Here is a 227,733-nt window from a genome sequence, read left to right as displayed (position 1 = left end):
CGTCTCAGCCGCTGCTTGACCTTGCAACAGGTCAGGTGCGCCGCGCTGTCGACGGCTGGCATGCCGTGCTGCGCATCGGTGCGGTAGATCACCGTGTCTGGTCCAAAGAGCCGCCGGCGCTCGGCGCGCCATACGCAGCCGAACTGCCGTTTGACGGCGATTTCGACGCGCGTGCGTATGCAGCACGACGGCTGTGGCGCGCGATGAATGGACGCGTGCCAGGTCCGGCATTTCATCAATTATCTAAGCAGCGGCGCGAACGTCTGAGCGCCGCGATCCGCGCGCTCGATGCGCATAGCGCCGGCGGCAGTTATCGCGTTGTCGCCGAAGCGCTGTTCGGCAAAAAGCGAATCCCCGATCGTGCGTGGAAGACGCATGATCTGCGCAATCGAACGGTCCGCCTGGTGCAAGGCGGCCTCGCGTTGATGCGCGGTGGTTACCGCAAACTTCTGCGGCCTGGGCGCAGGGACGAGTAGCGCAGTCCCCAAGGGGTGCCGAAAATCGCCCCCTCCGTATTCAGCATCCCCCTCCGATATCGCGCTCCTCCATGATGACCGCACACACGCCGGCCTAGCCAAGCGTAGTGCGCTGTCCTCCTGGAGTTCTCAAATGCCCGATCCGATGGCCGGTCTTCCCCCGCGATTCCTGCGTACACCGGAGGCCGCGCGCTATCTTGGCCTGTCCGGCCGCACGCTCGAGAAGCACCGCACGTACGGTACTGGACCGACGTATCGGAAGATTGGCGGACGTGTTGTCTACGCCGTCGATGACCTGAAAGCGTGGGCCGACCGCGGCGCGAAGACGTCGACCTCCGACCCCGGGAAGGGGACCGTACTGCCGGCTAAAAAGCACCCGGTTCTGCGCCCGTATGCAGGCCAAGAACGTCGCTGATCGCCGCTTAAGAACAACCACCATGCGGCGCAAACACCATTCCGAGCGCGACCAGCTTGAACTCTTTCGCGCTTTGCCCGGGGATCTTGCACCCCGCGACGCGCAGGATCTCATGGCCTATCCCTTCTTTTCGCTCGCCAAGACGAAACGTGTCGTGCCGATCGATTTCCGTGCCGGTGCGGTCGCAATTCGTGTCGAAGCCGTGCCGGAACACGGCATGGCGACCATCTGGGATGCAGACGTTCTGATCTGGGCCGCGTCCCAGATCGTCGAAGCCCGTGACGCAGGTCTGAAGACTTCGCGTTTGATGGCTGCAACGCCTTACGAGATTTTGACGTTCGTCGGCCGCGGCACCAGCGCACGTGACTACGACCGGCTGAAGGCGGGTCTCGACAGACTTCAGTCGACGAGCGTGCTGACGTCGATCCGCCAGCCGGCAGAACGACGACGACATCGCTTCTCCTGGATCAACGAGTGGAAGGAGACAGCCGATGCAAACGGTCGCCCGTTTGGGATCGAGTTGATCCTGCCGGATTGGTTCTATGCCGGCGTCATTGACGATGCGCTCGTGCTGACGATTGATCGCGCATATTTCGAGCTGACGGGCGGGCTTGAGCGGTGGCTCTACCGGCTCGTGCGCAAGCACGGTGGACGCCAGGATGGCGGCTGGAGCTTTGACCTTGTGCACCTCCATGCCAAGTCCGGCATCCTCTCGCCGCTCAAGCACTTTGCTTACGACCTTCGCCAGATCGTCCAGCGCCAGACATTGCCCGGCTATCAGCTCGTGCTCACGCACGATCGGAACGGCATCGAGCGACTGAACTTCGCGCCTGCGCCTGTTGCTCCCTTAACGGCACGCCTGCGCCGGCGCGGTCTCATTCCAAATCCGGAGGACAACCTGTGAATCAGCTCGTGCTATCGGGGACCGCAACCCTCGTGCTATCGGGGACCCGATCCTCGTGCTATCGGGGACCGGAATCGGACTTAAGAGCTTGTTTCTCTGCGCTTTCCGGCCGCTCTAACTTTACTAACCAGAAATCCTTCGGATTTCTTCTAACGGACCAGGCCGGCAGCCGCGTTGGCGGCGCCCGGCAAGGGCGGTCCGTCAGTCTGGCTTGCCTTTGCAGGCCATACATACTCTCCACCGCGCCCCAAGCTCACGCCTGCCGGCTCCAGCGTCGGGGAGCCGCCGCATGAGCGATCTCACAGAAGTGGAAGTGCTGTGGCTCGAGAAGCGCATCGAAAACCGCATTCGGTTCGGGCGCATTGTCGAAGAACGGAAGATTGATCGTCACCGGCGCGTCCTGTCATTTGCGCCCGGAAGCATCTTTGCGTTCGTCCGTTGGACTTCCAACGACTTCGGCACGGTCATTTCGCGCATCGACATCTTGCGTGCGGTCGCAGCGGGACAGCGCTGCTCAACCGTTCCTTATGTGACACCCGGCGGTGAGATTCTGCTGCGTCTGACCGGCTGGCCGAAGGTCGAACGCGTGCTGCAGATGATCGATGCCGTTGAGGCGCTCGGCATCGATCCCGCTGATGTCGCACCTGATCACTGGCATCACGTTCATAACCGCCTGTCCGTCAACGAAAACCCGCGCCCGTATACGAAAGCGCGCCACCAGGCATGGCTTCACCGACAAACGGTGATGCGATGACGGGCCGCGTAATGATGCTGGTCGTGACGTTTGGGGTCGCTGCCGCGCTCATCGCGACAATCGTCCTGGAGCCGCTTCCGCTTTACATCTGGAACGCATCCGCGAGCGTGCCGATCGGTCTCTACCGTCTTCGACCGGCCGACCAATTCCAAGTCACTGAATTGGTCGCCGTGCAGCCGCCGGAACCGCTCGCGACCTTCCTCGACTTTAACGGCTATTTGCCCCTTGGCGTCCCCATGCTCAAGCGGATCCTGGCGCTGCCGGGGCAGACGGTCTGCAGGAGCGGGCTCACAGTTTCGGTCGACGACATTGCAATGGGCGAGGCACGCGACCGCGACGGACGCGGCCGGCCGCTGCCGAAATGGCAGGGCTGCCGCGTCGTTGGCGACGGCGAGCTGTTTCTGATGAACTGGCAGTCCGACGACTCCCTGGATGGCCGATATTTTGGATTCTTGCCTGCGTCGGCGGTGATCGGCTGTGCGCTGCCCGTGTGGACATGGGAGGAGTGATCGTGCGTGTTCCATATTCTTACCCCGCCATTCCTCTGTTCGATCGATCGCGGGGCCATTCCTCCGTCCCGACCAACGCTTGCAGGGCCGACGCGCGTCGCAGCAGTCCGGGGCGACCGCAGGACCGGCGCGAAGCGGTTTTACCCTGGACGGGCGCGAGCACGACGGCATGCCTGGCTCGATCGGGCGTGCGTGTTTCGGTTGTCGTGTCGCTGCTGCTTATTTTCGCTGCGTCGAACAGTGCTGCTCTAGCCCGGAGTGGATCGGCGTCAGCTCCGGCGGTTGCTCAGGCACGCAACCCGTTTGCAGCGTTCGTCGACGAAGCCTCGAAGCGTTTTGCAATTCCGGTAAACTGGATCGGTTCGGTCATCAGCATCGAAAGTGCTGGTGACGTGCACGCCAGATCGCCAAAAGGCGCAATAGGCCTGATGCAGATCATGCCGGCGACTTGGGCGGAACATCGCGAGCGTTACAATCTCGGGAACGACCCCTATGACCCGCACGACAACATTCTAGCGGGCACCGCTTACTTGCGCGAACTGCTCGATCGGTATGGTTCGCCTGGCGTGTTTGCCGCGTACAACGCGGGACCAGCTCGCTATGAAGGGCATCTCGCTGACGGCTCTTTGCCAGAAGAGACGCGAGGATACGTCGCAAAGCTTGCAAATCTGCTTGCCATTGACCTGCCGCCGAGGTGGACGTCCAGCGGACAGTCAATAGCAGCTGCGACGCTATTCGTCGGGCGATCCGATCTCATGAAAACGCGCGATCGGTTGCCGGCGCTCGTGCCGTCCAACGGTGTCACAACTGCAATCTCGGCGCCCGATGTTTCGCACATGGTCCCCCGACCAATTGGCGTGTTCGTCCCTCGATCGGATTCGGGAGTATCGCAATGACCAAGTGTGCGGGTTCACAAGCCGATGGCGTATGGGCGATGCCTTCGGCCCGCGCTCTACTCGTCGCTTCGCTCCTCACCGAGCCACCCTTCGGGTGTCTCGGCCCTTCGGGTGACGATCGCTATCGCAAGCGCTCGGAAGCAGTGGGGGCTTCGCAATTCAACTGCCAGGTCGCGGTGGTTCTTTCGGGATCCGCTGGGAGACCACGACGGCAGGACGGGCACATAGTTCCTCGGCCAATTTGCGTGTTCGTTCCTCGATCGGATTCGGGAGCATCGCAATGACCAAGTATGCGGGTTCGCGAGCTGACGGCGTATGGGCGATGCCTTCGGCCCGCGCTCTACTCGTCGCTTCGCTCCTCACCGAGCCACCCTTCGGGTGTCTCGGCCCTTCGGGTAACGATCGCTATCGCAAGCGCTCGGAAGCAGCGGGGGCTTCGCGCGTTGGCTGCCAGGTGGCTCTTTCAGGAACCGGCGACAGGGAGACCACGACGGCAGGACGGCGAGATAAAAGAGGGTCGCCGGTCGCACCGCAAGCCATTGGCATGGCTTGGGTTCTACCGTGCCGGTCGGTCGGGGCGCGTGCCGCGCCCTGCATTTTGAGCAATGCGATCAAGAACATTTTCGGCACTGAAAGCATCTTTGCGCTTTTCGAGGCCCGGCCATGACCGCGGGCGACAGCGATCTGCGTATTCGACCTGGACGCATCCGCAGCACCCGCGCGCCGAAGCCGAAGAGCTTCATCAACCAGGTGCTACGTGCCGCGAAGAAGGCAGGACACGCCTCGGGTCAGACCGCGGCTGGCAGGCGCTCTGCGGCCTATGGGCGCTCGACGTTTGGCCGCGGCCGGCTCGCGTTTAGCCGCAGTCGGCTATTCAGCCCGACGCGGCGCGTTGTTGTGAAGGCGCGCGTGGTTCGTCACAAAGGACGAGCCTTCCGCTCAGCGCCGCTGACGGCCCATCTCTCGTATCTGAAACGCGACGGCGTGACACGGAGCGGCGAGCGGGCCGAGATGTTTGATGCCGACAGCGACCGCGCCGATAGCGCGGCTTTTGCGGAACGGTGCAAGGACGACCGGCATCACTTCAGGTTCATCGTCTCGCCTGAGGACGCCGGCGACATGACCGACCTCAAGGCCTTCACCCGCGATCTCGCCAAGCAGATGGAGGCCGATCTAGGCACGCGGCTCGATTGGGTGGCTGTCGATCATTGGAATACCGACAACCCTCACGTCCACCTTCTCGTTCGGGGTGTCGATGAGGAAGGGGCGGACCTCGTGATCTCCCGCGACTATATCAGCCAGGGCCTGCGCTCACGTGCCGAGGAACTGGTCGCCATCGAATTGGGACCTAAACCGGAGCACGAGATCCGCAATGCGCTGGAGATGGAAGTCACGGCGGAACGATGGACACGGCTCGATCGAGAGATCCGCCTGGCAGCCGATGAGACCGGCGCTATCGATCTTCGCCCAGAGAATCCTGGCAAGTCCGATCCCGAGATCCGGCGCCTGTTGGTCGGTCGCCTTCGGCACCTTGAGAGGATGGGCCTTGCCGCATCCGCCGCGCCAGGGGAATGGATGGTAGGCCTTGAGGCCGAGCGGAGCTTGCGCGACCTTGGCATGCGCGGCGACATCATCAAGACCATGCACCGCGCCTTTACCGAGCGTGGGGAGGCGCGCGGCGTTGCCGACTTCATTATCGAAGGTGGACAGCCGTCGTCCCAGATCATCGGACGGCTGGTCGACCGTGGATTGCATGACGAATTGACCGGCGAGGCCTATGCCCTGATCGACGGAACAGACGGACGAGCGCACCACGTGCGCTTCCGAGGGCTCGAAGCTTTCGACCATGCACCGCCGGCCGGCGGCATCGTCGAAGTCCGGCGTTTCGGTCAAGCCGGCGATCCGCGACCGACAATGGTGCTGGCGATCCGCTCCGATCTCGATCTTGCCGAGCAGGTCGCCGCGAAGGGCGCGACCTGGCTCGACCACAGGCTGGTCGAACGCGACCCCATGCCGCTCGCCATGGGCGGATTTGGCCGCGAGACCCGCGACGCCATGGAAGCCCGTACCGAGCATCTGGTCCAGGAGGGCCTGGCGCGGCGGCAAGGCCAACGCATCATCTTGCAGCGCGACCTCCTGAACACGTTGCGCCAACGTGAACTGGACCAGGTGGCCGCAAAAGTCTCGGCCGACACCAGCCTCCCTTACGTGAAGTCTGACTCCGGGGATCATGTGGCGGGGACATATCGCCAGCGTCTGACGCTCGCCTCGGGACGCTTTGCCATGATCGATAGTGGGCTCGGCTTCCAGCTCGTGCCCTGGTCGCGCGAACTCGAAAAGAAGCTCGGCCAACACGTCACTGGTGTCGTGAAGGACGGCGGTGGCATCGAATGGGGCTTTGGTCGGAAGCGCGACCTCGGCCTCTAGCAATCTCTCTAATCCAGTTGCGGAAGGACGTTCGGGATGTCCGGAACCAAAATCCTGTGGGGACAGGTAATCGTTGTCGGCCTAATCGTTCTGCTCGCCATCTGGGGAGCAACCGAGTGGACGGCTTGGCGGCTCGCCTACCAGCCCGAGCTCGGGCGGCCCTGGTTCGAAATGATGGGCTTCAAGATCTATTACCCGCCCGTCTTCTTCTGGTGGTGGTTCGTCTACGACGCCTATGCGCCGCAGGTCTTTGCCGAGGGGGCGTTCATCGCGGCGTCCGGGACCTTCGTTTCGATCGCGGCGGCGATCGGCATGTCGGTGTGGCGCGCGCGCGAGGCGAAGAATGTTGAGACCTATGGCTCGGCGCGCTGGGCTGGTCTGGAGGAGGTTCGAGCGGCCGGACTTCTCGGTCCGGATGGTGTGGTGCTGGGCAAGCTTGAGCGCGACTACCTCCGCCACGATGGACCGGAGCACGTTTTGTGTTTTGCACCCACCAGGTCCGGCAAGGGTGTTGGCCTCGTCGTTCCTTCGTTGCTGGCCTGGCCCGGCTCGGCCATCGTTCACGACATCAAAGGAGAGAACTGGCAACTAACCGCGGGCTTCCGCTCGCGGCATGGCCGCGTCCTGTTGTTCGACCCCACCAATCCTAAGTCATCAGCCTACAATCCGCTCCTGGAGGTTCGGCGCGGGGAATGGGAGGTTCGCGACGTCCAGAACGTCGCCGACGTCCTGGTCGATCCCGAAGGCTCGCTCGACAAGCGGAACCATTGGGAGAAGACCAGTCATTCGATCCTGGTCGGCGCCATCCTCCATGTCCTCTATGCCGGGGCAGACAAGACCTTGGCCGGGGTCGCCGCCTTCCTGTCCGACCCGAAGCGACCCATCGAGGCGACGCTGAAGGCGATGATGACCACCGCGCATCTTGGCGAGCAGGGCGCGCATCCCGTGGTCGCATCGACGGCGCGCGAACTCCTCAACAAATCGGAAAATGAACGGTCCGGCGTCCTGTCCACTGCAATGTCGTTCCTCGGACTCTACCGCGATCCCGTCGTGGCCCAGGTGACCTGTCGCTGCGACTGGCGGATTGCCGATCTGATCGCAGATCGTCGCCCGACGACACTTTACCTTGTGGTGCCGCCGTCGGATATTTCTCGGACCAAGCCGCTGATCCGTCTGGTGCTGAACCAGATTGGCCGTCGCCTGACCGAGGATTTGCACGCCCGCGATCGCAAGCATCGAGTCTTGATGATGCTTGATGAGTTCCCAGCACTTGGGCGGCTCGATTTCTTCGAGTCTGCGCTCGCTTTCATGGCGGGGTACGGCATCAAGAGTTTCCTGATCGCGCAGTCGCTCAATCAGATCGAGAAGGCCTACGGGCCCAACAACGCCATCCTCGACAATTGTCACGTCCGGGTCAGTTTCGCGACTAATGACGAGCGGACCGCGAAGCGGGTCTCCGATGCGCTCGGCACGGCGACGGAGATGAGGGCCATGAAGAACTACGCCGGGCACAGGCTGAACCCCTGGCTGGGGCACCTGATGGTCTCGCGGCAGGAGACTGCAAGGCCGCTGCTGACGCCGGGTGAGGTCATGCAGCTTCCGCCGATGGACGAGATCGTCATGCTGGCGGGGACGGCGCCGATTCGGGCGAAGAAGGTCCGCTACTACGAGGATCGGCGATTCACCGAGCGGGTTCTGCCGCCGCCCGATCCGGCGACGGCCGGCCGATCATTGCGAACGGACGGATGGTCAGAACTCGGGACGCCGAGGCCGACGGGAAGTCCAACTGACAAAGCCGCGGAGGCCGAGGATGACACGGCGAACAGCGGCCTCCGTCGCGAACCCGAACTCCCCGATCACGTCGCGATCGCCAAGGAGACGACCGAGCCGACGCCAGCCGAAGAATTTGCCGCCGTTCTTGACGATGACGAGCATGCGGTCAGTCAGTCCCGGCTCATCCGCCAACAGATGCGCGGTGTCGCCCGTCAAGTCGCCCTGGACCCGAATGACGGTATGGAGCTCTGAGGCAATATGCGCGACCGGATGAACGTCTATTTCCCGCCAGAACTCTTGAAACAGATCTCGGAACTCGCCGACCGCAAGAAGCTTTCCCGGTCTGCGATCGTGGAAGCGGCTGTCGCTTCGTTTCTCTCACCGGATGGAGCGGACAGGCGGGAGGCGGCGTTTACCCGCCGCCTCGATCGGCTATCGCGTCAGATGCAGAGGCTGGAGCGCGACGTTGGGTTGACGGCGGAGACCTTGGCCCTCTTCATTCGTTTCTGGCTGACGATTACACCGCCGCTACCCAACGACGCGCAGGCGGCCGCGCAGGCAAAGGGTCGGGAGCGCTTTGAAGGATTTGTCGAGGCGCTCGGGCGCCGTTTGCAGAAGGGGCAAAGCTTTCTGCGCGAGATTCCGGAAGATGTCCGTCGCCAGGAACCGGCTGGCGAGACCTGACTGAGCATTGCTATCGCGCCGATCCCTCTTTTTCTACGCTAGCCTACGACAGCAGCGATTGGGCCGCACTGGCAAAAGCTGGACGCGCTATCGGCTCGAGCGAGCAGAGTGCAAAGGGGCCAGCATGCAAATCTCAACACCATGGCGTCGCGTCGCGCGCGTTTTTCTCCCTTTTGTAGCCGGGTACTATCTCTCTTATCTGTTTCGAACGATCAATGCTCTGATCGCCAACCATCTCAGCTCGGATACCGGGGTTGGGACTGCCGACCTCGGGTTGCTGACGTCGGTCTATTTTCTCGTTTTCGCGGTCGCTCAGATCCCCGTCGGTATATTGTTGGATCGCTTTGGTCCGCGTCGTGTCCAGAGTGTTCTGCTCTTGCTTGCAGCAGCAGGCGCCGGCCTCTTTGCGATATCGACTGACTTCCTGTCGCTTTTGATCGGGCGCGCGATGATCGGGTTTGGCGTGGCGGCGGCGTTGACCGCAGGACTGAAGTCGATCGTCCTCTGGTTCCCCAGGGAGCGTGTCGCCTTGCTTAACGGCTACATGGTCATGCTGGGATCGCTTGGATCGGTGACTGCTACGGTCCCCGTCGAACACCTACTCGCCTGGATGGGCTGGCGGCAACTTTTTGAGGTCCTAGCGGCCGCTACCGGTGCGACGGCCATTCTCATCTATGCCGTCGTGCCTGAGCGAGGCGTTGCCCCATCAGCAGCGCGCGCCACTCTTGGCTCCGTTCTCGGCGATCGGCGCTTCTGGCGAATGGCCCCGTTGTCGGCGACGTGCGTCGGATCAGCCTGGTCTCTGCAGGGATTGTGGGCATCACCGTGGTTTACCGACGTGGAGGGGCTTGATCGCGCAAGTCTCGTCAGACAGCTTTTTATGATGTCCATCGTATTGAGCGCTGGCGCCTGGTTATTCGGTACGACCGTCCATTCCATCAAGCGGAGAGGAATCGGGGCGGAGGCGGTGTTAGCGATGGTTGCGGTGCTGTTCATCGCGGCTGAGTTATCCCTGATCCTGCGAGCGTCTTTGCCGTCCATCCTGCCTTGGTCTATTGTCGCAATTGTCGGAACGGCGACAGTGGTCAGCTTCGCGGTGATAGCGGATTACTTCCCGCCGGAGCTTGCCGGCCGTGCCAATGGTGCCTTGAACGTTTGGCACTTCGGTTGGGCATTTCTGGCGCAATACGCGACAGGACTTATTCTGGAGCAATGGTCCGCGAATGATGGCCATAGGCCCGTCCAAGCCTATCAAGTCGCTTTTGGTCTCAACGTAGTACTGCAGATCGCGACGTTAGTCTGGTTCGCGCTGCCCTGGCGCCGATCCATCGCTTCGTGGATGAGTTCAATCCTCTTCTTCAGGCCGGCTGATGTTTCCTGCGCTGTCGAGCCAGTCGGGTTGTACGAAGACTCGGTCATCCTCCTGTCCGCGGATGACGATGCGGATTGGTGAGTATGCCACTCCCGCGAACTGACACGATTGCGCAGGCCTCAAACATCAATTCTCAGTCTTTCTTTTTCTACGCTAGGCTACGATCACTGAAGCCGCTTGTTGCGCCAAGTCCATCGGTGCCTTTTCTAATCATCCCGATATGAGGACGCTCGTTGGACGTCCTCATTCGGTGGGGGCGAACGGTGGCAATCCATTCCATTCAATCGGAAGCGAGTTCGCGCGGCGCGCGAATGCTGCGCAGCGCGCTTGGCTCTGCGATCGCCGGCTACCTCGAAGACGAAGCGATCATCGAGGTGATGCTCAATCCGGATGGGCGGTTGTGGATCGACCGGTTGTCGAGTGGCCTGATCGACACAGGCGAAACACTGTCGGCGGCGGACGGCGAGCGCATTGTTCGTCTGGTAGCGCACCACGTAGGTGCGGAGGTGCATGCCGGCTCGCCGCGGGTCTCGGCCGAATTGCCTGGGACCGGCGAGCGCTTCGAAGGTCTGTTGCCTCCGGTCGTTGCCGCACCGGCCTTTGCGATCCGCAAGCCCGCCGTCGCCGTGTTTACGCTCGACGACTACGTCGGCAGGGGGATCATGACCTCGGAGCAGGCCAAGATCCTGCAGAACGCGGTCGCCACACGGAAGAACATTCTTGTCGCCGGCGGGACATCGACCGGCAAGACAACATTGACGAATGCGCTCCTGGCCGAGGTGGCAAAGAGTTCCGATCGGGTCGTGCTGATCGAAGATACGCGCGAACTTCAATGCAAGGCGCCCAATCTCGTGGCTTTGCGGACCAAAGATGGCGTGGCCACGCTATCGGATCTCGTTCGCTCCTCGCTGCGACTGCGTCCTGACCGCATTCCGGTCGGCGAAGTTCGCGGTGCCGAAGCGCTCGATCTGCTCAAGGCTTGGGGCACAGGCCACCCCGGCGGCATTGGGACCATTCACGCGGGCAGTGCGCTTGGTGCGTTGCGGCGGCTCGAGCAACTTATCCAGGAAGCCGTCATCACGGTTCCGCGCGCCTTGATCGCCGAAACCATCAACCTCGTTGCCGTGCTTGCGGGGCGCGGCGCCGACCGTCGCCTCGCTGAGCTCGCCCTCGTCACGGGGCTTGGTGCCGCCGGCGACTACAACGTTTCATCAGCAGGAGACTGACATGCGTCTGGAATTTCACCTTCTTCGACATACCGCATCGCTAGTCGGCTCCGGCACGGTTCTTTTGGTGTCGGCGCCGGCATGGGCGGCTGGCTCGAACATGCCGTGGGAGCAGCCACTCAATCAGATCTTGCAGTCGGTGGAGGGGCCGGTCGCCAAGATCATCGCCGTCATCATCATCGTCGTGACCGGGCTCACGCTCGCGTTCGGCGATTCGTCGGGTGGCTTCCGCAGGCTGATCCAGATCGTGTTCGGTCTGTCGATCGCGTTTGCCGCCTCGAGCTTCTTCCTGTCGTTCTTCTCCTTCGGCGGCGGCGTGGTGATCTGATGGATGATCAAGTCACAGGCTTTGTCGTTCCCGTTCATCGCGCGCTCACTGAGCCAATCCTGATGGGCGGCGCGCCGCGGTCGGTCGCGATCGTCAATGGCACGCTTGCGGCAGCCCTTGGATTGGGATTGCGGCTTTGGATCGCGGGCCTTGTCCTCTGGTTCATCGGCCACATGGCCGCCGTCTGGGCCGCCAAGCGCGATCCCGCCTTTGTCGATGTGGTGCACCGGCATCTGCGCATTCCCGGTCATCTCAACACGTGAGCCCTCGGTCATGATGAATCTCGCCGAATATCGCCATTCCAGCACGCGCCTTGCCGACTTTCTGCCCTGGGCAGCACTCGTTGACGAAGGAATCATCCTGAACAAGGACGGCTCGTTCCAGCGGACCGCAAAGTTCCGCGGACCTGACCTCGACAGCGCGGTGCCGGCTGAACTTGTCGCCGTCGCCGGCCGCCTGAACAACGCCGTGCGTCGCCTGGGATCCGGCTGGGCTGTGTTCGTTGAGGCGCAGCGTCACTCTGCGGGGGCATACCCGCCCAACTCCTTTCCGGACGTCGCGTCCGCGCTGGTCGACGCGGAACGCAGGGCTCAGTTCGAAGAGGCGGGTGCCCATTACGAGTCCAGCTACTTCTTGACCTTCCTTTATCTGCCACCGGAGGAGGGAGCCGCCAGGGCAGAGCGCCTGCTCTATGAGGGCCGCGATCGGACTGTTGGCGCAGACGCGCGCGAGGTACTACGTGGCTTTGTCGATCAGACCAACCGCGTGCTGCAACTCGTTGAAGGGTTCATGCCCGAATGTGCCTGGCTCGATGATCAGGACACCCTGACCTACCTGCACTCGACGATCTCGACCAAGCGTCATCGCGTTCGGGTGCCTGAAATTCCCATGTACATCGATGCGCTGTTGGCGGACCAGCCGCTGAGCGGCGGGCTCGAGCCGATGTTGGGCTCAGCAAATATTCGGGTGCTGACGATTGTTGGTTTTCCGGGTGCCACGACCCCGGGGATCCTGGACGACTTGAATCGCCTACCATTCTCTTACCGTTGGTCGACTCGCGCGATCATGCTCGACAAGACCGACGCCACCAAGCTGCTGACCAAGATTCGGCGGCAGTGGTTCGCCAAGCGAAAATCGATTGGGGCCATTCTCAAGGAGGTCATGACGAACGAGGCGTCGACGCTACTCGATACCGACGCCCACAACAAGGCGCTTGATGCCGACGCGGCGTTGCAGGAACTGGGGTCGGACCAGATCGGACAAGCCTTTGTCACGGCGACCATTACCGTCTGGGACCGCGATCCCAACGCTGCCGATGAAAAGCTGAGGCTGGTCGAGAAGGTCATTCAGGGCCGCGATTTCACCTGCATGATCGAGACGGTGAACGCGGTTGAAGCCTGGCTCGGCACCCTGCCTGGGCATGTCTACGCCAATGTGCGGCAGCCTCCGGTTTCGACTCTTAACCTCGCTCACATGATTCCGATGTCAGCCGTGTGGGCGGGCGAGGCGAGGGACCTCCACTTCAAAGGGCCGCCTCTGTTGTTCGGCAAGACCGAGGGATCAACGCCGTTCCGCTTCTCCCTCCACGTCGGCGATGTCGGTCATACCCTCGTGGTGGGCCCGACTGGCGCCGGCAAATCCGTGTTGCTGGCTCTGATGGCGTTGCAATTCCGCCGCTATCCGAACTCTCAGGTCTTTGCGTTTGACTTCGGCGGTTCAATCCGGGCGGCCGCGCTCGCCATGAATGGCGACTGGCATGATCTCGGCGGTGCGCTGTCTGACGGAGACGAGAACCCCGTCGCCCTGCAACCGTTGGCATGGATCGACGACTCCGTCGAGCGGGGGTGGGCGACGGAATGGATCGGCGCGATCCTGGCGCGGGAAAAGGTCGAGATCACCCCGGAAGTCAAGGATCATCTGTGGTCGGCGCTGACGTCTCTCGCCTCGGCGCCGAGGGAGGAACGTACCCTCACGGGCCTGTCAGTCCTGCTCCAATCGAACTCTCTGAAACGCGCCTTGCAACCTTATTGCCTCGGCGGTCCATCCGGGCGCCTGCTCGATGCCGAATTCGAGCGCCTTGGTGAGGCCTCGGTCCAGGCGTTTGAGACCGAAGGTCTGATCGGAACGAGCGCTGCGCCGGCCGTGCTGGCGTACCTCTTCCATCGTATTGGTGATCGTCTCGATGGCCGGCCGACGCTCCTCATTGTCGATGAGGGGTGGTTGGCCCTCGACGACGAGGATTTTGCTGGCCAACTCAGGGAATGGCTGAAGACGCTACGGAAAAAGAACGCATCCGTCATCTTCGCCACCCAATCGCTCTCGGACATCGATGGCTCCGCGATCGCGCCGGCGATCATCGAGAGCTGTGCAACACGGTTGTTGCTGCCGAACGAACGGGCAATCGAACCGCAGATCACGGCCATCTACCGCCGCTTCGGCCTCAACGACCGCCAGATCGAGCTTCTGAGCCGTGCAACGCCAAAGCGCGACTACTATTGCCAGTCCCGCCGCGGCAATCGGATGTTCGAACTTGGCCTTGGTGAGGTTGCGCTCGCCTTTACCGCAGCCTCTTCCAAGACCGACCAGGCTGCCATCGCGCAACTCCTCGCCGAATACGGGCCTGACGGCTTTGTGGCGGCCTGGCTCCAGCACCGTGGCGTTGCCTGGGCTCTCGACCTGATCCCCAATCTCGTCAATCTGGAGAAATCGCAATGAAGCGTCTTGGCCTGTTCGCGGCCGCTGGCACTATTGCGCTGGTGCTTGGCGTCGTGGTGCCCGCACGGGCGCTCATCGTCTTTGATCCCAACAACTACGTCCAGAACGTTCTGACGGCCGCGCGGGAACTGCAGCAGATCAACAATCAGATCACCACGTTGCAGAACGAGGCACAGATGCTGATCAATCAGGCCAGGAATCTGGCAAGCCTGCCCTATTCGTCGCTGCAGCAACTGCAATCATCGATTCAGCGGACCCAGCAATTACTGGCCCAGGCCCAGCGCATCGCCTACGATGTCCAGCAGATCGACCGCGCCTTCTCAACCAGCTACGCGCCAGCTAGCGGCAATCAGTCGAACCAGTTGCTGATCTCCAACGCTCAGGCACGTTGGCAGAATTCCTATGCCGCAACGCAAGACGCGCTTCGGGTCCAGGCGGGCATCGTTGGCAACCTCGACACCAATCGTATCCAGACGTCCGCGCTCGTAACGTCTAGCCAAGTTGCGAGCGGCGCTCTGCAGGCAACGCAGGCTGGCAATCAGATTCTTGCGCTAAACGCGCAGCAGCTCGCCGACCTCACCGCGGTTGTAACGGCAGAGGGCAGGGCGCAAAGCCTGGAAGCGGCCCAGCGCGCCTCGGCCCAGGATCAGGGACGAGAACAGCTTCGGCGCTTCCTGACATCGGGGCAGGGCTATCAATCATCCAATGTGCAGATGTTCCACTAATGACCGACATAAGGGCATTCAAGGCGTTGTCGCTTCTTACGACAATCGGCGTGTTGGTCGTCACTGCCTGCACGATTCAGCTTCGCGGTGGTGACGAGCCGCCCGCGTTGCCGAAGGCGGAGCAGACGACAGGTGCAACTAGCTCTGACCTCGCACGCTGCCGCAGCGTCATTGCGGAGGAAACGGCTGGCTATCAGCATTGCAGGCAGGTCTGGGCCGAAAACCGGCGCCGCTTCTTGGCCAAGAAAACTGGTGCTGCGGTTCCTGGCCAAGAAGATCCCGCCGCGGGGTTGGTGCCCGTCCCAAAGGATCAGAGCCGAATCCCGCAAGGATATCCGCAACCGGCGACACCCGAGGCTAGCAAGCCATGACGGGTACGGGGATCATTGACCAGTTCCTGGAAACGTTCACGCGTTACATCGATAACGGTTTTGGGCTACTCGGCAGCGATGTCGGATATCTCGCCACGACCCTTGCCGCGATCGACATTACGCTCGCCGCGTTGTTCTGGAGTTGGGGTCCGGACGAAGACATCATCGCCCGCCTCGTCAAGAAGACGCTCTTCGTGGGGGTCTTCGCCTACCTCATCGGTAACTGGAACAGTCTGGCGCGCATTATCTTCGAGAGCTTTGCCGGTCTTGGACTGAAAGCATCGGGCGCAAGCCTGTTGGCGGCAGATTTCGTGCGACCGGGAAAGATTGCTCAAGTCGGACTCGATGCCGGCCGGCCATTGCTCGACTCGATTTCCAACTTGATGGGCTACATCAGCTTCTTCGAGAATTTCGTCCAGATCGTCGTTCTCCTGTTCGCCTGGGTTGTGGTGCTGCTCGCCTTTTTCATTCTGGCGATCCAGCTCTTTGTCACCCTGATCGAGTTCAAGCTCACAACGTTGGCCGGCTTCGTGCTCATTCCGTTTGGGTTGTTTGGCAAGACCGCCTTCGCGGCCGAGCGGGTCCTGGGCAACGTCATCTCTTCAGGAATCAAGGTCCTGGTCCTGGCCGTCATCGTCGGGATTGGATCGACCCTGTTCTCTCAGTTCACCACTGGCTCTGGTGGCAATCAACCAACCATCGAAGACGCGATGACACTGGTACTTGCGGCGCTCTCCTTGCTGGGCCTCGGTATTTTCGGTCCGGGTATCGCAAACGGCCTGGTGTCGGGCGGACCGCAGCTCGGCGCCGGCGCCGCGATTGGAACAGGCCTTGCTGCCGGAGGTATTGTTGCTGCGGGCGCAGGCCTCGCCACTGGCGGTGTCGGTCTCGCTGGCGGTGCGATTACAGGCGTCGCGCGCGGTGGTGGCGCTGTAATAAGCGGAGCGTCAGCCGCCTATCGAAGCGGCGGCCTTGCTGGCGTCGCGGAGGCGGGCAGTTCGGCTGCCATGAGCCCATTGCGTCGTGCAGCGGCTGCGCTCGGTGGAGGTGGGGAAGCCGGCGCGCAGGCCACGAGCACTTCGGCTGAAGGGCAGCCCGATTGGGCGCGCCGCATGAAGCGTGCCGAGACCATTCGGCAGGGTGCGTCGGCAGCCGGCCACGCGGTCCGCTCAGGCGATTCCGGCGGCAGCAGCTCTTCCGTCGATTTGTCTGAAGGAGAGCGCTGACACCTGACACTGAGTTTTATCGCGGTCGCTCAGCCGCATCTCAAACCCGAATTCCACACCAAGCAAAAGCCGATCACCTGATCCGAGGCAATTATCGATGTTCAAACGACCATCCGTTCATTACGGGCGCATGCCCGAGCCGGTTACGCCGTACCAGAAAGCAGCGCAGGTTTGGGACGAACGTATTGGGTCCGCGCGCGTGCAAGCCAAAAACTGGCGGCTGATGGCCTTTGGCTCCCTGATGCTATCCGCCGGTCTCGCAGGTGGCCTTGTTTGGCAATCGAGCCAAGGATCGATCACGCCCTGGGTGGTGGAGGTCGACCATCTTGGCCAGGCCCAAAGGGTCGCGCCAGCCAACATCGATTATAAACCCACTGATGCGCAGATCGCCTACCATCTGGCGCGCTTCATCGAGGATGTCAGGGGCCTGCCGGCCGACGGCATCGTCCTACGCCAGAATTGGCTGCGGGCCTATGACTTCACCACTGATCGCGGCGCCGCCGCGCTCAACGACTATGCGCGCAACAATGACCCCTTTGCCAAGCTGGGCAAGGCGCAAATCTCCGTCGACGTCTCGAGCGTCATTCGCGCGTCTTCAGAAAGCTTTCGGGTCGCGTGGACCGAGCGTGTCTACGACAACGGTTCGTTGAGTTCGACCGAGCGCTGGACGGCGATTCTCACCATCGTGATTGAAACGCCGCGCGATGCCGAACGCCTGCGCAAGAATCCTCTTGGCGTCTACGTCCGCGCCATCAACTGGTCAAAGGAGTTGAGTCAGTGACTAAGACGCTGCCTGACCTTCATTCGAAACGTTGCCCTCAGCAGAGCAGGCTCAATTCGCCTTCGTCCAAGTTCGTGGCCTCGAAGTGTGCGTTGCTGTCCACTCTGTTGGTTTGCTCGTCGGCGCTCGGTGGGTGCGCGACCTACATTCCGCCGGAGATCAGCTATGACGCTGAAGTTCCTCCATTACCGGCGACGCCAGTGGCTCTCGACGACAGATCGCGACCGCTTCACGTTCCACCCCTCTGGAAGCCCGCTCTTGGCGGCAAGTCGGGAGGGAAGGAAGACGCTGAACCCGTGAGCCGGGTTGAGACGGCAAATAGCGCAGCCCGTGTTGAACCGCGCAAGCGGGGGTATTTCAACGCGGCGCAGATCTATGCCTACAGTCCTGGAGCGCTCTATCAGATTTATGCCGCGCCCGGGCAGATCACGGATATCGCGCTCGAGGAGGGGGAGCAGTTGACGGGGGCAGGGCCCATCGCGGCTGGAGATACCGTCCGCTGGGTCGTAGGCGACACCGAGAGCGGGAGCGGCGACACGCGACGCGTCCATATCCTGGTCAAGCCGACCCGCGCATCGATCGAGACCAACCTGGTCGTAAATACAGATCGGCGCACTTACCTGATCGAGCTCCGCTCCCGCGAGCGGCCATACATGCCGTCTGTTGCCTGGTACTATCCGGAAACAGCGCGCGAACGATCCCGTTCAGTCGCTCTGAAACCCGTTCTTCCGGACCCGGCGCAGCGCATTTCCCGCTATGCCATTGAAGGGGACAACCCTCCCTGGCGGCCGCTCGCCGCTTATGACGATGGCCGCAAGGTCTATGTCGAATTCCCGCAAGGTATCGTGCAGGGCGAGATGCCTCCGCTCTTCGTTATTGGTCCAGATGGTAAGACTGAACTCGTCAACTATCGGGCTTACGGGAACGTTCTGATCGTCGATCGGCTGTTTGCTGCCGCCGAACTGCGGCTTGGGGGCGAGCACCAGCAGAAGGTCCGCATTGTCCGGACCGACGGGAGGCCGTCGTCATGAACACCGGGAATGGAAATGATCAGGAGCAAGCGGCTCCGCCTGAAACACAAGAGAACCAGTCCAGGAGCTTCCGCTTGAGAGCGGAGCACCCGCGCGTGACACGGTTGTCACGCAAAGTACTTGCGGGAGGGAGCGCGGTCGCCCTGCTTGTCATCGGCGGAGCCGTGCTGTGGTCGCTGCAGAACAATCGTCACCGAAACTCGGCGGCCGATGAGCTTTACAGTACCGACCATCACAATGTCGCCGACGGTATTTCGGCGCTGCCGAAGGACTACGCTGGTATTCCACGCCAGCCAATCCCGCAACTGGGTCCGCCGCTTCCCGGGGACCTCGGTCGGCCGATCCTTGCGGCCCAAGGCCAGTCGCCGACGATCGGCGCTGATCCAGAACAGCAGCGCCGGGATCAGGAGACCGAAGCAGCCCGCATCAGCCATCTGTTCGCTTCGACCAATGGGAGAGAAGTGCGTGAGCCCACGGCTCCAGGTGTAGGGGGCGATCGCATCTCGTCACAAAGCCCGGCGAGTGCCAATGACGACGGATTTGCGCAGAACGGTCAGGACCGCAAGCTTGCCTTCGTGAACGCCTCTATTGACCGTCGCACAGTCAGCCCTGATCGCGTCACCAAGCCAGCTTCACCATACATCGTGCAGGCTGGGACGGTTATTCCAGGTGCGCTGATCACCGGAATCCGATCGGACCTGCCAGGCCAAATTACGGCGCAAGTAACCGAGAATGTCTATGACACGCCGACTGGCCGCTTTCTGCTTGTGCCTCAGGGAGCGCGTCTGATCGGGATCTACGATAGCCAGATCACCTTTGGCCAGTCCCGTGTCCTGCTCGTCTGGACCCGGCTGATCATGCCGAATGGACGCTCTATCGTTCTAGAGCGGCAGCCTGGCGCTGACACCGCTGGATATGCGGGCCTTGAAGACCAGGTCGACAATCACTGGGGCGAGCTATTCAAGGCTGCGGCACTTTCGACATTTCTGGCTGTCGGGACCGAACTGGGTGCCGGCTCGGACACCAACAGCAACGACAGCGCGATCATCCAGGCATTGCGACACGGCGCCTCGGACTCACTGAACCAGACCGGACAGCAGGTGGTTCGACGCAGTCTCAACATCCAGCCGACGCTGACCGTGCGGCCTGGTTTCCCGGTTCGCGTCATCGTCAATCGTGATCTCGTGCTTGCGCCTTACGGAGGATAGGGGATGCCGAAGCTTAGAATAGGAGCGCTGCCCGACGACAAGCCGGTCAAGGTCACTACTGAACTTCCGGCATCAGTGCATCGGGATCTCGTCGCCTACGCAGAGGCCATTGCACGCGAAAGCGGGCAGCGGATCGATCCGGCAAAGCTGGTCGCGCCCATGCTGGCGCGCTTCATGGCCACGGACCGCGGATTTGCAAAGGCAAGGCGAACCGGTCATTCACCGGGAGCCGGCGGGGGCGAGGGATAGCGCTCTGCGAGCAGATCGAGGAAACGTTTCAGTGCCGGGTTTTCATTGTCGTCGCGCCAGTGCGCATGAAAATCGACCAGGCTTGGTCCCGATCCGTCCTGCAACTCCCGGTACACGAGACCAGGGCAGCTTGCACCAATATCCGATTCCATTGCGAGACTGAGCCCCATACCCATACTTGTCAGACTCTCGATGATGCCTCGGCTAACATTGTGGCGCTCCACCCTAGGGCGGTCGTCGGGGCGTACGAGCTTCGAGATCAGAAGATCCTCGAACTCTCGTCCGGGGTCATATTCGCTCAGGAGTATCGTTTCGTTACGCAAATCGCTCCAGTAGATGATCTCGCGTGCTGCTAGGCAATGATCCTGGGGCAGCGCGATCAGGATGCGCTCGCTCCATAGCAGTAGTGATCTGGTGTCCTTTGAAGGTAGGCGTCCGGGGCTGATGACAATATCCACGGTGCCGTTACACATTGCAGTCATCAGACGCGAGCGAGAGCGTTCCATCGTTGCCAATTCGAGTTGCGGTAGCAGCTTCTTGAGCTCACCTATCGTCGCTCGCAAATTGCCCGTCGACATGGACGTGTAGAAGCCGACGACAAGATGGCCGGTGTCGCCGCGACCACCGGATCTAGCTGTGTCCACGAGCATGTCGACCTCTTCCAGGATCAGCCTTGCAATTCGCAGAACCGCCCGCCCCGCGAGAGTAGGCTTGACTCCACCGCTTGAGCGCTCAAACAACGAGGCGCCGACCAAATGCTCGAGTTGCCTGATAGAACGGCTGAGGGCGTTATGCTTGATTGAAAGCGCTTCTGCAGCCCGTCGAAAGCTTCCGTAGTCACAAGCGACAACCGCCAGGCGAAGCTGTTGCAGGTCGATAGCTCTCGCAACGTTCCATCGATCGTTCCGGATCCTGGTTTCTCTCATTTTTGAGCTCGGTACCAAACCGCAAGATAGGAAGTCCCCGCACGAGGCGGGGATCTTGATCTCGCTCGGTCGTGTGGATCTTTCTAGGCGGCAGCAAAGAATACTGGCGTCCAGAGAACTGGCATCGAAAGACCACCGGCCTTGCGAAGGTTGGCGAGAATATCGGTCGAGATCTCCAGGTAACCCGCCACGGCCACGGTGTTGCCGATCGTGGCAGGATTGCCAATCCGTCGCAGCGGCCAGCCGGCCCGTCGAAGGATTCGTTCCATTCGGACATCGGTGACGGTAACGATATCAGTGAGCTGTCGCGAAAGCCCGAACTCGACCATTCCGGCGAACAGCTCGTATGCAGCACGAGTTATGCCGTGATCTCCTTTGGGAGCGTCGACTGGCACGTCGACCGCGAATCTGCTGCTTTCCCAAACGAGAGAGCTTGAGGGCGCGGGTTGGCCTTCGAGAAGCGCAGGAAAAGTATCGCAAAGCATGGTCGGACCCAGCGTGGGAAGCAGGCGAACGGAACCTTGTACTTGGCCATTTTCACCTATCTGGATTAGATAGTCGGGATGCAACGCATCGAAATTGTCGATCTCCATGTCGCCACTGGTCTGAACCTCCCATGCCATGCGTTGCTTGAAAACACGATGTCTTAACCGGTGCATCGCAACGAGAGTGTCGGAAAACTCTCCATACGAAGATGCCGTGATCAGCTGAATCATTATCCCTCCAAAGGCTCGCCACCGTCTTGAAGAGGGATTGTTGATCAGAATCATCACCTGTAGTTGTAGGGGACGCGTGTCCTAATTCTGCTTTCTTTTATTTGCAGCGGCAAGGCGCGTCACCGCTTGCGCGATCGTGCGAACACCTAGCTTTTCCTTCGCATTCTCTATGTAATATGCGACGGTATTGCGCGAGATGCCGAGAATGCATCCAATCTCCCAAGCGCTTTTGCCTTGTGAAGCCCATTGCAAGCATTCTAGTTCACGGCGCGACAAACGCACCACACCGATCTCATCCCCGTCGAAGAGCGTTCGGCGAACGTGGGCATGGAAATACAACGCTGTAAGCTGAAGTACTCGTGAATGAGTGTCTACGCACCGCTCAAAGGCAGCTACTCGCTGATCGGTGGCGAACGTCAATGCTGCGATCGCGCCCCGATCATCATGGATGGGGACCGTAAAGCCGAGTCGAAGTCCGTGTTGAGATGCTTCATCGAAAAGTCTTTGCTGGAGCAATGTATATGCTCTCGAATGGGCGCCGACACCCCAGCTGAACGGCTCTGGATTCCGAAGAGCGTCAAGAACGACCGGGTCAATTTCTTGATAGTTGCTTCGCAAATAGTGGGACGTCCACTCGACCGGATACGTTGAGATCAAACGCGGCGTGGCCAAACCTGAGCGCGGAAAGGCCAGATAAGCAAAGGATGAAAGATTTAATGCGTGCGCCATGTCCCCCATAGCTCTCTCGAAGTCGGCGGGGACTTCTGCAGCTGCCAACAAATCAATGAAGTTCTGGAAGACGCGATGCACCGACGTTTGCCTTCCTCTGAAGCCGCGATGAAGCTATAGTTCTAGCTCGGTTGTAGGGAGCGTGTGTTGGGATCTACGTAATCGAGGACGGAAATTCGCGCCGAGTCTCGGATGCGAGCCCCGACAGCGAAAGCAGCTCGATGCATCGGAGCAAGGGCCGATACAAGGGCGGTTACGGGGGCGCGGATCGTTGTCGTTGAAGCTCCTGCGCCAGCGCACGCAATCACCGAGGACAAGCGTGCACATCGGTCAGCTCTGCGCCTTCCTTCGGTTGCAATACACGTAGAAGATTGCAAGCGCTGTTCTAATGATGGATATCTACCGGGCCACTCTAACGACCACTTTGCCCAAGGCTCGACGACCGGCGAGCGTCTTGAATGCGTCATAGAACCTCTCGAATTCGAAAATCCTGCCCACCGCCGGCCTTAATCGCCGGTCGCCCAGCAACCGAAACAAGTCCCTCAAGGTGCGCTGGTAGACTTCCGGCTCGCGCCGCGGAACCTGGGCCAAATCAACGCCGAGCAGCGTACCGCCCTTGAGGAGCGGAAGGTTGAATGGAAGAGCCGGGATGTTGCCTGCCGCAAAGCCGATCACGAGGTGCCGCCCATTCCAGGCAATCGAGCGAAACGCTTCGAGGGAGATCGCGCCGCCAACGGGATCAACGATGACGTCGCAGCCGCGATTTTCCGTCAGATCCTTCAGCTCCTCGCGCCAATTCGGGCGGTTGTAATCGATCGCGGCATCGGCTCCAAGCCCGAGGGCAAATTCACGTTTCTCTTCGGTGGAGGCGGCGGCAATGACGCGGGCGCCGAATATCTTGCCCAGCTGTATCGCGGCCGTCCCAACTCCTCCGGCTGCGCCCAAGACGAGCATCTGTTCGCCTGATTGCAGCTTGGCACGCTCCGTCAGCGCATAATGAGCCGTCAGATAATTGACCCGAAACGAGGCGCCTGCCTCCGGCGAAATGCCGTCCGGGAGGATACGCAACGCTTCCATCGGAACTACGACGTACTCCGCGAGTGCGCCCGACCGGACCATTCCCATCACCTGCATTCCCGCGGAATACTCGCTCACCCCGTCTGCCACGCCATCGACTTCGCCTGCGAATTCCGTCCCGGGAATGAATGGCAGCGGGTCCTTCGTCTGGTAGAGGCCCTGCACCTTCAAGCCATCAACGAAACCGATGCCCACTGCTCGCACCCTGACGCGCACCGAGCCGGGTGTGAGTTCTGGCATGGGGACGTGCGCCAACTGCACATCATCGATAGCTGTATAATTTTGAACGACGACTGCCTTCATCGTACTCTCGAGATAAGGTTTCATCGTGAGAAGCTCTCCTCAGTTCGCCCTGAGGCTTCCGACCTCGCCGTCGATCGGCTCTCCAAAGGGCTGGGTCGCTAAAGGCATCCGAAGTCCGGGTACTTCAAGCTCGCCGCCTGCGACAGCCAGCGAAAACAGCCGAGCCTTCGCGGAGTTCATGTAGTCTCGCCCCCTTTACCGACCGACTTGGACAATGCGGTTTGGAACGCATCTTCATTTTCAGGAGCTGGCAAGCTCGCGCTTGAGAGACACCACCACTTCTTGTGATATTTGATCCAAGGGTGTCGATCGAGGATCGATCAGCCACATCGTGATCAGTGACCGCAAAAGTCCGAGTATCATCACTGCATGACGATGAGGATCGATGTCAGACCTGATCGCTCCTTCCGCCATAGCTCCTCTGATCGAAGCCGCGAGCCTCCGTGTCGAGCGTTTGGTTAGCTCACCAACCGCGGACTGGAGCGCTGGCTCGGTCAATGATTCTATAAATATCGTCTGGAGAGCGGCAGCGCTCTCCCATGCTTTCGATTCTCGATTCAGATAAGCGCCAACGGATTTGAGCAGAACCGTAAGATTCGCTTCCCCGTCAAGAGTGTCAGCGAGTCTGTTGGCAAATCTGTCAACGATGTGATTGGCGACAGCTTCGATGAGTCCAGTCTTGCTGCCAAAATAGTGCGCGGGGAGCCCTCTGCTATAACCTGCGGCACTGCCCACATCGGCGAGCGTCAAGCCATCTGTGCCTTGCTTGGCCAGAATCTCTGAGGCAGCGGCGAGCATCCGCCGCTCAGCTTCGATGCGCCGGGCTTCGTGCTTGGAACCGGCCTTCACTTCCGCCATGTACGTCTCCCTTCCGTTCCCATTTCGGTTTTCGGGGGGGAGCGTGAAGCCTTGCTCGACTCGGATGCAAGTTGAATAGCGAGAGACCCGTGAACGAATTTCAGGAGTTCGGTCTTCATCTTTGAAAGATTGACTTGCTCGGGTGCCAGCAACCAGTGCATCCGAACGCCCCGAATTAGGGCCAAGAGAATGGTCGACTGCAATTTCGTATCGATATCCGGGCGGACTTCGCCGTTCTTTATCGCGATTTCCAATTCGGATCGTATGCGTGCGGTCGCAACGTGGTTGTAGTGCTTGAAGATCTCGTTGATCTCGGGAGAACCGTGAAAAGCCTCCTTCTGCATGATCAACAAGGCCCGGGCCGCATCCGTGGTGGGCGCCCTGCAGGCGAGTTCGATCATTCCCTCGATGGTTGCGAGACCATGTCCGCGCCCCTTGGATGCCAGCGACTGGGCATAGCGTTCATGAATGTACTCAGTGGTGGCCCGCAGCAACCGGTCCTTCGTCCCGAAGTAGTGCGCGGTGATGCCGCTGCTGTAGCCGGCAGCTTCGCCAACCTCGGCGAGGGTGGTTTGTCTGGCTCCTTTTTTTGAAATCAGCGCAATCGCAGCGCGAAGCAGCGCGTCCTCGGCGACTTCTCGTCGTTCTGCGTGAGATTTCCGGGGCTGTCCCTTCTTTGCAGAAACCGTCATTGGAATTGTCGGGACCTCGAGGGATGCACCACCGTCATCAATATCCGACGAGGGCGCACAAAAAAAGAGGGTAAAGCAACCTACTGGCCAGCGTTCGCGATTCGTCGGAGTTTGGCGCGATACTTACCGAATAATATTATTTGTTGACGAATAAGCAAATAGATGATTTGAATGGCTCACGTCTGCTCGATCGCCGTTGATCGCGGCGTGCAGCAGTCAGCAAGCGGCCCATGAACGGAGCTGCATAAGTGGGAAGGACGCTGGTGGAATCGGACGAGCAAACGCGTATGATTGGTGAAACGGTCGCGCGCTTTGTCGACCGGGAGCTCATCCCCTTGGAACTGGAGGCGTTGAAGGGGGGAGGGAGCGCGAGGGGCGGGCTTGCGCCCGATCAATTAGCGCACTTGCGGAGCGTGTCGGACGAACTGGGTCTCTGGGGATTGGATGCCCCCTCCGAACTCGGTGGCCATGATTTGCCTGCGATAACGATGGCCGCGGTCCATGAGGAACTCGGCAGGAGCGCAATCCAATTCACACTGCCGCCGGACTCCCCCAATCTCAGGATGCTGCAGGCGGCGGCAACGCCCGCTCAAAAAGAGCAGTATCTCAAGCCTTACGTCGAGGGAAAGCTATCGTCGGCGATCGCGATCTCCGAGCCCGGAGCGGGTGGCGACCCGGCCGGCATGAAGACGCGCGCGGTTCTCGATGGCGGACAGTGGGTCATCAACGGCCGGAAAATATGGATCAGTTCGGCCAAGACGGCTGACTTCACCATCGTCCTGGCCAGGGTCGGTGACGCCAAGCGGCGGGACGGCATAACCGCTTTTATCGTTCCGCGAGAGACGCCCGGCTACATTGTCGAGCGCGAGATTCCGATGCTCGGGGGCGGTCGAACGTATGAGGTCGTGTTCGAGGACTGTCGCGTGCCGGAGAGTGCCGTTCTCGGTGAGGTCGGAAAGGGCTACGCGCCAATGCAGCTGAGGCTGCAGACGCGGAGGCTGCAGATGGGGCCAACCGCGATCGGTATCGCGCGACGAGCATTGGAGTTCTTGTGCGATCACGCTAAGCAGCGCGAGACCTTCGGCGTTCGGCTCGCAGAACGGCAGGCGATCCAGTGGTGGGTGGCCGACATCGCCTCCCGCATCCATGCGTGCCGTCTCATGGTCCAGGATGCAGCGCGAAAGCTTGACCGAGGCGAGGATGTTCGACTCGAGGCATCCATGATTAAGGTCTATGCGACAGAGCTGGCGTATGAGGCTTGCGATCATGCGATGCAGACGCTGGGCGCACTTGGTATGACGACGGAAATTCCCTTGAATGCGCTGTGGCAGCGCGCGCGTTTGATGCGGATCTACGAGGGACCCAGCGAGGTCCACCGTCAGTCGATCGCAAGACGCGTTCTTGGTATCTAGAAGTTTGCTATTCCAATAGCAAAGAAACCTGAGGTCGGTGAAAGATGGTTAATATCCTCGATGTTTCCGGAAAAGTGGCGGTGGTGACCGGAGCGGGTCAGAACGTGGGACGGCAGATTGCCATCCACCTCGCGAATTACGGCGCGAGCGTTGTCGTGAATGACTTTTTCGCCGAGCGGGCGGAAGCTGTCGCTCAGGAGATCAAAGACCTTGGCGGTAAGGCGGTCGCGATCCAAGCCGACGTGACGAAGCGCGCTTCGGTCAATGACATGGTCGCGCGAGCGACCGAGGTACTCGGCGCACCCCCCACAATTCTGGTCAACAATGCCGGCAATGCCGGTGCCGAGCCAACTGAATCAGCTCGCAAGCCGTTTTGGGAGACGGACGAACGCGATTGGGACTCGTTCATTCGCGTGAATTTCTACGGCGTGCTGAATTGTTGTGCCGCCGTTATCCCCGGGATGATCGCGAGCAACGACGGAAGGATCGTGAATGTGATCTCCGACGCCGGACGGATGGGCGAACTGCGGATGGAGATCTACTCGGGTGCCAAGGCAGGAGCGGCCGGTATCGCGCGAGGCATCGCGCGTACCTTGGCGCGCAACAATATCCGCGCAAACAATGTCGCGATCGCGGCCATGAATACGCCCGCCATTCGAGCGCGGCGACTCTCTGATCCCGAGCGCGCGAAAAAGATTCTTGAGAAATACGTCGTGAGGCGCCTGGGCGAGCCGGAGGACGTGGCGAACATGGTCCTGATGCTGTGCTCCGATGCAAGCGCATGGGTCACAGGGCAGACCATTCCGGTGAACGGGGGCTATTCGTTGGCGCTGTAGCATCTGCGGGTCTTTTCAGAAATTCCTGCGGCGAGTGTTGACCCGGAATTCGATCGCCGGCGGCGCTGACCTCTTGGAATCAGAGGTCTCGAAGCTGAAGAGAGGAGAGAGCGTTGAATTTCGAACTTCCGGAAGAGACGCGGGCGCTGAAGGATTTGGTGCGACGTCTGGTCGAGAAATATCAGATGCCCCTAGAGCAGAAGCTGTTGCGCGGAGAGAAGGTCACTCCCGAGGACCTAAAGCCAGGACGAGCGGCCGCAAAAGAAGCCGGGCTCTGGGGGCTGGAATTGCCGAAGGAATGGGGAGGTGCTGCGCTTTCGACCCTCGACAATGTCGTTGTCACCGAAGAGAACGAGCGTTGCCTTGTGCCGCTATCGTTTGGCGGCCGTGTGCCCAGATTTCTGTTGCGACTGTCTGAAGAACAGAAGCAGAAGTACCTCCACCCGATACTCAGCGAGCAAAAGCACTATGCCTTCGCACAGACCGAGCCAAGCGGTGGGTCTGACCCCGGTGGTCAGATTCGAACGACAGCCGTGCGAAAAGGTGCAGGCTGGGTCATCAACGGTTCCAAAGTCTTCATTAGCGCTGTCGAGCGCGCCGACTTCTTTGTCGTCGTAGCTGTGACCGATCCCGAAAAACGGCAGCACGGCGGCATATCGCTCTTCCTGGTTGATCGGGACATGCCTGGAGTAACAGTCGGGCGTGCGGTCCCTATGATTGGCCGCCGCGTGACACATGAACTGTACTTCAGCGAGGTCGAAGTTCCCGACGAGAACATGATTGGTAAGCAGGGAACAGGTTTTTCTTCCGCTCAAGCCCTACTCTCCGGAGCACGCATGAATATCGGAGCAAAAGCGGTGGGCATCGCTAGTCGCTGTGTCGAGATGATGATCGAGCATGCTAAGACGCGGGTTGCGTTTGGCGAGCCGCTCGCGCGCAAGCAGGCGGTGCAGGCATCTATTGTGGATTCCTGGGTTGACGTTCACCAAACCCGCCTGGTCGTCCATCACGCAGCTTGGAAGAACGATCGCGGCGAGGACACTCGCATTGAAGCCGGGCTCGTCAAATTTCTCGGTAGCGAGATGGTCGGTCGAGTGGTGGATCGCGCTATGCAGCTCCATGGTGCCTCTGGGATGGCGATGGACTCGCCCTTGGCGCACTGGCATTCCGACGTCAGGCCGATGCGCGTGTTTGAAGGGCCAACTGATGTCCAGCGCTACCGAGTGGTGGCGCGTGCCCTTCTTAATGGTGCGACCGAGCCTTCTAGGCGGCCCGGCGCCACCAAATCCTCTCTCATACAGGAGCCCGTGGCATGAGATGTGCGGACGTACAAAGGAAGTGGGTCGCCTGCCACCGCCGGTTCAGGCTAGTCAGATGAATCTCTCTCGCGCGCGGTCGTTCGCAGAACGGGCGAGCCGTTCCAGTCGACCGGGGCCACTCCTTCAAATGTGGAGCCCGACAAGGTCTCCTCAAGATTCCAGGCGGAAGTATTGATGACCCGCAGTGCAGTGATTGTAGACGCAATTCGATCGCCGATGGGCAAGGGAAAGGCCGGCGGCGGCCTCTCCGCCGTGCATCCGGTGGAACTCCTTGCCACTGTCTTGCAGGCGCTGGTGCGGCGAAACGCAATTGATCCCGCGATCATCGACGACGTCATCGTGGGCTGCGTGACCCAGGCCAGCGAACAATCGAGCGTGGGCCGGATGTCGGTCTTGTCCGCAGGTTTCCCCAATCATGTGCCGGCAACCATGATTGATCGGAAATGCGGCTCCAGCCAGCAAGCGATTCACTTTGCCGCCCAGGGGATTGCTGCGGGCGCCTACGACGTTGTGATCGCGGGTGGTGTGGAGTCGATGAGCAGGGTCCCGATGGGATCCAATCGAATGCGCATGGATGACCACGGTCCTGGTGTGCGCGCCCGGTTCTCACCCGGATTGGTATCGCAAGGCATTGCAGCCGAGCTGGTCGCCGCGCGATACGGCCTCTCCCGGGATGAATTGGATGCCTACGCTGCGCGATCGCACCAGCGAGCGGCTTCGACCCGTGCATCTGGTCGGTTCACGAGCGAGATCATTCCTGTCGAATCAAATGGAACATCTCTCAGCCAAGACGAGTCGATCCGCGCTTCGACGACAGTCGAGGGGCTCGCCGACCTGAAGCCGGCGTTCGAAGATGCGGCGCTTCTTGAGCGCTTTCCGGAGCTGCGCTGGAGTGTCACGGCTGGAAATTCCTCTCAGATAACCGACGGCGCGGCCGCGCTGCTGATCATGGAAGAAGAGATGGCAGCCACGCTCAATCTGCGCCCTCGTGCGCGTTTCGTTGCATTCGACGTGATCGCTGACGATCCTGTTATGATGCTGACTGCGCCGATCCCCGCCACGCGTCGTGTGCTGGCGAAGGCTGGCATGACCCGTAACAAGATCGACCATTTCGAAGTCAACGAAGCTTTCGCCAGCGTACCGCTCGCCTGGAATCGAGAGATTGATGTCGATCCTGTTCGCGTCAACCCGCGCGGCGGTGCCATCGCGCTAGGGCATCCACTCGGATGCTCAGGCGCACGGCTGATGACCACGATGCTCAATGCACTTGAGCAAGATAACGGACGTTTCGGTCTGCAGACGATGTGCGAGGCGGGCGGGATGGCGAACGCGACCATCATCGAGCGGCTTTAGTGACACCAAGACGCCGGCTCGATCGCGCGCGAGCTGGGCTGAGAGATGGAATTGAACGATGTTGCAGGATGTTCGGGTTCTGGAAATATCTGCGCCGGAGACAATGCTCGCCGGCCAAATACTCGGCGATCTCGGCGCGGAGGTTGTCACAATCGAGCCTCCGGCCGGGGGTGCTGGCAGACGGATTGAGCCCTTCCTGGATGGGGTACCGGGGCTTGAACGAAGCATGACGTGGCTTGGGCTCAATCGTAACAAGAAGGCCGTCACGCTTGATTTGGACTCCCACGATGGCCGTGAGATCTTTCGTTCGCTGGCCGAGCGCGCCGACATTGTCATCGAGGCGGAAGGTGGCGCATCGGTCAAGCCTCTTCTCCAGGAGAGGGTCATCTATTGCCCGATTGCCGCCTTCTCACGAGGCGGTCCTAAAGCGCACTACCGCGCGACGGACCTGGTTGTGATGGCCGCGAGTGGTGCGGCGACGCTGTCTGGGGATCCCGACCGTGCTCCACAGTTTTTTCCTGTCCCGCAAGCCATGATGGAGGCGGGCGCCGAAACTGCGGTTGCTGCGCTCGCGGCCTTAAGTGCGCGCGATCGCACCGGCGTGTCGCAATCGGCAGAAGTCACGACCAGGATAGCGGCACAGCTGGGCGCCTTAGGACAAGCGGTTGCTGGCAGCTCGGGAGATCGCGTTCCAACGCGGGGCGATCGAGCGACCCGGCGTATTCCAAGCATCTATGAATGCCGCGACGGCTTCATGTTGATTTCGGTCTCTCTCAATCCCTCGCTTTCGCATCTAGCCAAGGGGTTGGCCGATTGGGTTGCCGAACTAGGATTATTCCCTCGCGACCTTGCGGAAATCGAATGGTCGCGTCTCGACGCGTCACTCGAGTCCGGCGCGATCCCGGCCACAGTCCCAGATGATTTGGTGGCGGCCGTTGCGAAAGCTTGCGAGACCAGGACCAAAGCGGAGCTTTTGGAGATTGCTCACGCCCGTAACTTCATGGCCGCTCCCGTCAATACGATGACGGACATCGGTTCGTTCGAGCAATTCCTTGAACGTGGCCTGTTCGCTTTGACGACCATTCAGGGCGATGGACGTGAGATCCTCGTTCCGCTGCGGTTCGCCCAGTTCTCCGATTATTCGATGGATTTGCGCTATCCCGCGCCCCTGTTGTCGCAGCATACGAGCGAAATCTTCAATGAATGGATCGGGCTTTCACAAACAGAAGTACAGGCCCTTTTCGTGCATGGAGTCATTTGATGGCCGCGCCTCTCGAAGGTCTTCGCGTTCTCGATCTTGGCTGGCTGATGGTCGGACCGATCAGCGCAAGGTATCTCACGGATCTGGGGGCCGACACCATCAAGTTAGAGAGTGGTCGGCGGAAGGACCCATTGCGTTCGATGGCTCCGTTCAAGGATGGCAAGCGGGGGCCGGAACGATCTGTCGTGTACCACATGATCAATGCCGGCAAGCGAAGCCTCGCGATGGACATCCGCGGCGCTGCTGGCAAGGAAGTTGTGCACAAGCTTGTCAAATGGGCCGACGTCCTGATCGAGAGCTTCTCGCCGGGGATGATCGATCGGATGGGATATTCGTATCGGGAGCTCAGTGCGATCAACCCGCGCCTGATCATGGTATCGACGGGTATCCTTGGTCGGACCGGGCCCTACGGATTGGGAACGAGCGGGACCGGAATCACGGGCTCTGCATTTTCCGGAGCAACAGCGCTGCTAGGTTGGCCTGACCGAAAGCCGACCGGACCATCCGGACCTTGGACCGATTCCGTTGCGCCCCGTTTCGTCGTGTCTTCCATATTGGCCGCCTTGCACAGGCGAAAAACCACCGGAACGGGCTGCTATATTGACGTGGCGCAGGCCGAATGCGGCCTGCAATTTCTGTTGCCGGCGTTTGCAGCCGGCTCGGCGCATGGTCGGTCGCTGGAGAGGCGGGGGCATGCCGGCAGCACATTGCGATGCCCTTCGGGCGTTTTCCCGTGCAGGGGAACTGACCGCTGGATTGCCATCGACGCATCTGACAATACGTCCTGGCTCGCGCTCAAGAAGGCTGTCGGCGCTTCCTTGTTGAACCCGAACTTCGATTCGCTCGTCGGCCGGCTCCGGTATCGTCAAGATATCGAGACGGCCATCGGCAAGTGGACACAATCGCAGGAACCGCATCAGCTTGAGGGCCGCCTGCAGGCGCTGCAGATTCCGGCGCATGTGGTGTGTAGTGCGACCGACCTCGCTGAGGATCCCGATCTCAAGCACCATCATCACTACAATACTGTCGTTGATCCAGTCATTGGTGAGTTCATCGTGACCGGACCTCAGTTCCGGTTGACGGTGACGCCGCATATGCCGCCGAGACCAGGCCCGTGCATCGGCGATGCCGCCGACGACATTTTAACATCGATTTGCGGCCTGTCGGACGGCGACATAGCCAAGCTGAAGACTGATGGAATCCTGGGTTGATCGAGGCGAGGTGAAACGTGACTGAAGAAGTTCTCCTGGAGAAGCGGCATCAAATTGCTGTTCTGACGCTGAACCGTCCGGATCGCGCGAACACGATCAACGGCGCGCTGATTTCGAAGCTGCAGGCCGGCGCACTTTCGGCTGCGAATGATCCGGAAGTCCGGGTTCTGGTGATAACCGGCGCGGGGAAACATTTCTGCGGCGGCGCCGACCTCAGGGATCCGAGCCGCAAGCCGGGCGCGCCCCGGCCGGTCGCGTTGCCTGGACCCGCGCTTTCGCTCGATTGGGTGCCGAAACCGGTCATTGCGGCAATCAACGGCGCCTGCATGGGCGGCGGATGCGAGATCGCCTTGTCGTGCGATTTTCGCTTCCTCGCGCGATCGGCCAAGATCGGGCTCACGGAAATCAGGTTTGGCGCATTGCCTGCAGGTGGGGGCACGGCGCGGGCACCCAGGCTGATTGGTCTGTCGAATGCGAAGCGGCTGATCATGTTCGGTGAACCCGTGGAATCGGACGAGGCCAAACGTATCGGGCTTGTCGACGAGGTGTTCGACGATGCCGACCTGATGCCCAAGGTGTTCGAGCTTGCCGATGTGCTCTGCTCACGAGCGCCGTACGCCATGAGGACGGCCAAGCAAATCTTGAACCGAACGCTTCAGATCGATCTCGCGAGCGCGCTCGAGCTCGAACGGTCCCTGATCAGCCGCATGGCGACGCCTGAGGAGATGGCGGAGGCGCGTCGGGAAGCTGCCGAGCGCAGCAGCACATATGCCAACATTTTCTCGAAGCAGAACTGAAGGTCCGACTGAATGACCCAGAAATCCTCCCAGCCGCCTACGCATAAGCTTCCGCTGCTCGGAGGGCGTTGCGAATGCGGGTACGTCTTTTTCCCGATGCAGAATTATGGCTGCGAACGCTGCGGTCGCTCTGGTCCAAAATTGAAGCCGTTCGAGCTGTCCGGACGCGGAGAGGTCGTGTCCAAGGCAATTGTCTACATCCACGCGGACCCGAAGCGCCCGCCGCCGTTTGCTGTCGCGGAAGTTATACTCACCGAAGGGCCTACCGTTCGGGCTCTACTGGCCGGAGTGCCGGCGGATACGCCGGACGTGGGTGAGGCCGTTGAGGCCTGCATGTTCAAGCCCGATCCCTCGGATCCAGATGGACGCTTGGATGTCGGGTTTACCAAGGTTGGGGGAGTTTGATATGGCCAAGCGGATCTCAGAGTTGCGACCCGTGTACGTTATCGGTGTTGGTTGGCACCGCTACCAATCGCGTAGCGAGACGTCATACGTCGAACTCGGATTGAAGGCCGTTCGAGACGCTCTCAGCGATGCGAAGATCGAGTGGTCGAGCGTCGAGTCCAGCTATGTCGCCACCGCCCGGCTTGGAATGGCCGCGGGCCGTCCGATGCTGCGGCATCTCGGCGCCCTGGGCCGGCCGCTCATGCACGTCGAAAATGCCTCCGCATCCGGCTCTGCGGCCTTTCGGCAGGCCTGCATCGAAGTGGCCGCAGGGATAAGCGATGTCGTCCTGACCGTCGGCGTCGACAAGCCGCCCGCGGTCCCCGGGCCCCGACCCCAGACCGGCATCCGCGGTTTGGCGGACGATGCAATCGTGCCGTTCACGAGGTTTGCCCTCTTGACCAACGAATACGCGCATCAGAACGGCATCGCTGCCGAGGACATTGCCTTGGTCGCGGTCAAGAATCATCGCAACGGCGCGCTCAATCCAAACGCGCAGCGGCAGCAGGCGAGGACGCTTGCGGAAGTGCTGGATGGCAAGAAAGTCTCGGGAACGCTGACCTCGCTGCAGTGTACGCCGGTCGGTGAGGGCGCGGCGGCGGCGATCGTTGCGTCTGAGGACGCGATCAAGCGGCTTGGGGTCGACGCCTCACGGGTGATCCGTGTGGCGGCATCGGCTGCGGCCAGTGAACGTGCGGGCGCGGCTCGTGCGGACAAGGAATTGACGCAGGTGGTCGTGGCCTCCGTGCTCGAAGAGGCGCGGCTCGCTCCGACCGATCTCGACATCATCGAGTTGCATGATGCCTTTACGATCGAAGAGCTGCACTATGCCGAAGCGACCGGCATTTGTCCGGAAGGCCAGTTTATCCCCCGGCTCAAGGATGGAGAGTTTGACATCGGTGGGCGCTGCGCCGTCAGCCCATCGGGAGGCCTGATATCTTTTGGACATCCGATCGGACCGACCGGTGTCGGACAGATCGGAGAGATCGCCATGCAGCTTCGCGGAGAAGCAGGCGCGCGGCAGCACAAGAATGCAAAGGTTGGTCTCGCTCACATGGTTGGCGTGGGTGCCGTTTGCTACGGCCACATCCTGGCACGTCCCTGATTGGATAAGGAACATGTTGCACACATCCTTGCAGTATCGTCGTCTGGACACCCGATTGACCGACAGGTTGCGGCTGCCAATTATCTCCGCTCCCATGATGCGCGTGTCGGGTCCGGAGCTGGTATCAGCTGCATGCAGGGCCGGCATCGTCGGGGCTTTCCCAACGGCAAACGCCGGCTCTCCGGAAGCCCTCGACGAGTGGTTGAGACGCATCAAGGCAAGTTTGGGCGACAATCCGAAAGCCTTCGCCCCCTATTGTCCCAACTTGATCATTCGCCGCGCAAACTTGAAGAACGACCTCGCCGTTCTCGTCCGTCACGGCGTCGAGATGGTGATCACAAGCGTTGGATCGCCGGAGCCAGTCTTGGGACCTCTTCACGATATTGGCTGCCTCGTACTTTCCGACGTGGCATCGATCCGTCACGCCGAAAAGGCTGTTAAGGCAGGCGCGGATGGTCTTGTGCTGCTCACAGCGGGCGCGGGCGGTAACACCGGCTGGGCAAATCCGTTCGCCTTCGTGCAGGCTGTCCGACAGTTCTTCGATGGACCGATCGTCTTGGCGGGCGGCATCTCGGACGCGCGAACCTTGCATGCCGCTCGCGTCCTCGGATGCGATCTCGCCTATATGGGAACGAGGTTCATCGCCAGTGAGGAGAGCATGGCCAAGCCCGCCTACAAGGACATGGTGGTCCAATCCACGCTGGACGATGTCCTGCTGACACGCGCGCTGACCGGGCCGGGTCTGCAAGTCAGTATGCTGCGGCCCTCACTCGTGGCCGCAGGGCTCGATCCAGAGCGGCTCGATGAGCAGGTCAGTGAGGAGAAGGCCAAGGCGGAGTATGGCGGCGGCGCCGGCCTATCCGACAGTGGGCGGCCGAAGCGTTGGGTCGATCTCTGGAGTGCGGGCCATTCGGTTTCCGGCGTGGACCGCGTGATGCCGGTCGCCCAAATCGTCGAGCGGATTGCTGACGACTATGCCCGTGTCGTGAGCGAGACCAACGAATTGTTCAAGCAGCCAGTGTCACACTGAACAGGACGGTCCCGGTCATGACAACAGGTCTCGCGAGCAACCTATTACAAGGCAAACGTGTTCTGATAACGGGCGGTGGCACCGGGCTCGGCAAGAGCATGGGGCAGCGTTTCATGGAGCTCGGCGCCGATCTCGTGATCTGCGGTCGGCGAATGCGGGTGCTGGAGGATACGGCGTCTGAATTTGAGAAACAATTCGGCCGTTCGGTCCAGATTTTGTCCTGTGACGTGCGCTCGAGCGAACAAGTGGAGGAAATGTTCGACTCCATCTGGAGCCGCGGGCCGATCGACGTGCTTGTTAACAATGCGGCGGGGAATTTCGTCGCGCAAACCCATCGATTGTCTGCACGGGCGATCGACTCAATCCTTGGGATCTGTCTGCATGGGGGTGCCTACTGCACCGTCGCTGCGGGACGCCGATGGATCGAGGCCGAAAAGCCCGGTGTGGTCCTCAGCATTCTGACACTCTCGGCCCTGATGGGTGCGCCCTTCACCGTTCCGTCGGCCATGGCCAAAGCGGGTGTGGAAGCGATGACCAAGAGCCTCGCCGTGGAATGGGGCCCTAAAAACATCCGGCTGGTTGCAGTCGCTCCGGGCAGTTTCCCGACAGAAGGCGCGACGTCACGACTTCGGCCGGCGACGAGCACTGCGCCAGACCATAGCGGGATTCCACTGCGAAGGCCCGGTAAACATAGCGAGCTTGCCAACCTCTGTGCTTTCCTGGTCTCCGATCTTGCGTCCTATATCACTGGCGAGACGATCATCATCGATGGCGGTTCTCGATATCTCGGCGGATCGAGAGGCGGCGCGATGCAAATGCTACAATGGAGCGACGACGATTGGGATCGGCAGCGTGCAGCCATGCCTGATCAGAAGAAGAGCGGCTAGGTTGGGCGTCGCAAATGCCCGCTTCCCAATTTCCAGGTCGTATTGGCCGGACCAGGCCTTCGTTGCATTGAGAGCCTCCGCATGAGTACGTACGAACAGATCCTGTTTGATATTCAGGAGTCGCTCGCGATCATAAGCTTCAATCGTCCCGATCGATTGAATGCCTGGACGCCGGTGATGGAGAAGGAAGTGGCGGATGCCGTCGCGCGCGCAGAGCGGGATCCTTCCGTCAGGGCGATCGCCTTCACCGGCGTTGGGCGGGGGTTTTGCTCGGGCGCTGACTTGCAGGCACCTCGGCCAGCAGATGCTCCGCCGCGACCTGGACCGGATCGGTTTATATTCCTCTGGCGTGCAACCAAGCCATTGGTCGCCGCGATAAATGGACCCGCGGCCGGAGTAGGCCTGTCTCTCACGTTGTATTGCGATCTGCGCTACATCGCGAGCGACGGGAGCATCAGTACCGCATTTGCTCAGCGCGGCCTCATTGCGGAGCACGGCTCGGCGTGGCTGCTGCCACGGCTGATCGGCCAGCAAAACGCCGCTGATCTCCTGTATTCCGGACGCAAGGTCGCTGCGGATGAGGCTGCAGCCATGGGACTGGCGCGGATGCTGCCGGCGGACGGCTTTATTGACCAGGTGAAGCATCTAGTCGGCGAACTCGTGAAGCGCAGCTCTCCTCGCTCGCTCCGGGTGATGCGCCGTCAGCTGCATGCAGCAATGAGCAGTGACTTCGAGGAGGCCCTCAGCGATGCCCATCGGGAACAACTTGAAAGCCTGCAATGTGCCGATTTTCGCGAAGGTATCGCCGCCTTTCGCGAGCGACGCGCGGCGATCTTCACGGGTCAGTAGCGCGCGCTAAAGGCAATCGTCTGACGAAGAACGACAAAGTGGAAGAAACGGGAGCCCGAAATGGGAACGCTTACTCGAAGGAAGATGATCGCCGGCTCAGCAGGAGCGAGCCTTGCTGCCGCGTTGCCACGCTTCGCGAGAGCCGCCTCCTATGATCCCGGGGCGAGCGATAGCGAAATCCGTGTCGGACAGTTCGGGCCGCTCAGCGGGCCCGTGTCCTCGTTTGGCGTGCTGGCGACGGCGATGGCAGCCTATTTCAAGATGCTAAACGAAAGCGGCGGGATCAACGGTCGAAAAGTCACGTTTATCAACTACGACGATGCCTATAGTCCGCCTAAATCGGTCGAGGCGGCGCGAAAGCTGGTGGAAAGCGATGAAGTGCTGCTGATTGCCGGCTCGATGGGAACGCCAGGGAATCTTGCTATCCAGAAATACATGAACGCGAAGAAGGTCCCACAGCTGTTTCTGGCGGCGGGAGCGAGCAAGTTGGCCGATCCAGCGCATTATCCGTGGACGATGATTTACGCATCGACCTTTGAACGTGAGGGCGCGGTCGCCGGAAAATATCTCGCGAGCTCGATGCCGCAGGCCAAGATTGCGGTGCTCTACCAGGATGACGATGCAGGAAGAGCGACGCTCGGAACGCTCCGAGCGAGCTTGGGGGCTTCAGGTCCGAAAATCGTGTCAGAGATGACATACAACGTGACGGATCCTACCATCGACTCGCAACTCGTACAGATGAAGGTCTCGGGCGCGGACGTGGTCGTCCTGAATACGATCCCTCGGATGGCAAGCCAGGCGTTGCAGAAATTCTACGTGATGGATTGGCATCCGCAGATATTTCTCGGCGCAGGCAATGCGTCGGTGACGGCAACGTTGAAGCCGGCCGGCTTCGAGAAGGCACAGGGAGCACTGGCTTTCGCGACGTCGCAGGATCCAGGAAACCCGATCTGGGACGATCAGCCGGGGATGAAACAATATCGGGCCTTTCTCAGTCGCTATGCTCCGACTGCTGATGCTGCCAGCGGCATGTTCGCTGCCGGCTATTCCATAGCCTATACGGTAGCACATGTTCTGCGCCAATGCGGCAACGACCTGACGCGCGCGAACGTGCTCAAGGAAGCGACGAGCCTGAAGGATTTCGCGACGCCCCTTCTTATCCCCGGTATTACGATGAACACGAGCCCCACCGACTATGTGCCGATCAAGCGCTATCAACTGATGCGCTTCAAGGGAGAGCAGTACGAACGGGTGGGGGATCCGGTGGCCTCTGATTGATTGCTGCAAATTAACTTGTCTTCCAGTCAGCAAACTATATGCAGGGTGCGAAATTGAATGATGGTAGTGATGGGGGCTGTCGAGGCTACAGGATTTTTGGACCTGACGTGCGCGATCTTGGAGCCGCTATCGACGCGAATCCTGGGTGACTTCGGGGCCGATGCCATCACGGCAGAGCCTCGTGACAGGCCTCTGGAGGGGGCAGGGGCGCTCGCGCGAAGCGCGAGCGGGGTGGGTGGTCTCTCCACTCGGGCAATATACAAGACAGAGAGACCCTCACCCCACCCCAGGATCATACCCCTCGACTCGCTGCGAGCCGACCGCCGGCTTTAAGGGGAGGGTAAGGCAGCAGGGTATTGCTCACACCGTCCAGCGGCTACCGGCTGCGGTCATTGAGATGCGAAAGGACGATCGATGAAATCCCGCCTTCCTCAGGCTCTTGCCTTGCTCCTGATTGGGCTCGGCAGCGCCACTGCGCATGCGGCCGTCGACGAAAAAATAAAAGCAGCAGCCGAGCAAGAGAAGGCTCCGCTGATCGAGACGCTCCACGACATGGTGTTGATCGAGAGTGGTAGCGGCGACGTCGAGGGCCTGAAGCAAATGGCCGATTTCACGGAAGCACGATTGAGGGCGTTGGGGGCGGACACGCGGCGGCAGAAGACAACCGCCGGCGCCGGCGCCGATATCGTGGTGGGCACGTTCACAGGCATCGGCACGCGCAAGCTGATGCTGATAGCGCACTTGGACACGGTCTATCAGCGCGGCATTCTTTCGAGCCAGCCCTACCATGTCGATGGTGCCAAGATTTTCGGGCCAGGCATTGCCGACGACAAAGGCGGCATAGCCGTCATCATGCACGCGCTCAAGATCCTGAAGGACGCGGGTTGGCGCGACTACGCCACGCTGACGGTCTCATTTAATCCAGACGAGGAGGTGGGCTCGATCGGCTCGGGTGAATTCATCTCAGAGCTTGCCGGACAGCATGACGTGGTGCTCTCCTGCGAGCCGACACTATCGTCGCCGCCGGCGCAGAACGAATCACTGCTGCTGGGTGCGAGCGGCACCGCGACCGGAACGATGAAGGTGAAGGGACGCGCCGCGCATGCCGGCGCGGCGCCGGACCGCGGCCGAAACGCGCTGATCGAGCTTTCGCACCAGTTGCTGCAAACGCGCGATCTCGCGAAATCCATCCCGGGCACCCAGCTCAACTGGACGACGTCAAAGGTCGGGACCGTGCGTAACCAGATTCCGGAGGATGCCGAGGCCGGCGCCGATATCCGCATCACGGTTCCCGACGGCCTCGCCAGGCTCCAGGCTGCGCTCGATGAAACAATCAAGACCAAGCTCGTGCCAGACACCGAGACAACGGTGACGATCGTGCCGGGACGTCCGCCATTCGTTGCCGGCGAGCGTGGCCGCGCGCTCGCAAAGGAGGGGCAGACAATCTACGCGGAGCTCGGCCGCAAGCTCCACATCGCCGAGATGGCGGGCGGTGCGACAGACGCCGGCTACGCCAATCGCAGTGGTAAGGCCGTCGTTGTCGAGAGCTTCGGCCTCGCCGGCTTTGGTTATCATGCCCGTGATGAATTCATCGACACCGACTCGATCGTGCCGCGGCTCTATCTGATGACGCGTGTGCTGATTGAGGAAGGAAGAAAGCGGTAGATGCCGCAACTTCACCTATTCGCTGCTCGCAGTGGGTCTATCGCATATCGCGTGGCGCATGGGTTCGGGCTTCGCGGACCGAGACGCACCGTGAGGCGGCTGCTCCTCACCATGAGTCTCCAGGATTTTTTGCGAAGAATGGTCTCACGAAGTTAGCGAGGATATTTTGATGGGCGCTCTTAGCGGCTTCCGGGTTTTGGATCTGACAAGCGTCATAATGGGCCCGCTGTCGACGCAAATCCTGGGCGATTTTGGGGCCGATGTCATCACGATCGAACCCCCCGAAGGCGGCGGAAACCGGGGGATGGGTGCGGGCCCGCACCCGGAGCTTTCGGGAATTGCACTGAACCTTCTTCGCAACAAGCGCAGTGTTTGCCTCGACTTGAAGAAAGCGGAAGGGCGACGCGCCGCTCTCGAGATCGCCCGAACCTGCGACGCAATGGTCACCAATCTGCGGCCCTCGCCCCTACGCAGGTTGGGCTTGTCGTATGACGACGTCATCAGCGTGCGTCCTGACATCGTGTTCTGCCAGGTGCACGGTTTCCCCTCGGAAAGCCCGCGGGCCGATGATCCGGCCTACGATGATATTATTCAAACCGAGAGCGGGTTAGCAGACCTGAGCCGAAGAGCCGGTCGTGCCCCTGAACTGGCGCCGACGATATTGGCGGACAAGATATGCGGCATGGCAATCGTCAATGCCGTTCTCGCCGGGTTGCTCCACCGTGAAAAGTCTAGAGAAGGGCAGCGCCTCGAGATTGCGATGATCGATGTCATGTCCGCTTTCATGCTCGTTGAGCACGGAGCGGGTGGCATTGCCAGGCCTCCAGCGGGCCCGGTGGGTTGGGAGCGTGTGCTCAGTTCGGAGCGCGGACCGCAGCAGACAGCGGATGGCTGGATACACGTCCTGCCTTATACGGCCGAGGCCTTCGATGCGCTGTTCGTGACCGGCGGTCGAGTAGAGTTGGTCAATCCGAACCGAACGAAGCGGGAGATCGCAGCCAATGCGACGTTGCTCTACGGAGAATTGAGGAAGGTCATCCGCACACAGACAACCAGCTACTGGCTGGATTTTTGCCGGACCCGTCATATTCCCGTTGGCGAGATGACGACTCTCGACGAGATGGTGGAGCGGCTTCCAACGTTGGTTCACCCCGTGGTCGGTAGCTACAAATCCATCCCGTCGCCGATTCGCTTTTCAAAGACGCCAGCCGCGGTGAGCCGTCCGGCGCCGTGCCTCGGGCAGGACGGAGGTGCCATCTTGCTGGAAGTAGGTTATTCCGCGCCTGAGGTTGAACGCCTCACCCGTGACGGCGTTCTTGGCCGCGCTACGGCCTGACATCAATTCCGAACGGGAAAACGATTGTCACAAGGTAGGAAGATGCAATGCTCGCCGTGAACATGCTCAGGAGCTCTGCAAGCTTGATCAAGGCTAGACCATACCGCTCCGCAGCGCTCGCGCTCTCGGCAGGGGCGCTTGTCGGCTCTATCGTCTGCGTCTGGACCGAAATTGTTCAATCACCCAATCGGTTCATCTTCTTCCATCTGACGCGTGCGGACAAGCCGGTCATTTTCGGCATCGAACGGGATGAGCTTTTGAAATTCAAAGGCAAGGGCTCCGGCCGCATCCGCTCGGCGCTGGCCGAGCGGTCCCGCCTCACAGTTCAGCAATTCGGCATGAGCAAGCAAGGCGACGGGCAAATCCGGATCGCGCCCGGACAGCCGATCGAACTGACCCCTGCCGACGCGAGCACAGTCAGATATGGCGCAACGTTTATAGTCCCTTGAAAATAGCCGCCAAGGAGCGCGCTTCACTTCGAGTGTTTTGAACCCGAAGGCGCCGGCGAACTTCGATGTCGGGCATGAGATGAAGCGGGCTATTGATTGGAAGGACTGACATGATCCAGCCGCTCGACTACACCGTTGTTCCAGATATTTATGAACCTCTCCGGGCCGACGTCCGGTCTTTTCTTGACGACACGGTCAACTGCATGACGATGGAAGCCCGGGCCCATAGCTGGCAGGGCTTCGATGGCGAGTTCAGCCGCAAGCTTGCCAAGCGCGGTTGGGTTGGCCTTACTCTGCCGAAGTCGTATGGGGGCGCCGAGCTGGACGCCTTTGCTCGATTTGTCGTTGTTGAGGAGTTGCTATGTGCCGGCGCGCCAGTAGCGGCACATTGGATCGCCGACCGGCAGAGCGGGCCGCTGATACTGCGCTATGGCTCAGACGAGCAGAAGCGAGACTATCTTCCACGGATATGTCGGGCGGAGGCATTCTTTTGCATCGGGATGAGCGAGCCGGGTTCGGGTTCTGACCTGGCGAGCGTACGTACGCGGGCCGAAGCTGTCAAAGACGGCTGGGTGCTGAACGGCCAGAAAATATGGACTACCTACGCACACCGGTGTCATTACATGATTGCGCTGGTAAGGACATCGGGTGCGCCGGGCGACCGTCATCGAGGGCTCTCACAGGTCATTATCGACCTCAAGGCGCCAGGTGTTCAAGTTCGTCCCATCAAAGATCTGACTGGTGCGGAGCACTTTTCTGAGGTGTTCTTTACTGACGTAATGCTTCCGTCGGACGCCCTGATCGGCAAGGAGGGAGAGGGATGGGCACAGGTAACGGCTGAGCTTGCCTTTGAGCGATCGGGGCCCGAGCGAATTTATTCGAGTATAGCTCTCTTGGATGGATGGATCGCGTGGTTGCGGGAGAATGCCACGGCAGAAGATATGCCTCGGCTGGGAAGAATGGTGGCAGATCTATCCACCCTGCGCGCATTGTCGATTGCAGTGACGGCCAGGCTTGCGGCTGGACAAAGCCCCGTCATCGAAGCAGCTCTCGTCAAGGATCTCGGCACATCGTTTGAGCAGGCCATCCCCGTGCTTATCGCGGAGGCTCTCGGCTCGGATCGACCCGCCGCGCCGGCTGCTTTGAAGCGCACGTTGGCCTACCTCTCGCAAATGTCGCCAGCGTTCTCTTTGCGGGGCGGCACCCGAGAAATTCTTCGTGGAATGATCGCACGTGGTCTGGGGCTTCGTTAGGGGGAGGCGATGGAGATCGACACGCTTATCACTGGCACTTTTGACGATTGGCTTTCGAGCGAGTTGTCGACTGTGGCTGTCCGGACGATCGAGGCCGGAAAATCGTCGTCCTTCACGTGGAAGAAAATTGAAGAGAGCGGGTTTGCCGATGCTCTAGTTCCGGAGAGTGAGGGCGGCGCCGGGGTGAGCCTCCTAACTGCAGGCGAACTCATCTATATCTGCGGCAAGCATGCGCTACCATTTCCGTTAGGGACGACGATCTTCGCGCGCGGCGCAATGGCGGCGGGTGGGGGTGCCATTCCGTCCGGCTCGATCACGATGGCTCGTGCCACGAAGCTTGAGTCCGGGGCTCTCATATGCCGTGACGTGCCGTTCGCTCTCGTCTCTGAATGGGTACTTGCGATCCATGATGACGGGGCGATCCTGTTACCCCGCCAGCACGGCCGGACCACAGGTTCGGGGATTCACGGCAGTATGTTAGCAGACGTCGAGTGGGCGATGGTTCCGATCGAGGCCGTGCCGTTGCCGAAGTACGACTGGCTATCTGTTGGAGCAGCAATCTATGCCGCCCTGATCGCCGGCGCTGCTCGAAGAATCATGGAGTTGTCGTTGCAGTATGCCCATGATCGGACTCAATTTGCTAAGCCGATAGCGGCATTCCAGGCCGTCCAGCAACAACTCGCTGTACTTGCAGAACAGGTTTTCGCTGTAAGAATTTCCGCTCAGCAAGCATTCTCCGGCCATGCCATCGATCCGATACGCTCGGCGGTGGCCAAATCACGCGCGGGTCGCGCGGTACCCGAGATCAACGCAATTGGACACATGGTGTTCGGTGCGATCGGCATTACTGAAGAATGCGAGCTGCAGCTCCATACCCGGCGCCTCACTGAGTGGCGGATGAACTTCGACGGAGAGCGTCATTGGGATGAGAAAATCGCACGGAAGCTCCTCTCGACCGATCAAAGTGCGCTGCAGTTTCTGTTGGCCACCGTGAGGACAACTTGACGGGGAAGGGCGCTGGTTACGTTGGATCGCCCGATCAAACGGTGCAGCGGGCGATCGTCTAAAACTAGTCTCTCCCGACCAGGGCCGAGGTGAGCAAGCCGCCCGCACGAGCCAACTCTGACAGAGAACGGACGCCCTTAGATGCGCAAGGTGATTGAGGTCGAAACTGGGAAACTGGTCGGCGAGACGTCGGCCGACGCGACCAGCTTCAAGGGGATCCCCTATGCGCGGCCGCCTCTCGGAGAGTATCGCTGGCGCGCACCTCAACCTTGCGCGGCCTGGTCTGGGCAGCTCGATGCCACTCGCTTTGGACCTGCGTGCCATCAGATGGCGGTACCCAAACGCCTCGTGATCGGTCCTGATCTGGGTCCGCAAAGTGAGGATTGCCTATACCTGAATATCTGGGCGCCAGCGCATGGCGACGGCAAATCTCCGGTCATGGTTTGGATTCACGGAGGCGGCTTCGTGTGGGGCAGCGCGTCCGATCCGTTCTATGATGGAGCCGCGTTCGCTCGGCGCGGTATCGTTCTGGTAAGCATTAACTATCGTCTTGCGCGGTTTGGCTTCTTTGCGCACCCGGCAATTCTAACGACCTCACCTGACGGTCAGATCGCGAATTTTGGGTTGCTTGACCAGATTGCTGCGCTCAAATGGGTAAGACGGAATATTCACGCCTTTGGCGGGGATCCCAGCAATGTCACAATTTTCGGGGAATCCGCGGGGGGCGCGTTCGTCAATCTGTTGATGACGGCGCCCGTGGCTGCCGGCCTCTTCGAGAAAGCCATCTCGATGTCGGGCTTCGCGCGGTCTCCCCTGCGTCGGGTGGGTGGCGACGGCCAGGGCACAGCCCAAGCCGCATCGCAACGCTTTGCGGTTGCCCAAGGCATAGAAGGGGCCGATGACGAAGCTGCGGCATCGCTTCGAGCCCTGCCTGCGGCCCAAATCGTGTCAAGCTTCGGAGGTTTGAGTGATCCAGATCGGCCGGGTGTCTGCATCGATGGAATCACTGTCCGAGAGTCCCCGTTCAGCGCGTTTGCCGCGGGGAGGCAGATGAAGGTGCCCTACATTGCGGGCGGGACCGATTGGGAAGCCATCATACTTCCCGAGGTGAGAGCGAGGCCCGACGAACTGCTCAAGCTGTTTGAGAGCGACAGGAGCAAAGTCGCGCGCGCGTATGGCAACATATCGAGTTCTGACGCAGATGTTGCCGAGCGACTTGCGACCGATGTTCGCGTCACCGAGCCAAATCGGGCGTTGGCTCGCTTCCATGCGCGTACCGGAGAGGCGGTGTTCCTATACTATTTTTCGTACGTGCCCCCGTCGCTGCGTGGCTCTGTCCCTGGTGCGGCGCATGCGAGCGAACTGCCCTATCTCTTCAACACACTGCCGGGGCCGTCCGAGGAGGACCGACACCTCAGCGACGCAATGATCTCGTACTGGACATCATTCGCCAAAGAGTCCCGCCCGGGCATTGCCAATGGCGTACATTGGCCGGAATTTCTGCCGAGCGAAACCGTCATGGAATTTGGCGGGGCTGAGGCATTCGCGCACGAGCGGTTCCTGGTCGACAGGCTCGACTTGATCGAGAGTGTAGAACCGTGACGAACGTCGGCGCGTCACGAGCTTTCTGGCGGCGACCGGGTGCTCCAAGGAGGATGAGATCATGGCTCCCGGTCGTCGCTGATCTAGGCGGAGATCCCGGACGACTGCTTGACGGCGCAGGAGGTCGCGAAGCGCCTACCAGGTGGATCTGCTCTTCTTTGCGTGGACAAAGCGAAGTGCTCAAAGGAACCTTGGACAACTGAGCAGACAAAATAAAAGTTTGCTAGTCAATCAGCAAATATTGAGGTAGCGTTTGTCTGCCTGGGGCGCTCATTTCGAGCGCTTCCTCCTCCCGGATGGCCAGGTGTCAACTGCGGTCTCGCCGACAAGCGAGACCGCATTTTTGGGCGATATTTTGCCCTGGCGTCGTCGGGCAAAAATGCCAGTTAGCAAGTCGAGCATTCGCAGTGAAATCGCGTTCCTATGCTGTGAGACAAATCCGAACATCTGACCAAGGACGACACAATCGTCAACGCTGTCAGCGTAGCGGTCGCAGCAAGAGCAGCTCGAGAAACTGCCGATGAATTTGCCGATCAAACACCCAGACACTTTTCGAGTGACTTGAACGTCAGCAGGGAACCATCACATGACCACGACCAGCGATATCGCTGTTGAAATTACCGGCCTCGTTGCCACCATTGAGATCCGCCGGCCGCCGCTGAACTTCTTCGATATCCTGCTGATCCGTCAGATCGCGGACACCCTCGATGAAATCGACAACGATCCGAACCTGCGCGCGGTTGTGCTTGCTGCCCAGGGCAAGGCGTTCTGCGCTGGCGCTAACTTCAACAATTCCGCGCCTAAGGAAGGGCACGATAAGGCCAAGAGCGACCCGGCGAAGAGCCTCGGGCCGATCAATCATCTCTACCACGAGGCAGCGCGGATCTTCGGCAACAAGAAGCCGATCGTTGCCGCCGTCCATGGCGCGGCTATCGGCGGCGGGCTCGGGCTGGCGCTGTCGGCAGACTTCCGCGTTACCTGCCCCGAAGCGCGCTTCGCGGCGAATTTCACTCGGCTCGGCTTTCACCCGGGCTTCGGCCTGACCGTCACGCTCCCTGAGGCGGTCGGCAAGACCAACGCGGCGCTGATGTTCTACACGAGCCGCCGCGTCACTGGCGAGGACGCCTTCAAGATGGGGCTTGCCAGCGCGCTCGTACCGCAGGATCAGGTGCGCGCGGAAGCGCTGAAGCTCGCCACCGAAATCGCTGAATGCTCGCCGCTCGGCAATATCGCGACCCGCGCGACAATGCGCCAGGGTCTCACCGATCGCGTCAAGGCCGCGACCGATCACGAGCTTGCGGTGCAGACGCGGCTGCGCGCCACCGAGGATTTCGCCGAAGGCGTCAAGGCGACCGAAGAGCGTCGTGTGCCGAACTTCAAAGGTCGCTGAAGCCCTGGAACGGCGCCGCGGAGCTTTAGGGCGCCCTGGAACTTGTGGAGTGCTTCCTCTTCCAGGTGGCCGGGCGTCAACTGCGGTCTCGCTGGCGGGCGAGACCGCTTTTTTGACGAACTTTCACCCAGTGTCCAAGCAGAGCCGGCACATGCTCGGTCGAGCATATGCGGTGACATCAAGTCCCTCTGCCGCGAGCTTGACCCCGATGGCTGACCAGGGACATTTACGAGAAGCGCTTCAGTGGTCGCGCAGCACAAGAATTAACGCTGTCAGCGTCGCGGTCTCAGCAGTTTGTATTGGCGCGCCGCTTTTGGTCGCAGCTAAGGTTGGGCACGCAAACGCTGGATATGCGGTTGCACTGGGCGCAATGTTGGCTGACAGGGGCACTCCTCTCCTTGGTAGCTTGCGTGAACAGCTCAAGAGCAGCGCAAAGTCGTTGGCGCCGCTTCTGCTGTCGTCGATTATCGCGATCGCGATCGCCGGGCACGGGATCGCGACGGAAATCGCACTCGTCGGCTTGATAAGTCTCTCAGCTGCGATCGGCAGCGCAAGCAAGACGGCGGCTACGACAGCAGCTCGATTCAATCCGCTGTTGTTGATAATTGCGGGTCTCGTGGAAAACACCTCATCAAGGACCGGCACTCTGGTACTTGTGCTAGGCGGCGCGCTTTTGCCGACCTTCGCACAACTACTTGCGAGGCCACTGCTGCTGCGCGCGCTTCGCAGTGACCCGACACCGTTAGAGATTGATGCCGCGGCTGCTCCGATCCCTGCAACGATCCGACTATCCCAGAAACTAAGAAGCCTCTCTGCTTGGGATTATCCCATTCGCTTGGCTGCTTGCTTGAGCGCGGGCATTGTTCTCATTCGGGTATGGCCTGGCCACCGTATGGATTGGGTGCTGCTCACGGTGATCCTTACAATCCGCCGCCAGACTGAAGTATTGCCGGTCAGAGTGACGCAGCGCGCGTTGGGAACAGTAGCCGGCGTTCTTATCGCCGAACTAATAATGACCTTCGCAAGAGTCGGACTTGTTGTACTCGTGATAATCGTCGCGCTGGGGGCTTTGCGGCCGATCACCAAGAACCGGAACTACCTGCTGTATTCCGCAGTGATGACCCCCCTTATTCTATTGATAGTTGATAGAGGAGGTCATTCAGACAGCAGCGTCCTTGCGGATAGGCTGATAGCTACCTTGATCGGAGCCGCTCTGGTTATTGCAGCAAATCTTATCTCACCTAAGCTTATGCGATCCAGCGCATAGGCATGGTGGATATGGAGCTATCGCTAAGTTAGGAAGCACGCTTTGGGTCGGGCAGGATGATCCGAGAATTGGACTTGGATCAGGCCAAGGTGAACCCGAATGGATCCGGTATCTCGTTGGGGCATCCGGTCGGCGCAACGGGGGCGATAATCACCGTCAAGGCGATCCATGAACTTCACCGTATCGGGGGACGCTACGCACTGGTCACGATGTGTAAGAACGGCCGCAAGCGTGCGACGTCACGCGCAGCTATGCGATGGAACGCAGGCTGTTCGCCAAGCCCCTTGCTGAGCAGCAGAATACCCGGTCAGGTGGCCGAAAGGGATGCCGAAGTCGATCTTGCGCGGGTCTATAAGTGATGGGGCACTATGGCCGCGACGTTTTCTTCAAGCACTACAAAGCATTCCCGAATGACTGGTCGCTTGGCGCGCTCGAGAACGCGCAAGCGCCTGCATATCGGGCGAATGGAAATTACGCCGCAGCAGAGAAAATCTCGGACGCAACGCGTCCGCGTCCTCCGCGCTTAGCATCGTAGAGACGATCGTCGGCGCGTCGTTTGAGAGCGCGCACGTCGTCTCCATCAATTGCGGCAGCCATGCCGATGCTTGCACCGATCGTGACGTTTTTGCCCGCGATCGCGAACGGAACTTGCAGGGCGCCCACGATCCGCTCGGCATCCCTGGTCGCGTCTCCGGCTCCGAGCTTTGCATCGAACAGAATGGCGAATTCGTCGCCGCCGAGCCGTGCCACAACGTGCCGATGGTCAAGCTCAGTCACGATCCGGGTTGCCACGGATTTCAGCAACTCGTCCCCGGCGTCATGACCGTATGTGTCATTGACCGGCTTGAACCGGTCGAGATCGATTATCGCGATGATCGCAGGCGCGGATGCCAGGCGCTCAGCGAGGGAGTGGTCGAATGCGACGCGATTCGCGAGACCGGTTAGCCCGTCGGTGAGAGCCGCACGAGCGATATGCTCCTGCGCGAGTAGCTTGGAACGGATGCGGTCATGCCTCACCTGAACCAGGTAAAGAGCTCCGATCCAATGGCACGTCAACATGATTGCGATGGCCCAATGTTCCGACCCCTGCATCACTGCTGCAGCAACGACGAGCGGCGCGAAGAGCACGGAAACTTCCGCGATCGCGAGGATCGGAATTCCCGCAGCCTTGAAGGAGAGGGTCGACAAGTATGCTGACGCTGAAAGTACGGCGGACGCTATGGCAATAGAGTCGCCTCCTGATAATGCTCGTATCACGAGGAGCGTAAACAAGGACGCAAAGACGACGCCTTGGGCCAGCAGGACTGGCAGAAACGACGGAGACGACGCGTATAGTCGGACGTAGCCGATCCGCAATATGCTCAAGATGAAGAGGGCCGCTGCGACTGATGTCACTCCGACGTCGCCCGTGCGCAGCCAGATTGCCGCTGCCATTGCGCCGAGACCGACCGCGTATATGACGTGAGACAGCTGCTCCGCGTGCAGCATCGATTCGAGCCGCCGTGTTACGCTATCCGGCAATGTCGGATCAATGAACCTCAACTTTGGCAACATCGCATGGCCTCTCCATCCGGCCACCCTTGCACGTTTCGCTTATTGCCCGGTTTATGGGTTCGGTAAATGCGCAAGATTTCGATGCTTAAATTGTGCCCGGGTCGGTCGGGACGGTTAACCATGTCTAAAAAGGGCGCAGGGAAGCCGAATCACTTGTAAAGCAGCAAGCAAGTTTATAAACGAGGTCCGTCCGTGAATTTGCCGGAGCGCCATAGAGAAGCGCGTCGTCAGGGGGGCCCAAGATGTCAGTGCCGTTGGTGGCCGAATACGTCGGCGTGGTGTCGTACCGCCGCAACCATGACCGGCCCGACACCTTCGTTGCCACCTGGTATTCAACCCGTACCAACGAGCCGCGCCTGGGATCTGGCCTCGCGCAAGGCGACACCACCTCCAAGGGGTTCTGCGGCGTCCATGAGATCCGCTACTACGAGCCCAATGGCGAGCCTGCCGGCGTCCCGTTCGAACTTACCGTTGAGCCTAACGGGGAGATTCGCGATCTGACTTGGCGTTACCAGGGGCGGGTTATCTTCAAAGGGATTGGGATCGAGACGAGCGATCAACTGATCGCCAGCTATTGGCGGCTGACCACACCGTTGCCGGCCGGGTGACGGCCGCAGCAGAATCCTTCGTCGCTGACCGGCCTCCGAACCCCGTGACGACTCCGAACGCCGGCCAAGCCGGCGTCCTCTGGCCGACAGTCCTCTGGAGCCCATTGCATGCTGATCAAGCTGCAGCGCGCCAGAATCGGCAGGAGGGCCGGCGCGGACCGACAGATGGTCAGGCGCAATGCTCTGCGAGGCGCTGCCGCGTTGAATATTACTTGTTTACTGAATAACAAATATATTGCGCGTGTCCCGCTATTATGCAGATTAATACGAGCTGTCACGGGAGGATCCGATGAGCGAGGCGAAAGCGGCGCCACCGAAATTATTCACGGCGGAAGGGACGCCTGCAGCGCCCGATCACCCTGCCCTGCTCGGCGGCCAATGCAAATCCTGCGGGCGGAAGTTCTTCCCGATGCAGACCTATGGCTGCGAGAAGTGCGGCTCGACTGATCTAGAGCCCATCGCGCTCACCGGCCGCGGCAAGCTGATCGCCTCGGCTAAGGTGATCATGTCGGCCAATCCCAACCGGCCAGCCCCCTTCGTGGTGGGCTCGGTGGTCACCGAGGACGGTGTCTTCGTACGCTCGCTCCTGGAGGTGCCCGCCGACACTCAGCTGGCCAAGGGCACGGCCATGGTCACCACCCTGGTGCCGGAGACCCGTCCGGACCATGGCGAGACGGACCTGCGATTCAAGCTCGCGGAAGGAGCCTGACCATGGCGAAACTCATCGGCGACCTGCGCCCGGTCTATGTGGTGGGCATCGGGCTGCACCCGTACCAGTACCCGACCGAAACCCCCTATATCGAGCTGGGCCTGACGGCGATCCGCCGCGCTCTGGCCGACGCCAACATTCCCTGGGAGGCGGTGGAATCCTCCTATATAGCCCACGCCCTGCTGGGCATGGCGGCCGGCCGTCAGATGTTGAAATATTTGGGCGCCTTGGGCAAACCGCTGGCCCATGTGGAGAACGCCTCGGCGTCCGGCTCCACCGCGGTGCGCCACGCCGCCGTCGAAGTCGCCGCTGGCATCAGCGATGTCGCGCTGGCCGTTGGCCTCGACAAATTCCCCACCCGGCCGATCGGCAGACGGGCCTCCTCGGGTCTTCCGAACCTCGCTGAGGACGCGATCGTCCCGTTCACCCACTTCGCTCTGCTGGCCGATGAATATTCGCAGAAGTATGGCGTCAAGCAGGAGGACATCGCGCAGGTGGCGGTCAAGAATCACGCCAACGGCGCGTTGAACCCAAACGCCCAGCGCCAGAGAGAACGGACCTTAGAGGAGGTGCTGGCGCGCCCAATCTCTGGCTTCCTGACCGCGCTACAGTGCACGCCCCGAGGCGAAGGAGCTGCGGCGGTCATCATCGCCTCGGAGGAGGGAATCAAGCGTCTGGGCATCGACGCCACCCGCGCGGTACGCATCGCCTCCTCGGCGGCGGGCAGCGAGGAGGCCGGCAACGACCTCAACCCCGACACCGCGCTGTCAGCGGCGACAATGTCGCGCGCCATGCGCGAGGCTGGCGTGGCGCCGCGCGAGATCGACGTGATCGAGGTGCATGACGCCTTTACGGTTGAGGAACTGCTATATGCGGAGGCGACCGGGATCTGCGATCCGGGCCAGTATATCCCGCTGTTGAAAGAAGGCGCCTGGAACATTGGCGGCAAGTGCGCGATCAGCCCCTCGGGCGGCCTGATCGCCATGGGGCACCCGATCGGTCCGACGGGAGTCGGCCAGGTCGCGGAGATCGCCGCGCAGCTGCGCGGCGAGGCGGGGCCGCGCCAGCATAGGAACGCCAAGGTGGGTCTGGCCCACATGGTGGGGGTGGGCGCCGTCTGCTACGTCCACGTCCTGAAGAAGTGACGTCCGTTATCCGCGGGCCGCGTCGAGTCCGGAAACAACGCGCAGTTGCTTGGCTTTGAACAGCTTCTACACGAAAAAAGGCGCCGACTCGGTGATCTGCAGGTCTGTTGGCTTCACGCCACACGACTGCGCGCTATTGTGAACGCGGCGTCATCGTGGCACGGAGGATGAGGTTTCCTGAATCTCATGGATCGGTCACAACGGCATGGAAGCTGTAAACACACCGGCGCATAAGAAGCCAGCGCGCAAACAAGCCGATCGACGCGACGAGGCCGAGCACAAGATTCTCACCGCGGCCATCCGGCTCTTGGTCGAGAAGGGCTATGATCGCTTCTCCCTGGCCGAAGTTGGATACGCGGCCGGCTACAGCCGCGCTCTGCCGGCGCACTATTTCGGGAAGAAGGAAGACCTGCTCTCGCAGGTCGCCACCTATTTGGTCGCCACTTATCGCGAATCGATAGCTACCAGTCCGCCCCTGAAGCCGGGGTTCGAGCGGATCGCCGACCGCATCCGACGCTACAGCCAGGCCTACGGTTCGCGGCCGAATCGGGCGATGAGCGTCCTGATCGCCGAGGCGCGCTTCCGCCCGACGCTGCGGCGGACTATCACCGAACTGAACCAGCAGGCCCGCGAGGGCTGGGGCCGAGAGGTGCGCGCCGCGATCGAGGGAGGCGGCCTCCGGCCGGGGCTCAACGCCGAAGCTGTTGGCGCATCGATCTTCGGGTTCCTTAGGGGCCAGTCGAGCTTCGTCGACCTCGATCCGGGCTACGACATGAAGGCCGCTACCGAGGCCTTCATCGACAATCTCAAGCAGGGCGTGATGCTCGCGCCGGCCAGCCGCACGAGCCCCGTTAAGGCCGTCAAGGCGGCGGCCACGCCTTCGAAACCCTACAAGGCGGTAAAGGCCAAGCTGCCCCGTTAGCCGCCGGCGCGGTCGCGGACGCCCGGATCGGATGCCCAATCCGCTTCAGACCATCCGTTCGCGGCCTTCCCAATAGCGGGCGCGAAGGTCCTTCTTCAGAAGCTTGCCGGCCTCGTTGCGCGGCAGTTCGGCGACGATCTCGATCGATTTCGGCCGCTTATAAGAGGCGAGCGACTCCTTGGAGAACTCCAGCAGTTCATTCGGTGTAACCGAACGACCGGGCTTGACCTCGACGAAGGCCTTCACCTGCTCGCCGAACTCGTCGTCCGGGATGCCGATGACCGCCACGTCCTGAACCGCCGGATGCAGCAGCAGGCCCGCTTCGATCTCGGCCGGATAGAGGTTCACCCCGCCGGAGATGATCATGTCCTTGGCCCGGTCGGTGATGAAAATGTAGCCGTCCTCGTCGACATAGCCGACGTCGCCGACCCGGAAGAAACCATCGGCATCCAAGGTCTTCTCGTCGAGCGGATCGGCGTTCAGATAGTTCTTGATCACCAGCGGGGTGCGGATCCAGAGTTCGCCGGCTTTGCCGCGCGGCAATTCCTTGCCGTCGGAGTCGCGGACGCTGACGTCCACATGCTTGTAGGGCAGGCCCGACGAGCCCGGCTTCTTTCGCTGCATCGACGGCGGCATGTGCGAGATCATGCTGGTCTCAGTTGAGCCATAGGCCTCGTGCAGGCTGTCCTCGCCGAAATACTCCATGATCCAGAGCTTGAGCGAGAAGGGCACCGGGGCGGCGCCGACCGAGATGTGCTTTAGCGAGGACACGTCGTAGCTCTTGAGCACGGCCTCGGGCAGCCCTGCTACCCGCTTTATCATGGTGGGCACGCCAGTCCAGCTGGTGATCTTGTGCTCCTGGATCAGTTTCAGGGCGCCTTCCGGGTCAAACCGGCGCTGCATGACCATCGGACAGCCGCGAGCGATGCCGCCGCGGACGATGCTGGGACCCGCGCCATGGGAGAAGGGCATTGTGCAGAGAATCACCTCGTTTTCGCGCCGCCCGGCGGCCTCAGCCATGCTGGCACGGTATTCAAGAAACTTCTGCATCATGTGAGGCTCCGGGTTGCGCGGGGGCACGCCCTTGGGCAGGCCGGTAGTCCCGGAGGTGTAGATGACTAGGCCCGCCTCGGCGGCCGAAAACCGCTCCGGCGACGCCGTGGCCAGCAACTTGCCCCATTTCGGATAGCCGTCGAGTTCGGTGTCGATGCTGACCGTGAATTTCAGGTTCATCGGCTTGGCGGCCTCGAACATCGGCCGCGGATCCGGATCGTCCGCCATCAGGCCGACGGCGCCGCTATTGCCCAGCACATAGGCCACTTCGGAGGGGGTGAGGCGCCAGTTCAGGCCTAGCACCGAGCCGCCGAGCTTGGCGATCGCGCAGTTGATGATCCCCCACTCGATACGGATCTGGGTGCGCACGGCGATGATGTCGTCCCGCCCGACGCCGGCCCGAGCCATGGACTCGGCCAGGTGGTCGGAGAGGCGGTTCCACTCACTCCAGGTCAGGCTCCGCTCGCCCTCGACTAGCGCGACCTGGTCGGGCTTGGTCTGCGCCCAGAACTCCAGCGAATTCGATCGCGCGTCCTTGGTTGTCGTCTCGGTCATGCCTCGCTCCTTCCCTTCGGGCGCCCTGGCCTCATGTTTCGCGACATCTGAGCGCACCACTGGTATCAAAGTTATTTGTCTATTGATCAACAAATAATTGGTTGCGCGCAAGGCGGCACGTTCGCTTGTCACGAGAGAACAAGAAGCCGCGCATGCGCCGCGAGCATCCTGCGGGGGCGGCCGCTGTTGGCCAGCGCGCTGCGGCCGAGTTGGGCGGTGGACCCGCCATCGGGAAGGCAACGGCGCCAGGATCGCGACGGCGGCCCGGAGGGACAACTTGTGGGTCTGAGAGATCAGGATCGCCGCGGCGTTGTTAATCGGCACGTCGAGCGGTCTCTCGCCCCACCGCTGCCACCGCCGAGAAGAACTAAGAACCAGCAACTTTCGGGCGTAGATCAGGTTTCGCGCGGCTGTCCAGACAGGCCCGCAGGCGCACTTTCCACCCGGCGGGTCAGATCACTTGGATGTCGGCCTGGAGGTCGCCAAGATCGCCGCTGGCGGGCGTCTGCGGAAGGTTGCGCCGGAAGAGCGCGAAGAGCCGCTCCCATGCGCGAACGGCGGACGGCGCGTGATAGGCGTCTCGGCCGGGGATAGTGAAGCCGTGGTGCGCCTGCGAATAGACCTCGATCCGCCGCCGCACCCCAGCGGCCCCCAAGGCCTTCTCGAAGATCTGCAAGCTCTCCACGGGCACGTATTTGTCGGTGCCCGCGTGGGCGATATAGACCTCGGCCTTGATGCGGTCGGCGATCTTGTGGAGAGAGAGGGGCGTGTCGGTAACGAAGCCGCCGCCGTGGAAGGATCCCGCCGCGGCCACCCGGTCGGGGACAAAGGCCGCCGCCCAAAGCGACAGCCGCCCGCCCAGGCAATAGCCGAATGCGCCGACTGGGCCACGCAGGGTGTGCGAGTAGGCGTCCAGCCAGGCGATCACTGCACGAGTGTCGGCCTCGCAATTTTGCGGCGTGATGCTGCGGTTGAGCTGCCACATCTGGGCCCGCTGGTCGTCATAGACCGGATCGTCGGAATCGATCTCGTCCGGATTGAGGTTTACCTCCCGCGCCTTGCGGTAATACATGTTGGGTGTGGCCACGCAGTACCCGGTCGCCGCCAGGCGGCGCGGCATTTCCAGAAAATCAGGGCGGATTCCGCAGGAATCGAAGAAGCAGATCGCGACCGGAAACGGTCCCCCATGCTCCGGATGCATAACGACAGTGTTCATCACCCCATCGGGCGTCTCGATATCAACCTCGACTTCGGTCATCTTCGCACCTGCCGCTGGCACCGGGGTCCCGGGACCTGCGGCCAGGGACGGAATGGATCCGCAGAACCGGGGAGAGATCGCGCAGGGGCGCGAAGGTTCGGACGATCCGTCCAAAGATCGAGGTGGTGAGCGCGAGGCCTCGGCGCAAACCAACGTCCTCGGCCCGCGGACCCGGAAGGACCTCGCCTGAAGTACTTTCCCAAGTTCCGTTGTCGTCAGGACGGGAGGCCACCCTGACGGGATTGAGGGTGAAGATGTCATCCTGCACAAATTTGTCAATCAGACAGCAAAGATTTAGCGGTAAAGCCGGACGATTCTTGTTGAGATACCGAACGCGACCGAAATTCGGTTAAGTCCCGATTGACGATCAAGCGGTGCGATTGTCGTCATGTGATTGAACGCACAAACCCGTAGCCGTTAGCGCAGAATTTGGGAACTCCCGGCCCCCACGGCGTCGTTGCTCCAAGATTTGCTATATGATAAGCAAAACAAAAAAGTAGCGACGCGGGTGACCGAGGAAATGGCTCTGCAATCGAGGGACGATGCCGTCAGGAGGGGGTTGGGAGCTCGCGTCCGCTCTGCAGCACGTCGTTTCGCTATTGCAGGTTCAGGCGTGCTCGCGACCATGTTCGCGATCTCTATCGTGAGCTTTCTCCTCGTCGCTCTTTTACCAGGTGACCTACCAACGCTAATCCTTGGAGACGCAGCGACGCCGGGACGTGTAGCCGTGCTGCGTGAAAGTCTCGGCCTCGATCAACCGCTGATCGTCCGCTATTTTCGTTGGCTGGGCAATGTTCTGTCTGGGGATCTCGGTCGCGCGGTCCATTCTGGCGAGCCAACGCTTGACACCATTCTGTCGCGGCTGCCAGTCACCCTCGAGCTCATTGTCATGACGCAGATCGTGGCCTTGGCCATTTCAGTCCCGCTCGGAGTCCTCAGTGCCCATCGGCGCGGGTCGACCTTTGATTCCGTGACCCTGGGGTGTTGCCTCATGCTCCTCTCCATCCCGGCATTCGTTGTGGGCCTCTGTCTGATCTACGGTTTCGCGCTACATCTGCAGTGGCTGCCGGCGACCGGGTATGTCGCGCTTCATGAAGGTGTTCTGGAGAATCTGAGGAGCATGATCCTCCCAGTTCTCTCCTTGGCGCTCATCGAAGTTCCCATATACCTCCGCTTGCTCCGAACGGAGATGATTGGAACGCTGCAGCAAAACTATATTGCTCTCGCGCGAGGAATGGGTCTCCGGACGACCCGAATTCTATTCGAGAATGCATTGCGTCCTTCGTCGCTGAACCTGATCACCGCGGTCGGTATCAACATGGGGCGTCTCATGGGCGGAGCGATCATCATTGAGCAGATGTTTGCTCTGCCTGGCATCGGTCAGTTGTTGGTTCAATCGATCTATCAGCAAGAGTATCTCATGACGCAGGGAATTGTCCTATTTGTGGGCGTCATGTTCATCATGATCAACCTATTGACGGACATCGTTTACGCCATCGTCGACCCCCGCTTGTTGCACGATGGCGGATAGTGATGCGGCGCCTCGGTGTTGGATTCTTGCTTTCACTCAGTTGGCTCCTTGTCGTAGCGATTGCCACGCTCGGCGCAAGCTGGCTGCCGATCGACGATCCTGCGCGTCAGAGTCTGGTTCGTATGTTAAGTCCACCCAATGGGCAGAATTGGTTCGGCACAGATTCGCTCGGCCGGGATATTCTGTCGCGCGTGATCTACGGCTTCCGCATTACGTTCGTAGTCAGCATTGGATCGGTCATGCTGGCACTTGCGGCCGGCGGGGCGCTTGGCATGGTGGCGGGCTATTTCCGAGGATGGGCTGAGCGGATCATACTGGCGGCCTGCAACGTGGTCCTTGCCTTTCCGCCGCTGGTGCTCATCATCGCGATGGTCGCATACCCTGGCCACGCACTGATAAAGGTCATCGTCGCTCTGAGCGTTGTGTTCACGCCGGCGGTGATTCGCATTGTCAGAGCCAATACGCTTGCATACAGCGAGCGCGAGTTTGTAACTGCGGCGCGGGCTGCTGGCATGGGGAACATACGGCTGTTGGTTCGCGAAATTCTCCCGAACTTGGTCCCGACGCTACTGTCCTATGGTTTGTTGCTCATCGCCATTGGCGCGCTAGCCGAAGCGGGGCTGAGTTATCTTGGTCTGAGTGTGCCGCCGCCCGCGCCTACACTTGGGTCCATGATGGCATCCGAGCAGTCGAACGTACTGGAAGCCCCGCACGCCGTTTTTTTCCCGGCCATGGCGTTGTTTCTGACCATCTTCGCGCTCAACATGGTCGCGGAAGCGATTCAACGTCATATCGCACGTCGTGAGAGGCCTGCATGAGCGTACCGCTTCTGCGTGTCGATAATCTGAAAACCTACTTCGACCTTTCACACGGGAGGCTGTACGCTGTCGACGATGTTTCGTTCCAAGTCGGCCAAGGCGAGACGTTCGGTATTGTGGGAGAGTCAGGCTCTGGCAAGTCCATACTTGCGAGGAGCATCATCGGCTTACTCCCGATCAGTATCGCAAAACGGGCAGGTGGCAAGATCGAGTTTGACGGCCAGGACCTGATGGAGCTCAGCGAAGCTGGGATGCGAAAAGTGCGCGGTCGCGACATCGCGATAATTTTCCAGGATCCTCTAACTTCCTTGAACCCTGTGCTGCCCATTGGGCGGCAACTGGTCCAGGTGCTGCGCAACCATACCGATCTATCACGGCGAGCTGCTAAAGAGCGCGCGGTTGAGCTACTCGCTGAAGTTGGCATTCCGGGAGCGCGTCAGCGGGCGGAGGAGTACGCTCACCGCATGTCGGGCGGTATGCGGCAACGCATAGTCATTGCCATTGCTCTCGCCTGCAATCCTCGACTGCTTATCGCCGACGAACCAACGACCGCGCTGGATGTGACGGTGCAAGCGCAGATACTCGAATTGCTCCGCCGCTTGCAGGAGAGTAACGGCATGTCGCTCATCATGATCACACACAATTTCGGCGTGGTCGCCGAAATGTGTGATCGCGTGGGGGTAATGTACGCGGGACGAATGGTGGAACAAGGGAACGTCGCGGCGCTCTTGACGAAACCACGAATGCGCTACACGCGGGCCTTGTTAGACTCCATTCCAAGGAAGGAGCTGCCGCGGCATGCGCGGTTACAGGTGATCGCGGGCCACCCGCCCGACCTGACGCGGCGACTGGCGGGCTGTGCTTTTGCGCCGCGCTGCCCCGACAGACTCGATATCTGCGGCTCGGAGCTGCCGAGCATGATCTCGATGACGGATCATCAGTTTCAATGCTGGAATCCCTCGGGGGTGGAGTCGTAAAATGGCCGGCAGCGGACAAGCTCATTTGCGCAGCCAGGTGCTGCTTTCGGCCATTGGCCTCGTGAAGACGTATCGCACCCGTAGCTCCAAGCGTGTTCAAGCCCTTTCTGATGTCAGCATCGATGTCGCGCGTGGCGAGACGTTGGGCGTAGTCGGGGAATCGGGCAGCGGCAAGTCAACGCTGGCCAGAGCGATAATGGCGTTGCCGGCGCCCGACGCGGGCGTGGTATCATTCGACGGCGCGAGTGTGCTCTCGATCTCGGGGCAACGCCTGCGAGCAATCCGGCACAAGATGCAGATGGTCTTCCAAGACCCTCAATCGTCGCTTAACCCGAGCCATAGCGTACTCGATATTGTCGAGATGCCCCTGCTCGTGGCTGCACGTGGTTCCAGGACGGAGAGACACGTGCGCGTCATGGAGGCGCTACGTAGCGTTGGTCTAGACGGCGATCTGATCGGCAGTCGGCGACCGCATGAATTGTCAGGTGGTCAATGCCAGCGCGTTTCGCTCGCGCGCGCGCTGGTACTGCGTCCGAGACTTCTCATTTGCGACGAGCCGGTTTCTGCATTGGACGTATCCGTGCAGGCTCAGGTGCTCAATTTGCTGGAAGATGCAAAGGTTGAATACAACCTGACGATGCTCTTCATCTCGCACGATCTTGCTGTCGTGCGCAGCATAAGTGATCGGGTGATGGTCATGTACTTGGGCAAGATCTGCGAGATTGCTCCGACCGACGAGCTCTACTCGGCTCCAGCGCACCCCTACACCGCAGTCTTGCTCGCGTCGGTGCCGTCGCTCGATCCGACGCGGCGCCGTCGATCGGTAGCTCCGGCGGGCGAGACTCCCTCGCCCTTGGATATGCCCGTCGGTTGCCGGTTTCACAATCGTTGTCCGCGCGCGACGTCGCGCTGCCTTAACGAAGAACCGGTCGTCAAATCACTCGGAACGAAAAGGGGGCATTTTGTCGCCTGTCACAATCCGCTGGTACCCGCTGAGTCCCATTTGTGAACTCAATCCGATCCACCGTCTCGCGGGTCTCAATGTGTAATGGAGAGCATTATGGCTGGTGCGGCTGATCGCAAGTTTGCCTTCATTTCGAAGACTGCGTTGATCCTGCTCGCTTTGGCTGCCTCCCCGGTGCGCTTGAGTGCTGAGGAGCCAATTTCCGGCGGAACACTTACAGTCGGGCTCGCTCAAGAGCCACTCATCGTCGATCCGATCCGAAGCGGAACTTTCACTGAACGGCAGTACGCTGCGCCGGTCTACGAGGCGTTGTTCGACATTAACGAGGAGGGACAAACGGTTCCGTTCTTGGCTGAAAGCTATGAAGCTAGCAGCGATGCGAAGACTTATACTGTCAAGTTGCGCCGCGGGATCAAGTTTCACGACGGCACGCCGTTGGATAGCGCAGCTGTCGCGGCAAACTTTGAACGAACCCGAAATCCGGCGAACGCTTGCCGATGTCTATCGTCTTTATTGGAGCTGGAGAGTGTTGATGTGCTGGACGACTACACGGTGCAGTTCAAACTTTCGACCGGCAACTCGGCCTTCCCAACGGTTCTCGCCGACGCTCCGGGGATGATGGTGTCGCCGTCGGCCTTCAAGGCCAATCCATCGGAAATCGGCTTGAAGCCGGTCGGAACGGGTCCCTTTAAGTTTTCGGAATGGATTCGCAACAGCCGATTGGTGTTCGTGAAGAATCGCGACTATTGGCGGCTAGGGAAGCCCTATCTGGACTCGATCGTGCTTCGAGGAATTCAGAATCCGGAGACGATGCAGGCGGCGTTCCTATCCGGGCAATCGGACATGGTATTACAGGCGTCGACGCGGTTCGTGGCGCAGGCGAAGCGAGAAGGCAAATACAACGTGCTGCAGCCGGGCGGCTTTGGCTACGATGGCGTCTATATGAATCTTACGGAGCCGCCATTCGATGATGTTCGTGTTCGACGAGCTGTTGCGCACGCCATTGATCGTGAGCTGTTGCGCAAAACACTGCTGAACGGCATTCCCAGGCTTGCATTTAGCCCCTACGGACCAGGCATGTGGGCAAATCAGCCGGTCCCAAACTATCCAGTGCACGACAAAGCCAAAGCGAAGGAGCTTATTGCAGCCTACGGCAAGCCGGTCGCCTTTACATTGACACATAATAACTCGCCGCAGTCGCAGCAGTTAGCACAATCGCTTCAGGAAATGCTGGGGGACGTCGGAGCCAAGGTCGATCTCTTCCCAGTCGACCAGAACCGGATTGTGCAAAACATGAACTCCAAGCAATTCGTCGCGTCGCTCTACCGCTTTACGGGGCGAGCTGATCCCCACATAAACACGTACACCTTCTATCATTCCAGGTTTGCCGACGTGACCCCGTCTGCGAACTACTGGCATTACAAGAATCCGAAAGTCGATGAACTTCTGGAAAGAGGAATGACTTCACTCGACCAGGCAGAACGCAAAAAGATTTACGGTGATATTGCCGCGCTACTCGCCCAGGATCTGCCAGTCGCCTATCTCTTCTATCCGGCGGATTCCATCGTCACGAGCAGAAAGATCCACGGCGTTCGCGAAATCCCGGATGGTTTGGTGCGGTTTGGCGAGATCTGGAAAAACTGACTGCACAGGTGGTATTGGTCGCGCTGGTCAGCGCGCCTTGAAGCCGTCCCGCGCCGCTTGGACTTCGCATCGTTTCCGTTTGCTCTCCGCAGTTGGGAGAACGCAAGCGTGTAATTTGCGTTGGACATCCGTCGCGGAACGAATGGTGACGGGGACGGAGGCATCGCGAGACCAGCCAGCTGGCCTGTTGGGCTGGGAGCGGGTGCTTAGGCCCAAGCACAGCATTCTTGATGTCGCGCTCGAGGGCACATTCCAGCAGCGACTTGTGCTGGTTGATGGACTCGTTGCCGCGATAGCGTAGCACTCGCGGTTGCACTTAGAGGGACGGTTGCGGACAGCAGATTCTGGCACCGCAAAAGATAACACGATGTTAAGTTCGTGTAATAAATGGATAATTGTGCTGCGTCAGCTACGCGCTATCGTCGAGCAAGTCGGGCATCCGCATCTGCGTTCTCCCGAAGGGGCAACGAACCGCCGATGAGTCACAGCACCCGACCGTTTTTCCTCGGCGACGGCCGCTTCCCGACTGGCCTCATCGGCGCGCCTGTCGTGCAGTTCGGCGTCGCCCGCGTTGGATGAACGATGAAGGGCTCGTCTACATGTCATTTTTGAGATCGTCGTATCACTTACTGGCGCCGCCGATGTCGTCGTCGGGCTCGCCGCGCAGACCCGCGAGTCGCGGCCATTGAAGATGCTGGGTATGAATTAGAGGCGGCCCCAAGGCTGCCAACAGAAAACAACAAGCAAGGGGAGTGAACCGATGTTGATCACCAGAAAGAATCTTTGGGCGTTGTGGCTGCTGGCTGGGTCCTGGCTGGTCACACCAGCGTCCGCCGAGCCGATGGCTTGTGACGACGGCATCAAAGCTGCCTTCCATCCCGACGAGATCACGACCGTGATCGCGGTTCGCCAGGTCAAGAAGGGTGAGGAGCTGTTGGCGCCCGATGCGCAGAAGCCGATCGCGGCGGCAGCCGATCTTTGCCTCGTGAAGCTGCTGGTCGGTCCCGGCGTCACGGCCGAGAAAGACAAGACCGCGCCGTCCTATTCAGAAGGTATCGGCATCGAGGTCTGGCTGCCAACGCAGGCCAACTGGAACGAGCGCATCCGCAATTATGGCGGCGGCGGCTGGGTCGGCGGCGGCCATCGCTATCCCGACAAGATCGGCAGCAAGGTGCCGGCGATCGTCAATGCCAATATCGGCTATGCTTCCGGGACAACGGATGCCGGCCAGCCTTGGTATCAGGACGGCTCGTTCGCCTTCCTCTCCGACGGCAAGCTCAACGTCGAGGGCTTCCGCGACTTCTCCGTGCGGGCGATGGTCGAGCAGGCGGTCAAAACCAAAGCGCTGGTCAATCTCTACTATGGCAAGGCGCCGAAATTCGTCTATTACGACGGACACTCGCAGGGCGGCCGCCAGGGCCTGAAGATCGTGCAGGAATATCCCGAGCTCTATGACGGCTACATGATCGCGCAGCCTGCGCTAAACATCCCGAAGTTCGGCACCACCAGCCTCTATCCGCAGATCGTGATGAAGACCGAGCTCGGCTTCACGGCAATCAACAAGCCGGAGGCCGCCGCTTTCGCCGCCAAGGTCGAGGCCGCCAACAAGCGCGCTGTCGCGGCGTGCGACAAGGCCGGCCTCGGCTTCCTGCTTGATCCCTTCGCCTGCGACTACAATCCCGCTGGTGACGCGATGCTGCTCTGTGCGGGCGAAGCGGGCGATGGCGTCACGGGCAGCAATGCCGACAAGGCGGCTTGCATGAGCGCGAAGGAAGCGGGAGCGCTCAACAAGATCTGGTATGGCGCGACCCGCGATGGCAGCGTCGAGTCGGCTCAGACGGCGGAAGCCCGTAGCGGCAAGGCGCTCGGGGTGAAGCAGCTGTGGTGGACATTTACCAGGGGTACGTCGATCTCGATGCAGATCACGAGCGCGTCGACTGACAATTTTGCGCTCGGCATGCAGGACGTCAGCTACGCCGCCGATGCCAGCGCGACCTCAGGCATTCCGATCGCCAACACCTCCACCGCCAAGCGCAACCGCTGGGTCGAGCTCGACTATGTCGGCTTCGCTGATGGCGTCGACAAGAACGTCGCGCTGCAGCCCGCACTGTTCAGCAATCTGATCACCGACAAGGCGGATCTCTCCAAGCTGCGCGATCTTGGTGGCAAGGTGATCGTTTGGAGCGGACTTGCGGATGATGCGATCCCGCCGGCCGGCAACGTCAACTATCACGAGCGCGTGTTTGCTGCGATGGGCGGCGATGCCGAGGTCTCAAAATTCATGCGGATGTATCTGGTGCCGGGGGTCGCGCATTCCTCGCAGGGCCGCTCATACACCGTCACCGGCAAGAACGACGCCGTGCCACTGCCGAAACTGCCGGGCAACGCCAACCAAACGCCGACGCGCGACAAGGACCAGTTCTTCTCCGCATTGACAGATTGGGTGGAGAAGGGAGTGGCGCCCGGCGAGATCACATTGACCTCGCGCGATGGCAGTGTGACCTATCCGGTCTGCGTCTATCCCCAGCGGACGACGTGGGATGGCCACGGCCCGGCGACGCAGGCTTCGAGCTTCAGCTGCCGCTAGTCCCTGAAGCGTTGCCGGCACCGAACCTGATTGTTGCGATATCCGGCCGAGGCGACCCGGAGGGTCGCTCTCTTGGGGGCCCTTTTTACAACAGGGTTATTGTCCCCCTCGCGAATTGAACCTGACCTGGGTCGGTCATGGGGCGCTAAGCGTCATTAGTCGGGCAGCCGTTTGAAGTTTGGTGCAAATCGCGTCGTTCGAATCGGGACAACGAATTCGGTGAGCAGGTCAAAGCATTTTGCGAGCAGAAGCCGGAGTCGTTCTTCCTCTGCGCAGGCAATTTGGATTTCTGTCGAGATCATCTGGCTTCTTGCTAGCGTCTGAACAGCATTTAGATCGGTGTAGAATTGTCTCGAAACGCGATGGGCAAGTTACTGAAGAGCGAGCTACGTCCGTTTGGTCGGGGTCTGTGCGCGATCCCAGGGCGGCTCCGGCCGCCAAGCTTCGAGCAACGCATCGATGAACGTACGCACCTTCGGCGACAAGTGCCTGCTCGAAGGATAGACGGCACGTATGGGTGCACCATCGGCGTCGACATCTTCGAGGATCGGCACAAGCCGACCCGCACGCAGATCGTCGCTGACCAGGAATGTGGCAAGCCTTGCGATGCCGAAACCCGCAATCGTCGCGTCACGCAAAGCTTCTGCGTTGGTCGCAACGAAACGTCCATTGATGGCGATCACGCGGGCTTGTCCGTTCTCGTTGAATCGCCAATCGACGGAGCGCCCGCCGTGCACGAAGGCGAGACAGCTATGCTGCGCCAGCGCGTCGATGTTTCCCGGCGTACCTCGCTCTGCAAGATACGCCGGCGATGCACAGGTCACCAGGCGATGAGGCGCCAGAAACCTATTCATCAGCCGGGAATCATCGCTGCTGCCAATCCTGATGGCGAGATCGACGCCCTCGTCGATGAGATCGACGTAGCGATCGCCGAAGGAAGCGCTGACGGAGATCTCCGGCCATTTGCGAATGAACTCGTTGAGAACCGGAAGAACATGCAGCCGTCCGAACGACACGGGCAGATCGAGCCGCAGCCGACCGCGCGGCGCCTGCGAGTGACTGAGCATCGCCATCTCCGCTTCGTCGAGATCGGCGAGCAGCCTCACACACCGCTCGTGGAAGGCCGCTCCCTCTCCGGTCAGCGAGACGCTTCGCGTCGTGCGCTGGATCAACCTGACCCCGAGCCGATCTTCGAGCCGAACGATGCTCTTGCCGACCGCCGATCGCGAAAGCCCGATGCGTTCGGCCGCCGCCGTGAAGCTCTTGGCTTCGGCGACATGGACGAACACGCTGATGTCCTTCATCCGATCGATGGCCATTGCGCCCTCCCGAGCTTGTTCCAGATCGTCACCGATTCCCTAAGCCGATGCGGAGATTAGGGCCTTCCATTCCCCAGTGAAGGGAAATCACCGGATATTGTGGCTCCAACGCGTCTATTCTAACCTTTTGGAACCGGCTGCTCCAGAGTGGGGAGCAAAATTCCCCATCCTCATCAATCAATTGACGGCCGGTAATAAAATAAGGCGGGGACCATTACCTGCCTCAGAAGAGGAAGTGCACCGTGAAGGCTGTTCGTTATTACGGACGGAAGGACATCCGTGTCGAAACCGTCGATGAGCCCAACGAGTTCGGCGCCAATCAGCTTCTGGTTCGGCCGCTATGGACCGGCATTTGCGGCACCGATCTCCACGAATACATCGCAGGGCCAATCGTCACGCCCGCCTCGCCGCACGTGTTCACCGCAGCGACACTGCCGCAGATCCTCGGACATGAATTCTCGGCAGAAGTGTTGGAGGTCGGCCGCGAGGTTACCAATGTCCGACGCGGCGACCGCATCTCAGTGCAGCCGCTGGTGATGCCGATGAACGACTACTATAGCCGGCGCGGCCTCAATCATCTGAGCGAGAAAATGGGGTGCGTCGGCCTGAGCTGGGCATGGGGCGGCATGTCCGACCTTGCCGTCATCAACGACTACAACGCGATCAGAGTGCCCGAGGCCGTCAGTGACGAGGAAGCCGCGATGATCGAGCCCGCAGCCGTTGCGCTCTATGCGGTCGATCGCGGCGGCGTCCGGGCCGGCAGCACGGTGCTGATCGCGGGCGCGGGCCCGATCGGCGCGCTGACGATCCTGTGCGCGCATGCGGCCGGTGCCGCGCGAATCTACGTGTCGGAGCCCAACGCATCACGACGGCAAACGATCGAGAGCTGGGGCATCTGCGCCGGCGTCTACGATCCCAAAACCACCGACGTCGTCGCGCGCGTCAAGGAGCAGACCGAAGAGAATGTCGGCGTCGACGTCGCCATCGAGTGCGTCGGCAATGAAAGCGCATTGAACACCTGCGTCGAGGCCGTGCGCCGGCGCGGCGTCGTGGTTCAGGCCGGCCTGCATGTCGGCAAGGCTTCCACCGACCCGATGCTGTGGGCGCTGAAGGACATCACCATCGAGGCAACCTGGTGTTACCCCATCACGATGTGGCCGCGCATCATCGGGCTCGTCGAGTCCGGCAAGCTGCCGATTTCGAAGATCATCGACGGCCGTATCCGTGCCGAGGACGTCGTGTCGAAGGGCTTTGATGTCCTCACGGCTCCAAGCAACGACAAGCTGAAAATACTCGTGTCTACGCAGCTTGCGGCGCCGTCATGAGACGACGCCACTGGGGTTGATCCAGAGCGACGCTCAAGTCGCCACGGTCATTAAAATCAAAGGGGAGGAATATCAATGAGAGCTACCATCGCGAGTTGCCTGTCACTTGCCTGCCTTGCCGTGGCGACACCAAACGCCGCGCACGCGCAATATTCCGGTGCGCCGCGCACGTTCCTGTTCAACCCGGCGCTCGACGTCTGCATTCGCGACACCGCGAAGTTCAAGAAGGCGCCGCCCTACACCATCGGCTTCTCCAATGCCGGCCTCGGCGACAGTTGGCGCGTGGTTGGCCTGCACTCACTGCAAAAGGCTGCGCACGACCATTCCGACGTCGTGAAGAAGCTGCTCGTCACCGATGCCGGCCACGACGATGCCAAGCAGGTGGCCGACATCCAGGACCTGGTGTCCCGCGGCGTCGATCTCTTGATCGTCAGCGCCAATACCTCGCAGGCACTTGATCCCGCCGTCACGCAAGCGACCGAACGCGGCATCCCGGTCGTGATGGTGGACCGCCGGGTCGACTCCGACAACTTCGTCACCTTCGTCACCGCCTCCGACGCGATGATGGGCCGCCTGTTCGCACAGTGGATCGTCGAGAAGCTGAACGGCAAGGGCAACGTGATCATCCTCGGCGGGCAAGCCGGCTCCAGCCCGAACGAGAACCGCGTCAAGCCAGCGATGCAGGTGTTCTCCGCCTACCCCGGGATCAAGATCCTGGAGACAGTCTATTCCGACTGGAGCCCGGTGAAGGGCAAGCAGGTGATGCAGGCGATGATCGCCAAATACGGCCACAGCATCAACGCGGTGTTCTCGCCGCACGGATTGCAAGTGCCCGGAGCGATCGAGGCCTTCCTCGATGCCGGCTGGAAGGGCAGCGAGATTCCGCCGATCACCTCGGCCGACATGAACGGGCCGATGAAGATGGCGGTCAAGAACAAGTTTCCGCTCCTCGACATCGACTATCCGCCGGCGATGATGGGCACGGCGCTCGAGGTCGCTTTGAAAGTTCTCTCAGGCGCTTCGGTGCCCTGCACCTACACCATCAACAGCAACATCGTGCTGACCCATGGCGACGAAACGCCCTCGATCCCGAAGCCGGACATGTATGCGGAGCAGCACATCGTACCCGACGGCCCGGACGACATGCTGGTGTCCGGCGGCATGGGCCCCACCTACAATCCCAGCACGTTCAAGATCGATTATCCGCACTGAACCCGAACAATTGGCGTACCGGTCACGCCGGTACGCCAACAGGGCAAGACGGCCGCATGCTCACACTCAAAGGCATTTCCAAGAGCTTTCCCGGCGTACGCGCCCTCAGCGGCGTAAACCTCGACGTCAAGCCGGGGGAGATCCACGGCCTGCTCGGCGAGAACGGCGCCGGTAAATCCACCCTGATCAAGATCATCGCCGGCGCGCTTGCGCCCGACGAGGGCGAAATCATCTTTGCAGCCGAGCCCGTCAACTGGTCGTCGCCGCGCGAGGCGAAACTCGCCGGAGTTCACGTCGTCTATCAGGAGTTCGCCCTGTTCCCACAATTGTCCATTGCCGAGAACATCTTCCTCGGCAATGAGCGGCGCAACGCGCTCGGTCTGGTCGACCACCGGCGGACCAGGACGGAGGCGGTCGAACTGATGGGTAAGCTCGGCGTTTCCCTCGACCCGCGCGCGACGGTGGCCTCGCTTTCGGTCGCCGATCAGCAGATGGTCGAGATCGCACGCGCCATGACGCACAATGTCCGCCTGCTGATCCTCGACGAGCCCACCGCCGTCATTGCCGGGCGCGAGGTCGCGCTGCTGTTCGACCTCTTGCGCCGGCTGCGCGAAACCGGCGTTTCCGTTCTGTTCATTTCGCACCGTCTCGACGAAGTCTTCGCGCTGTGCGATCGCGCCACGATCCTGAAGGACGGCCGTCTCGTCGGCACGCAGGATACCGCCGAGGTCACACGCGAGCGGCTGATCTCGATGATGGTCGGCCGCGATCTCGGCGACCTGTTTCCGCCGCGCGCCAGCACGACAAGAGCCGATCAACCGGTGCTGCGCACGGACACCATCTCGGTCGGCGAACGGGTCCGCGACGTCTCGATCGCATTGCATGCCGGCGAGATCGTCGCGCTCGCCGGCATGGTCGGCGCAGGACGGACCGACCTGGCGCTAGCTCTGTTCGGCGCAATCCCGATCACGAACGGCGCGCTCCACATCTCGGGCGAGCGCTTCACGGCGATGTCGCCCGCCAAGGCGATCGGGCTCGGCATGGGCCTCGTCACCGAGGATCGCAAATCGCAAGGGCTCGCGATGCTGCTTGATATCGCCGCCAACATCAGCGGTCCCGCACTTAGCGAGGTCACGCAGCGCGGACTGATCGACCGCGAGCGTGAAATGGCGATCGCTGCCCGCGAAATCGAACGATACCGCATCGCCTGTCGCGGGCCTGCAACGCCGGTCGCGACGATGTCCGGCGGCAATCAGCAGAAGGTGATCATTGCACGCTGGGCGCGTCTGTGCAGATCGGTGCTGATCCTCGATGAGCCGACACGCGGCGTCGACGTCGGCGCCAAGGCCGATATCTACCGGATCATGCGCGAGCTTGCCGATTCCGGCCTCGCCATCCTGATGATCAGCTCGGAGCTGACCGAGGTCATCGGCATGGCTGACCGCGTCATCGTGATGCGGGAGGGATGGATCACCGGTGAATTGCCGGGGTGCGACGCCACGGAGGAAAGCATCATGCATCTGGCCACCAGCGAGCGCGCCGCATGAGCGCGATCGCCGCCCGTCTCACGATGCCCTGGTGGCTGCGCAGCAATGCCGGACTTGCCGGCGTGCTCGTGCTGACCTGCGCCGTATATCTCGTCGGCGCGACAGTATCCGACCGATTCCTGACGCTGGGCAATCTGCTCAATGTCTATGAGCAGACCACCGACCTTGCGCTCGTCAGTATCGGCCAAACCCTGACAATCCTCAGCGGCGGCATCGACCTCTCGGTCGGATCGCTGATCAGTCTCACCTCCTGCTTGACGTCAGGCCTCATCAACGGCGACCCGGATCGGGTCATTCCGGTCGTCATCGGCGTGCTCGCACTCGGGACATTCGTCGGCGTGCTCAATGCCGGCCTGGTCGTCACCTTGCGTGTCCATCCGCTGATTGTGACGCTCGGCATGGGCGCGGTCCTGCAAGGCGTAACCTTGCTCTACGCACTTGGACCGATTGGCCGCGTCCCGCGCAGCTTCACCGTCCTCGCCTATGGGCGCATCTGGGGCATTCCCATCGGAGCAACGCTGGCGGTGATCCTCTGCATCCTGATCGCGCTGCTGCTGCGCTATTTGCCGCTCGGCCGTCAGATCTACGCGCTCGGAGACGATGCAAATTCCGCGCGCCTCGTCGGGCTGCGGCGGACGCGCATCCTGATGCTCGTCTATGGCATTTCCGGTTTCTGCTGCGCGGCGACCGGGCTTTACCTCGCCGCACGGTTCGGCGTCGGACAACCCTATAGCGGGGTCAACTACACGTTGGCCTCGATCACGCCGGTGGTGCTCGGCGGCACATTGCTGAGCGGCGGCAAAGGCGGCGTGATCGGCACGCTGTTCGGCGCCTTCCTGATTGCGCTGCTGAACAATTTGCTCAACTTCATGGACGTGTCAAAGCACTATCAACTGGTGGCGCAGGCGGTCATCATCATTCTCGCCGTCTCCGTCTATGTCGAACGCCGCAGGATGGGGTGACCAGAGGATGTCAGGCTCCGTCGAAATCGCAGGCCCCGTCGCGCCGTCCTGGTCGGTCCGCACCGTCATCGCACGCTATGGCGTAGGGCTCGCGCTGCCGCTGCTGCTCGTGCTCGGCGGCGTGATGTCGCCGGCCTTCATCAGCCCCGGCAATCTGTCGAATCTGCTGCTGCAAGTCGCTCCGCTCGCGATCGTCGCAATGGGTCAAAGCCTGGTGATGGTCGTTCGCGGCCTCGATCTCTCGGTCGCTTCGATGATGGCGACGGCTGCGGTGATCGCGACCGGCTTCTCGGGGGCGGACCAGAATGTTCCTGCCATCATCGCGACGGCGATGCTGGTCGGTATCGCCGTCGGACTGCTCAACGGTTTCCTCGTCACCAAGCGTCAGGTATCCCCATTCCTGGCGACGCTCGCGACGATGATCCTGCTTCAGGGATTCAGGTTTGCCTATACGCAAGGTGCGCCGTCCGGAAACGTGCCGCCGTTCCTGCGTCTCCTCGGCTCCGGTAAATTCCACGGCGTGCCCTACAACGCGCTTGTCCTGCTGGTGCTGGCAGCGGTGCTCGCCGTCGTGCTGCATCGTTCCGCATTCGGACGCAGAATTTACATCGTCGGCGGCAATCCGGTGACGGGGCGCCTGTTCGGAATTCACTCCGACGCGGTCACGACGGCCTGTTACCTGATCTCGAGCTGCCTTGCGGCGCTCGCTGGGCTGATCCTGAGCGGCTACGTCGGGCTCGTCGATAATTGGGTCGGGCAGGGGTACGAGCTCGACTCGATCGTCGCCTGTGTCGTTGGGCGGGTGTCGCTGCGCGGCGGCCGTGGCTCGATCCTCGGCGCCCTCACTGGAGCCGCCATCATCGTCATTCTCGCCAATGAAGTGGTGCTGCTCGGTGTGCCGGTCCAGGCTCAATTGATCATCAAGGGCGTCGTCATTGTGCTCGCCGCTGCGATCTACACCCGAAAAGATGGACCGTAGGTTTGTCTAGTCTGGTTCATCCTTCATTTGATTGCTGCGACCGACGCACGGGCGAGCGCAGCATCATTTGATCGGGATATTTGACGGCCCCAACGATACGTGATGAGCGGGCCGTCCGAGAGGTCGTCAAGCCAGGGGCGCAAGGTGGTCGGAATCGGCAACACGGGCCGGCCGTTATTGGTGGACTCGTGTCCGTGCGGATTGAGATCGAACAGGTTCTCCTTGAGATTGATCTGCGTCTTGACGGCGTCCAAAATCGCTCCGACTCAAGCTCCCAAGTGAATGAGCAGGATCATCAGCAACAGCAAATGCCGGTCGTTGATCTCGTCGATTATCGCCGCGATCTCCTGGCAAGTCAGTAGCGGCCCCTCTTCTTCAGATTCTTCTTTTTGCTGCGTGGCTGATATTCGGGCACCTTGAGTTTCACCATGCTTCGCTTGTTCTGAAAAGCGCGTTTATTCGAAGCCTCGTGGCGAACCTCGTATGCAAAATTTGAACGGCGAGATCCTCGGCTTCGTCCCGCCGCTGGTCATGACCCGCGAGATCGACGAGATCGTCGCCATCGCCGAGAAGCCGGTGCGGCAGGTGATGGACGAACTCGCCCGCGACAAGGTCGTGCTCGCCGAGATGGTACGCTCACGCTTTCAGGCCGCCGAAAAAGAGCCCGCCGATTGGGCGGGCTCTGTGAGGCTAGGAAGTTGCCCGGCCCTTCTGCGTCAAGCGTCCGCCAGTTCCCCCTTCATCTCTTCCATGTCCTGGAAGCGATCCGCGAGGCGGGGATGGGCGCGGCTGTTGTCGGCGGCGCCGATCGCGACCAGCAACTCGTCGGCGGCCGGCGCGTCCGGGATCAGGAACTGGGCGGTGAGGAAGTGGGAGCGCTTGCCAGTCTCGGTCTTGTGAATCATCGGTAGCGAGAGCAGCGCGCCCGGGGCGTTGCGAGTATTGGTGAAGCTCAGATAGGCCGTGCCCTTCACCGCATCACGGAACGTGTTGCCGAAACGCAGCGTGTGAATCAGCGCCGAGGCGTGCTCGATCTCACCATTGGTGCCGACGGCGGCCGCCTTGCCAAAGGCCTCGACCTGCTCGGCCGGCATCACCGCGACGAGACGCTTGGTCAATTCCTTGCCGAGTTCCGGCGCGACACGCAGGATCTCGGGGCGCAAATCCTCGACGAAGCCCCGGCCCGCCCAGGGATTGCGGACCACGGCGGCCACGACGACGAAGCGCACCGGCTTGTCGGCGGCCTTGCCGCCTTCGATGAAGGTTTCCTCGACGAAGGTCGAAATCTTGCGAAGGCCGTAGTCCATGGCGCGTCCACCTATTGCGATTGTGAATGGGGAGAAACCTAGCGAGGCCGTTCCATCACCGTCTTCCGTCGGAACGCGGGAAGAAACTGATGGATCGACCTGCGATGCGGGGTAAGATCGCAGCGGTCGGTAGGGGAAAGACACATGGCGGATCAGGCGTCGCAGATGCGTTCGTTGCGCGATGTCGCAAGCCGGATCAATTCGGGCGGCGATTTCGACACGGTGCTCCGCGATCTCATCCGCGCGGCCTGCGAGCATGGCGCCTGGGCGCTGGGCTCGATCATGGCGATAGATTCACCCCATGGTGAGGCTCACGTCGTGGTCCGGCACGATCCGACGCTGCTGCGCCGACGCCTCGAGAACCGCTGGGAACTGGCGACCAGCCCGGCGCTGATCGCGCTCCAGCGCAACGAACCCGTCTATATCCGCGATGCGCGCGTCTCGGAGGAATTTCCCGGCTATCGCCAGGAAGCCTTCGAACGCGACTACCGCACCGTTCTGGTGCTGCCGATGAGCTGCTCCGACGAGCAAGGCCGGCCCATGGTGCTGAACGTCATCTCCCGCGACATCCAGGACGTCTCGGCCGACGACCTCGCCTTCATGGGCATGATCGTCCATCTCGGCGGCATCGCCGTTGAGCGCGAGCATCGCCTGCGCGCGCAACGTCAGGCGGCAGAGCAGTTGCAGAATGCGCTGCAAGCCCAGACCATGTTGCTGCACGAGGTTCTTTCGGGCGGTTCGACTGCGGCTCTCTCGGCAATGCTCGCCGAATTGCTGCCGGAGGCGATCCTGGTCGTGGATTTCGCTGGCAACGCGCTCGTGGCCAGCCGCTCGCCCACGCCGCTGCGCTTCGATGATGCCGCCTGGCAACGGGCTCTCGACGGCGCGATCGGCGCCCAGATCACAGTCGCCGCACGCGATGCCGTAGCGGCGGGCCGTGCCGAGCCCATGGGTCTGAGCCTTGATGACGGGGCACAGCGGCTTCAGATCACGGCGAGGATCGAGGCGCTCGATGTCGACGGGCAGGCGGTCGGCGCACTAGTGATCTTTCCGGAAGCCGGGAAGGGCGGAGGCGATCTCCAGCGACTGCTGCTCGACAGCGTGAAATTCGCCCTGAGCGTGCAGATGATGCGCAGCGTCATCCGGTTCCGCTTCGAGACTCGCACCCTAACCGAACTCTTCTTCGAGATCGTCGAGCGGCGCTGGCGGGATGCTGACGACGTCGTCCAGCGCGGTCGCCGGCTCGGCCTTGCGCTCGGCGCGCCGGCTCGGATGATCGTGGTGGATTTTCCTGACGGTCCGTCCTCGCCGGCCGATATGAGCATCGACTGCCATCATGCCGTGACGCGGCTCGCGCGTCAGATGAATTTGCCGATCAACGTCATCGCGGTCGGCGGCGGGCTCGTCTGCCTCGTTCCGGAGGAGAAGAGCGCGGAAACGGAGCGCGCCGGACGGTTGCCGCGGCGCATCGTTGAGGTGCTCCGCCACAGCTTCAGCCGCGAGCCGATCGTCGTGCTCGGCGACATCTGTGACGGGCTCGAGAGTTATCCCAAGGAATGGGAGCGCTGCTGGCGGATGATCCGCATCGCGCGTTCCTTCGGGCGCAGCGGAACCCTGTCGGCCTTCGATTTCGGTCCGATGCCCATGCTGATCGGTGCCGCCGAGTCGGCAGATGTGCGCAGCTTCGTCGACGGCGCGATCGGCGCGGTGGTCGCGCATGACCGCCAGCACGACACTCCCTATCTGGAGACGCTCGCCGCCTATCTCCGCGAGGGCTGCCGGACCCAGGCCTGCGCCGATGCGATGGGGCTGCATGTCACGACGCTGCGCTATAGGCTCTCTCGTATCCAGGATCTTTTCGGTATAGGTCTGGAGACGGCCGAGAAGCGCTTCGCCATCGAGCTTGCCATCCGGCTGCACGGCGTTATCGAGGGCAGCGAAGTGACGGTGGCCTGAGACGACACTATCCTCCGTTGATCCAGCGAAACATTTCCTGAATTAATCCGACTGTTCCTAGGAAGCGAAGTATATTTCCGGCGCCTAGCCTCTCACCACGATCCCGTATTGATCGAGGTGAGGCGGATGCTCGCTCCGACGGAAAAGACAGCAACAGCGATCGATCCGGTCGCCCTGCGACGCGCTTTCGGCACTTTTTTGACCGGGGTGACGGTTATCACCACGCGCGATACCGACGGCGCGCCGCGCGGCATGACCGCGAACTCCTTCACCTCGGTCTCGCTTGACCCGCCGCTGCTTTTGGTCTGCGTCGGCAAGAGCGCCCATAGCTATGACGCCTTCAACAGCTCGGATTCCTTCGCGGTCAACCTGCTGCACGAGGCGCAGACCGACGTCTCGAACCTGTTCGCCTCCAAGGCAGCGAACAAGTTCGACACGGTCAATCATGATCGCATCCATACCGGCGCGCCCGTCCTCACCGATTGCCTGACATGGTTTGACTGCAGCGTGCACAGCCGCGTCGACGCCGGCGATCACCTGGTGCTGATCGGCGAGGTCCAGGCCTTCGGTACCAGCCCCTCCGCGCCGCTCGGCTTCTGCCGCGGCCGCTACGCCAATGTGAAGGACCCGCTGCCGCCGGGCTGGCTCGAGTCGCATGGCATGATCGTCGGCTACCTGATTGAAGCGGATGGAAATCTGCTGCTGCGGTCCGACGGCAAGGGCGGCTGGGTTCTGCCGAGCGCGAAGCGCCGAATTGCCGACAAGGAGCTCAAACTCGATGGCGGCGATGCGCTGACGCTCGTACCCGACGACACCTTCCTCTATTCCGTCTTCGACGTCAGCGACCGCGACCCGGGTTACCTGATCTACCGCGCCCGCCTTGCGCAGGAAGCGGCCTCGCAGCCGCTTTCCGCCGGGCTGCGCTTCTTCCCGATCGACCAGCTTCCCTACGACCAGATTCCGACCCGGGAAATCTCCTCGATGCTGCGGCGCTACGCCCGCGAGAGCGCCAGCAAGCGCTTCGGAATCTACATGGATTCCGATGATGGCGGCCGCCTCGCCATGGTCGGCGACGCGCAGCCCTGGGCCAACCTTCCGCAAATCTGAGCCGATAGAGTGATCATGAAGACGACCGTCAAATCCCTCGAAGGTTCGCGTCAGGGCCTGTTCATTGACGGCGCGTTCGTCGCCCCCAGCAGTGGCCTCTACGTCCCGTCCTACGATCCCACCACGGCCGAACCCTGGTACGAATTCGCCCAAGGCGACGCCGCTGATGTCGACTCCGCCGTGCGCTCGGCGAAGGCCGCCTTCGTCAACCCCGCATGGCGCCGCATGACCCAGACCGAGCGCGGCAAGCTGGTGCGCCGCCTCGGCGAGCTCGTGCTCGAGAATGCCGACGAGTTGGCGATGATCGAGTGTCGCGACAACGGCAAGCTGCTCAAGGAGATGCGGGCCCAGATGCGGGCGATCCCGGATTCCTATCTCTACTTCGCCGGCATGGCGGACAAGTTGCTCGGTGAGACTATTCCCGTCAACAAGCTCGACTCGCTGAACTTCAACCTGCGCGAGCCGCTCGGTGTGATCGGCATGATCATCCCGTGGAACTCGCCGATGATGATGCTGACCGGCACGCTCGCCCCCTGCCTCGCCATCGGCAACACCATCGTCGTCAAGCCCTCCGAGCACGCCACGGCGTCGAGTCTCGCACTGGCGGAGCTCGCGATCGAGGCCGGCATTCCGCCGGGCGTGATCAATGTCGTCAGCGGCGATGGCGCCACTACCGGCGAGGCGCTGACACGCCATCCCGGCATCACGAAATACGTCTTCACCGGCTCGACCTTCACCGGGCGCAAGATCGCCGGCAATGCCGCACATAACCTTGTGCCTTGCCAGATGGAGTTGGGGGGCAAGTCGCCTCACGTCATCTTCTCCGATGTCGACATCGACCGGGCGGTGAACGGCGTCGTCTCCGGCGTCTTTGCCGCGGCCGGCCAGACCTGCGTCGCGGGCTCCCGCTGCTTCGTCGAGCAGCCGATCTACAATCGCTTTGTCGAGGCTCTGGTCGAGCGCACGCGCCGCATCAAGGTTGGCCATCCGCAGGTCGAGGTTACCGATATCGGCCCGATTGCGCTCGCTTCCCAACTTGCCAAGGTCGAGGACTATGTCGGCTCCGGCGTACGCGAGGGCGCCAAGGTCGCGATCGGCGGGCGCAAGCCGCAGAACGGCGAGCTGGCCCGCGGTTGGTATTTCGAGCCGACCGTGCTGGTCGAGGCCCGCAACGACATGCGCTTCATGCGCGAGGAGATCTTCGGGCCGGTCGTCGGCATCGTGCCGTTCAAGACCGAGGAGGAGATGATCGAGCTCGCCAACGACACCGAATACGGTCTCGCCTCCGGCATCTGGACCAAGGATATCGACCGGGCGATGCGTTTTGCCCGCAACATCGATGCCGGCACTGTCTGGATCAACACCTACCGTTCCGCCGCCTACATGTCCGCCAATGGCGGCATGAAGAACAGCGGCTATGGCCGCCGCGGCGGCTTCGAGGTCATGCGCGAGTTCTCGCGCCTGAAGAACGTTCTCATCGACTACTCGGGCGCCATGCAGGACCCGTTCGTCATTCGCCTGCGCTGAGCAGTCCACGACAGAAGCCAGATCGGAGGAACATCATGAAATTTGCTGTCTCGCTCTCCATGGAGCGGTTCTCGCCGCAGGATTCCATGCGGGACGCGGTTCGCAACTTCCGCGCCTTGGCGAAGATCGCCGACGAGGGCGGCTTCGAGACGCTGTGGACCGCCGAGCACCACACCATCGAGTGCACGATCTCGCCGAACCCCTTCCAGACCTTGACCTGGCTCGCCCAGCATACCGACCGCATCCGGCTCGGCACCGCGACCCTCGTCGCGCCCTACTGGTCGCCCATCCGGCTGGCTGGGGAGGCGGCGCTTTGCGACCACCTGACGGGCGGGCGCCTCGAATTGGGCATCGCCCGCGGCGCCTACCAGTATGAGTTCGACCGCATGGCCGGTGGCATACCGCAGCAGGAAGGCGTCGCCTTCATGAAGGAGCTGGTACCGGCGGTGCAGAAGCTCTGGGCCGGGGATTACGAGCACAACGGCCATTACTGGCAGTTTCCGCTGGCCACCTCGGTGCCCAAGCCCTTGCAGCAGCCGCATCCGGCGATCTGGGTCGCGGCGCGCGATCCCGGCACTTTCGACTGGGCGGTCGGCCTCGGCGCCAACATCCTCTCCACGCCGCTCTCGGCGCCGCCGGCCGAAGTTGGCGTGCTCGGCGACAAGTTCCGCAAGGCGGTGGCCGATCATCCGGAGCGCCCGCGTCCGCGCCTGATGATGCAGCGGCGCACCTGCGTCTATGACCGCAAAGAGGATTGGGAGCTCGCAGTGCGGCACTCGGTCGACTACGGCGGTTATTTCGAGAACCTAATGCAGAACAGCGGCACGGTGACCAACGGCTTCCCCGAGGCCATTCCCTTCGAGACCATCGCCAATCGCGACAACTACAACCCCCAGGCGGTGCGCGATAATTTGATGTTCGGCACACCGGATGAGATCATCCGCAAGCTGCAGGTCTACGAGGACGCGGGGGTCGATCAATTCGCGCTAGGCCTCTCCTTCAACCTGCCCTTCGAATTGCAGATGAAGACGCTGCGTCTCTTCATCGACGAGGTAATACCGCACTTCGCCGCTCGTGAGCGGGACAAGGCCGAGCGGCCGCGCGTGGCCGCCATGGGAGCTTGAGCCATGGCTGAGGGAACATCGGCTGCCCTGTGCACCGAGCCGGCGGAGAGGGCTCAGAGCCTGACGGTCGGTGGCGTGACGCTGAACTATCGGATCGAAGGGCAGGGCGAGCCGCTGATCTGCATCCACGGTGTCGGCTCCTATCTCGAAGCCTGGGAGGGCGTAGTCGAACGCCTCTGCGACCGCTTCCGGATTCTCACCTTCGATCTGCGTGGCCATGGCTTCTCCAGCAAGGTGCGGGGCCGCTACGAGATCGACGATTTCGTCGGCGACGTGTTGGCGCTGGCGGATCACGCAGGCTTCGGGAGCTTCAATCTCGCCGGCTTCTCCCTCGGCGGGTTGATCGCGCAGCGCCTGGCGCTGTCGCACCAGCACCGCATCCGCCGCCTCGTGCTGCTGGCGACCGTCGCCGGCCGCACCGAGGACGAACGCGAGCGCGTCGCGGCCCGGCTCGCGGCGTTGCAGGCCGGCGACCGCGGCTCGCATTACGACGCCTCGCTCTCCCGCTGGCTGACCGAGGGCTTCCAGGCAGGGAATCCGGAGCTCATCGCCAAGCTGCGGCAGCGCAACGCAGAGAACGATCCAGAGTGCTACGCTGCGGCCTATCGCGTGCTGGCGCAGACGGACTTCGGCGGGCTGCTCGACCGGATCCGCGTCCCGGTCCTGATCGCGACCGGCGAGGAGGATGCCGGTTCCAATCCGCGCATGGCGCTGTACATGCACGAGCGCATTTCGGGCTCGAAGCTGCACATCTTACCGGGCCTGCGCCACTCGATCCTGACCGAGGGGCCCGAGCTAGTTGCCGGGTTGATGCGCGATTTCCTCGGCGACGGCGGGGAAAGGCAGTCGGCATGATCGTCGAGGAGCGCATCTATCGCATCCGCAACGGCCGCATGGGCCGCTATCTCCAGCTTGTGCGCGAGGAGGGGCTGGCGATCCAGCAGCCGATCCTCGGCCAGCTGATCGGCTACTTCACCATCGAGATTGGGCCGCTCAGCCACGTGACCCATCTGTGGGCTTATGCCAATTTCGAGGACAGGATGCGCCGGCGCCAGCAGCTCGCGGACGATCCACGCTGGCAGGCCTTCTTGCCCAAGCTGTCGGAGAACATCGAGCAGGCCGAGAACAGGATCCTGCTGCCGACGGATTTTTCACCGCTGCGCTAGTGGCGGTCGCACGTATTTTCCTTCGGAGGGACGAGGCAGCAGCTCGTTCCTCCATCGATCCAATCGGGTGCCGAGAGGAGGGGTCCAGACATGACCGAGCGACTGCAGATCCAGAATCTGTACAAGATATTCTCGAAGACGCCGCGCGCGGCGCTCGAGATGCTGGCGAAGGGCGGCAACAAGAACGAGGTCTTCGAGAAACTCGGCGAGGTGGTCGGGCTCAATAACGTCTCGCTGAGCGTGCCGCAGGGCGCCATGTACATGGTTATGGGCCTGTCGGGGTCCGGCAAGTCCACGCTGGCACGCTGCATCAACCGGCTGAACGAACCGAGCGCCGGCAAGATCCTGCTTGATGGGCGCGACATCGTCCAGCTCGGCGAGGAGGAGCTGCGCGAGGTGCGCCGCACGCGCATCTCGATGGTCTTCCAGCACTTCGCGCTGCTCCCGAACAAGCGCGTCCTCGAGAATGTCGAGTTCGGCCTGAAGCTGCGCGGCATCGCTCCGGCCGAGCGCCGCCGCCGCGCCGAGGAGGTGCTCACAGCCGTCGGCCTCGGCCGCTGGGGCTACCACTTCCCGCATGAGTTGTCCGGCGGCATGCGCCAGCGTGTCGGCCTTGCCCGCGCGCTCGCCACCGATGCCGACATCCTGATTATGGACGAGGCCTTCAGCGCGCTCGATCCGCTGATCCGCACCGAGATGCAGGACGAGCTGCTGCGACTGCAGCGGACACTGAACAAGACGATCCTGTTCATCACACACGACTTCCAGGAGGCGCTGAAGCTCGGCACCCGCATCGCGATCATGTCCGAGGGCGAGCTGGTGCGCGAAGGCACGCCGCAGTCGATCGTGCTGGAGCCGGGCAGCGACTATGTCGCGGCCTTCACGCGCGAGGTCGACCGCGCGCGGCTGTTCGACGCGCGCTCGGTGATGCGGGCAGGCGAGCCGATCCTGCAGTCGGATCGCGGCACGCTGGTCGGCGAGGCCGGCGGCACCGGCTTCGTGCTCGATCGCGACGGCAAGGTGCTCGGCATGCTCGACGCCGAAGCCTGCGGGCGCGCCCGCGCAAGCGGCGAGATCGCTGCGCCGAGCAGCGACTACGTCAGCGTCCCGCCCGGCGCGAAGCTTCTCGAGGTGGCCCGCAGCTATCGCGACGGGTTCCCAATCGCGGTGGTCGACGACCATGGCAAGTTCATGGGTTCGCTCGGCGCCGACGACATTCTGGGCCGCATCTCCTCCGCCACTCCCAAGACCGTTTCCGCCGGAGAGCCTCATGTTTAAGGCCGACGATCTTGCCGTCTTCCCGATCGACGCCTGGATCCAGCAGGGCGTCAGCTGGTTCGCCCTCAACCTGCGTCCGATCTTCCTCGCCATCAAATGGCCGGTCGAGAACCTGCTCTGGCTGAACGACCAGATACTCCACGCCATTCCATTCCCGGTCTTCGTGGTCGGATTCTTCCTGCTGGCCTGGCGGTTCTCCACGCTCGGCATCGCGGCGTTCAGCGCCGTCTCGCTGATCGTCATCGCCGTGCTGGGCGTCTGGAACGAGGCGATGACGACGCTCTCGCTGATCTCGACCGCGGTCGTCTTCTGCGCCGTCATCGGCATTCCGATCGGCATCTGGTGTGCGCGCAGCGACCGGATCTGGAACGTCACGCGGCCCATGCTCGACATCATGCAGACGACGCCGAGCTTCGTTTATCTCGTTCCGGTGGTGATGCTGTTCGGCGTCGGCACGGTGCCGGGCGAGGTCGCGGTCGTGACGGCGGCCGTGCCGCCGCTGATCCGCTTCACCAATCTCGGCATCCGCATGGTCGAGCACGAGATCGTCGAGGCCGGCCTCGCCTTCGGCGCCGACAAGCGCCAGCTCCTGTTCGAGATCCAGCTGCCACTCGCGATCCCGACTATCCTCGGCGGCCTGAACCAGACCGTCCTGACGGCGATGGTGCTGTCGGTTGTCGTCGCCATGATCGGCGCGGAGGGCCTCGGTCTCGTCGTTCTGCAGGGTCTCGGCCGCCTGGATGTCGGCCGTGCGGCCGTGGGCGGCATCGCCATCGTGCTGCTCGCCATGGTGCTCGACCGGATCACCCAGAAGCTCGCCGCTCCGAAAGGTGGCCGGGCCGCTGCACGCGACTCGCTGCTTGGCACGGTCGCGCGGCTGTTCAAGGGCGGTCGGCCGGACGAGACCGCCCAGGCTGTGACACCGGCAAAACATGCGCTCTGAGCGCCTCGCGGAGCCCCACGTATCGCGGAGGTTCCGCATTCGACGACTAGCCGGAGCAGCGCAGCGATCCGGCCTTTGAAGACCCGTCGCGAGGCGGGGAAAGCAACAGCACGACCGGCACGGTCGACGACGAGGAGAAACGGCTGATGACGATGACCCGATTGAAGATGCTGGCGGCGGTGACCGCTGGCGCGCTCGCCTTCGCGGCAGCGCCCTCGCAGGGGCAGGAACTGCCCGGCAAGGGAAAGACCGTGCGCTACGCCCAGAGCGATAGCCTTGGGGCCAACTACGTCACCGCGCAGATCGTGATGAAGGCGCTGAAGGAGCTCGGTTACGACGTCAAGCTCAGCACCGTGAACACGACTCTGTTCTTCCAAGCGGCGGCGCAGGGCGATCTCGACCTCGCGACCGACGTCAACTTCCCGCAGCGCGAGCCGGGCTTCCGCGCGGTGGAGAAGGATGCGGAAATCGTCGGAGGCGGCCTGATCGTAGGCGGCGGTATCAACGGCTATCTGATCGACAAGAAGACGGCCGACGCCCACAACATCACCTCGCTGCTGCAGATGAAGGATCCCAAGATCGCGGCGCTGTTCGGCAAGGACGGCAAGGCCGACCTGATCAACTGCGATCCCGGCTGGAGCTGCGGCGATGTCGTCGACTTTCAACTGGACAAGTTCGGCTTAAAGGACAACGTGAAGTCGATCCGCGGTAAGTACGAGCCGTTGATGGTCGAGGCCGTGGCCCGCGTGAAGCGCGGCGAACCGGCCTTCTTCTACGCCTGGAGCCCGTCCTGGGTGAACAATGCGCTCGTTCCTGGCAAGGACGTCGTCTGGCTGCCCACACCGGAAGACGCGCTGCCGCCCTCCGTCCCGAACAAGGGTTCGGCGCTGGTCACTGGCGTGAAGGGCTGCGCCGGCGGCGCCGATCCCTGCCGTATGGCCATGGCCTCCTGGAATTGGGGCGCCGTCGCGAACAAGAAGTTCGTCGCCGCCAACCCTGCCCTGAAGGCGCTCGTCGAGAACGTCAAATTCCCGCTCGAGGACTGGTCGCACTGGGAGTTCAACATCAACAAGAACGGCGGCAGCAACGCCAACATCACCAAGATGGCCGATGAATGGGTCGGTGCGCACAAGACACAATTCGACAGCTGGGTCTCGGCCGGGCGCGCGGCAAAGTAAGCAGAGACGACAACCCATCGCTCTGGAAGGTGCGGTCGGTTCTGGCCTCGCCTTTTTCTTTGCGGTACGGGGCGCCGGGCGCCGTAGCGGCTGCCCGCATACACGGGCCACCACTGGCCGCGCAGTCTTTGGTTCAGTGAGCGTAAGCTCCTCTGGCCTCAAGCCTCGCGAACTGCCTATGCACAAGATAGGATCAAAATATCCTGGATTTGGCTGGTGGGGAAAAGCGGTTCGCTCCAGTGCCTCGAACCCCCGATGCTCCGAATATGTTGATCCGCCGACCACGACGAACCTTGCAGTTGGATTTCTCATTGTAAGCCATTGATATCTAATGATCGGATTTTGGCTCAGTTGGAAAAATTTTCCTGTAAAATCAGTGGTCGTATCGTGTCTCTTAATCAGCGGGTCCCAGGTTCGAGCCCTGGTGCGCCCACCAAATCAACGACTTAGCCAGAACAACCGTTTGAGCATCTGATTTTCAAACGGTCTTTTTGAACAGCGCCAAAGTAGTCGGTCAGGGATGAGAAGCGCGCGCATGAGCCGCGTCCATGCATCTCGGATTCTCCGGGGCACTTATTGGCTACAGCTCGATGCAGCTTGCTTCGGGGGACAAGGCTTGCTGCCATAGGAACAAAACACGCAGCAATCGCCCGGCTTGGGTTTCAGTTTCGCGCCACACCGTCTGCATTCGTAGAAATACTGACAGGCGTCTGTTGGCATTTGCTCAGCGGACTCAAAGCCGCAGCTCGGACAGCGAATGACCGATTCTAGAATCATTTTGGAGATCTTGATTTCCGGAGACATGGCTGACGATACTTGGTGACGAAGACAAAGCGGACTCTCGTTAGATCCTCTCGGCAGACGCGACTTGGCGAATTCGGACGGAAGCCGCGTCATAGGTGCTGACGGCGTATGGTACGAAGTAGGTCAAAGTGATCTTGAACCAGTTGACAGCCATCGTGCCGAACAGTGCGTCGCCCTGGTTGATAAGGTTCAATACCGTCCCAACAACAAGTGCAGCAAAAAACGAGCGGCGGGGTATGCCGTCCGACATGGCGCATTGCCAAGCGAACTTCAGTCTTCCGGCTTCGGACCCGTTGTGCATCCCGTTAATCCGCTCCGATCAGGCTAGGGAGGGCCGCAAGCCGTCGAGGGTCTTGAGATAGGTCCGGCAGATCGGGCAGTGCTTTCCCTGTAAGCGACGACCACTTGCCAGCCACTCGGCTGTCCTACCTCCACCATCCCTCCGCCGGCACGTGGCAGGAAAATTTTCGGTATCTCCGATCCGGCTGCGATTTTGCTCGACATAATGATGGCCTCTTCATCAGTGGCTTAGCGTCGTCGTCGATATGGTCTGATTGCCGATGGCGGGAGTTGCCTTCGGGAAGCTTCCTTTTTGGATGCGTCCCGGCGCAGCTCGTGGTTGACCGTGACGGATGGGTCTCCGAACTGTTCGACGGCGAAAGCACGAAGGTTACCTCGGGACAGGATTTGGCCGATTTTATTTCGCTGCCGATCAGCTAGCGCCCGGTAACCTTTCCCAGCGAGGAACGAACGAACAAGCAAGGCGATTGCCAGGCCGGAACGCAGGGCCCGGATCGGCTTACGGCATTTTCAGCCCCATCTTGTCGGAGCGGGAAGACCGACTATGCAACTCAAGAGCTCAGGTATCATCCGGATCACACATCGATGGAGCGGCGAACTTATCGCTGAGGGACCGCTCGGTTTCTGGGGGATCACTCCCTTCGAAGGAAACTACTACATCAGCCGGAAATGCCTGAAGACGACGGGGCTTAAGCCCAACTGGGTCCCGGGGCTCTGCGTCTACAAGTTTCTCTATGTTTGGCTTGACCTTCGGCTTCCGGACGGGACGCGCGAACCTTTCGTCGGATGGATGTATTGGCTGCCAAACCCGCTGTTTCCGTTCATCGCCTTTCGGCCTGCCGTTCGTCAATCATCGCCGGCTCTCCTGGTTCAGGAGATGGCCGCCTGACGACAACAAAGAATACCATGCTGCACGGCTTCAGAGGATCTGGGATATGCACACGCCGGGACATCCTTCGATCGGCTATGGCTGGAATGGCGGTCGTGTTCGGCGGGTCCGCAGTGGCGGCAGAACCCAACGTTCCGGTTTTCGAATCGGGGAGATATCAGTTCACGCTCATGCGGCCACAGTTGCAGATACCACCGATCAGGCTGTTCCGGCTTGAGGGAGGGACTGTTGAGCTGACCGCGCTTCGCGGCAAGCCGATCCTCCTGAACTTCTGGGCGTCGTGGTGCGCCGCGTGCAAAACGGAATTGCCCATTCTCGAAACCCGATACCGCAGCGTATGGCGCGATAGCCTGCACCTGGCCGCGGTATCGGAAGACAGGAGCGATCGCGCGACCGTCGCCCGCTTCGCGAAGGCGCTCGATCTGCACACGCTTCCCATCTATCTCGATCCCAGCGGATACGTGGCTTATTCGGACAGCGGAAGCAGTAAGGGCGCGCCCTTCGCCCTCTATGGAATGCCGATCACCTATCTCATTGCAAGCTCGGGAGCGGTCGTAGGCTACATGCCCGGCGCGGCCGACTGGTCGACCCCTGAGGCCGACGAACTGATCAGATACCTTCGCGACCACTAGCCTGCTTCAAGCGCCGTACCGGGTCGAAACTTTTTCCGGCGGCCAGGTAACCTTGTTCTCCGCCTGAGCGAACCGCTCCTCGATACGCAGTTTCAGCATCCCGGGAGAGAGGCGCTCATGTTCTCGAATCTTCACAAGGCCGTCCTGGTCGCCGCGATCGTCGCACTACCGTCCATGGTGTTGGCCTCCGAGCCGTTCGATGCAAAGTCCTTCGAGGCCTCGCAGGCTGCCGGAAAATCCATTCTTATTGACGTCACGGCGCCGTGGTGTCCGACCTGCAAGCAGCAGCGGCCGATCGTTCAGGAGATCGAGAAGCAGCATCCGGAGCTGGTCGTCTACGAGGTCGATTTTGACTCGGCCAAGGATGTGCTGAAGAAATTCCGCGTGCAGTATCAGAGCACGCTGATCGTCTTCAAGGGAGCGAAGGAGCTCGCGCGATCAACCGGCGAGACCGATGCGGTTCCGATCCGCTCGCTGATCGAGAAGGCCCTCTGACGTGTCGGCCAGTCTCGCGCTTGGCTACGCGGCGGGCGCGCTTTCGACGCTGTCACCCTGCGTCCTCCCTATTCTGCCGATCGTGCTCTTCGGCGCGCTCGAACGGCACGCCTGGGGACCGGCGGCGCTGGCCGCTGGACTCGCTGCATCGTTTGCGGGCGTCGGCATCGTGCTGGCCTCGGTCGGCTTCAGTATCGGAATCGATCCGTCCTTCCTGCGCCTTGCCATGGCGGCCCTGCTCGGCGCGGCTGGCGTCGTGCTTCTGGTACCGGCATTGCAGGACAGGTTGGGATCGCTCGCTTCGCCCGTTGCCGGCCGGGGGCAGGCGTTGTTCGACCGCCTGCAGCCGTCGGGCATCATGGGCCAGTTCGCCCTCGGCGGCGTGCTCGGTGTGATCTGGTCGCCCTGCTCGGGGCCTACACTTGGGGCTGCCGTTGGCCTCGCGGCGCAGGGCGACAGCATCGGCTCAGCGGCGGCGACCATGGCGGCATTCGCGCTCGGTGCGGCGACACCAATTCTTGCGCTCGCTTATGGCTCGCGACAGGCAATTCTGACGCGGCGCGATCGGATGGCGGGCCTATCGCGTATCGCGAAACCCCTGATGGGCGCAGCCTTCGTCGGCATCGGAATTTTTGTGCTTACCGGCCTCGACAAGATCGTCGAGGCCTCCCTGACGCGCGCCATGCCGGACTGGCTGGTGACCGTGACGACGCGCCTGTGAAGCCGTCGATGTTTCAACCCAAGGAGATGATGAATGGCTACGTTGAAGAAATCGCTGCAGGCTCTCGGAGCAATCGCTGCGGTCAGCGGCATGATCGCGGGAGCGCCAGTCCCGGCCGCCGCTCAAGGCTCGAACCCCTGTGCGCCGAAGAGCAAATCGTCCAATCCCTGCGCGCCGAAGGGCCACAAAGCCGCCAACCCCTGCGCGCCCAAGGGCAATCCTTGCGCACCGAAGAAGTAACCGCGGGCGTTTTGAACGTAGTTCGGTCGGCGCTCCGGCGCGGCCGGATGGAGAAGACGGCGGGCATGAGACATGACGCCGTCTTCGGCCGTTTGTAGTTGCCGCGCCACGCTTGATTGAAGAAGCAGAACTCAGAAGGAAAGATTATGAAACTGTCCGCCAGAAAATTTACCCTCGTCGCCGGCTTGCTCGCTGTGGCCGTGTCTGCCGCGCAAGCGGAAACCGTCAAGTTCGAGGCGCCGGTCGCGCAAAAGGAAGCGATCAAGCTCGACTTCGCCGATGGCTCCAAGCACTTCTTCCTGCTTGTCCGCCGCGAGGGTAGGTCCGAAGGGCAAGGACCTCTCGCCGATGCGAGCGTCGTGGAGTATGGCGCGCACGACATCGTTCCGGGCGTTGGCGGCGAACCGCGCGGCTATCTCGAATTCACCAGGGCCGATGGCGACAAGGCGTATATCAAATGGGTCATCCAGGCGGTCTTCGTCCCCGGACCTGATGGCAAGCCGAAGCTCCTCGACAACGGTGTCTGGCAGGTGGTCAGCGGCACCGGCAAGCTCGCCAAGCTGAAGGGCGCGGGGACGTTCCATCTGGTGCCGGCCGGGCCGACCGATCGCCGCTTTGTTCTCGAAGGCGAACTGATCCAATAGGAGCAAACTCTATGGCTCCCGACGCAACTGCAGCGTTCGTTCTGCCTGCACCGTTGGCTCCCTCGAAGGAAATGCTGTCGCGCATGGCGGTAGCGGCGGAGACGGCGGTTGATTGCATCCGCGAGCTGCATGAGGCTGGGAGCAATCTCGTGGTCGAAGCGTTGCGCGGTGCCGAAGGATTCGTCGAGTGGGAGCACTACCCGCACGACGATGTCCGCGATCCGGAGAGCCACGCGCAGTATTTCTTCCACGCCCACGCGCCGGACGGTCGCGACCGTCCGGACTACGCCCACTTCCATACCTTCATGCGGGCGAGGGGCATGCCGGCGGGGATCCGACCAGCAGACGTTGGTGGCGATGCGTCGAGCACGGGTGCGGACGAGGCGATGTCGCATCTCGTTGCGATCTCGATGACGCCGTCTGGCATGCCGGAGCGGCTGTTCACGACCAATCGTTGGGTGACAGCTGAGACCTGGTACAGGGCGCCCGACGTCATCGCGATGCTTGACCGGTTTGTTCTGGGGCAGACAGGCCCTTCGCCGCTGCTCAACCGCTGGCTCACCACGATGATGTTGCTGTTCAGGCCGCAGATCGAGCGACTGCTCATTGAACGGGACGCCGCGGTCGAGCATTGGCGTTCGGCGCATCCCGGTAACGACGTCTTCGAGGACCGTCACCTCGAAATCACATCGTCCCTGGATATCTCGCTTGAACGGCAGATCGCCTGGCTCGACCGGCTTATCGAATCGAGCGGCTAACGGCGGAATCGCGAGACGAAGCTGTCAGAGACTCCTTTCGGACTGAAATTAACGGGAGGCATACATGCTGCGCACGATTTTGGCCGTTCTGATCTCGCTGGCGACCCTGACCGCGGCGATGGCCGGCACCGTCGGCAAACGGGAAGGATGGGTCGTCATCGATACCAAACAAAGCTACCCTGCGCTTCAGGAGCGGCTTGAGGCCGCCGTCAAGGCCGAGCATATGGGGCTTGTCACGTCAGCCAGCGCCTCGCAGGGCGCGAAGGCCGCCGGGGTCGATATTCCCGGCAACAAGGTCTTTGGCGTTTTTCGCAATGATTTTGCGCGACGGATGCTTGCCGCCAGCGTCGCCGCCGGCATTGAGGCTCCCATCCGCTTCTACGTGACGGAGAATCCGGACGGTACTGCCACCCTGTCCTACAAGACGCCAGGCGCGGTGTTTGCGCCCTATGCCGATGAAGGCAAGGACGCCCTCAGGACGCTTGCCGGGGAGCTGGATGCCATCTTCGCGAAAATCGCGGAGACGGCGACCCCGGCAAACTAAGGCGGAGATCTCAGCCCGTCGTGGACGAGCGGCAGGTCTTGATGCCGAGCATCGCGTAGGGCGGGCACCAGCCAATAGCCGCAGTCGCAAGCGGAATGAGCCCGAGCAGCCCCCAGAGGGATTTCGGGCCGATGAATACGAGGCTCAGGGCCGCCAAGCCGACCACCACACGGATGATGCGATCGATTGTGCCGATATTGCGCGTCATTTGGGCTCTCCATTGTTAAAGAGCATGCTAGGTCGCCGCAAGGACTGCGTACGTGACTAAGTCACCGAGCGGTGGCTAAGTGCCGCGCTGACCAGAGGGGCGCTTTTCGACGTCAACCTTCGGCGAGCTGCCTGAGCGCTGCCTTGTCGGTCAATTCGATCTCTCCGCGCGAGGCCTTGATCCATCCCCGGCGCTGGAATTCCTGAAGCTGCCGGCTGATGACCTCCCGCGCGCTGCCAAGTTCGCTCGCGAGTTCCTGGTGCGTTGCCGACAGATGGTTATCGGTGTCGGCCAGTTGCAGCAGCCGCTGCGCCAGCCGCAGGTCGATGCGCGCGAAGGCGACCTCCTCGATCAGACGGAAGAGGTTCGTCACCCGCCGGCTGAAAGCGGTAAACACGAACTGCCGGAAGGCACGCGAGGAGGCGATCAACTCGTCGAACAGCGTGCGCGGTATGGCTGCCGCCCGCACCGGTGTCTCCGCGATTCCCTCGGCAAGATAGTCTTCATGGCCCAGGAGACATGCCGTCGTCAGCGCGCAGCTCTCGCCCGCCGCGACCCTATAGAGAACGATCTCCCGGCCGCTCTCCGAGACCTGCTGGACGCGGATCGTCCCCTCGATCAGCAGCAGGAATTTTTCCGGAGCCTGCCCGGGACCGAAAATGCGGCTTCCTTCCGGGAGGACGACGACCACGCTGGCGCTGCGCAAGCGCGCGCCATCGGAAGGCGGCAGCTCTTTGAGCGGCGGAAAGGCATCCGTCCAATCGTCCCTGTTCGTCATCTCTCATCCCACCCTCTGGCCGACCATCACTACGCGCGTCCGACCCATGTGCCAAATCGCGGCCGCTGGCGAGGTATTTCCGCAGGTGCCTGAATACGCCGAGTACCGGAACCCGGGGATCTCGCGGATCGCTCCCCGCAAGTCATGTAACCTTTCGCAGGCTGCAGCGAACTGATCTGCAGGCGGGATGAAGAGCCCGCCGGACGCAACTGCGTTTCGCAAAGTCCAGCCCCCGGAGGAAATCGAATGTCCAACAATCCCGCACTGTCCGCCATGGTTGCCGGCGCCTTTGCCGTTGCGATCGGAGCCCTTGCCGTTACGTCCGCCTCGGCGCAGATGAACAAGGCCGACATGGACAAGATGATCAAGGAGAAGCAGGCCCAGACCATGAAGGCAATGGAGGGCGGCAAGATGGAGAAGTGTTTCGGCGTCGCTCTGAAGGGCCAGAATGACTGCTACGCGGGTGCCGGCACGACCTGCGCCGGAACGAGCACCGTCGACTACCAGGGCAATGCGTTCAAGCTCGAGCCCAAGGGTACCTGCACGACGATGAACACGCCGAAGGGCGCGGGAAGCCTGACGCCGAAGGCCTGAGTCATCGGGGCGGGCCGCTGCGGCCCGCCCCCTGTTCCTGGAGGCTGCCTTGTTGTTTCCTTCGTCACTACCGGAAGATCGCGTACCGACGCGCGGCGGCGTCGGCCTCAAGGCCGAGCATTGCCGCACGATCATCGACACGCGGCCCGATGTCGGGTTTTTCGAAGTGCATGCGGAGAACTACATGGGGGCGGGAGGGCCGCCACATCGCTATCTCTCCGCCATCCGGGAACGCTATCCACTGTCGCTGCACGGTGTCGGCCTGTCGATCGGCGCCGACCGGCCGCTCGACAGGGATCATTTGACGCGGCTGAAGCGACTGATCGAGCGCTACAGGCCGGGCCTGTTCTCCGAGCATCTGGCATGGTCGTCCCACGACACCGGCTTCTTCAACGATCTGCTGCCGGTGCCGTACACCACCGAGACGCTCGAGCGGGTGGTCGAACATGTCGACGAGGTCCAGACGGCACTCGGCTGCCAGATGCTTCTCGAAAATCCTTCGACCTACATCGCCTTTGCCGAGAGTTCCTATGCCGAGACCGACTTCATCGCCGAAGTGGCGCGGCGGACCGGCTGTGGCCTGCTGCTCGACGTCAACAATGTCTTCGTCGCCTCGAGCAATCAGGCGTGGGATCCTGTCGCTTACATCGAGGGCTATCCGCTTGCGCATGTCCGCGAGATCCATCTCGCAGGCAACTCAAGGGAGGCGGACGAGGAGGCGCGGCCCCTTCTGATCGACACCCATGATCGTCCAGTCGAGGAGGCCGTCTGGGATCTGTTTGCGCTGGCTGCGCGGCTCATAGGCTCGGTCCCCACATTGATCGAGTGGGACGCCAATGTCCCGGAATGGCCGGTGCTTGCACGGCAAGCCGGCCGAGCGGAGATGGTCCTTCTTACCGTTGAGTCAGAAAGGTCGCGCTATGCGGTCGCTTGCTGAGAGACAACGCGACTTCGCGGCGGCGCTGCTCGATCCCGGGCTTGCGACGCCAGACGGTGTCGTCGGACCGGATGGAAAGCCAAGCGCGCGGCGCTTCGGTGTCTATCGCAACAACGTCGTTGTCGGCCTTGTCCGGACCCTGCAGGATGCCTTTCCCGCAGCGTATCGTATCGTCGGAGCCGCATTCTTTCAGGCGATGGCGCGCGCCTACGTCGTTACCGATCCGCCGCGCTCTCCGATGCTATTCGACTACGGGGCTGGGTTTCCTGAATTCATCGGGCGCTTCGAGCCGGCAACAGTGCTGCCATATCTGGCGGATGTCGCACGGCTCGAGCGTGCTTGGGTGGAGGCCTATCACGAAGCGGAAGGCACGCCGATCGACCTTTCGGTCTTTTCGGTGCTCAAGCCCGAGCAACTGTCCGCGATGCGTCTGGTGCTGCATCCCTCTGTCCGCATCGTCCGTTCGCGCTTTCCGATCGTGACGATCTGGCAGATGAATATCGAGGGCGGCATTCCAGCACCGGTGGACCTCGAAGCAGGCGGCGAGGACACACTCATCGTCCGTCCGGGGGCCGAAGTCGAGGTGCGGTCGATTCCGCCGGGCTGTGCGGTGTTCATCGAGGCGCTCGGTTTCGGCCGAAGCGTGCTGGCTGCCTTCGAGGAAGCTTTAGTCGTCAATCCGCGGTTCGATTTGTCGGCGAGCCTCGCGGATTTGATCGGAGCTGGCGCGCTGGTAGGCTACAGGGTTGCTTCGGAGCCGGAGAAGACATGACGTCATTCGTAGCAATGGTGAACGCCGACATGATTGTGCGTGAAGCCACGGAACGGCTCGCGCGGATTGCCCGCATCGTGGCGCCACCGGTGCTGCGCGTCGCGCTCGCGATCCCCTTCTTCAAGTCAGGGCTGCTGAAATGGGACGGCTTCCTGTCCCTGTCGGCATCGGCTTCGTACCTCTTTGAAGACGAGTTCAAGCTGCACCTCTTCGGACAGGCTTACGATTTTCCGTTTCCTGCGGCTATCGCCTATCTCGACGGGCTCGCCGAAATCGTCCTGCCGCTCCTCCTGATCGCGGGCTTGGCGACCCGCTTCAGTGCGCTCCTGCTGCTCGTCATGACCGGGGTCATTCAGCTCGTAGTGCCGGAGGGCTGGGCGAATTTCCATCTGCCCTGGGCGGCGCTCGCCATTGCCATCATCGCACTCGGTCCCGGCGCGCTTTCGTTCGATCACCTTGTCGCCAACTTCTGTCGGCCCCTCCAGCTTGAAAGAGGGCGTTCATGACCGACCGAAGTGGCCGCCCGCCACTGCTCAGGCTTGTCGGAGCGGCAGGAGAGGCCGCCTCGGGCAGCGTCGAGCCCACGATCCGTGATACCGACTGGTCGATCCTTATGGCGCGCGCCCAGGACGGTGATCGGAACGCCTATCAGCGTCTTCTGCAGGAGATGACGCCTTATCTACGCGTTCTGGCGGCGCGGCGGCACCGCGAACCCGGCGACATCGAAGACGCGGTGCAGGACATCCTTCTCACCGTTCACGCGATCCGTCAGACCTATGACCCGAACCGGCCCTTCGGCCCATGGCTGGTGACGATTGCGAACCGTCGCCTGATCGACCGGTTGCGCCGGCAAGGCCGGCGGCGTAGCCGGGAAACGCCACTGACGCCCGAGCACGAAACCTTTACCGAGCCTCAGGCGAATCTCTATGAAAGGCCGGACCACCACGAGCTGGAGAAGGCGATCGGCGCGCTTCCTCCGATGCAGCGGCAGGCAGTCGAACTCCTGAAGCTCAAGGAGATGTCCCTGAAGGAGGCCTCGACAGCAAGCGGGATGTCCGTTGCTTCGCTCAAGGTCAATGTTCATCGTGCCGTGAAAAACCTTCGCAAGATCTTCGTCGATCGGAGCCAATCATGATTACGACCCCCGATCTCATCTCATCGCTCGCCGCCAATATGAAGCCCGTGCGGCGTTTGCGGCCGCCGCTGACACGCGCGCTCTGCTGGCTCCTGCTCGCCGCCATCGTTCTGGTGCTTCTGGCTGTCAATCAGGGAATCCGACCGGACCTCGCGCAGCGGCTGCATGATCCAGCCTTTGCCGCCGCCCTTGCCGGCGCCGCCCTGACAGGGGTGCTGGCGGCGGTTGCCGCGTTCCTGGTGAGCCTGCCGGACCGTTCGCGGTTGTGGCTGCTGCTGCCCGCGCCGGCTGTCGTGATCTGGCTGTCGAACATCGGCTACCAGTGTTTCGCGCAGTGGATTTCGATCGGTCCGGACGGGATCAGTCTCGGAGAGGCGACCCGCTGTTTCGCAACCCTGGTGCTCACCAGCCTGCCGCTGTCGCTCGCGATGCTGGTGATGCTGCGCTACGCGGCGCCGCTGCGTCCGACCGCCGTGACCTTCATGGGAAGTCTCGCGGTTGCCGCAGTCACGGCAGCGGCGCTGTCGCTCTTCCACAGCGTCGACGCAACGGTCATGATCCTGATGTGGAATGTCGGAACGGCGGTCGTCTTCGTCGGCTTTGGCGGCCTGTTCGGCCGCCGCATGTTCCAGTGGGTCGCGCCGCGCGCCGATATGGCGGACTAAGTCAGGGATCTTTGAGGATCAGGAATGGCTCACCTTCCATCGCTGCCCAGAGACGCCACCTTGCTCGACGTCTTCCGGAAATTTCCGGAGACCTGCACGCCGCTGCTCGAATTTCACGAAGTGCTGCTGCGGGGTCCGTCGCCCTTCACGGAAGGTGAACGCGAGCTGATCGCCGCCTATGTCTCTGGCCTGAACGGATGCCGCTACTGCCATGGCGTCCATACGGGAACGGCCGAACGTCTGGGCATCGCGTCCGGAGCGATAGCATCCCTGCTGGCCGGCGATACCGAAGCCGACATTCCACCGAAGATGCGCCCGGTCCTTGAAGTTGCCGCCAAGCTGACCGAGCGCGCCGATGGGGTCACGGAATCCGACGCCCAGGCGATATTCGCGGCAGGATGGAATGAGGCGGCTTACTATCATCTGGTCGGCGTGGTGGCCTTGTTCAACTTCATGAACAGGCTGGTCGAGGGCCTCGGGATCGAGCTGAATCCGGCCTACGCGGAGGCGGCGGCTCAGCGCCTTGCCGATCGCGGTTACCGTCTCCTTATCGACATGCTGCGAACGACCAGCCCAAGCCGGTAGTAACGTCAGACCCAGGTAACCTGATTGCGATTGTCAGCGAACCATTGGAGGTGCCTCAATACATGGAGCCTCGTTGTGCCGAAAGCCATCTGGAACGATACGGTGATTGCCGAAGCAAGCCAGACCGAAATGGTCGAAGGCAACCACTACTTCCCGCCGGAGGCCCTCGTCCGGCAATATTTCCGCGAGAGCAAGACCGCCAGCCGTTGTTCGTGGAAGGGGGAGGCCTGCTATTTCACGGTCGTCGTGGGAGATCGCGAGAACGCCGACGCTGCCTGGTACTACCCGAACCCGAAATCGGCCGCCGCCAACATCGCCGGAAAGGTGGCTTTCTGGAAGGGCGTCAAGATTGTGCCTTGACCCGGTCGCCGAGCGGTCCGCTCGACGGGCCGCGGTGCTTCACGGCCGTTACGATTGCGTAGCCGAGCTTGCCCGTCTTTGCGGCAGTCAGCGCCTGCCTTGCGATGGTCCTTGCCAGCGCAAGGTCGATCCCCGGCAATTCAATCTTTTTCAGCCCGATCATGATTTCAGCTCCGAGTAGCCGCGACCGGACACCTTCAATGAACTCAATCAGCGCCCGATCATGCTCTTCGGTGACGTCGGTCTCGAGCCCGGCGCCAGCGAGCAGCTTGCGGTACTCTTCTATCGGCCGCGCGTCGGCAATGCAGGCGATCCAGGCCTCGAGGCCCTCCAGTTCGCGCGGTAGGCTGCCGCGGCGCGTCAGGTCGCTCACGCCGACCCGGCCGCCCGGTCGCAGCACCCGGGCGAATTCCGCGGTCGCAGCTTCCTTGTCCGGAAACGTGCAGAGCGCGCACTCGCAGATGATCGCATCGAAAGCGTCGTCCTCAAAAGGCAGCCTTTCGGCATCGCCGCAATAAAACGCGACTTTGTCGCCGAGGCCGTGCCTTGCTGCCTCATGCGTCGCCATTTCCACATTCTTTCGGCTGTAGTCGAGACCAACCACCTCGCACCCGAAGCGTGTTGCGAGTATCAGCGCGCTGGCGCCGCGGCCCGCCGCAACGTCGAGCACACGGGTGTGTGGTCCTAGCTCCAGGACCTGGCCCAGCCGCTGGGTCAGCCGAGCGCCGCCGGGATGCAGCGTGTCACCAGCCAGCAGCCGAAGGATATCGCTATCGTAGGCTGCTGCGCAGCACTGTTTGAGTGCCGTGGATGAATATCCAACCGCCCTGTCCGCCGCGCGGCCCTCGGGGGCGCTCATCGGGGGCTTCGATCGCTGAAGTCGAAGGTGACAGGCTTGGGCTGGTAGGGACGTCCTTCTTTCCGGGCCCGCCGCCGCTCCGGCTCCATGGCGTTCAGTTGCTCGCGTGCCTGCTCGCGATAGCCGACCGAGTTGTAGGCGCAGAACGGGATCTGCCTGCCGCCCGGCAGGAGAAACTCCTTGCAGCACTTCATGACGTTCTTCTGATTGAACGTCCAGGGGTCCATGAAGTCTTGAAGCATGATCATGATCATGTTCTTGGCGATGCTGTTGATCGCAAGACCGTCGGGAAGTTCGCAGGCCTGACAGGAGATCGCGATCTGGCGCTGCGATGCTCCCGAGCCGGCGACCGAGGACGAAGACCAGAGACCTTCCAGGGCCGTCCTGACTTCGCGGCTGAAGTCCGGCACGATGCGGTTCGTGATGTAGTCGAGATAGTCGCTGACATCGATGATGCGCGGCAACGGCGTCACTTTGCCGTCTTCGACGAAGGCGTAGGTCACGGAATTGCAGGTCGGAAAGCAGCACGGCACCGGCACGAAATCGGACGCCACGAATGTGCCATTGGTCTGCGCCTCGATCAGCCGGACGATCTCGGGAATCGTCATGCGTTTCAGCGGGTCGTGAGGCGCATGCCGGCCGGCGTGAAAGGCCGGCTGGAAAGTAATGCCGCGAATGGCCGGATGCTCGATCGCGAATTCGACGATCCGGCCGATCTCATGCTCGTTGACGCCGCGCTCGATCGCCGGGACTATGGTCACGTCGAGGCCGATCTCGGCGAGGCGATCCAGGGCACGGAGCTTCTCTTCCAGGATATCGGGTTCGCCGCGGATGATTTGATAGGTCTCGCGCTCGAAGCCGTCGAACTGGAAATAGAGCGAGGGTCTCACCTCCTCTAGCTCCTTCAGGAACCGGTCGTCGCGGGCAATGCGCTTGCCGTTAGTGTTGATCATGACGAAGCGAATGTTGCGAGCGTAGGCAGCCCGGACGAAATCGATGATGCGCGGATGCATTGTCGGCTCGCCGCCCGAAAACTGCACGACCTCAGGCTGCCCCTCGGTGCGCACATAATCGTCGAGCATATGCTCGACCTCCTCCATGGTCAGGCTGAAGCCGGGCGCCGCATCCGCAAAACAGAGCGTGCAATCCATGTCGCACGCGCTGTTCACCTCGATGATGCCGAGGCAGGCGTGCTGCTCATGATCTGGACAGAGCCCGCAATCATGCGGGCAACCGCGATCCAGCTCGGTCGCGTAGGCCAGCGGTATCGTACCCGGCTTGTTGTAGCGCGCAAAGGACAGATAGGCTTCCGCGTCGTCATAGACCAGCGCAAGAAACGGTCCGCAGTCAGGACAGCGCTTGCTCATATAGACTTTGTTGTCGCGCAACAGGATCTTGGCATCGATAATGGCCTTGCATCGCGGACAGATGCTACGCGTCAGTTCGTGGAACACGTAGTCGGAATCGACGCGCCGGCGATTGGCGGCGTCGCTTTCCCCTTGCTCAGACCCGGCGGGAGATCGGGAATCCATTCGTCAACTCCTCTAATGTCATCCGAGCTTCCAGACCGACCACAGCAGCACCGGGGATAGCAGCGCGGTCGTCAGGCAATAGAAGCAGTAGCCTCCGAAGGTCATCATGTCGCGAAGACCGAGAATGTTGGCCAAGGTAGCCGCTCCGGCGAGCACGAGCAGCGCGATCCAGCTCCAGCGGGCGTCTGGCAAGATCAACAGACCGAGGATCACGACATAGAGCACAGCGCCAATATAGCCGTCGGGAATGCCGAAGGGGCGCGCGAACGCGGCGTCGGCAACACCCTCGCAATCTTGGCCGAAAAACGGGCAGATCAGGCGACCGACAAGGCGGCTCTGGTACAGGCCGACATAGAGCATCGCTGCGGCACTCGCTGCTGCAACAGCAAACGCAGTATAGCGATACATGCTCATTCGTCTGGCCCAGCCCCCTTCGTCGCGCGAAATACGTCCGCGAGCGGCGCCCAATGACCCTTGGCCGACCTCGGCAACGGCGCTCAACGAAGGTTCGGTCGACCTCCGAAAAGGTTACCAGCAAAGGAGGATTTTGCTGCCAGAGGGGCACCGCAGATCATGGCCGGAGCATTTCCCCCTCAACCGCAACAGTCGGGTGTCACCCCGGCTGTCCACTTGCCCAGCAACCATGGCTCCTTGTCATATCGGCGAAGACGGCCCAGGACGGCGTCTTTCGCGCTTTGGAACCATCTCAGATCGGGGTTTGCCCCCCGACCTGACCCCATCAGGGCGGTATCTTACACGTCGATAAATCGCGGACGATTCACTGTCACCGTTTCGAAGCGCAACCAACGCGCTGAGCATCAGACTGATCCTTGTTCAATTTGAACGGCCGGTCGAACCGCACCCCATTTTCCAACGGAAGCGACACTTTGGGTCGCGCGCCGGCTCGCGCCGCTTCCGAGCCAGTCCTGCAGCGTGTGATCTTGGGCAATTGATGCGCCTAACACGGCAAATACGGCGCTGCTGATCGCCTGCTGCTGGCTGCGCAGATGATTTTCGAGAAGCTTGTGCCGCGTGATGTAGCCTGCGTTCACTCCTGGAATGGCATGGTTCATCAGGAGCTTGGCGTCGACTTCCGAGACGCCGGCCGCCGTTGCAATCGTGCGGAAGGTTTGACGGAGATCGTTGCCCCACTTTGACAGAATTTCCCGGTCCTCCTTTGTTTCCGACATATGTCCAGACACGCTATCGGCCGGAAATACCCACTCTTGAGCCTGCAGAGGATACATCTGTCTGCCGAAACGGATTGCGCGGACCAGGCAAAGGATCATCTGACGCGACAACGCAATATCGAAGGCCTTCTTCTTCCCGCCCTTTGGTTTCGCGATGTGAAGTGTGCGGCGCCGAAAATCGATGTGCTCCGGCTTGGCTTCTTGGAGCGCAGTAGGCCGAGACCCGCAAAGGAGAGTGAAGAGGTGGAACTCTCTGCGGACCGGGTTGTCGAGGGCGGCGAGCTGGGCAAACCAACCCTTCAGGTCGGCCGATCCCATCCCGGTGTTGCGGCGCTCCTCCTCATTCCAGTCGACCGCATCGGCTGGATTATCTGACGGCAGTGACCTGTTCGTCTTCCGAGCATGATTGTAGATGGCCCGCAGGGTCCTCATGCTGCCATTGGCCATGTATGGCCCGTTCTTTCTTGTGACTTCGTCGTGCTTTTTTGCCACCCGAGCTGGATCGGTTGCAAGCTCATGAAGGGTGGTGTCTAGCCACCCCGCAAAAACTCGTTCGACGTGATCGCGGTAGCCCTCGATGGTTTTTTCGCTGCGGTTCTTCCGGATCAGATGCGCATCGAGGTAACGCTCCCAGGCCTGCCTGAGAGTGATGCTCGTGACCGCCGCACCAATTGCCATCGCCGGAGCGGGACTCATCCGTTCGGTTTGCCTCTCATCTTTCGGATGCCGGCCCCGGCTAATCTGGGCTAGGTACTCCTTGGCAGTCGCGCGCGCAGCTCGGGTCGACATCTCACTAGCGTCGCCGATGGAAACCCTAATGGATGAAGCCCGCTTGCCACCCTGCCTGAGGTCACCTTGGACGGTAAAGGTCCTCCGTCGCTTTCCGATGACCACGAAAAAGCCCTTCAATTCTGTATCACGCGCGAGGTACCAGCCGTCCTTCGGAGCCGGCAATTGAGCGATAGTCTTGTCGGTGAGAGAAATTCGAATATCGGTCATGACGAGAGTCCACGGCCGCCAAAACGGTTTTCAAACGGTGTTGGCGGATTGAGTAGTTGGGAGGTTTGAGTTCGACGGAGCGCGAGACTATGCGAGAAACACCTATGAAAAAAGGGCTTCGCGAAGACTCGTCGTAGCGCGGCGTGCGTTTAGAAACTGCAGAGAAGGGATGTTGTTGAACTCTTAATCAGCGGGTCCCAGGTTCGAGCCCTGGTGCGCCCACCATTTCAATGACTTAGCCAGCACGAACGTTTGAGCATCTAATTTTTCAAACGGCTTTTTTTTCCAAACGAACAACCGTCATATGCCATAGCGGAACGTTGTCTTATGGTGAGCGCGTTCGGACTTGTAGCTACTGGCGGGAGGAGGACATTCGGCTGGATGCGCAAGCCTGAAAAAATCCAACGCGAGTTGGGACCCGCTCGGCCCAGCAAAACCTAGAATAATTCTGGACTCCGCCGGTCGAGCCTGGCTTCCCATGTAAGAAGGTTGGCAATCACAATCATGAAGGCGATGCCAAGTGCGCTGACTGCCGCCTGCATTGGCAGCCCGTCGGAGACCTGGTTCAGTAGAACGAACGCAATAAACGAAGCGACCACGCTAAAGCAAAAGATAGGTAGCGAGTTTTCGCCACAACGGATCAGCGCCTTCGTCCAGGGGCCGGTTGGACGGTGACCGGCCGGCGGCACGAAACGCATCAACAAAACAACGATGGCTAAGAAGTGGATGAGCCGAGCCGAATCCAAATGACTCTTATAGATTGGATAGAGCCAGTCTTCGATCATTTGCGGGATCAGCCACTTGAAAGCATCCACACGCCAACTCAAGACGACAATGAGGCTGAACAGAACGTAAGCGGCGGCGAGCGGTATCGCGGCTCGGTGTCGCACGAAGCCAGCGAACTGCGGGGCGCATGGGCCGGCGGAGCAAGCGCCGACGACAAACAAGATCTGCCAAGCGAATGGATTGAAATAGAGTTCACCAGTCGGCCAGGCAGGCATGTGCCAGCTATACAGCTGCACCATCAAGTAGAGCATGAATGATGCAGCGAGTGCGACTACTGCATTACGGGCAATAAGCCACAGCACGAGCGGAAATGCGAGATGCAGTATGACGAACGTGGGCAGGATATCAGTGTTGACGGGCGCGTACTGGAGAGCCAGGAGGTGGACCAGGGCTGTCCCTGGATCTTCGAAAAAGTGCCTTGTGTTCGTTTCGTCGAGATAAGAGCCGCTTTGCCAGACCAAGGTGAGATAGATGATGACCAGCAGTAGAAACGCAACATAAATTTCGAAGCTGCGTCGCAAGCTGCTTGAGATGACGGTTGGCCAACCACGACTTCGCAGCGTGCCGCCATATGAGACCATGCACGTATAGCCCGACACGAAAACAAATACTTCGGAGGCGTCGCTAAATCCGTAGTTGCGGATGGTCAACCAGTCGAAGACGTTGCCAGGGATGTGGTCGATGAAAACAAACCAGAGCGCCAGCCCGCGACAAGCGTCGAGCCGCAAGTCACGATCATCGCCAGATATCTCTGACCTCCCCGGAGCTTTTGTCAAAGCAATCTTAAAAATTTGAAGCCGCCGCGCCTCGTGAGCCGTAGAGGGCATCGGTCTGCGATATGGAACGGAACCATTATTGCAGACTGCGGCTCTATAGCCGGACGAGTCTTGATCTAGAGCAAAGTGGCGGCCGCTCTAGGTCGGGCAGGATGTCACATACTGGGTTTGCATTGTCCCTCCTCGGATGGATCATTTAAGCAGGCTGCGTTTTTAAGGATGTGCCGATTGGTGAGGCCTGCGCTCGACCTGCTTGATTCACGTCAACGACTTGAACTGCGTTTTTGGAAAAATGTGGTCAAGAGGCTCCGAGATGCAGCTACTCAATTCAGACAAGAACTATGGCGCTATTGCGCAGACCCTGCACTGGCTGACGGTCATTCTTGTCACTGTTGCTTGGGCGCTTGGCATTTTTGGCGATGACTTGCCGAAGGGCGAGCCCCGTCAGATCGGCCTTGCCGTTCATGTTGCGGCCGGACTCGCGGTTCTCGTCCTGCTTGTGGCTCGCTTGGCGTGGCGATCGGTCAATCCACCGCCTGTATCGGAAGCGACCGAATTTGGGGTCTGGCTCGGAAAGTGGGGCGATCCTGCCGCCGCGATCGCGCACTATACTCTTTACGCTTTGCTCGTCGCGGTGCCCGTCGCTGGGATCGTGCTGCAGTTCGCCCGTGGTGATGCGTTGCCATTGTTCGGTCTTGCCACCATTCCGTCGCCGTGGCTCAAGGATGCGGCCTTTTCCCACAATGTGAAGGAAGTGCACGAAATTATGGCGCATGCGCTGGTGGTCATCGCAGCGTTCCACGCGATCGCCGCGCTCATTCATCATTGGGTATTTCAGGACCGTACGCTCGTCCGAATGTTGCCTCACTCCAAAGATTGAGGCGTAGATCCGCAGACGTGTCTGCTTGCTCATACCTCGGTACTGTCCGCGAGATGCTTGATGGCCGCGATGCCAATTTTCTATTCAATTGTTCTGCTGACGCTCGCGAACGGGTCGCCTGTCGTGGCCAAGAAGCTCTTCGGCTCTCGCTTCGCGTTCGCCCTGGATGGAGGGCTTCTGTTCTTCGACGGCCGGCCGGTATTCGGAGCCTCGAAGACCGTCCGCGGCATCTTCGCGTCAATCGTCGTGACCGCGGCTGGCGGGATCCTTCTTGGACTGGGTTACGAGTTGGGAGCTCTCATGGCCATCGTCGCGATGGCGGGGGACTTGTTTTCCAGCTTCCTGAAGCGGCGCATGAACATGCCGCCAAGCAGCCAGGCGTTGGGTTTGGACCAGGTTCCGGAATCGCTGTTCCCACTTCTTGCTTGCCAGGAAAGCCTCGGGCTGAGTTACGCCGACATTTTGGTCGTTGTCTTGATGTTCTTTGTCGGCGAGCTCGCGATCTCGCGCGTGCTCTACATATTGCGTATCAGGGATCAGCCGTATTGAAGCGGTCCATCGGCCGGCACAATCGATGCAGCGTAATTTCCGGCGGACAGTTGAAGCGCACGGCCACAACGCTCGATCCTGCGCCGACCGACGTGTAGCCGACCATATCGTGATAGCGCCAGGCTCCGGCTCCCATCCGACGCGGCAGGACTGAGTCAAGGGTGATGGGGACCGAGCCCGGAAGACAGATCTGTCCTCCGTGCGTGTGTCCGCTCAGGAGTACATCAAAGCCCGCATGCGCCGCTTGCCGGTAGATTTCGGGTGTGTGGGACAGCAGGATCGAGAATGCTCTGTCCGGGATCTCCGACCCAACCTTCTCGATGTTGTCGACCCTGAAATAGTGCGCATCGTCGATCCCTGCGATGAATATCTCCTGATCGCCGCGCGTGATCGTCGTGCATTCGTTCTGGAGCATGCGTATGCCCATCGCCTCCAGACCGGGCAGCATCCTGATGGTGTCGTGATTGCCGAGCACGCCGAGAATGGGCTGCTTGAGGGTGCCGGTCAGCCGTGCCATGCCTTCCAGCGCAGCATCGAACGTTCCGAAAGTCTTGCCACGATAGTCGCCGGTCAGGACACATAAGTCATAGCTCAGGCCTGAGACCAATTCGGCCAGGCGCCGCATGGCGCGCTGGCTCATATCTACGTGCGTATCGCTGATGTGAAGAATCGTGAAGCCTTCGAACAAGGCCGGCAGATTTGCGCATTGGATACTGTTGTATTTCAGGGCGACGCGCTCGGCGTTTCGGCGTCCGCGCCAGTAAAGCCCGGACAGCTTCAGAACATTTCGTATCAACGAATGAACGGAATACCAATTCTCGATATGAAAGAAGTTGAGGCCTTGGCCGAAGATCTGGGCTTCATGATCGGTTTCGATTCCAAGCCGCTGCCGGGCGTAGATGCGCCCTAGGCGCTGCTCCAAGATCGAAAGCAATTCGTCGTCCACTGGGTGCGCCTTTCGGTTCGTGGCAATCAACTGCGTATCCACACTGGTTGGTGTCTTCTGCGGTTAGATCGAGCTTGTCCAAGGCAAGAAGAAGTGACGCCACGCGGTTGGCCGAGGCGGCCCACTCCGCCAACCGCGGATAGTTGTTGGTAAACTAGCTGCTCGCGTCGGATTTGCAGCAAGGTAAAGGTGAGGGCGAGCAGCTATGGATCGAGCACCACGCCCGGTGTTCCCGTGAGGACCAATCCGCTGACGACGGCGATGAAAGACAGCATCATGATCGGGCGATCTTAGGTACGGCCGCTTGATTTGGGTCAACTCGGCGGCCCCAGGTCATGGCCTGGGCGGCGATTGGAAATTCGACGAGCAGTGCTCGGACCGGAGGTGCTCTGACCTAGATCAATAGACCGGGACCCGCCGCTGATACCATATCAAAATCGCAATTTCGGAGACACGCGATGGCCATCAGGGACGTTCTGCTCACCTTGACTAGCTATCCCGAACCGACGCCGGCTTCGGTCATCGACCGCGCCGTATCGTTGATCTCACCATTTGCCGCGCACATCGCGGCGATCTCTTGTGAAGTCCATGTGCAGGTACCCGGGACTTTCCTGTCCGGGGTCGGCAATGTCGGATCAATCGTGGCCAGCGAAGCTCACAAGAGTAGGAAAAATGCGCAGGACCTGCTGGCGACTTTTGAAGCGGCCACCACGAAATCGGGGCTGCTAAACGAGATCATTCTCGAGCGTTGCCTGACGTCCGAGGTCCCGGACCTCCTGGTAGACTATGCCCGGCTGCGTGATCTCACCATCGTGCCGGTGCCGGAATCATATGACCAATGGTATGCTGAAGCGATCATCTTCGGTTCGGGAAGACCGACGCTGGTGCTGCCGGAGGCTACCGCCTCCGGGGAAGCCGAGCTTAACAGGGTGATTGTTGCGTGGGACTTCAGCCGCGCGGCGGCACGTGCCGTCTCTGATGCGATCCCGATCCTGGAGAAGGCGCGAGAGGTGTTCATTCTCACGGTGACCAATGAGAAGGTGATTTCGAGCCGGCGCTCGTCGTCCGAACTTGCGAAGAATCTCTCGCGTCATGGCATCGAGGTGGTCGTCGAGGAAGTCGACGCTGCAGCACGAGCCATCGGCGATGTTCTCGCGGCTCAGATAGCTTCCCGCAGGGCGGATCTGCTCGTCATGGGAGCGTATGGTCATTCCCGCTTACGAGAGTTCATATTGGGGGGCGCGACCCGTAGCATACTGACGAGGCCACCAATCCCCGTGCTGTTGTCGCACTGATCCGATCAGCAACCGGCCGGCGGTCTAGATAGCCCGATGTCCGGCGAGGCTCCTCTCCGTCTTGGCGGAGTCGTCGCCGCTCGCAGCTTGAAATCCGTGGCAAGCCGCGCGTGCTATTGGGCCTCGAAGATTGCGCCAGCCCAAGCTGCGGCGACAACGAGAATGAGCCCGGGGATGAGGCGAATTGCGAAGGAGCTCCCGCCGCTGACCCAGCCAACTACGATCTTGCTGAGAGTATTTGTCGACAGCGCCGCCAGAACCGGAGCGACAGCGTCGGAGGGGGTGATCTTGCCCGAGGCAGCGAGGGTGGCTGCGGCCACGGCAGGAGAATGCGTATCCGCGAGCCCAGCTACGGCCGCGCTGACAACCAGGCCGATTTCTCCGAACGCCTCCTGTAAGCTGGCGGAGAGCAGGAGCACTCCAGAGAGCGTCAAAGCCAGCATCAACGCGGACGGTAAGCTGAAGGCACGTCCGTGCTCGAGTTCGGCTGTGCCGGTCTCCCTCATGCCTTTGAGCGTGAAGATTGCGCCATAGATCGTCGCCTCCGCGCCGGCGCAAAGAAGCGGAACCAGCAGGCTTTGCAGCGTAGGCAGATTCGTCGCTGCGAGCACCGCGACGAGTTGAACGATGGTCGCGATGGTCGAAAGCGTTGCGCCGGCGGCGGCCGCCCCAAGCAACTCTGGCGCCTTGCGAGCCCGCGCTCCCATCGCCCCGATGGTAGCTGTACTAGAGACGAAGCCCGAGGCGAAGCCTGCGATCGCGAGCCCGCCTCTTGCGCCAAGCAGGCGAATTGAAATGTGTCCGACGGCGCCGATCGCCATGACGAGGACGACAATGATCCAGATTGCTCGCAGGTTGAGCGCGCCAAGGGGCCCGATCGGTCGGTCGGGCAGCAGTGGTAAGACGACGAGCGTAGCCGCTGCAAAGATTAATCCGTCTTTGACCTCGTCGTCGCTGAGTACCGAGCGGACGAAATGATGCGTCGCAGCGCGCGAGGCGAGCAGAATGGCCACAGCGACGGCAACGCCCGCGGCCAAAATGGGATGCTGCGTGGCGAGTCCGCCAAGCAGCACTGTCAGTATAAGTGCGATCTCCGACGTCAATCCCGGATCGTCGCTGGTGGATCGCAGGTAGGCTATTGCGGTCAGGACAGCGATCCCCGCCGTCACCAGGCCCAGCAGTTCCTTGCCGCCGACCATAACGCTGACGGAGCCGGCGAGCGATGCGACGGCAAAGGTGCGCAGCCCGGCGGGCGAACGCCTCGGCCCCTCGCCCTTGCGGCGTTCTCGTTCAAGCCCGATCAGTAGTCCGATGCCAAGTGCAACAGCGACGGCAATGATCTCTGAGTTCAGGTTCAGTTTGAAAAAATCGATCATGGAAGCGATGCTGTATCACCCGGTTGTGGCGGTGCGTTGATCGGGGCCGCTGCCCGCCGCGCTACATTGGCAGCAGCTTTTAGCGATCGCGAGCGCCAGAGAAAAGGCATCCGCTCGTTCGGCGAGTTGCCTGCGCCTCAAGCGAATTTCTCACCCGGCGCCTGCGGAAAGTTGATTTGCGTCAACTGGGAATGCCGATTCGCTGACTTGTTATTGGCGAAGGGGGCGATCCCCTGAGATGTAGCAGGGGGCCTGCCGTGTTGCACGAACAGTCGGACGAGATTTACTGGCGGCGCTTCCCCCGCAGGCTCCTGCTCGTCTGCCTCGCTGGCGCGGCAGCGCTCGGCATCTGGAAGCTATCGGACGTTCTAGTACTTGCTTTCGGCGCCGCTCTTCTGGCGCTGATGTTGCGCGGCCTGGCGCATGAGGTGAGCCGCAGAACCGGATTGCCGGAGGCCTGGGCGTTATTGCCTGTCGTCATCGCAATGGTCGGATCCGTCGTTGCCGTTGGTTGGCTGTTCGGGGCACAAATTGCGGCGCAATTTACTGTTCTAGCAAAGGACTTGCCGCAAAGCATCGCGCAGGTTGCCAGCGAATTTCGGTCAAGCTCGTGGGGCACCTGGCTCGTTGGACGAGCGAAGGATATGAACCTTGGTAGCGCGACAGGCCAGGCGGCAGGCTACGTTGCTGTTCTGTTTGGATCGGTCTTTCGAGCAGGTGCTTATCTCGCCATTTTGGCGTTCGCGGCTGTGTATCTGGCCATCCAGCCGGCGCGATATGTGGACGGTCTACTGCGGTTGGTGCCCAAGACTCGTCGGGAATCGGCGAGGAATATGTTCGATCTTCTTGGGATAACGTTGAGGCGTTGGCTGATCGGGCAATCGGTCACGATGGCCGTCGTTGGCATCTTGACTGCGATCGGGCTCTTGCTTCTCGGAGTTGCAGCGCCGCTCGCGCTTGGACTGATTTCCGGCATGTTTGCCTTCGTGCCCTATGTTGGTCCGATCCTAGCATCGACTTCAGGGATTCTTATGGCCGCGATGCAGGGGCCAATGCAAACGGTCTACGTCATTGCACTCTACGCGGGGATCCATTTTGTAGAGAGCAATCTCGTCACGCCGCTCGTCCAGGCAGAAGCTGTCGAATTGCCTCCCGTGCTCACGCTATTTTCTGCCCTCGTCTTTGGATTATTGTTGGGGCCCATCGGCGTCCTGCTTGCAGCGCCGCTCAGTGTCGTGCTGCTTGTAGCACTGAATGTTCTGTACATTGAGGGTGTGCTAGGCGAACGCCGAGTGTGGCCGTCGGATCGAGTGAATTCTTGAACGCGAGGCTCCGCGGCCGCTTTCTAGTGTCCACGCCTATCCGGGTTCTTCGCGCTTGAGTGAGCATATGCGCATAAAAGAAGACCAAAGCACAGACAACATCATCGAAATGCGCGTCGGCGCGGTCGAACAGCTCTTTCACACGCTTGATCCGTATCCCTTTCGCGACAAAGACCTCGACCGAGAAGTCGAAGATTACATCGTTGGATGGGCGAGAGAATTGCCACGTAATCGTCCTTTCAGGATCATCGTCCACTTCCCGGGTGATCAAGCACAGACGCGACTGGCACAGGAGCTTCCGGAAGCCTTCAGCCGGTATTTCGCGGGCCGGGCTGGCGCCATCCAAGGCGACCTGAACGAACTATTCCGGGTCGGCCGGAGGTCTCTCGCAATCGGCGTTACGATCTTGATCGCGTGTCTTTTCTCGGCACATTTTGCCGCTGGATATCTTATTGAAGCCCCTTTCCGAAGGTTGGTTGAGGAAAGCTTCCTGATCCTAGGGTGGGTCGCAAACTGGCGTCCGCTCGAGATATTTCTTTACGACTGGTGGCCTCTTGCGAGACGCCGAGATCTTTACACGCGGCTTTCCACTGCGATTGTCGAGCGAAAGCAGTCTATCCCCGGCAGCACTGAGTTTGCGCGGTGATTACATCCTTACCAAAACTAGCGCCGATCAGACCACGCGATTGCTTTCTCGCCTGCCGTGCGCGAGCGTTGTGAATATGGACGCTCAGTGGCTTGGATTCTTGTCGTCCCGCAACTGCCACTCGCGGCCAGCTTTGCGGTGATCCCAGTCCCGCTGGTCCATCATACGCTGCGGCCGATAAGTGGCGTTTCGGGTTTGGTCCGTCGCTTCCGGCTGATGTTCCCCAGCGCGCTGTGATGACTCGGACGGAGAGTAACCCTCGGTCGTTCCGAGCTGACCGGCAGAGCAGGGCATGCCGAGCGATAACACGGAAAAGATCGTGAGAACGGGAGCTAGTGTGCGCATGACAACCCCGCCAGAAAAGTATCGGACAGACGATCGGCCAAATGTTGATTCAGGTCATGGTCGCATGAGGCTTCCGGATCCAATTGTTATGGTACCGCAATTGTTTGCTCGAACGGCGAAGCTGGTTTCGGATCAAATTTCATCGCAAGATATGGAACGGAGCTATGTTGTTGGAGCGAGTGCTTCGATGGACGCTGGTGGCAATCGCGATTGCAGGATTGATCGCGGGTATACTTGCGCGAGCCGCTGGCCGGCCTGATGTGGCCGATGTTGCGTGGGAGCTTGGAACGGCTCCCGTCATCGGAGGGCTGGCGATCTCGATGATCCGAGATCTCCTAAGCGGCCGCCTCGGAGTGGACGCGATTGCGCTGCTATCGATGAGCGCTGCGTTGGCGCTGGGACAACCACTTGCTGGCGTCGTGGTAGCGCTGATGTATTCCGGCGGCAATGTTCTGGAGGATATCGCCATCGCGCGGGCAGAGCGCGACCTCCGCTCGCTGGTGGATCGTGCGCCCCGGCGGGCCCATCGCAAGACCGGCGAGCGGATCGAGGAGGTTCCGGTCGAAGCAGTCGCAGTCGGCGACGTTCTGCTGGTGCGAGCCGGAGAGATCGTGCCGGCGGATGGTATCGTCCGCTCGGCCTTGGCGACCATCGACGAGTCCGCCGTCACCGGCGAGCCTATCCCGGTCGAGAAGACACGCGGCACGGCTGTTCTTTCGGGCTCGTTGAATGCCGGCGAGACCTTCGAATTGGCGGTGACCGCGCCGGCCGGCGAGAGCACCTACGCGGGGATCGTGCGCATGGTGACGGCCGCTCAGACGGCGAAAGCTCCATTCGTGCGGATGGCCGACCGTTTTGCGCTGATACTGCTGCCGTTGACACTCGCCTTGGCTTTCCTGGCTTGGCGAATCTCGGGCGATCTCACGCGCAGTCTTGCTGTGCTCGTTGCGGCGACGCCTTGTCCGCTGATTTTGGCTGCACCCGTGGCCTTTATCGCAGGCGTGGCGCGAGCGGCCCGACGCGGCATCCTCGCCAAAGGTGGAGGGGCACTAGAAGCGCTGGCTCGCGCGCACACGGTGCTGTTTGACAAAACCGGTACCTTAACCGTCGGAGGCGCTCGGTTGCTTTCTGTCGAGGTCGCCCCCGGCGAGGATCCGGACGAAGTACTGCGGCTTGGGGCATCGCTTGAGCAGGCCTCGCACCACGTGCTGGCAAAGACCGTGGTCGCTGCGGCCGTCGATCGCGGTCTCAAGCTAGGCGCGCCCGAGCAAGTCAAGGAGATCATGGGTTCCGGGCTGAGCGGCTCGATAAACGGTCGCCGAATAACCGCGGGCTCCAGAGATATGGTTCTCTCAAGCGTCGAGCCTTCGCCTTGGGAGCAGCGTGCGATACGGCGCGCCTCATGGCGTTCAGCGCTAATCGTCTTCATCGCTGTGGACGGCCGTCCGATCGGCGCGCTGCTGCTGGCCGACGAGTTGCGGCCCGACACTCCGCGGGCGATCCGGATGCTGCGCGATGCGGGCATCGCGCGAATGGTGATGGTCACCGGCGATCGCGCAGCCGCAGCGCAGGCCATTGGTGCAGCGCTTGATTTGGACGCAGTGCTGGCCGACCGTGTCCCTTCGGACAAGGTCGAGGCGGTGCGCAGCGAGCAGCGGTTGCATCCGACCATCATGGTCGGCGATGGCATCAATGATGCCCCGGCGCTGGCCGTCGCCGACATCGGGGTTGCGCTCGGCGCCCGCGGTGCAAGCGCCTCGTCTGAGGCGGCCGACGTGGTGATTCTGGCCGACCGGCTCGATCGCGTCGGCGAAGCGATCATCATCGCTCAGCGTGCACGAGGCATCGCTCTGCAAAGCATTGTTGTCGGCATGGGTCTATCCTTGGTGGCAATGGTAGCTGCCACCGTGGGCTGGCTAGATCCGGTGCCAGCAGCCATCGTTCAAGAGGTGATCGACGTTGCGGTTATTTTGAATGCACTACGGGCACTCACTCCTGGGTTCACCGGGGGCGGTGCGCGCATCAGCGCGGAGCAGGGGGTGGCACTGCATCATGATCATCAGACCTTGTTGAAGGACCTCGACCGCTTGCGAAAGATTGTCGATGCATTGGACGATACGGCGCCCGAATCCGCCTCAGCGCTGATTGCCGAAGCTCATCGCCTTGTTCAGAATGGCGTGGTGAGGCACGAGCGCGAGGATGAGGACAGCGTCTATCCGAGGCTTGCCGAGGTGCTGCGCGAACGCCACGGCCTCTCTGCCATGAGCCGAGCGCACCGGGAGATACTGCATCTTGCTCGCCTGCTCGATCGGATCGTGGAGGATCTGCCGTCGGAAAACGTTGATCGCTATCTCGTCCGAGACGCCCAGCGAGTGATCGAGGCAATTGAAACGCTGGTCCGCATGCATACGGCCCAGGAAGAGGATATCTACGAAGCCGTGGCGGCCCAAGCGGCGGCGTAGCCAATTCCGAGAGCAACCGCCGGGCATTCAAAGAAGGCTACTTCAATCAACAGGCAGATTGCGAATAAGTAGAGCAGGTGCGGCTTTCGTTTGCGCATTGCAGCACTGCAACGCCATCGAGATCGATGAATCCTGTCAGAAAGCCGCGGCCTTGCGTGAACAAAGATCAGAACTGCGCGTGCAAGCGCGTGGCGACGATCGAGACCGGTCCGCGATCGCGATTGTAGGCGGGATTGTCGATGAACTGATAGTCGAAGGTGAGCATCCAGGTCGCGATGGGAAGCGTGTAATATACTTCCACGATTTTCTCTGCGCCCGGATGCGGAAGCTGCCCGTCGCCGATCAGCGCGCTGTAACCACCCGCCGCGAAATAGGCTTGGTGCGTCGTGGAAATCATGTTGCGAATGCCTGCTATTCCGAGCGTGTCGTTCGGCCTGTTCCAGAATTTTCCCGAAATCGAGGCGCCGCCTGCGAGTGTCGCATCTGCATCGGTAAATGCGTACGCTTCCAGCCTGCCGGGCGTGTAACCAGCACGTGCAAAGAGGCCGACACCGGGCATGATCTGCTGCTCGATGTTGCCGGCAATTCCGAGCTTGCTCGTGTAGGTACGCACGAGCGAGAGGTCCGGCGCGGCGCCGGTCAGATTGGCGAGGTCGACGGCGTCCTGGAAATTTCCCATCCGTGCGCGCGTCAGATAGCCGGTTACGGCAATCTTGCCGGGCTGCGCCAAGAGTTCGTAGCGTCGCTCGACCTCGCCAACCATCTGGAATTGACCAAAGGCCGGGTCCAGATTCGTGCTGTTCGGCACAAGCGGGCCGTCGAACACGCCGGCGCGGAAGGTCCACGGTCCCGTGTACCACTCGGCTGCGGCGCCATAGGTGAAGGCCCATGCATCGGCCGCATAGTCGAATGCGCCGGTGTTGACCAAAGTCCAGTTGAGGAAGTCGCCGCGCGGGTCGTGCGCATATTTATTGGAGTCGAAGATGTCGACGACGCTGAATTTGCCGACGGTGAGCACGAGGCGATCGCTGGTCTGAGAGCCCGCGAACTGCATAAGCCCGGATTCCGTCTTCTGCACGTCGCCGCCGAGGTCGATCGTTTGCCGGAGAAACGCGCGCGGAATCCGCGCATAGGGATAGGTGGCGCCGACCTTGTAAGCTTCCGCGCTCGGGAAGCCCGCGATACCGAACGTGCCGTTCAGACCGAAGCCCTGGTCGATCTCAGGATTGATCCAGATCTCGCCGCCGTCCCATGGACGGAAGCCGACGAAGAGGTCGGCATCGAAGGTCTCCCGGACCTGATTGGGCGAGAGGCTGTTCTGGCCGGCATAAGGCGCGCGAAATGGCAGCGCATATTGGGTGACGATCGTCGTCTGCCCGTGCACGGCAAAATTGTCGGTCTCCGCAGGTGCGATGCCTTTGGCGGCGAAGTCAGTGTGCGCGGGATCGGGACCAAGCTGATAGTTGAGCCCGACCTGAACGCGTTGGACCGAGAGATTGGAGTTCAGCTCCTCCGCCGAGGCGGCGAGGCTCTTGCGATGATCGCCGAACTCCGTCGCCAGGAATTCGGCCTTGGCCGTCCAGTGCGGTGCGATCGGCACTTCTGCCCCGATGCCGGCGACCCAGCCAAGACGCCATGTCAACGCTGTGTCGACCGTGCCGATGGCCGCGTTGCGAACCAGCGGCGTGCCCGCAAGCTGCGTGCGCTCCAGCCTGTCATGGGACCAGGCAAAGCCCGCCGTTCCATAGAGCAGCCAGTGATCGAAGGCATAGCCGAGCCTGCCGCGTGCTGTCCCCATCCCGAGGACGGTGTCGCGATAGCTAGCGGTGCCGCCGGAGACGGATGCTACGGTCTGTTCTCCCGCGATCGTGTTGGGGGCGGAAAAGTCAGCCTCGAATCCCATCACGAGGCGTGACGGCAGCATCAGATTGTAGCCGCCCTGCAGGCCGAACAGGTAGCTGCCGGTGCCTTTGAAGGCGTCGTAGGAATTGAACAGGCCGGCCGACCCGCTCACAGCGGACAAGCCGTCGTTCGCGGTCCAGTTAGACCAGCCGCTAGCGTACCCGAAATGACCGCCAAGATAGAAGCCTGTCCATTCCGCCGCGTCTGGCTTTGCAGCTTTGATCGGGTAAGACTCGACCGCGCTCGCTGCGCTCGACCCGGCAAGGGCCAGGCTAACGACTGCGCTTGTGAGACGTATCCGCTTCATTTTCGTGTACCTGCCCTATTCAAGACCGCCATTGAAGCAGCGGTCGATGGATTGTGCAGCTTGGTGCGGCAGGTTCAGTTTCCAGATGTGGAGAAAGAGACGGGCTAGGCGGCGCGACGCGAGGTAGCGCCGCAACTGACGTCCTCGTCAGTTGCGGCTCGTTCTACCACCCAGCGGCATTCCGGGCGCTTGCTCACCGGGTTGGTGTGCCAGACCATGATCGGCACGACACGATTTGTCGTCCGCGGCGCATCGGCGCGGCGGCGATGTTCAAGCAGGCGATCCTGCATGACAAAACTCGCCCGACCCCTGGAGAGGGCGGGCGCGGCTACATTGCTGCGAAGAAAGACGATGTTGTTGATGCTCATGGCTCACCTCCGGACCGGCCCGACGGTCCCGGAAGGCGAGCAGACAGGACGCTAGGCCCGGCGCGTGCTCGCCCGGCGGGTAACGCCGGGAGCAGTCCCAGTTGATTGGGTTGGTGTCCGACGAAGCCGGCTCGGCTTCACCGGACAGCGACTAGGGTAGCTGTCCATTTCTCGTTTCGGTCGGTTTGAAATGAGCTCGGAACTCCGAGGTCATGTGGTCCGAATGCTCCCGCTCCACGCGACTGTCAAGCAGAAATCGCCGACGGGATCTCAAATCGGAGTGCGTCCTTTTGGAGATGAACAATCTACCGCAATCGAATTGAACGATGCCCCGTCTCATTCTGAATGCCTGCAGATACGCGCTTACCCAAAAAGGTGCGCGAGCCAGTACGCGGCTCCGGCGGCCAATCCGCCAACCAGCAGAGTTTGCAACGCCGACTTGAGCTTGTTGACTCCGGTGAAGTGGCCTTTGACCGCTCCGAAGCAGAGTAGGGCCACGCCGGTCGCAGCCACCGAGATCTGTAAGGCTGTCCCGATGTTCTGGGTGAACATGTAGGGCACGAGCGGAATCAGACCGCCCACTACATAGGACCCTCCGATCGTGGCGGCGCTGATCGGCGCGCGCTTCGGATCGGGTCGCTCCAGCCCAAGTTCGAAGCGCATCATGAAGTCGACCCATCGCTGCCGGTTTGAGGCGACCGCACCGACGACGGACTTCAGTGCATCTCCTTGGAGGCCATACTCGCGGAAAATCTGTTCCACCTCTTCGATCTCCCGCTCGCGAAGTTGATCGATTTCATGGTGCTCGCGCTGCTCCTCGGCAGCATAGTGTTCTGCGTCGGTGCGCGCAGCGAGATACCCGCCGAGGCCCATCGCGATGGCGCCGGCGACAACCTCGGCCAAGCCGGCGGTGACAATCACGCCCGTGCTGGTGACGGCGGCCGAGAGACCGGCCGCCAGCGCGAACGGCACCGTCAAGCCGTCGGCCATCCCAATCACGACGTCGCGGACGCTTTCGGAGGCGGTGAAGTGCTTTTCTACGTGAGGGGTGGCTGGCACAGGGACGCTCCTGATTGCGGTTGGATTTGAAGAGAGCCGCCTAATCAGCAGATCTCTTGCGGCCGGAGATCATGGAGGCCACCAGGTTCTCGCGATGCTCGAAGCTCGCGATGAGCACGCCGAGGACATGCGCCACGACCAGGCCGACGGTCAGGTTGGCCATGAATTCGTGGACGTGTTCGATCAGCTTGGAGCCCCAGTAGGCATCCGTCGTCATCATGTACCCCGTCGCGCACGTGCCGACCAGCGCGACGAGGAGTGCGACGATCATGGCACCGCCCGCCGGGTTGTGCCCTAGGTATCGGCGAGCTCTGAGCATCGCGACATCACGAAGATATGCGAGCACCTCGCGCGGGGGACGAACGAAGTTCGAAAAGCGCGCATGTCGCGGGCCGACGAAGCCCCAGACGATGCGGATAGCGAGGAGGCCGGCGATGGCGTAGCCGGCTGCGACATGCACCCGCTCGATCTCATCGCCGGTGGCGTAGGCCAGAACGAACAGGCTCGCCAGCGACCAGTGGAAGATCCGGACGAACGGATCCCAGACCTTGACCGTGGCCGGCGGCATCGCGCCGCCGGCTCCGATCGTGTTGCTCATGGTTCTCATGTGCGAGCCCTTACATCTGGCCGATGATCTGGCCGTTGGTCGGGTCCACGAAGAGCTCGACACGGTTGCCGTTCTTGTCGAGCGTATAGAGTTCGCCGCAGGCGTTTTTGAGCTTGGCTTTCTGGACCTTGTAGCCTTGGGCCTCGACCTTGGCCTGCAACTGGGCCATCGGCAGCCACTGGGCTTCGGGGGCGGACGTGCACGGTTTGCCGAGGCTGCCGGCCTGTGCGGACGCCGCCCCGAAGGTCACTGCGGCGACGGCAAAAATGGCGATCTTGCGCATAATCATCTCCTGACGGTCGCCAGCGGCACCATGCGCCGACGTTGCGGGCAACCTGCCAGAAGTGGCCTGACCGACGCCTGTTGAGCCAAGTCAGCGATTTGTCATGTGATATCTGCCATCCATATCCTTCGGATGACGAGTTGCTCCATGGATTTTGGCCGGGCTCGAGCTTGTACCTTGATCCTCGCGGTCGCACTTTTGAGCGCGGGCGGGCTGTCGGCGTTCGCGCGCGACCACGATGACGCGCGACGAGCAGTCGCGGCTGGCGAGATTCGCACGCTCGTCGAAATTCTGAATGTGGTGAAAGGGAAGCTTCCCGGCGAGGTCGTCGGCGTGAAGCTGGAACGTGAAGCCGGAGCTTGGATGTACGAATTCCGCTTGGTTGACGAAAACGGGCGGTTGTTCGTCATCCACGTTGATGCCCGCACCGGCGAGGTCGAACGAATTAAGGAGAAGTGATGCGCGTGCTTGTCGTCGAAGATGACTCGCGGATCGCGTCCGATGTCGCGAGAACGCTCGAAGGGTCTTATGTGGTCGAAACCGTTGCGAACGGCGAGGAAGCCTGGTTCCTCGGCGATACGGAGGACTACGGAGCCATCATACTCGATCTAGGTCTGCCAGGCATGGACGGTCTCGCGGTTTTGAAACGCTGGCGCGCCAACGGCCGCCACATGCCGGTCCTCATCCTTACCGCGCGGGGAAGTTGGGCCGAGCGGGTGGATGGCATAGACGCCGGCGCCGATGACTACTTGCCGAAGCCGTTCCGGATGGAGGAGTTGCTGGCGCGGCTGCGGTCTATTGTACGGCGATCGGCGGGGCACGGTTCGTCAGTCATGACCGCGGGCGAGATTACGCTGGATGAGAGGCAAATGAAGGTGACCCGCCGTGGCGTGCCGATCGCGCTTTCGCCGCTCGAGTACAGGTTGGTCGCTCATCTTCTCCGGAATCGCGGGCGGGTCGTCTCGCAGCAGGAGATCGACGAGAATGTCTATGGTCACGGTGAAGACCACGACTCAAATACGCTCGAGGTGCTGGTCGGCCGCGTGCGCAAGAAGCTCGGCGCCGATGCAATCGAGACGCGGCGCGGGTTCGGCTATCTGATGCCGGAGGCCCCCGCATGAATCGGCATTCGCTCAGGCTGCGACTTGTGGCGGGTGGGATCGTCGCGATCCTGATCGCGCTTGCGGTGTCCGGCGCTGCGCTCATCGTCCTCTTCGAACGCCATGTCTCGCGCACTCTGGCTTTGGAGTTGGACGTCCATCTGAAGCAGCTTCTCTCGAACATCGATGTCGATCCTCAGGGGAAGCTGGTGTTGATGCAGCCACCTGTCGATCCGCGATTCGGCGATCCTCTTTCAGGGCTCTACTGGCAGGTCGGCGACGATCATGGGCAGTTGCTTCGTTCGCGCTCGCTGTGGGAGTCCGCCGTTGAACTTCCGGCCGATCGGCTCTCACCCGGCGAAACCCACCAGCACGAAGCGGCAGGGCCTGGCGGGCAACGGGTGCTAGTAGCCGAGCGCGCCATCACGCTCTCCGCAGACGGGACGCCGGTGACCGTCCGGCTTGCCGTCGCCGAGGATCTAGCAAGAGTATCGGTGGCGACCTCGGCGTTCACCCAGGATCTTTCGATCGCGCTTGCCCTGCTTGGCTGCGTGCTGGTAGTTGCAACGTGGGTCCAGGTCGGCGTCGGCCTGCATCCACTTGTTGCGTTGCGGCGCGGAATTGCAGAAATCCGAGCTGGTCGGGTCAGGCATTTGCCGTCCTCGGTCCCGACGGAGGTCCTTCCTCTCGTCGAGGAAGTCAACGCACTAATCGATGCGCAGGAGCACGAAATCGAACGGTCCCGCGGTCGTGCCGCGGACTTGGCGCATGGGCTGAAGACGCCTCTTGCTGCTCTTGCAGCAGACGCCTCGCGTCTGCGGGAACGGGGCGAGCGCGTCATCGCGAGCGACATTGAGGCAGTGGGCGAAACCATGGGTCGCCATGTCGACCGCGAACTCGCACGTGCAAGGGCTCGCGGACGCACCAGGGGCGGCGCAGCAACGTCCGCGGTCGTGAAACCGCTCGTGGAGTCTATCGTGGCGACGCTGGCGCGAACTCCCGAAGGCGGGCGCGTGAAATTCGAGAACCTCGTCGTACAAGATCTTTGTCTTCCGATCGATAGGACCGACCTCGCCGAGGTACTTGGCAATCTCATCGAGAATGGTGCTCGACATGCTGCCGGATTTGTCCGCATCTCCGCCAACAACGACCGGTCATCACTCGTCATCGAAGACGACGGCGAGGGGATCGCGCCGATCTACCTATCGCGCGTGATCGAGCGTGGTGCCCGCCTCGATGAGCGAGGAGGAGCCGCAGGCCTCGGTCTTGCGATCGTCCAAGACGTCCTCGACGCGTACGAGTGGGGATTGGAACTCTCGCGATCGGACCTCGGTGGGTTGAAGGCGACGATCGCTCCGCAGTATCCGGGCGTGAGCGCGATGCCCTTGAGGTTCCAAGGGTAGCACCAGCTGACCATGCGCTCGATCAGCTCCCGGACAGCCACTCGGATAGTCCTCGCTTGGATCCAATCACCCGTTTTGGCTTGACGGGATTGATTGTCCCAGCGGAAATGCGAAGTGCGCGATCCAGGATCATCCGCGCAAATGCCTTCGCGTCAGCTTCACTGGGAAAAGTCCTGGTTTCGCGCCGATAGATGCGGTCCCTTTCGCGGATGGCCGGCTCGAAAGAGATGTACCATTTCGGCTCCATAACCGCTCTCACAAAGCGCGAATGCTGGACGTATCGCTCACTGTCCGGGCTTGGGCCACGAAGCGAGACCCGTTCCAGCGGAGAATTCGCGGTGCGCTGCCTGAGCGGTCCTGTATCTCCAGAAGAGCTGCGTCTGATTCACGCACTAATCGGACGTCGGGAGCCCGCAAGGCCAGTACTTTCCGATATCGCCCTCGGACCGCCACGTACACCTCGTGCAAGCACCCAGATACATCGCAGACAGCCTCTCTGTTGCGGCATTGGAAATCGTCGAAGTGAAGAGCGACGAAGTGAGTGCTGGGCGTTGTGAGGTAAAGGGCAAATCCTCGTGCCGCAGCGATCGGGGCTCCACACATACCCTCCCACTTTCGCACCTGAAGTCGTATCTCCGGCGGTAGGTTAGCTAGGTGCGCTGGATTCCATGGATCTTGCGCTGTACTCCCTCGTGCCGAGGCAGATGGGGGTAAACCTATCAGGCAAGGTGCGAACACTGTGGCCGCGAGAACGAGGCTCTTCAGCAGCATGGTGGGTCTCCTACGCATCTGACCACCACCGCGCAGGCGCGATTGGCAAAATCATAATTGCCGATCCAACCTTACAATTTGCTGACATGGATCAACAGCTTCCGGTCAGTGAGGGCGCAGCATAGTTCAGCCGCGCGGAAGCGCTCCACTCTGTGAACCCGTTATATCGGACGGGCGGGACTGATGGGATTCCGCCTCTGATCGACAGAGCGGCAATAATTGATCACCACACCCGAATTGCCCGCTTCGGTGTTGGAATGGAATCTTCGCAATGTATCTGAGTTCACCGGCGTCAAAATGGCTGAACCCGACGCGCGTCATGATTGCGGTCGCGCTACTTGCTCTGCCATCTAAATCTTGGGCTGAAGATCAATTGAAACTCAGCGCAGAGCAGGCCACCAGCCTTGGCATTCGCGTGGCTCATCCCGTTGCGAGTCCGACCGACAAGACGCTGCCTTATCCGGCTCAGATCGTCATTCCTACTCCACAATTGTGGATGGTTAGCGCCCCTGTGGCCGGCATGTTGACCAACCTTTCAGTGGCACGGGGCGACCGCGTTATTGCGAGACAGGCGCTCGCGACTATGGAGAGCCCGAGTTTCGTGTCGCAGCAGCGAGACTATTTGCACGCCGTCGCCCAGGAGGTCCTGGCTACTCAGCAACTCAACCGCAATACTCAGCTGTTTCAAGGCAATGCGGTCGCACAACGAGTCCTGGAGTCCAGCCAAGCGGAAGCTCGACAGGCAAGCATTGCAGTCGCGGAGCGTCGGCAGGTGCTTCGCCTCAGCGGCCTTTCGGACGAGTCAATCTCGAGACTGACCAGCGAGGCAGCGATCAGCGCGACCCTTTCGGTCGCCGCGCCGCGGCCGGCGACAGTCATCGATATCGCCGTGTCACCCGGCCAGCGGTTGGAGCAATCCGCACCGCTGATTAAGCTTGCACAGCTTTCTCCACTTTGGGTCGAGATCGCCGTTCCCGCGTCAAACATCAAAGCCATTCGACAAGGCGCGACGGTTGAGGTTGACGGCTACGATACTCCAGGCCAGGTGGTGCTGGTTTCTGAAACGACCGATCCGGCCACGCAAACCGTGCTCGTCCGCGCAGAGGTGCCGAATTCAGGCGATTTGCGACCAGGACAAACTGCTGCTGCTCGAATCTCCTTCGCTTCCAGACGGGAAAGCGCTTGGGAACTTCCTTATAGCGCGCTGATCCGGCGCGGCGAGCAGGCGTCGGTCTTCGTGGCAACGCAAGCCGGTTTCCGTCTGCTGCCGGTCACTCTGCTCGAGGAGGATCAGGACCATGTCGTGGTCTCCGGTGCTATCACCGACAAGGACGAAGTGGCGACCAGCGGAATTTCGGCGCTGCGGGGAATATTGCTGAAGTTGGGGGCGGGTTAGTCGTGCTCGAGCGTCTTGTCGCATTTGCGCTTTCGCAGCGGCTGTTCGTTGCTCTTGGCGTACTTCTGCTGATCGGCGCTGGTCTGGTCTTGTTGCCTAGTCTTCCAATCGACGCTTTCCCGGATGTGTCGCCGGTCCAGGTCAAAGTGATCATGAAGGCACCGGGTCTCACGCCGGAGGAAGTGGAACAGAGAGTCACGGTTCCGATCGAGCTCGAATTGCTCGGGCTGCCAAACAAGAAAATTCTGCGCTCGACCACAAAATACGCACTTGCAGACGTCACAGTCGATTTCGAGGATGGGACTGACATCTACTGGGCGCGGAACCAAGTGTCCGAGCGCCTGGCCAATATCAGTCGCGATTTTCCAGAGGGGGTGACCGGCGGACTCGCTCCGATTACCAGTCCACTCGGTGAAATGTTCATGTTCACCATCGAAAGTGCGGAGCTCTCGCTGGCCGAGCGGCGAAGTCTGCTCGATTGGGTAATCCGTCCGGCGCTGCGGACAGTGCCCGGAGTGGCCGACGTCAATGCGCTCGGTGGCCATGTCCGGGCTTTTGAAATTGTCCCGCTCAGCGACGCGCTTGCGGCTCGCGGCATTTCCTACGAGATGTTTCGGCGCGCGATCGAGATGAACAGCCGCAATGACGGCGCGGGCCGTGTCAATCAGGGCGAAGACAGCGCTCTTGTGCGTATAGAAGGCAGCATTCGGACCATTGACGACATCAGGCAAATCGTCGTCGATACCAAAGATGGGGTTCCGATCCGGGTCAAGGATATTGCCCGCGTCCAGTTAGGGGCGCTGACACGGTACGGCGCTGTCACGGCCGATGGTCACGGCGAAACGGTCGAAGGCCTCGTGCTTGGTCTGCGAGGCGCCAACGCGCGTCAACTCGTGGCAGACGTGCAGGCGCGCCTCGACGAGATTAAGCAATCACTCCCTCAAAGTGTCAGTATCCAGGTCTTCTACGACCGTGGCCGGCTGGTTGACCGCGCGGTTGGCACGGTTATCCGTGCGCTTGGCGAAGCAACCGTCCTTGTCGTCGTTCTCCTCCTGCTATTTCTCGGCAACTGGCGAGCCTCTCTGGTGATCGCCCTATGCCTGCCGCTCGCGATCGTGATCGCCCTTATTGTCATGCGCATAGTCGGCATGTCTGCAAACCTGATGAGCTTGGGCGGCCTTGCCATCGCTATCGGCATGCTGATCGACGCGCTGGTGGTGGTTGTCGAGAACGTCGTGGGAAATCTTAGCAAGGAACCGCAGGGCAAGGCTACCCCGCTAGTCCATATCATCTACCGCTCTGTCTCCGAGGTGCTTCAGCCGGTCGCCTCGGGCGTGCTGATTATCATGATCGTATTCGTGCCGCTGCTGACGCTGGAGGGGCTCGAAGGGAAGTTATTCATCCCTGTTGCGCTCGCGATTATCTTTGCGCTCGGCGGCTCGCTGCTCTTGGCGCTCACGGTCATCCCCGTGGCTACTTCGTTTCTCCTCAAGAGCACGTCGCACCACGAACCGTGGCTGATCCGGATCGCGTCGCGGCTTTATGCGCCTGCACTTGCTTGGGCTCTGAACAATGAGCGCAAGGTAATCATCGCGGCGATAGCGGCCCTCATTGCTGCCGGCTATGCCTACACCTTGCTCGGCAAGACGTTTATGCCGACGATGGACGAGGGCGACATCATCGTCAGCGTCGAGGCTCTGCCATCGATCAATCTCGATGAAATGATTGCGATCAATGCCAAACTTCAGTCGGCTATCCTCGCGAAAGTCCCTGACGTCAAGAGCATCGTGGCCCGAACCGGGTCCGACGAGCTCGGGCTTGACCCGATGGGACCTAACCAGACCGACACATTCTTGGTGCTGAAGCCCGCAGAAGAGCGGAAGACAATCGACAAATCTGCCCTGATTGAAGAGTTGCGGCAAGTGCTCGGCAATTTCCCGGGGCTGTCGCTCAGCTTTACACAGCCGATCGACATGCGCGTGCAGGAAATGATCAGCGGCGTCCGCGGCGATGTCGCGGTGAAAATCTTTGGAGCTGATATCGGCAAGCTCAATGAGATCGCGAGTAAGCTATCCGTCATTTTGTCCAGCATCGACGGCGCTGAGGATGTCTACACCACACTCAACGAGGGTGCCCAATATTACACGGTCGCTGTGAATCGGATGGAGGCGGGGCGGCTCGGCCTGACGGTGGACGCCATCTCGAATTCTCTGCGCACCCAGATCGAAGGACGTACGATCGGAACGGTGCTGGAAGAAGGACGCCGCACCCCCATCCTCGTGCGTGGCAGCGAAACCACACGTGAAGCACCCACGCTCCTCGCAAGCCTGCCGCTAACCCTTGCCTCGGGTCAGCATGTGGCCCTCTCGCAAGTGGCCCGGATTCAACGGGTGGACGGTCCCGTCCTGGTCAATCGCGAGAACGGGAACCGAATGAGCGTAGTGCGGGCCAACGTTCGCGGCCGCGACATGGTCGGGTTTGTCGAAGCGGCCCGGCAGAAGGTCGCCACGGAGCTGCCCTTGCCGCAGGGTTACAGACTTACCTGGGGCGGTCAGTTCGAGAATCAGCAACGTGCGGCCGCGCGCCTCTCGATCGTGGTGCCGGTGGCGATCGGGCTGATCTTTGTGCTGCTGTTCACGACCTTCGGTTCGATCCGACAAGCGTTGTTGGTCCTGGTCAATATCCCGTTTGCTGTGATTGGCGGCGTCTTTGCGCTGGTATTTACCGGCGAATACCTTTCGGTCCCGGCGTCCGTCGGGTTCATTGCATTGCTTGGAATTGCGGTGCTCAACGGCGTCGTGCTGGTCTCCTATTTCAACCAGCTACGCGCTCATGGTGTGCCGGAGGGGCGCATTGTCATCGACGGCGCCCAGCGCAGGCTCAGGCCGGTCCTGATGACGGCGAGCATCACGGCTTTGGGCTTGATCCCTTTGTTGTTTGCGACCGGTCCGGGATCAGAGATCCAGCGGCCTCTCGCGATCGTGGTGATCGGCGGCCTGTTGTCGTCCACGGCTTTGACGCTCATTCTTCTGCCAATCCTCTATCGCCGGTTTGGTGGCATTGTGAAGGGTACCAAATGAGTGCCGAATTTGTCTGCCTCACGCTGATCGCCGGCCGATCACTCCGGGACGAGTTGTTCGACTACCTTAGCGAACAACGCGATCTTGTTTCCGGTTTCACCGCATCGGACGCTGCGGGACACGGTCCCGATGTTCGATTGCAGACATCAGCCGAGCGGGTCAAAGGACATGCAGACGAGTTGATCGTGCGGACGATCCTTGAGGCACAAGCCGCGGCTGAGTTGCTCGAACGACTGAAGGCGGCCTTCGTGGGATCCAGGATCGTCTATTGGATCGTGCCGGTTTCGGAATTTGGCGTGATCGACGTCCCCTATCGGTGAAGTTTCCCGATCCCTCGACCTTTCGTATCAAACCGGGGGCGTTGTCATTTCGGGCGGACTGGAGCCGTACTGCCGGAGACAAGGGCCTCTGCTCGACGAAAATCCGCTTCCGCACCGACCCCGTCGCCGATTTTTGCCTTCATCGTTCCGCGCTCGCGGATGAGAACCTGATTTTTCGGATCTGCTTTGATGACAACGTCGAGGTCGGCGATAGCGCGGTCGAACAGGCCTTTGCGGCTATAAGCCGCTGCTCGAGCACCAAACGCTGCGAGGTAGTCCGATTTCAGTCGAATTGCCTGATCAAAATCCGTGATAGCGCGGTCTAACTCGCCCTTGGCCATCAACGCCACGCCGCGATTGTTGATGGCGACATAGTGGTCGGGCATGAGGCTGATGGCCTTATCATAGTCCTCTACGGCGCGGTCCAGATCCCCTCTCGCCCTGAACGCAAGGCCACGATTATTGTAAGCTGCGACCAATTGGGCGAGAATCCGCTCCCCTGCGGTAATCACCGCCGTGCATCCCCGGATAGGGCGATCAGACAATAGCTCAGCGGAACGCGCGCAAGAATCCCAGTCTTCTTCGCTCAGGGCTGAAGCTGGCGAGGTGCAATACGCGACCAGCATTGCAGTCATCGCTGCGCCTGTCAGGCCTGCTCTGAGCGTTGCGCCGGCCGCAACTCTTGCGAGCGGTTCTGTCATTGCCTGCACTCTAGCCACTTTACGACGGGGACCTTTGGTAGAACCAGACGGCAAATCGGGTCCTGTCTCGTTGATTTTGGTGTTGGTCAATATATGGGCTTTGATGGCTGACATTTTACTGACATGGATCAACTGGATTTTGTCAGTCAACATCGGGCATCACCATCCGCCTGCACTGTTAGAAGCGACCAACGAATTTCGGACGCGCACATGGCAGGCCTAGCGCAGTCCACCTCGGCGCAGGCGTCTAAACGTGAAGCGCGACGTGCGAGGGCCGTTGGCCGGCGCAAGGACTCAGGCCGACATCGGCACTTCCCATAGCGCGCGCAAGGCGCGGATCGCTTGAGATCGTAGCGGAGGCGGGAATGCTCAGTGGGCTCATGGGATAGGGGCTCTGGATGAACCTCGATCTGATTGGCTCCAGTCGGACATAGATTGCTGGGCCTAGCTGAAACTTCCCCATGACGGATTGGAGCGAGAGTTCAGGTGTTTCAAATGGTTAGAAGGCGTCGCGTGCACAACGTGTGCACCGGGAGATCAAGAAAAATCTCGCCACAGCCAATGTGAGCAGGGCAGGCGGGATGGTTGGACAGACCGACACTGGCGAGAGCAGCGAGTTTATTGTCTGCCGCAGAGGGAGAAGAGCTCAAGTGTCGGAGGTGGAGTCCCGCGGGGCCTTCTTCGCGCATCGACAGAATGCTGCCGGCGCAATTTGAGAACAAAGAGAATCCTAGCAGCGGGGGTCGGTAGCGCTCCAGCGGCTCGAACCCTCGATACTTTACGCATCTCTCCGAGAGGATAGCGACCAGCCATTCCGACAAAGTGTAAAGCTGTTGCGGCTTCAATGCCGGTATGTGGGTGGGCTTGTCGGAATAGCCATTGATTGTTCGTCGAAATCATACGCCTCTTAATCAGCGGGTCCCAGGTTCGAGCCCTGGTGCGCCCACCAAGCCGCGGTCGGACATCGCTCGCCGCAGAACGAGAAACCGAATTGTGGGAGGCGTCCTAGACGCTCTCGACTACGATGGCAAATCGCATGGCCTTCGCTTCCTCGGCCGACTGGAACGATGTAGACCTCGCACTTCCTGCTGTTGAAAAAGCTCCGCGCATACATCACGCAACCATTGGCTTGCCGGATCGTGGTGGAAACGGGCGTGCCAATATTGCTTTACCGTGAAGCCGGAGATCGCCAGCGGACAGTTGAGCACGTTGAGTCCGTAGTAGTGAGCCAGCGTTTCGCCAATGTGCCTTGGAAGGGTGGCGATCAGGTCGGTCGTCCCGACGATTGCGGGTAGCCCCAAAAAGCCCGGTAGCTCGAGCGCAACGTCAAGGACCATCTGCTGCTCCCGCAGCGCGTCCGCGAGCAACTGATGTCCTGTGCCGGAGCGAATGAGGACGTGCGCCTCACGCCTGAAATCCTTTGCTGTGATGCGGTCGCGGATCCGGGCATGTCTTGCGTTCGCCAGGCAGACCCAATCCTGCGGAAAAAGTGCCTGTTGAAAGTGCCCAGCGTCGAGGTCCGAGATGTAGCCGAGCGCCAGATCGGCCTCGCCAGACTGCAGCATCCGGGGGGTGTCGGCACCGATCTGTGCTGCTTCGATGCGGATGCCGGGACCGACGCGACGAACATGCGCGAGGATGGCGGGCAGGAGCGTGATGTGGCTCGCATCGGTCATGCAGATGACGAAGCGGCGCTTGGCGCTCGCGGGATCAAACTCGGAGCGAAGCTCCGCCAGACGACGCAGCATCTCCAATGCCTGTCTGGCCGTACCGATGAGAGCCTCGGCGCGCGGGGTCGGCAGCATTCCTTCCGCCGACCGGATGAAGAGCGGATCGTCCAATTCCTTTCGCAAGCGCGCCAGCCAGATGGAAATCGTCGGCTGGCTTTGACCGAGCTTCTCGGCGGCCTTGGTGACGCTGCCGGTGGAGAACAGCGCGTCAAACAGCCGGAGCAGGCGCGGCTCCAAAAGGTTCGTCTCGGACGGATCCCGTTGCTTCATTGCGATCTGCAATAATGGTTATAAGTGTCATAGCATATCCAAATACTACGCATCCTGCTAGCACGCTTCCAACGCCAAAATCGGCGAGGGAGAAGCGTTCGGATGAGGATCTGCTTTGTCGGAGCGGGAGCCTTGGGCTCGACCATCGGCGGCACGCTGGCGCGCGGCGGGACCGAGGTTTGGTTGATCGATCCGTTTCAGGCTCATGTCGACGCGATCAATGCCCGTGGTCTGCGGATGCTCGAAGGCGATGCCGAGACGGTCGTGAAGATCTCGGCCTGTACCTCCGCGAGCCAGGTCGGCATCGTGGCGGACCTCGTCATCGTCCTCGTCAAATCCTATCACACGCGAGATGCGATCCGGGCGGCAGCGCCGGTCATCGGGCCGCAGACGGTTGTGATGTCGCTGCAAAACGGCCTTGGCCACGAAGACATCCTTTCGGAGGAAGTCGGTCGTCACAGGGTCATTGCAGGCAAGACCTATGTTGGCGGCGTACTGCTCGGACCCGGTCATGTTCGCTCCGGGGTCGTCGGCAAGGAAACCATCATCGGCGAGCTCGATGGACGCTTGACCGAACGCGCACAGCGAATTTCCGAGACGTTCAATCGCGCCGGCGTCCTCACACTGCTCAGCGACAACATCATGGGCACGATGTGGGACAAGTTGTTCATCAACGTCGCCGGTGGCGGAATCACCGCCGTTACCGGCCTGACTTATGGCGGTCTCTATTCGCTGCCGATCCTGGAAGATTGCGCGCTGGCCGCAATCTCGGAGGGCATCGCGGTGGCGCAAGCTGCCGGCGTTAAGATCTCGATTGCCGATCCGCGCCTTGCCTGGACGATGGCGTCTGCCGGCTTACCGCCCGAGTTCAAGACGTCGATGTTGCAGAGCTTGCAGTCCGGCAATCTCACCGAGGTCGATTACATTCACGGCTCGGTCGTGCGTTGGGGCGCCAAGCTCAACGTGCCGACCCCCGTCAACGCCACCCTCGTCGCGCTGGTCAAAGGGATTGAGTACGCCCGCAGCGATTATCCGGGAAAGGCCTGAGACGATGTCGTTGCCCCGCGCTTACGTCGAACACGTCGCGATCCGCGTGCCGGACGTCGATCGTCACGTCGGCTTCTTTCGAGAGGTGCTCGGTCTTGCCGTTCGCGACGAGCAGCCCGCCGATGGCGCGCGCGCGCGGCAGGTCTGGGTGCTCGGAAGCGTGCAACTCATCGAGGATCCGCATTTTGCCGGGCCGGAGGGGCGCCTCGCCCATCTCGGCATCATGGTCGACGATTACGAAGGTGTGCTCGCCCGTGCCGCCGCCTGGGGCGCCAAGGCGTTACCCGCGGGGCCAAACTGGCTCGAGCTGCCGGGCGGGCTGAACGTCGAAATCTTGCAAGCCAGTGCGGGCGCCGTGGAAGCTGCGCTGGCGATCAATCCACGGGCCTAAGGAACACGCGACATGAGCGATGAGCGCTACTGGGACGATGCCAAGGTCGGCGACGAATGCGTCACCCCTGCCGTGACGGTCACCGAAGCGATGGTGAATGCCTATGCCGAACTGACCGGCGATTTCACGCCTGTTCATGTCGACGAGGAATACGCCAAGACCACACCGTTCGGCACGCGAGTCGCGCACGGGCTGTTTGGCCTGTCGCTGGCCGATGGTTTGAAGACGCGTGCCGACTACCGATTCCTTCCGGGAATGTCGCTGGGCTGGACGTGGGATTTCAAGCTGCCGATCAAGCTCGGCGATACCGTGCACGTGAAGTTCCGCGTTGGTTCAATGCGCACCACGAAGCGGGAAGGGTGGGGCATCGTGGTGCTACCCTCAGAGCTGATCAATCAACGCGGCGAAGTGGTGCAGCTCGGCGAGCACCGGCTGATGATTCCGATGCGCCCGAAGACCAACGCCGCAGGAGAGCAGGCATGACCGCGCAAGATCTGCCGCTCCAGAACCTGCCGCTCAAAGGCATTCGCGTCATCGACTACAGCCATTTCCTTGCAGGCCCGTTCATGGGCCGTTGCCTCGCCGCGATGGGCGCAGAGGTCATCAAGGTGGAACGTCCGAAGCAAGGCGATGCGGGCCGCGCCCATGGCTATTTTAAGGACGGACAATCTGGTTACTTCCTGCAGCAGAACATGGGCAAGCAGGGATTGTGCATCGACCTGCGCGACAAGCGCGGTCTCGACATGATGATGAAGCTCATCGACACGGCCGACGTCTTCATCGAGAACTACCGCCCCGGCGCGCTCGAGCGCCTCGGGCTTGGCTACAAGGCGCTCTCGGCGCGGAATCCCAAACTGATCTACTGCTCGGTTTCCGCCTATGGCCACACCGGTCCCTATGCCGACCGCCCGGGCTTCGGCCTGATCGCAGAGGCGATGTCGGGCGCTCTGGCGCAACTGGGCAATCCCGGTGAAGCGCCGCCGCTGCTGCGGATGCCATTGGCCGATATGTACACCGGCATTCACGGCGTGGCTGCCATCAACGCCGCGCTGGTCGGCCGCGCGTCGTCCGGACGCGGCCAACACATCGATCTGGCGCTGTACGACTGCATGGTCTCGATGCACGACTATGCGGTTCAGCGCTACTTCCTCTCCGGCGGTATCGACCTGCCGAAGCAGACTGGAAGCGGACAGCCGGACTCGACCGTCTACGGCGTCTTTCCGGCAAAGGACGGCAATCTTGTCATCGCCGCGCAGGTCGATGATGCGTGGCGACGATTGGCGAGCCTGATCGGGGGAGATACGTTGGCATCCGACGAGCGCTTCACCACGCCCGCTGCCCGTAACGCCCATTATGCCGAGGCGATGGAGATCGTGCGCAAGTGGACGCTGTCGCAGCCGTCTCGGGATGCATGCCTCGCGGCACTCGACGAAGCCGGTGTGCCGTCCGCCCCCGTGCAGACCATCGCGGAAGTCGTGAAGGATCCGCAGATCCATGCGCGCGGCATGTTGGTCGAGCAGGAGCATCCTGTGCTCGGCAAGGTCACGCTGCCCAACCTGCCGTTTCATTTCTCCGATTGCGACACGACGGTGCGCACGCCCGCGCCGTTACTCGGCCAGGATAACCGCCGCATCGCAGCCTCGCTGGGGTTCTCTGCTGAACAGGTCGACGAAATGGTGCACGACGGCGTTCTCTTTAGCGAAGCCGCGGTGTAGGAGTGAGCCATGAGCGATCGTTATGCGGTGATCGGCAATCCGATCGGTTTTAGCAAATCACCTCTCATCCATGGCACTTTCGCCAGAATGACAGGACAGGACCTCGTCTATGAGGCGATCGAGGCACCCCTCGGTGGCTTCAGCGAACGCGTCGATCAATTCCGCACCGAGGGCGCCAAGGGGCTGAACATCACCGCCCCATTCAAGCTTGATGCCTTCGCCTACGCAAACGAGCTTTCAGAGAGCGCCGACCGCGCCGGCGCCGTAAACTGCCTGAAGTTCGATGGCGATCGGATCATTGGCGAGAATTTCGATGGGATCGGCCTAGTGCGCGACATCACCGTGAATCTCGGGGTAAAAATGGCCGGCCAGCGCGTCCTGATGCTCGGCGCCGGGGGCGCGGCGCGTGGCGCGCTGCTGCCGTTCCTGCGCCAGGAGCCATCCGAGCTGGTCCTCGTCAATCGTACCTTATCGAAGGCTGTGGCATTGGCCGAAGAGTTTGCCGGTTGTGGTCCCCTGATCGTCAGCGGCTATGCTGAGCTGGCCGATCTTGCCGAGGGTTATGACGTCGTGGTCAACGCGACATCGGCCAGCCTGCGAGGTGAGATGCCGCCGCTTCCCGGCAATGTCTTCCGCGGTGCGAAGTTGGCGTACGAACTTGCCTATGGCAAGGGACTAACTCCCTTTCTGCAGGCGGCCCGCGCCGAAGGCGTCGCCAAGCTGGCCGACGGCGTCGGCATGCTGGTCGAGCAGGCGGCGGAAGCTTTTGCCTGGTGGCGCGGCGTTCGACCGAGCACGGCTCAGGTCATCGCCGAGCTGACTGTTCCTTTGAGCTGACGGGGCGATGCCGAGCATGCTTCAGAAGTCCAGCTTTCTCGTCGGTCTGATTGGGAGCGGCATCGCCGCGTCCCGCACTCCGCCTATGCATGAAGCTGCCGCCGACGCTGCGGGCATCCGCTATCTCTACAAGAAGATTGACCTGACTGAGTTGAAACTTGGTGCCGAAGCGCTGCCGGAATTGCTGACGGCGGCAAAGCGGATGGGCTTTGACGGGCTGAACGTGACCCATCCCTGCAAGCAGGCGATTCTTCCGCTGCTGGACGCGCTTTCGCCCGACGCGGAGGCGCTGGGCGCCGTGAACACCGTGGTCATCAGGAACGGCCGAATGACCGGCCACAACACCGACTGGTTCGGCTTCGCCGAGAACTTTCGCCGCAATATGCAGGGTGCGCCGCTCGGTCGGGTCGTCCAATTCGGCGCGGGCGGCGCAGGCGCAGCGGTCGCTTTCGCGCTCATGAAGCTCGGCGTGCAGGAACTGAGCATTATCGATGTCGACTTGGCCAAAGCGCAGAGTTTGGTAAACAGCATGTCTCCCCGATTTGTGGAGGGGCGCATGAGGGCTGGTCAGGATGTCGCCGCGGAAGTCGCTGCCGCTGACGGAATCGTCAACGCGACGCCGATCGGCATGGACAAATATCCCGGCACGCCGCTGCCGACGGCTCTGCTGCGTCCCGATCTGTGGGTCGCCGAGATCGTCTACTTCCCGCTGGAAACCGCGCTGCTCAGGGCGGCGCGTGCTCTGGGCTGCCGTACCGTCGATGGCGGAGGCATGGCGATCTTCCAGGGGACCGAAGCATTTCGCCTGTTCACGGACATCTCACCTGATCCAGACGTTTTCTTCGCCACTTTTGCCTCCCTGGGAGGGTGACGTCAGGCCGATGGGCGAGCGGCACGCACAACGCCCGAGAGGAAACGCAAGATGGGCTACACGCTCGATTTCTCGGTGGTTTGGCACGCGATGCCAGCCCTGCTGTGGGGGTGCGTGGGCACGTTGGGCCTGGCGCTTGCCGGCATGACGCTCGCGATGGTGATCGGTGTCGCCGGCGTCGCGGCACGCGATGCGAGGGCAGCCTGGTTGCGCGCCATCGTGATCGGATTCGTCGAAATCGTGCGCAACACGCCTTTCCTGGTGCAGATTTTCTTTCTGTTCTTCGCCCTGCCGCTCATCGGGTTGAAGCTCAATCCAACCGCGACCGCCGTTATCGCCCTCGGTGTCAATGGGGGCGCCTATGCCATCGAGATCATCCGCGGCGGCGTCCAGTCTATACACAAGGGACAAATAGAGGCGGGCTACGCGCTCGGACTGCACAAAGGGCAGGTGTTCCGGTTCATTGTGCTCAAGCCCGCGCTTCGCGCGATTTACCCCTCGCTCACCGGTCAGTTCATCATGCTGACGCTGACCTCGTCGATCTGTTCGGCGGTATCGGCTTACGAATTGACGTCGGTTGCGCAGCGTATCGAAAGCGATACGTTCCGCAGTTTCGAGGTCTATTTTTCCGTCACCTTCCTCTATCTCGCGATCTCCTGGCTGCTGATGCTCGGCTTTGCGGTCATCTCTCACCGCTTCTTCTCTTATCCGACACGCTGAGGGGGCGATCATGACACCGCATTTTGGTCTTCCCGAGTTCGGCTTCCTGCTGCGTGGGCTGCAATGGACGGTGCTGCTGACGCTGGTCGCATTCGCAGGCGGCTGCACGGCAGGGCTCGCCGTCGCATTGCTGCGCACCTGCGGTCACAAGGGCGTGGAATGGATCACCCGCATCTACATCGGGGTATTCCAGGGCACGCCGCTGCTGCTGCAGCTCTTCGTCGTGTATTACGGATTGGCGCTGACCGGGCTGAAGCTCGACGCGTTCGTCGCGGTGGCGATCGGTTTCACCGTGAACGCCTCGGCCTTCCTTGGCGAGATCTGGCGCGGAGCGATCCAGGCGGTGCCGCGCGGGCAGACCGAGGCGGCGATGGCGCTTGGACTGCACTACTCGTCCCGCATGCGCGACATCGTGCTGCCGCAGGCGATCCGCATCTCGCTGCCGGCGACGATCGGCTATCTCGTGCAGCTCATCAAGGGCACGTCGCTCGCCGCCATCGTCGGTTTCATCGAACTTGCCCGCGCCGGTCAGATCGTATCGAACCAGACCTTCCAGCCGTTGCTCGTCTTCGGCGTGGTCGGCGCGATGTATTTCATCCTCTGCTGGCCACTGTCGTGGTGGGGCAGCCGGATGGAGGCCAGGCTCGCCCTGGCCAGTCAAAGGTAGGAACGGCGCACCTGCTCAATCATAAACAGCCATCATCAGGAGGAGATACTCATGTTGTTTTCACTCAATCGTCGCCAGTTCGGGGTCGCGCTAATGGCATTGGCGGCCGTCGCCGTCGCAGGCAAATCGCAGGCCGGCACGTTGGACGACGTGAAGAAGAAGGGTGTCGTCGTCATCGGCATTCAGGGCGACAATCCCCCGTGGGGCTATGTCGATAGCTCGGGAAAGCAGGATGGCATCGATGCCGATATGGGGCGCGCCTTCGCCGAGTATCTCGGCGTGAAGGCCGAGTTCGTTCCGCTGGCGGTGGCCAATCGCATTCCGGCGCTGACCACGGGCCGCGTCGACATTCTGTTCGCTACAATGGCCATGCTGCCCGAGCGCGCCAAGGCGGTGCAGTATTCCAAGCCGTATGTTGCCAACGAGATTACGCTGGTCGCGGCCCAGGCCACCCCGATCAACAGCAATGCCGACATGAGCAAGTTCGTTATCGGCGTTCCGAGGTCCTCCACGCAGGACACCCAGGTCACCAATAACGCGCCAGCAGGCACCGAAATCCGCAGGTTTGACGATGATGCGGCCACGATTCAGGCGCTGATCTCCGGCCAGGTACAGGCCGTCGGCGCAAACAGCTTCTACCCGCAGCGTCTGAACGCCGCAAAGCCCGAACTTGGGTTCGAACCCAAGCTTCACTTCATGGCTCTGTACAATGGAGCGTGTACGCGCCTCGGAGACAAGGAGTGGAACGAGACGGCCAACAAGTTCATCGACCAAATCAAGTCGAACGGCAAGTTGGCGAGCTTCTACGCCAAGTGGATGAAGGCCCCCGTGCCGATCTTCCCGGAGACGGTCCCCGGCGTTCCCTTCACAGTTCAGTAGCCATTGCGAGCGGCCGACGCGCGATCCGCGTTGGCCGCCGTCCGATAGCGGAGCCGAATCCATGCAGGACAACATCCTGATCGAAATGAAGGGCGTGCAGAAGTGGTACGGTGGGTACCAAGCTCTCCGCGACGTCGATCTCACCGTGCGCAAGGGCGAGAAGATCGTGCTCTGCGGTCCGTCCGGGTCGGGCAAATCGACGCTGATCCGTTGTATCAACCGCCTCGAGCCGATCCAGCAGGGCAGCATCGTGGTGAACGGTCATCGGCTTGACGACAGCATCAAGGCTATCGATGTCGTGCGTCAGGACGTCGGCATGGTCTTTCAGAGCTTCAATCTCTTTCCGCATATGACAGTCTTGCAGAACTGCATGCTCGCACCCATCCGCGCGCGCCGCATCGGCAAGAGCGAGGCAGAAGCGACCGCACGAAAATACCTCGAACGCGTGCGCATCGGTGACCAGGCCGAGAAGTATCCGGCGCAGCTTTCGGGCGGTCAGCAACAGCGCGTCGCGATCGCGCGCGCGCTCTGCATGCAGCCCAAGGTGATGCTGTTTGACGAACCGACCTCGGCTCTCGACCCCGAAATGGTCAAGGAGGTGCTCGACACGATGATCGGCCTCGCCAACGATGGCATGACCATGATTTGCGTCACCCACGAGATGGGCTTTGCCCGCCAGGTCGCCGATCGGGTCATCTTCATGGCCGAAGGGCAGATCATCGAAGAAGGCGAGCCCGAGGCGTTCTTCCGCAATCCCCAACACGCCCGCACCAGGCAGTTCCTCGGCGAGATCCTTGCCCATCACTGAACGGAGTTCTCTCATGAGTCGTCTTGTTTACGTCCTCAACGGCCCAAATCTCAATTTGCTCGGCAAACGCCAGCCCCACATCTACGGTCACGAGACGCTTGCGGATGTGGAGCGGGATTGCCTGGCGCTGGCCCGGGAGCTTGGCCTGGAGATTCGCTTCCATCAATCCAACCGGGAATACGAGCTGATCGACTGGGTCCACGAGGCGCGCGAGACGGCTGCCGGGATCGTGATGAATCCCGCCGCTTTCACCCACACGTCGGTCGCCATCCTGGATGCCTTGAATACGTTCGAAGGGACTGTGATCGAGGTGCATATTTCCAACGTACATAAGCGCGAGGAATTCCGTCACCATTCGTTTGTGTCCAAACGGGCTGATGGGGTCATCGCGGGCTTCGGCACCCAGGGGTATCTGCTCGGCTTGCGTCGTGTGGCCAGGCTGCTTGACGAGAAGAAGGGATAGCATCGCATGAGCGCACCCGTCCGCCTCTCGGTGATGGGAGCGGGTCTCATCGGCAAGCGACATATCGAGCACATTCTCGCGCGGCCGGAGGCGATGCTGTCGTCGATCGTCGATCCGGCGCCGGCGGCACGAGAGTTGGCGGTTTCGCTGAAGGTGGATTGGTATCCGTCCTTTCAGGACATGCTTTCCGGAAATCGGCCGGAAGGCGTGGTTGTCGCCACTCCCAACCAGATGCACGTCGCCAACGGAATGGATTGTATCGCGGCTCGCATCCCGGCGCTGATCGAGAAGCCGTTAGCGGATGACGTCGCTGCTGCCCAGGGCCTGGTCGAGGCCTCCGAGCGCGCGGGCGTGCCGCTGCTCACCGGCCATCATCGTCGTCACAATCCGATGATCCAGCGCGCCAAGGCAGAGATCGACAGCGGCCGGCTCGGCCCGATCGTGTCGGTGCATGGCATGTTCTGGCTGATCAAGCCGGACGATTATTTCGATGCGGCCTGGCGCCGCGAGAAAGGGGCGGGGCCCGTTTTCCTGAATCTCATCCACGATGTCGACCTGCTGCGATGCCTGTGCGGGGATATCGTCGCGGTCCAGGCTGCCCAATCCAACCGGCTGCGGGGCAACGCGGTTGAAGAGACCGCGGCGATCCTCCTGCACTTCGCCTCGGGCGCGCTGGGCACGGTCAATGTCTCCGACACCATCCAGTCGCCTTGGAGCTGGGAATTCACGGCCGGTGAGAACCCTGCCTATAGTCACACGCAGGAGGCCTGTTACCAGATCGGCGGCACCAGAGCATCGCTCGCAATTCCGCAGCTGGATCTATGGCATCACCCGAGCAAGGCCAGCTGGTGGGCGCCGATTGAGCGCGAGCGGCTGAACTACGAGAAGGCAGACCCGCTTGGCCTGCAGATCGCAAACTTCTGTGGGGTGATCCGCGGCACGACCGAACCTGTGGTGAGCGGGCGCGAGGGACTGAAGACCCTCAGAGTGATCGACGCGGTCAAACGCGCAGCGGAAACCGGGGATATCGTATCGGTTTGATTGTAGGAAAGCATTTTGGCGGACAACGCTTTACTCCAATCGCGAGTGTAACAGACAGTTAAGCAGAAACACAAATGACATCCCGAGGGCAAAGCGCTTCGCGCCTCAGTTAATGATCGACGCGCGAGGAAGGACGCAGAAGTTTGCGGCGGTCTTCGCAAAGATCATGCACGACAACGAGATCTCATGCGCCTGGAACGCTGACTGGTCCACGCGCAGGAGCCGCGATCTTTTCTCACAGAGCAACTTCCAGCCAGGCTGTCCTATAAGAAACGCAGTTCAGATCTTCGCACCCGGGCCTTTCAACGCATTCCAAGCCGCCTGGTTCGCTTGATCGAATGCCTTCCTGGATTCCGCCAGCGCAGCGCTCAGCACTGACCATGACTCGCTGCCCGCCTGCTTCAGTTTTTGTAGACGCGCCTCCGCCTCGGAAGCATCGGATTTCAACTGCTTGAGCGCGGCATCGAAGTCGCCGGTGTGAGTTGCTGCGACCTTGCCGGCCGCATCGCGGAACTTGTCCGCCGCGTCACGCCAGGCGTTGGCTTGCGCGGAGGCAATCTCCTTGAAGGTGGCCTGCTGCTGTTCGAGCTGCTTGCCGGCGCTTTCGAAGTAGGTCTTCATCTGCGCCTCGAAACCGCTCCATTGCTTCTCAAGCTCCATTCTGCCGCGAGCCCAGGCGCTTTCGCCGGCTTCCCGTTGGGTCTTGAGCTGTGCCTGGAATTCGTCGCGTCGCTTCTTCAGATCGTCGATGATTTGACTGGCCTTGACCTCGGACCCGGCCTTGGCTTCGCCAGCCTTGACCTCGAACGAGGCGAGCGCGGCATCCATCTCGTCGATGCGCTCCTTGGCCCAATTCAGGTAAAAATGCACGCTGCTCTGCTCTGACATGACCATCTCCATTGACTAGTCGCGCTGCAATAATTGTCGAACTCGGCCTTGCTCGTGTTGACCTGAGTCAACGGTCATCTCTTCCTGCGTCGCATCCCCTCAAGCCGCGAGATGAGAAGGGAATACTGACCGTTCGGTGGTTCATCCGCGGCCGTTCTGTATCTCGCGATCGGCTCGCGCCGAGGAGACGGAATGCCTCAGAAGACCAAAGCTTGCTCAGCGGCCATGCGCGTACGCCCGGCCGGCTGTTGCAGATAGTCGTGGACCACCTTGCCAAGACCAAGCGTGAGGTCTCTAGTTCAGGCGAAAGAGCGTGAAGGTGTCGCTGCGATCATTGCGACAGGCTGCGCCGCACCAGCCGAGCCTGCGATCAGGCGTCGAATGCCGCGCGAATTGCGGTCTCTTCCCGCGTCTTGCGCGAGAAGGCTCGTGCCTCGGCCGCGAGCCGGCGTCGCCATGGCTCAATCCCGGACCTTGACCGGGTGGCGACTGCGCCAGGCTGTCACGCACCTGCGCGGTCATTGATGTCAATGGACGACTCTCGCCGTCATCGACCGGCATCGGCGAGTTGGTGCTTTGCGCGGCATTGGTCTCATCCAGGCTGCCGGGCTGCGACGCAACCGTGCTGATCTCCTTGTCCGAAGGCTTGGGCAGGAGCTGATTGGTATCGATGACGATCCGTTCCGGCTGCTTCACGGCAGAGTGGATGCGGATTGGCGGCATCGCGGGTTCTGACTGCGCAAATCGGTTGGGCAGCGGCGCCGGCAACACCCAATCGGCTGCCAGGAGGAGGAGGAGCAACGCGCCGCCGACTGACAGCAGATAGCCGCGCAGCGGAAGGATGGGATCGATCGATCCGCTTGCGCGCATCCTTGGAACGGATCGCCTGCTCACGACGGCCGGCTCTCGATCGACCAACGAGTCTCGCTCATTGTCAGATGCCCCACGGCCGGGGATGCTGGCGCGCGAGCTCGGCGTCGAGATAGCCGCGCTCGTCGAGCCACTCTTTGGGGCACAAGGCGCCCGCCTTCGGGTCGACCATGAACCCGTCGCGCTGAAGCGCCGACCGGGAGCCCGTAAGTCCGCTCCAAACCGCGTGCCCGGTGTCCGGATCGACATTCATCACGTTGAAGACCTCTATGAAATTCAGCATGTCGGAACTATCGGTCATCAGGCTCAGGCCGCCCGGAGCGCCTTGTCGTCGGCGAGTTCGAGAGCCATTCCTCGGCGCTCGAGCTCCGATTCGATCAAGTCGAACGCGCATTCAATCGGCGCGATCCAGACGTTGACCCAGTAGATGATGCAGTGGCGCGACAGCAGCAGCATCGGCGTCATGCGAAGGTCCTCCGCGTGGGCCTATGTGCCGCCGGCGCCGGTTCGCGGTCGGCGAGCGTATGCACCCAGGCGATCAGCGAAATCGCAATTCCGAGCGCGAGGCTCACGCCGACGAGCGACAGCGCCACGATCAGGTTGAGCGAGGCGACGGCGAGCCCCGGCAGCGGATTCTCTCTCATGAGCGACAAAAGCAGGGTTGACATTCTCGGTCTCCTTAATAAAATACACCGTATAGTTTATATAAACCACGAGCGGCGCAGGGTGTCAAGGCGAGGGGCTCACAAGCGCGTGTTCGTGATTTTCGGACGGCGACACCGTGTCGTCTTCCGTCGAACGAGATGTCTCAACCGGAGAAAGGATCCGACATGATCAGGTACAGGCTGGCGCTCGTCGCCACGATGGCGTCGCTCGTCGGTGCGACGGCATTCGCACAAGAGAATCGCGGCACGCCGGAACAGAGAGCGGCGTGCACGCCCGACGCTTTCCGTTTGTGTAGCGCCTACATTCCCGATCCCACGGGTGTTGAGGCCTGCCTGAGGCTGAAGAAATCCGATTTGAGCGAAGCCTGCAGAGCGGTGTTCGATCATGCCACGACGGGATCTGCACGGAACAGATAGGACCGCTGGCCGGCGGGGCGGCAGGCTCTCGGCGATGACGCTGGGGATGCGCTGATGTCCGTCCGCGCCGCTCGCCGGAACTGGGAGTGATCAGATGAGCACGGCGTATATCCCCGCTCTTGCCGCGTTCGGAGGTTCGGCCTTCGGTGCGGTCTCGACAATCTTGACTGGATGGTTCGGCCGCCGCCGCAGGCAGCGCGACCGCCATCACGCTCGCTCCTTCACCAAGCGCGAGCGGCTGTACAGGAGCTTCATCGAGGAGGCCTCCCGCCTGTATGCCGACGCGCTCGTCAGCGACAAAGCGGAAATCCCGCAACTCGTCAGTCTCTATACCCTCGTCGGCCGCATGCGGATCCTGTCGAGCGACGAGGTCGTTCATGCGGCCGAGCGGGCCGGCCGCATGATCATCGAGACTTACCTATTGCCAAACCGCACATTCGTGGACCTGCCCGACTTCATCGAGGAAATGGATCCATTGCGGGATTTCGGCGAAGCCTGCCGGTGCGAATTGCTGAATCTTCCGCTGCCCTGAGGAGCAAACAATGCGAGAGCCGATCGAAGACAGGTCCAGATCCGAGAGCACACGACGCAGCATCGTGCAGGCCGCGATCCATCTTTATCGCGAGATCGGCCACAGGAAGACCACGGTGGCCGACATCGCGCGGAGCTCGTCGATGTCCTCGGCCAACGTCTATCGCTTCTTTCCGTCGAAGCGGGCCGTCGAGGAAGCCGTGGTCGCTGAGTTCCTTGATGAATTCACCAAGGCAGCGGCGGAGGCTGCGAACAGCGAAGGATCGCCTTTGCTGCGCCTGGCCGCAAGCTTGACGGCAATGGTCGAGCTCAATGAACAAAGGCGTACGAGGGATCGCAGGCTGCACGAGCTGCTGGCCTTGGCTACCCGTGAAGGCTGGCCGATAGTTCTGTCTCACGCAGATCGGATTCGCGGGATTCTGAGGCCGATCATCGCCGCGGGGCAAGCTAGCGGCGAACTGAACGGAGGCAGTCCGATGGCATTGACCTGTTGCCTCCTGGAAGCGATGGAGGCGTATCTCAGTCCATCGCGGATTTGTCTGGGCACCCTTCGTCCGAGCTTCGACGAGATGATGAGTTTTTGCGTGGCTGCGCTACGCCGCGCGCCACCAGCGCGATCCATCGACATAGCTGCAGAGCGACGGCTGAGGACGGTCGGACAGAGATAAGCTCCGCAGCCCGCCGGACTATCGGGGCCGCATGAGAGGCGGCGTTCGCTAGTGCGGCCAATCGGTCTCGCAAGCTGCCAGGAAGAAACCGACCCGTTCGCGCATGAATGCCGGCAGTTCCTTCTTCAGATCTTTCGAGGTGTCGCCGAGCAGAGATCGAAACAGCATCGGGAGCAGGATCAGATCCAGAAAGATCTGCGCGGTGGCAAGGCCACGTTTGGGGCTGAACGGGCCCTTGGGGGTTCGCGCGAGCTTTTGCGTTGCCTCCTCCAAAAGCCGGGATACGGCCTTCATCGAGCGCTCTCTCGCGGCCTCGTGCACGTTGCGGCTCAGTTCGGGAAAATGCCGTGCCTCGGCGATCGTGACACGCACCACGTCCACCGACTCCTCGATGAACTTCTCGATGATTGCCGTTCCCAGACTCGTCAGCTTGTCCTGGATCGTGCGGCCGTCCGGCGTGAAGCCGTCGAAATCCGTCAATTCGTCGATGGTGCGCGCAACCACGGCTGCGAATAATGCCTCCTTGCCGGCGAAGTGAGCATAGATCGTCGGCTTGCTCGCGGGAGCCATCTCGGAAATGTCGTCGATGCTCGCGCTTCGATAGCCTTTCTCGAGAAACAGCTGTTGGGCCGCATCGATGATGCGGGCCTGGACGTTACCGGCAAGATCTTTGGACGGTCGGCCCCGCTTCGGGCTGCTGGTCTTCTTCATTCTTCGAACTCCCAATCACGACTCTGTGCGCGTCTTCTTCTCGCTTGACACGGGCTGCGGGAAAAGGCAAGAAAAAGAAAATATACGGTATAGTTTAATAATGCGCCGATGCCGCTTCCCGGATCGGCTTCGGCGGCTACACCGGATGATCGGGCGCCCGCAAAGGTCGGGCGTTGGGCTCCCGATCATCCGAACCCACGAAGGAGAGTGTCGTGACTCTGTCCAACCTGGACCCGTTGACTCGGCAGGAGGGCATCCTGCTGCGCGAGCTGCATCACAGGGTCGCCAATGGCGTTGCCTCGGCCATCGATCTGGTCGCGGCCGCGGCCGTCCGTGTTGAAGGGACGGAGGCCAAGCGCGCCTTGAGCGATGTCGTCGATCAGCTGCATGGCTACGCCGACGTGCACCGGGCGCTGACGATGCCCGCAGGCGACGCCCTGATCCACGCCGCGACCTATCTCCGCAAATTGGGTTGCGGCATGCGCCGGGCGCTGCTCGACCGAATGAACATCCAGCTGGCGTTCGCGACCCAATCCCTGGCACTGCAGCCGGAACGCTGCTGGCGGCTCGGCCTGATCGTCCACGAGCTCGTGACCCATGCGGCGAGGCACTCGTGTTTCGATGCGCGCGCCGGCCAGGTCAAGATCAAGCTGGCCCGTATCGGCTCGGTGGCGAACTGTGTGATTGCGGACAACGGCTCGCGGTCGGCGCGCCACGCCTCCGAGCGCGAATTTCGAATCATCAGGGAGCTCGCAAGGGCTCTCGGCGGCCGGATCGAGCAGGGGTTCGGCACCGAGTTCACCTCGGTCGTGCTGTCGTTTCCGCTGACCGAGCGGGAGCGGGCAGCGAACTGGACGATCGCGACGCGTCAGATGAAGTTGCCGCGGCGAAAGCAAGGGCTTGTTTCCGATCAGATGAAGCTGACGCGAAGCGGCCCTGGTCCGGGTCACGACAGCGGCCCCGTTGCAAGACCGCTTAATTCAAACCTGTTTTGCCAGCAGCAGGGCGACCTGGCTGTTTCCCGTCAGGTAGCGGATGCGCTCGGCGGGCTCTTGTCACCCAGCAATCACACGGATGCGCGATGAGGTCACAGTCTTCATTTCCAACCCGATCTGCCCGAGTTCAGGGCAGGCCGAAGGCTCTCCTGCTGTTCGTCGCGCTCGTCGCGACTGCGCTCGGCGGCTGCAAGGACCAGGTCGCTCCCGTGGGCGCCAGTGCAGCGATCGTCCGAACCGCCGTCGTGCAGCCACGCGACCGGCAGAGTCCCATGACGCTGACGGGTGAGGTCCAGGCGCGTTTCCGCGCCGATCTCTCGTTTCGCGTCAGCGGGCGCGTGATTGCGCGCATGGTGGATGTCGGTGCGCATGTCAATGCGGGCCAGGTCCTGGCGCTGCTCGATCCCGCCGAACAGCAGGCTGATGTCGATGCAGCGACGGCGGCTGTGGCCTCTGCGGAAGCTCAACTGCGTGTGGCGAAGGCCACCTTCGAGCGGCAGAAGGCCCTGATCACAAGCGGCTTTACCACTCGCACGGTCTACGATCAGGCGCAGGAAGGGCTCCGAACAGCGGAAGGTGTACTGGACGCAGCGAGAGCGCAACTCGGCACGTCCAAGGACGCGCTTGGCTACACCGTCCTGCGCGCCGAAGCGGACGGCGTCATCACTGCGCGAAATCTCGAGGTCGGCCAGGTCGTGCCGGCCGCACAACCCGTGTTCTCGCTGGCACAGGACGGCGAGCGGGATGCCGTGTTCGACGTCTACGAGTCCGTTTTCCTTGGCCAAACCGACAGCCGCCGCGTTGCGTTGGCGCTGGTTTCGGATTCAGCCGTGACGGCCTCCGGATTGGTGCGGGAAGTTTCCCCGGCCATCGACGCGAAGAGCTCGACGATCCGTGTCAAGGTATCGATCCAGGATCCACCGGCCGCGATGACGCTCGGCAGCGCCATCGCAGGAACCGTCCGGACGAAGGCACAAAAGCAGATCGCGTTGCCCTGGACCGCGCTGATGGCGCTCGGCAAGAGGCCGGCGGTCTGGACCGTCGATCCGGCGACGCGGACGGCGTCGCTGAAACCGGTCACGGTCGGCGGCTACGAGGCCGGCGAGGTGCTGATCAAGGCGGGGCTCGAGCCCGGCGAGCGCGTCGTCGTCGATGGCGGCAAGCTGCTGAGCGTCGGCCAGCCCGTGACCTATGAAGGAGACCGATCATGAAGATCCAGGTCGCGATGATCACGGCGGTGCTGGCGTCGACATTGCTGCTCGCCGGCTGTCAGCAGGAGACGAAGGCACCGGAGCCCGTGCGGCCTGTGCTGTCGATGCTGCTCGAGCCTAACCGCACGGACAGCGCCGTTGCCATCGGCGTGGTCGAGCCCCGCTACAAGACCAATCTCGGCTTCCGTGTGCTGGGGCGGCTCACCTCGCGTCCCGTCTACGTCGGCGATCTCGTCAGCGAAGGACAGATCGTCGGCACCATCGACCCCACGGCGCTCGATCTCGCCGTGCGGGCGGCCAAGGCGCAGCTTGCCAAGGCACAGGCGCAGCTTGCGACGACAAGAGCCGCGGAAGAGCGCCAGCGCACCCTCATTACCAGCGATGCGACGACCAGGCAGATGCTGGACAATGCCGAACAGGCCCGCGCCGGCGCCGAAGCGACCGTCGCGCAGGAGCAAGCCAACCTGACGAAGGCGATCGAGCAACTCGGCTACGCCCAGATCAAGGCCGGCTTCGGCGGGGTCGTCACTGCCGTCGGCGCTGAAGTCGGCCAGGTGGTCTCGCCCGGTCAAAGCGTGGTCACGGTCGCAAGGCCCGACATTCGCGAGGCAGTCGTTGACATCGGAGAGGATTTCCCGGCGCCGCTCGAAGTCGGATTGCCGTTCACGGTCAGCCTGCAACTTCTTCCGGCCGTGCAAGTCGAAGGCCGGATTCGCGAGATCGCGCCGCAGGCAGACGCGCTGACGCGCCTGCGCCGGGTTCGGATTGCGCTGGACACCCCCCCTGAGAGCTTCCGTCTCGGCGCGACCATCACGGCAAAGCTCGGCAAGGATCAAAGCCCGATCTTGCGTCTGCCGGCCTCAGCCGTGCTTGCCGAGGACGGCGCCATTTTCGTCTGGGTGGTCGACCAGCCGGCCAACACCGTATCGCGGCACAGGATCGACGTTGCCGTCGATCAGACCGGGTTCCGCGTCACCGGCGGGCTTGCGCCCGGCGCCCGCGTGGTCACGGCCGGAGTCCACAGCCTCAAGTCGGGACAGCATGTCCGCATCGAACAGGATCAAGAACCATGAAGTCGTTCAACCTTTCCGACTGGGCGCTCGGCCATCGCTCGCTCGTCTGGTATTTCATGATCGCCTTCATGGCGGCCGGCCTCTTTGCCTATCTCCAACTGGGGCGGCAGGAAGATCCTGACTTCACCATCAAGACCATGGTCATCCAGGCCCAGTGGCCGGGCGCCTCGCCCGAGGAGATGACGCGCCAGGTCACCGACCGGATCGAGAAGAAGCTCGAAGAGCTGGAGTCGCTCGACTACACCAAGAGCGTGACCGTCTCCGGTCAGACCACGGTCTTCGTCTATTTGCGGGATTCGACCAAGGCGGCTGACGTGAAGCCGACCTGGGTGCGCGTCCGCAACATGATCGCGGATATCAAGGGCGATTTTCCGCAAGGCGTGATCGGACCCGGATTCAACGACCGCTTCGGCGACGTGTTCGGGAACATCTATGCTTTCACCAGCGACGGCCTGAGCCAGCGCCAGCTCCGAGACGAGGTCGAGGACATCCGCGCCAAGGTGCTGACGGTCCCGGATGTCGGCAAGGTGGACATTCTCGGAGCACAGGACGAGGTGATCTACCTCGAATTCTCCACCCGCAAGATCGCGGCGCTGGGTCTCGACGTCCACTCGATCATGAACTCGCTGCAAGGGCAGAATGCGGTTGCGCCTTCCGGGGTGTTCCAGGAAGGGCCGGAGCGGATCAGCGTTCGCGTGAACGGCCAGTTCACGTCCGAGGCGAGCCTGAAGGCGGTCAATCTTCGCATCAACGACCGCTTCTTCCCGCTGACGGATGTCGCGACGATCACGCGCGGCTATGTCGATCCGGCCAGGACACTCTTCAGGTACAACGGCCAGCCGGCGATCGCGCTCGCGATTGGCATGAAGTCCGGCGCCAACCTTCTCGAGTTCGGCGAGAAGCTGAAGGAGCAGATGACCAAGGTGATCGCCGACCTCCCGATCGGGGTCGGCGTGCATCTCGTTGCCGACCAGCCTGTCGTGGTCGAGCACGCGGTGTCCGGCTTCACCGAGGCTCTGTTCGAGGCGGTCATCATCGTGCTCGGCATCAGCTTCCTGAGCCTTGGCATGCGCGCCGGCCTCGTGGTTGCGATCGCCATTCCGCTCGTGCTGGCCATCACCTTCGTGGTGATGGCCTATGCCGGCATCTCGCTGCAGCGCATCTCGCTGGGGGCACTCATCATCGCGCTCGGGCTGCTCGTCGACGACGCCATGATCGCCGTGGAGATGATGGTGGCGCGGCTCGAGATCGGCGATCCGATCGAAAAGGCTGCAACCCACGTCTATACCTCGACCGCGTTCCCGATGCTGACGGGCACGCTGGTCACGGTGGCCGGGTTCATCCCGATCGGCCTGAACAGCAGCAATGCCGGTGAGTTCACCTTCACCTTGTTCGTCGTGATCGCGGTCTCGCTGCTCGTATCGTGGATCGTCGCCGTGCTGTTCACGCCGCTTCTCGGCGTCACCATCCTGCCGGCCAGGATGAAGGGGCATCACGAAAAGAAGGGGCGACTGGCGCAGATGTTCGCGCGCCTGCTTCTCTTCTGCATGCATCATCGCTGGAGCACCATCGCGGTGACTGTCGGAGCCTTCCTGCTCGCCATGTTCGGGCTGCAGTTCGTGCAGCAGCAGTTCTTCCCGTCGTCGGACCGCGCCGAACTCGTGATCGACTGGAACCTGCCTCAGAACGCCTCGATTGCCGACACCAACGCGCAGATGGCGCGCTTCGAGCGCGAGCAGCTCCAGACCAACACGTCCGTCGAGCACTGGTCGACCTATGTCGGTACCGGCGCGCCGCGCTTCGTGCTGTCGTTCGATCTTCAGACCGCCAATAGCTGGTTCGGTCAGCAGGTGATTGTGACCAAGGGAGGCATTGCCGCGCGCGACCGTCTCAAGGCGCAGTTCGAGGACTATCTGAGGACTACATTTCCGGGCACCGACACCTATGTGAAGCTGCTCGAGGTCGGCCCCCCTGTCGGGCGCCCGGTGCAGTATCGTCTGAGCGGACCTGATATCGCCAAGGTCCGCGACCTCTCCCAGAAGCTTGCCGGGATCGTACGCACCAGCCCCGATCTCGGCAACGTGGTGTTCGACTGGATGGAGCCTGCGCGCGTCGTCAAGGTCGACGTGCTCCAGGACAAGGCGCGCCAGCTCGGCGTCACTTCGGAAGACATTGCCACCACCTTGAACTCCGTGCTCGAGGGCACGCCGGTCACCCAGGTGCGCGACAGCATCTATCTTATCAATGTCACGGGGCGGGCGACCGCGCCGGAGCGTGCCTCGATCGATACGCTGCGCGATCTGCAACTGACCGGGCTTGGCGGCCAGTCCGTGCCGCTCGGCGCCGTCGCCAATCTGCGCTACGAACTCGAGCAGCCGACGATCTGGCGCCGCGCGCGGATTCCGACCATCACGCTCAAGGCGGCCGTCGTCGGCAGCGTTCAGCCGAAGACGATCGTCGACCGGCTTGCGCCGAAGGTGGCCGAGTTCACGCGGGAGCTGCCGGCGGGGTATTCAGTGAAAATCGGTGGCTCCGTTGAGGAAAGTGCCAAGAGCCAGTCTCCGATCGTCGCCGTCGTTCCGCTCATGCTGTTCGTCATGGCCACCGTGCTGATGGTGCAGCTGCAGAGCTTCGCGCGTCTCTTCCTGGTCTTTGCAGTCGCGCCGCTCGCGCTGATCGGTGTGGTCATGGCCATGCTTCCAAGCGGGGCGCCGCTGGGCTTCGTGGCGATCCTGGGCGTGCTCGCGCTCATCGGCATCCTGGTCCGCAATTCCGTGATCCTGATTGTGCAGATCGAGGACCTCAAGAAAGAGGGGTGGCCAGCCTGGGAAGCCGTGGTCGAAGCCACCGAGCACCGTATGCGGCCGATCCTGCTGACCGCAGCTGCCGCGAGCCTCGCGCTGATTCCGATAGCCCGCGAGATTTTCTGGGGGCCCATGGCCTACGCCATGATGGGCGGAATCATCGTCGGCACGTTGCTGACGCTCCTGTTTCTGCCGGCCCTCTACGTGGCGTGGTTCAGAATCCATCCCGATTGCAGCGATGACCACGCCGCGCAGGAGACCAGGGCTCCGGAGCCGGATCCGTCTTCGATGGAATGGACGCCAACGCACGATGTGCCGGAGGCCGCTCTCGAACCGCATGGTTGACAGGGTGATGCGATTGCGAGCCGCGGCATGGACATCGTAAGCTCGCTTGCCGCCCTGGTGCGGGTCACGGAAACCGGTTCGTTCTCGGCCGTCGCGCGTGAGCGGGACGTCAGCAAGGCGGCCGTCGCGCGCCAGATCGCCGCCCTGGAGCAGCATTTCGGCGTACGTCTTCTTCATCGGACGACACGCAAGCTCAGTCTCACCGATGACGGGCAGGTGCTGCTCGGTCTCGCCAGGCCCGTACTTGAGGGTATTGACACCATCGAGGCCGCGCTTGGGCGGCAGAGCGCTTCGCCTATCGGCTTGGTGCGTGTGGGAATGATGGTTGCAGCGAGCCACTTCCTTGCGCCGCGTCTGCCGACCCTGCTCAAAAGCAACCCCGGACTGAAAGTCGAACTGGTCGTCAGTGACCGGTTTGGCGATATGATCGAGGATCGGCTCGATCTGGCGATGCGGATAGGCGAGGTCACCGACGCATCGGTCGTTTCGCGGCGGATCGGAATTGCGGCACGTGTCGTGGTTGCTGCGCCGGGCTACGTGAAAGATCAGGGGTGTCCATCAAGTCCGGCCGAGCTCGGCGAGCACACCTGCATCGTGCACGACGTCGGGCCCGATTCGGATCTGTGGACGTTCTCGTGTCCCGATGGTGTTCGAGACGTTCGGGTCTCAGGCGGCATTCTCGCAAATGATGGAAGCGCGGTGCATCTCGCCGCACGTGCCGGCTACGGCATTGCCTTTCTTCCTCTGGTTCAAGTTGTCGACGATCTTCGCCGGGGCGAACTGGTTCGGCTTCTGCGCGACTATCCCTCTCCCGGAATGCCGTTCAGCCTGGTCTATTCGTCTCGCCGGCACCTGGCGCAACGCACACGCACGGTCATGGATTTCATCATCGGCCAAGTACGGCATATTCGCAACGATCTATCCATATCGCCCGGGGAAAGCGTCGTATGACTCCGAACGGATGGCGCGATGTTGACGCGGGTCGATGCCAACGCGCTCAAGAACCCATACGTCCCCGCACGCCGTCACATGCTGGCTCAGTCGGATCGATTGGCTCAATTCGCGCGACAGTCTTTTGCGTCCCGTCTGCTTTTTTTGAAGCTGCGCGCCGGCTAGCTATGGGCCGGTTTCAGTCGAAACGACGGAGAGCAGACATGACCAAGACCATCACATTCAGTTCCATCGCAGCGGCGGTACTGGCCGCCGCAACCTTCTGGGGCACTGCGGAGCCGGCAAGCGCAAAGGACTATGAGTACTGCCGCGTGGATTACGCGCTGGGACCTACGCGCATCTGCAACTTCGACACCATGGAGCAGTGTCTTGCCACGATTTCCGGCCGAGGTGGAAGTTGCACGCGCGATCCATTCTTCAGTGCCGGATCTTCCTATGCGTATGCGCCGAAGAGCCACGGCCATCGGCATCAGTAAGGTGTGCGGAAGCGGGCATGGCAAGGCTCTGGCGGGATTTCGCGCCAGAGCCTGTCAGTGTTTCGTTCCTCCAAGGTGTTTTCCTCCAGAAGGATTCATTCGGAACCAATGCCGTTTCGCGTCCGCAGGATAGCCCTCTTCATCGATGGACCATCCATGGTCGCGGACGAGTTGCGTCGACAGGCAGACGCCTTCGTCGATTTGCAGCAGATGGAATTCAAGATCGGGCGAGAGGCAGCCGACATGCGCATGAGCACCTCACCCGGATAGGCTTGCGCTTGCCTTCCATGCTGGACAATGCTGTGAACTCGACTAACTTGGAGCGCTGGCGGAGATAAGAGCAAGAATATGTTTGACCTCTTGAGAGGGGGCACTGAAGAGACCGTCGCAGTGATCGAGCGCGAACTGCGGTGTGGTGTCTGGAGCTGGAATCTTCGTACGCACGAAATGCGATGGTCGCGAGGGTACTATGATCTTCTCGGAATCGAGCCGGGAAAGGTAGAACCGTCCTTTTCCGCCATTCTCCAGGTGACGCATCCCGACGACCGTGGGCCGCAAGCGGAGGTCGAGCGCATCATACAAAAGGCCTCTACAATCAGGCGAAAATTCCGTGTCATCCGCCGGGGCGGCAGTGTTGCGTGGATTTATTGCCAGATCATCATCTTCGTCGATGCCGAAGGCACCTCGGACAGGGCGATCGGCATCTGCACGGATGTAACGGCTCGCGAGGATCAGCTCAGCCGACTGCGGGTGTCCGATGAACGGTACCGAGCCTTGGTCAAGGCCTCCGGGGCCGTCGTTTGGATCGCCAAATCGGACGGCCAGATTCATGAGGTCATCAATTGCGATCATGGCGGCGAGGTCCGCGCCGACGCGCTGCGTTCCGGCTGGCTGCAGCTGGTCCATCCGGAAGACCGTGAGAAAATCATCAGCATTCGCGAGACAGCGAGCCGCGAAAAGCGGGGCTGGGACGTGGTGCACAGGGTTCGCCAAGCTGACGGCGGCTTTAAATGGAAGCGTTCAACCGGCCAGCCTGTCCTCGACGACGCCGGAAACATCAAAGAGTGGCTCGGGATCAGCGTTGACCTCGAGCCCGATACGCCGTCTGCTGCCGGCCATCGGATCACAGGAGCCCAGATTAGGGCCGCTCGTGGGTTACTGCGGTGGTCCGTACTGGATCTCGCGCACGCCGCCGGTACAACCCGCGCGACCATACGGCGCCTGGAGGAGCTGGACGGCGCATCGCCGCAAGCGGACCCGATGCTTCCCTCTATCCAGACTGCCTTGTCAAAAGCCGGTGTTGATTTCTTCTTTCCGCCAGCTGGCAAACCAGGCGTACGCCCGCGCTAGATTGGCGGTTGGCCGCGGGCAAGCCAGCAAAATTGGTTTGTACCCGCGTGGTCGCTCAACAATCTCGTCCAATCTGGTGCTGAGTTCGCAAGGCATGGTCTCCGTTGCGGCATTGCAGTCATCCGCGACTGCCGTAAGCAACCAGTTTTGCCTAACAGAAGGTTAGTCGGCGCGCATTATCGTTCCGCATGTCGGCGTCAGCCATTGCGGGCGGGACCATGAGAGACATCGTTCGATACCTTGGAATCGACACCCGCGCTCAGCTCCTTGCGGAGCGGCTGTGGCAGTATCTCGACGAGCCGAGCAGCGGGATTATCGCGGCATTCCTTCGACACACGCGACAGTCAGCGGTCGGCGGTCTCCTGGATGATCCGATTATCGAACGCCTGATGGCCGAGCAGAAAGAGCATTGGTGCTCTCTGTTCAATAGCGGCTTTGACGAGGCCTACCAGCGAAGGGCGACGCTGATCGGAATCAGGCATCGTGAACTGGGCCTCGACTCGAAGTGGTACATCGCAGCTCATGCGTCAATAAAGGCCCGCTTTGCGGAGGAGCTCCTTCTGCGGACGAAATTTCCCCTGCCGCTCAAGTCGGCGCTGCTGGTTACCCTCGAAAAGTACGCAGCCGTCGACTTGGCGATCGTCTTGTCGAGCTATTCGTCCTGGCTCGCCGACTAACCGTTGCCGATTTACCCGTCCCACCCGGTTTTCCCTGCAAATTCAAAGGAATTTTCGAATGACGACATCTTTAGCGACATGCGACGGCGTAGATCAGGAGCGAACGTCCAGGATGCGCTTCATGGGGATCACTGCCCGAACCGGCGAGTTGTTGCGGGAGTTCTGGAAGATTGCGGAGCCGGCGGTGCCCGAAATATTGGACGGATTCTACCGACATGTTGCAAGCGAGCCCCGGCTGGCCAAATTGATCGGCAAGGACATTCCCCGATTGAAAGGTGCGCAGGGCACGCACTGGGCGCGCTTGTTCAACGGGCGGTTTGATGACGAATATCTGAAGGGTGTTCGCGCCATCGGTATGGTCCATAACAAGATCGGCCTGGAGCCGCGCTGGTATATCGGCGGATACAATCTCGTCTTGAATCAGCTCGTTTCGCTTGCGGTCCGGCGATATCGCTGGAGGCCCGCGCATCTCAGTGAGCTCCTGAGCGCCGTCAATTGCGCCGTGATGCTCGACATGGAGATCGCGATTTCGGTCTACCAGGAGGCGATGCTGGCCGAGCGCGAAAAGCGTCAAGAGAAGGTCCATGCCGCGATCCACGACTTCGACGCACGGATGACCGCCGTACTGGACGCCGTCGGTGGATCGGCCGGCAATCTCCAGGGCGCTGCCAACACCCTGGCTGCGCGTGCTTCACAGTCCACCCAACAGTCGAGCGCAGTGGCTGCAGCCTCAGAGGAGGCGTCCACCAATGTGCAGGCCGTGGCTGCGTCGACAGAACAGCTCACCTCATCAATTCGGGAGATCGGACGCCAGGTTTCCGAATCCACGCGAATTGCACGGACGGCGGCGGAGCAGGCCGCCCGATCCGGCGAAACCGTTCAGGGACTTGCGAAGGCGGCCCAGCGCATCGGAGATGTGGTGGATTTGATCAACAACATCGCCGGGCAGACCAATCTGCTCGCGCTCAATGCGACGATCGAGGCAGCACGGGCCGGCGAAACGGGCCGAGGCTTCGCTGTGGTCGCTTCCGAGGTTAAGGCGCTGGCGGAACAGACGGCCAAGGCAACCGGAGAGATTGGCGAGCAGATTCTCTCGATCCAGGGAGCAACCAAGGAATCGGTCGGCGCGATTCAGGAAATCGGCGGCACGATCCGATCCGTCAACGAGATCGCCACGGCGATAGCCGCGGCCGTCGAAGAGCAGGGAATGGCCACGGCCGAGATTTCGCGCAACGTCCAGCAGGCCGCACGCGGTACTCAGGAAGTATCGAGCAACATTGCCGGTGTGAGCCAGGTCGCGACCGAAACCGGACAGACGGCAGGGACGCTGCTGAGCGCGTCCGAACAGCTTTCGAGTCAGGCCGCCTCCCTTCGTTCGGAAGTGGAAGCGTTCTTTTCCCAGATCAGGGCCGCCTGACATAGCAGCGAAGCCGGCGATCGGTCTGTTCGGTCGCGGTCAAACCAATGGGCGATCTCGCGATCGCGAATCAGTGATGGTCAGCGTGCTTTCAAATAGAAACGAACCCGGCTGCGAGTTTGATCCGTCGAGCGATTCGATCAATGTCGAGCTGAAGCCCGAGGTCGACTGGAAAAAGCTGATCCACACGGCCATTCAAAGCAGCACGCATGGCTTGTGCGTCTTTGATAGACACGAAAGACTGGTGATCGCGAACGAGCAGCATCGCGCAATGTATGCGCTGACACCTGCCCAGAACGTACCCGGTCTCTCGGTGCGGAGCATCCTGGAGAATCGGTATGCGCGCGCGGGGAGTGCGAGCATTGGAGCGCAGCAGGTCGAATATCTCGCTGCGATAAGTCGCAGGGAGGAATTCCAGGCGACGTGGGAACTAAGGGACGGATCTTTCATCGAGATCGATATGCGACCGATGTCTGACGGCGGCTTTGTCGAAAGACATCGTGACATTACCGAACTTCGGCTTGCGGAGATCAGTGCCCAGGCTGCGACCCAGGAGCTGATCGAGAAGCAATATGCGCTCGACCAGGCGGTCATCGTCGCGATCACGGACGTCAGTGGCAGGATAATTTACGCCAACGACAAATTTTGCCAGATCAGCGGCTATTCTCGCGAGGAGTTGCTCGGAAACAATCACCGCATCCTGAAGTCCGGCGTCCACGCACGGGAGGTCTTCCGGCAGATGTACAGGTGTCTTGCGTCGGGCGAGGTATGGCGCGGTGAGCTCTGCAACAAGGCCAAGAGCGGTGAGCTCTATTGGGTCGACACGGTTATCACGCCGCAGCTCGGCCCAGAGGGAAAGCCGGTCGCCTATATGGCCATCCGGATCGACATCACGGCTCGCAAGAAGGCCGAGGCGCAAGTCTACCACGCGGCCCGGCACGATGCGTTGACCGGTCTTCCGAACAGGGCAGCTCTGCTGGACAATCTCTCGGAATGGCTCGACAGAGTGCCGGCACGGCAAAATCTCGTCGTCTACCTGCTCGATCTGGACGGGTTCAAATGCGTGAATGATACGCTCGGACATGCCGCAGGGGACTCCTTGCTCCAGCAACTGAGCGTTCGGCTGAGATCAACTGTCGGAGACGATGATCTGGTTGCACGCTTGGGGGGCGATGAGTTCGCGATCGTACAGGTCGGCTCCCAGGAGGAGCGCGAGCAGGCGATCAGGTTGTCGGTGGCCCTGCTCGAAGTCGTGGCAAGACCCTTCATGGTGGAGAGCCAGGAAGTTTCTGTTGGAGTGAGCATCGGGATATCGCTCTCACCGGCCCATGGTCTCACCGCCTCCGAGTTGCTGTACAAGGCCGATTTGGCTTTGTATCGAGTCAAGTCGGAGGGCCGGAACGGGTTCAGGTTCTTCGAAGACGAGATGCATCGCCGCGCGCAATCCCGCAATCAACTGGTCAACGAGCTCCGTGCTTCGCTGGTTCGCGGCGAATTCGAGCTTCATTATCAGCCGATCTTCGAGGCCGCAACGTTGCGACCGCGTGGCGTGGAAGCACTCGTGCGATGGCGCCATCCGACCCACGGGCTGCTTTATCCTGATCGTTTCATTGGTGTTGCCGAAGAAGCCGGCCTCATGGAGGCGCTGGGACAATGGATCCTTCAAAAGGCGTGCGCAGACGCGGCGTCTTGGCCTGAGGAGATCAAGGTCGCCGTCAATCTGTCGCCGGCGCAGTTTCGGGGGGCAACGCTGTTCGATGTCGTACTCTGCGTGCTGGTCGAAACCGGGCTTTCGCCCCAAAGGCTGGAGCTAGAGGTGACGGAGTCGATGCTGCTGCAGGACATCGAAGAGAATTTGCTTTTGTTTCGCCAGCTCAAGAATATCGGAATATCCATTGCACTGGACGACTTCGGTGTTGGCTACGCATCGCTTGGTTCGGTGGTGTCGTTTCCGTTCGACAAGTTGAAGATAGACCGGTCGTTCACGAGGGAGCTGTTGAGCAGGCCTGCGAACAAGGCGGTGGTCGCGTCGATCATGACGCTGGCACGCGGCCTGAATGTGCAGGTGACGGCAGAGGGCGTAGAGCAAAAAGAACAGCTGGAGTACTTGCGCGATCAGGGAGTCGATCTCATCCAGGGGTACTTGCTCGGCAGACCCGCGCCATGGGCTGAACTGAAACTGGTTTCGGGGTGGCCTGATCAGCTCCGCGCAACCTGTGCCTGAAACCAGACATACTGCACATGGCATGACAACCTCCATTTCCTTGTCTCTCGAGCTTGAAGACGCCATCGCGAGCAGCGATGTTCGGCGTCGTGCAACCATACTGAGGCGAGTAGCCGATCTTTTCGTTGGATCCGGAAGTCTGCCACCGCAGGAGGCTTCCTTGCTCGATGACGTGATGAACCGCCTTGTGTCGGAGGTCGAGGCCTCCGCGCGAGTTCAGCTCTCCGAATACCTGGCTGAATGTCCGCTCCAGGCCCCGAAGACCATGAGAAAACTTGCGATGGACGATCTTATCGAGGTCGCCCGGCCGATACTGGCGAGTTCGGAACACGTCGACGCGCAAGCTCTCGAAGAGTGGGCAACCACCGGGAGCCAGGCGCATCTGATGGCCATCTCAAGCCGCGCAAGGGTACCGGAGCCTGTGACCGAAATCCTGATGGACCGAGGCAACCGCGAAGTGGTGCTATGTGTTGCGGCAAATGCCGGAGCTCGCTTTTCAGCATTCGGGTTCGCTTCCCTCGTGCTCCGCTCGTACGGCGACGAGGATCTCACCGTCGCGACCTGGATCAGGAGTGACGTTCCCAGGCGACATCTGTTGAAGCTCTTCGCGGACGCATCCTCGGCCGTGAAGGCCAGGCTCTGCAAGGAAGATCCCACGAAGGGAAAGGCGATCGAAGATGCTATTGTTCATGCGGTGGATCGTCTCCAATCGCAGACACGGCGTTTTTCCCCGGAATGCTCGAATGCGTCAACCGTTGTGCGGCTCCTCGAGCAATCTGGCAAACTTGACGAGGTCGCGTTGCGCGGATTCGCCAATTCAAAGCGCTTCTCGGAGGCGGCGATGTCGCTGGCCTCGATGTGCGAGCTGCCGGCAGGTCTTATCGAGAGAGCCCTGATCGATGACAGAGCAGAACAGATATTGGTTCTCGCCAGAGCTGCAGGGTTGAGTTGGGAGACCGCCAGGGCGCTCCTGGTTCTCAAGAGCCGCCCCCACGAAGCCAGGGACGATCTGGAGCGGTTGCTCGAAGTCTTCCTGCGGCTCAGGCCGCAGACTGCGCGCAAGGCCGTGCAATTCTATAGACTTCGTGAGCGCGCTCTCGGTCAGGGCGGCTCGCCCGGCGGGGACGGGCCGAATCGTTAACCAGCGTCCTTCCCGGCCGAAAAAATTTTTCGCCCGGGTCTTGAAACTTTCGCCGGCATGCCAAATTCTTTCGGCGTCGTCCTAGGACGATCGGGACGCCATCTGGGTCCCGCCAAGGAGACGGGCACCGGTCGTGTCCGGTGCCGCTCGTAACCATTTTGCTCTCAGGAGGATCTGGCTATGCGCACTGTTGATTTTTCGCCCCTGTTCCGGTCGGCCATCGGTTTCGACCGTCTTTTTGATCTCGCCGAAGCCGCCCAGCGCGTGGGCGACGAAACCTATCCCCCCTACAACATCGAACGTCTCGACGAGAACCGCTTCCAGATCTCGGTGGCGCTCGCCGGCTTCACGCCGAATGAGGTCGCGCTGACGGTCGAGCAGAACGTCCTGACGCTCGAAGGTCACAAGAGCGAGAAGGAAGGTAAGACTTACCTTCATCGCGGCATCTCGGCACGCGACTTCAGGCGCCAGTTCACGCTCGCCGACCATGTCGAGGTCAGGGGTGCCAGCTTCGAGAATGGCTTGCTCATCATCGACCTGCAGCGGGAGATTCCCGAGGCGATGAAGCCGCGGCGTATCGCGATCAACGGCACCGTCCCCAGCAACGTGACGCAGATCGAATCCAAGGCCGCCTGAGGCCGTCTTGCAGATCAGCGACCGGGCCGCGCGGATATCCCGCGCGGCTGTCCTCAACTCGTCTCAGAAACGGAGGCAACCATGCGGCCGACGACCGCCCTTGACGACAACGTTGTCGATCTCAACGCTTTTCTTCATCCCGGCACCGCGTTCGCACACCCCCGGGACGTGGTTTCCGATCCCACCCTCAGCCTTTCCGAGAAGCGCGCCATCCTGGCTTCATGGGCGTCCGACGCTTCCGCGATTGCATCGTGCCCCTCGCTGCGGGCGCCAGAAGGACTGAAGGCGCCGGTCACCATCGACGAGATCCTGGAAGCGCTTTGCGCGCTGGATGACGGCCCCAGAAATCCTCCAACGAATCCTCCAAGGAATCCTCCAAGAAATCCCCCCGGCGGCAAGCCGATGCGCCTCAGATCGGTCGAGCGCGCTGCAGCCTAAGAGAGGAGCCATGGACATCATGGGTCCGCTCAGGCGACACGCAGTCGGTGGCGTGCGGGTCGAGCGGCGGCTCAGACGACGACGCGACGCGTCGGCGATCCTCGCACGCAAGTTCGATTCGGTGGTCGCTTGATATCTCTCAAAATCGAAAAAGGACATCGTCAGGAGCGACGAGCATGTTTGATGAAGATCTGGCCCGCATCCGTGCGCACCGCAACAACATTCACCGCTATCGGCGGCTCCAAAGAACGAAATTGTCGGACCTCGAGCGCCGGTTCGTCGAACGGCGCCTATCGGAGGAGCAGGCCGCTCTCGAGGCGCTGACGTCCAGGACGTTCCCGGTCGCGTTGACCATGCCGAGAGGATCAATCGGGCGGTCGAACGTGGAGGCCGCCTCATGACCGAGGTTCAAGCCCATCTCATCCGCGGCAGCGAGAAGGTCATCAGTCACTATCGCCAGCTGCTGGCTGGCGCAAAGACCGCCGAGGAGCGCGAACTCTATCTGAGCCGCATCGAGCGGGAGCATCGCGTTCTCGCCCGGCTTCAGCATGGTCTTTCGGAGCGGTCCGCAGCATGATCTCTCGAAAGGACGGGGACCAATTTGCCACTTTCGACCTCTTGCTGAAGCGCCGCGGGCGCGGCAGATGGAAGTGGTCCGTGTGCGCGGCTGGCGGCCAGGCCGTCATGTCCGGCTCGGAATGCACGCGCGCGGGAGCGAGGTACAAGGCGGAACGCGCGTTGTTTCTCCTGCTGTGCGCGGGAGCCTCGCGCGTTTCGCAGATGTCTGGACAGGCATGGCCGGATCGACCGGCTGCAAGAAGCCGCCCGATCACCATGTGATCAACGGAGCACGATTCAGCCAGGCATCGCTGCGCAGTTGATCAAGAACGAATGTCGCGACGTCTTGCCGCGAGATGCTTCCGCCGTGAAAGCCGGAGAGATCGGTCAACGCTTGGACCTCTCCGCGGCCAGGCTTGTCGTTCAGAACGGAGGGACGAACGAGCACCCAGTCGAGCCCGCTGTCCCTGACGATGGCTTCCTGCCGGTCTTTGTCGGCATAGACCTTCTTCAGGAGAAGCGGGAAGATCACGCGATCGAAGAGAAAGCCGCCGTGCCCGCGGCTGTCGCCGGCGCCCATCCCCGTGATGGCGACGAGGCGAGAGACATGCTCGGCCTTCATCGCCTGGACGAGCGCACGCGTCGCAATCGAGAGCAGCGTCACTTCGCGGAAGGGACTGGCGGGCGTGCCGAGCGCGCTGACGACGGCGTCCTGTCCTGTGACGGCTTCGCGAAGCGCCTTCTCGTCGCTGACGTCGCCGACAACGAGGCGTGCGCCGTTCAGATCGCCGGCCTTTTCCGGTGACCGCACCAGGGCGGTGACCTGATGGCCGCGCGCCAGCGCCTGCTTGACGATCTGGCGTCCGGTGCCGCCGGTTCCTCCAAGAACCAGTATCTTCGTTGAGGATGTTTTCGCGCTGTTGTCCGTGAGGGTATTCATTGTTGTCTCCATGAATGGGAATGCCTTCCAGGGGCGATCCCGCTGTGTCAGTGTTCGGTATGGGATTAAGTGGTGCGCGTGGAAGGCTTGCTCCCACGCGCGCGGTGATCACGCCTGATCGGTGAAGGGATAGTCGGTGTAACCTTCCGCGCCGCCCCCGGCGTAGAACAGGGCAGTCCGCACCTCGTTGAAGGGCGCGCCGGTCTTGAGGCGATGGACGAGGTCCGGGTTGGCCAGCGCCATGACGCCGAGCGCCTCGATGTCGGCAAGTCCCGCGGCCACGTCCGAACCGATCTGCTCGCGCGCGCGGCCCGGGCGATTGACGATCAACGCGCCGCCAAACGTCTTGCGGATGTCTGCCAGAAGCGGATCGCTGCGAACATAAAGGACGTGCACATAGGCAAGGCTCATCTTGTCGAACTCCTGCGCCAGATGGCGGTAGAGATCGTCGTTGTCCTGTCCTTCCGCGATGCCGTTGGTGGGAATGCCCGGCGAGAGACGGATCGCGGTCTTCTCCGGACCGATGGCATCGGCGATGGCGCGAACCACTTCGATGGCGAACCGGGCCCGATTTTCCATCGAACCGCCATACGCATCGGTCCGGTGGTTGGCGTTCGGCGCGAGAAATTGATGGACCAGATAGCCGTTGGCACCATGCACTTCGACGCCATCGGCGCCGGCTTCGACGGCACGTCGGGCCGCGTGCGCGAAGTCGGCAACGGTCTGCCTGACTTCGTCGGTGGTCAACTCGCGCGGCTGCGGGATGGGCTGCATCCCCTTCAGCGTGAACATGTCTACGCCGGGCGCGATCGCCGACGGGGCGACGGGCTGGCGATGATGTGGCGTGTTGTCGGGGTGCGCCATGCGGCCGACATGCATCAGCTGGACGAACAGGCGTCCTCCCGCGGCGTGAACGGCATTCGTGACCTTGCGCCAGCCGGCGACGTGTTCGTCGGTGTAGACGCCCGGCGTCGCCAGATAGCCTTGCCCGTCTTCGGACGGCTGCGTGCCCTCGGTGATCAGAAGGCCCATCGTGGCCCGCTGGGCGTAATAATCCGGTGCCAGGTCGCCCGGCGTGCCGTCGAGCTTCGCCCGGCTGCGGGTCATTGGTGCCATGGCCAGCCGATGCGGCAATTGCATGTTGCCCAGTTTGATGGGGGACCAGATAGTGGTCATGCGACTTCTCCTTTGATGCTGTGTTCGGTTAGAGGGGAATTGGTCAGAGCGTGCCGTCGACGAGCAGCTCGCGGGTGCGCTTGAGCGTCGACAGGAGCGCGGCCCTGTAGCCCTTGTCGCTGTCGAACTGCGCCTGCTCGGCCTGCTCCTCGGGACCATCAGGCCGCTTTCCGCGCAGGCCGAGGTAGCAGTAGAATCTGAGCAGCAGCTCGCCTTCGTCGTTCTCGACGATCTCGTTGATGATGGCGCCTTCGCGCGGACCGGTGGCCTGGAAGAACGTGACCTTGCTCTGCGGCTCGAGCGTGATGATCTCGCGCAGATCCGCGCCGGCGATGGTGGCTTCGCGCACCAGGTGCGTTGCGCTCTCCTCGACGATGTCGCAGCGCGTGCAGAGGCCGGGCGGCAGAAACAGACGGGCGTCGCGCGCCTTGAGCTCCAGTCCTTTCCAGACCTGCTCGCGGCTCAGCCTGGTTTCTCCCTGCGGGTTCACCGGGACGGTGGCGGTCGAATAGATCATGACGATGGTCCTTGTCTCTGTGTTTGTTTTCGACCGCGACAGCTGCGCCGGCCGGTTGGTAGCCACGAAACTAGTGATCCAAATAAATTGCGATAGCCGCTGATTCTGGACACATCGTCTCACTTGTGGAACAGCGGTTCGAGCGCGGACACCGCGATCAAGTCGTCGCGTGCGCATGCGCGGCCTTGCACCGGCCCGCCGCAGGGCCGGACGCGAGGCGTGAGTTGTCGTTGTTCGAGACGGAGTGCCGAGCCTGAAGGCCATAACGCTCCGCCGATCGTGCGAAACGCAAGGTTTCTCCAGTTCGAGACGTGACGACGCGAATGGCTGAGATCAGCAGCCGCCGTCGTTCAACGTATTGCCTGGGCCAGCACAAGCAGGCCGACGAACAGGCCGATCGGCGGCAGATGGGAAAATTCCCTGTTGCGCACGACGGTCCAGGCCGCCGCGGCGATGACGAGCGCGCCGCAGATCAGGCCGAACGGGAAAGTGCCGGGGAAGGCCATCAGAGCGGCAATGGCTATCTCGAGCGCGCCGGTCACGCGGCACCACCACGGCGGAAAGCCCCAGCGCGCGAAGCTGCTCTGCGTCGCTGCGGTGCCGATCGCATTGTACAGGCCCGCGCCGAAGAACGCCGCGGCAAGTGTCCAGGTGGCGAGAATGGACAGCATCTCAGGATACTCCGGCGATCAAAGGGATCGCCGCCAGGATCATCAGCGCTGCGGTGACGCCATGGACGCCCAGCGCGCGACCGGTCGAGCCCCTTGCCGCGAGAATGAGCGACATGTCGCCGACGGGAATGATCGCTTCGATCAACAGAACCAAACCGACCATGCGTGGCCCGCCCCACGCCATCAAGGCGAGCACGACCAGTCCCGAGACGACGTCGCGCACGCCCTTGAGGCGAAGCCACCAGGCCACGTTCGGCCCCTGCTCGGGAAGCGGCAGGCCGAAGCTCTGCGTCGCGGCCCGCGGGTTGGTCAGATACATGACCCCGATGGCGATGATCCCGAGAGCCGCCAGCCACGCCACAGCGATTGAAAACCAGTACATCGACGCCTCCTTATTTGATCGCTACATAATTTAGCATTGCTAGATCATCAAGTGATGATACGCTGAGACGTCATCACGGTTTGGAGAGCAGGTCTTGGGTGTCGCCGAGAGGAAAAGCAGGGAGCGGGCCGATCGGGAGCGGCGCATCACCTCGGCTGCACGGCTGATCGCCGAACGCGAGGGATGGAGTGCCGTCACGATCCGCCGCCTCGCCGACGAGATCGAATACAGCCAGCCTGTCCTCTATTCCCACTTCGCGAACAGGGACGCGATCGTGACAGCGGTCGCGCTCGACGGGTTTGGCGAACTCGCCAAGGCACTTCGGAAGGCCGCCCTCCGATCGGGCGATCGTGGCAAAGCGATCGAGAGCGTCGCAATGGCGTATCTCGCCTTTGCCCGCCAGCACCCGGCTCTTTACGAAGCGATGTTCACGCTGCCGACCAGCCTCCGCTTCGCGGAAGCTAACACCAGGCCTGAGTTGAAGGACGGTTTCGCGGCGCTGGCGTCCGTGGTCGCGCCGTCCAGGAACGACGTCGAGGTCGCGACCGAGACATTCTGGGCGGCTCTGCACGGATTGGCGGAGCTCGAGCGCTCCGGTCGGATCAGGAAGAGCGCGCGCGATCAGCGGATAGCGCTGGTGGTCCGCGGACTTCTTGATGTCTGAGCGGGACGTCTACAGCCGCATGCCGCCCGAGACTTCGATCCGCTGGGCGTTGACCCAGTGATTTGCGTCCGACAGCAGGGATGCAATCATCTGGCCGAGATCTTCAGGAACGCCCGGTCGGCCGAGCGCGGTCATTTTCGAGACCAGCTCGTTAACGACTGGGTTGTCGCGCACCACACCGCCGCTGAAATCGGTCTGGACCGCGCCCGGCGCCACCGTATTGACGTTGATGTTTCGCGGCCCGAGGTCGTGCGCCAGATAGCGGGTGAACACCTCGACGGCGCCCTTGAGCGTCGCGTAGGCGATGCTGTCCGGATTGACGAAGCGCGTCACGCCGGAGGAGATATTCACGATCTGGCCGCCGTCGGCGATCAGCGGCAGCAGCTTTTGCGTGAGGAAGAATGGGCCCTTGAAGTTGACCTTGAAGAGCTCGTCGAGCTCCGCTTCGGTGACCTTCGCAAAGGCCGTATGGTTCGAGATGCCGGCGTTGTTGACGAGATAATCGAAGCGTTCGGCCTCCATCTTGCTCAGCGCGTCCCGTACGTCCGCGACGAAGGCCTCAAAGCTGTCGATCGCGCCGACGTCCAGCCTGAGCGGAATGGCCTTCGCCCCGACATCATCAGCTTGTGTCGCAACAGCCTGGGCTTCGGTGTAGCTGAAGTTGTAAGTGAAGATCGAGTTCACGCCGCGCTTGGCGAGATTGACGACGGTGCTCCGGCCGAGCCCGCGGCTGCCGCCGGTGACGATGGCTATTCTTTTTCGGTCTGCGAGGATGGTCATGAAGGGCACTCCGAGGTCGGGTTGGTCGGCTGCCAGCAAAATGGTGATCCGCTTTTTTCACTGTAGTCGTTATATTTAGACAGACCGTTTCATGGGTGGAACACATGGACTTGCTTGCCCTCGCAGATTTCAACCTCGTTGCGCGATACGGGGGCTTCGGGAAAGCCGCCAGGGCTTCCGGTCGGCCGAAGGCAACTCTCTCGCGCCGGGTTGCGGAATTGGAAAGCAGCCTCGATCTACGCCTGTTCGAGCGCGGTACGCGGACCGTGAAGCTCACACAGGAAGGACGCGCCCTTCACGAACGCACGGCGGCCTTGCTCACTGATCTCGAACAGACAGCGGCAACGATCGCGTCGGGCGCCGACAAGCCGCGCGGCCGGTTGCGGGTCAGCGCGCCGTTGCTGTTTTCGCAAACAGCGATGGGAAAGCTGGCGGCTCGCTTCGCATTGAAATATCCGGAGGTCCTGCTCGAGATCACGACGGAGGACCGCTCCGTCGATATGATCGAGGAAGGCTATGATCTGGTGATCAGGGTCAATCCGGATCCGGATGAAACTCTCGTCGGGCGAATCCTGATGCGCGACCGGCTGGTGGTGGTAGCAAGTCCTGACCTGAAGCGTCCCAAGGATGATCGCAAGGATGATCGCGCAGTTCCGACCGTCGTCCGGGGAGCGAACGATCTGGGCCCTGTCTGGGACATGACTGCACGAAGCCGGAAACTGCAGATCAAGGCCAACCCGATACTTCGCCTGTCTTCATTGATCATGGTTCGCGATGCGGTTCGTGCAGGTGTCGGCGCGGCCCGTCTTCCCGTGTCGCTTGTCAGTCACGACCTGCGCGCCGGCAAGCTCATCCATTGGGGCGATGTCGACGGGCCGCCAATCGTGCTCTGGGCGCTTTACCCCTCGCGCAGATTACTGAGCGCCCGGGTATCGGCGTTCCTCGACTTTCTCAAGGAAGCCTTTCCTTCGGGTACGCCCGAGGAACTCGCGGCCTTCATCGATTAGGAATTCGGGCCGAGAAACGAAAGATCTCCGTGAGATCGCAACCGTGCGACGCTTTCTGTGTCGGACATCGCACAGGCACACGGATCGCGAGTTTTGAACGCTCACCTTGTAACGCCACTCTCGAGATGCGGAACCCTGCTTGGATTCCGACCGCAAATTCCTGGCCGGTCCGGTTATGCGATCGGAGCAGGACCAGGCCGGTACGAACTCGCGCCTCGGGACACCGGCGCACCTTCGAGCACCTCACGGATTTTCCGCGACAGATCGGATTTCCGGTACGGCTTCCTGACAAGCACTATATCAGGATCGATTTGCCCACCGCCTGCGATTGCGCTCTCAATGTAGCCAGAGGTGTATAGGACATGCACACCCGGGCGCCGCTGCCGAACGGCTTCGGCCAATTGCCGGCCATTCATTCCTCCCCGCATGATCACGTCGGTAAACAGGAGATCGAAAGCCACGCCCTGATCGACCAGCGCGAGGGCCGCCGGCCCGTCGGCGACGGAAATGGTCCTATATCCCATGCTGCCAAGCTGGGCGATCACGTAACCAATCACAAGCGGATCGTCCTCGACGACCAGGATCGTCTCGTGAGCAGGCGCAAGCGCATCTGCATGCGCCGGCGCCGCCTTTACCGGCGCGGCTCCTTGAGCGCGCGGTAGATACAGTCTGATCGCGGTGCCGCGACCTTGCTCACTGTCGATCCTGACGATGCCTCCGCTCTGCTTGGCGAAGCCGTAGACCATGCTCAGTCCGAGGCCCGTGCCGCGGCCAATGCCCTTGGTCGTAAAGAACGGCTCGAACACACGCTCGCGGATATCAGACGGGATACCCTCTCCCGTGTCACTGACCGAAATCATCACGAAGTCTCCGGAATCCACCCCCCAGCCATTTGACGACTTCGCCTCATCGATGGTGACATTGGCGGTCTCGAGCGTGACCGTGCCGCCGCCGGGCATGGCATCTCGCGCATTTACGGCGAGATTGATCACAGCCGCCGAAAGCTGCGATTCATCGGCGAGTGCCAACCACCCATCCAGCGCCAGCGCCAGATCGAGCTCGATGTGCTCCCCTAGCGTGGGCCTGAGCAACCGCGCTGTTTCGATCAGGAGACTATTGACGTCGATCTTGCGCGGCTCCAGCGACTGCCGGCGCGCGAAAGTGAGAAGCTGGGATGTGATCTCGGCGCCGCGCGTCGCCGCATCGTCGATAAGCTGGCCGATGGCGGCGAGTTGTGGCCTATCCGCGACGCCTTCCTTGAGAATCTCGATCGTTCCGATAATCACAGTGAGTACGTTGTTGAAGTCGTGCGCCACACCACCTGTAAGCTGCCCGATGGCGTCCATCTTCTGCGATTGGCGCAACCGTTCTTCGGCCTCGTGCCGCCTGGTGAGGTCGGAGGTCGTTCCACGATAACCCATGAAGCCGCCGTCGGAGGCAAAGACGGGCCGGCCGTTGACCCTGACATAGCGCTGATGCCCGGCCACGTCGCGGCATGTATACTCGAAATTCCGAAAAGGCTCCTGTCGCTCCAGCGTCGCCATATGCTCACGCCATTTCTGCGACTGAGCCTCCTTGTCGGACGCTATGTCTAAACGGCGCCTTCCCATCAGCCTCGCCGGATCGATCCCGAAGTCACTCAACTGCTCCGATACATGGGTGAAAACGTGGTCCGGCCCGGTCTCCCAAAGCCAGTCGGAGGCGGTCTCGGCATAGTCCCGGAAACGCTGCTCGCTTTGCCGCAGAGCCTGCTCCGCCCGCTTGCGCTGGCCATTCTCCCGCAGCAGATCGGCGTGGAGCCGCGCGTTCTCCAACGCGATCGCCGCCTGCGCGGCAAAAAGCTTGAGCACCGGAATCCGCGCGGTCGCGAAAACGTGCGATGTCAACCTATTCTCGAGATAGAGTGCGCCAATGATCCTGGCGTGGTTGATCAGGGGCAAGCAGAGAATGGAACGAGCGCGCCCCTGACTGACATATGGGTCCGCGGCAAATGGAGCCTGGACCGCGGCATCGTCAATGATGGTGCACTCCCGGATTCGCATGACGTGTTGGAGCACCGATTCGGGCAGCTCCGCGGCCGATAATGCCAGGTCTCGCAGCGACACGCTCACCGCGTCGCCGCGGGCAGTGGCTTCCGCCCGGATGCGCGGCTCGGTGCCGCGCGATAGAACCAGCAGAGCTCGCTCGGCTCCTGGCTGCTCCATGGCCGTGCGCATCAGTGCGTCGATGAGTTCGTCCAGCACCTGATGCGAGCCTGTGAGTCGTCGAGATGGGACTGAACCAAGACCGGGCCCGCGCGACATCGCCTTCGATAGCGAAACCGAGCTGCCACTCGTCATGTCCGCACCTGTATCTATTTTGGAGTCCATACAATATTATATTGCATCCATACATTCAAAGGATGAGAGCCGAAATTGCATGGATTTGACTCCTGCAATTTCGGAGCCCTCAGGACCCCGCCATCGGTGCATCGTCCATGGAGGCCGACATCACGGCATGCAGTTCAATCGCCACCGAGGCGGGCCCGGCGCGCCAGCGCCTGATATTCGCTTGGGGTGACGCCGTAAGCTGCTTTGAATTTTCGCCCGAAGTGAGTGAGATCGGAGAATCCCCATCCGTATGCTATCTCGCTCACGGTGCGATGAGCCTGATCGGGATCCTCAAGCGCGTATCGGCACCGCGCCAGACGCCGGGTGAGCGCGAGTTGTTTTATCGACGTGTCTTGCGCCGACAAAAGTTCATTCGCATAGCGAACGCTGATGCCTACCGCGTCAGCCACGTCCTGTACGTGCAATTTCGAGTCGGTGAGCCTCGCCTCTATCGCCGCACGAATGCGAGCAAGCAAAATCGCCTTTGACGACGAAACACAAACAGTCCCGTCAAGAGTTCGAGCGATAGACAACGCAATCAGGTCCACCGCATGATTGCCCACCATTTCCTCCGTGACGGGCGCCATCTTCGCGGCGAGCGAAGGCAGCATTGCAGTGAGAGTCAGGGTCAAGCTGTCATCGACCCGGACCGGACGCACGAGGCGGGCGACAAGTTCCCGATTTCGACCGAAGCGGGCCCGCAACTCGAGCCGCGGCACCTTCACGACGAGCGTCTTTGAACCATCAAGGAATCTGCATTCATAGGGAAGCAATGGATCAATCAGCGTGAGGGTTCCCGCGCTCAGAGTCACTTCGCTCGCATTCTGTGCCATGAAGACGGAGCCAGAGACCTGATAGCAAACGAACAATTCGTCGGAACGCGTTCGAGCCGAGTGTGCCGGTGTGTGGCGCACCCTCATCGGGGAATTTTGAAACTGGACAAGCTCCAGATTACCCAGACCGCCCACCTCAATCGATGCGCCAAAGTTCAACCGATCCGCCGGGACCGTATCGTGCTCCACGATCCTCTTGCAAGCTACGCTATGCCAATAGTCAAACCGTTCGCGAGCGTGCACCTGATCGGTCGAGAAGACTGTCTGCACGTAGCAAATCCTTTACCGTGGTCTAGCCGATCAATGGCGCCGATTCGACCGAACGCTGATGTGGAGATCGGCTTATGCTCGGCCTATTAAAGTTTTGACATCAGGGCACTACCGAAGAAATACCGACAGAAAGTACCCACCGCAGCCCCGCAAAAATACGTGCACCGTGCAACGATGATGATGAACAGCTCAGATCTCGAAGGCACTCAGCAACAGCTGAAGGAAGAGCCGCATTCGATGGCTCCAGGGCAATCGACCAAAGCGGATCGCAAGAAGCGCAGAGCTCACACTTTCGGTTTTCCCCCGCTTCGCACTGAACCCAAAAGGGTCACGTTCAGTCATCCGCTCGAGGCGCAGTGCATCGCTCTTGATGAGTCATGGTCGACTGGTTGCCAAGTCTTAAGTGTCTGGGATGGTGGAGCGCGGCTGGCCACTGAGAATCCGAAAGACCTGACCAGTTTCTTTCTCATTTTCGTGTCCAGCCCGAAGCCGGTATTTCGACGATGTAAGCGGGTCTGGGTCCGCGGAAACCAACTTGAAGTCAGCTATGAACGGCAGCCGCCTTGCTTCGCACTGGAAAGGAATCCGCTCGATGAGGCACCCGCACGACTTCTCGATCAATGAAATCCTAGCCTCGAACTGGGATAAGCGACTCGCGGACGACATTGCGGCCGAATTGGAGCTGGCCTCGGGTGAGCCACGCACCAGCATTCCAGAGATCCGGCGCTTCTTCGCGATCAAGTCGTGCCGGAATTTGTTGGGTCGGCTCGAAAGCGCGCGGAACGGAAAATTGTCGTTTTCGGCACTCAGGGCAGTCGCCACTGAAATGCGCCGGTTTGCGGTCGAACACCCTGGACTCGCCGCAGCAACTTTTCGTGCACCTGTAACCGAATGCCCGGAATGGCGTCGGGCTTATCAAGAGCTCCAGGAGTTCATGGTCGCGGTGTTCGCTGATTGCAACCTCTATGGTCAAACAGGCGATGATGCTCTGCACATTCTCCGATGCCTGGCTCGCGGGTTTGCCCTGCACGAGTTCATGGGCTCATTCTCTCATACATATCCCTACGATGAAGCGTATGAGCTGGCACTGGATGTCTTTATCGCGGGTCTGCGTGTCGAGTACAAATGTTAGAGGCCCGTCGGCAGAATGCGATATTTCGCTCGCCATGCCCAATTGCTCGTCTGTTGCCCTAATCGGCCGAGCGAGCTGAAAATGGATGATGGCATCAGCGAAAACTCAATACGCCATTGATGGGCCACCAATGAGTCTCGACCGAAAGCTAGTCGTTATACGTTCGATTTCGACGCTTTCGAAGAACTGTCGGCTATGTGCATAGCTAACTTTATCTTATCGAATGCTCGTTGCTCTATTTGGCGGACACGCTCGCGGGACACTGCATATTCCGCCGCGAGTGTCTCCAGTGTTGGAGGCTCATCCGTCAACTGGCGCGCAGTGAAGATATGCTTGTGACGAGCCGATAGGCCGCGTCGCGATCACCCAGTTGGCGCCAGCGTCTCGCGAATTTGCGGGATTGCGCGAGCTGTAGGATCGGTTGGCCTGCAGCTTCAGCCCCATCGTTGCGGGACGCCCCCTTGCTTGGCGCTTTCCTCGGCAAGGATGGCGATGCGTGTGGCGCGCAGGGCGTCCTTCGTTGAAATTTGCAGGGGCGTTCCGCGAGCAAGATGATCGAAAACGAAGCCGGCAGGCGAGCCGCCGGAGGGAAGGTCGACCTCACGTTTCGGTCGTGTTGCTGTTTCGACGAGAAGCCTGTTCTCGGCGAAGAGAACGTCGGCTCGTCCGCGGGTACCCGATATCCGCATGGCATAGTCGCCATGGCGGGGAGAAGCTTCGGGCTGGATCCAGTCGACTTCGATCGAAAATTGCGGGCCGTTGTCGCAGGCGAGGATGGCGCGTCCCAGAGCGGGGAAGTTCGTCGTGCCGGCCGCCGGGGTGGGCGAGATCCAGCCGTTGATCGTCCCGCTGGTATATCCCGTCAGCCAAAGCGACAGGTCAATGTCGTGGACCGTCAGGTCGGCGAGAATGCCGCCATAGGTGGACGGTTCGAACATCCACGCCGGACGACGGCTCGGAACCAGTTTGTGCGGCCCGGTCGAGCTGATCGAGACGATGTCGCCCAGCTCGCCGCTGTCGAGAACCGAGCGCAGCGCGAGCGTCACGGGATAAAAGCGCTTCTCGAGCAGAAGCGTCAGCAACTCGCGCCCAGCCAGGGCGTCCTCGATCAGCGCGAGCTGCGGAAGCGTCACCGCCATCGGCTTGTCGACGATCGCAAAAATATCCCGGCGCAGCAGTTCGGCGACAACAGGAGCTCTGAGACCGAACTCGTTGAAAACAGCCACGGCCTCGACCTTGTGCGCGTCCAAAAGTGCGATCGGGTCGACGTAGCCGGGCGCCTGCGTGCGTCGCTCGAGCTCGGCAAGGCGCGCGGCGTCGTGATCGGCGACCGCCGCGATCCTGACATCGGACCTGACGGCGATCTCCGAGAGCACGTATTCGACGTGCGGATGGGCCGCACCTATGATCGCGATATCGAGCGTTGAAGAGGCTTTGCCGGCCATCGGGCTACACCAGCGGCGAGATGTCGTTGGGGGTGACGGCCCGGCCTTCCGCGGCCGAGCGATAGATGGCGGTGACCACGCGCGTCGCCTCGAACCCATCCCTGAACGGAACGGCGGGCGCCCGTCGGTCCCGGACCGCCGCGGCAAAGTCACGCCATTGCGCGATATGCCCCTCGATGCCGATGGCCTTGGGATCGTTGGCGGCGCTTCCCGGTCCCGTCGCGCTCTCCGGCTGCGCGACACCAGGGAAATCCCAACGCACGATGTTGTCGTGCGCGAGCTCGCAGCTGCCGCGATCCGTGAACAGGCGCAGCATGGCGGGTCGTCCCGGCGGAAGCGCCGTGCTCGTCACGATCACGCCCAGGGTGCCGGATGCGAAGGAAAGCAAGGCCGCCGTCGTGTCCTCGATCGCGTGTGCGTGTCCGAGTGTCGCCGTCTTGCCTTGAACGCTCGCCACCGGTCCGAACAGCCAAAGCATCAGGTCTAGATTGTGGACGCCCTGGTTGAAGAGCGAGCCGCCGCCGTGACCGGCTTCAACGCGCCATGGCTTCTCCGCATAATAGGCGTCGGAGCGATACCAGTGGATCGCCGCTTCGATCAGGCGCGGCTGTCCGAGGCGACCCTCGTCGAGCAGCTTCTTGATCGCCTGGTGTTGTGGTTCAAGCCGGCGCTGCGAGACCACGCCGCAAGTCAGCCGCGAGCTTTCGGCAGCACGGACCAGCGATGCGGCTTCAGTCGGATCGACGCAAAGCGGCTTCTCGACGAGCACATGTCGCCCGGACTTGATGGCCGCGAGGGCAGCGTCGTGATGCGCCCCGCTGGGGGTGCAGATCACGACCGCGTCGATCTCTGCACCGGCGAGCATGGCATCGGTGGTCGCAAATGTCGGAACAGGTTCGCCGTCGATGCACGCGGCGATCTGATCGGGCGTGCCGCCAGCGACGGCGGCCAGGACAGTCTCGTCGAGTGCCCTGATTGCGCGGGCGTGGATTTCTCCGATAGCGCCTGGACCGACCAACCCGATGCGTAGTTGGCTCATCTCAATTCCTCAAGGCTTGTTAGGAAAAGGCTTGTTAGGAAAAGGCTTGGCCGGAAAGGGTTGACCGGCAACAAAGGTGGTCTCGGGGATGATGGACCCATCATCGCCGAGACGAAATCGAAGCAGATCGGCGGGTGCTCCCACGGTCAGAGCTGGCAGGCCGAATGGTGCGCGGGGATTGATCGTCGCCAGCCGCAATGCCTCGGCCAGCGTCAATCCAGCCATTCGTTTCGCCGTCGCGATCCCGAACGCCAGGCTGGCCGCCGCTCCCGCCAGAAACGGTGTGCCCATCACTTCCAGCCGGCCGTTCGCCTTCAGCTCCACGCGTCCTCCCACAGGCATGTCGTAGATCGCCGGCGGACATCCTGCGAGCGCGACGGCGTCCGAAACGAGCATGGATCGCTCAAGGCCCTTTGCGCGCAGCATGGCCTTGAAGGTCTCGGACGGAAGATGGTGGCCATCGGCGATAAAGCTCGCCCGGAGCCTGCTTTCCGCCAATTGCGTCCAGATCGGGTTCGGATGCCGCGGCAGCTGCGCTGCGATGCCGTTGCCGAGATGCGTCGACAAGATGGCACCGGCCTCGGCTGCGGCGGAGATCTCGGCCGGCGTGGCGTTGGTGTGGCCAAGCGCAACATGAACGTTGCGCGAGCGAAGCCCCCGCACATAGTCTGATGTCTCCGGCCAGTGCGGTGACAAGGTCACGAGGCCAACGAGGTTTCCGCAGGCCGCTTGCCAGGCGTCGAACTCATCGAGATCGGGCGGCCTGACATGTTCGGCGGGATGCGCGCCGCGCGGACCATCCTCGGCCGCGATATGGGGTCCTTCAACATGGACGAAGGGGATCGCGTGCCTGACCAGCGGATCGCTGTCGCGCGCCTGCGCGATCGCCTTCAAGGCATCGATGAGCGCAGCGCGCGAAGCCGTGATCAGCGTCGGCGCAAAGCGCGATACGCCGCTGCCATGGACGGCCAAAGCGAGATCGCGAACCGTCTGCGGATCGGTGCCGCCGTTGAGGTCGTGGCCGCCAAAGCCGTTCAGTTGCAAATCGAACAGTCCGAGCGACAACCAATGCCCGTCGTCCCGACCGCCGGGAGCGATGCCCGAAATACGGCCATTCGCAACGGTGATCGTATGAGGTTTCCCGGTCTCGGGGTCGCGGCCCGAGACTGATGTCGTCACGCTGCTCATGCGCGTGCCGGCGCTTGCAGCCGTGGCGGTGCGGAATCGCGGTCGAGATACAGCGTGCATCGCGGATGCGTCCGCAATGCGCTGGCAGGACAGGCCGCGCCGATCGGACCGTACAGGGATTGTTCGACCGCGGCTCGCTTGGTCGCACCGGGCACCACACAAAAGAGCTGACGAGCATCCAGCAGCCGGGGGATCGTCAACGTAATCGCGTGGGTCGGGACGTCGTCCAGCGTCGCAAAGCACTTGTCGTCGACCTGCTGCCGACGGCAGATCGCATCGAGCTCGACGACCTTGACCTGCTTCGCGTCATGCAGATCCGCGACGGGTGGATCGTTGAACGCCAGATGCCCGTTGACGCCGATGCCGAGGCACACGATGTCGATGGGGGCCTCGGCCAGAAGCGCCGCATAGCGCGCCGTTTCGCGGTCCGCATCCGGCTCTTGTCCGATCACGTGGACGGCGCCCAAGGGAATGCGCGAGAAGAAATGACGGGTCAGCCAGGCGCCGAAGCGCTCTGGCGCGTGCGAGGGAAGCCCGAGATATTCGTCCATGTGGAAGGCGGTGACGCCTCGCCAATCGATATCGCGCTCGCTGGCAAGCGCATCCAGCATCTCTGCCTGGCTTGGAGCGGCGGCGAACACCATCCTCACGCGATGTTGCCGCGCGAGGCGGTCGCGCAACGCGGCAGCGATATCGTGCGCGGCAGCCCGGCCCATCGCGTCCCGCGTCTCTGATGTCGCGATCCTTGTTACCGCGATTTCCGGAGCGCCCGAAGCCGTCATGTTGATCCGTGGTTCTCGTCGGGGCCTGTCAGTCCGTGGGATCAAGGATGTAATGCAATCGGTTGCATGTCAAGCTTGCGCCCCGACGGCGATTCAAGGCATGTGTAGCTTCCGAGACCCCGCACAGGAGACGCCCCGGGTGAAACGCGATGGCAGGGAGCAGCGCTCGGGGATCGCGCCGACCATAAGCCAGGTCGCGAAAGTCTCCGGGGTCTCGCGCGCGACCGTATCGCGCGCCTTCACGCGACCGGGCATGCTGAGCGAGGAGACCGTCCGGCGCGTCAAGGCGGTCGCTGACAAGCTCGGCTATGTCCCCAACCAGGTGGCTCGCGCACTCTCGACCGGTCGGCACGGCAACGTCGCGCTCATCGTCTCCGACGTTGCGAACCCGTTCTTTCCGCCGATGATCAGGGCCGCCCAGCTTCATGCCGACAAGGCTGGACTCTGTGTTTTTCTCGGTAATTCGGACGAGGATCCCGCCCGCGAGGAATTGCTGCTCGGTCGTTTCATCGGGCAGGTCGAGGGCCTCGTTCTCGCCTCTTCGCGGTTGGACGAAGCGCAAATTCGGATCTATGCGGCGCGCCGGCCACTGGTGCTGATCAATCGCGATATCGAGGGAATTACGCGGGTCTTGATCGACACGGCGCCCGGCGTTGAAGCGGCGATCGCGCATCTGGCCGAACTCGGGCATCGGCACATCGCCTATGTCAGCGGCCCCACCACGTCATGGTCCAACCAGCAACGGCGCAATGCGGTCCGGAAGGAGGCGGCGAAACGCGGGCTCAAGGTGATCGCCATTCCGGCGCGTCCGCCATCCTACGGCACCGGCCGTCTCGCAGCCGCGCCCATTGTCGCAAGCGGAGTGACCGCAGCGATTGCGTTCGACGACCTCGTTGCCCAGGGCCTGCTGGCGGGGCTAGCGGCCCTCGACGTCGATGTGCCCAGATCATTCAGCGTGGTCGGCTGCGATGATGTGCTCGGTGAGACCACTTACCCGCCGCTCACCACAGTCTCGGCGCGCTGCGCCGACGCAGGCGACGTTGCGGTCGGCCTCCTGCTGAGCCAGATGAATGGCGGCGCATCGGGCGAGATCCGCCACAAGCTCAACTCTCATCTCGTCGTTCGCGCGAGCACGGGTCCGGCGCCCGCAAGGCGGAAAAGCCGCTGAGGATTTGGTCACAAGCCTTCCAAAGCGGCAACGGATCGCAATTGACACGCAACCGGTTGCATGACAGCTTTTGGCTGGAATTTAGAAAGTTCTGGGAGCGGGGACATGGCCTTCATTGCGAAATCCGTCTGGCTGTCAGCGGCCAGGTTGCTGGCGGTGGCTGTCGCCGTGCCAATGCTGGCCTCGTCGGCGTCGGCGGAGAAGCTGACCATCTGGAGCGGCTGGCCTGACCTCGCGCCGTTCTACAAGCGTGTCGGAGATCAGCTGAAGGCGAAGTATCCCGATCTCGAAATCAGCGTCGAAGCCATCGCCTTGCGTGAGCATGAGAAGCGGCTGGCGCTATCGCTTCCTTCAGGCGCGGCAGGTGACGTGATCGAGATGGAGGTCGAGGCGGCGCGCTATCTGGAGGCGGGCCTCATTCCGGAGCCGCCGGCCTCGATCGTCGATTTCGTCAAAGCCAATTACGACATGACGCGCGTGAAGACCGCCTCCTACGACGGCAAGATCTACGGCGTTCCGTTGTTCCAGGGGCAGGGCGCGCTGTTCTACAACACCGACATGTTTGCCAAGGCCGGGCTCACGGCGCCGCCCAAGACGATGGCAGAGTACACGGCCTATGCGCAGAAGCTGGTGCAGCGCGATGCCTCCGGCGCGCCGACGGTCAGCGGCTGGAGTCTTCGCCTCAGCGGCGGCGGCTCCGGGATCGCCGAGAAGTACTGGACGATCCTCTATAATTTCGGCGGAACGCTGCTTGAGGAAAAGGGCGGGAAGTGGCGCGCGGCCTATGCAAGCGAAGCCGGCCGCAATGCGCTCAAGCTATATCTCGACAACGTCGTGGCCTATCGGACGGTGTCGCCCGAGATGAAGGCAGATGCCGAGGCCTTCGAGCTCGGTCAGACCGCGATGTTCATCCGCGAGTCCTGGGTGATCGGCGACGTTGCCAAGAAGGCGCCTGGCCTCAAATATGCGACGGCCCCGTTGCCGAAGGGAACACTGATGGTCCCCGTCGACCTTTACGTCCCCAACAAGGGACCGAAGAGCCAGATCGCCTGGGATTTCGTTCAGAAGGCCAACGCGCCGGAGAATCTGCTGTGGCTGGTCGAGAACATGGCGTGGGTACCCAATCGCAAGGGGCTCGACTACTCCGCCGTCATCAGCAAGATCCCTCAGCTCGGCGCGTTCGTGAACACCCCCGCCGACTACGTCTTCTTCACAGTTCCCGCGATCAGTCCGGCCAGCGAAATTCTCACGCGGCTGGCGGCGCGGCTCGAGAAGGCCTTCACCGATAAATCGCTGGTTGGAAACGATGCCGCCATCGACGCTTTCCTGAAATCGGCGGCGGAGGAGAGCGACAAGATCCTTGCCCGGGAAGATCTGCTGGCCAAGTAAGATCGCATTTGCAGGCCAGCCGGCGGCCGCCTCCGGGAGAGTCCATGCGTAGCACGCCGAAATGGCTGTTTCCGGTTCTGGCGCTGCTCCCGGTTCTCGGCCTCTATGCTTGCCTGCGCGTCTATCCGATCGCCGAGACGCTGCGTCTCAGCCTGTTCAAATGGAACATCATCTCGCGGCGCAAGCCGTTCGTCGGGCTCGACAACTTTGTCGAGCTGGCGAGCGATCCGCTGTTTCTTGAAGCGATCTTCAATACCACCGTGGTCGCCTTCGGCGTTCTGCTCATCACCATTCCTGTCGGGCTCGGGCTCGCAGCCCTGATCAACAGCCGGCAGGGACTGCGGCGCAGCGGCTTCTACGAGACCTCGATCTTCCTGCCGCATGTCGTGTCGCTGGTGCCAGCGGCGATGGCCTGGAAATGGATTTTCGATGCGCGGCTTGGGCCACTCAACGCCTTCATCGGGTGGTTTGGAATCCCGGCCCAGTCCTGGTTGTTTGATCCCGTCCTGTCGGTGGTGTGCTTGATCGTTCTCTGCTCCTGGCAGGCGATCGGCTACGCCGTGCTGATCTTTCTCGTCGGATTGAAGAACGTTCCGGGGGCGCTCTACGAGGCCGCGCGCCTCGACGGCGCATCCTCGTTCCAGGCCTTCCGCTACGTTGCGATCCCGCTGTTGAAGCCGGTGATGCTGTACGTATCGGTGATCACGCTGATCTCGTCTTACAACATCTATGCGCAGGCCTTCGTCCTGGCCTCGGACGTTCAGGGGGCGCCGGGACATCTGGTTCGCGTGCTCGTCCTCGACATGCTCGAAAACAGCTTTCGAAACTACCGGGTCGGCTATGCCGCAGCCGAAGCCGTGGTCCTTCTCGTGATCGTGCTTGTCCTGACGGGGGCGCAATTCAGGCTTTTTCGGGACCGGAGCCGCGCATGAGCGATCCAGACCATCCCTCCAGCGATGTTGACCGCAACACGCCTGCCGGCCTCACCACCGACGTTGTTCTGTTCGCCGTCGGCTTCATGATGCTGCTGCCGCTGGTCTTCCTGGTCAGCAACGCATTCAAGACGCCGCCGGAACTGCTGGCCTGGCCGCCGACGATCATTCCAGACCGGCCGACGCTGGAGAACATTCTCGGCGTGCTGCATGAAACGCCGCTGCTGCGCTGGATTGGCAATACGCTGATCTTTGCCGGGATTTCGACGGTCAGCATCGTCGCCACCTCTGCGATCGCCGGCTACGTGCTCGGCAAGTTCGATCTGAAGTGGTTCCCGGCCGTCTTCGGTGTCATTATCGCGACATCGGTCGTGCCCTTCGAAGTCTACATGATCCCGCTCTACCTGAACGTTCAGGCTGCAGGGATGCTGAACACGCTGCCCGGACTCCTTGTCGGCTATCTCGTCATGAGCTTCGGCATCTTCCTGGTGCGGCAATATGTGACGACATCGATCCCCGACGAACTGCTGGAGGCCGCGCGGGTGGACGGGGCAGGCGAGGGCTGGATCTTTCTGCGGATCGTGCTGCCGCTGATGCGGGGGCCTTTGGGGGCGCTGGCCGTGTTGGCGTTCTTCCAGGCCTGGACTGCGTTCGCATGGCCGCTCGTCGTGACGACCAACAAGGATACGTATACGCTCGAAGTCGGGCTGGCGCTGTTTCAGACCGGCTTCACCGTGGATATCGGTCATCTCAGCGCGGCCGCGGCGCTCGCCCTCGTGCCCAGCGCGCTGTTCTTCTCGCTGATGCGCCGAAATTTCGTGCGTGGCGTGGCCGGGACCGGTCTGAAGGAATGATCGCCGCGTTCGATTGAGCGATCGAAGGAGCGCAGAGGACGTGATTGAACAGGAATACGACACCATCATCATCGGCGGAGGTTCCGCCGGAGCGACGCTGGCCGCGCGCCTGAGCGAAGACCCGTCGCATCGCGTTTTGCTGCTCGAAGCAGGGCAAGACCTCCGCACCGCGACCACACCGGAGCATATTCGCATTCCCAACCCGATGCGCGCCATCGGTGACGACGACTTCCGCTGGCCGAAGCTGCTGGCGCGACGCACCGAGCGGCAGCAGCCGCTGCTGCTCTGGCGTGGCCGCGCCATGGGCGGCAGCTCGACCATCAATGGCCAGATCGCGATCCGCGCCGTCCCTGACGACATCGACCGCTGGGCGGCCGCGGGCTGCACGGGCTGGTCGTGGGACGAGTTGCTGCCGTATTTTTGCAAGCTCGAGACGGACAAGAATTTCCCAGACGCACCCTATCACGGCGATCACGGTCCGATTCCGGTGTATCGCGCGCCAATCCCGGACTGGGGCAATGTCGACCGGGCGCTACGTGCGTCGGCACTCGGCCTCGGCTATGGCTGGTGCGAGGATCACAACGCCCCCGTAGGTACCGGCGTCTCGCCCTACGCCATCAACAGCGAGGGTGGCTTACGCATCTCCACCAATGACGGCTATCTTGAGCCGGCGCGCGGTCGCGCCAATCTTGACATCGTCGGTCACGCCCTGGTCGACACCATCACCTTCGAGGGCAATCGGCTGCACGCCAGCGGCGTGCTGGTTCGCGTGAACGGCCGATCCTACACGCCTCGTGCGACGCGTGATGTTATCCTCTGCGCCGGTGCCATCCATTCGCCGGCCATCCTGCAGCGCTCCGGCATCGGGCCTGCCGCGCTGCTGGAGAGGCTCGGCATTCCCATCCGTGCGGACTTGCCGGCCGGCGAGAATTTGCTGGACCATCCGATCGTCAACGCACTGCTGCATTTGCGCGAAGGCAGCCAGGTCAGCACGCTGATGCATCGGCACACCAATTGCTGCCTGCGCTACTCGTCCGGTCTCGCCGACGCCGGTGACAACGACATGATCATGATCGCCGGCAATCTTGCCCGATCTCGGCAATCGATGACGGAAGTGACGCTCGGGCGGATCGCCGTTTCCGTCTATCAGTCCTTCAGCCAGGGCCACGTCCGGATCGTCTCGACCGACCCCGAGGTCGATCCTGAAGTCGAGGAGCGCATGCTCTCCGACCCCCGCGATCTCGTGCGCATGCGCGACGGCGTCCGCCGGCTGCGCGATATATGTTTGCAGCCTGCGGTCACCGATATCGCTGACCGCGTCGACTATGGCGCCAGCGGACGTTCGATGGACGAGCCGCTCAGCAATGCGGAGCTGGATGACTGGCTGTTCGCCGAATGCAGCGACGCCCAGCACGCGAGCGGCACCTGCAGAATGGGCGTCCCGGACGACCCGCATTCGGTCGTTGATCCCGAATGCCGGGTGATCGGATGCACGGGCTTGCGCGTGATCGATGCCTCGGTCATGCCGGAAGTCCCACGCGCCAACACGCATCTGACCACCGTTGCCATCGCCGAGCGCATGGCAGACCGCTTGACGTGTGCGAGGTAAGAGTAGGAAGTGCAGCGTCGCATGACGCTTTCGGCCGTTTCTCGGCGTCACCACCGCGGCACCGCCAGGATGGGCGCCGTGGATGATCCCATGGCCGTCGTGTCGGAGGATCTGCGGGTCCGCGGCATCGATGGTCTCCGCGTCGCCGACGCATCGATCATGCCGCGCCTCGTCTCGGGCAACACCATTGCGCTAACCATGATGATCGGCGAGCGTGCGGCCCGCCTTATTCTGGGGAAGGAAGCCGCTGCCTAGCAGGCCTCGGCATTCCTCAAAGAATATTTTCCTCGCACCGATGAGTTCCGCCCGGATCGTCGGTCATTGTCGTGTGGGAGACCGGCATGGCTCCCCGAACCCGAGGCATACACCAAATGCACGACGCAGACTTAGCGAAACGTGACAATCTGAAGGCGATCGAGCAAACCATTCTGGACTACATTGAAGGCTTCTATGAGGGCGATGCCGCGCGCATGGACAGCGCGCTCCATCCTGAACTGGCCAAGCGCATCGCCCGTCGCGATCCTGAATCGGGTCGCAGCTACCTCGCCGAAATGAGCGCGCTCGCCCTCACGCAGCTGACCCGGCAGAAAGCCGATCGTCCGACACCCCCAGCCGAGCGTCAGCGGGAGATCGTCGTGTTCGACATCTTCGAGAATTCCGCCAGCGCCAGAATGACCGCATCGACATGGATGGATTATCTGCACCTGTCGCGCCTCAACGGCCGCTGGGTGATCGTCAACGTGTTGTGGGAAATGAAGGCTGGCCGGCCGTTCAAACCGTTTTGGTAACGGCGCAGGCGGAGCCGGAACCCGTAAAAAATCCATGAAGCACCGATGAGTCTTCCCTGGGTCGCTGGTCTTAGGTGTCAGAAGGGCACGCAGCCGACCATCAGGACAGGGACTCATGAAGCTCACCGGACGTACCATTCTCATCACCGGAGGCTCCGCCGGCATCGGCCTTGCCTTCGCCTTGGAATTCATGGAATTGGGCAATCAGGTTATTATTACGGGGCGACGTCAGGGCATCCTCGACCAGGTCAAGTTGAGATATCCAAAGCTTCACACGATCCAGAGCGATGTGGCGAACCCGGTCGAGATCTCGACCCTTGCAGCGCGAGTGAGGGCAGAGTTTCCAAAGCTCGACGTGCTGATGAACAATGCGGGGATCAGTCACTACAAGAATCTCAAGGCGACCGCCTCAGATCTTGCCGGCCTGACGACTGAATTGAACGTCAATGTCGGCGGCGTCATTCGCATGACTTCCGCGTTCATTGATATCCTCAAGGCCAACAAGGGCTCGCTGATTAATGTGTCATCGGCCCTGGCGTTCGTGCCGCTGCCCTGCATCCCGATCTACTGCGCGACCAAGGCGGCCATTCACTCCTACACCCTGTCGCTTCGCTTTCAGCTTCAGGAAACGGGCGTAGACGTTATCGAGCTGATGCCTCCTGCCGTGAAGACCGACATGACCGCGGACCTTCCGGAGGGCGACGGCATCATCTTGATCACGACCCAGGAGCTGGTGAAACAATCCTTCAAGGCGCTCAAGGCCGGCTCGCTCGAAATTCGGCCGGGGCAGTCCAGCCAATTGGCCTTGATGAGTCGGCTGGCTCCGAACTTCATCAACGGGCAGTTGTGGAAAGCCGCCAGGAAGCTTGTGCCCGTCGGGGCAGGCTAGCTCGTGCTCGCGGTCTTAACGCGCAATAGACGTCGGATATGGGAGAAGACACATGGAATCCCTGACAGGCAAGAACGTCGTCGTGATCGGCGGTAGCCGCGGGGTTGGACGAAAAATCGCGGAAGCCGCATTCAGTCGCGGGGCCAATGTGCTCGCGGTGGCGCGCCAGATGGAGGCGCTCCGGCGATTGGCCGAGGAGATCGCTGGTATCGACATCTTGTCGCTTGATGCGACGGAGCTTGATGCGCCTGCCAAGGTGTTCGCAACCATGCAGCCAGATGTTCTGGTCGTGTGTGGTGGCTTGTTGCCGATTGCCCGGCCACTCCAGAAGCAGAGCTGGGAAGAATTCTCGGGCAACTGGGAGGTTGACGTCAAAATCGCGTTCAACTTCTTCAAGGCGTCGCTCTCCGGTCCACTGGCGCCCGGTACAACCATCGTGCTGGTCTCCAGCGGCGCCGCCCTGGCCGGATCACCGCTTACAGGGGGCTATGCGGGCGCCAAGCGGACCCAGCTGTTCATGGCAAACTACAGCCAGAAGGAATCCGATCGCCTGGGTCTGGGCTTGCGATTTGTATCGGTCGCGCCGCGCATCATCGTGGATACCGAGCTTGGGCAACGCGCTGTTTCGGCGTACGCCAGCCATCTCGGGGTGACGGAGGCCGACTTCGTTCGAAGCATGGCGGCGCCGCCGAAATCGTCAGACGCCGCCAACGCGGTGATCGATCTTGTGACGAAGCCTGACCAGTTCAAGGAGCATGTCTTCATTGTCTCGGGGAGGGGGCTCGAGGCCGTGCTTTCATGAGGAGGGCGACCCTTGAAGCAAGCGCTCTGACGGTTACATGGTGGCAATGACCGCGACCGAAACGCATCATCCGTTTGATAGTCTGGATCGATCGAGCAAGACGTTTGAGCGAATGGCGGAGCCGTTCCGCAGCGAGCTCAAACTGCATTGCTACCGGATGATGGGATCGCTGCACGAAGCGGAAGATCTGGTGCAGGATACGTTTCTTCGGGCCTGGCGGAGTTTTGCCAGCTTCGAAGGTCGCGGGTCGTTTCGTGGGTGGCTCTATCAGATCGCGACGAACGCCTGTCTCAATGCCATCGCCAGCCGAAAGTACAGGCAGCGCTTCCTGCCGGACTTGCGCTTTCCAGCTTCGGCTCAGCTGCCGGATGGAACGCCGGCGAATGACGTGGAATGGCTTGAGCCCTATCCGGATTCTGATATGGCCGGAATTCTCGACGAGACCCAGAATCCGGAAGCCCACTACGCCGCGCGCGAGGCCGTGCAACTGGCCTTCGTTGCCGCCATCCAGCAGCTGCCGCCGCGGCAGCGCGCGGCGCTCTTGTTGTGCGATGTGCTCGGTTGGGGCGTGGCGGAGGCCGCAACCCTGCTCGGAGGCTCCACGGCGTCGATCAACAGCGTCCTGCAGCGAGCACGCGCGACGATGGCAAAGAGCCATCGTGACGACGGATCATCGACAGTTTCAACGCCGGGGCCTGCGCAGCAAGAGCTGCTCAAGCGTTACCTCAATGCGTGGGAGGAGCTTGATATCGACAAGTTTGTCGCCCTCTTGAAGGAGGATGCGACCTACACCATGCCGCCGCTGGGTCAGTGGTACGTCGGGCGCGACTCCATTCGAACCTTTTTCGAATGGGCCTGGAAAGACTATGGCGGCTATCGATTGTTACCGGTGGCTGCGAACGGTCAGCCCGCGTTCGCTGCCTATTTTCGCTCGCGCGCAGAGCTGGATGCGCCCTTGGCCGCGCACTCGATCCATGTGCTCACGCTCGCTGAAAGCGGCGTTTCGGCCTTGACCCTGTTCGTGCGACCCGACGCGCCACGAATATTCCGGGCCTTCGGACTTCCGCTCACGATTGCCGATGACATCAGCCACTAGAGCTCTGAAATCCACTTCAATCCCACGACCCAAAGCTCGTGGCCGCGGTGAAGCAGGCTCTCGTTGGTCGCCCGGAAGCCGGCCGGGCCAGCGCCGATCCCGACCTCCTCGGTCACGACCCGGCAATTGCCGGCCTCGGGCTTCAGCAGCCAGGTATGATAGAATTCCGGCGCTTTCCCCGGCACGTTCCCGAACCAGCCCAGCCGTTCGTTGACCACGAATTCGCGGACCGAACTCTCGACCTCGATCCCGAATGTTCGCCAGCGAAACTTGCCCTGGCTCGTGATGAGCTTGGCGTCATCAGTGAGCGTGACCTCCTTCGAGTTGGGGTACCAGTCGGGCCATTGGCGGACATCGACGATCTTGCTCCAGACCTTCTCGCACGCCGCGTTGATGACGGTTTCGTTGTGGGCGAACAGGTCGGCCTTAACAGGCGTGAATCCGTCCGGCCAATGAATATCGCCTGACCGTGCGGCGAAATCCTTTTCCATGGTGCGAATCGCCGATGCCTCTTCCGCTCCTGCCGGCCAAGACATCGCAAGGACGGCCGTCGACAGCGCCAGCGCCATCATGCGAGGGCGTGCGAAGGCATTTGCGGTGAGCGTCCACATTGTTGGTCGTCCTTTCGTTGATGGCGTCATGCGCGGAGTGTCCGCGCCGTACCCATCGAACGATAGGCGGTCCCTGATTGCTGCGTACAGCGCATTTGTTGTATGATGCTCATTCACAAAAATCAGGAATGAGCGGACATGGATGGACGTCTTTTGCCGGGCGCGACGGTCCTCGTGAGCGTCGTTGAGGCCGGTACGATCGTCAGGGCCGCCGGCAGTCTCAATCTGACCGCATCGGCCGTGAGCCGCGCTGTTGCACGACTGGAGGAGCGCGTCGGTGTAAGGCTGCTGGACAGGACGACACGATCACTTTCGCTGACGGATGAAGGACGCAACTTCTATGAAGCGGTCAAGCCGCATCTTGCCGCCATCGAGGAAGCCGCGCTGACCGCATCGGGGACGACGAGCGCGGTCCGGGGACGGCTTCGCGTCAATATCGAGCCGTTCCTGGCGAGAGTCATTCTCGCCAGGCGCATGCCGGAGTTTCTCGAGAAATATCCAAAAGTGAACCTCGAACTTCTGATGCGCGAGTCGCTCGGGGACCTCGTGACGGACGGATTCGACCTGGCTCTCAAATGCGGTGATCCGCCCCCGACGACATTCATCGCCCGGAAGATCTTGGAGACGCGCGTCATCACCGTAGCATCTCCGAAATACATTGCGAGGTTCGGGAAGCCCCGGAGCCCCGCCGATCTGCAGAAGCACACCTGCATTACGCTTTGGGACTGGGCCAGCCGAAGGCCGTATCGATGGGAGCTTCGCAAGGGACGTCGCGTCGTGGAAGCGACACCCTCGACGCGGTTTCTGGTCTCCGATGTCGGCGCGATGATCGAAGCCTGTGTCGCGGGCACCGGGATCGCGCAGATCCTCGCGCTCGGCAACCGCAACCTGATCAAGAGCGGCGCTCTGGTCGAGTTGTTCCCGGAATGGTCGGACGAGCGGTTTCCCGTGTACGTCGTGCATCCGTCGCGCCGGCATCAGCCGGCCAAGGTCAAGGCATTCATCGATTTTGCGACGAAGAGCATCAGGCAAGCTGCGAAGTAGCGATGGAGGCGGTCCAGCCGCGCGTTGCCTGCCCCCGCGGCCCGTAAACACGCCTTGTTTTGCTTAATGTTGCTGGTTTCCTCGCGCATACGCCGTGCGCGCGGCGTTATGTGCCTTGCCGGCTCAATCAAACTCAATCCACGGAAACAGTACAGCAATCTCAAGGCCACACCGTGGCCACAGCTTTCCCGTTTCAGAGCAGTTCAGGTGCTCTTGAGGTGTGGAATGTCGTTTTTGCGGGCCTGGCTTATCGCGGTAGTGGTGTGCGGCGTGTCGATGGCAGGTTCAGTTTCGTTGCTGTTGCCGCAGCCGGCCGCGGCGCAGGCCACGGATGCGATCGTGGTCGAGGGCAATCGCCGGGTCGAGGCCGAGACGGTCCGCTCCTACTTCAAGGCCGACGCGAGCGGCTATTTCGACCAAGGGGCGATCGATGACGGCCTCAAGGCGCTGATCGAGACCGGCTTGTTTCAGGATGTGAAAGTCAGCAGGGCCGGCGGCCGCATCATCGTGTCGGTGGTGGAAAACGCCGTGATCGGCCGCATTGCCTTCGAAGGCAACAAGAAGATCAAGGACGAGCAGCTTTCGGCTGAAATCCAGTCCAAGTCGCGCGGAACGTTCTCGCGGGCGATGGTGCAGTCCGACACGCTGCGGATCGCGGAGATCTACCGCCGCTCGGGCCGCTACGACGTGCGCGTCACGCCCGAGGTGATCGAGCAGCCGAACAACCGCGTCGATCTCGTCTTCACGATCGAGGAGGGTGCCAAGACCGGCGTCAAGTCGATCGAGTTCATTGGCAACAGCGCCTTTTCGGCTGCCCGCCTGCGCGATGTCATCAAGACGCATGAATCCAACCTGCTGAGCTTTCTCAGCAGCGGCGACGTCTACGATCCGGATCGTGTCGAATCCGACCGCGACCTGATCCGCCGCTTCTACCTGAAGAACGGCTTTGCCGATGCGCAGGTCGTGGCTGCACTGACCGAATATGATCCGGACAAGAAGGGTTTTCTCGTCAGCTTCAAGATCGAGGAAGGGCAGCAATACCGGGTCGGGACCGTCGATTTCCGCTCCAGCATCGCCAATTTCGACGCGAGATCGCTGCGCAGCTTGTCGCGGGTCAATATCGGCTCGCTCTATAATGTCGAACTGGTCGAGAAGTCTGTCGAGGAGATGCAGATCGAGGCCTCACGCCGCGGCTATGCCTTCGCCGTCGTGCGGCCGAGCGGGGATCGCAATTTCGAAGCGCACACCGTCTCGGTCATCTTCAACGTCGACGAAGGTCCGCGCACCTATATCGAGCGCATCACCCTGCACGGCAATACGCGCACGCGCGACTATGTCATCCGGCGCGAATTCGACATCGCCGAGGGCGATGCCTATAACCGTGCACTGGTCGACCGCGCCGAGCGGCGGCTGAAGAATCTCGACTACTTCAAGACCGTGAAGATCACGACGGAGCCGGGCTCGTCCAGCGACCGCGTGATCCTGATCGTCGACATGGAGGAAAAGTCGACCGGCGATTTCTCGGTCTCGGGCGGCTACTCCACGACGGACGGCGCGCTGGCCGAAGTCTCGGTCTCCGAGCGCAACCTGCTTGGCAAAGGTCTCTTTGCCAAGGCATCGGTCACCTACGGCCAATACTCGCGCGGGGTCTCGCTGTCCTTCGTCGAGCCCTATTTGCTCGACTACCGGATTGCGCTCGGATTCGACACCTACTATCGCCAGCAATTGTCGAACAGCTATACGAGTTATGGCGTGACGACGCTCGGCTTCTCGCCGCGCCTGGGCTTCGCGTTGCGCGAGGACCTGTCGCTCCAGCTCCGCTACTCGCTCTATCAGCAGAGCATCTCGCTCGCGAGCGCCTACAACAATTGCAACAACAACGCAGCCAACACGTCGCTGGCGTTCAACCCGACGCCGGCCTACATCCAGAGCGTTCTGGGCGGGGTCGATCCGACCAACTCGGCGAGTTCAAGTTACTACGGTTATGGCTGCTACGCTGACGGCGAATCGAGCTTGCCGGTCCGCAAGGAACTGGCGAACGGCCGGACCTTGACCTCGGCGGTGGGTTACACGCTGACCTACAACACGCTCGACAATACCAAGAACCCGACCGGCGGCCTGCTGGTCGACTTCAAGCAGGATTTCGCCGGGGTCGGCGGCGACGTCACCTATCTGAAGACGGCGCTGGACACCAAATACTACACGCCGCTGGTGTCCGAGATCATCAGTGTGATCCATCTGCAGGGTGGCGTTCTCAACAAGATCGGCAACAACGATCTGCGCATGCTGGATCATTTCCAGATGGGCCCGAATCTCGTGCGCGGCTTCGCCTCCAACGGCATCGGCCCGCGCGACATCACCTATGCAGGCTACGGCGCGACCGGCGATGCGCTGGGCGGCACCAACTATTGGGGCGCGTCCATGGAGCTGCAGATGCCGTTCTGGTTCCTGCCCAAGGAGGTCGGCCTGAAAGGCGCCGTCTATGCCGATGCGGGTTCCCTCTGGGATTACCAGGGGCCGACCTCGTGGGCGGCGACGGGCGAGGTCAACACCAAGGCCTGCCCGACCTGCGGCCTGCAATATGACGACAGCAGAGTGGTGCGCTCGTCGGTCGGTGTCGGCCTGATCTGGGCGTCGCCATTCGGACCGCTGCGCTTCGACTACGCGGTGCCGCTGACAAAGGGCAAATACGACGTCGTCCAGCAGTTCAGGTTCGGCGGCGGCACGTCGTTCTAGGGCATGATCCGGAAAAGCGTGCAGCGGTTTTCCGAAGAGATCATGCTCAAGAAAACAGGCGTTGGCCTTCTAGAATCCGCCGGCAGGATTCGACGAACACCTGCGCGCCGGTGACGATGTCGGCATCCGCGGTGTTCTCGGTCCAGTGGTGGCTGATGCCGCCGATCGAGGGCACGAACAGCATGCCCGCGGGCATGATGGTCGCGAGCATCTGCGCGTCGTGGCCGGCGCCGCTCGGCATGCGCAGCGATCGTCCGTCGGCAAGCGCCTTGCTCGCGGCGTCGATCGCGTCCTGAAAGCCTGTATTCATCATGGCGGGCGCGCCGGTGCGGATCTTCTCCACCGCGACGCTGCAGGGGCCCTTCGCGGTGGTCTCGGCCGCCATGGTTCGTAGCAGCTCTTCCAGCCGCGCGATCACGGCGGGATTGTCGTCCCGGATCTGGAACAGCATTTCCGCGCCGCCCGGAATGATGCTCGGCGCGCCCGGATCGAGCGTGATGCGGCCGGTGGTCCAGACCGTGCGCGGCCCGCAGGCCGCCGGGAAACGCTCGTCGATGGCGACGCAGAACCGCGCCAGCGCCAGGCCCGCATCCTTGCGCACCGCCATGCGCGTGGTGCCCGCGTGATTCTGCTCGCCGATGAACGTGATGCGGTACTGCCAGATGCCGACGATGGAGGTGACGACGCCGATCGCAAGCTTGCCGCTTTCGAGCGTGTGACCCTGCTCGATATGCGCCTCGAGATAGCCGATGTGCCGCCCCGGCTCGGCGGCGACGCGCGCTCGCCCGGCGAGTCCCATGTCGGCCAGCGCGTCGCGCATAGGGCGGCCGTTGGTGCGGTCGCGCGCGGCGTCGATCTCGGCTTCGGTGACCTGGCCGACATAGGAGCGCGAGCCGAGGAAGCTGCCGAAATGACCTTCCTCGTCAACCCACGCGGCGACTTCGACCGCGCCCTTCACGGAGGGATCTGTGTTGAGCACGCGGGCGGCTTCCAGCGCATAGACGACGCCGAGCGGGCCATCGAGCCAGCCGGCATAGTTCTGGCTTTCCAGATGCGATCCGGCGAGCAGCTTCGGCCCGGGCTTGGCGCAGGTAGCGACGATATTGCCGATGCCGTCGATCGCGCCGGTGAGGCCGGCGTCCGGCAGCTTTCGCACCAGCCAGTCCAGCGATTGCTTGTGCGGCTCGGAGAAGGTCGGCTTGTGCACGCCGGTCTTGTAGGTGCCCAGCGCACGGAGCGCGTTGAGATCGGCGAGGACGCGCTCGCCATCGGCGCGCGGGAGAGTATCAGGCATGTTCGACCACCTTCAGCGCCTCGGTGCGGATCTCCTCGACCAGTCTTTCTTTGAGCTGGACGAATTCCGGCGTGGTCTTGACCTTGTAGGAGCGCGGGTGCGGCAGGTCTATCGTGATCTCGGCCTTGATGTGGCCGGGGCGCGCGCTCATGACGATGACCCGGCTGCCGAGGAAGATTGCTTCCTCGATGTCATGGGTCACGAACAGCACGGTCTTCTGGTCGCGCTCCCAGATGCCCAGCAGCATTTCCTGCATCAGGGCGCGGGTCTGGTTGTCCAGCGCGCCGAAGGGCTCGTCCAGCAGCAGGATCTTTGGGTCATTGGCGAGCGCCCGCGCAATGGCCGTGCGCTGCTGCATGCCGCCGGAGAGCTGTTTCGGCCAATGGTTCTCGAAACCGGACAGGCCCACCTGACGGATGAGGGCGTCGGCGACCTTGTTGCGCTCGCCTTCCGGAACCCCGCGTTCGCGCAGGCCAAAGGCGATGTTCTCGCGCACGGTCAGCCAGGGAAACAGCGTGTAGGACTGGAACACCATGCCGCGATCGGCGCCGGGGCCGGTGACTTCGCGCCCGTCGAGCGTGACACGCCCGCTGGTCGGCCGATCGAGGCCGGCGACGATCCGCAGCAGCGTGGACTTGCCGCAGCCGGAAGGCCCAAGGATGGTGACGAAGTCGTTGTTGCCGATGACGAGGTCGGTCGGCTCCAGCGCCCTTGTCGGCGCGTTGCCGTGACGCGCCGGGAAGGTGCGCGAGATCTGCTCGACCTTGAGGATCGTCATGCGAGCCTCCACGGAAACAGCCAGGCGTTGAACGCCTTGAACATGAAGTCCGAGAGCAGACCGATCAATCCGATCACGATGATGCCGAAGATGATCTGCCCGGTGTTGAGCAGCGCCTGGCTGTCGGTGATCATGTGGCCGATACCGGAGGAGGAACCGATCAGCTCGGCGACGATGACGTAAGTCCAGGCCCAGCCCAGCACCAGCCGCAGGATTTCCGCGATCTCCGGTGCAGAGGAGGGCAGCAGCACGCGGCGGATGATGCCGCGGTCGCTCGCGCCCAGCGTATAGGCGGCCTCCACCAGATCACGCCGCGTCGCGCCGACGGTGACGGCGACCATCAGGATGACCTGGAACACCGAGCCGATGAAGATGACCAGCAGCTTCTGCAACTCGCCGATCCCGGCCCACAGGATCAGCAGCGGGATGAAGGCGGAGGCGGGCAGATAGCGCGCAAAGGAAACGAACGGTTCGAGGAAGGCTTCGACCGGTTTGTAGGCCCCCATCAGCACGCCCAGCGGCACCGCGATGATTGCGGCGAGCGCAAAGCCGCCGACGACGCGCCAGATCGTCATGCCGATGTCGAACACGAAGCCTTGCTTGACCAGGAGATCATAGCCCTCTTGCACCATGGTCAGCGGGTTGGCGAGGAAGGTTTTTGACACATGGCCGCCGAAGGTCGCCCAGGACCAGAGAGCGACGAACAGCGCGAAGAACGCAAGGCCATAGGCCACGCGCTGCCTCGATGTCACGGAATCCAGGGGACGCATCGTAAGTCTATCCGGGTGTCGTCGATCATGCAGCCGGTCCCACCGCGAAGCGGGACCAGCTGCATGTCGGGGCTTACTTGATGAAGCTCGCGTCGAAGAGATCCTCGACCTTCGGCGCCGATTTGATGATGCCGATTTCGAGCAGCAGATCGGCGGCATCCTTGTTGAAGGCGAGGAAGTCGCCGGCGAAGAACTTCTGGTTCGCGGCCTTGTCCTGCCAGCGCAGATACTTTGCCGAGTTGCCGAACTGCTCGCCGGTCTGCTTCACATCGGCGCCCATGATCTCATAGGACTTGGCCTGGTCCTTGGCGATCATCTCGAGCGATTCGAAATAGCTGTCGGCCAGCGCCTGCGCGGCCTTCGGGTTCTCGCTGAGGAATTTCGGCGTGCAGCCGAACGTGTCCATCACGATCGGATAGTCGAGCGTGGTCGCGATGATCTTGCCCTTGTCGGGCGCGGCGCGCACGGTCGACAGATAAGGCTCGTAGGTCATCGCGGCATCGTTCTGGCCGGAAACGAAAGCCTGCGCGGCGGCGGCGGGCTCGAGGTTGACGACGGTGACGTCCTTCACCGTGAGGCCGTTCTTCTTCAGCATCCAGGCCAGCGCGAAATAGGGCGAGGTGCCGGGGGCCGAGGCGGCCACGGTCTTGCCTTTCAGCTCCTTGATTCAGGAGACGTCATTGCGCACGGCCATGCCGTCGGCGCCATAGCTCTTGTCGAGCTGGAAGATCTGCTTGGTGGCGACGCCGTTCGCGTTCCAGGAGATCCAGGTCTCGACCGTTGTCGCCGCGCACTGGACGTCGCCGGAGGCGATGGCGAGGTGGCGATCCTTTTGCGGGATCTTCTTGATGGTGACGTCGAGGCCGTTCTTCTTGAAGACGCCGGCTTCCTTCGCCAGCGTCAGCGGCGCAAAGCCGGTCCATCCGGATATGCCGACGCCGACCTTGACGTCGTCGGCGAGCGCGGGAGTGGCGGCCGCCAGAGCAATGATTGTCGCGAAAACTGTCGAACTACGCATGATTGTCGTCCTCTTGCCCAGATGGTTTGACGTCCTGTTGATCTCTATTGGTCTGTGCAGACCATTTGCAGAAAGCGTTGCACGATTTGTGCCGACATCGTTCTCTCAGCCTCCCTTGAATCGCGCGACAAGGCGGTGAGAGTCACCGGGATAGAGCAGGCGCACCGCGGTGATCGTGCGTGCGCTGCGCCAGGTATAGCGATCGATCACGAGGCAGGGCGCACCGATTGCGATGTCGAGCGCTTCCGCCGTGCGATCATCCGCAACGATGGCGCTGATCGTGTGCTCGGCCTCGGTCCATGGGACGTGATGAAGCAGCCACGAGCCGGGCGGCTCGCGCGAGAAATCCGCGGTCGCCGCTGACGGCACGGATGAAAGATCGATCAGCCTGTCCTCGACGGCGAACGGCACGTTGTCGGCGCTGTGCCTGCAGGAGATCGCGATCACCTTGCCGGCCTTCTTGACGCCGAGACGCTCGCGGTCGGCTGCAGTCGCGGCGCGCAGCTTTCGGCTGATCAGCTCATAACCGTAGCCGCGGCCGAGCGCCGTGATTTCGGCACGGATGTCGGCGATCTTCAGAACGGCCGATTGATGCTGCGGCCGTCGCACGAAGGAGCCGGCGCGGCGCCGCCGCTCGATCAGGTCAGCCTGCGCGAGTTCCGACAGCGCCTTGTTCACCGTCATGCGAGAGCAGCCGTAGCGCGCAACCAACTCGTGCTCGAAGGGAATGCGATGGCCAGGCGGCCATTCGCCGGTCAGGATGCGCTTCTCGATGTCGGCGCGAATGCGCTTGTAGAGCGTCGGCTTGTCGGACGCATCGGCAGTCAGGCTCATGCGACGAGCCTCCGCACCGCCGTGTTGAAACGTTCGCGCGCGGTTCGGCGCGATCTGTGCTGGCCGCCTTCGACGACTTTGGTCCCGCCAGTCCAGACGCAATCGATTGCGCTGCCGCCTGCGGCGAAGATCCAGCCGTCGATCACCGCGTCACGCGCGCGTCCCGCCAGCGACGGATGCGCGGTGTCCAGCGTGACGATATCGGCACGTGCGCCCGGCGTGAGGCCGACTGTCGGCTGTGCCAGCGCCTGCGCGCCACCCGCAAGCGCATCATCGAACAACGTGCGTCCCGTCGAACGACCGGCGCCGCCTGACAGCACGTTGCGGGCGCGATGCTTGAGCCGCTGGCCGTATTCAAGTTGGCGAAGCTCATCGGCCACGCCGACCAGCACGTTGGAATCGGTGCCGACACCGAACATGCCGCCGGCGTCGAGAAACTCGCGCGCCGGGAATATGCCGTCGCCGAGGCTGGCCTCGGTCACAGGGCAGAGCCCCGCGACCGCGCCGGTCTTCGCGAATGCGCCGACTTCCTGGTCCGTCATGTGCGTCGCGTGGATCAGGCACCAGCGCTGATCGACCGGCGCGTGGTCCAGCAGCCATTGTACCGGCCGCCGCCCTGACCAGGCGAGACAGTCCTCGACTTCTTTCACTTGCTCGGCCGCGTGAATATGCACCGGCCCGCTCTCGGCAAGTGGAATGATCGCCGCGAGTTCGTCCGGTGCCACCGCGCGCAGGCTATGCGGTGCAATGCCGATATTGGCGCCCGGCAAGTTTGCGATCGCCTTGCGCGAGGCAGCCATCAGCGTGGCGAACTGATCGACAGAGTTGATGAAGCGGCGTTGCCCGTCATGCGGTGCTGCGCCGCCGAAAGAGCCATGCGCATAAAAACTCGGCAGCAGTGTCAGCGCGATGCCGGACTGTTCGGCAGCCTGCGCGATACGCGCCGCCATTTCGGCCGGGTCGGCGTAATGCGAGCCGTCGCGGTCGTGATGTAGGTAATGGAACTCGCCGACGCGGGTAAAACCCTGCTCCAGCATCTCGACATAAAGAAGCGTGGCGACGGCGGTGACGTCATCAGGCGTCATTGCCAGCGCAAAACGATACATCGTCTCGCGCCAGGTCCAGAACGTGTCGGTGGAATCGCCGCGCAATTCGGCAAGTCCGGCCATGCCGCGCTGGAAGGCGTGGCTGTGTAGGCTCGCAAGGCCCGGAAGCGCGATGGCGTGGCGCTCGTCGCCTGCGGCTGGCGCGACGCCTGCCGTCACCTCCGCGATCGCGCCGGCGGCGATGACCACCTGCACGTCATTGGCCCAGCCCGAGGGCAGGAGCGCGGAGGCAAAATGCAGTCGGGACATGATGACACGCCGGCTGGACAGAACCGCCTTACGATGATATGTCTAGACATATAAGTCAAGCATCCCACCCCCGGGAATAGTGGCAAGGGACAGTGGCATGGCAGAGCGCTTCGACCGGATCTGGCACAATGCCCGGCTCGCCACGATGCGGGCCGATCGTCCCGATCTCGGCGAGATCGAGCGCGGCGTGATCGCCACGCGCGATGGTCGCATTCTCTACGCGGGTGCGGCGTCGGACTTCCCGGCGGATGCGGAGTCCATCCAGTGGATCGATTGCGAGGGGCGCTGGATCACGCCCGGTCTGGTCGACTGTCACACCCATCTCGTCTATGGCGGCAACCGCGCGCATGAGTTCGAGCTGCGCCTGAAGGGCGCGAGCTACGAGGAGATCGCGTGCGCCGGCGGCGGCATAGTCTCGACGGTGGCCGCGACACGCAAGGCAAGCGAGGCGGAGCTTGTCGCAAGCGCGTTGCCGCGGCTGGATGCGTTGATCGGCGAGGGCGCGACCACAATCGAGATCAAGTCCGGCTATGGTCTCGATACCGAGACTGAGATGCGCCAGCTTTCCGCCGCGCGCAGCATCAGTCGTCAGCGGAAAGTTGCGATCCGCACGTCTTTCCTGGGTGCGCACGCGCTGCCGGCGGAGGCCGATGGCGACAAGGACCGCTATATCGATCTCGTCTGCAAAGAAATGCTGCCGGCGGTCGCAAAGGCGGGTCTCGCTGATGCCGTTGATGCCTTCATGGAGGGCATTGCGTTCTCGGCCGAGCAGACGGCACGCGTGTTCGAGGCCGCGAGGGCGCTCGGGCTGCCAGTGAAGCTGCACGCCGATCAGCTCTCGAACCTCGGAGGCGCGGCGCTCGCCGCAAAATTCTCCGCGCTCTCGGCCGATCACCTCGAACACACTGACGCGGCCGGCGCGGCCGCGATGGCCAAGGCCGGGACGGTCGCCGTGCTGCTGCCCGGCGCCTATTACTTCATCCGTGAAACGCAAGAACCGCCGGTCGAGACGTTCCGCAAACACGGCGTGCACTTGGCGCTCGCAACCGACTGCAATCCTGGCAGCTCACCGCTGACGTCTCTCCTGCTCGCCATGAACATGGGCGCGACGCTGTTCCGGATGACAGTCGCCGAGTGCCTCACTGGGGTCACCCGCGAAGGCGCCCGCGCGCTCGGCGTGCTCGATGAAACCGGCACGCTGGAACCAGGCAAATGGTGTGACCTCGCGATCTGGGACATCGAGCGTCCCGCCGAGCTGGTCTATCGCATCGGCTTCAATCCGCTGCATCGCCGTGTCTGGAGGGGCCAGTGACCGAGCCGGGCGCAACGATTGTCGTCAAGCCCGGCGAGGTCAGCCTCGGCGATCTCGCGCGCGTGCTGGCGGGCGCTTCCGTCGAGCTGGATCCGTCGTTCTGGCCGCGCGTCGAGGCGGCCGCGGAGATCGTCGCGAAGGCTGCGCAGGCTGCAGCACCGGTCTATGGCATCAACACCGGCTTCGGCAAGCTGGCCTCGAAGCGGATACCGCCGGATCAGACCGCTCTGCTCCAGCGCAATCTCATCGTCTCGCATTGCTGCGGCGTTGGTCCTGCCACGCCCGAGCCGATCGTGCGGTTGATGATGGCGCTGAAAATCGTCTCGCTCGGGCGCGGCGCCTCCGGCGTGCGCCGCGCGGTGATCGAGCAATTGCAGGCCATGCTGGCGCGGCGCGTCTATCCGCTGGTGCCGCAGCAGGGCTCGGTCGGCGCCTCCGGCGACCTCGCGCCACTTGCACATATGACCGCGGTGATGATCGGCGAGGGACAGGCGATCGTCGACGGCAAGACCGTGTCTGGCGCCGAGGCGCTGTCCGCGGCCGGCCTGGCGCCGCTGACGCTCGGCCCCAAGGAGGGGCTCGCGCTGATCAACGGCACGCAATTCTCGACGGCCTACGCCATCTCCGGCGTGCTGCGCGCCTTTCGTCTCGCCCGTGCTGCGCTCGTGACCGGAGCGTTGTCGGTCGATGCGGCCATGGCCTCGACGGCGCCGTTCCGCCCAGAAATTCAGGCGCTGCGTGGTCATCCCGGCCAGATCGCTGCGGCCGCCGCGCTGACTGCGCTACTCGACGGCAGCGATATTCGCCTGTCGCATCTCGAAGGCGACGAACGCGTGCAGGATCCTTATTGCCTGCGCTGCCAGCCGCAGGTCGCGGGCGCCGCGCTTGACGTGATCACGCAGGCGGCGCGTACCTTGATCATTGAAGCCAATGCCGTCACCGATAATCCGCTGGTGCTGGTCGAGACCAGCGAGATCGTCTCCGGCGGCAATTTCCACGCCGAACCGGTCGCCTTCGCCGCCGATACGATCGCGCTGGCGCTGTCGGAGATCGGCGCGATCAGCGAGCGCCGTATCGCCACGCTGGTCGATCCCGCGCTTAATTTCGGCCTGCCGCCGTTCCTCACCCCCGATCCCGGCATCAATTCGGGCTTCATGATCGCCGAGGTGACGGCGGCCGCGCTCTACGCGGAGAACAAGCAGCGGGCGGCCGCCTGCTCGATCGATTCGACCCCGACCAGCGCCAACCAGGAAGATCACGTCTCGATGGCCGCTCACGCGGCGCGACGCCTGTCCGACATGGCCGACAATCTCGCGTCCATCCTCGGCATCGAGCTTCTGGTCGCCGCGCAAGGCATCACGCTGCGTGCGCCGCATACGACCAGCCCGTCGCTTGTTGCCGTCATCGCGAAGCTTCGCGAGCAGGTGCCTGCGCTCGGCGCCGACCGCTACATGGCCGGCGATCTCGCCAGGGCCGCCGCGCTGATCGAAGCCGATGCGCTGCCGTCTGCGGCGATCGCCGAGCTTTCATTCGATCCGTTTCCAAAATTCGACTGAACAAGACTGAGCTGAAGAGGTGTCCGCATGAACCGCCGACTGGACAATGACCGCACCATCCGCGCTCCCCGCGGCAGCGACATCAGCGCCAAGAGCTGGCTGACGGAAGCGCCGCTCCGCATGCTCATGAACAACCTCGATCCTGATGTCGCCGAGCGCCCGAGCGAGCTCGTCGTTTACGGCGGCATCGGCCGCGCCGCGCGCGACTGGGAGAGCTTTGACCGGATCACGCATGCATTGCGCAAGCTCGAGAATGACCAGACGCTGCTGGTACAATCAGGCAAGCCGGTCGGCATCTTCCGTACCCATGCCGATGCGCCGCGCGTGCTGATCGCGAACTCCAACATCGTGCCGCATTGGGCGACGCTCGATCATTTCAACGAGCTCGATCGCCAGGGCCTGATGATGTACGGCCAGATGACCGCGGGCTCGTGGATCTATATCGGCAGCCAGGGCATCGTGCAGGGCACATACGAGACTTTCGTCGAGGTCGGCCGTCGCCATTATGGCGGCAGCCTCGCCGGCAAATGGATCCTCACCGCCGGCCTCGGCGGCATGGGCGGCGCGCAGCCGTTGGCGGCGACCATGGCGGGAGCCTCGATGCTCGCCGTCGAATGCCAGCCGAGCCGCATCGAGATGCGCCTGCGCACCGGCTATCTCGATCGTCAGGCCGCCACGCTCGACGAAGCGCTCGCCATCATGGCGGAGTCTGCAAAGACCAAGAAAGCAGTCTCGGTGGGCCTGCTCGGCAATGCCGCCGAGATCTTCCCGGAGCTGGTCCGCCGTGGCGTCAGGCCCGACATCGTCACCGACCAGACCAGCGCGCACGATCCGATCAACGGCTATTTGCCGAAGGGCTGGACGCTCGCCGATTGGGAGGCCAAGCGCGCCTCCGATCCGAAGGCGGTCGAGCGCGCCTCGAAGACCTCGATGGTTGAGCACGTCCAGGCGATGCTGGATTTCCACGCGCAGGGCATTCCGACGCTCGACTACGGCAACAACATCCGCCAGATGGCGAAAGACATGGGCCTGACAAACGCCTTCGATTTTCCGGGCTTCGTGCCCGCCTATATCCGCCCGCTGTTCTGCCGCGGCGTCGGGCCGTTCCGCTGGGCCGCGCTGTCGGGCGATCCCGAGGACATCTTCAAGACCGACGCCAAGGTCAAGGAGCTGATGCCCGACGACAAGCATCTGCATAATTGGCTCGACATGGCCAGGGAGCGCATCAAGTTTCAGGGCCTGCCGGCGCGGATCTGCTGGGTTGGCCTCGGCGATCGCCATCGTCTCGGTCTTGCCTTCAACGAGATGGTCGCGCGCGGGGAATTGAAGGCGCCTGTCGTGATCGGTCGCGATCATCTCGACAGCGGCTCGGTGGCAAGCCCCAACCGCGAGACCGAGGCGATGAAGGACGGATCGGATGCGGTATCCGACTGGCCTTTGCTCAACGCGCTCCTGAATTGCGCCAGCGGCGCGACCTGGGTGTCGCTGCATCATGGCGGCGGCGTCGGCATCGGCTATTCGCAACACGCCGGCATGGTGATCGTCGCCGACGGTACGCCCGAGGCGGCGAAGCGCATCGAGCGCGTGCTCTGGAACGATCCGGCCTCCGGCGTCATGCGCCATGCCGATGCGGGCTACGACATCGCGATCGACTGCGCTCGGGACAAGGGGCTCGATCTGCCGAGCCTTTCGAAGTAACGCTGCTGCCTCAGGCCACGACCTTTGCTTCGCCGCGGTCGAGGCGCTGAATTTCCTTCGCCAGATACTCGCTAATCGCCGTGCCCGGCATCGGCTTTGCGAAATAATAACCCTGGATGAAGTCGCATCCGAGGCGCCGCAGGGCGTCGAGCTGGGCGCGCGTCTCGACGCCTTCGACCACGCAAGCGATCTCCATGTCGTCGCAGAGGCCCGTGAGCGACTTGATGATCTTGTGGCTGACGGGATTCTCGTTGATGTCGGCAACGAAACTGCGGTCGACCTTGATCTTGTCGAGCGGCAGGCGGTGCACGTGGCTCAGCGAGGAATAGCCGGTGCCGAAATCGTCCAGCGAAATGCCGCAGCCCATGGCTTTCAATGTCGCGATCGACTGCTGCGCGCGCACGAAATCGAACGTGACCGCGGTCTCGGTGATTTCGAAATCGATCCGGTGCGGCGGCAAACCGCTCTTCTCGATGATCGTGATCAGCGGCAAGATGCCCTCGGCGGCGCAGACGTCGTGGGCGGAGAGATTGAACGACAGGCGGATGTGGTCGGGCCAGGTCCTGGCCGTCGCGAGCGCGCGCGCCAGCAGCACCTGGGTCAGCGGCCTGATCAGGCCGATGCGCTCGGCCGCGGGAATGAAGTCGGCGGGCGAGACCCAGCCGAGGCGAGGGCTGTTCCAGCGCGCGAGCGTCTCGAAGCCAGCGGTGTGCTCGCTCTTGGCATCGACGATCGGCTGGAACACCAGTTCCAGCTCGGTCTCGAAATCGGCGATCCGTAACAGGTTCTCGATGACGCCGCGGCTGCGGATCTCGGCTTCGAGCTCGCCCGAGAAGATCACGGTGCGGCCGCGCTTTTGTCGCTTGGCGTGGTAGAGCGAATAATCGGCGCACTCGTAGAGCGCCTCCGAAGTCGTTGCGGAGCCCGGATAGAGCGCGAAGCCGATCGAGCAGGACAGGCCGGTGTGGGCCGTGTCGAGCTGGTAGGGCAGCTTGACTTGCTCCCCGATGCGCTCGCCGAGCCGCGCCAGATCCGCCTCCTCGGGATCGCCGCACACGACGAGACCGAACTCGTCACCGCCGAGGCGCGCGAACTCCACCCGCTGCGGTCCGAAGCCTTCGCAGACGTCGCGGATGCGGCGGCCGGCTTCGATCAGGACGCGGTCGCCGACCGAGTGGCCGTAATTGTCGTTGATCGGCTTGAAGCCGTCGAGGTCGATGATGCCGACTGCGACGCGAACGTGTCGGCGCTCGGCGTCGGTGAAGGCGTTGGTCAGCTCGGCGAAGAAGCGGCGGCGGTTCGGCAGTTCGGTGAGAGTGTCGAGGTTGGCGAGGCGGAAGTTCTCGTCGGACAGCGCCAGCGTCGCCGCCTGCTGGGTCAGTAGCGATTTGCGGCTCGCGATGAGATCGGCGAAGTCGCGATAGTAGATGAAAAGGACTGTCACCATCGCGCCGGAGACCAGCAGATCGTTGACTGCGATCGCCTTCAGCGTCGGTTCGCCCGTGGCCCAGAAGAACAGCACATAAGGCACGTCGACGACCAGCGTCACGATCAGCGCCGCCGAACGCAGATGCATCAGCGAGAAGATGCAGCCGATCACGGTCACGGCCATGTAGAACGCGACCTGGCTCTTGGCGAAGGGATCGCCATAGGGGTAGAGCGCGAACGACCAGGCGGTGAAGCCGGCGCCGATCGGCAGCGTCAACCAGTTGGTGGCGCGCAGATTGCGCAGGATGTCGGCATCGCTGCGGACGAGACGACGCTGGCGCAGCCACCAGAACGTGCGAAACGCCGCGAGTAGCGTCAGCACGCCCGGGATAATCATCGTCAGCCAGTCCGGTGCGACGTTCACATAGGTGTAGGCGACCGCGATCGTGTTGCTGATCAGGATGAAGTAGAGCAGCGGGATCTGCTTGGAGAAGGCGTCGAATTGCGCCCGCGACAGATCCGGGTCCTCGGGCACGCGAAACAGCCGCATCGCGGCGGCGAGGTAGACTTTCAAATCGACGGCAGGCATTGCAATACGCGCCCCAAATCCCTTCAAAACGAAGGCAGTCTTGCACAGAGGGGGTAAAGACCGAGTTAGATGAATGTGACGGAGACGTGCCGTTGCAGGTTGCGCGCTACCGCTGGGTTTTTCATCCGCGTGCAATGGTGATGCGGCGTTAACGATGTGCGGCGGAAGCAGGCAGTGTCGCGCGCGGCATATCGGCCGTAAAGGCCGCAGCTACGTTCCGCTAACCATAGGCGTCCTCGAGAGCAGGGTGCAGCACGATGTCGCGGCGGCCGCCTGGACGACCGCCGCGCCATGCACGATGCCGCTACTTCGCGCCCTGGAGCGCAGCGGTCTGCTTCGCGAGCGCCTTGTCGAAATCTTCCGAAAGTCCCGTAGCGTAAGTCGCAAGCTCGCCCGGCTTGACGAACGGGTTCGGCGCCTCGCTCTTGATCTGCTGCGCGCGCTTGTCCTGCATGCCATAGACTTCCGGATGCGGCCCGAGCAGCACGTCGATCTTCATCGCCTTGGCCTTCGCAAAGGTTGCGCGGTAGTCGTCGACGATACCGGGATAGGTCGGCTGTCCCGCCAGCCGGTTCAGCGCCACGGTGCCGCTACAGAAGAACAGCACCTGGCGGTCCTGTCCAGCGTCCTTCACCGTCGTCTCCCAGCTGGTGCAGCCCGGCGAGTGGCCGGGAGTTTCATGCGCCGTCAGTGTGGTATCGCCGAGCGTCACCTTGTCGCCTTCCTTCACGGTTCGATCGACCTTGACAGGAGGAAAGCCGAGATCGGCATTCTTCTCGTCGCCCGGATAATAGCCGCCTTCGAGCAACGGCTTGTCGCGCTCGCCGGCGACGAGCTGCGCGCCGCTCTCCTGCTTGATCTCGGCGAAGCCACCGGTGTGGTCGAGATGGGCGTGGCTGTTGAGGATGTATTTGATGTCGGTAACCTTGAAGCCGAGCTTGGAGATGTTGTCCTTGATCATCCCGGTCGACTGCGGCATCGCGGTGTCCACCAGGATCAGGCCCTGCGACGTCTTGATGATGTAGACGGCGATGCCGTCGGTGCCGACATAATAGATGTTGTCGATCAGCTGGAATGGGTCGAACGGCGCGGTCCATTTCTTCATCGCCACCGCCAGGAAGTCTTTGATGGTTTGCGCTTGCGCAGCCGGTGCGAAGAGCGCGAGCGCACACAGCGCGGCCGTGATCTTTTTCATGGATTGTCCTCCCGATGTGCTGTTGTCGTTGCGACCGCGGGGTGAGGCCCGTTGATCGACCCGCCGCACGCTAGATGCTGCGCGCGGAGGCAGCAACGGCCTCGCGTTCGAAAAATTCGACGTCATGCGCGGAATAGCGATCGTCCTCTGTTTTAAGCATGGCGACGATTGCTGCACTGCGCTCATCGGGTTTGACCGCGCGCGAGCTGGTCGCCATACTTTGCTTCAGGACGAGCGAGCAAGTCTCGTCGCTATCGGGAGCTGAAATGACCCATTCATTGTCCGTCCTTGGAGGGACGCTGATTTCCGTCGTCTCCTTCGCTTCGATTGCTTTTGCACAGCCAGCCTGCGTGACCCAGAACATGGCCGTGCCGCCGGGCGCCAACACCGCAGACAAAGGAGCGCCATTCTTCATCGACACGACCGGCCTCGACTTCAAGACGGCCCCGCCGACGCGTGATCCCTCCAATCCCAATTATCCGGGCGCGACCGAACTGCCTGACGGCACGCTGCCGCCGCCAGGCGCCGAGGGTAATTTCATCATCGGTCCGACCCACAATCCCGCGCCCGAAACGATTGCGAAGGAAGGCGTGCCGCGCGGCACGACGAAATCTTTCACGCTCTCTTCGAAGGACAGCACGATCTACAATCCCGGCATGATCCGGGATGATGTCGCAGGCTGCTCCAATTCCTCGATCATGACGACTGTAACTGCGCCGGGCGACAAGTCGAACATGATCGTGACCACCAGCCATCCCGGAATCTGGTCGCGCAGCATCGACGTCTACGTGCCGGCGCAATATGTGCCCGGCACCGAGGCGCCGTTCATCGTGGTCGGCGACGGCGGTTCCAACGCCTACAAGGATCTCGCGACCACCCTGGACAATCTGATCGCGCAGCGCCGCGTGCCGCCGATGATCGCGATCCAGGTCGGCAATGGCGGACAGGATGCGCAAGGAAGCCAACGCGGCCGGGAATATGATGCGGTGTCGGGGATCTACACGGACTTCATCGAGCGCGAGGTGCTGCCGCTGGTCGAGAAGAATGCAGCAGTCAGGCTGACGAGAAATCCCGAGGGCCGTGCCACCATGGGCCTGAGCTCGAGCGGAGCCGCGGCCTTCACCATGGCCTGGTTCTATCCCGACCTCTATCACCGCGTGCTGGCGTTCTCGCCGACCATGGTCAACCAGCAATGGCCGCACGATCCGTCACTGCGCGGCGGTGCCTGGGAATATCACAGCGCGTGGACAGGGCCAGCCACGCCCAACCTCATTTCGAAAGCGGGGGTGCTGACGCCGGCCGACCCGCCCGGCGTGCCGCTGATCGTCGCCGCGCCGACCAAGCCGATCCGCTTCTGGTACTTTGGTGGCGACCAGGATCTGTACTATCCCAATCCCACCATCCCAGATGGCATGCACGACTGGACCTTATCGAACGAACTGATGGCGAAGGTGCTGGCGCAGAAAGGCTATCACTACCAGTTCCTGTTTGTTCGCAATGCCAAGCACGTCGATCGCCCCACCATCGCGCAAACGCTGCCGGCAGCGCTGGAATGGCTCTGGAAGGGCTATCCAATCCCCTGAGCTCGCCGAGCATTCGGCGGCGCGTCGCGCTCGCGTCGTAAGACACGCTGTGTTCAGACGGAAGGATTCAGGCGAGCGCGGCCTGGCGTTCCCGAACCGGCTCGCGGGTTCGCTCGGTGCCACGCGGCTCGGCGAGCCGCGTGAAGTTGCGCTGGCCGGCATGCACCGGTGCTTCGACGATGACGCCTTCGCAGACGATCTGGCCGCCGAGCAGTTTGAACTCGAGCTTGTCGTAGCGCGGCATCGTCTCGCCAGGCTCGGGCGGCAGCAGCCCGATGCGCCCCTGAATGTTCAGCGTCGCATCGCCGGTGCCGTGCAGCCGCGGATTCCACATCCTGATCCCGGTCTCGGCCCAGCGTTGCCGGATCAGCGCGGCGCGATCGGTGGGTTCGACGGGCTTCGCTCGCAGTTTCGGCGGGCTCTTCGGAGCTGGCTTTGCAGGAGCAGGCGCGACATGCGCGGCGGCGTCCGGCGCGGCGATCTCGGTGTCGACCGCGACGGCCGGCGTCTCGGCGGCGGCGACCGGTTCGGTCTCCCCGGATACGACGGCTGCGGGTTCGTCCTCAATGACGGGCTCTGCAGCAATGATCGCTTCGACCTCGATGGACGAAACGGGAGCCTCTTCCATGACCTCGGGTGCAACATCCGTCAGAGGTCCTGCGCGTACATCGCTGCCGACCCGCTCGGGCGCATCAACCGGTTCGCTCTCGACCTCATCAGCAGAAAGCGAAACCTCTTCCACGATGACGGTCTCGATCTCTGCCGGTGTCTCCGGAGATGAATTGTCGCCGACACCGAGATCGATTGGCGTTGCTGACGGGTTCTCTGCGACCACCGCGGCTTCGGTGTCGTCCTCGATCGTCGGAGCTGCGACTTCGATGTCACCGCCGCACTGCAATGGTTCTGCGCTGATATCGGCATCGACAGCCGGAGTGGCTTCCGCGATGACCTCGGGCTGTTCATCCGTGGCGATCTGCGCCACGTCGATGCCGCCGCTGTGCGGCAGAGGCCGAAGCCGGTTGAACGCCCATTTCACCGCAGGAATGCGGCTCAGCAACGATATCAGTCTCGAAAGCACTGGGAGTTGTCCAAGAGGTACTCAGGGCCGTGGGCAGCAGCTGATTCGCCAGCAATGTGAAAAACTGCCCCGGCCGTCACACCCCTGTCAATTGATGCGGGACCAATTGCAGAACATCTGCACAGCCTCGCGCGCCCCAGCGTTCATTCGAAATGCATCGATGCGAGCGGATCTTCGTCGCGATCGGGCAGGTGCGAAGGTGCACGCGGGATGGCCGCATGCTCCGCCTTGCGACCATGCGGATGCACCGGAGCATGCTTGTGGCCCAGCGCCATGGTGAGCGTTTGGCATTCGGTTGGTTCACCGCCCCGCGCGCAGCCGATGCTTGCCGATTGTCCGGGCCAGGCCTGCGCGGGACCTGCGATGGCAAGCGACAAAATGATCCGCAAGGCGGCAATGATGTTCGTCTTCGTCATGGGACATTCCAAGTTGCTCTATGCCCAGGGATCGGTTTGAACGCGCGATATTCCGCCCCGCCGCACGATCGCGGGACGGATCACGCGAGGTTCAACGGCCGTGAGGCAGGCGTGAAGCGCCCAGCACGCCCAATGTCGGGCTTTCCTGCGTCCTCCTCTCCGCCTAATTTGAATCATCTGGGAATGAGGACGATGCCGTGAAGAAACTTGCCGCCATCGCTGCGGTCCTGGTCTGGTCGACATGCGCCGGCGCGCAGGACCGCAGCATCACCGTGGCCTCGACGACGTCGACGGAGCAGTCCGGCCTGTTCGGCTATCTGCTGCCGCTGTTCTCGAAGGCCGAGGGCGTCGAGGTGAAGGTCGTCGCGGTCGGCACGGGCCAGGCGCTGGATATCGGGCGGCGCGGCGATGCGGACGTGGTGTTCGTCCATGACAGGCCGGCCGAGGACAAGTTCATGTCCGAAGGGCAGGGCCTGAAGCGCTTCGACGTCATGTACAACGATTTCGTCATTGTCGGCCCGAAGAGCGATCCGGCCAAAATCGCCGGCGATCGGGACGTCGCAGATGCCTTGCGCAAGATCGCTGCGGCAAAGGCGCCGTTCATCTCGCGCGGCGACAAGTCAGGTACGCATGCCGCCGAGCTGCGATTGTGGAAGGACGCGGGCATTGATCCCGCGACCGGCAAGGACAGCTGGTATCGCGAGATCGGTCAGGGCATGGGGCCGGCGCTGAACATGGCGTCGTCTTCGAACGCGTATCTGTTATCCGACCGCGGCACCTGGCTGTCGTTCAAGAACCGCGGCGAGCTTGCGATCCTCACCGAGGGCGACAAGCGGCTGTTCAATCAATACGGCGTCATGCTGGTCAATCCGGACAAGCATCCGAACGTGAAGGCGAAGGACGGGCAGGCTTTCGTCGATTGGCTGGTCTCTCCGAAGGGACAGGATGCGATCGCCGGCTACAAGGTCGGCGGTGAGCAGCTATTTTTCCCCAACGCGTCCCACTAGCAGGAAGGCGACGGTCGAGACCGCGACGCTGAGCGCGAGCAGGATCAGCCCGAGCCCGAGCGCCAGCGGCAAATCGCCCTTGCTGGTCTCCAGTGCGATCGCCGTCGTCATCGTCCGGGTGAACCCGCGGATGTTGCCGCCGACGATGATGATGGCGCCGACCTCCGCGATCGCGCGCCCGAAGGCGGCAAGGAAGGCCGTCAGCAGCGAGGTCCGGCCGAGCGCGAACAACAGGCCGATGCTGCGCAGCGTCGACAGTCCGTCGATCCTTGCGAGGTCGCCATATTCGGCCCACAGCAGGCTCGCGGGCCGGTGCACCAGCGCAACCACGATCGGCGTCGCCAGCAGCGTTTGCGCGATCACCATGGCCGTCGGCGTGAACAGCAGGCCGGCGGCGCCGAACGGGCCGGAGCGCGAGAGCAAGATATAAAGCGCGAGCCCGACCACGACAGGCGGCAGCCCCAGCAGCGCGTTGGTCAGCACGATGATGACCTGCCGCCCGCGAAATCGCGTGATCGCGAGCAGGGCACCGAACGGCGCGCCGATCAGCAGTGCAATGATGCCGGCCGTGAGGCTGACGCGCACCGACAGCGCCACGATGCCGAGCAGCTCGGGATCGGCCTCGCCGATCAGCGCGAACGCGGCGACGATGGAGCGTGCGAAGTCGTTCATCCGGGCCGATGCTGACGTTCGATCACGCGCGGCTCGATCCCGGCATTGCCGATCGCCGCAAGCGTGGTGCGCGACGCGCCGCATTCGGGATTGTGGGTGATGATCGCGTCCATCGGCGGCACCTTCGGTTCTCAGGGATCATCGATCGCCTCTGGTGCCTGACGCGTCAACCCCCATCTTGGCTGTCCGGCGGGCAAAACACCTCGCCAGCCGCGCCGGCCGCCGGAGTCAAGCCCAACGTCCAAAAATATTCCACTTTACCGAAATTCGGAAATGGCGTATGTGTCTGACCATCTCACCCGGCACGAGGGACGGATCGCGAGTCGTCCGATACGTGGGTGAGTTGCGGTGGACGCGGGCTTGCGTCGGCACGCAAGGGGCGGGAGCAGGGGAGCGGAGGATTGAGCCGAAGCTCGTGAGCACCCGGCCGCGTGCGACGAACGGTGCAAGCTGCGTACGGCAAAACCGTGTGGTCCCGACTGTCGTCGCTACAGTCAAGCCTTGCGGAAGGCGGCCCTGGGCCAACCGGCCCTCGCCGCCAACTTTTCGCAGGGCGACGGAGGCCAAAGGAATTCGGCTCCGGGGAGGGCACGGCATAAGCCGTCAAACCATCCGCGCAGGGAAGGTCGGGATGTCCTGGCTGCCCTGTACGTCGCTGTGCAGCTTCTTATTTGCGCTACACACGCACAGCGAACCGCGGGTGCCAGCCGGCGCCCGGCCTTCCCTGCGCCCTCGGCATTTTCCAGGGCGATACCTGCCGCTGAACTCGGGCCGATCAGGCCGCGAGATCGCGAAATCATGCCCTTTGGGATGCGGAAAGGCGACTTTATTCTCCCCACGGATGCGCTAATGAAGAGCTTGGATGCGGTGCAGCACTTGAAGCGCCGCGGATCGGAATTCAGGTCAAACCGGGTACGCCGCAAGACGCCGGACCCGCTCAACGAGAAGGACTTCAGGCTATGATCAATACCGTTGGCATCATCGGAGCCGGGACCATGGGCAACGGCATCGCCCAGGTCAGCGCCGCGGCCGGGCTTTCGGTCGTGATGGTCGATATTTCCGATGCGGCCGTGAACCGCGGCATCTCGACCGTCGGCGGCAGCCTCGAGCGCCTGGTCAAGAAGGAGAAGATGTCGGCGGCGGATCGCGACGCCACGCTCAAGCGCATCACCGGCACGACCGACCGCGCCAGGCTCGCCGATTGCGATCTCGTCATCGAGGCTGCGACCGAGAACGAGGAGCTGAAGGTCAAGATCCTGAAGGACCTCTGCGCGACGCTGTCGCCGCGTACGCTGCTCGCGACCAACACCTCGTCGATCTCGATCACCAAGCTTGCGGCCGCGACCGATCGCCCGGATCGCTTCATCGGCATGCACTTCTTCAACCCGGTTCCGGTGATGCAGCTGCTGGAGCTCATCCGCGGCCTGCAGACCTCCGACGACACCCACGCCAAGGCGCTCGATTTCGCCCAGCGCGTCGGCAAGGTGGCGATCACGGCCAAGAACAGCCCTGGCTTCGCCGTCAACCGCATCCTGTGCCCGATGATCAACGAGGCGGTCTTCGCGCTCCAGGAAGGCATCGCCACCGCCGAGGAGATTGACGCCGGCATGAAGCTCGGCTGCAACCATCCGATCGGGCCGCTGGCGCTGGCCGATCTGGTCGGCCTCGACACCATGCTGTCGGTGATGGAGGTCTTCTATAAGGGCTTCAACGACCCCAAATACCGTCCGGCCCCCTTGCTCAAGGAAATGGTCGATGCCGGCCATCTCGGCCGCAAGACCGGGCAGGGCTTTTACAGCTACGGCGCGTGATCACGAGTTTGCGCTGCGACAAACAGGTCTCGCGCAATTGCATCTACCCTTTTTTCCTTCTCCCCTTGCGGGAGAAGGTGGCGCGACCCGTCTCGCCGCTTTGCGGCGAGCCACCCTCTCCCGCAAGGGGAGAGGGGACAACGAAGACGGACAACGAACGACATGTCGGATCGACTGAAGGCCGAGCGCGAGGCGGCGGCCACGCGGCGGAACCTCTTGACCCAGGATGCGATCGAGCGCACCGGGATCACCGAGGAGATGATCGGGGAACTCGTCACCCGCTTCTACGGGCGCGTTCGCGAGGATGCGCTGCTCGGGCCGGTGTTCGCGATCGTGCAGAATTGGGACGAGCATCTCGCCAAGCTCAAGGATTTCTGGTCGTCGGTCGTTCTGATGAGCGGCCGCTATCACGGCTCGCCGATGCGGGCGCATATGCCGCTCAGTCTGGTCGGCGATCATTTCGACCGCTGGCTCGACCTGTTCGAACAGACCGCGCGCGAGGTTTGTCCTCCAGCGGCGGCCGCACTCTTCATCGACAAGGCGCGTCGCATCGCCGACAGCTTTGAGATGGCCTCGGCCACGATTGCCGGTCGCATCGCCGCGCCGCGTCACGTGCTCAGGTCCTGAACGCACGAAGCTGCCTGCAAAACGTGCAGTTGAATCGCTTTGCGGTTGTGCCGCGTGGCTGATAACGCGCCGCACCAATTCCTGCATCATCGGTCTGATCTGCAAAATCATCATGCCGATCGCGCGGCATGACGTTGAAACGGCAAAAACGCGTTTGAATACGTGCAATCGTGTTCAATCAAAGCGAGTAAAGCCATATTGATGCACTGCGGCGCCAAGTCTTCGCCTTCATTTCGGCAGAGTTCCAGCGCCTGCTAGCATGCATGTCGCGCACATCATTCAATCTCACATCATCCTTCGACAACACTGCGGAACCCGATGCCGATGTGGGCGCGGAGCAAACGCGACGAACGTTGCTGCTCGGTGCGCTCGTCGCCACCGCCTGTCTCGGCTGTTCCGCGCCAGCGCGTGCGGGCGAAGGTCCGCCCGGTTCCGACGAGCGGCCGCAGAAAGGCGATCTGCTTGTCCTCTCCGAGGGCGACGATGAAGGTCAGCTCATCAAGCCGGACGGCCTCAAGCTGGGCGGCCCTCCGGTTCGCGCCTGGCCGAAGGATCCAAAAACCTCTGTCGTTCGCAGCGGCTCACGCCTGAACGAGATTCTTGTCGTGAAGCTCGATCCGAATGAGCTCGATGAGACCACGCGTGCGCGCGCAGCCGATGGAATCGTTGCCTATTCGGCGGTCTGCGCTCATGCCGCCTGTCCGGTTTCGGAATGGGTGAAGGCGGATCAGGGAGGCGGCATGACCGTCTTCAAGTGTCCCTGCCACAACTCCGAATATGATCCACGCCAGGGCGCACAGGTGGTGTTCGGGCCGGCGCCGCGGCGGCTTGCCGCGCTGCCGCTGGCGCTTGCTGGCGGCGCGCTCAGTGTCGCGGGTGGATTCATCGGAAAGGTAGGTGGCGCGCAGCCGGGATGATGGAGGTTGCGGGATGTGCCCGCCTCACGAGAGGCCGCATCCGCCGCGGGGCGGATTTCGGGACGAACGGCAAGAATTCAAAACAAGAATTCAATCGGATGAAAAGGGGAACGTCCATGAAAACGTACATGACCACAAAGCAATTACTGCTGTCCGGCGCCGTCGCCTTCACATGTGTCGTCTCGACCGCCGCAATCGCCGGCCCGATCGAGAATTATGCGCCCGTCACCCAGCAGCGCCTGGAGAATCCGGAGCCCGGCAATTGGATGCTCTATCGCCGTACCTATGACGGGCAAGGCTATAGCCCGCTCGACCAGATCAACACCTCCAACGTCAAGGACCTGACGCCGGTCTGGACGTTCGCTACCGGCGTGGTTGAAGGCCACGAGGCGCCGCCGATCGTCAACAACGGCGTGATGTTCGTGGCAACGCCGATGGGGCAGGTGATCGCGCTGAACGCGAAGACCGGCGATGAATATTGGCGTTACAAGCGGCAGCTCCCGGACGATCTGTTCCAGCTGCATCCGACCAGCCGCGGCGTCGGCCTGTGGGAGGACAAGCTCTATCTCGCCACCACCGACGACTATGTCGTCGCGCTCGACGCCAAGACCGGCAAGGTGGCGTGGGAGACGAAGGTCCAGGACTACAAGAAGGGCCAGTACATGACCCTGATGCCGCTGATCGTCGACGGCAAGGTCATCGTCGGTGGCTCCGGCGGCGAGCTTGGCGTGCGCGGCTATGTCGCCGCCTTCGACGCCAAGGACGGCAAGGAGCTGTGGCGGACCTACACCATTCCGGGTGAGGGCGAGCCCGGCCACGACACCTGGCAGGGCGACGACTGGAAGAACGGCGGCGGTTCAGCCTGGATGACCGGCAACTACGACAAGGACACCAAGACGATCTATTGGGGCGTCGGCAATGCTGCACCCTGGCCCGGCGACGCGCATCCCGGCGACAATCTCTACACCTCGTCCGTGCTGGCGCTCGATCCCAACACCGGCAAGATCAAGACCTATCACCAGTATCACCAGAACGATTCCTGGGACTGGGACGAGGTCGAAGCGCCGATCCTGGTCGACCTTCAGCGCGACGGCCGCACCATCAAGAGCCTTATTCATCCCGGCCGCGATGCGATCTTCTCGGTGCTCGAGCGCACCCCGACGAAGATCAACTACGTCGCCGGTTGGCCCTTCGTCTCCAACGATGTCTGGAAGGGCATCGATGCCGAGAGCGGGCGGCCGATCGTCGATCCCGCACACAAGCCGGTCATCGGCAAGCGCGTCGAGTTCTGCCCCTCGCTGTGGGGCGGCAAGGACTGGCCGTCGGCGGCCTATAGCGAGCGGACCAAGCTCGTCTATGTTCCCGCCAACGAAAACTTCTGCGGCGGTTTTACCGGCGAGAAGGTGGCACTGAAGCCCGGCGAGCTCTGGCTCGGCACCAAGCCGGAAGACATCGGCCTGAAGGCCAAGCCCGGCGCCGATCATTTCGGCGAGCTCCAGGCCTGGGATCCCGCGACCGGCAAGAAGGTGTGGCAGCACGACTTCCCGAAGTCGCAGCTGTTCGGCTCGGTCACGGCCACCGCGGGCGATCTCGTCTTCGCCGGGGGCACCAACGACCGCAACTTCCGCGCCTTCAACGCCAAGACCGGCGAGCTGTTGTGGCAGCAGAAGACCAACTCCGGCATCATGGGCATGCCGATGTCGTATGAGGTCGACGGCACGCAGTACATCGCCGTGCAGTCGGGCTGGGGCGTCGACGCGCAGCGCATCCAGGACGCGCTCGCGACCAACAATATCGGCATCGAGTCCAACGTGCCGCAAGGCGGCGTGATCTGGGTGTTCGCGCTGAAGAAGTAAGCTCCGCGGCGGATCGAAATAGGCGGAGCAGCAGGGGGGTGGCGAGTGCGGCGGACGGCAACGTCCGCCGCATTTTGCGTGCGATGGGATCGTTGCTCTCACCAAGAACTCGTCATGCCCGGGCTTGTCCCGGGCATCCACGTTTCTCAGTGCCGCGGCAAAGGTCGTGGATGGCCGGGACAAGCCCGGCCATGACGGCGTGGAGTGCGCCGAGTCTATTTCCCCTCGCGCTCCACCTTGTCCTTCTCCGCCTGATTCATCTCGCGGACCTTCGGATCAGTGCTGCTCTGCCCGGTCGTCTGCGTGGTCGAGGCGGGCGGCGCGCTTGTGTTGGGGAGCGAGCTCTGGTCCGGCGCGGTGGGGCGCGTCGCCGTGGTTGGTGGTGTGGTGTTGCTGCTCTGGGCGAAGGCGGCCGCACCGCTCAAAAGAAAGGCGCTCGACAGCAGCGAGACTGCGAGCGCCCTTGGAATGTTGGTCATCGATCTGCTCCTGTCAGATCGAAGAGAAACGGCGCGAAGCCGCTGATGTTCCCGCTACGCCTCCAATTGCTTGCCGATCGGCAACGCGCGGATGCGCTTGCCGGTTGCGGCGAAGATCGCGTTCATCAGCGCCGGTGCGAACGGCGGCACGCCGGGCTCGCCGACGCCGCTCGGCGGCGTATCCGATGCAGGTGGAACGATATGGACGTTGGTCACCAGCGGAGCCTCGTCCATCCTGATGACCTGGAAGTCGTCAAAGTTTTTCTGCTCGACCCTGCCGTCCTTGAAGGTCACCGCGCCGTATTTGGCGAGGCTCAGGCCCATGATCGCGGCACCCTCGATCTGCGAGGCGATGCGCTCGGGGTTGACATAGGTGCCGCAGTCGATCGCGGTGTCGACGCGTGGCACCGTCAGCTTGCCCTTCTCGTCGACGGCGACCTCGACGATGGTGGCGATATAGCTGACGAAGCTGCGGTGCACGGCGATGCCGAGGCCGTGCCCCTTCGGGACCTGACGGCCCCATTCGCCCTTCTCAGCGACCAGCTCGACGACCTTGCGGAGGCGCGCGGTGTCGATCGGGTAGCTGTCATAAGGCTCGCCGTAGTTCCAGAGGTCCTTGACGTTGGGCTTGACGATGCGAGGAGTACCGATCAAGGCAAGGAGCGTCTCCTTCTGGTCGCGGCCGGTCGCAGCGGCGATTTCGCCGACCATCGACTGCACCGCGAAGGCGCGCGGGATGTTCGAGACCGAGCGGAACCAGCCGATGCGGGTGAACGCCGCGGCTTCCGGGTTCTCGCAGGAGATGTTGGCGATCTCGAACGGCATGTCGACGAGCCCCATGCCGAGCTCGAACGACGCCGCATGGTTGGCACCGGCCGCGAAGGTCGAGGCGATGGTCGGCGCCACGCTGCGGTGACGCCAGGCGATCACCTTGCCGTCCTTGTCGAGGCCCGCCTCGATCCGTTCCACCGAGACCGTGTGCAGGAAGTCGTGATGGAGATCGTCCTCGCGCGTCCACTGCACCTTCACGGGTGCGCCGAGCTCCTTCGACAGAAGTGCGGCCTCGAGCGCAAAGTCGCATTTCGACTTGCGGCCGAATCCGCCGCCGAGCAGCGTGACATTGACGGTGACGTTGCCCTCGGGAATGCCGAGCGTCTTGGCGACGTCCTCGCGGGTGCCGCCCGGGCTCTGCACCGGCGCCCAGATCTCGGCCTTGTCGCCCTTGACGTCGGCGACCGCAACCGGCGGCTCCATGCTGACGTGGGCGAGGTGCGGCAGATAATATTCGCCGGTTACGACCTTGTCGGCCGACTTCAGCGCGGCGTCCGCATCGCCCTCCCGGCGCACCACGAGGCCCGGCTTGCGCGAAGCCTCCTCGAGGTCCTTGCGGTAGGCGACCGAGTCATACTTGCCGTTGGCGCCGTCATCCCAGACGAGCTTTAACGCGTCGCGGCCCTTGATCGCAGCGCCGGTGTTGCGTGCGATCACCGCCACACCGCCGAGCGGCTGGAATTTCGATGGCCACGGCCAGCCTTGAACCTTGATCACCTTCTCGACGCCCGGCACTTTCAGCGCCGCGTCCGGATCGAACGAGGTGAGCTTGCCGCCGGTGACCGGCGGACGCGCGATCACGGCGTATTTCATGCCGGGCAGGCGGACATCGGCGCCGTAACGGGCCTTGCCGGTGGTGATGTCGTGGAGATCGACGATGCTGACCTGGCCCTTGCCGAGATAGCGGAAATCCTTGGGGTCTTTCAGCTTGAGGCCTTCGATGCTGGGGACCGATTGCTTGGCGGCATCGGCTGCGAGTTCGCCGAAGCCGAGCTTGCGTCCGCTCGCGCTATGGACGACCTCGTGATTGACCGCCTTGACCTCCGTCGCCGGCACGTTCCAGCGCTTGGCCGCGGCCTGCTCCAGCATGGTGCGGGCGGAGGCGCCGATCTGGCGCATCGGGATCAGATAGTGCCGCGTGCTGCGCGAGCCGTCGGTGTCCTGGTTGCCGAACTTGACCTCGTCGCCGTGAGCCTGCTGCACCTTGACCTTGGACCAGTCCGCCTCCATCTCCTCCGCGACGATCAGCGGCAGGCTGGTGCGCACGCCTGTGCCCATTTCGGAGCGGTGGGCGAGGATGGTGACGGTGCCGTCGGGCGCGACCGCGACGAACACGCGCGGATCGACCACGACGCCATGCGGCATCTTGCCGGCGCCGGTCTCATAGGCAAAGGCCTGGCGCGACATCACGGGGGCGGCGAGCACGAAGCCGCCGGTGATGCCGAGCCCCTTCAGGATGCTGCGGCGAGAGACCTTCTCGACCTTGATGTTCTTTTCGAAGCCACGGAGCTTGCGGGGATTGTCGATGAAATTCATGTCACACTCCCGTCGATGCGAGGTGGACGGCGTTCTCGATGCGCTGATAGCAGCCGCAGCGGCAAATGTTGCCGGACATCGCCTCGCGGATCTGGTCATGCGACGGCTTGGGGTTGTCCATCAGCAGTGCGGCGGCCTGCATGATCTGGCCGGCCTGGCAGAAGCCGCATTGGGGGACATTGACCTGGCGCCAGGCCTTCTGCACGGGATGATCGCCATCCGGATGCAGCCCCTCGATCGTGGTGACTTCGCGCCCCGCCACGTCGTTGAGCGATGTGATGCAGGAGCGCACCGCCTCCTTGTCGACGATGACGGTGCAGGCGCCGCACAGGGCCTGGCCACAGCCGAACTTGGTGCCGGTCAGCCCGGCTTCGTCGCGCAGGAACCAGAGTAGCGGGAGATCCGGGTCGCCGTCCCAGCTCTGTTCCTGGCCGTTGATCTTCACCTTGATCATGATCGTCCCTCGCTCTTCATAAGCTTGCTGATTCCGACATTGCCGAGTTCAGTCGGCGCAATGTCCGTTGCGTGGTGTGATTGCATTCCGGCCCTTCGTCCCACGCGGGCAGGTCCCGGCAGGAGGCTGGAATACAAATCGGGATGTCCTGAAGTGCTCGATACCTCCCGTCTTGTTCTTGATTGATTGAACTGGTGCGGCATCGTGACGACGCGACCGTAGCAGGAAACGCGCCGGACCGGTGTTCACAGCCAAGTGTTCACAGCCAGGTGTTCTCAATTGGCCGTACTCGACGCGAACAGATTGCATCCGCCGTTTGTCGAAAGCAGGGCGTGGCAAGACGTCGCGCGACAGGCGATCGCGAAATCGAAGACGCAGTGAAAAAAGCTTCGTCCGCAAGCGGAACCGGGCGGACGAAGCAGTATTCCTCAGTCGAGGGAGGGAGAATCGCAGGACGCGCTGACTTCACGACGGAAGAGGGCGGCACTGCGCAGTCATTCAGAGACCAGGACTGAGGGAGCGAAACGCGCTCGCATACCCAAAGTGCACAAGCGGCAGAGCAGCCGCGATCATTCGAGGGTCGCACCCGTCCGTCCCGCCGGCGAGCAGCGGGCGGACGGGCAATCGTCTTGCGGCCTTGCTCAGGCAGCCCTCTCAGGCAGCCTTGGCCTTCGCGACATGAGTCGCGATCGCATCCATCAGCGCCGGCGACAGGCAGTCATAGGGCTCGAGGCCGATTTCCTTCAGCCGCGACCGGATGCCCGCCATCTGCTCCGGCTTCACGCCGGATTCGATCACCGAGGAGACGAAGGCGGCGAATTGCGGCGCCTGCGAGCCCTGTTCCTGGAACAGTTCCGGATGGATGAAATCGAGACCGTAGAACGGATGGTTCTTGTTCTCGATGCGGCCGAACATGTGGGTGCCACAGGCCTTGCAGGCATGCCGCTGGATCACGGCCGAGGCGTCGACGATCTGGAGCTTGTCGCCGTTCTCGAGCACGGTGACGTTCTGGCGCGGCACCACGGCCACGACCGAGAAGGTCGCGCCCTGCGGCTTCCAGCACTTGGTGCAGCCGCAGGCGTGGTTGTGCGCCACGTCGCCCTTGATGCCGACCTTGACCTGATGATCCTTGCATTTGCAGGCGAGCGTGCCGCCGGCAAAATGGCCGGTGCCTTGTTTGAGGCCGTTATCGATCGATGGATGGAGTGCAACAGTCATGGGTCGATCCTCCTTGGGGGTGACGCTTTCGAGCTAGAACACGACAACTGAACGGATAGATTTGCCCTCATGCATCAGGTCGAAGCCCTTGTTGATCTCTTCGAGCTTGAGCGTGTGGGTGATCATCGGGTCGATCTGGATCTTTCCGTTCATGTACCAATCGACGATCTTCGGCACGTCGGTGCGGCCGCGGGCGCCGCCGAAGGCGGTGCCGCGCCAGTTGCGGCCGGTGACGAGCTGGAACGGACGGGTGGCGATTTCCTTGCCGGCTTCGGCAACGCCGATGATGATCGAGGTGCCCCAGCCGCGATGGCAGGCCTCCAGCGCCTGGCGCATCACGGTTGTGTTGCCGGTGCAGTCGAACGTGTAGTCGGCGCCGCCGTCGGTCAGGGTGACGAGGTGGGGGACGATGTCGCCGGTGAGCTTCTTCGGGTTGACGAAGTCAGTCATGCCGAACCGGCGGCCCCATTCTTCCTTGGAGTCGTTGACGTCGACGCCGATGATCTTGTCGGCGCCGGCCATCTTGGCGCCCTGGATGACGTTGAGCCCGATACCGCCGAGGCCGAACACGACGACATTGGCACCCGGCTCGACCTTCGCGGTGTTGACGACGGCGCCAACGCCGGTGGTGACACCGCAGCCGATGTAGCAGCTCTTGTCGAAGGGAGCGTCCTCGCGAATCTTCGCCACCGCGATCTCGGGCAGTACCGTGAAGTTCGAGAAGGTCGAGCAGCCCATATAATGATAGATCGGCTTGCCCTTATAGGAGAAGCGGCTGGTGCCGTCAGGCATCACGCCCTTGCCCTGCGTGGCGCGGATCGCGGTGCAGAGATTGGTCTTCCGGCTGAGGCAGCTTTTGCACTGCCGGCATTCCGGCGTGTAGAGCGGAATGACATGATCGCCCGGCTTCACCGAGGTCACGCCTGCGCCGATCTCGCGGATGATACCTGCGCCCTCGTGGCCGAGGATCGATGGGAAGATGCCTTCGCTGTCGAAACCGTCGAGCGTGTAGGCGTCGGTATGGCAGATGCCCGTCGCCTTGATCTCGACCAGCACTTCGCCGGCCTTCGGCCCTTCCAGATCGACTTCGACGATTTCGAGCGGTTTCTTGGCTTCGAAAGCGACGGCGGCACGTGTCTTCATCGGTAACTCCTAAATTCTCGCAGGATGCCAAGACTTAAGTCTCAGCCGGGCTGCAAACGTTCACTTCTTGCCCATGCACGAGTCTTCATTCTTGGTATAGGCGTCGTTCTTGTCCTCGTGTTGACCCGGACGGGCGCGGCCCCAGGCTTCGTTGGAGCGGGCACGCAGATAGACGTACAGATCGTCCATATAGCAGGCGACGTTCGGGTTATCGCCGAAGGCCGGCATCACGTTCTCCGAGGCCGTCGAGATGTTCTTGCGACCGGAGGCGACGACGCCCAGAAAGTCGGCATAGTTCATCGTCTTGAGCGAATCCTTCAATGCGGGCGCATAGGTCGAGCCCATGCCATCCGGGCCATGACACACATGGCAGTCCGAGTGATAGCGGCGGTATCCGGAATAGGTGTACCAGTCGACGGATTGGCCGTTGATCTTGTAGGTCGGGTTACCGTCCTTATCGAGCCATTCGCCAGTTTCGTTCTGCTTGACGGCAGTCGGATCGCCCGAGCCGTCCGCGACAGCAATTCCTCCGGACGCAACGAAGATCATCGCAGCAATGACAGAGCAAATCTTACGCAAGAGCTGTTCCTCGAAGCATCAAGTGGAGACGAGCCGGCGCGTGGAGTTGATCCACGCGCCGGAGCGACATTGAACAGAGGCTAGTTGGGCAGCGAGAACACGGTCAGCGTGCCGCCGAGCGCCGTGTAGTTGCTGAGGGCCGCGTAGCCACCGACCGCGCCGAGGCCTGCGGTCGGATCAGTCAGACCCGCTGCCAGACCGATACCAGCCCAGCCGCCGACACCGGAGAGCACTGCGACATACTGCTTGCCGCCGTTCTCATAAGTGGTGACGTTGCCGATGATGCCGGAGGGAGTCTTGAACTTGTAGAGCTCCTTGCCGGTCTTGGCATCGACCGCCTTCAGGTAGCCTTCGAGCGTGCCGTAGAACACCACGCCGCCGGCGGTTGCGAGCGCACCCGACCAGACCGAGAACTGCTCCTTGTTCGACCAGACGATCTTGCCGGTCTTGCCGTCCCAGGCGATGAAGTTACCCATGTGGGTATCGCCCTGCGGCGGATACATCGAGAGCGTCGCGCCCACATAGGGCTGGCCCGCGGTGTAGCTCACCTTGAACGGCTCGTAGTCCATGCAGACGTGGTTGGTCGGGACGTAGAACAGCTGCGTATCGGGCGAGTAGGCTGCCGGCTGCTCGTCCTTGGTGCCGAGCGCGGCCGGGCAGATGCCCTTCACGTTGTGGTCTTCGCCGGCCTTGTCGGTCGAAGCTGCGTCGAGCACCTTCGGACGGCCATAGGTGGCGGAGTTCTTGTCCATGTCGACGCCGGAGGTCCAGTTGACCTTCGGATCATACTTCTCGGCGACCAGAAGCTCGCCGGTGACGCGATCGAGCGTATAACCGAGGCCGTTACGATCGAAATGCGTCAGCAGCTTGCGCGCCGCGCCGTTGATCGACTGATCGGAGAGGATCATCTCGTTGACGCCGTCATAGTCCCATTCGTCATGGGGCGTCATCTGATAGACCCACTTGGCGACACCGGTGTCGGGGTTACGGGCCCAGATCGTCATCGACCATTTGTTGTCGCCGGGGCGCTGCTTCGGATTCCAGGTCGAGGGGTTGCCCGATCCGTAGTAGATCAGGTTCAGCTCGGGATCGTAGGAGATCCAGCCCCAGGTGGCGCCGCCGCCGATCTTCCACTGATCGCCTTGCCAGGTCTTCAGGCTGGAGTCCTTACCAATCGGCTTGCCGAGTGCGGTGGTCTTGTCGTCGACCAGGATCTGGTCATCCGGCCCTTCCGAAAAGCCGCGCCAGGCCAGTTTGCCGGTCTTGATGTCGTAAGCGGTCATGTGGGCCTGAACGCCGAACTCACCGCCGGAGATGCCGATCAGCACCTTGTCCTTGACGACCATCGGCGCCGAGGTGCCGGTCTCGCCCTTGCTCGGATCGCCGTTCTTGGCGGTCCACGCAACCTGACCGGACTTGGCGTCGAGCGCGACGAGAGTCGTGTCGGCCTGATGCAGGAAGATCTTGCCGTCGCCGAAGGCGAGGCCGCGGTTGACGGTATCGCAGCACATCACCGGGATGACGTTCGGATCCTGCTTGGGCTCGTACTTCCAGACGATCTTGTTCTCGTTTGAAAGGTCAATGGCGTAGACCTTGTTCGGGAACGGCGTATGGACATACATCATGTTACCGATGATCAGCGGGCCGCCTTCGTGGCCGCGCAGCACGCCGGTCGAGAAGGTCCAGGCAACCTGGAGCTTGCCGACATTTTGTGCGTTGATCTGATTGAGCTTGGAGTAGCGGGTATTGGCATAGTCGCCGGTCGGCATCACCCAGTCTTTCGGGTTCTGCGACATCTTGTTCAGCTCGTCATTGGCCGACGCGGTCCCGACGGCGAGAGCCGCCGCGGAGCCGAGAAAGGTCGCCAGTAGCACCTTGCGCATAGTCATTCCTCCGTTGGTCTCGTTTATTGTTTCCGAAGCATTGCTCAATAGCCGGGCTTCTCGTCCGGCGTCTGCTCGTGCAGGGCGGTCACGTTGGGGACCAGAAACGATGCTGTGCTGTTTCCTCCTCCGGATGAGAGCTACGGGTCCGCGTGCAGGAGCAGCCCGTTCTTTTTGTTCCTGCTGCAATCCCTAACGACTTCGCCAGCGGGAAACTTGCCCAAGAGTGAAGGCGCTTTGCTCGACAGCGCACGGGGGCAAACATTTTGATTTTGCAGTAGCGAATTCAGCGGCTTCCGCGCGGGGCGCCGCGCTGCTCAGCGCTCAGGTTCCCCTTGACGGCGCTGCAACTAAGGCGGAGGATTAACTTGCAAGGGTGGCAATGGGACGATGGCGCTCGTTTCAAAAGACCGCTCAAATTCGAGGTAAACGTCACGCAATCATGGCCGAGGGCTCCAGCAGGCACTGGCTGCGATTCGCGTCGAATCCCCTGCAACACCAGTGGCTGGATTAATGTCCGACACAATTCACACGCTCTCGACGACGGGACTGACGCCGAAGCGACAGATCCAGAGCTGGGTCGACGGACTGACGAGCCTGTGTGGTCACTTTGACGTCGATCCGCTCGAGGCGTCTTCGCTCGAAGGGCGCATCGACTACACGACGGTCTCGCGTCTGAAGCTTTGTCAGATCGAAGTCAGCCAGCATCGGATCGCGCACACGCTGGCGCGCGCCAAGGCCAATGAACACCCGTACATCAAGATTCACTTCCAGACCTATGGCGTGTCCTACTTCGAGCAGGAAGGCCGCCACATCGAACTGAACCCGGGCGACATCATCGCCTATGACGTCTCCTGTCCGCATTTGATCGTCAGCCCCGCCTTCACGCGCCACGACGTGGTGATCGTACCCAAGGCGCTCTTGCGCGATCGCGGCTTCCCGTCACAGCGCATGCCGGCCTGCAAGCTGACGGCGAAGACGGGCACGGGGCGGATCGCCCATGATTTCGTCCATGCCACGTTCGACGAGGCGGCGAAGTTGTCGGCCAACAGCGCCGTCGGCGTTGCCGATTCGCTGATCGACCTGCTGCTGCTGCCATTGCGCGAAGCCGACACGATGTTCGATCGGGTCGGGCCGGAAGCGATGTATGTGCGCGCGCAGTTCTTCATCCGCGAGCATCTGCGCGATCCGGATCTGTGCATCGACCAGATCTCCGCCGAGCTCGGCTGCTCCAAGCGCTATCTGCACATGCTGTTCTCCGAGCGCGGCACCACGGTGAGCGATTACATCTGGCAGGCGCGCCTGCAGAACTGCCGTCAGGAGCTCGAGGCCCACGGCGGCAAGACCATCACCGACGTCGCCTTCTCCTGGGGCTTCTCCAGCTCATCGCATTTCAGCCGCGTGTTCCGGAAATATTTCGGCGTGGTGCCGTCCTCGATCCACAAGGCGCAGCAGAGCGCCATCGCTGACGAAGCCTAGGTCGCGCGATCCTCTCACGACGACGTGGCGACGTAGGGAATGCTGGCGACGACGGCGGCGACCAGCACAGCGTTGCACAGCATTCCGCCCCAGTGCAGCCGCCGCAGCTGGCGCACCGCATTCGCATCGCCCGCATCTCTGGCGCTGAGCTGGTCATCGATCTGCCGCATGAATCGCGGGCGTCCCCAGATCGCGAGGGCGGTCAGCAGGCCGACGCCGAGCGCGAACAGCGGTCGCCCGGCGAAGATGAAAGCCATTGTCCCGATGATGCCGGCCACGCTCACCATTCTGAATTGAATGTTGAACATCCCGCGCAACAGCTGCGTGACCGGCGGGATGTCGAGCTTCACCAGCAGGAATGCCGGCGATGCCAGCAGGAAATAGCCCATCGGAAAAAGCAGGATGACCAGGGCGGTCAGGGCGAGTGCATCAGGTCTCATGCGAGCGGCCTTTCTCGTTCGAGGCGGTCTTTTTGCAAGGCGGTTGCAAGATCATAGCCGCCGCATGCATTTCCGACACTAGGCTTTGGTCGGACGCGAAGGGCGCGCCACGCGCTTCCACACGATGTCCGTCAGGGCGACCGCGGCGAGGCCGAATACGCCGCCAATGATCACATTGGCGACGCGTTCCTCCGCAATGCCGCTGGCGCCGCCGGCAAAGGATGCGGCGAGGGCGATGAAGAAGCAGCGCAGGCTGAAGCCGACGATGTAACGCGAGAACGAGATCAGCGTCAGCGTGGCCGCGAGAACCGCAAGCGCGTAGCCAACGCGGCTTTGCGTCAGCGCAAGGCCGGCAAGGAAGCCCAGCGGCACGCCGACGAGTGCGCCGATGGCGCGTTGCTTCAGCTTGTCGGTGGAGGCGGTGAGATCGCCGACCACGACGCTCGCCGCCGACCACATCACCCACTGCCCCTGTGCGAGACCCAGGATCTCGACCAGTGCCGCTGCTGCGAAGACCGCCATGGCGGTGGCCGAGGCCGGCAGCAGCCACTCGCTCGCAGGTGGCCCGAACGACGTCGCCGCCTTGGCGCTCTGCCGCTGGTCGTAGATTTGAATCGCGCAGACCAGGGCCAGCGCAACCGGCGAGGAGACAATGATGATGCCCGCGTGCCGCAGCGCTTCCGACTCACTCACGCCCTCGCGAACCTCGCAGGCGAGGTAGACGGCGGGGATGAACACCCAGTTGCCCAGCGTCCGCAAATGTTCGCCGTAGCGCGTTCCCGCCACCGCGAGGAAGCCGGCCAGCGCCGTCAGCACCACGAACAGCGGTTTGACGGGAGCAGCGAGGAAGAGTGCGGCAAATGCCACGAGGATCGCAAGATAATGCCAGGCGATCACTTTTGGCGGAGAATGCAGGCGCAGTGCGGGAATGAGCAGCGATACCGCGATCAGCCCCAGATTCAGCAGTGCCGTCTCGCCGGAGATGAAATAAGCCGCAACGAACGAGCCCACAACGATCAGCGCGCGCAAGAGCTCGCGGGTCTTGATCTCGCTGGAGATGAGATCGCGCAGATTCGTCGAGGGCGGAAGGGCCGGGGCGTTCACGGGGCACCGAAGCGGGCGGATGGAATACTGCTATGATATCGGCGCGGCTGCCGTGGAGCCAGAGTGTGCCGCCGCCGCCAGCCACATCCCGTGTCATTCCGGGATGCGTGCGAAGCACGCAGGCCCGGAATCCATCGGGCCGCATGCTCCCAGGCAAGATGGATTCCGGGCTCGCTCTGCAGGCGCCCCGGAATGGGATCACCGCTGGATGATCTTCGTCCAGACGTCGCCGAGGATCGCGGGCTCGCGTGGCGGCAGATAGGTGAGGCCGGCCTGCTTGCCGAGCTCCGCGATCTTGCCCTCGGTGGCGAGATCCGTCAGCGCCCTGTTGACGGCCTCGATCAAGGCCGGATCGCTGGCAAGCCCGACATAGCCGCGATTGGCACCGATCGGATAGTAATAGCCCGAGGCGGTGATGGCCGTGTCGGGATGTGCGGCGCGATGGGCGTCGAAGCGGGCGAGGTCGAGCAGGGTCGCGTCATAATCGCCGCGATTGAGTGCGCCGAGGAGATCGTCGCGGCCGGGGACCAGATGGGTGATGTTGTCGATCAGCCGCCCCTTGTCGAACGTCATCAGAATGGCGTCGCCGAGCGAGCCGCTTTCGATCGCGAGGCGAAGGCCGGCGAGATCGCCGATGCCGTTGATTTTGCGATCACGCGCCTTCGGGCCAAGGACGACCGTCATCGGCGAATAGACGTAAGGCCTGCTTGGCGCGAGCACGCCGAGCGTGACACGGCGGCGCCGGTCGTCACGCGTGGCGCCGGCAAAATCCGGCAGGCGCGCTGTCGGCACGCCCGGCTTGACCAGCGAATCCGTTGTCAGCGCGTAGCCGCCGACCAGCGAGCAGCGCCCGTCGGAGAGCAGCGCATTGGCCTCGAGCTGCGGGCTGGAATCCTCGTCCAGCTTGCTCTCGAACCATTGGATTTTGAGCGGACGCCCCATCCGGTCCGCGAGCGCCTGTGCCAGCAGCACGTCGAAGCCGGAATCCGGTTTGCCTTTGTGGTGCACCGAAAGCGGCGGGCGGTCCTCATCGAGACAGATGCCGAGGGGATCGGCTGCCCAGGCCGCCGTTGCCGGAGCCGCGAGCATCATGGCGAGACCGAGCGCTGCGAGCCGGTCTCTCATGGCTTCCTCCGGCTCGAGATGAAAGCCCAGAGGCTGCCGATCTCGTCGTCGCTCAGGATGTCGCCCCAGGGCGGCATCTTGTTGTTCTTGCCGTTCTTCACCGTGGTGACGAACCGCGTCATGTCATCGGGGAAGACGCGCAGGTCCGGCGTGATGGTGCCGGAATTCATCAGATTGGGGCCGTGGCAGTGCGAGCACTTTTCGGCATAGGTCGACTTGCCGTGGTCGATCTGCGCCTGCAGCGGATTGCCGTTCGAATCGTCCGCGGCACGGACGGTCGCCGCAAGCGCGACCGTCAGCACCGCGACGGTGGCGAGGATCGCCACCGTCTTGTGAGATGTGTCTCTCAACGTGTCTTGCAACGTCTCTTGCCGCTACTGCTTCACCGCAAAGACCCACAGCGAGCCGCCGGGCGGCACTTTCGCCAGCCGTTCGTCGCCGGAGAACAGCGAGTAGACGCCGCCATAGCCGCTCGTCACAGCGACATATTGCACGCCATCCTGCTGCCAGGTCACCGGCTGGCCCTCGATGCCGGAGCCGGTCTGGAACTGCCAGAGCTTCTTGCCGGAATCTGCGTCGAAGGCCTCGAACTCGCCGGTCAGCGCACCCGTGAACACGACACCGCCCGCGGTCGACAGCACGCCGGAGAAGCGCGGGATATCGCTGGCTGCTTCCCACTTCGCCTTGCCGGTCATCGGGTCGATCGCCTTCAGATGGCCGCGTGCGCCGTCACCCCATTCCCAGGGATCGGTCAGGTCCATGCCGAGATACCATTCACCCTGCTTGAAGGTGGCCGGCTCCGACTTGTACTTGCCGCCGAAGGCGAGCGTGTTGGCGTAGGCAAGGCCGGTCTGCGGGTTGAACGACATCGGCTCCCAGTTCTTGCCGCCGAGGATCGACGGATAGACGGTGACCTTCTTGCCGTCGCGCGCATCCTTGACGACGTCGGTCTCGATCGGGCGCCCGGTCTTCAGATCGACGCCGGAGGCCCAATTCACCTTCACGTAAGGATTGGCGGCCAGCACCTTTCCGTTGGTGCGGTCGAGCACGTAGAAGAAGCCGTTACGGTTGGCATCCATCAGCACCTTGGTCGGCTTGCCCTCGACGTTCATGTCGGCGAGGACCATCTCGGCCACCGAATCATAGTCGAACGGATTGTTCGGCGAGAACTGGTAGTGCCACTTGATCTTGCCGGTCTTGGGATCCATCGCCAGCACGGAGCAGGTGTAGAGATTGTCGCCGGGGCGCACGGCCGCGTTGAACGGGCCGGGATTGCCGATGCCCCAATAGACCGTGTTCAGCTCGGGGTCATAGGAACCGGTGATCCAGGTCGAGCCGCCGCCGAGCTTCCAGGTGTCGCCCTTCCAGGTGTCGCCGCCGGGCTCGTCCGGGGAGGGGACCGAATGGGTGCGCCAGAGATGCTTGCCCGTCGCCGGATCCCAGCCGTCGAGGAAGCCGCGGGTGCCGAACTCGGCGCCGGAGATGCCGGTGATGACGACGCCGTCAGCGACCAGAGGCGCCACCGTCATCGAATAGCCTTCCTTGATGTCGGCCGCCTTCTGCCGCCACAGCTCCTTGCCGTCCTTGATGTCGATCGCGATCACGTTGGCATCGAGCGTGGTGCGGAACAGCTTGCCGTCAAACAGCGCGCCGCCGCGATTGATGATGCCGCAGCAGACGATTCGCGGTGTCTCGGCCGGATATTCGATCTTGGATTTCCAGATCTGCTTGCCGGTCTTGGCGTCGACCGCCATGGTCGCATTGTGCGAGGTCACGTAGATCACGCCCTGGTAGACCAGCGGCTGCGATTCCTCGCTGCGATCGTCGTTGAAGGAGTAGTTCCAGACCGGGACGAGGTTCTTGACGGTGTCCTTGTTGATCTGGTTCAGCGTCGAGAAGCGCTGGAGATTGTAGCCCATCCCGTAATTGAGAACGTTCGACGTATCGGTTGCGCCCTTGACCAGCTGATCGGTCGTTTGTGCGCTCGCAACCGAGCATGCGGATATGACGAGGCTCGCGGCCATCGCAAGGCGTTTCATCCGTTCCTCCCAATATGCGCGTCTTTTGACGCTGCGATTGCAACACTCCGCCCGAAAGCAAAACCCGTCAATACGAAAGTCGAAAGCGCGCTGCCGATATGTTGGACGCCAGATGCCAAACCTTTCGCGGTAATCCCCGAGGTTTTTTATTCGTCTTGCGCGAATGCGCTGCATCAATTTCCACAGTGCGAAGATTGATGCAGCGCGAGAGTTTGTCCGCGGCCCGGTTCAGTCGTGCGGGAGCGGCGACATTCAACTTGAACCGGGGCCGGCTTGAGGACTTATGCTGTCGTCACCCCGCGCGAATCGGGGCTTACGGTTCAGGGAGGTCACGATGATATCGCGTCGCTCGATTGCGTTTGCGTTCATGCTCGCCGTGTTATCCGGTCCGGCCTGGTCAGCCTCCGGCGGCGCCGTCAAAATGTTCGACACCGACAATGACGGCACCCTCGATCTCGCCGAGGTGAAGAAGGCGGCCGCGGCGCTGTTCGCAAAGCTCGATCCCGACCATGACGGGACGCTCGATGTGCGCGAACTGCGCGGACGGTTAACGGCAAAAGAACTCGCCGCTGCCGATCCCGATCACGACGGCACACTGACGCTCGACGAATATCTTGCCGTGGTGGAGCAGCGTTTCAACGCTGCGAATCCCGACAAGGACGGCACGCTCGACGCCAAGGAGTTGAACTCGCGCGCCGGTCGCGCCTTGCTGCGATTGTTGCGCTGAGGTCGTCAGCGCTTGACTGGGAGCGAAAACGGCTTGTCCGAGAGCGAAATTTGCGCGTGTTATTCGAGACTCCGCCGTGGCTGCGGTTCGATTCCAGACTTGCATGGCGCCGGACGCAGCCCTAGGTTTTGCCGGCGCGATGTCGCGCTCAATACCTGGGGAGACCCCGAATGGCCTGGAAAGCTCCGAAGATCGTGGAAGTGCCGGTCGGCATGGAAATCAACATGTACGCCTGCGCTGCGCGCAAGTAAGACTGACGACCTATCGCGGCTTCGATGGCGGATGCCGTCGAAGCCGTGGTAGTGTCCGGAATGCGCTTGGGGGCCGCCACATTCCGGACTGCAATAGCGTGCATCGTCGCGCTCGCGCCAGTGAGCGTGAATGCGGAAGAGGGGTTCGATACCGAGCACATCTTCGGCTTCATGATCGGCAGCGACGTCGGCAATCATGGCGAGCGCGAATTCCAGACCGAGACGACCGGACGCTTCGGCAAGGGTAGCGGTACCTACCGCGCGCTCAGCCACCAGGTCGAGATAGAAGTCGTCCCGGTGCCGAATTTTCGCGTCGAGGTCGGCGGCGTGGCGACGATGCATGACATCTCCGGCGTCCCCGACATCGATGACCGCCGTCAGCTCAATTTCCAGGGCCTCTCGCTCGATCTCCGCTATCGTCTGCTCGACCGCGACAACGCGCCGTTCGGGATGACGGTCGCCGCCGAAATTCATGGCAATCGCATCGACGAGATCAGTGGCGCGAAGGGGCGAATGTACGGCAGCGACTTCACGCTCGCCTTTGACCGCGAGCTGGTCCCGAATTTCGTCATCGGTGCGCTCAATCTGATCTATCAGCCGGAATGGGCACGCTTCGAGGTGAGTGGGCTGTCCGAGAAGAGCTCAATCATCGGCGCAGCCTTCGCCGGCATGGTACGCGTGCGGCCGGATTTTCTGCTCGGTGGCGAAATGCGCTACTTCCGTCAATATGAGGGCATCGGCCTTGGCGAATTCTCCGGGCAAGCCCTGTTCGTCGGACCGACCGCCTATTTCCAGCTCACCGAGAAGTCGCGGCTCACCTTGAGCTGGAGCATGCAGGCCTGGGGCCGTCCGGCAGGGTCGAGCGCCAATCTCGACCTCGTCAATTTCGAGCGCCATCAGGCGCGACTGGTGTTCGGCGTTAACTTCTAGCCAAGCGGTTCCCTCACGCGCGTTTGAAACTTCCAGCTCCTCGGGGCGTATCCCTTTGTGCTAATCTCAACGCTCCCGTGCGAGGATGCCGGCATGAATCCGATCGACCTGGTGGTCACTGTGTGTGCGCTGCTCTCGCCTGCGACCTGCGAGGAGCAGCATCTGGTGTTCAATTTCGGCGGCTCGCCGGCGCAATGCTCCATGGCTGCGCCGCCCTATATCGCGCAATGGATCGGCGATCACCCGAAATGGCAGGCGGTGCGCTGGCGCTGCGAATATCCGCACCCCAACGACAAGGCGTGACGCTTAGCCGAACGGGGAGCAATCTAACCCCTCATCCTTGTAAGTCACGACACGCTGGATCGGCTAGATTGGCCGATATGGTGACGGACGGGAGACCGCTTCATCCTAGGGCTTTGAAGCCCGC

The 227,733-nt window shown here is 62.0% G+C and carries 223 protein-coding genes and 3 pseudogenes; 151 read left to right on the top strand and 75 right to left on the bottom strand.

Annotated elements, in window-relative coordinates:
* Positions 1–35 precede the first annotated feature (35 nt).
* The 21 genes from M2427_RS22300 (at position 36) to M2427_RS22200 (ending at position 20,070) form a co-directional block, all read left to right on the top strand.
* Positions 36–476 (top strand): DUF2285 domain-containing protein, encoded by a 441-nt coding sequence (locus M2427_RS22300; RefSeq protein ID WP_348521941.1) that lies wholly within the window; start codon positions 36–38, stop codon positions 474–476.
* A 133-nt stretch (positions 477–609) separates the two neighbouring features.
* A complete protein-coding gene (locus M2427_RS22295) occupies positions 610–891 on the top strand; it encodes a helix-turn-helix domain-containing protein (protein WP_092295092.1) in 282 nt (93 codons plus the stop codon).
* A gap of 22 nt (positions 892–913) precedes the next feature.
* The gene (locus M2427_RS22290; protein ID WP_280708824.1) at positions 914–1,795 is read left to right on the top strand and encodes a replication initiator protein A; all 882 of its coding nucleotides are present in this window, start codon (positions 914–916) and stop codon (positions 1,793–1,795) included.
* A 289-nt stretch (positions 1,796–2,084) separates the two neighbouring features.
* A complete protein-coding gene (locus M2427_RS22285; RefSeq protein WP_280708823.1) occupies positions 2,085–2,549 on the top strand; it encodes a DUF2840 domain-containing protein in 465 nt (154 codons plus the stop codon).
* Complete coding sequence (locus M2427_RS22280) at positions 2,546–3,058, top strand: S26 family signal peptidase (RefSeq protein WP_280708822.1); 513 nt, start codon at positions 2,546–2,548, stop codon at positions 3,056–3,058. Before M2427_RS22285 ends, M2427_RS22280 begins: the two co-directional genes overlap by 4 nt.
* A 188-nt stretch (positions 3,059–3,246) precedes the next feature.
* Entirely contained in the window at positions 3,247–3,954 is a 708-nt protein-coding gene (locus tag M2427_RS22275) for a lytic transglycosylase domain-containing protein (protein WP_280708821.1), read from the top strand.
* A 663-nt stretch (positions 3,955–4,617) separates the two neighbouring features.
* On the top strand, positions 4,618–6,381 hold the full coding sequence (locus tag M2427_RS22270) for a DUF3363 domain-containing protein (RefSeq protein WP_280708820.1): 1,764 nt from the start codon (positions 4,618–4,620) through the stop codon (positions 6,379–6,381).
* Between the two features lie 36 nt (positions 6,382–6,417).
* Complete coding sequence (locus M2427_RS22265; RefSeq protein ID WP_280708819.1) at positions 6,418–8,406, top strand: conjugal transfer protein TraG; 1,989 nt, start codon at positions 6,418–6,420, stop codon at positions 8,404–8,406.
* Between the two features lie 6 nt (positions 8,407–8,412).
* On the top strand, positions 8,413–8,838 hold the full coding sequence (locus M2427_RS22260) for a CopG family transcriptional regulator (protein WP_280708817.1): 426 nt from the start codon (positions 8,413–8,415) through the stop codon (positions 8,836–8,838).
* A 124-nt stretch (positions 8,839–8,962) separates the two neighbouring features.
* On the top strand, positions 8,963–10,291 hold the full coding sequence (locus M2427_RS22255; protein WP_280708816.1) for an MFS transporter: 1,329 nt from the start codon (positions 8,963–8,965) through the stop codon (positions 10,289–10,291).
* Between the two features lie 230 nt (positions 10,292–10,521).
* Positions 10,522–11,436 carry a P-type conjugative transfer ATPase TrbB gene (trbB, locus tag M2427_RS22250; protein ID WP_280708844.1) on the top strand — a complete coding sequence of 305 codons (915 nt, stop codon included), beginning with the start codon at positions 10,522–10,524 and terminating at the stop codon, positions 11,434–11,436.
* Position 11,437: 1 nt separating this feature from the next.
* Positions 11,438–11,764, top strand: coding sequence for a TrbC/VirB2 family protein (locus M2427_RS22245; protein WP_280708815.1), 327 nt, complete (start codon positions 11,438–11,440; stop codon positions 11,762–11,764).
* Complete coding sequence (locus tag M2427_RS22240; protein WP_280708813.1) at positions 11,764–12,027, top strand: VirB3 family type IV secretion system protein; 264 nt, start codon at positions 11,764–11,766, stop codon at positions 12,025–12,027. Before M2427_RS22245 ends, M2427_RS22240 begins: the two co-directional genes overlap by 1 nt.
* 10 nt (positions 12,028–12,037) lie before the next feature.
* Positions 12,038–14,479: a conjugal transfer protein TrbE gene (trbE, locus tag M2427_RS22235; RefSeq protein WP_280708812.1), complete on the top strand. Its 2,442-nt coding sequence runs from the start codon at positions 12,038–12,040 to the stop codon at positions 14,477–14,479.
* Complete coding sequence (gene trbJ / locus M2427_RS22230) at positions 14,476–15,204, top strand: P-type conjugative transfer protein TrbJ (protein ID WP_280708811.1); 729 nt, start codon at positions 14,476–14,478, stop codon at positions 15,202–15,204. Before trbE ends, trbJ begins: the two co-directional genes overlap by 4 nt.
* Entirely contained in the window at positions 15,204–15,575 is a 372-nt protein-coding gene (gene trbK-alt / locus M2427_RS22225) for a putative entry exclusion protein TrbK-alt (RefSeq protein WP_280708810.1), read from the top strand. The genes trbJ and trbK-alt overlap by 1 nt, the downstream gene beginning before the upstream one ends.
* Complete coding sequence (gene trbL, locus M2427_RS22220; protein ID WP_280708809.1) at positions 15,572–16,801, top strand: P-type conjugative transfer protein TrbL; 1,230 nt, start codon at positions 15,572–15,574, stop codon at positions 16,799–16,801. The genes trbK-alt and trbL overlap by 4 nt, the downstream gene beginning before the upstream one ends.
* 97 nt (positions 16,802–16,898) lie before the next feature.
* Positions 16,899–17,582: a conjugal transfer protein TrbF gene (gene trbF, locus M2427_RS22215; protein WP_280708808.1), complete on the top strand. Its 684-nt coding sequence runs from the start codon at positions 16,899–16,901 to the stop codon at positions 17,580–17,582.
* On the top strand, positions 17,579–18,613 hold the full coding sequence (gene trbG / locus M2427_RS22210) for a P-type conjugative transfer protein TrbG (RefSeq protein WP_280708806.1): 1,035 nt from the start codon (positions 17,579–17,581) through the stop codon (positions 18,611–18,613). Before trbF ends, trbG begins: the two co-directional genes overlap by 4 nt.
* A complete protein-coding gene (locus M2427_RS22205) occupies positions 18,610–19,821 on the top strand; it encodes a TrbI/VirB10 family protein (protein WP_280708805.1) in 1,212 nt (403 codons plus the stop codon). Before trbG ends, M2427_RS22205 begins: the two co-directional genes overlap by 4 nt.
* 3 nt (positions 19,822–19,824) lie before the next feature.
* Positions 19,825–20,070, top strand: a complete 246-nt coding sequence (locus M2427_RS22200) for a DUF2274 domain-containing protein (protein ID WP_280708804.1) — start codon at positions 19,825–19,827, stop codon at positions 20,068–20,070.
* Here M2427_RS22200 and M2427_RS22195 read toward each other — a convergent pair.
* From M2427_RS22195 to M2427_RS22170, 6 genes are all read right to left on the bottom strand, one after another.
* The gene (locus M2427_RS22195) at positions 20,037–20,996 is read right to left on the bottom strand and encodes a LysR family transcriptional regulator (protein WP_280708803.1); all 960 of its coding nucleotides are present in this window, start codon (positions 20,994–20,996) and stop codon (positions 20,037–20,039) included. The two genes, M2427_RS22200 and M2427_RS22195, sit on opposite strands and share 34 nt — an antisense overlap.
* Positions 20,997–21,079: 83 nt before the next feature.
* The gene (locus tag M2427_RS22190; RefSeq protein WP_280708801.1) at positions 21,080–21,712 is read right to left on the bottom strand and encodes an acyl-homoserine-lactone synthase; all 633 of its coding nucleotides are present in this window, start codon (positions 21,710–21,712) and stop codon (positions 21,080–21,082) included.
* Positions 21,713–21,793: 81 nt separating this feature from the next.
* The gene (locus tag M2427_RS22185) at positions 21,794–22,522 is read right to left on the bottom strand and encodes a LuxR family transcriptional regulator (RefSeq protein ID WP_280708799.1); all 729 of its coding nucleotides are present in this window, start codon (positions 22,520–22,522) and stop codon (positions 21,794–21,796) included.
* A gap of 318 nt (positions 22,523–22,840) precedes the next feature.
* Positions 22,841–23,821, bottom strand: coding sequence for an NADPH:quinone oxidoreductase family protein (locus tag M2427_RS22180; RefSeq protein ID WP_280708843.1), 981 nt, complete (start codon positions 23,819–23,821; stop codon positions 22,841–22,843).
* 240 nt (positions 23,822–24,061) lie between these two features.
* Entirely contained in the window at positions 24,062–24,679 is a 618-nt protein-coding gene (locus M2427_RS22175; protein ID WP_280708798.1) for a TetR/AcrR family transcriptional regulator, read from the bottom strand.
* Positions 24,667–25,371, bottom strand: a complete 705-nt coding sequence (locus M2427_RS22170; protein ID WP_280708797.1) for a TetR/AcrR family transcriptional regulator — start codon at positions 25,369–25,371, stop codon at positions 24,667–24,669. The genes M2427_RS22175 and M2427_RS22170 overlap by 13 nt, the downstream gene beginning before the upstream one ends.
* Before the next feature lie 263 nt (positions 25,372–25,634).
* On the opposite strand from M2427_RS22170, the gene M2427_RS22165 reads away from it, so the two are divergent.
* From M2427_RS22165 to M2427_RS22065, 21 genes are all read left to right on the top strand, one after another.
* The gene (locus M2427_RS22165) at positions 25,635–26,783 is read left to right on the top strand and encodes an acyl-CoA dehydrogenase family protein (RefSeq protein ID WP_280708796.1); all 1,149 of its coding nucleotides are present in this window, start codon (positions 25,635–25,637) and stop codon (positions 26,781–26,783) included.
* 44 nt (positions 26,784–26,827) lie between these two features.
* On the top strand, positions 26,828–27,619 hold the full coding sequence (locus M2427_RS22160) for an SDR family oxidoreductase (protein WP_280708795.1): 792 nt from the start codon (positions 26,828–26,830) through the stop codon (positions 27,617–27,619).
* A gap of 113 nt (positions 27,620–27,732) precedes the next feature.
* Positions 27,733–28,935: an acyl-CoA dehydrogenase family protein gene (locus M2427_RS22155; protein ID WP_280708794.1), complete on the top strand. Its 1,203-nt coding sequence runs from the start codon at positions 27,733–27,735 to the stop codon at positions 28,933–28,935.
* A gap of 177 nt (positions 28,936–29,112) precedes the next feature.
* Positions 29,113–30,291: a thiolase family protein gene (locus M2427_RS22150; RefSeq protein ID WP_280708793.1), complete on the top strand. Its 1,179-nt coding sequence runs from the start codon at positions 29,113–29,115 to the stop codon at positions 30,289–30,291.
* Positions 30,292–30,349: 58 nt separating this feature from the next.
* Positions 30,350–31,552, top strand: a complete 1,203-nt coding sequence (locus tag M2427_RS22145; protein WP_280708792.1) for a CoA transferase — start codon at positions 30,350–30,352, stop codon at positions 31,550–31,552.
* Entirely contained in the window at positions 31,552–32,763 is a 1,212-nt protein-coding gene (locus M2427_RS22140) for a CoA transferase (RefSeq protein ID WP_280708791.1), read from the top strand. Before M2427_RS22145 ends, M2427_RS22140 begins: the two co-directional genes overlap by 1 nt.
* Before the next feature lie 17 nt (positions 32,764–32,780).
* On the top strand, positions 32,781–33,560 hold the full coding sequence (locus tag M2427_RS22135; protein ID WP_280708789.1) for an enoyl-CoA hydratase/isomerase family protein: 780 nt from the start codon (positions 32,781–32,783) through the stop codon (positions 33,558–33,560).
* Between the two features lie 406 nt (positions 33,561–33,966).
* Positions 33,967–35,109 carry a thiolase family protein gene (locus M2427_RS22130; RefSeq protein WP_280708787.1) on the top strand — a complete coding sequence of 381 codons (1,143 nt, stop codon included), beginning with the start codon at positions 33,967–33,969 and terminating at the stop codon, positions 35,107–35,109.
* 13 nt (positions 35,110–35,122) lie between these two features.
* Complete coding sequence (locus M2427_RS22125) at positions 35,123–36,139, top strand: nitronate monooxygenase (RefSeq protein ID WP_280708785.1); 1,017 nt, start codon at positions 35,123–35,125, stop codon at positions 36,137–36,139.
* Between the two features lie 17 nt (positions 36,140–36,156).
* The gene (locus M2427_RS22120; protein ID WP_280708784.1) at positions 36,157–37,026 is read left to right on the top strand and encodes an SDR family oxidoreductase; all 870 of its coding nucleotides are present in this window, start codon (positions 36,157–36,159) and stop codon (positions 37,024–37,026) included.
* A gap of 81 nt (positions 37,027–37,107) precedes the next feature.
* Entirely contained in the window at positions 37,108–37,875 is a 768-nt protein-coding gene (locus M2427_RS22115; RefSeq protein ID WP_280708783.1) for an enoyl-CoA hydratase-related protein, read from the top strand.
* A gap of 60 nt (positions 37,876–37,935) precedes the next feature.
* Positions 37,936–39,153: an ABC transporter substrate-binding protein gene (locus M2427_RS22110; protein WP_280708781.1), complete on the top strand. Its 1,218-nt coding sequence runs from the start codon at positions 37,936–37,938 to the stop codon at positions 39,151–39,153.
* Positions 39,154–39,567: 414 nt separating this feature from the next.
* Complete coding sequence (locus M2427_RS22105) at positions 39,568–40,818, top strand: M20/M25/M40 family metallo-hydrolase (protein ID WP_280708780.1); 1,251 nt, start codon at positions 39,568–39,570, stop codon at positions 40,816–40,818.
* Positions 40,819–40,987: 169 nt separating this feature from the next.
* Positions 40,988–42,154: a CoA transferase gene (locus M2427_RS22100; protein ID WP_280708778.1), complete on the top strand. Its 1,167-nt coding sequence runs from the start codon at positions 40,988–40,990 to the stop codon at positions 42,152–42,154.
* Between the two features lie 47 nt (positions 42,155–42,201).
* Entirely contained in the window at positions 42,202–42,603 is a 402-nt protein-coding gene (locus M2427_RS22095; RefSeq protein ID WP_280708777.1) for a hypothetical protein, read from the top strand.
* Positions 42,604–42,713: 110 nt separating this feature from the next.
* Positions 42,714–43,856, top strand: coding sequence for an acyl-CoA dehydrogenase family protein (locus tag M2427_RS22090; protein ID WP_280708776.1), 1,143 nt, complete (start codon positions 42,714–42,716; stop codon positions 43,854–43,856).
* 9 nt (positions 43,857–43,865) lie between these two features.
* Positions 43,866–44,861, top strand: a complete 996-nt coding sequence (locus M2427_RS22085; RefSeq protein ID WP_280708775.1) for an acyl-CoA dehydrogenase — start codon at positions 43,866–43,868, stop codon at positions 44,859–44,861.
* Positions 44,862–45,002: 141 nt separating this feature from the next.
* Positions 45,003–46,463, top strand: a complete 1,461-nt coding sequence (locus M2427_RS22080; protein WP_280708774.1) for a carboxylesterase family protein — start codon at positions 45,003–45,005, stop codon at positions 46,461–46,463.
* A 586-nt stretch (positions 46,464–47,049) separates the two neighbouring features.
* Positions 47,050–47,853, top strand: a complete 804-nt coding sequence (locus tag M2427_RS22075) for an enoyl-CoA hydratase/isomerase family protein (RefSeq protein ID WP_280708773.1) — start codon at positions 47,050–47,052, stop codon at positions 47,851–47,853.
* A 208-nt stretch (positions 47,854–48,061) separates the two neighbouring features.
* Positions 48,062–49,120, top strand: a complete 1,059-nt coding sequence (locus M2427_RS22070; protein ID WP_280708771.1) for an FUSC family protein — start codon at positions 48,062–48,064, stop codon at positions 49,118–49,120.
* Between the two features lie 74 nt (positions 49,121–49,194).
* A complete protein-coding gene (locus M2427_RS22065) occupies positions 49,195–49,479 on the top strand; it encodes a hypothetical protein (protein ID WP_280708769.1) in 285 nt (94 codons plus the stop codon).
* Between the two features lie 112 nt (positions 49,480–49,591).
* Here the strand turns inward: M2427_RS22065 and M2427_RS22060 are convergent, their stop codons facing one another.
* A complete protein-coding gene (locus tag M2427_RS22060) occupies positions 49,592–50,674 on the bottom strand; it encodes a diguanylate cyclase (protein WP_280708768.1) in 1,083 nt (360 codons plus the stop codon).
* Positions 50,675–50,916: 242 nt separating this feature from the next.
* Here M2427_RS22060 and M2427_RS22055 point away from each other — a divergent pair, with 242 nt between their 5' ends.
* The 4 genes from M2427_RS22055 to M2427_RS22040 all read left to right on the top strand — a co-directional run bounded on the left by M2427_RS22055 (position 50,917) and on the right by M2427_RS22040 (position 54,058).
* On the top strand, positions 50,917–51,282 hold the full coding sequence (locus tag M2427_RS22055; RefSeq protein ID WP_280708766.1) for a hypothetical protein: 366 nt from the start codon (positions 50,917–50,919) through the stop codon (positions 51,280–51,282).
* 289 nt (positions 51,283–51,571) lie between these two features.
* The gene (locus tag M2427_RS22050; protein WP_280708764.1) at positions 51,572–51,991 is read left to right on the top strand and encodes a zinc ribbon domain-containing protein; all 420 of its coding nucleotides are present in this window, start codon (positions 51,572–51,574) and stop codon (positions 51,989–51,991) included.
* A gap of 2 nt (positions 51,992–51,993) precedes the next feature.
* Positions 51,994–53,136: a thiolase family protein gene (locus tag M2427_RS22045; protein WP_280708763.1), complete on the top strand. Its 1,143-nt coding sequence runs from the start codon at positions 51,994–51,996 to the stop codon at positions 53,134–53,136.
* A 205-nt stretch (positions 53,137–53,341) separates the two neighbouring features.
* A complete protein-coding gene (locus M2427_RS22040; protein ID WP_280708762.1) occupies positions 53,342–54,058 on the top strand; it encodes a TetR/AcrR family transcriptional regulator in 717 nt (238 codons plus the stop codon).
* A 45-nt stretch (positions 54,059–54,103) separates the two neighbouring features.
* Here M2427_RS22040 and M2427_RS22035 read toward each other — a convergent pair whose 3' ends face one another.
* Positions 54,104–55,990: an AMP-binding protein gene (locus M2427_RS22035; protein WP_280708761.1), complete on the bottom strand. Its 1,887-nt coding sequence runs from the start codon at positions 55,988–55,990 to the stop codon at positions 54,104–54,106.
* 127 nt (positions 55,991–56,117) lie between these two features.
* On the bottom strand, positions 56,118–56,924 hold the full coding sequence (locus tag M2427_RS22030; RefSeq protein ID WP_280708760.1) for a dienelactone hydrolase family protein: 807 nt from the start codon (positions 56,922–56,924) through the stop codon (positions 56,118–56,120).
* A gap of 508 nt (positions 56,925–57,432) precedes the next feature.
* On the opposite strand from M2427_RS22030, the gene M2427_RS22025 reads away from it, so the two are divergent.
* From M2427_RS22025 to M2427_RS22000, 6 genes are all read left to right on the top strand, one after another.
* The gene (locus M2427_RS22025; protein WP_280708758.1) at positions 57,433–58,455 is read left to right on the top strand and encodes an ABC transporter permease; all 1,023 of its coding nucleotides are present in this window, start codon (positions 57,433–57,435) and stop codon (positions 58,453–58,455) included.
* A 2-nt stretch (positions 58,456–58,457) separates the two neighbouring features.
* On the top strand, positions 58,458–59,273 hold the full coding sequence (locus tag M2427_RS22020) for an ABC transporter permease (protein ID WP_280708757.1): 816 nt from the start codon (positions 58,458–58,460) through the stop codon (positions 59,271–59,273).
* A complete protein-coding gene (locus tag M2427_RS22015; protein ID WP_280708756.1) occupies positions 59,270–60,250 on the top strand; it encodes an ABC transporter ATP-binding protein in 981 nt (326 codons plus the stop codon). Before M2427_RS22020 ends, M2427_RS22015 begins: the two co-directional genes overlap by 4 nt.
* A gap of 1 nt (position 60,251) precedes the next feature.
* Positions 60,252–61,259, top strand: coding sequence for an oligopeptide/dipeptide ABC transporter ATP-binding protein (locus tag M2427_RS22010; protein ID WP_280708755.1), 1,008 nt, complete (start codon positions 60,252–60,254; stop codon positions 61,257–61,259).
* 51 nt (positions 61,260–61,310) lie between these two features.
* On the top strand, positions 61,311–62,858 hold the full coding sequence (locus M2427_RS22005; RefSeq protein ID WP_280708754.1) for an ABC transporter substrate-binding protein: 1,548 nt from the start codon (positions 61,311–61,313) through the stop codon (positions 62,856–62,858).
* 760 nt (positions 62,859–63,618) lie between these two features.
* Positions 63,619–65,445, top strand: coding sequence for a tannase/feruloyl esterase family alpha/beta hydrolase (locus tag M2427_RS22000; RefSeq protein WP_280708752.1), 1,827 nt, complete (start codon positions 63,619–63,621; stop codon positions 65,443–65,445).
* 386 nt (positions 65,446–65,831) lie between these two features.
* Here the strand turns inward: M2427_RS22000 and M2427_RS21995 are convergent, their stop codons facing one another.
* On the bottom strand, positions 65,832–66,764 hold the full coding sequence (locus M2427_RS21995; RefSeq protein WP_280708751.1) for a LysR family transcriptional regulator: 933 nt from the start codon (positions 66,762–66,764) through the stop codon (positions 65,832–65,834).
* 242 nt (positions 66,765–67,006) lie between these two features.
* Here M2427_RS21995 and M2427_RS21990 point away from each other — a divergent pair, with 242 nt between their 5' ends.
* The 5 genes from M2427_RS21990 (at position 67,007) to M2427_RS21970 (ending at position 72,789) form a co-directional block, all read left to right on the top strand.
* The gene (locus M2427_RS21990; RefSeq protein ID WP_280708750.1) at positions 67,007–68,089 is read left to right on the top strand and encodes a 2,3-butanediol dehydrogenase; all 1,083 of its coding nucleotides are present in this window, start codon (positions 67,007–67,009) and stop codon (positions 68,087–68,089) included.
* Positions 68,090–68,164: 75 nt separating this feature from the next.
* Complete coding sequence (locus tag M2427_RS21985) at positions 68,165–69,301, top strand: ABC transporter substrate-binding protein (RefSeq protein WP_280708749.1); 1,137 nt, start codon at positions 68,165–68,167, stop codon at positions 69,299–69,301.
* 56 nt (positions 69,302–69,357) lie between these two features.
* Positions 69,358–70,848, top strand: a complete 1,491-nt coding sequence (locus M2427_RS21980; RefSeq protein WP_280708748.1) for a sugar ABC transporter ATP-binding protein — start codon at positions 69,358–69,360, stop codon at positions 70,846–70,848.
* Positions 70,845–71,810 (top strand): ABC transporter permease, encoded by a 966-nt coding sequence (locus M2427_RS21975; RefSeq protein WP_280708747.1) that lies wholly within the window; start codon positions 70,845–70,847, stop codon positions 71,808–71,810. Before M2427_RS21980 ends, M2427_RS21975 begins: the two co-directional genes overlap by 4 nt.
* 7 nt (positions 71,811–71,817) lie before the next feature.
* Positions 71,818–72,789 (top strand): ABC transporter permease, encoded by a 972-nt coding sequence (locus M2427_RS21970; RefSeq protein WP_280708746.1) that lies wholly within the window; start codon positions 71,818–71,820, stop codon positions 72,787–72,789.
* A gap of 23 nt (positions 72,790–72,812) precedes the next feature.
* On the opposite strand, the gene M2427_RS21965 is transcribed toward M2427_RS21970, so the two are convergent.
* Complete coding sequence (locus M2427_RS21965) at positions 72,813–73,043, bottom strand: hypothetical protein (RefSeq protein WP_280708745.1); 231 nt, start codon at positions 73,041–73,043, stop codon at positions 72,813–72,815.
* 462 nt (positions 73,044–73,505) lie between these two features.
* Positions 73,506–74,096: an amino acid synthesis family protein gene (locus tag M2427_RS21960; RefSeq protein ID WP_280708744.1), complete on the bottom strand. Its 591-nt coding sequence runs from the start codon at positions 74,094–74,096 to the stop codon at positions 73,506–73,508.
* A 144-nt stretch (positions 74,097–74,240) separates the two neighbouring features.
* On the opposite strand from M2427_RS21960, the gene M2427_RS21955 reads away from it, so the two are divergent.
* From M2427_RS21955 to proX, 9 genes are all read left to right on the top strand, one after another.
* Positions 74,241–76,052 carry a helix-turn-helix domain-containing protein gene (locus M2427_RS21955; RefSeq protein ID WP_280708743.1) on the top strand — a complete coding sequence of 604 codons (1,812 nt, stop codon included), beginning with the start codon at positions 74,241–74,243 and terminating at the stop codon, positions 76,050–76,052.
* A 126-nt stretch (positions 76,053–76,178) separates the two neighbouring features.
* Positions 76,179–77,159 (top strand): flavin reductase, encoded by a 981-nt coding sequence (locus M2427_RS21950; protein ID WP_280708742.1) that lies wholly within the window; start codon positions 76,179–76,181, stop codon positions 77,157–77,159.
* Positions 77,160–77,174: 15 nt separating this feature from the next.
* Entirely contained in the window at positions 77,175–78,686 is a 1,512-nt protein-coding gene (locus tag M2427_RS21945; RefSeq protein WP_280708741.1) for an aldehyde dehydrogenase, read from the top strand.
* 35 nt (positions 78,687–78,721) lie between these two features.
* A complete protein-coding gene (locus tag M2427_RS21940) occupies positions 78,722–79,810 on the top strand; it encodes an LLM class flavin-dependent oxidoreductase (RefSeq protein ID WP_280708740.1) in 1,089 nt (362 codons plus the stop codon).
* A gap of 3 nt (positions 79,811–79,813) precedes the next feature.
* The gene (locus M2427_RS21935; RefSeq protein ID WP_280708739.1) at positions 79,814–80,665 is read left to right on the top strand and encodes an alpha/beta hydrolase; all 852 of its coding nucleotides are present in this window, start codon (positions 79,814–79,816) and stop codon (positions 80,663–80,665) included.
* Positions 80,662–80,976 (top strand): NIPSNAP family protein, encoded by a 315-nt coding sequence (locus M2427_RS21930; RefSeq protein WP_280708738.1) that lies wholly within the window; start codon positions 80,662–80,664, stop codon positions 80,974–80,976. Before M2427_RS21935 ends, M2427_RS21930 begins: the two co-directional genes overlap by 4 nt.
* Before the next feature lie 90 nt (positions 80,977–81,066).
* A complete protein-coding gene (locus M2427_RS21925) occupies positions 81,067–82,254 on the top strand; it encodes a glycine betaine/L-proline ABC transporter ATP-binding protein (RefSeq protein WP_280708737.1) in 1,188 nt (395 codons plus the stop codon).
* Positions 82,247–83,197, top strand: coding sequence for a proline/glycine betaine ABC transporter permease (locus tag M2427_RS21920; protein ID WP_280708736.1), 951 nt, complete (start codon positions 82,247–82,249; stop codon positions 83,195–83,197). The genes M2427_RS21925 and M2427_RS21920 overlap by 8 nt, the downstream gene beginning before the upstream one ends.
* 146 nt (positions 83,198–83,343) lie before the next feature.
* Positions 83,344–84,375, top strand: coding sequence for a glycine betaine/L-proline ABC transporter substrate-binding protein ProX (gene proX / locus M2427_RS21915; protein ID WP_280708735.1), 1,032 nt, complete (start codon positions 83,344–83,346; stop codon positions 84,373–84,375).
* 573 nt (positions 84,376–84,948) lie between these two features.
* Here the strand turns inward: proX and M2427_RS21910 are convergent.
* Positions 84,949–85,152 carry a GDCCVxC domain-containing (seleno)protein gene (locus tag M2427_RS21910; RefSeq protein WP_348521942.1) on the bottom strand — a complete coding sequence of 68 codons (204 nt, stop codon included), beginning with the start codon at positions 85,150–85,152 and terminating at the stop codon, positions 84,949–84,951.
* 67 nt (positions 85,153–85,219) lie between these two features.
* Positions 85,220–85,429, bottom strand: coding sequence for a nitrate/nitrite transporter NrtS (gene nrtS, locus M2427_RS21905; protein ID WP_280708734.1), 210 nt, complete (start codon positions 85,427–85,429; stop codon positions 85,220–85,222).
* Between the two features lie 594 nt (positions 85,430–86,023).
* On the opposite strand from nrtS, the gene M2427_RS21900 reads away from it, so the two are divergent.
* From M2427_RS21900 to M2427_RS21865, 8 genes are all read left to right on the top strand, one after another.
* Complete coding sequence (locus M2427_RS21900) at positions 86,024–86,368, top strand: hypothetical protein (RefSeq protein ID WP_280708733.1); 345 nt, start codon at positions 86,024–86,026, stop codon at positions 86,366–86,368.
* A gap of 86 nt (positions 86,369–86,454) precedes the next feature.
* Entirely contained in the window at positions 86,455–87,000 is a 546-nt protein-coding gene (locus M2427_RS21895) for a TlpA disulfide reductase family protein (protein ID WP_280708732.1), read from the top strand.
* A 117-nt stretch (positions 87,001–87,117) separates the two neighbouring features.
* Complete coding sequence (locus M2427_RS21890) at positions 87,118–87,495, top strand: thioredoxin family protein (protein WP_280708730.1); 378 nt, start codon at positions 87,118–87,120, stop codon at positions 87,493–87,495.
* Between the two features lies 1 nt (position 87,496).
* Positions 87,497–88,216: a cytochrome c biogenesis CcdA family protein gene (locus M2427_RS21885; protein WP_280708729.1), complete on the top strand. Its 720-nt coding sequence runs from the start codon at positions 87,497–87,499 to the stop codon at positions 88,214–88,216.
* Positions 88,217–88,249: 33 nt separating this feature from the next.
* Entirely contained in the window at positions 88,250–88,456 is a 207-nt protein-coding gene (locus tag M2427_RS21880) for a hypothetical protein (RefSeq protein ID WP_280708728.1), read from the top strand.
* Positions 88,457–88,602: 146 nt separating this feature from the next.
* On the top strand, positions 88,603–89,100 hold the full coding sequence (locus tag M2427_RS21875) for a hypothetical protein (RefSeq protein WP_280708727.1): 498 nt from the start codon (positions 88,603–88,605) through the stop codon (positions 89,098–89,100).
* An 11-nt stretch (positions 89,101–89,111) separates the two neighbouring features.
* The gene (locus tag M2427_RS21870) at positions 89,112–89,858 is read left to right on the top strand and encodes a hypothetical protein (protein WP_280708726.1); all 747 of its coding nucleotides are present in this window, start codon (positions 89,112–89,114) and stop codon (positions 89,856–89,858) included.
* Positions 89,859–89,922: 64 nt separating this feature from the next.
* The gene (locus M2427_RS21865; RefSeq protein WP_280708725.1) at positions 89,923–90,402 is read left to right on the top strand and encodes a DUF302 domain-containing protein; all 480 of its coding nucleotides are present in this window, start codon (positions 89,923–89,925) and stop codon (positions 90,400–90,402) included.
* 10 nt (positions 90,403–90,412) lie between these two features.
* On the opposite strand, the gene M2427_RS21860 is transcribed toward M2427_RS21865, so the two are convergent.
* Both M2427_RS21860 and M2427_RS21855 read right to left on the bottom strand, forming a co-directional pair.
* Entirely contained in the window at positions 90,413–90,610 is a 198-nt protein-coding gene (locus M2427_RS21860; RefSeq protein ID WP_280708724.1) for a DUF2892 domain-containing protein, read from the bottom strand.
* 112 nt (positions 90,611–90,722) lie between these two features.
* Entirely contained in the window at positions 90,723–91,388 is a 666-nt protein-coding gene (locus tag M2427_RS21855) for a Crp/Fnr family transcriptional regulator (protein WP_280708722.1), read from the bottom strand.
* 246 nt (positions 91,389–91,634) lie between these two features.
* Here M2427_RS21855 and M2427_RS21850 point away from each other — a divergent pair, with 246 nt between their 5' ends.
* The 8 genes from M2427_RS21850 (at position 91,635) to M2427_RS21815 (ending at position 96,436) form a co-directional block, all read left to right on the top strand.
* Entirely contained in the window at positions 91,635–91,982 is a 348-nt protein-coding gene (locus M2427_RS21850) for a DUF2282 domain-containing protein (protein WP_280708721.1), read from the top strand.
* 49 nt (positions 91,983–92,031) lie between these two features.
* Positions 92,032–92,919 (top strand): DUF692 domain-containing protein, encoded by an 888-nt coding sequence (locus M2427_RS21845; RefSeq protein ID WP_280708720.1) that lies wholly within the window; start codon positions 92,032–92,034, stop codon positions 92,917–92,919.
* Positions 92,903–93,691, top strand: coding sequence for a DNA-binding domain-containing protein (locus M2427_RS21840; RefSeq protein ID WP_280708719.1), 789 nt, complete (start codon positions 92,903–92,905; stop codon positions 93,689–93,691). Before M2427_RS21845 ends, M2427_RS21840 begins: the two co-directional genes overlap by 17 nt.
* 14 nt (positions 93,692–93,705) lie before the next feature.
* Complete coding sequence (locus tag M2427_RS21835) at positions 93,706–94,197, top strand: DoxX family protein (RefSeq protein WP_280708717.1); 492 nt, start codon at positions 93,706–93,708, stop codon at positions 94,195–94,197.
* Entirely contained in the window at positions 94,194–94,826 is a 633-nt protein-coding gene (locus M2427_RS21830; RefSeq protein WP_280708716.1) for a sigma-70 family RNA polymerase sigma factor, read from the top strand. Before M2427_RS21835 ends, M2427_RS21830 begins: the two co-directional genes overlap by 4 nt.
* On the top strand, positions 94,823–95,491 hold the full coding sequence (locus tag M2427_RS21825; protein ID WP_280708714.1) for a DUF1109 domain-containing protein: 669 nt from the start codon (positions 94,823–94,825) through the stop codon (positions 95,489–95,491). Before M2427_RS21830 ends, M2427_RS21825 begins: the two co-directional genes overlap by 4 nt.
* Positions 95,492–95,515: 24 nt before the next feature.
* Positions 95,516–96,076 carry a peroxidase-related enzyme gene (locus M2427_RS21820; RefSeq protein WP_280708709.1) on the top strand — a complete coding sequence of 187 codons (561 nt, stop codon included), beginning with the start codon at positions 95,516–95,518 and terminating at the stop codon, positions 96,074–96,076.
* A gap of 75 nt (positions 96,077–96,151) precedes the next feature.
* Positions 96,152–96,436 carry a DUF427 domain-containing protein gene (locus M2427_RS21815; protein WP_280708707.1) on the top strand — a complete coding sequence of 95 codons (285 nt, stop codon included), beginning with the start codon at positions 96,152–96,154 and terminating at the stop codon, positions 96,434–96,436.
* Here M2427_RS21815 and M2427_RS21810 read toward each other — a convergent pair.
* The 5 genes from M2427_RS21810 to M2427_RS21790 form a co-directional block, all read right to left on the bottom strand.
* Positions 96,420–97,295 (bottom strand): methyltransferase domain-containing protein, encoded by an 876-nt coding sequence (locus tag M2427_RS21810; protein WP_280708706.1) that lies wholly within the window; start codon positions 97,293–97,295, stop codon positions 96,420–96,422. The genes M2427_RS21815 and M2427_RS21810 overlap by 17 nt on opposite strands.
* Entirely contained in the window at positions 97,292–98,827 is a 1,536-nt protein-coding gene (locus M2427_RS21805; RefSeq protein ID WP_280708705.1) for a radical SAM protein, read from the bottom strand. Before M2427_RS21805 ends, M2427_RS21810 begins: the two co-directional genes overlap by 4 nt.
* A gap of 18 nt (positions 98,828–98,845) precedes the next feature.
* Positions 98,846–99,241, bottom strand: a complete 396-nt coding sequence (locus tag M2427_RS21800) for a vitamin K epoxide reductase family protein (RefSeq protein ID WP_280708704.1) — start codon at positions 99,239–99,241, stop codon at positions 98,846–98,848.
* A gap of 404 nt (positions 99,242–99,645) precedes the next feature.
* Entirely contained in the window at positions 99,646–101,016 is a 1,371-nt protein-coding gene (locus M2427_RS21795) for an integrase family protein (RefSeq protein ID WP_280708703.1), read from the bottom strand.
* A gap of 437 nt (positions 101,017–101,453) precedes the next feature.
* On the bottom strand, positions 101,454–102,530 hold the full coding sequence (locus M2427_RS21790) for an OpgC domain-containing protein (protein WP_280708702.1): 1,077 nt from the start codon (positions 102,528–102,530) through the stop codon (positions 101,454–101,456).
* Between the two features lie 361 nt (positions 102,531–102,891).
* Between M2427_RS21790 and M2427_RS21785 the strand changes: the two genes are divergently transcribed.
* On the top strand, positions 102,892–103,458 hold the full coding sequence (locus tag M2427_RS21785) for a cytochrome b (protein ID WP_280708701.1): 567 nt from the start codon (positions 102,892–102,894) through the stop codon (positions 103,456–103,458).
* Positions 103,459–103,518: 60 nt separating this feature from the next.
* Positions 103,519–104,007: a CDP-archaeol synthase gene (locus tag M2427_RS21780; RefSeq protein WP_280708700.1), complete on the top strand. Its 489-nt coding sequence runs from the start codon at positions 103,519–103,521 to the stop codon at positions 104,005–104,007.
* Here the strand turns inward: M2427_RS21780 and M2427_RS21775 are convergent.
* Positions 103,988–104,953 carry a metallophosphoesterase gene (locus tag M2427_RS21775; protein WP_280708699.1) on the bottom strand — a complete coding sequence of 322 codons (966 nt, stop codon included), beginning with the start codon at positions 104,951–104,953 and terminating at the stop codon, positions 103,988–103,990. The genes M2427_RS21780 and M2427_RS21775 overlap by 20 nt on opposite strands.
* Positions 104,954–105,411: 458 nt before the next feature.
* Between M2427_RS21775 and M2427_RS21770 the strand changes: the two genes are divergently transcribed.
* Positions 105,412–106,248, top strand: a complete 837-nt coding sequence (locus M2427_RS21770) for a universal stress protein (protein WP_280708698.1) — start codon at positions 105,412–105,414, stop codon at positions 106,246–106,248.
* Positions 106,249–106,361: 113 nt separating this feature from the next.
* Here the strand turns inward: M2427_RS21770 and M2427_RS21765 are convergent, their stop codons facing one another.
* Complete coding sequence (locus M2427_RS21765; RefSeq protein ID WP_280708696.1) at positions 106,362–107,624, bottom strand: DUF4010 domain-containing protein; 1,263 nt, start codon at positions 107,622–107,624, stop codon at positions 106,362–106,364.
* A gap of 257 nt (positions 107,625–107,881) precedes the next feature.
* Here M2427_RS21765 and M2427_RS21760 point away from each other — a divergent pair, with 257 nt between their 5' ends.
* The 3 genes from M2427_RS21760 to M2427_RS21750 all read left to right on the top strand — a co-directional run bounded on the left by M2427_RS21760 (position 107,882) and on the right by M2427_RS21750 (position 112,399).
* On the top strand, positions 107,882–108,946 hold the full coding sequence (locus M2427_RS21760; RefSeq protein ID WP_280708695.1) for an AI-2E family transporter: 1,065 nt from the start codon (positions 107,882–107,884) through the stop codon (positions 108,944–108,946).
* A 67-nt stretch (positions 108,947–109,013) separates the two neighbouring features.
* A complete protein-coding gene (locus M2427_RS21755; RefSeq protein WP_280708694.1) occupies positions 109,014–109,592 on the top strand; it encodes a hypothetical protein in 579 nt (192 codons plus the stop codon).
* A gap of 509 nt (positions 109,593–110,101) precedes the next feature.
* The gene (locus tag M2427_RS21750) at positions 110,102–112,399 is read left to right on the top strand and encodes a heavy metal translocating P-type ATPase (protein WP_280708692.1); all 2,298 of its coding nucleotides are present in this window, start codon (positions 110,102–110,104) and stop codon (positions 112,397–112,399) included.
* A gap of 166 nt (positions 112,400–112,565) precedes the next feature.
* On the opposite strand, the gene M2427_RS21745 is transcribed toward M2427_RS21750, so the two are convergent.
* The 5 genes from M2427_RS21745 to M2427_RS21725 all read right to left on the bottom strand — a co-directional run bounded on the left by M2427_RS21745 (position 112,566) and on the right by M2427_RS21725 (position 116,925).
* Complete coding sequence (locus M2427_RS21745) at positions 112,566–114,608, bottom strand: carbohydrate porin (protein WP_280708691.1); 2,043 nt, start codon at positions 114,606–114,608, stop codon at positions 112,566–112,568.
* Positions 114,609–114,712: 104 nt separating this feature from the next.
* Positions 114,713–114,976 carry a hypothetical protein gene (locus tag M2427_RS21740; RefSeq protein WP_280708690.1) on the bottom strand — a complete coding sequence of 88 codons (264 nt, stop codon included), beginning with the start codon at positions 114,974–114,976 and terminating at the stop codon, positions 114,713–114,715.
* Positions 114,977–115,339: 363 nt separating this feature from the next.
* Positions 115,340–116,035 (bottom strand): VIT1/CCC1 transporter family protein, encoded by a 696-nt coding sequence (locus M2427_RS21735; RefSeq protein ID WP_280708688.1) that lies wholly within the window; start codon positions 116,033–116,035, stop codon positions 115,340–115,342.
* 40 nt (positions 116,036–116,075) lie between these two features.
* Positions 116,076–116,642 (bottom strand): cytochrome b/b6 domain-containing protein, encoded by a 567-nt coding sequence (locus M2427_RS21730; protein WP_280708687.1) that lies wholly within the window; start codon positions 116,640–116,642, stop codon positions 116,076–116,078.
* Between the two features lie 10 nt (positions 116,643–116,652).
* Positions 116,653–116,925 (bottom strand): PepSY domain-containing protein, encoded by a 273-nt coding sequence (locus M2427_RS21725; RefSeq protein ID WP_280708686.1) that lies wholly within the window; start codon positions 116,923–116,925, stop codon positions 116,653–116,655.
* A gap of 177 nt (positions 116,926–117,102) precedes the next feature.
* Between M2427_RS21725 and M2427_RS21720 the strand changes: the two genes are divergently transcribed.
* The 6 genes from M2427_RS21720 (at position 117,103) to M2427_RS21695 (ending at position 124,995) form a co-directional block, all read left to right on the top strand.
* Positions 117,103–117,384, top strand: a complete 282-nt coding sequence (locus M2427_RS21720; RefSeq protein ID WP_348521939.1) for a PepSY domain-containing protein — start codon at positions 117,103–117,105, stop codon at positions 117,382–117,384.
* A complete protein-coding gene (locus M2427_RS21715) occupies positions 117,384–118,046 on the top strand; it encodes a response regulator transcription factor (protein ID WP_280708683.1) in 663 nt (220 codons plus the stop codon). Before M2427_RS21720 ends, M2427_RS21715 begins: the two co-directional genes overlap by 1 nt.
* A complete protein-coding gene (locus M2427_RS21710) occupies positions 118,043–119,428 on the top strand; it encodes a HAMP domain-containing sensor histidine kinase (protein WP_280708682.1) in 1,386 nt (461 codons plus the stop codon). The genes M2427_RS21715 and M2427_RS21710 overlap by 4 nt, the downstream gene beginning before the upstream one ends.
* A 1,042-nt stretch (positions 119,429–120,470) precedes the next feature.
* A complete protein-coding gene (locus M2427_RS21705; RefSeq protein WP_280708681.1) occupies positions 120,471–121,595 on the top strand; it encodes an efflux RND transporter periplasmic adaptor subunit in 1,125 nt (374 codons plus the stop codon).
* A 2-nt stretch (positions 121,596–121,597) separates the two neighbouring features.
* Positions 121,598–124,675, top strand: coding sequence for a CusA/CzcA family heavy metal efflux RND transporter (locus M2427_RS21700; protein ID WP_280708679.1), 3,078 nt, complete (start codon positions 121,598–121,600; stop codon positions 124,673–124,675).
* Positions 124,672–124,995 carry a DUF3240 family protein gene (locus M2427_RS21695; protein ID WP_280708678.1) on the top strand — a complete coding sequence of 108 codons (324 nt, stop codon included), beginning with the start codon at positions 124,672–124,674 and terminating at the stop codon, positions 124,993–124,995. Before M2427_RS21700 ends, M2427_RS21695 begins: the two co-directional genes overlap by 4 nt.
* A 44-nt stretch (positions 124,996–125,039) precedes the next feature.
* Here the strand turns inward: M2427_RS21695 and M2427_RS21690 are convergent, their stop codons facing one another.
* Positions 125,040–125,849, bottom strand: a complete 810-nt coding sequence (locus tag M2427_RS21690) for a tetratricopeptide repeat protein (RefSeq protein WP_280708677.1) — start codon at positions 125,847–125,849, stop codon at positions 125,040–125,042.
* An 866-nt stretch (positions 125,850–126,715) separates the two neighbouring features.
* Positions 126,716–127,696, bottom strand: coding sequence for a LysR family transcriptional regulator (locus M2427_RS21685; protein WP_280708676.1), 981 nt, complete (start codon positions 127,694–127,696; stop codon positions 126,716–126,718).
* 102 nt (positions 127,697–127,798) lie between these two features.
* On the opposite strand from M2427_RS21685, the gene M2427_RS21680 reads away from it, so the two are divergent.
* From M2427_RS21680 to M2427_RS21625, 12 genes are all read left to right on the top strand, one after another.
* Positions 127,799–128,743: a ketopantoate reductase family protein gene (locus tag M2427_RS21680; RefSeq protein WP_280708675.1), complete on the top strand. Its 945-nt coding sequence runs from the start codon at positions 127,799–127,801 to the stop codon at positions 128,741–128,743.
* 4 nt (positions 128,744–128,747) lie between these two features.
* Positions 128,748–129,134: a VOC family protein gene (locus M2427_RS21675; protein ID WP_280708674.1), complete on the top strand. Its 387-nt coding sequence runs from the start codon at positions 128,748–128,750 to the stop codon at positions 129,132–129,134.
* A gap of 12 nt (positions 129,135–129,146) precedes the next feature.
* A complete protein-coding gene (locus tag M2427_RS21670) occupies positions 129,147–129,617 on the top strand; it encodes a MaoC/PaaZ C-terminal domain-containing protein (protein ID WP_280708673.1) in 471 nt (156 codons plus the stop codon).
* Positions 129,614–130,849 (top strand): CoA transferase, encoded by a 1,236-nt coding sequence (locus M2427_RS21665; protein WP_280708672.1) that lies wholly within the window; start codon positions 129,614–129,616, stop codon positions 130,847–130,849. Before M2427_RS21670 ends, M2427_RS21665 begins: the two co-directional genes overlap by 4 nt.
* Before the next feature lie 9 nt (positions 130,850–130,858).
* Positions 130,859–131,686 carry a shikimate dehydrogenase gene (gene aroE / locus M2427_RS21660; protein WP_280708671.1) on the top strand — a complete coding sequence of 276 codons (828 nt, stop codon included), beginning with the start codon at positions 130,859–130,861 and terminating at the stop codon, positions 131,684–131,686.
* A gap of 16 nt (positions 131,687–131,702) precedes the next feature.
* Positions 131,703–132,557 (top strand): shikimate dehydrogenase, encoded by an 855-nt coding sequence (locus M2427_RS21655; protein WP_280708670.1) that lies wholly within the window; start codon positions 131,703–131,705, stop codon positions 132,555–132,557.
* Between the two features lie 51 nt (positions 132,558–132,608).
* Entirely contained in the window at positions 132,609–133,277 is a 669-nt protein-coding gene (locus tag M2427_RS21650; protein WP_280708668.1) for an amino acid ABC transporter permease, read from the top strand.
* Between the two features lie 10 nt (positions 133,278–133,287).
* Positions 133,288–133,944: an amino acid ABC transporter permease gene (locus tag M2427_RS21645; RefSeq protein ID WP_280708667.1), complete on the top strand. Its 657-nt coding sequence runs from the start codon at positions 133,288–133,290 to the stop codon at positions 133,942–133,944.
* 51 nt (positions 133,945–133,995) lie between these two features.
* A complete protein-coding gene (locus tag M2427_RS21640; RefSeq protein ID WP_280708666.1) occupies positions 133,996–134,823 on the top strand; it encodes a transporter substrate-binding domain-containing protein in 828 nt (275 codons plus the stop codon).
* A 61-nt stretch (positions 134,824–134,884) separates the two neighbouring features.
* Entirely contained in the window at positions 134,885–135,631 is a 747-nt protein-coding gene (locus tag M2427_RS21635) for an amino acid ABC transporter ATP-binding protein (RefSeq protein WP_280708665.1), read from the top strand.
* Between the two features lie 13 nt (positions 135,632–135,644).
* A complete protein-coding gene (aroQ, locus tag M2427_RS21630) occupies positions 135,645–136,094 on the top strand; it encodes a type II 3-dehydroquinate dehydratase (RefSeq protein ID WP_280708664.1) in 450 nt (149 codons plus the stop codon).
* Between the two features lie 6 nt (positions 136,095–136,100).
* Positions 136,101–137,135 carry a Gfo/Idh/MocA family oxidoreductase gene (locus M2427_RS21625; RefSeq protein WP_280708663.1) on the top strand — a complete coding sequence of 345 codons (1,035 nt, stop codon included), beginning with the start codon at positions 136,101–136,103 and terminating at the stop codon, positions 137,133–137,135.
* A gap of 279 nt (positions 137,136–137,414) precedes the next feature.
* On the opposite strand, the gene M2427_RS21620 is transcribed toward M2427_RS21625, so the two are convergent.
* From M2427_RS21620 to M2427_RS21600, 5 genes are all read right to left on the bottom strand, one after another.
* Positions 137,415–138,023, bottom strand: a complete 609-nt coding sequence (locus M2427_RS21620; RefSeq protein WP_280708662.1) for a hypothetical protein — start codon at positions 138,021–138,023, stop codon at positions 137,415–137,417.
* 294 nt (positions 138,024–138,317) lie between these two features.
* Positions 138,318–138,893: a hypothetical protein gene (locus M2427_RS21615; protein WP_280708660.1), complete on the bottom strand. Its 576-nt coding sequence runs from the start codon at positions 138,891–138,893 to the stop codon at positions 138,318–138,320.
* 64 nt (positions 138,894–138,957) lie between these two features.
* Positions 138,958–139,194 (bottom strand): hypothetical protein, encoded by a 237-nt coding sequence (locus tag M2427_RS21610; protein WP_280708659.1) that lies wholly within the window; start codon positions 139,192–139,194, stop codon positions 138,958–138,960.
* A 5-nt stretch (positions 139,195–139,199) separates the two neighbouring features.
* Entirely contained in the window at positions 139,200–139,358 is a 159-nt protein-coding gene (locus M2427_RS21605) for a hypothetical protein (RefSeq protein ID WP_280708657.1), read from the bottom strand.
* On the bottom strand, positions 139,355–139,561 hold the full coding sequence (locus M2427_RS21600) for a hypothetical protein (protein WP_280708656.1): 207 nt from the start codon (positions 139,559–139,561) through the stop codon (positions 139,355–139,357). Before M2427_RS21600 ends, M2427_RS21605 begins: the two co-directional genes overlap by 4 nt.
* A gap of 508 nt (positions 139,562–140,069) precedes the next feature.
* Here M2427_RS21600 and M2427_RS21590 point away from each other — a divergent pair.
* The gene (locus M2427_RS21590; protein WP_280708654.1) at positions 140,070–140,507 is read left to right on the top strand and encodes a hypothetical protein; all 438 of its coding nucleotides are present in this window, start codon (positions 140,070–140,072) and stop codon (positions 140,505–140,507) included.
* Positions 140,508–140,517: 10 nt separating this feature from the next.
* Entirely contained in the window at positions 140,518–141,174 is a 657-nt protein-coding gene (locus M2427_RS21585) for a TetR/AcrR family transcriptional regulator (protein WP_280708653.1), read from the top strand.
* Positions 141,175–141,222: 48 nt separating this feature from the next.
* Here the strand turns inward: M2427_RS21585 and M2427_RS21580 are convergent, their stop codons facing one another.
* Positions 141,223–141,885 carry a TetR/AcrR family transcriptional regulator gene (locus tag M2427_RS21580; RefSeq protein WP_280708652.1) on the bottom strand — a complete coding sequence of 221 codons (663 nt, stop codon included), beginning with the start codon at positions 141,883–141,885 and terminating at the stop codon, positions 141,223–141,225.
* Between the two features lie 212 nt (positions 141,886–142,097).
* Here M2427_RS21580 and M2427_RS21575 point away from each other — a divergent pair, with 212 nt between their 5' ends.
* From M2427_RS21575 to M2427_RS21510, 14 genes are all read left to right on the top strand, one after another.
* Positions 142,098–142,970 (top strand): sensor histidine kinase, encoded by an 873-nt coding sequence (locus M2427_RS21575; RefSeq protein ID WP_280708651.1) that lies wholly within the window; start codon positions 142,098–142,100, stop codon positions 142,968–142,970.
* Positions 142,967–144,091 carry an efflux RND transporter periplasmic adaptor subunit gene (locus tag M2427_RS21570; protein ID WP_280708650.1) on the top strand — a complete coding sequence of 375 codons (1,125 nt, stop codon included), beginning with the start codon at positions 142,967–142,969 and terminating at the stop codon, positions 144,089–144,091. Before M2427_RS21575 ends, M2427_RS21570 begins: the two co-directional genes overlap by 4 nt.
* The gene (locus tag M2427_RS21565; protein ID WP_280708648.1) at positions 144,088–145,164 is read left to right on the top strand and encodes an efflux RND transporter periplasmic adaptor subunit; all 1,077 of its coding nucleotides are present in this window, start codon (positions 144,088–144,090) and stop codon (positions 145,162–145,164) included. Before M2427_RS21570 ends, M2427_RS21565 begins: the two co-directional genes overlap by 4 nt.
* Positions 145,161–148,313 (top strand): efflux RND transporter permease subunit, encoded by a 3,153-nt coding sequence (locus M2427_RS21560; protein ID WP_280708646.1) that lies wholly within the window; start codon positions 145,161–145,163, stop codon positions 148,311–148,313. Before M2427_RS21565 ends, M2427_RS21560 begins: the two co-directional genes overlap by 4 nt.
* A gap of 27 nt (positions 148,314–148,340) precedes the next feature.
* A complete protein-coding gene (locus M2427_RS21555) occupies positions 148,341–149,264 on the top strand; it encodes a LysR family transcriptional regulator (protein ID WP_280708645.1) in 924 nt (307 codons plus the stop codon).
* Positions 149,265–149,467: 203 nt separating this feature from the next.
* Complete coding sequence (locus tag M2427_RS21550) at positions 149,468–149,740, top strand: DUF3551 domain-containing protein (RefSeq protein ID WP_280708643.1); 273 nt, start codon at positions 149,468–149,470, stop codon at positions 149,738–149,740.
* Positions 149,741–150,088: 348 nt separating this feature from the next.
* A complete protein-coding gene (locus M2427_RS21545; protein ID WP_280708642.1) occupies positions 150,089–151,090 on the top strand; it encodes a PAS domain-containing protein in 1,002 nt (333 codons plus the stop codon).
* Between the two features lie 218 nt (positions 151,091–151,308).
* Positions 151,309–151,767 (top strand): protoglobin domain-containing protein, encoded by a 459-nt coding sequence (locus tag M2427_RS21540; RefSeq protein WP_280708641.1) that lies wholly within the window; start codon positions 151,309–151,311, stop codon positions 151,765–151,767.
* Between the two features lie 58 nt (positions 151,768–151,825).
* The gene (locus M2427_RS21535) at positions 151,826–153,184 is read left to right on the top strand and encodes a globin-coupled sensor protein (RefSeq protein WP_348521938.1); all 1,359 of its coding nucleotides are present in this window, start codon (positions 151,826–151,828) and stop codon (positions 153,182–153,184) included.
* 76 nt (positions 153,185–153,260) lie between these two features.
* Positions 153,261–155,408: an EAL domain-containing protein gene (locus M2427_RS21530; RefSeq protein ID WP_280708637.1), complete on the top strand. Its 2,148-nt coding sequence runs from the start codon at positions 153,261–153,263 to the stop codon at positions 155,406–155,408.
* A 160-nt stretch (positions 155,409–155,568) separates the two neighbouring features.
* Positions 155,569–156,549, top strand: a complete 981-nt coding sequence (locus tag M2427_RS21525) for a DUF2336 domain-containing protein (RefSeq protein WP_280708636.1) — start codon at positions 155,569–155,571, stop codon at positions 156,547–156,549.
* 180 nt (positions 156,550–156,729) lie between these two features.
* Positions 156,730–157,185: an Hsp20 family protein gene (locus tag M2427_RS21520; RefSeq protein WP_280708635.1), complete on the top strand. Its 456-nt coding sequence runs from the start codon at positions 156,730–156,732 to the stop codon at positions 157,183–157,185.
* A gap of 81 nt (positions 157,186–157,266) precedes the next feature.
* Positions 157,267–157,623: a hypothetical protein gene (locus M2427_RS21515; RefSeq protein WP_280708633.1), complete on the top strand. Its 357-nt coding sequence runs from the start codon at positions 157,267–157,269 to the stop codon at positions 157,621–157,623.
* Positions 157,624–158,020: 397 nt separating this feature from the next.
* Positions 158,021–158,200 carry a hypothetical protein gene (locus M2427_RS21510; RefSeq protein ID WP_280708631.1) on the top strand — a complete coding sequence of 60 codons (180 nt, stop codon included), beginning with the start codon at positions 158,021–158,023 and terminating at the stop codon, positions 158,198–158,200.
* A 252-nt stretch (positions 158,201–158,452) separates the two neighbouring features.
* On the opposite strand, the gene M2427_RS21505 is transcribed toward M2427_RS21510, so the two are convergent.
* The 5 genes from M2427_RS21505 to M2427_RS21485 form a co-directional block, all read right to left on the bottom strand.
* A complete protein-coding gene (locus tag M2427_RS21505) occupies positions 158,453–159,121 on the bottom strand; it encodes an SDR family oxidoreductase (protein ID WP_280708630.1) in 669 nt (222 codons plus the stop codon).
* A 108-nt stretch (positions 159,122–159,229) separates the two neighbouring features.
* Positions 159,230–160,297 (bottom strand): alkene reductase, encoded by a 1,068-nt coding sequence (locus M2427_RS21500; RefSeq protein WP_280708628.1) that lies wholly within the window; start codon positions 160,295–160,297, stop codon positions 159,230–159,232.
* A gap of 43 nt (positions 160,298–160,340) precedes the next feature.
* Positions 160,341–160,814 carry an SRPBCC family protein gene (locus M2427_RS21495; RefSeq protein WP_280708626.1) on the bottom strand — a complete coding sequence of 158 codons (474 nt, stop codon included), beginning with the start codon at positions 160,812–160,814 and terminating at the stop codon, positions 160,341–160,343.
* Positions 160,815–161,164: 350 nt separating this feature from the next.
* On the bottom strand, positions 161,165–161,485 hold the full coding sequence (locus tag M2427_RS21490) for a DoxX family protein (RefSeq protein ID WP_280708625.1): 321 nt from the start codon (positions 161,483–161,485) through the stop codon (positions 161,165–161,167).
* A gap of 1 nt (position 161,486) precedes the next feature.
* Positions 161,487–161,867 (bottom strand): DUF4267 domain-containing protein, encoded by a 381-nt coding sequence (locus tag M2427_RS21485; RefSeq protein ID WP_280708624.1) that lies wholly within the window; start codon positions 161,865–161,867, stop codon positions 161,487–161,489.
* A gap of 94 nt (positions 161,868–161,961) precedes the next feature.
* On the opposite strand from M2427_RS21485, the gene M2427_RS21480 reads away from it, so the two are divergent.
* Positions 161,962–162,531 carry a TetR/AcrR family transcriptional regulator gene (locus M2427_RS21480; RefSeq protein ID WP_280708623.1) on the top strand — a complete coding sequence of 190 codons (570 nt, stop codon included), beginning with the start codon at positions 161,962–161,964 and terminating at the stop codon, positions 162,529–162,531.
* Between the two features lie 9 nt (positions 162,532–162,540).
* Here M2427_RS21480 and M2427_RS21475 read toward each other — a convergent pair whose 3' ends face one another.
* Entirely contained in the window at positions 162,541–163,311 is a 771-nt protein-coding gene (locus tag M2427_RS21475; RefSeq protein WP_280708622.1) for an SDR family oxidoreductase, read from the bottom strand.
* 104 nt (positions 163,312–163,415) lie between these two features.
* Between M2427_RS21475 and M2427_RS21470 the strand changes: the two genes are divergently transcribed.
* Positions 163,416–164,318, top strand: coding sequence for a LysR family transcriptional regulator (locus M2427_RS21470; protein ID WP_280708621.1), 903 nt, complete (start codon positions 163,416–163,418; stop codon positions 164,316–164,318).
* Positions 164,319–164,491: 173 nt separating this feature from the next.
* On the opposite strand, the gene M2427_RS21465 is transcribed toward M2427_RS21470, so the two are convergent.
* Together M2427_RS21465 and M2427_RS21460 are read right to left on the bottom strand one after the other, a co-directional pair.
* Entirely contained in the window at positions 164,492–166,561 is a 2,070-nt protein-coding gene (locus tag M2427_RS21465) for an ATP-binding protein (RefSeq protein WP_280708620.1), read from the bottom strand.
* Between the two features lie 260 nt (positions 166,562–166,821).
* Positions 166,822–167,790: a helix-turn-helix domain-containing protein gene (locus tag M2427_RS21460; protein WP_280708619.1), complete on the bottom strand. Its 969-nt coding sequence runs from the start codon at positions 167,788–167,790 to the stop codon at positions 166,822–166,824.
* 535 nt (positions 167,791–168,325) lie between these two features.
* On the opposite strand from M2427_RS21460, the gene M2427_RS21455 reads away from it, so the two are divergent.
* A complete protein-coding gene (locus M2427_RS21455; protein ID WP_280708617.1) occupies positions 168,326–168,922 on the top strand; it encodes a TetR-like C-terminal domain-containing protein in 597 nt (198 codons plus the stop codon).
* Between the two features lie 155 nt (positions 168,923–169,077).
* Here M2427_RS21455 and M2427_RS21450 read toward each other — a convergent pair.
* From M2427_RS21450 to M2427_RS21430, 5 genes and pseudogenes are all read right to left on the bottom strand, one after another.
* A pseudogene (locus M2427_RS21450) lies at positions 169,078–169,275 on the bottom strand (sigma factor-like helix-turn-helix DNA-binding protein); the annotation flags it as partial.
* Positions 169,276–169,356: 81 nt separating this feature from the next.
* A complete protein-coding gene (locus M2427_RS21445; protein ID WP_280708615.1) occupies positions 169,357–170,367 on the bottom strand; it encodes a Gfo/Idh/MocA family oxidoreductase in 1,011 nt (336 codons plus the stop codon).
* A gap of 4 nt (positions 170,368–170,371) precedes the next feature.
* Positions 170,372–171,406, bottom strand: a complete 1,035-nt coding sequence (locus M2427_RS21440) for a Gfo/Idh/MocA family oxidoreductase (protein WP_280708614.1) — start codon at positions 171,404–171,406, stop codon at positions 170,372–170,374.
* 9 nt (positions 171,407–171,415) lie between these two features.
* Positions 171,416–172,594, bottom strand: coding sequence for an amidohydrolase family protein (locus tag M2427_RS21435; RefSeq protein WP_280708613.1), 1,179 nt, complete (start codon positions 172,592–172,594; stop codon positions 171,416–171,418).
* A complete protein-coding gene (locus M2427_RS21430; RefSeq protein WP_280708840.1) occupies positions 172,591–173,310 on the bottom strand; it encodes a glucosamine-6-phosphate deaminase in 720 nt (239 codons plus the stop codon). The genes M2427_RS21435 and M2427_RS21430 overlap by 4 nt, the downstream gene beginning before the upstream one ends.
* A gap of 205 nt (positions 173,311–173,515) precedes the next feature.
* Here M2427_RS21430 and M2427_RS21425 point away from each other — a divergent pair, with 205 nt between their 5' ends.
* From M2427_RS21425 to M2427_RS21380, 10 genes are all read left to right on the top strand, one after another.
* Positions 173,516–174,544 carry a LacI family DNA-binding transcriptional regulator gene (locus M2427_RS21425; protein WP_280708612.1) on the top strand — a complete coding sequence of 343 codons (1,029 nt, stop codon included), beginning with the start codon at positions 173,516–173,518 and terminating at the stop codon, positions 174,542–174,544.
* Positions 174,545–174,649: 105 nt separating this feature from the next.
* A complete protein-coding gene (locus M2427_RS21420) occupies positions 174,650–175,933 on the top strand; it encodes an extracellular solute-binding protein (protein ID WP_280708611.1) in 1,284 nt (427 codons plus the stop codon).
* A 44-nt stretch (positions 175,934–175,977) separates the two neighbouring features.
* Complete coding sequence (locus M2427_RS21415) at positions 175,978–176,865, top strand: sugar ABC transporter permease (RefSeq protein WP_280708610.1); 888 nt, start codon at positions 175,978–175,980, stop codon at positions 176,863–176,865.
* Positions 176,862–177,719, top strand: a complete 858-nt coding sequence (locus M2427_RS21410) for a carbohydrate ABC transporter permease (protein ID WP_280708609.1) — start codon at positions 176,862–176,864, stop codon at positions 177,717–177,719. The genes M2427_RS21415 and M2427_RS21410 overlap by 4 nt, the downstream gene beginning before the upstream one ends.
* Before the next feature lie 40 nt (positions 177,720–177,759).
* Positions 177,760–179,328, top strand: coding sequence for a GMC family oxidoreductase N-terminal domain-containing protein (locus tag M2427_RS21405; protein WP_280708608.1), 1,569 nt, complete (start codon positions 177,760–177,762; stop codon positions 179,326–179,328).
* A 9-nt stretch (positions 179,329–179,337) separates the two neighbouring features.
* On the top strand, positions 179,338–179,583 hold the full coding sequence (locus tag M2427_RS21400) for a GMC oxidoreductase (RefSeq protein WP_280708607.1): 246 nt from the start codon (positions 179,338–179,340) through the stop codon (positions 179,581–179,583).
* Positions 179,584–179,699: 116 nt separating this feature from the next.
* Positions 179,700–180,116, top strand: coding sequence for a nuclear transport factor 2 family protein (locus M2427_RS21395; protein ID WP_280708606.1), 417 nt, complete (start codon positions 179,700–179,702; stop codon positions 180,114–180,116).
* A gap of 115 nt (positions 180,117–180,231) precedes the next feature.
* Complete coding sequence (locus M2427_RS21390; RefSeq protein ID WP_280708605.1) at positions 180,232–181,005, top strand: SDR family NAD(P)-dependent oxidoreductase; 774 nt, start codon at positions 180,232–180,234, stop codon at positions 181,003–181,005.
* Positions 181,006–181,087: 82 nt separating this feature from the next.
* A complete protein-coding gene (locus M2427_RS21385; protein WP_280708604.1) occupies positions 181,088–181,807 on the top strand; it encodes an SDR family oxidoreductase in 720 nt (239 codons plus the stop codon).
* A 46-nt stretch (positions 181,808–181,853) separates the two neighbouring features.
* Positions 181,854–182,903: a sigma-70 family RNA polymerase sigma factor gene (locus M2427_RS21380; protein WP_280708602.1), complete on the top strand. Its 1,050-nt coding sequence runs from the start codon at positions 181,854–181,856 to the stop codon at positions 182,901–182,903.
* On the opposite strand, the gene M2427_RS21375 is transcribed toward M2427_RS21380, so the two are convergent.
* The gene (locus M2427_RS21375; protein WP_280708601.1) at positions 182,900–183,514 is read right to left on the bottom strand and encodes an SRPBCC family protein; all 615 of its coding nucleotides are present in this window, start codon (positions 183,512–183,514) and stop codon (positions 182,900–182,902) included. The genes M2427_RS21380 and M2427_RS21375 overlap by 4 nt on opposite strands.
* A 138-nt stretch (positions 183,515–183,652) precedes the next feature.
* Between M2427_RS21375 and M2427_RS21370 the strand changes: the two genes are divergently transcribed.
* The gene (locus tag M2427_RS21370) at positions 183,653–184,558 is read left to right on the top strand and encodes a LysR family transcriptional regulator (protein WP_280708600.1); all 906 of its coding nucleotides are present in this window, start codon (positions 183,653–183,655) and stop codon (positions 184,556–184,558) included.
* Between the two features lie 225 nt (positions 184,559–184,783).
* On the top strand, positions 184,784–187,294 hold the full coding sequence (gene bamA, locus M2427_RS21365) for an outer membrane protein assembly factor BamA (protein WP_280708599.1): 2,511 nt from the start codon (positions 184,784–184,786) through the stop codon (positions 187,292–187,294).
* Positions 187,295–187,340: 46 nt separating this feature from the next.
* Here bamA and M2427_RS21360 read toward each other — a convergent pair whose 3' ends face one another.
* From M2427_RS21360 to M2427_RS21335, 6 genes and pseudogenes are all read right to left on the bottom strand, one after another.
* Positions 187,341–188,588, bottom strand: a complete 1,248-nt coding sequence (locus tag M2427_RS21360) for a Zn-dependent hydrolase (RefSeq protein WP_280708597.1) — start codon at positions 188,586–188,588, stop codon at positions 187,341–187,343.
* Positions 188,581–189,366, bottom strand: a complete 786-nt coding sequence (locus M2427_RS21355) for an ABC transporter ATP-binding protein (RefSeq protein ID WP_280708596.1) — start codon at positions 189,364–189,366, stop codon at positions 188,581–188,583. Before M2427_RS21355 ends, M2427_RS21360 begins: the two co-directional genes overlap by 8 nt.
* Complete coding sequence (locus M2427_RS21350; protein ID WP_280708595.1) at positions 189,363–190,136, bottom strand: ABC transporter permease; 774 nt, start codon at positions 190,134–190,136, stop codon at positions 189,363–189,365. Before M2427_RS21350 ends, M2427_RS21355 begins: the two co-directional genes overlap by 4 nt.
* Positions 190,137–190,209: 73 nt before the next feature.
* A pseudogene (locus tag M2427_RS21345) lies at positions 190,210–191,154 on the bottom strand (ABC transporter substrate-binding protein).
* Between the two features lie 105 nt (positions 191,155–191,259).
* Positions 191,260–191,988 (bottom strand): histidine utilization repressor, encoded by a 729-nt coding sequence (gene hutC / locus M2427_RS21340; protein WP_280708593.1) that lies wholly within the window; start codon positions 191,986–191,988, stop codon positions 191,260–191,262.
* Positions 191,985–193,343 (bottom strand): formimidoylglutamate deiminase, encoded by a 1,359-nt coding sequence (locus M2427_RS21335; protein ID WP_280708592.1) that lies wholly within the window; start codon positions 193,341–193,343, stop codon positions 191,985–191,987. The genes hutC and M2427_RS21335 overlap by 4 nt, the downstream gene beginning before the upstream one ends.
* Before the next feature lie 97 nt (positions 193,344–193,440).
* On the opposite strand from M2427_RS21335, the gene hutI reads away from it, so the two are divergent.
* The 3 genes from hutI to hutU are packed head-to-tail and all read left to right on the top strand — an operon-like array spanning position 193,441 to position 197,909.
* Entirely contained in the window at positions 193,441–194,655 is a 1,215-nt protein-coding gene (gene hutI, locus M2427_RS21330; RefSeq protein ID WP_280708590.1) for an imidazolonepropionase, read from the top strand.
* Positions 194,652–196,211: a histidine ammonia-lyase gene (gene hutH / locus M2427_RS21325; RefSeq protein WP_280708589.1), complete on the top strand. Its 1,560-nt coding sequence runs from the start codon at positions 194,652–194,654 to the stop codon at positions 196,209–196,211. Before hutI ends, hutH begins: the two co-directional genes overlap by 4 nt.
* A gap of 27 nt (positions 196,212–196,238) precedes the next feature.
* A complete protein-coding gene (gene hutU / locus M2427_RS21320; protein ID WP_280708588.1) occupies positions 196,239–197,909 on the top strand; it encodes a urocanate hydratase in 1,671 nt (556 codons plus the stop codon).
* A 10-nt stretch (positions 197,910–197,919) separates the two neighbouring features.
* Here hutU and M2427_RS21315 read toward each other — a convergent pair whose 3' ends face one another.
* From M2427_RS21315 to M2427_RS21305, 3 genes are all read right to left on the bottom strand, one after another.
* Positions 197,920–199,926, bottom strand: coding sequence for an EAL domain-containing protein (locus M2427_RS21315; RefSeq protein WP_280708587.1), 2,007 nt, complete (start codon positions 199,924–199,926; stop codon positions 197,920–197,922).
* Between the two features lie 304 nt (positions 199,927–200,230).
* Positions 200,231–201,121, bottom strand: coding sequence for a BJP family subclass B3 metallo-beta-lactamase (blaBJP, locus tag M2427_RS21310; protein WP_280708586.1), 891 nt, complete (start codon positions 201,119–201,121; stop codon positions 200,231–200,233).
* Positions 201,122–201,191: 70 nt separating this feature from the next.
* On the bottom strand, positions 201,192–201,485 hold the full coding sequence (locus tag M2427_RS21305; RefSeq protein WP_280708585.1) for a hypothetical protein: 294 nt from the start codon (positions 201,483–201,485) through the stop codon (positions 201,192–201,194).
* On the opposite strand from M2427_RS21305, the gene M2427_RS21300 reads away from it, so the two are divergent.
* The gene (locus M2427_RS21300) at positions 201,388–202,704 is read left to right on the top strand and encodes an alpha/beta hydrolase-fold protein (RefSeq protein WP_348521937.1); all 1,317 of its coding nucleotides are present in this window, start codon (positions 201,388–201,390) and stop codon (positions 202,702–202,704) included. The two genes, M2427_RS21305 and M2427_RS21300, sit on opposite strands and share 98 nt — an antisense overlap.
* A 67-nt stretch (positions 202,705–202,771) precedes the next feature.
* Here M2427_RS21300 and M2427_RS21295 read toward each other — a convergent pair whose 3' ends face one another.
* Both M2427_RS21295 and M2427_RS21290 read right to left on the bottom strand, forming a co-directional pair.
* Entirely contained in the window at positions 202,772–203,782 is a 1,011-nt protein-coding gene (locus M2427_RS21295; RefSeq protein ID WP_280708583.1) for a hypothetical protein, read from the bottom strand.
* A 143-nt stretch (positions 203,783–203,925) separates the two neighbouring features.
* Complete coding sequence (locus tag M2427_RS21290) at positions 203,926–204,198, bottom strand: hypothetical protein (RefSeq protein WP_280708582.1); 273 nt, start codon at positions 204,196–204,198, stop codon at positions 203,926–203,928.
* A 197-nt stretch (positions 204,199–204,395) separates the two neighbouring features.
* On the opposite strand from M2427_RS21290, the gene M2427_RS21285 reads away from it, so the two are divergent.
* On the top strand, positions 204,396–205,205 hold the full coding sequence (locus M2427_RS21285) for an extracellular solute-binding protein (RefSeq protein WP_280708580.1): 810 nt from the start codon (positions 204,396–204,398) through the stop codon (positions 205,203–205,205).
* Here M2427_RS21285 and M2427_RS21280 read toward each other — a convergent pair.
* Both M2427_RS21280 and M2427_RS21275 read right to left on the bottom strand, forming a co-directional pair.
* The gene (locus tag M2427_RS21280) at positions 205,179–205,877 is read right to left on the bottom strand and encodes an ABC transporter permease (RefSeq protein ID WP_280708579.1); all 699 of its coding nucleotides are present in this window, start codon (positions 205,875–205,877) and stop codon (positions 205,179–205,181) included. The two genes, M2427_RS21285 and M2427_RS21280, sit on opposite strands and share 27 nt — an antisense overlap.
* 17 nt (positions 205,878–205,894) lie before the next feature.
* Positions 205,895–205,990, bottom strand: a pseudogene (locus M2427_RS21275) (arsenate reductase); the annotation flags it as partial.
* Positions 205,991–206,836: 846 nt separating this feature from the next.
* On the opposite strand from M2427_RS21275, the gene M2427_RS21270 reads away from it, so the two are divergent.
* From M2427_RS21270 to M2427_RS21255, 4 genes are all read left to right on the top strand, one after another.
* Positions 206,837–207,688, top strand: coding sequence for a 3-hydroxybutyryl-CoA dehydrogenase (locus tag M2427_RS21270; protein WP_280708578.1), 852 nt, complete (start codon positions 206,837–206,839; stop codon positions 207,686–207,688).
* A 162-nt stretch (positions 207,689–207,850) separates the two neighbouring features.
* Positions 207,851–208,315, top strand: a complete 465-nt coding sequence (locus M2427_RS21265) for a group III truncated hemoglobin (RefSeq protein WP_280708577.1) — start codon at positions 207,851–207,853, stop codon at positions 208,313–208,315.
* A gap of 263 nt (positions 208,316–208,578) precedes the next feature.
* The gene (locus M2427_RS21260; RefSeq protein ID WP_280708575.1) at positions 208,579–209,232 is read left to right on the top strand and encodes a Rieske 2Fe-2S domain-containing protein; all 654 of its coding nucleotides are present in this window, start codon (positions 208,579–208,581) and stop codon (positions 209,230–209,232) included.
* Between the two features lie 128 nt (positions 209,233–209,360).
* Positions 209,361–211,088 (top strand): methanol/ethanol family PQQ-dependent dehydrogenase, encoded by a 1,728-nt coding sequence (locus M2427_RS21255; protein WP_280708838.1) that lies wholly within the window; start codon positions 209,361–209,363, stop codon positions 211,086–211,088.
* Between the two features lie 215 nt (positions 211,089–211,303).
* Here the strand turns inward: M2427_RS21255 and M2427_RS21250 are convergent, their stop codons facing one another.
* The 7 genes from M2427_RS21250 to xoxF5 form a co-directional block, all read right to left on the bottom strand.
* Positions 211,304–211,567, bottom strand: a complete 264-nt coding sequence (locus M2427_RS21250; RefSeq protein ID WP_280708574.1) for a hypothetical protein — start codon at positions 211,565–211,567, stop codon at positions 211,304–211,306.
* Between the two features lie 54 nt (positions 211,568–211,621).
* Positions 211,622–213,934, bottom strand: a complete 2,313-nt coding sequence (locus tag M2427_RS21245) for a molybdopterin cofactor-binding domain-containing protein (RefSeq protein WP_280708573.1) — start codon at positions 213,932–213,934, stop codon at positions 211,622–211,624.
* Position 213,935: 1 nt separating this feature from the next.
* The gene (locus M2427_RS21240) at positions 213,936–214,388 is read right to left on the bottom strand and encodes a 2Fe-2S iron-sulfur cluster-binding protein (RefSeq protein WP_280708572.1); all 453 of its coding nucleotides are present in this window, start codon (positions 214,386–214,388) and stop codon (positions 213,936–213,938) included.
* Between the two features lie 654 nt (positions 214,389–215,042).
* Positions 215,043–215,606 (bottom strand): S-(hydroxymethyl)glutathione synthase, encoded by a 564-nt coding sequence (gene gfa, locus M2427_RS21235; RefSeq protein WP_280708571.1) that lies wholly within the window; start codon positions 215,604–215,606, stop codon positions 215,043–215,045.
* Between the two features lie 33 nt (positions 215,607–215,639).
* Positions 215,640–216,749, bottom strand: a complete 1,110-nt coding sequence (locus M2427_RS21230) for an S-(hydroxymethyl)glutathione dehydrogenase/class III alcohol dehydrogenase (RefSeq protein WP_280708569.1) — start codon at positions 216,747–216,749, stop codon at positions 215,640–215,642.
* Positions 216,750–216,809: 60 nt separating this feature from the next.
* Complete coding sequence (locus tag M2427_RS21225; protein ID WP_280708837.1) at positions 216,810–217,298, bottom strand: c-type cytochrome, methanol metabolism-related; 489 nt, start codon at positions 217,296–217,298, stop codon at positions 216,810–216,812.
* Between the two features lie 110 nt (positions 217,299–217,408).
* Positions 217,409–219,211: a lanthanide-dependent methanol dehydrogenase XoxF5 gene (gene xoxF5, locus M2427_RS21220; protein WP_280708568.1), complete on the bottom strand. Its 1,803-nt coding sequence runs from the start codon at positions 219,209–219,211 to the stop codon at positions 217,409–217,411.
* A 513-nt stretch (positions 219,212–219,724) separates the two neighbouring features.
* Between xoxF5 and M2427_RS21215 the strand changes: the two genes are divergently transcribed.
* Positions 219,725–220,690 (top strand): helix-turn-helix domain-containing protein, encoded by a 966-nt coding sequence (locus tag M2427_RS21215; RefSeq protein WP_280708567.1) that lies wholly within the window; start codon positions 219,725–219,727, stop codon positions 220,688–220,690.
* Between the two features lie 14 nt (positions 220,691–220,704).
* Here the strand turns inward: M2427_RS21215 and M2427_RS21210 are convergent, their stop codons facing one another.
* The 5 genes from M2427_RS21210 to M2427_RS21190 form a co-directional block, all read right to left on the bottom strand.
* On the bottom strand, positions 220,705–221,130 hold the full coding sequence (locus tag M2427_RS21210; RefSeq protein WP_280708566.1) for a hypothetical protein: 426 nt from the start codon (positions 221,128–221,130) through the stop codon (positions 220,705–220,707).
* Positions 221,131–221,208: 78 nt separating this feature from the next.
* The gene (locus M2427_RS21205) at positions 221,209–222,234 is read right to left on the bottom strand and encodes an FUSC family protein (RefSeq protein WP_280708565.1); all 1,026 of its coding nucleotides are present in this window, start codon (positions 222,232–222,234) and stop codon (positions 221,209–221,211) included.
* Between the two features lie 198 nt (positions 222,235–222,432).
* Positions 222,433–223,359, bottom strand: coding sequence for a transporter substrate-binding domain-containing protein (locus M2427_RS21200; RefSeq protein WP_280708564.1), 927 nt, complete (start codon positions 223,357–223,359; stop codon positions 222,433–222,435).
* A complete protein-coding gene (locus M2427_RS21195) occupies positions 223,356–223,709 on the bottom strand; it encodes a cytochrome c (protein WP_280708563.1) in 354 nt (117 codons plus the stop codon). The genes M2427_RS21200 and M2427_RS21195 overlap by 4 nt, the downstream gene beginning before the upstream one ends.
* 24 nt (positions 223,710–223,733) lie before the next feature.
* Positions 223,734–225,398 carry a methanol/ethanol family PQQ-dependent dehydrogenase gene (locus M2427_RS21190; RefSeq protein ID WP_280708562.1) on the bottom strand — a complete coding sequence of 555 codons (1,665 nt, stop codon included), beginning with the start codon at positions 225,396–225,398 and terminating at the stop codon, positions 223,734–223,736.
* 334 nt (positions 225,399–225,732) lie between these two features.
* On the opposite strand from M2427_RS21190, the gene M2427_RS21185 reads away from it, so the two are divergent.
* From M2427_RS21185 to M2427_RS21170, 4 genes are all read left to right on the top strand, one after another.
* A complete protein-coding gene (locus M2427_RS21185; protein WP_280708561.1) occupies positions 225,733–226,125 on the top strand; it encodes a calcium-binding protein in 393 nt (130 codons plus the stop codon).
* Positions 226,126–226,295: 170 nt separating this feature from the next.
* Entirely contained in the window at positions 226,296–226,376 is an 81-nt protein-coding gene (pqqA, locus tag M2427_RS21180) for a pyrroloquinoline quinone precursor peptide PqqA (RefSeq protein ID WP_012029362.1), read from the top strand.
* Between the two features lie 24 nt (positions 226,377–226,400).
* On the top strand, positions 226,401–227,306 hold the full coding sequence (locus M2427_RS21175; RefSeq protein WP_280708560.1) for a hypothetical protein: 906 nt from the start codon (positions 226,401–226,403) through the stop codon (positions 227,304–227,306).
* A gap of 93 nt (positions 227,307–227,399) precedes the next feature.
* Positions 227,400–227,609 carry a hypothetical protein gene (locus tag M2427_RS21170; protein ID WP_280708559.1) on the top strand — a complete coding sequence of 70 codons (210 nt, stop codon included), beginning with the start codon at positions 227,400–227,402 and terminating at the stop codon, positions 227,607–227,609.
* Positions 227,610–227,733: the final 124 nt, after the last annotated feature.

The sequence above is a fragment of the Bradyrhizobium sp. BR13661 genome (genome assembly GCF_029892425.1).
Lineage (GTDB): Bacteria > Pseudomonadota > Alphaproteobacteria > Rhizobiales > Xanthobacteraceae > Bradyrhizobium.
The sequence above is the reverse complement of the archived record's forward strand: the minus strand, read 5'-3'. Positions and strand labels throughout refer to the sequence as shown.

Coding starts and splice junctions, on each gene's coding strand:
- M2427_RS22295 (WP_092295092.1), top strand. CDS start 610: ATGCCCGATCCGATGGCCGGTCTTCCCCCGCGATTCCTGCGTACACCG.
- M2427_RS22290 (WP_280708824.1), top strand. CDS start 914: ATGCGGCGCAAACACCATTCCGAGCGCGACCAGCTTGAACTCTTTCGC.
- M2427_RS22285 (WP_280708823.1), top strand. CDS start 2,085: ATGAGCGATCTCACAGAAGTGGAAGTGCTGTGGCTCGAGAAGCGCATC.
- M2427_RS22280 (WP_280708822.1), top strand. CDS start 2,546: ATGACGGGCCGCGTAATGATGCTGGTCGTGACGTTTGGGGTCGCTGCC.
- M2427_RS22270 (WP_280708820.1), top strand. CDS start 4,618: ATGACCGCGGGCGACAGCGATCTGCGTATTCGACCTGGACGCATCCGC.
- M2427_RS22265 (WP_280708819.1), top strand. CDS start 6,418: ATGTCCGGAACCAAAATCCTGTGGGGACAGGTAATCGTTGTCGGCCTA.
- M2427_RS22260 (WP_280708817.1), top strand. CDS start 8,413: ATGCGCGACCGGATGAACGTCTATTTCCCGCCAGAACTCTTGAAACAG.
- M2427_RS22255 (WP_280708816.1), top strand. CDS start 8,963: ATGCAAATCTCAACACCATGGCGTCGCGTCGCGCGCGTTTTTCTCCCT.
- trbB (WP_280708844.1), top strand. CDS start 10,522: ATGCTGCGCAGCGCGCTTGGCTCTGCGATCGCCGGCTACCTCGAAGAC.
- M2427_RS22245 (WP_280708815.1), top strand. CDS start 11,438: ATGCGTCTGGAATTTCACCTTCTTCGACATACCGCATCGCTAGTCGGC.
- M2427_RS22240 (WP_280708813.1), top strand. CDS start 11,764: ATGGATGATCAAGTCACAGGCTTTGTCGTTCCCGTTCATCGCGCGCTC.
- trbE (WP_280708812.1), top strand. CDS start 12,038: ATGATGAATCTCGCCGAATATCGCCATTCCAGCACGCGCCTTGCCGAC.
- trbJ (WP_280708811.1), top strand. CDS start 14,476: ATGAAGCGTCTTGGCCTGTTCGCGGCCGCTGGCACTATTGCGCTGGTG.
- trbK-alt (WP_280708810.1), top strand. CDS start 15,204: ATGACCGACATAAGGGCATTCAAGGCGTTGTCGCTTCTTACGACAATC.
- trbL (WP_280708809.1), top strand. CDS start 15,572: ATGACGGGTACGGGGATCATTGACCAGTTCCTGGAAACGTTCACGCGT.
- trbF (WP_280708808.1), top strand. CDS start 16,899: ATGTTCAAACGACCATCCGTTCATTACGGGCGCATGCCCGAGCCGGTT.
- M2427_RS22205 (WP_280708805.1), top strand. CDS start 18,610: ATGAACACCGGGAATGGAAATGATCAGGAGCAAGCGGCTCCGCCTGAA.
- M2427_RS22200 (WP_280708804.1), top strand. CDS start 19,825: ATGCCGAAGCTTAGAATAGGAGCGCTGCCCGACGACAAGCCGGTCAAG.
- M2427_RS22195 (WP_280708803.1), bottom strand. CDS start 20,996: ATGAGAGAAACCAGGATCCGGAACGATCGATGGAACGTTGCGAGAGCT.
- M2427_RS22190 (WP_280708801.1), bottom strand. CDS start 21,712: ATGATTCAGCTGATCACGGCATCTTCGTATGGAGAGTTTTCCGACACT.
- M2427_RS22180 (WP_280708843.1), bottom strand. CDS start 23,821: ATGAAGGCAGTCGTCGTTCAAAATTATACAGCTATCGATGATGTGCAG.
- M2427_RS22175 (WP_280708798.1), bottom strand. CDS start 24,679: ATGGCGGAAGTGAAGGCCGGTTCCAAGCACGAAGCCCGGCGCATCGAA.
- M2427_RS22170 (WP_280708797.1), bottom strand. CDS start 25,371: ATGACGGTTTCTGCAAAGAAGGGACAGCCCCGGAAATCTCACGCAGAA.
- M2427_RS22160 (WP_280708795.1), top strand. CDS start 26,828: ATGGTTAATATCCTCGATGTTTCCGGAAAAGTGGCGGTGGTGACCGGA.
- M2427_RS22150 (WP_280708793.1), top strand. CDS start 29,113: ATGACCCGCAGTGCAGTGATTGTAGACGCAATTCGATCGCCGATGGGC.
- M2427_RS22145 (WP_280708792.1), top strand. CDS start 30,350: ATGTTGCAGGATGTTCGGGTTCTGGAAATATCTGCGCCGGAGACAATG.
- M2427_RS22140 (WP_280708791.1), top strand. CDS start 31,552: ATGGCCGCGCCTCTCGAAGGTCTTCGCGTTCTCGATCTTGGCTGGCTG.
- M2427_RS22130 (WP_280708787.1), top strand. CDS start 33,967: ATGGCCAAGCGGATCTCAGAGTTGCGACCCGTGTACGTTATCGGTGTT.
- M2427_RS22125 (WP_280708785.1), top strand. CDS start 35,123: ATGTTGCACACATCCTTGCAGTATCGTCGTCTGGACACCCGATTGACC.
- M2427_RS22120 (WP_280708784.1), top strand. CDS start 36,157: ATGACAACAGGTCTCGCGAGCAACCTATTACAAGGCAAACGTGTTCTG.
- M2427_RS22115 (WP_280708783.1), top strand. CDS start 37,108: ATGAGTACGTACGAACAGATCCTGTTTGATATTCAGGAGTCGCTCGCG.
- M2427_RS22110 (WP_280708781.1), top strand. CDS start 37,936: ATGGGAACGCTTACTCGAAGGAAGATGATCGCCGGCTCAGCAGGAGCG.
- M2427_RS22105 (WP_280708780.1), top strand. CDS start 39,568: ATGAAATCCCGCCTTCCTCAGGCTCTTGCCTTGCTCCTGATTGGGCTC.
- M2427_RS22100 (WP_280708778.1), top strand. CDS start 40,988: ATGGGCGCTCTTAGCGGCTTCCGGGTTTTGGATCTGACAAGCGTCATA.
- M2427_RS22095 (WP_280708777.1), top strand. CDS start 42,202: ATGCTCGCCGTGAACATGCTCAGGAGCTCTGCAAGCTTGATCAAGGCT.
- M2427_RS22090 (WP_280708776.1), top strand. CDS start 42,714: ATGATCCAGCCGCTCGACTACACCGTTGTTCCAGATATTTATGAACCT.
- M2427_RS22085 (WP_280708775.1), top strand. CDS start 43,866: ATGGAGATCGACACGCTTATCACTGGCACTTTTGACGATTGGCTTTCG.
- M2427_RS22080 (WP_280708774.1), top strand. CDS start 45,003: ATGCGCAAGGTGATTGAGGTCGAAACTGGGAAACTGGTCGGCGAGACG.
- M2427_RS22075 (WP_280708773.1), top strand. CDS start 47,050: ATGACCACGACCAGCGATATCGCTGTTGAAATTACCGGCCTCGTTGCC.
- M2427_RS22070 (WP_280708771.1), top strand. CDS start 48,062: ATGGCTGACCAGGGACATTTACGAGAAGCGCTTCAGTGGTCGCGCAGC.
- M2427_RS22060 (WP_280708768.1), bottom strand. CDS start 50,674: ATGTTGCCAAAGTTGAGGTTCATTGATCCGACATTGCCGGATAGCGTA.
- M2427_RS22055 (WP_280708766.1), top strand. CDS start 50,917: ATGTCAGTGCCGTTGGTGGCCGAATACGTCGGCGTGGTGTCGTACCGC.
- M2427_RS22050 (WP_280708764.1), top strand. CDS start 51,572: ATGAGCGAGGCGAAAGCGGCGCCACCGAAATTATTCACGGCGGAAGGG.
- M2427_RS22045 (WP_280708763.1), top strand. CDS start 51,994: ATGGCGAAACTCATCGGCGACCTGCGCCCGGTCTATGTGGTGGGCATC.
- M2427_RS22040 (WP_280708762.1), top strand. CDS start 53,342: ATGGAAGCTGTAAACACACCGGCGCATAAGAAGCCAGCGCGCAAACAA.
- M2427_RS22030 (WP_280708760.1), bottom strand. CDS start 56,924: ATGACCGAAGTCGAGGTTGATATCGAGACGCCCGATGGGGTGATGAAC.
- M2427_RS22020 (WP_280708757.1), top strand. CDS start 58,458: ATGCGGCGCCTCGGTGTTGGATTCTTGCTTTCACTCAGTTGGCTCCTT.
- M2427_RS22015 (WP_280708756.1), top strand. CDS start 59,270: ATGAGCGTACCGCTTCTGCGTGTCGATAATCTGAAAACCTACTTCGAC.
- M2427_RS22010 (WP_280708755.1), top strand. CDS start 60,252: ATGGCCGGCAGCGGACAAGCTCATTTGCGCAGCCAGGTGCTGCTTTCG.
- M2427_RS22005 (WP_280708754.1), top strand. CDS start 61,311: ATGGCTGGTGCGGCTGATCGCAAGTTTGCCTTCATTTCGAAGACTGCG.
- M2427_RS22000 (WP_280708752.1), top strand. CDS start 63,619: ATGTTGATCACCAGAAAGAATCTTTGGGCGTTGTGGCTGCTGGCTGGG.
- M2427_RS21995 (WP_280708751.1), bottom strand. CDS start 66,764: ATGGCCATCGATCGGATGAAGGACATCAGCGTGTTCGTCCATGTCGCC.
- M2427_RS21985 (WP_280708749.1), top strand. CDS start 68,165: ATGAGAGCTACCATCGCGAGTTGCCTGTCACTTGCCTGCCTTGCCGTG.
- M2427_RS21980 (WP_280708748.1), top strand. CDS start 69,358: ATGCTCACACTCAAAGGCATTTCCAAGAGCTTTCCCGGCGTACGCGCC.
- M2427_RS21975 (WP_280708747.1), top strand. CDS start 70,845: ATGAGCGCGATCGCCGCCCGTCTCACGATGCCCTGGTGGCTGCGCAGC.
- M2427_RS21970 (WP_280708746.1), top strand. CDS start 71,818: ATGTCAGGCTCCGTCGAAATCGCAGGCCCCGTCGCGCCGTCCTGGTCG.
- M2427_RS21960 (WP_280708744.1), bottom strand. CDS start 74,096: ATGGACTACGGCCTTCGCAAGATTTCGACCTTCGTCGAGGAAACCTTC.
- M2427_RS21955 (WP_280708743.1), top strand. CDS start 74,241: ATGGCGGATCAGGCGTCGCAGATGCGTTCGTTGCGCGATGTCGCAAGC.
- M2427_RS21950 (WP_280708742.1), top strand. CDS start 76,179: ATGCTCGCTCCGACGGAAAAGACAGCAACAGCGATCGATCCGGTCGCC.
- M2427_RS21945 (WP_280708741.1), top strand. CDS start 77,175: ATGAAGACGACCGTCAAATCCCTCGAAGGTTCGCGTCAGGGCCTGTTC.
- M2427_RS21940 (WP_280708740.1), top strand. CDS start 78,722: ATGAAATTTGCTGTCTCGCTCTCCATGGAGCGGTTCTCGCCGCAGGAT.
- M2427_RS21935 (WP_280708739.1), top strand. CDS start 79,814: ATGGCTGAGGGAACATCGGCTGCCCTGTGCACCGAGCCGGCGGAGAGG.
- M2427_RS21930 (WP_280708738.1), top strand. CDS start 80,662: ATGATCGTCGAGGAGCGCATCTATCGCATCCGCAACGGCCGCATGGGC.
- M2427_RS21925 (WP_280708737.1), top strand. CDS start 81,067: ATGACCGAGCGACTGCAGATCCAGAATCTGTACAAGATATTCTCGAAG.
- M2427_RS21920 (WP_280708736.1), top strand. CDS start 82,247: ATGTTTAAGGCCGACGATCTTGCCGTCTTCCCGATCGACGCCTGGATC.
- proX (WP_280708735.1), top strand. CDS start 83,344: ATGACGATGACCCGATTGAAGATGCTGGCGGCGGTGACCGCTGGCGCG.
- M2427_RS21910 (WP_348521942.1), bottom strand. CDS start 85,152: ATGATTCTAGAATCGGTCATTCGCTGTCCGAGCTGCGGCTTTGAGTCC.
- nrtS (WP_280708734.1), bottom strand. CDS start 85,429: ATGTCGGACGGCATACCCCGCCGCTCGTTTTTTGCTGCACTTGTTGTT.
- M2427_RS21900 (WP_280708733.1), top strand. CDS start 86,024: ATGCAACTCAAGAGCTCAGGTATCATCCGGATCACACATCGATGGAGC.
- M2427_RS21895 (WP_280708732.1), top strand. CDS start 86,455: ATGGCGGTCGTGTTCGGCGGGTCCGCAGTGGCGGCAGAACCCAACGTT.
- M2427_RS21890 (WP_280708730.1), top strand. CDS start 87,118: ATGTTCTCGAATCTTCACAAGGCCGTCCTGGTCGCCGCGATCGTCGCA.
- M2427_RS21880 (WP_280708728.1), top strand. CDS start 88,250: ATGGCTACGTTGAAGAAATCGCTGCAGGCTCTCGGAGCAATCGCTGCG.
- M2427_RS21875 (WP_280708727.1), top strand. CDS start 88,603: ATGAAACTGTCCGCCAGAAAATTTACCCTCGTCGCCGGCTTGCTCGCT.
- M2427_RS21870 (WP_280708726.1), top strand. CDS start 89,112: ATGGCTCCCGACGCAACTGCAGCGTTCGTTCTGCCTGCACCGTTGGCT.
- M2427_RS21865 (WP_280708725.1), top strand. CDS start 89,923: ATGCTGCGCACGATTTTGGCCGTTCTGATCTCGCTGGCGACCCTGACC.
- M2427_RS21860 (WP_280708724.1), bottom strand. CDS start 90,610: ATGACGCGCAATATCGGCACAATCGATCGCATCATCCGTGTGGTGGTC.
- M2427_RS21855 (WP_280708722.1), bottom strand. CDS start 91,388: ATGACGAACAGGGACGATTGGACGGATGCCTTTCCGCCGCTCAAAGAG.
- M2427_RS21850 (WP_280708721.1), top strand. CDS start 91,635: ATGTCCAACAATCCCGCACTGTCCGCCATGGTTGCCGGCGCCTTTGCC.
- M2427_RS21840 (WP_280708719.1), top strand. CDS start 92,903: ATGCGGTCGCTTGCTGAGAGACAACGCGACTTCGCGGCGGCGCTGCTC.
- M2427_RS21835 (WP_280708717.1), top strand. CDS start 93,706: ATGGTGAACGCCGACATGATTGTGCGTGAAGCCACGGAACGGCTCGCG.
- M2427_RS21830 (WP_280708716.1), top strand. CDS start 94,194: ATGACCGACCGAAGTGGCCGCCCGCCACTGCTCAGGCTTGTCGGAGCG.
- M2427_RS21825 (WP_280708714.1), top strand. CDS start 94,823: ATGATTACGACCCCCGATCTCATCTCATCGCTCGCCGCCAATATGAAG.
- M2427_RS21820 (WP_280708709.1), top strand. CDS start 95,516: ATGGCTCACCTTCCATCGCTGCCCAGAGACGCCACCTTGCTCGACGTC.
- M2427_RS21810 (WP_280708706.1), bottom strand. CDS start 97,295: ATGAGCGCCCCCGAGGGCCGCGCGGCGGACAGGGCGGTTGGATATTCA.
- M2427_RS21805 (WP_280708705.1), bottom strand. CDS start 98,827: ATGGATTCCCGATCTCCCGCCGGGTCTGAGCAAGGGGAAAGCGACGCC.
- M2427_RS21800 (WP_280708704.1), bottom strand. CDS start 99,241: ATGAGCATGTATCGCTATACTGCGTTTGCTGTTGCAGCAGCGAGTGCC.
- M2427_RS21795 (WP_280708703.1), bottom strand. CDS start 101,016: ATGACCGATATTCGAATTTCTCTCACCGACAAGACTATCGCTCAATTG.
- M2427_RS21785 (WP_280708701.1), top strand. CDS start 102,892: ATGCAGCTACTCAATTCAGACAAGAACTATGGCGCTATTGCGCAGACC.
- M2427_RS21780 (WP_280708700.1), top strand. CDS start 103,519: ATGGCCGCGATGCCAATTTTCTATTCAATTGTTCTGCTGACGCTCGCG.
- M2427_RS21770 (WP_280708698.1), top strand. CDS start 105,412: ATGGCCATCAGGGACGTTCTGCTCACCTTGACTAGCTATCCCGAACCG.
- M2427_RS21765 (WP_280708696.1), bottom strand. CDS start 107,624: ATGATCGATTTTTTCAAACTGAACCTGAACTCAGAGATCATTGCCGTC.
- M2427_RS21755 (WP_280708694.1), top strand. CDS start 109,014: ATGCGCATAAAAGAAGACCAAAGCACAGACAACATCATCGAAATGCGC.
- M2427_RS21750 (WP_280708692.1), top strand. CDS start 110,102: ATGTTGTTGGAGCGAGTGCTTCGATGGACGCTGGTGGCAATCGCGATT.
- M2427_RS21745 (WP_280708691.1), bottom strand. CDS start 114,608: ATGAAGCGGATACGTCTCACAAGCGCAGTCGTTAGCCTGGCCCTTGCC.
- M2427_RS21740 (WP_280708690.1), bottom strand. CDS start 114,976: ATGAGCATCAACAACATCGTCTTTCTTCGCAGCAATGTAGCCGCGCCC.
- M2427_RS21730 (WP_280708687.1), bottom strand. CDS start 116,642: ATGAGAACCATGAGCAACACGATCGGAGCCGGCGGCGCGATGCCGCCG.
- M2427_RS21725 (WP_280708686.1), bottom strand. CDS start 116,925: ATGCGCAAGATCGCCATTTTTGCCGTCGCCGCAGTGACCTTCGGGGCG.
- M2427_RS21715 (WP_280708683.1), top strand. CDS start 117,384: ATGCGCGTGCTTGTCGTCGAAGATGACTCGCGGATCGCGTCCGATGTC.
- M2427_RS21710 (WP_280708682.1), top strand. CDS start 118,043: ATGAATCGGCATTCGCTCAGGCTGCGACTTGTGGCGGGTGGGATCGTC.
- M2427_RS21705 (WP_280708681.1), top strand. CDS start 120,471: ATGTATCTGAGTTCACCGGCGTCAAAATGGCTGAACCCGACGCGCGTC.
- M2427_RS21695 (WP_280708678.1), top strand. CDS start 124,672: ATGAGTGCCGAATTTGTCTGCCTCACGCTGATCGCCGGCCGATCACTC.
- M2427_RS21690 (WP_280708677.1), bottom strand. CDS start 125,849: ATGTTGACTGACAAAATCCAGTTGATCCATGTCAGTAAAATGTCAGCC.
- M2427_RS21685 (WP_280708676.1), bottom strand. CDS start 127,696: ATGAAGCAACGGGATCCGTCCGAGACGAACCTTTTGGAGCCGCGCCTG.
- M2427_RS21680 (WP_280708675.1), top strand. CDS start 127,799: ATGAGGATCTGCTTTGTCGGAGCGGGAGCCTTGGGCTCGACCATCGGC.
- M2427_RS21675 (WP_280708674.1), top strand. CDS start 128,748: ATGTCGTTGCCCCGCGCTTACGTCGAACACGTCGCGATCCGCGTGCCG.
- M2427_RS21670 (WP_280708673.1), top strand. CDS start 129,147: ATGAGCGATGAGCGCTACTGGGACGATGCCAAGGTCGGCGACGAATGC.
- M2427_RS21665 (WP_280708672.1), top strand. CDS start 129,614: ATGACCGCGCAAGATCTGCCGCTCCAGAACCTGCCGCTCAAAGGCATT.
- aroE (WP_280708671.1), top strand. CDS start 130,859: ATGAGCGATCGTTATGCGGTGATCGGCAATCCGATCGGTTTTAGCAAA.
- M2427_RS21655 (WP_280708670.1), top strand. CDS start 131,703: ATGCTTCAGAAGTCCAGCTTTCTCGTCGGTCTGATTGGGAGCGGCATC.
- M2427_RS21650 (WP_280708668.1), top strand. CDS start 132,609: ATGGGCTACACGCTCGATTTCTCGGTGGTTTGGCACGCGATGCCAGCC.
- M2427_RS21645 (WP_280708667.1), top strand. CDS start 133,288: ATGACACCGCATTTTGGTCTTCCCGAGTTCGGCTTCCTGCTGCGTGGG.
- M2427_RS21640 (WP_280708666.1), top strand. CDS start 133,996: ATGTTGTTTTCACTCAATCGTCGCCAGTTCGGGGTCGCGCTAATGGCA.
- M2427_RS21635 (WP_280708665.1), top strand. CDS start 134,885: ATGCAGGACAACATCCTGATCGAAATGAAGGGCGTGCAGAAGTGGTAC.
- aroQ (WP_280708664.1), top strand. CDS start 135,645: ATGAGTCGTCTTGTTTACGTCCTCAACGGCCCAAATCTCAATTTGCTC.
- M2427_RS21625 (WP_280708663.1), top strand. CDS start 136,101: ATGAGCGCACCCGTCCGCCTCTCGGTGATGGGAGCGGGTCTCATCGGC.
- M2427_RS21620 (WP_280708662.1), bottom strand. CDS start 138,023: ATGTCAGAGCAGAGCAGCGTGCATTTTTACCTGAATTGGGCCAAGGAG.
- M2427_RS21615 (WP_280708660.1), bottom strand. CDS start 138,893: ATGCGCGCAAGCGGATCGATCGATCCCATCCTTCCGCTGCGCGGCTAT.
- M2427_RS21610 (WP_280708659.1), bottom strand. CDS start 139,194: ATGACCGATAGTTCCGACATGCTGAATTTCATAGAGGTCTTCAACGTG.
- M2427_RS21605 (WP_280708657.1), bottom strand. CDS start 139,358: ATGACGCCGATGCTGCTGCTGTCGCGCCACTGCATCATCTACTGGGTC.
- M2427_RS21600 (WP_280708656.1), bottom strand. CDS start 139,561: ATGTCAACCCTGCTTTTGTCGCTCATGAGAGAGAATCCGCTGCCGGGG.
- M2427_RS21590 (WP_280708654.1), top strand. CDS start 140,070: ATGAGCACGGCGTATATCCCCGCTCTTGCCGCGTTCGGAGGTTCGGCC.
- M2427_RS21585 (WP_280708653.1), top strand. CDS start 140,518: ATGCGAGAGCCGATCGAAGACAGGTCCAGATCCGAGAGCACACGACGC.
- M2427_RS21580 (WP_280708652.1), bottom strand. CDS start 141,885: ATGAAGAAGACCAGCAGCCCGAAGCGGGGCCGACCGTCCAAAGATCTT.
- M2427_RS21570 (WP_280708650.1), top strand. CDS start 142,967: ATGAGGTCACAGTCTTCATTTCCAACCCGATCTGCCCGAGTTCAGGGC.
- M2427_RS21565 (WP_280708648.1), top strand. CDS start 144,088: ATGAAGATCCAGGTCGCGATGATCACGGCGGTGCTGGCGTCGACATTG.
- M2427_RS21560 (WP_280708646.1), top strand. CDS start 145,161: ATGAAGTCGTTCAACCTTTCCGACTGGGCGCTCGGCCATCGCTCGCTC.
- M2427_RS21555 (WP_280708645.1), top strand. CDS start 148,341: ATGGACATCGTAAGCTCGCTTGCCGCCCTGGTGCGGGTCACGGAAACC.
- M2427_RS21550 (WP_280708643.1), top strand. CDS start 149,468: ATGACCAAGACCATCACATTCAGTTCCATCGCAGCGGCGGTACTGGCC.
- M2427_RS21545 (WP_280708642.1), top strand. CDS start 150,089: ATGTTTGACCTCTTGAGAGGGGGCACTGAAGAGACCGTCGCAGTGATC.
- M2427_RS21540 (WP_280708641.1), top strand. CDS start 151,309: ATGAGAGACATCGTTCGATACCTTGGAATCGACACCCGCGCTCAGCTC.
- M2427_RS21535 (WP_348521938.1), top strand. CDS start 151,826: ATGACGACATCTTTAGCGACATGCGACGGCGTAGATCAGGAGCGAACG.
- M2427_RS21530 (WP_280708637.1), top strand. CDS start 153,261: ATGGTCAGCGTGCTTTCAAATAGAAACGAACCCGGCTGCGAGTTTGAT.
- M2427_RS21520 (WP_280708635.1), top strand. CDS start 156,730: ATGCGCACTGTTGATTTTTCGCCCCTGTTCCGGTCGGCCATCGGTTTC.
- M2427_RS21515 (WP_280708633.1), top strand. CDS start 157,267: ATGCGGCCGACGACCGCCCTTGACGACAACGTTGTCGATCTCAACGCT.
- M2427_RS21510 (WP_280708631.1), top strand. CDS start 158,021: ATGACCGAGGTTCAAGCCCATCTCATCCGCGGCAGCGAGAAGGTCATC.
- M2427_RS21505 (WP_280708630.1), bottom strand. CDS start 159,121: ATGAATACCCTCACGGACAACAGCGCGAAAACATCCTCAACGAAGATA.
- M2427_RS21500 (WP_280708628.1), bottom strand. CDS start 160,297: ATGACCACTATCTGGTCCCCCATCAAACTGGGCAACATGCAATTGCCG.
- M2427_RS21495 (WP_280708626.1), bottom strand. CDS start 160,814: ATGATCTATTCGACCGCCACCGTCCCGGTGAACCCGCAGGGAGAAACC.
- M2427_RS21490 (WP_280708625.1), bottom strand. CDS start 161,485: ATGCTGTCCATTCTCGCCACCTGGACACTTGCCGCGGCGTTCTTCGGC.
- M2427_RS21485 (WP_280708624.1), bottom strand. CDS start 161,867: ATGTACTGGTTTTCAATCGCTGTGGCGTGGCTGGCGGCTCTCGGGATC.
- M2427_RS21475 (WP_280708622.1), bottom strand. CDS start 163,311: ATGACCATCCTCGCAGACCGAAAAAGAATAGCCATCGTCACCGGCGGC.
- M2427_RS21470 (WP_280708621.1), top strand. CDS start 163,416: ATGGACTTGCTTGCCCTCGCAGATTTCAACCTCGTTGCGCGATACGGG.
- M2427_RS21445 (WP_280708615.1), bottom strand. CDS start 170,367: ATGGCCGGCAAAGCCTCTTCAACGCTCGATATCGCGATCATAGGTGCG.
- M2427_RS21440 (WP_280708614.1), bottom strand. CDS start 171,406: ATGAGCCAACTACGCATCGGGTTGGTCGGTCCAGGCGCTATCGGAGAA.
- M2427_RS21435 (WP_280708613.1), bottom strand. CDS start 172,594: ATGAGCAGCGTGACGACATCAGTCTCGGGCCGCGACCCCGAGACCGGG.
- M2427_RS21430 (WP_280708840.1), bottom strand. CDS start 173,310: ATGGGCCGGGCTGCCGCGCACGATATCGCTGCCGCGTTGCGCGACCGC.
- M2427_RS21420 (WP_280708611.1), top strand. CDS start 174,650: ATGGCCTTCATTGCGAAATCCGTCTGGCTGTCAGCGGCCAGGTTGCTG.
- M2427_RS21415 (WP_280708610.1), top strand. CDS start 175,978: ATGCGTAGCACGCCGAAATGGCTGTTTCCGGTTCTGGCGCTGCTCCCG.
- M2427_RS21410 (WP_280708609.1), top strand. CDS start 176,862: ATGAGCGATCCAGACCATCCCTCCAGCGATGTTGACCGCAACACGCCT.
- M2427_RS21395 (WP_280708606.1), top strand. CDS start 179,700: ATGCACGACGCAGACTTAGCGAAACGTGACAATCTGAAGGCGATCGAG.
- M2427_RS21390 (WP_280708605.1), top strand. CDS start 180,232: ATGAAGCTCACCGGACGTACCATTCTCATCACCGGAGGCTCCGCCGGC.
- M2427_RS21380 (WP_280708602.1), top strand. CDS start 181,854: ATGACCGCGACCGAAACGCATCATCCGTTTGATAGTCTGGATCGATCG.
- M2427_RS21375 (WP_280708601.1), bottom strand. CDS start 183,514: ATGTGGACGCTCACCGCAAATGCCTTCGCACGCCCTCGCATGATGGCG.
- M2427_RS21370 (WP_280708600.1), top strand. CDS start 183,653: ATGGATGGACGTCTTTTGCCGGGCGCGACGGTCCTCGTGAGCGTCGTT.
- bamA (WP_280708599.1), top strand. CDS start 184,784: ATGTCGTTTTTGCGGGCCTGGCTTATCGCGGTAGTGGTGTGCGGCGTG.
- M2427_RS21360 (WP_280708597.1), bottom strand. CDS start 188,588: ATGCCTGATACTCTCCCGCGCGCCGATGGCGAGCGCGTCCTCGCCGAT.
- M2427_RS21355 (WP_280708596.1), bottom strand. CDS start 189,366: ATGACGATCCTCAAGGTCGAGCAGATCTCGCGCACCTTCCCGGCGCGT.
- M2427_RS21350 (WP_280708595.1), bottom strand. CDS start 190,136: ATGCGTCCCCTGGATTCCGTGACATCGAGGCAGCGCGTGGCCTATGGC.
- hutC (WP_280708593.1), bottom strand. CDS start 191,988: ATGAGCCTGACTGCCGATGCGTCCGACAAGCCGACGCTCTACAAGCGC.
- M2427_RS21335 (WP_280708592.1), bottom strand. CDS start 193,343: ATGTCCCGACTGCATTTTGCCTCCGCGCTCCTGCCCTCGGGCTGGGCC.
- hutI (WP_280708590.1), top strand. CDS start 193,441: ATGGCAGAGCGCTTCGACCGGATCTGGCACAATGCCCGGCTCGCCACG.
- hutU (WP_280708588.1), top strand. CDS start 196,239: ATGAACCGCCGACTGGACAATGACCGCACCATCCGCGCTCCCCGCGGC.
- M2427_RS21315 (WP_280708587.1), bottom strand. CDS start 199,926: ATGCCTGCCGTCGATTTGAAAGTCTACCTCGCCGCCGCGATGCGGCTG.
- blaBJP (WP_280708586.1), bottom strand. CDS start 201,121: ATGAAAAAGATCACGGCCGCGCTGTGTGCGCTCGCGCTCTTCGCACCG.
- M2427_RS21300 (WP_348521937.1), top strand. CDS start 201,388: ATGACCCATTCATTGTCCGTCCTTGGAGGGACGCTGATTTCCGTCGTC.
- M2427_RS21305 (WP_280708585.1), bottom strand. CDS start 201,485: ATGTTCTGGGTCACGCAGGCTGGCTGTGCAAAAGCAATCGAAGCGAAG.
- M2427_RS21290 (WP_280708582.1), bottom strand. CDS start 204,198: ATGACGAAGACGAACATCATTGCCGCCTTGCGGATCATTTTGTCGCTT.
- M2427_RS21280 (WP_280708579.1), bottom strand. CDS start 205,877: ATGAACGACTTCGCACGCTCCATCGTCGCCGCGTTCGCGCTGATCGGC.
- M2427_RS21270 (WP_280708578.1), top strand. CDS start 206,837: ATGATCAATACCGTTGGCATCATCGGAGCCGGGACCATGGGCAACGGC.
- M2427_RS21265 (WP_280708577.1), top strand. CDS start 207,851: ATGTCGGATCGACTGAAGGCCGAGCGCGAGGCGGCGGCCACGCGGCGG.
- M2427_RS21260 (WP_280708575.1), top strand. CDS start 208,579: ATGTCGCGCACATCATTCAATCTCACATCATCCTTCGACAACACTGCG.
- M2427_RS21255 (WP_280708838.1), top strand. CDS start 209,361: ATGACCACAAAGCAATTACTGCTGTCCGGCGCCGTCGCCTTCACATGT.
- M2427_RS21250 (WP_280708574.1), bottom strand. CDS start 211,567: ATGACCAACATTCCAAGGGCGCTCGCAGTCTCGCTGCTGTCGAGCGCC.
- M2427_RS21245 (WP_280708573.1), bottom strand. CDS start 213,934: ATGAATTTCATCGACAATCCCCGCAAGCTCCGTGGCTTCGAAAAGAAC.
- M2427_RS21240 (WP_280708572.1), bottom strand. CDS start 214,388: ATGATCAAGGTGAAGATCAACGGCCAGGAACAGAGCTGGGACGGCGAC.
- gfa (WP_280708571.1), bottom strand. CDS start 215,606: ATGACTGTTGCACTCCATCCATCGATCGATAACGGCCTCAAACAAGGC.
- M2427_RS21230 (WP_280708569.1), bottom strand. CDS start 216,749: ATGAAGACACGTGCCGCCGTCGCTTTCGAAGCCAAGAAACCGCTCGAA.
- M2427_RS21225 (WP_280708837.1), bottom strand. CDS start 217,298: ATGATCTTCGTTGCGTCCGGAGGAATTGCTGTCGCGGACGGCTCGGGC.
- xoxF5 (WP_280708568.1), bottom strand. CDS start 219,211: ATGCGCAAGGTGCTACTGGCGACCTTTCTCGGCTCCGCGGCGGCTCTC.
- M2427_RS21215 (WP_280708567.1), top strand. CDS start 219,725: ATGTCCGACACAATTCACACGCTCTCGACGACGGGACTGACGCCGAAG.
- M2427_RS21210 (WP_280708566.1), bottom strand. CDS start 221,130: ATGAGACCTGATGCACTCGCCCTGACCGCCCTGGTCATCCTGCTTTTT.
- M2427_RS21200 (WP_280708564.1), bottom strand. CDS start 223,359: ATGAGAGACCGGCTCGCAGCGCTCGGTCTCGCCATGATGCTCGCGGCT.
- M2427_RS21190 (WP_280708562.1), bottom strand. CDS start 225,398: ATGAAACGCCTTGCGATGGCCGCGAGCCTCGTCATATCCGCATGCTCG.
- M2427_RS21185 (WP_280708561.1), top strand. CDS start 225,733: ATGATATCGCGTCGCTCGATTGCGTTTGCGTTCATGCTCGCCGTGTTA.
- pqqA (WP_012029362.1), top strand. CDS start 226,296: ATGGCCTGGAAAGCTCCGAAGATCGTGGAAGTGCCGGTCGGCATGGAA.
- M2427_RS21175 (WP_280708560.1), top strand. CDS start 226,401: ATGGCGGATGCCGTCGAAGCCGTGGTAGTGTCCGGAATGCGCTTGGGG.
- M2427_RS21170 (WP_280708559.1), top strand. CDS start 227,400: ATGAATCCGATCGACCTGGTGGTCACTGTGTGTGCGCTGCTCTCGCCT.